This window comes from Micromonospora sp. L31, from assembly GCF_052068075.1.
In the GTDB taxonomy this organism is placed as follows: Bacteria; Actinomycetota; Actinomycetes; order Mycobacteriales; family Micromonosporaceae; genus Micromonospora; species Micromonospora purpureochromogenes.
Genome location: NZ_JBQHDC010000002.1, coordinates 337,119 through 564,439, shown reverse-complemented (window position 1 = coordinate 564,439; position 227,321 = coordinate 337,119). Strand labels below are relative to the sequence as shown.

Below are 227,321 nucleotides of genomic sequence, written 5' to 3'. Positions count from 1 at the left end.
TGCCCCGCGACGTCGCACGCGGCGAGGAGCACGGCGCGCTAGTCCTCTTCGTGCGGGAAGGGGTCGGCTGGCCGTTCTACGCCCGACCCCGCCTCGACGCCACCGCACCCCCGTCGCTGGCCGACGTGACCGCCGTCCGCGAGCGGCAGCGCGAGCTGGGCCTGCCCGAGGCCCTGGAATGGGTGCACGAGACCACGCCCGACCTGCTGGCGGTGGCCCGGGCGGCGGGGCTGAGCGTGCTGGAGGCGCCGCTGATGGTGCTCGACCCGGCCGCCCTGCCCGACCCGGCGACGCTCACCGACGTACCGGTGCGGGTGCTGGACCCGGACGCACCCGGCTTCGCCGCCGACGTGGCCGCCCGCCGCGCGGTCGCCGCGGTCGGTTTCGCCGCCGCCGGCACGGCCCGCGGCGACGCGGGCCCGGCGGAGCGGGACGCGGCGATCACCGAACTGGACGTGGCGGCGCTGGACGAGGAGCGGACCCGGCTCGCCGACGGCCGCCGGCTGTCGGTGCTGGCCGGCACGTCCGAGGAGGGGGCGCTGGCCAGCGGGATGGCGATGCGGGTCGACGACGTGGCCGAGATCGCCGGGGTGGCCACCCTGCCGGCCGCCCGCCGCCGGGGCCTCGGCGCGGCGGTCACCGCCACCCTCGCCGACGAACTGCTGGCCGCCGGCACCGACCTGGTCTTCCTCTCCGCCGGCAGCGAGGAGATCGCCCGGGTCTATCTCCGGGTCGGCTTCCGCCGCGTCGGCACCGCCTGCATCGCCGAACCCACCGCCCTCATCTGACTCCCGACCCCCGGCCTCCGGCCGCCTACGTTGATCATCAGGTTGGCGGGCGCGACACGCCGGGCGGCGTCAAGTGGTGAGTGCAATCGTCAGGGGGCGGTGAGGGGGCGCGGTGGGTCAGGGGGTTGGGGGGCGCCACTGGGCGGCGGACGAGGCGGCGCTGGAGAGTAGGCGGGGGCTTATCGTGCCGAGGGCGGCGTCGCGGGCGCGCAGGGCCAGCCGGCCCCGGGCCTGCAGGACCGCCGACATCCGGCGGGTCTGCCGGACCACCGTCGCCGCGCGCGGGCGGCGCAACCGGTCGTACGCCTGCACGGCGTCGGGCAGTCGGGATTCGCGCAGCAGCGAGGAGAGGGTGGCCGCGTCCTCGAAGGCGAGGCAGGCGCCCTGCCCCAGGTGTGGCGGCATCGCGTGCGCCGCGTCGCCGAGCAGCACCACGCCACCGGGGCCGGCCGGAAAGCCGTACGTCCGGGGCAGCGGGCGCAGCTCGCGGACCTCCTGCTGCACCAGGTCGGCCGGTTCGGTGGCGTCGAGCAGCTCGCCGATCGGCGCGGGCCAGCCGGCGTACCAGCGCTTGAGCAGGGCGAGCTGGGTCTCCGGCGGCTCGGGCCGGGGCGCTCCGGCGGCGGTGGCGACCCAGTAGATGCCGCCCCGGCGGGAGGCGCCGGAGGAGCCGCGCTCGCCCAGCGAGGCGGCTACGAAGCGGTAGCCCGCCCCCAGCACCTCCCCGCCGAGCGGCTGGTCGGCCGGCAGCCGGGGCGCCCGGTACCAGGGGATCACCGCGCGCCAGGCCGCGCAGCCGGAGCTGATCACCGCCGAGGAGGGGGCGAGCTGGCGGCGTACCGCGCTGTCGGTGCCGTCGGCCGCCACCACCAGGTCGGCCTCGAACAGGTGCCCGGCGGTGCCCACCGCGGGCCGCTGTCCGGGGCGGACCCGGACGGTGTCCACGGCCACGCCGGTGCGCAGCTCCACCCGGTCGCCGAGCCCGGCGATCAGCGCGTCGTGCAGGTCCTCCCGGTGCACCACCACCGGCATCCGGTCGGCCGGCGTCGGGCGCGGCTGCACCAGCCAGTGCCCGTCCGGCCGGCGCACCCCGGCGTCGGGCAGCGGGGTGGCGATCGCGTCCAGGCCCGCGCCGAGGCCGAGCGCGTGCAGCGCGCGTACCCCGTTGGGCCAGAGCACCACGGCCGTGGCTTCCGGACGGACCCGGTCCGCCCGTTCCAGCAGGGTGACCTGCCAGCCGGAGCGGGCCAGCGTGCCGGCCACCGCCAGCCCGCCGAGCCCGGCGCCGACCACCACCGCGGTGCGCATCCCCGCCCCGCTCAGCTGTCCCGGTCGGCGGGCCGGGCGCCGGCGGCGCCCGCCCGGTCGTCCCGCTCCGGGACGTCCTCGTCGCCCACGGGCGGCGCCTCGTCGTCGGCGTGCGCGGCCTCGTCGTCGGCGTCGGTCGGGGTTTCGTCGTCGGTCGCCGTGGTCTCCTCGGCGGCGGGTTCGTCGGGGACCTCGCCGGTCTCCCGGTACGCCTGGAACTGCTCCTCGCTGACCGTCCGGTAGCCCTCCGGGGCGACCGCCCGGGGCCCGTTCTCGGTGCGGGAGAGGTCGACCTGGGAGATGTCCCCACCGGCCGGCGGCACTTCAGTGGTCGGCACGCCCACCGGGATCAGGTACTCGCGGGGGCCGCGGACCCGGAGGAAGTAGATCAGCGCGCCGAGGAAGACCAGGGCGGCGGTCCAGACGTTGAGGCGCACGCCGAGGATCTGGTTCGCCTCGTCGGTGCGCATCAGCTCGATCCAGAACCGACCGACGGTGTAGCCCATCACGTAGAGCGCGAAGGCCCGACCCCTGCCCAGCTTGAACCGGCGGTCGAGGGCGAACACCAGGGCGGCGACGCCGACGTTCCACAGCGCCTCGTAGAGGAACGTCGGGTGGTAGAGCCCGGGCTGCAGCACCGGCTGGCCGGCGGGGTCGCGCTGCGCCTGACCCGGGTCGGCCGGGTCCATCTTGTGGATCTCCAGCCCCCAGGGCAGCGTGGTGCGGCCGCCGTAGAGCTCGTTGTTGAACCAGTTGCCGAACCGGCCGACCGCCTGGGCCAGCGGCAGGCCGGGGGCGAGCGCGTCGGCCACCACCGCGAACGGGATGCCGAGCTGCCGGGCGGCGATCCAGGCGCCGACCGCGCCACCGGCGACCGCGCCCCAGATGCCCAGCCCACCCTCGTGGATGTAGAACACCTTGAGCCAGTCCCCGCCGGCGCCGAAGTACTTCTCCGGCGAGGTGATCACGTGGTAGATCCGAGCGCCGACGATGCCGGCCGGGACCGCCCAGACCGCGATGTCGAGCACCGCGCCCGGGGCCACGCCGCGCTGGCGCAGCCGGCGCTCGGTGACCCAGCAGGCCAGCACGATGCCGAGGATGATGCAGAGCGCGTAGGCCCGGATCGGCACCGGCCCGAGCTGCCAGACCGCGGTGGTCGGGCTCGGCAGGGCCGCCTGGGGGCTCAACGAGGCGAGGGTCACGGCTGCAAAGGCTACCGTTGCCGACCGCATCCGCGGCACCCCGGTCCGGCGAGGTTCGCGCGCCGGCTGACTTCCGGTTTGCCGGCCCGTACGCTCTTTGTCCATGAGCACGCTCACCTGGGCGGTCGCCGCGGTCCTGACCGACGAGGCCGGTCGGGTGCTGCTGTGCCGGCGCGACCGGGGCGGGCGGTGGGCGTTGCCCGGTGGGCGGCTGCACCGGCCGGGGTGCCCGACCGCAGCGGTGGCGGGCGAGGTCCGGCGGGAGACCGGGTTCGCGGTCGATATCGTCGATCTGGTCGGCCTCTACCACCTCAGCGGCTCGCCCTGCGGCGGGCCGTCGACGCCGGACCCGCAGCCCGACGTCCTGGTGCACGTGTTCCGGGCGCGTACCGGCCGGGACGCGGCCGAGACGCCGCCGGCCGGCTGCACGCTCTCCTGGCACCTGCCGGAGCGGCTGCCCGCGGAGGTCACCCCGGTCACCCGGGCCGCCGTCGCCGACGCCCGGGCCGGGTGCTCAGGGGTGCTGCGCGACCTGCGCCCCGACCCGGCCACGACGACCCCGGTGGGTCCGCAGTCCCGGGCGGGCGATTCCGTGCCGCCCGCGCCGCGCACCGGGTCGGCCGTCCGGCCCACTCCCTGACCGGGCGCCCGAGGACGCCTCCCCGTTTGCGGCGTGTCGCGGTGTCCCGGCTTCGGGATACCGCGACACGCCGCAAACGGTGTCGATCATGCCGGCCGTCGCCGAACACCGGCCCGGTCGCGAGGGCGCGGGCACGGTCAGGGAACACCGCCACGGGCACGGGCGGCCGGGGCGCCGGGACGGGCCGCCGGGACGGGCCGCCGGGGCGCCGGGACAGGAAGCCGGGGCGCCGGGACAGGCGGCGGCGACGGGGGCGGTGCGGGTCAGCGGACGGGGTGGCGGACGCCCTCGGCGAGTTCGGCGCTGAGCGTGCGCAGGGCGGTCAGCCCGGCGGCCGGGTCCGGGGCGTCGAGCACGCAGCGGACCAGGGCGCTGCCCACGATCACGCCGTCGGCGTAGCCGGCGACCGTGGCGGCCTGGGCGCCGGTGCCCACGCCGAGGCCGACGCCGACCGGCAGGTCGGTGACCTCGCGGAGCCGGGAGACCAGGACCGGCGCGGCCTCCGAGGTCTGCGCCCGGGCGCCGGTGACCCCCATGATCGCGGTGGCGTAGACGAAGCCCCGGCAGTGCTCGACGGTCATCTTCAGCCGGGCGTCGGTGGACGACGGCGAGACCAGGAACGTGCGGTCCAGGCCGTGGGCGTCCGAGGCGGCCAGCCACTCGCCGGCCTCGTCGGGGATCAGGTCCGGGGTGATCAGGCCGGTGCCGCCGGCGGCGGCGAGGTCGCGGGCGAACGCGTCGACGCCGTACTGCTCGATCGGGTTCCAGTAGGTCATGGTGACCACCGGGGCGCCGGTGGCGGCGACCGCCTCGACGATCCGCAGGGTGTCCGCGGTGCGGACCCCGCCGGCCAGGGCGATGTCACTGGCCTTCTGGATCACCGGCCCGTCCATCACCGGGTCGGAGTAGGGGATCTCCACCTCGATGACGTCGACGCCCGCCTCGACCATGGCGGTCATCGCGGCGATGCTGCCCTCGACGGTCGGGAAGCCGGCCGGCATGCAGCCGACCAGCAGGGCCCGCCCGTCGGCGCGGGCCTTGTCGAAGGCCACCCCGATCCGACTCACGCTGTCACTCCTTGTCGAGGATGCCGAAGTACTCGCCGGCGGTGTGCACGTCCTTGTCACCCCGACCGGACAGGTTGACCACGATGACCGGCTCCCGGCCGAGTTCGGCGGTGAGTCGGGGAGCGATCCGCAGCGCGCCGGCCAGCGCGTGCGAGCTCTCGATCGCCGGGATGATCCCCTCGGTACGGCAGAGCAGCTCGAACGCGGCCATCGCCTCCGCGTCGGTCACCGGCTCGTACGTGGCCCGGCCGCTGTCGTGCAGCCAGGCGTGCTCCGGCCCGACGCCCGGGTAGTCCAGCCCGGCGGAGATCGAGTGCGACTCGATGGTCTGGCCGTCGGCGTCCTGGAGCACGTACGTGCGGGTGCCGTGCAGCACGCCCGAGCTGCCGCCGGTGATGCTGGCCGCGTGCCGGCCGGTCTCCACCCCGTCGCCGCCGGCCTCGAAGCCGTACAGCCGCACGTCGGTGTCGCCGACGAAGGCGTGGAAGATGCCCAGCGCGTTGGAGCCGCCGCCGACGCAGGCGGCGACCGCGTCCGGCAGCGCGCCGGTCAGGTCGAGGCACTGCTGGCGGGCCTCCTCGCCGATGCCCCTGACGAAGTCCCGGACCATCTCCGGGAACGGGTGCGGGCCGGCGGCGGTGCCGATCAGGTAGTGGGTGTCGTCGACGTTGGCCACCCAGTCCCGCATGGCCTCGTTCATCGCGTCCTTGAGGGTGCGCGAGCCGGTGGTGACCGGGACGACGGTGGCGCCGAGCATCCGCATCCGGGCCACGTTGAGCGCCTGCCGCTGGGTGTCGACCTCACCCATGTAGACCACGCACTCGAGGTCGAACAGGGCGGCGGCGGTGGCGGTGGCCACGCCGTGCTGGCCGGCGCCGGTCTCGGCGATCACCCGCTTCTTGCCCATCCGCCTGGTGAGCAGCGCCTGACCCAGCACGTTGCGCACCTTGTGCGCCCCGGTGTGGTTGAGGTCCTCCCGCTTGAGCAGCACCCGGGCGCCCACCTTGGCGGAGAACCGCTCGGCGGAGTACAGCAGCGACGGGGTGCCGGCGTAGTCGCGCAGCAGGGCGTGGAACTCGGCGAGGAACGCCTCGTCGGTCATCGCCTTGCGGTACGCGGCGTCCAGCTCGTCCAGCGCCGCGACCAGCGCCTCCGGCACGAACCGGCCGCCGAAGCGGCCGAAGTGACCGGCGGCGTCGGGAAGCTGACCGGCCGGGGCCGAGGCGTTGGCGCTCATGCCGTCACCTCCCTACGGTCGGCGACGCCATGAGGCACTGGCGCACCGCGCCGGATGATTCGCTCGCTGCGCTCGCTCAAGGCGGTGTCCTCTCGCTGCTGACGTCTCCCGGGCGCGGGCTCAGCGCACCGGGCGGGGCGTGGCCGGGTGGTTGCCGGCGTTGACCAGCTCGGCGACCGCCTCGCGGGGGCTCTTCTGGGTGACCAGGCCCTCGCCCACCAGCACGGCGTCGGCGCCGGCCGAGGCGTACCGGATGAGGTCGTGCGGGCCACGCACGCCGGATTCCGCGATCTTGACGACGCTGCTGGGCAGGCCGGGCGCGATCCGCTCGAAGACCGACCGGTCGACCTCCAGGGTACGCAGGTCGCGGGCGTTGACCCCGATCACCTGCGCGCCGGCCTCCAGGGCGCGGTCGGCCTCCTCCTCGTCGTGCACCTCGACCAGGGCGGTCATGCCGAGCGACTCGATCCGCTCCAGCAGACCCATCAGCACGTTCTGTTCGAGGGCGGCGACGATCAGCAGCACCAGGTCGGCGCCGTGCGCGCGCGCCTCGTGCACCTGGTAGCTGGAGACCACGAAGTCCTTGCGCAGCACCGGGACCCGGACGGCGGCCCGGACGGCGGCCAGGTCGTCCAGCGAACCGCCGAACCAGCGCCCCTCGGTCAGCACGCTGATCGCCCGCGCGCCGCCGGAGGCGTACTGCCCGGCCAGGTCGGCCGGGTCGGCGATCTCGGCCAGCCGGCCCTTGGACGGCGAGGAACGCTTGACCTCGGCGATCACGGCCACCCCGGGCCGGCGCAGGGCCGCGTACGCGTCCAGCGGCGGCGGGGCGGCGGCGGCGAGCTCGCGGATCCGCTCCAGCGGAACCTGCTCCTGCCGCCGCGCCACGTCCTCCCGGACGCCGGCCAGGATCTCGTCGAGCACGCTTCCGGACGCCGCCGAACCGGCCTCGTCCCCCTCCGCGTGCCCATGCTCAGCAGTCACCAACGGACTCCCCTCTCCGGGTGTCATGGGCCGATGCTAGGGGGCGCCTGGTGACGACGGGTGCCGGGGGTATGGCGCTCCTCACGAAATGGGCTGTGGCATGATGGCCGACTTCTGGTGAACGCGATGTCACGCAGCGCCACGATGTCCATCGACCGGCCCTTACGCCCCGCTCCGGGTCGTCGCGCGAGCATCCACCGTGGCCCATGGACCATGAGAGCACGGCCGCCCGGTCCCCGCATCACGGCGACGCCCGTCGATGCTGTGACGAAGGTCAAGGAAGAACGGCCCTACCCTGGTCGTTCGCTCCGACGGACAGTTGATCCGCCCGTCACCACGGTGAAACGTGAGCCGGGCAGCGTGTCCACCGGGCAGACTCGATGACGCGCCTGCCGAGACGTCGGACTCCTCCTGTTGGGGTGACCTCATGAGCACGACCGGGCCGAACTCCACCGCCCTCGGACTGACCACCCTTTCCCGCACCGTCGCCTCGTTGGCCGTCGGCGTGGTGCACACCCTGGAACGCGCCGTGGTCGGCGAGGGTCGGGTGCGTACCGCGCGCGGCAACGCCTGGGAGGCGGTCTGCGCCGACCGGGCCCGCGCCGACCAGCGGGCCGAGCTGGACCGCCTGGTGGCCGAGCTGGCCGCCGCCCGGGCCGCGGCCCGGGACCGCCGCGAGGTCCGCGAGCGCCAGTCGGTCAGCTGACCGTCGGATCCTCGCCCCGGTCCAGCGCGTCCCACGCCTCGCGGGTGCCCCGCTCGGTGGCCGGGCGCCCGTCCGCCCCCGCCGGCGCCCCGGCGCCGGCGTTGCGCTCGTACCGGGCGCCCATCGCCGGCCAGCGCTGACCGCGCGCCGCGGTGAGCGCGCCGCCGAGCGCCGCCAGCACCCCGCCGAGCAGGCAGAGCGCCGGCCAGTGCCGGCTCACCTCGCCGTCGAACGCGGCGACCAGCCCGTACCCGCCGCCCGCCGCCACCGCCGCGCCGAGCAGGGCCAGCAGCCCGCCCAGCAGGCGCCGGACCCGGCCCCTGGTGGCCAGCACCGCACCGCCCCCGGCCAGCCCGACCAGCGCCAGCGCCGACAGCCACGGCAGCAGGTCCGCGCCGGTGCGGCCCGGCCGCGCCGACGGCAGCGATCCGCGCGGGGTCACCTCCACCGACCAGGTCCGGGTCGCCGCCCAGAAGGCGAGGCCCGCCCCGGCCAGGCAGAGCAGCACCGCGTACGTCAACTCGCGCCGGCCCGACGCGGCCGGCGTACCCGCCTCGGCGGGCGTGTCCGGACCGCTCACCGGGCCACTCATCGGGCCGGCCGGAGGGTTTCGGCGGCGGCAATGGCGGCGAGCACCGCGGCGGCCTTGTTCCGGGTCTCCTGGTCCTCGCCGGCGGGATCGGAATCGGCCACCACCCCGGCCCCGGCCTGCACGTACGCCCGCCCGTCGCGGATCAGCGCGGTGCGGATGGCGATGGCCATGTCCAGGTCGCCGCCGAAGCCGAAGTAGCCCACGGTGCCGCCGTAGATGCCGCGCCGGACCGGCTCCAGCTCCTCGATGATCTCCATGGCGCGCACCTTCGGGGCACCGGAGAGGGTGCCGGCCGGGAAGGTCGCGGCGAGCGCGTCGAAGGCCGTCCGGTCGTCGCGCAGCGTGCCGACCACGGTCGAGACGATGTGCATCACGTGGCTGTACCGCTCGATGGTGGCGAACTCCGGCACCTCCACCGTGCCCGGACGGCACACCCGGCCCAGGTCGTTGCGGCCCAGGTCGACCAGCATCACGTGCTCGGCCCGCTCCTTGGGGTCGGCGAGCAGCTCGGCGGCGAGCCGGGTGTCGGCGTCCGCGGTGGCGCCGCGCGGCCGGGTGCCGGCGATCGGGTGCAGCAGCGCCCGCCGCTGGCCGTCCGGACCGGCGTTGACCTTCAGGTGCGCCTCCGGCGACGAGCCGACGATGTCGAAGCCGTCGAAGCGCAGCAGGTACATGTACGGGCTGGGGTTGGTGGTGCGCAGCACCCGGTAGACGTCCAGCGGGTCGGCGCGGGTGTCCCGCTCGAAGCGCTGGGCGAGCACGATCTGGAAGCACTCGCCGGCGCGGATCGCCTCCTTGGCCGCCTCGACCGCCTTCGGGTAGCCGCCCTCCGGGGTACGGCTGACCACCTCGCCGGCCGGCGGTCGGCCCACGGTGGAGATCATGGGCGGAATCGGTCGGGACAGCGCGGTGGTCATCGCGTCGAGCCGCCCCACCGCGTGGTGGTACGCCGCCGCGACCAGCGGCTCCCGATCCGGCGCGTCCAGCGGCGGCAGCACCGCGTTGGCGACCAGGATCGCCGAGCCGTCGTAGTGGTCGAGCACCACCAGGTCGGTCGCGAGCATCATGCCCAGCTCCGGCACCCCGAGGTCGTCCTCGGTCAGCTCGGGCAGCCGCTCGAAGCGCCGGATCAGGTCGTAGCCCAGGTAGCCGACCATGCCGCCGGTCAGCGGCGGCATGTCGCTGGCCGGGTCCCAGACCGGGCCGGCCAGGGCCTCGACGGTCTCGCGCAGCACCTCGACCGGGTCGCCGGAGGACGGCACGCCGGCGGGGGGCTGGCCGGTCCAGACCGCGACGCCGTCCCGCTCGACCAGGGTCGCGCCGCTGCGCACGCCGATGAACGAGTACCGCGACCAGGACATCCCGGCCGAGCCGACGCCCTGCTCGGCGGACTCCAGCAGGAAGGTGCCCGGGCCGCCGGCGAGCTTGCGGTAGACCCCGACCGGGGTCTCCGCGTCGGCCAGCAGCCGCCGGGTCACCGGCACCACCCGCCAGCGGGCGGCCAGCTGGGTGAAGCTGCCCAGGTCGGGGCTCAGGGTGCCGTCGGTCATCGCCGGGCCTGCCTCTCGTCCGCGCCGGCGCGGTCCGGCCGCGCCCCGCTGTCCGCGCTCACCGCTGGGTCCCCGCGCCGCTGACCGGCAGCTCGGTGAAGAAGCAGGTGCGGTGCCCGGTGTGACAGGCCGCCCCCACCTGGTCGACGTTGACCAGCAGCGCGTCACCGTCGCAGTCCAGCGCGACCGAGCGGACGTACTGGTGGTGCCCGGAGGTGGCTCCCTTGACCCAGTACTCCTGCCGGCTGCGCGACCAGTAGGTGGCCCGGCCGGTGGTCAGCGTGCGGTGCAACGCCTCGTCGTCCATCCAGGCGACCATCAGCACCTCGCCGGTGTCGTGCTGGCGCACCACCGCGGCGACCAGGCCGTCGGGGGTGCGGCGCAGCCGGGCGGCGACGGCCGGATCGAGACGCGACGGGCGCACCGCGCCAGCGTCGGCGTCGCTCGGGGAAGAGTCAGTCACGGGCACAGTGACCCATTGTCCCGCACGCGGTGCGGGGACCTGCGGGGCGTACCCGCCCCGGCGGGCGGGCCGGGCGAGCTGGGCGACGTAGCGGTCGAGCCGCCCGTCGGCGAGCGCCGCCGCCAGGTCCGGCCCGGCCACCTCCGCGACCCGGTCGGCGTACGGGCGGACCAGCGGGAGGACCCCGGCGACCAGGCGCGCCGCGGCGGCCCCGAGCTGGCCGGTGGAGGCGGGGCGCAGCCCGAGGCAGAGCAGCATGTCGTCGCGGTAGCCGGGCGGGGCGACCGGCAGCGTGAGCGCGGCGGCGAAGGCGCCCCGCCGGGACACCACTCGGACGCTCGGGTTGGCCAGCCGCAGCACCGAGGGGCAGAGCCGGGCCAGGTCGGCGGCGGCCAGGCGTACCCCGAGCTGGTCGCCGGCGGCGCGGGCGGCGGCCACCTTGCCCAGCGTGGCGACCAACTCCTCCAGCCGGGGCTCGCCGGCGGGCTGGCAGAGCACCGGCAGGTCGATCCGGGGCCGCCAGCCCTCCTCCGCCCAGAGCAGCCGGACCGGCGCGGTGACCGGCAGGCCGAACGCCCAGTCGGCCGGCTCGCCGAGCCGGTCCACCCAGGAGCGGACGTCCCGGGCGGCCACCGACACGTGCACCAGCCGGCCGTCCACCTCGACCAGGTACGCCTGCCGCGCGGCGTACGGGGTGGGGCCGGGGCCGGTGGACCGGCCCGTCTCGCCCGAGGTCGGCGGGGCGGGGCGGTCGTCGTCGGCGACGAGCACGTCGAGGTCGACGTCGCTGTGCGCGGTGGCGGCCCGTCGGGCGTGGCTGCCGCGCAGCAGGATCCCGACGACGGGGCGTTCGGCGCCCTCGCGCAGCCGGGTCGCCCAGTCGTCGAAGAAGGTGCCCGCCAACAACGGAGCGTGATCCACCGCGCCATCCTGCCGCTGCGCCCCATGGGGCCGCAATGCCCGATGACGGACACGGTGTCCGATGACGGACACCCTGTCCGATCAGGAGGCTAGTGCCCCACGGTTCGCATTGATGCCTCGGGATACCTTTCGCCGGCCACCGCGCCGGCGGGAACCGCCGCGCCCAGCCGGTCCCGCTGTTCCGGGGTGAGCCGGATGGCGGCCGCCGCGGCGTTCTCCTCCAGGTAGCGGACCCGCTTGGTGCCGGGGATCGGCAGGATGTCCTCGCCCTGGGCCAGCAGCCAGGCCAGCGCGGCCTGGGCCGGGGTGCAGCCGATCTCCTCGGCCACCGCGCGCACCGCCGCGACCAGCCGCAGGTTGGCGTCGAGGTTGCCCTCGGCGAAGCGCGGCACGCCGGCCCGCCAGTCGTCGGCGGCGAGCTGGTCGCGACCGCTGATCGCCCCGGTGAGCAGGCCCCGCCCGACCGGGGAGTACGCCACCAGCACCACTCCCAGCTCCCGGCAGGTGGCCAGCATCTCCCCCTCGACGTCCCGGGTGAACAGCGAGTACTCCATCTGGACCGCGGTGACCGGGTGCACCGCGTGCGCCGCCCGCAGCGTCGCCGGGCTGACCTCGCTGAGCCCGATCAGGCGGACCTTGCCGGCCTCGACCAACTCGGCCAGCGCGCCGACGGTCTCCTCGATCGGGGTGCGCGGGTCGCGCCGGTGCAGGTAGTACAGGTCGATGGTGTCGACCCCGAGCCGGCCCAGCGAGGCGTCGCAGGCCTCCCGGGCCCAGGCGGCGCTGCTGTCCACGTACGCGCCGGGGGTGCCGGTGCCACCGAAGCTGTCGCCGCTGGTGCGGTTGCCGAACTTGGTGGCCAGGAAGACCTCGTCGCGGCGGGCCCGCACCACCGGGGCGAGCAGCCGCTCGTTCGCGCCGGCGCCGTACATGTCGGCGGTGTCCAGGTGGTTGACGCCCAGGTCCAGGGCCCGGTGCAGGGTACGGGTGGACTCGGCGTCGTCGCGACCGCCGTAGGCGAAACTCATCCCCATGCAGCCCAGCCCGATGGCCGAGACCTCGGGGCCGGTGGCCCCCATCCGGCGGCGGATCATCGGCCCTCCTCGGCCCGGCGGTAGAGGTCGATCTTGTAGTTGAGCACCTTCAGGTCCTCCTCCAGTTCGGCCATCCGGGCCAGCACCCGGGCCCGGTGCGCCTCGAACAGCGCCCGCCGGGCGCCGAGCGTGCGGTCGCCCTGCCGGGCCAGTTCGGCGTACCGGCGCATGTCGCGCACCGGCATCCCGGTGCGGCGCAGCCGGGTGAGCAGGAGCAGCCAGTCCAGGTCGGACTCGGTGTAGCGGCGGCGCCCCGCCGAGTCCCGGCCGACCGGGGCGACGAGCCCCTCCTGCTCGTACCAGCGCAGCGTGTAGGTGGTCAGGCCGACCCGGGCCGCCGCCTCGCCCACGGAGAGGGCCGGTTCCTGCGTGCTGATGTCCACGCCACCCAGGCTTCCAGTTCGAGAGCACTCGAAGTCAACCGTTGCGTCGGTCCGGGTATCTCATCTAGCGTTGAGTTCAACAGCTGATGAGTTTTGGAGGTGGGCGGTGGAGAACGCGATCACGGTCCGCGACCTGGTCGTTGACCGGGGCCGGCGGAGGGTGCTGCACGGCATCGACTGCACCGTCCCCCGGGGCTCGGTGACCGGGCTGCTCGGGCCCAGCGGCAGCGGCAAGACCACCCTGATGCGGGCGGTGGTGGGGGTCCAGGTGATCGACTCGGGCACGGTCACCGTGCTGGGCCGGCCGGCCGGCTCGGCCGACCTGCGCCACCGGGTCGGCTACCTGACCCAGGCGCCCAGCGTCTACGCCGACCTGACGGTCCGGGAGAACGCCCGCTACTTCGCGGCGCTGCAGGGCCGGCACGCGGCCGACGCCGACCGGGCGGTCGCCGACGTCGGGCTGGCCGACGCCGCCACCCAGCTGGTCGGCACCCTCTCCGGCGGGCAGCGCAGCCGGGCCTCGCTGGCCTGCGCCCTGGTCGGCGACCCCGAGCTGGTCATCCTCGACGAGCCGACGGTCGGCCAGGACCCGGTGCTGCGGGCCGACCTGTGGGCCCGGTTCCACGAGATGGCGGCGGCCGGCACGACGCTGCTGGTGTCCAGCCACGTGATGGACGAGGCGGCCCGCTGCGACCGGCTGCTGCTGATCCGGGAGGGTCGGCTGGTCGCCGACGACACTCCCGACGCGGTCCGGGAGCGCACCGGGGTCGACGACCTGGAGGAGGCGTTCCTGCGGTTGATCCGGTCGAGCGAGGCGGGCCAGCAGCCCGCCGCCAAGGAGGCGTGATGAGTGCGAGGATTCTGGCCGTCACCACCGGGCGCATCCTGCGCCAGCTGCGGCACGACAAGCGCACGGTGGCGCTGCTGGTGGTGGTGCCGACGGTGCTGCTGACCCTGGTCTACTACATGTACGCCGACCAGCCCACCGTCCCCGGGCAGCCGTCGACCTTCGACCGGATCGCCCTGATCATGCTGGGCTTCTTCCCGTTCATCGTGATGTTCCTGGTGACCAGCATCGCGATGCTGCGCGAGCGCACCACCGGCACGCTGGAACGGCTGCTCACCACGCCGCTGCACAAGCTCGACCTGCTCTTCGGCTACGGCATCGCGTTCGGGCTGGCCGGGGCCGTGCAGGCGACCATCGCCGCGGGCGTGGCGTACTGGCTGCTCGGGATGGAGACCGCCGGCAGCGCCGGGCTGGTCATCCTGGTCGCGGCGCTGAACGCCGTGCTGGCCGTGGCGCTCGGGCTGTTCTGCAGCGCCTTCGCCCGCACCGAGTTCCAGGCGGTCCAGTTCATGCCGGTCGTGGTCGCCCCGCAGCTGCTGCTCTGCGGGCTCTTCGTGCCGCGCGGCCAGATGGCCGGCTGGCTCCAGGCGGTCAGCGACGCGCTCCCCCTGTCGTACGCGGTCGAGGCCCTGCAGGAGGTCGGCGCGCACGCCGAGCCGACCGGGACCATGTGGCGGGACGTGGCGATCGTCGCCGGCGCGGCGGTGGCGGCCCTGGTGCTCGCGGCGGCGACCCTGCGGCGGCGCAGCGGATGACGCCGCGCCGCACCGGCCGGCGCCCCGGCAACCCGGACACCCGGCAGGCCATCCTCGCGGCGGCCCGGACGACCTTCGCCGAGCGCGGCTTCGACGCGGCCTCGATCCGGGTCATCGCCGCCGCCGCGGGGGTCGATCCGGCCCTGGTGCACCACTACTTCGGCAGCAAGGAGGAGCTCTTCCGGGCCACCGTCGAGATCCCGCTGGACCCGGCGGAGCTGCTCCCCGTCGTGCTGGCCGGCGGGGTGGACGGCGTCGGCGAGCGGCTGGTCCGGACGTTCCTCGGGGTGTGGGACTCGCCGGCCGGCAAGGCGGCGGTGGCCCTGCTCCGCTCGGCGGTGAACAACGACTGGACGGCCCGGCTGCTGCGCGAGTTCCTGGTCACCCAGGTGCTGCGCCGGGTGCTCGACCACCTCGACGTCCCGCCGGCGGAGCTGCCGCTGCGCGGCTCGCTGGTGGCCACCCAGATGATCGGCCTGGCCATGATGCGGTACGTCATCCGGCTGGAGCCGGTGGCCTCCACCGACCCGGAGACCCTGGTCGCGGCGCTCGGCCCGACCGTGCAGCGCTACCTCACCGGCGACCTGGCCTGAGCGGTCAGCGCCCGTCGGCCGCCGAGCGGGCGCTGGCCGCGCGCGGGCAGAGCATCGGGTGCAGCAGCCGGGACAGCTCCGCCGGGTCGGCCACCGGGTGCGGGAAGGCCAGCCGGGCCCGCCGCCGGTCGCCGGGCCCGCCGTACGCGACCACCAGGCCGTACCGGTCCAGCCGCACCACCCGGGGCCGGCCGCCGGTCAGGTCGAGGTGGTCGCGCAGGTACGCGGTGACCTGCGCCTCGTGGTGGTCGGTGAGGTCGGCAAGCAGCTCGGGCTCGATCGCGTGCAGCGGGTCCGGCTCAGCGGCGGCGTACTCCCCGGGGTCGACGCGGCGCACGGAGTCGGCGCCCTCCAGGCGGGCCTCGACCACCTCGAACCGGTGCAGCCGGAACCGGGTGCCGACGTCGAGCAGGTCACCGGTCGGGTCGACGGCCGCGAAGTCGGCCGCGCCGCGCCGGGCCTCCGCGCCCCGCAGCGGCGCCGCCCAGCCGGAGATCCAGGCCCGGCCGAGCGACGGCGCGCCCGGCGCCGGGGGCAGGTCCAGCACGTCGAGCACCACGGCGACGTCGTCGTCGGCCCCGGGGTCCAGCTCGGCGGCGAGGTCACTGACCACCGGCACGAGCATCAGCACCCCTCCCTCCGGGTCGGTGGCGTGCCGGACGTGGTACGGGCCCGGGCGGTGCGCGAGGTGCACCAGACCGGGCAGCCGACCGGCGACCAGGGTGCGGACGATCTCGGCGGGGCTCGGTCCCATCGGGGCACCTCCAGCATAGGTTAGGCTTACCTAAGTAGCAGCCTAGAACACCCGAGCGGAGACGTCCACGTGAACCACCCCCGCCCCAAGGCCCGCCTCTCCCGGGCCCTCGGCATCCCACTGACCCGCAAGTGCGTCCAGTACCTCGAACGCCGCCCCTACCCGCCGGGCGTGCACGGCCGAGCCCGCCGGCGCACCTCCGACTACCAGGTCCGGCTGCTGGAGAAGCAGCGGCTGCGGCACCAGTACAACGTCAGCGAGGTACAGCTGCGCCGCGCCTTCGAGGAGGCGGCGCGGGGCGCCGGCAAGACCGGCGAGACGCTGGTCGCGCTGCTGGAACGGCGGCTGGACGCGGTGGTGCACCGCGCCGGCCTGGCCCGCAGCATCTACCAGGCCCGGCAACTGGTCGCCCACGGGCACCTCACCGTCGACGGGCGCAAGGTCGACCGGCCGTCGTACCGGCTGCGGCCCGGTCAGGTGGTCGCCGTCCGCGAGCGCAGCCGGCAGCTGCCGCCCTTCCAGCTCGCCGCCACCGGGGCGAACGCGGACGAGGGGCCGGGCCGGCCGTACCTGTCGGTCGACCTGACCGGCCTGCGGGCCACCCTGCTGCGCGAGCCGGCCCGGCACGAGGTGCCGGTGATCTGCGACGAGCAGCTGGTGGTCGAGCACTACTCCCGGTGAGCCGACCGGATCCGGCGCGCGACGCGCCGGATCCGGCTCAACGGTTCAGCGGGTCTGCTCCAGCCAGGAGGCGTAGAGCAGGGCGTAGACCGACTCCGGGTCGCGGACCAGCTCGTCGTGCGGGCCGCGCTGCACGATCCGGCCCCGGTCCACCACGATCACCTCGTCGGCCGCCTGCGCGGTGGAGAGCCGGTGCGCGATGGCGAGGGTGGTCCGGCCCCGGGTGACCGCGTCCAGCGTGCGCTGCAGGCGTACCTCGGTGGCCGGGTCGACGGCGCTGGTGGCCTCGTCGAGGACCAGCAGGTCCGGATCGGCCACGTACGCCCGGGCGAGCGCGACCAGCTGCCGCTCACCCACGCTCAGCGACTCGCCCCGCTCGCCGACCGCGGTGGCCAGCCCCGACGGCAGGCCGTCCAGCCAGTCGGCCAGCCCCAGCTCGGTGAAGGCCGCGGTGAGTTGCGCGTCGGTCAGCTCGGGGCGGGCGAAGCGGACGTTGTCGCCCACCGTGGCGTCGAAGAGGAAACCGTCCTGCGGCACCATCACCACCCGGGCGCGCAGCGAGTCGAACCGCACCCGGTCCAGCGGCACCCCGGAGAGCAGCACCTGCCCGTCGGTCGGGTCCATCAGCCGGGTGAGCAGCTTGGCGAAGGTGGTCTTGCCGCTGCCGGTCTCGCCGACCACCGCCACCCGGCTCTTCGCCGGGATGTCGAGGGTGACGTCGTGCAGCACCGGCGGGCCGCCCGGGTACGCGAACGTCACCCCGGCGAAGCGGATGTCCAGCGGGCCCGGCGGCAGCTCCTGCCCCTGCTCGCCCGGGTCGGCCACGTCCGGCGCGACGTCGAGAACGTCCAGCACCCGACGCCAGCCGGCGATGGCGTTCTGCGCCTCGTTGAGCACCTCGGTGGCGATCTGCACCGGCTGGATGAAGAGCGTGACCAGGAACAGGAACGCGGTGAGCTGGCCGATGGAGAGCGAGCCGTCCACGCCGAGCAGCACCCCGAGGACCACCACTCCGGCCAGCGCCAGGCCGGCCGCCAACTCTCCCACCGAGCTGCCCAGGATGCTGATCCGGATCGCCCGCTGCTGGGCGTGCTGCTGCCCCTCGATCGCGGTGTCGAGCCGCCGGGCGGTGCGCCCCGCGATGCCGTACGCCCGGATCACCGGCGCGCCGACCACGCTCTCGGCGATCGTGCCGAGCAGGGTGCCCGTCCGCTGCCGGACCACGCCGTAGGCGGCGCCGAGCCGACGCTGGAGCTGCCGGATCACCAGCACCGCCGGCGCGAAGGCGACGAGCACCACCAGGGTCAACTTCCAGGAGTACGCCAGCATCACGGCCGTGGTGACCAGGAGCTGGCCGAGGTTGACGAGCAGGATCACGCCGCCCCACTGGAGGAACTGGGTGATCTGGTCGACGTCGCTGGTCACCCGGGAGACCAGCGACCCGCGCCGCTCGGACTGCTGGTGCAGCATCGACAGGTCGTGCACGTGCCGGAACGCCCGGGTCCGGACGTTGGCCAGCGCGGTCTCGCTGACCGTGAACAGCCGGCGCATCATCAGGTACCCGCAGCCGGTGGTGACCACCAGCACCGCCGCGGTGATCGCGACCACCCGCCACACCACGGCCAGGTCCAGGCCGCCGACGATGCCGCCGTCGATGCCCCGCTGCACGGCGACCGGCACGGCAACCCGGCCGACCATGTACACCAGGGCCAGCGCGAGGGTGCCGGCCAGCCCGATCCGCAGCTCCGGGGAGAGCGCCAGGCCGCGCCGCAGCGTCCGCCAGGTCGTCTCGGGACGCTCCTGCGGCTCCTCGCGCCGCTCCGGCTCCGCCGTTGTCGCGCTGGCGCTCACCGGGCCGACCTTTCGTTCGCGACTGCGGGGCTCCGCTCCGCTGCACTCCTCGCGCTCACCGGTCCACCTCGATCTCCAGGCCCGAGGTCAGCGGCGCGACCTCGTCGTACGTGCGGTTCTGCTCGCGTTCGTGCTCGGCCTGCTCGTACGCGGTCACCAGATCGGCGTAGCCGGGCACGGTGGCGAGCAGCTCGGTGTGCGTGCCCCGGGCCACCACCCGCCCCTGCTCCACGTAGATCACCTCGTCGGCGAGGGCGATGGTCGCCCGCCGGTACGCGACCACCAGGATCGACGCGGCGGCGCCCTGCCCCCCGGTCGGAGCGCGCAGCCCGGCCAGGATGGCCGCCTCCACCCTCGGGTCGACGGCGCTGGTCGCGTCGTCGAGCACCAGCAGCCGGGGCCGGCCGGCGAGCGCCCGGGCCAGGGTGAGCCGCTGCCGCTGCCCGCCGGAGAGCGAGGTGCCCCGCTCGCCGACCATGGTGTCCAGCCCCTCGGGCAGCGCGGCGACGAAGCCGTCCGCCTCGGCCAGCCGCAGCGCGGCCCACACGTCCTCGTCGCCGATGCCCGGCCGGTCCAGCGTGATGTTGGCCCGTACGGTGTCGTCGAAGACGAACGGCACCTGGGCGACCAGGGCGACCGTCGCCGCCAGCGAGTCCGCGGCCAGCTCGCGCACGTCGACGCCGTCCAGGGCCACCGTGCCGGCGTGCGGGTCGACCAGGCGCACGGCCAGCGAGGCGATGGTGGACTTGCCGGCGCCGGTCGGGCCGACCAGGGCGACCGTCTTCCCGGCCGGCACGGTGAAGGTGACCTCGCCGAGCACCTCCGTGCCGGGCAGGTGCGCCTCGGCCGGCTCGTAGGAGAAGCAGACGCCGGCGAAGGCGAGCGTGGCGGGTGTCGGCTCGGCCCGGTCGAGCCGACGCTCGCCGTACGGCATCTCGCCGGTGGCGTCCAGGACCCGGCGGACCCGGTCCCAGCCGGCGACGCTGCGCGGCAGCTCGGCGAGGACCCAGCCGATGGCCCGCACCGGGAAGGCCAGCACGGTGAAGAGGAAGGCGACGCTGACCAGCTCGGCGACGCTGATCGCGCCCGCCCGCAGCCGGAACGCCCCGACCACCAGCACGGCGAGGGTGCCGAGGCTGGGCAGGGTCTCCAGCAACGGGTCGAAGACGCCGCGCAGCCGGCCGACGGAGATCAGCGCGTCGCGCAGCTCGCCGGCCCGGGCGGAGAACCGGGCGGTCTCCTCGGCCTCGCGGCCCATCGTCTTGACCACCAGGGCGCCGTCGAAGCTCTCGTGGGCGATGCCGCTGACCTCGGCGCGCAGCCGCTGGGCGCGGGCCTGCCGGGGCGCCATCCGCCGGGAGTAGACCACGTTGAGCGCGAAGAGCGCGGGGAAGACGGCCAGCCCGACCAGGGCCAGCGCCCAGTCGGTGAGGAAGAGCGAGACGACCGCCCCGACCAGCATGACCAGGGTGCCGACGGCGAACGGCAGCGGGGCGATCGGGTACCAGGCCGCCTCCACGTCGGAGTTTGCGTTGGACAGCAGGGTGCCGGTGGCGTTGCGCTGGTGCCAGGCCAGCGGCAGGTCGAGGTAGCGGCGGGTGACCCGGCGCCGGTACGCGGCCTGGAGGCGGAACTGCATGTAGCCGGCGCCGAGCCGGCGGCCGAAGATGCCCACCACCCGCAGCACGCTGATGCCGAACAGCGCCGCCGCGGCCAGGACCAGCGCACTCGTCCCGACGTCGCCCCGGGCGACGGCCGGCACCACCACCTCGCCGACCACCGCGCCCACCACGTACGCGCTGGCGATGACCATGAGGCCGAAGAGCACGCTGCCGCTCACCGCTACCGCGAAGATCCGCGGTTGTTCCCGGATCGCCCGCCCGAGGACCCACAGCCCTCTGCCGAGCACGTCCCGACTTGTCCCGCTCGCCACACTGTCCCCCGCCGTAAGCCGCACTGTTCCCCCTCATCCTTACCGCTCCCGGCCACCTCCGCCGACCCGGACCCGGTATGTCCGCCGTCACGTGCGCTCCGGCACGCTCCGGCGCACCCCGGTCACCACGGCCCGCGCTCCGGCGCGCCGACACCGGCCGGCGCGCCTACCATCTCCCTCATGCCGCGGTACGCCCGATCGGAGCGCGAGGCGCTCGTCGATCTCATGCTGGAGCTGGGACCGGACGCACCGACCGTCAACGAGGGATGGACGACCCGCGACCTCGCCGCCCATCTGGTGGTGCGCGAGCGCCGCCCGGACGCCGCCGGCGGCATCGTGCTGCCGCCTTTGCGCGGGTACGCCGAGCGGGTGCGCCGGCGGATCGCCGCCCGCCCCTGGGCGGAGCTGGTCGGCCTGGTGCGCCGCCCGCCGCTGTGGAGCCCGGTGAGCAACCCGCTCACCGACGAGCTGGCCAACACCCTGGAGTTCTTCATCCACCACGAGGACGTCCGCCGGGCTGCGGCGGGATGGCAGCCGCGTGACCTGCCGGCCGGCCTGCGGGCGCGGCTGTGGAAGCCGGCCTCCCTGATGGCCCGGGCGGCGTTGCGCCGGTTCCCGGCCGACCTGCTGGTGCAGGCGCCCGGTCACGGCGAGCTGTCGGTGGGGCGGGGCGGCGAACGGCTCCGGCTGGTCGGGTCGCCGGGCGAGTTGGCGCTCTTCCTCTCGGGCCGGCAGCGGGTGGCCCGGGTCCAGGTCGACGGCTCCGCTCCCCTCGCCGACCGGCTCCGCCACGCCTCGCTCGGCCTCTGACCTCCCGGCCGGTGGAACCGGTCAGGAGGAGTTTTCCCACCATGCGCGCCCAGCGATTCCCGCCAATGTGAGGTGTCGTACTCTTCTGCGCGCCGATCCCGTTCCGGGCGGCGGACAGGGGGGCACCATGCGCGGCATCGCCGGGTCGGGACTGCACGAGCCCCCCTTCCCCGCCCGGCGGCACCCCGCCACCGGCCGGGTCGGCGCGGAAAGCCTGAGCTGGGCCCGGAGCCTCGGGCTGGTCGAGGACGGGCCGCGCTGGCACCGGCTGCGGGCCGCCGACGCCGCCGAACTCGCCGGCCGGGCCTGCCCACGGGCGCCGGTGGACCGGCTGCGGCTGCTCACCGACCTGATCACCTGGCTGTTCGTGGTGGACGACAGCTGCGACGAGGACGACCTGGGGGCCGAGCCGGGCCGGCTCGCGCCGACCGTCGGCGCGCTGCTGGACGTCCTCGACCGGCACGGCGCCGACGGCGGGGCGGCGCCCGCCGACGGTCCGCTGGGCGCCGCGCTGGCCGACATCTGCTGGCGGGTACGCGAGCACCGCCGCCCGGCGCTGCTGCTGCGGCTGGTGGCCCAGTTGCGCGAGTACCTGCTGGCCCTGCTCTGGGAGGCGGCCAACCGGCAGCACCGGCGGGTGCCGGAGCTGCCCGAGTACCTCCAGCTGCGCCGGCACACCGGCGGCGTACGCCCCAGCCTCACCCTGACCGACCTGGCGTACGACGTCCGGCCGGGCCCGGGAGGGCGCACCGACCCGGCGGTGCTCGCCCTCGACGACCTCACCACCGACCTGGTCTGCTGGTGCAACGACCTCTTCTCGCACCGCAAGGAGCTGCGCGGCGCGCCCGACCCGCACAACCTGGTCACCGTCATCGCGGCCCGCACCGGGCAGGACGTCGACAGCGCCGTCCGCACGGCGGCCGGACTGTTCAACGACCGGCTGGACCGCTACCTCGCCGGCGAGGCGGCGCTGGCCGGTGAGCCGGCCATGGCACCCTTCCTGGAGGTCCGCCGGTCCTGGATCCGGGCCACCTACGACTGGTCGCTGCGGGCCGTCCGGTACGCCTGAGCGTTCCAACCCGCGGGACACAGTCGGCTCACAGCTTTCGGGGCTAGCCGAGGCCCCGGTGCAGGCAATACTCTTCGGTAACCGCAGAACGGCGTGACCCCCGTCACGTCCATCCACCCCCTGAAGGCGGCTACAGCGATGGCTCTCGATGTACCATACCGTTCCATCCCCGACATGTTCCTCAAGCGCGTGGCCGCCAGCCCCGACCGGCACGCGTTCGCCCACCCGGGCCCGGACGAGTCCGGCCCCGTCTGGCTGACGTGGGAGCAGGTCGGCCAGCGGGCCAAGGCGGTCGCCGCCGGCCTGCACGCACTGGGCGTCGGCCAGGAGGATCCGGTGGCGATCCTGGCCAACACCCGGCTGGACTGGGTGATCGCCGACTTCGGCATCATGTGCGCCGGCGGCGCGACCACCACGGTCTACCCCACCACGGAGCCCGAGGACGCGGTCTACATCATCGCCGACTCCGGCTCCCGGGTGCTCTTCGCCGAGAACCCGGCCCAGGCTGCCAAGATCGCCGACGCGGAGCTTCCCGCGCTCACCCACGTGGTGCTCTTCGACGGCGCCGTCGACCCGGCCGCGGCCGTACCCCAGCTCACCCTCGCGGAGCTGGAGGAGCAGGGCGCGGCGCGACTGGCGGCCGAGCCGGACCTGGTCGAGCGGCTCGTCGCCCCGATCGGCCCGGAGCACCTGGCCACCCTGATCTACACCTCGGGCACCACCGGCCGACCCAAGGGCGTCGAGCTGCTGCACGGCGGCTGGTGCTGGGAGGGCGTGGCGCAGGCCGAGATGGGGCTGCTGCGCGACGACGACCTGCAGTACCTCTGGCTTCCGCTGTCGCACTCGTTCGGCAAGACGCTGCTCTGCGGCGCCACCCACGTCGGCCTGCCGACGTACGTGGACGGGCGGATCGACAAGCTGGTCGACCTGCTCGGCGTGGTCCGGCCGACGCTGATGTGCGGCGCGCCCCGGGTCTTCGAGAAGGTCTACAACAAGGCGGTCACCACGGCCCAGAGCGCCGGCGGCGCGAAGGCGAAAATCTTCGCCTGGGGCGTCCGCGTCGGCAAGGAGAAGGTCGCGCTGGAGCAGGCCGGCCAGCCGGTCCCGGCGGGGCTGAAGCTGAAGTACGCGCTGGCCGAGAAGCTGGTCTTCAGCAAGCTCCAGGCCCGCCTCGGCGGCCGGATGCGGGTGCTGGTCTCCGGCGCGGCGCCGCTGAGCAAGGAGATCGCCACCTTCTTCGCCGCCGCGAACCTGCCCATCTCCGAGGGGTACGGCCTGACCGAGACCAGCGCCGGCAACTTCGTCAACCCGCCGGAGGGGCTGCGCATCGGCACCGTCGGCAGGGCGATGGGCGACCTGGAGTGCCGGCTCGACACGGACGGCGAGATCCTGGTCAAGGGCACGCCGGTGATGCGCGGCTACCACAACCTGCCCGAGGAGACGAAGGCCGCGTTCACCGAGGACGGCTTCTTCCGCACCGGCGACATCGGCAGCCTCGACGACGACGGCTACCTCCGGATCACCGACCGCAAGAAGGACCTGGTCAAGACCTCCGGCGGCAAGTACATCGCCCCGTCGCACATCGAGGGCATGTTCAAGGCGATCTGCCCGTACACCTCGCAGGCGATCGTGGTCGGCCAGGCCCGCAACTACTGCACCATGCTGGTCACCCTGGACCCGGACGCGATCAAGGGCTGGACGGCCGGCGGCCCGCTGGAGGGCCGGGACTACGCCGATGTCGTGGCCTCCCCCGAGGCGAAGGCCATGGTCGAGGAGTACGTCGCGCAGCTCAACGCGAAGCTCAACCGGTGGGAGACGATCAAGAAGGTCACCATCCTGCCGCGCGACCTGACCATCGAGCACGGCGAGATCACCCCGTCTCTCAAGATCAAGCGACGCGGCGTGGAGACCAACTTCGCCGCCGAGATCGACAAGATGTACGAGGGCACGCTGGCCGAGCTCTGACCGCCTCGGGTGGCCGTGGCCGGTTCCTCCGCCGGGCACGGCCACCCGGGGCCGTCCGCTCACAGGTGCTCGCCCCGCCACCTGCTCTGCTCGGCCTCCGACGCCTCCTGCTCCGCCAGCGCCACCTGCCGGGTCCGGCGCCGGCGCGGGCCGTCGACCATCGTCTGCGCCCCGGTGGAGGCCACGCCGACGAGCGCCAGCAGCCCCAGCGCGACCAGTTCCGGCACCCGGCTGGACAGCGGCCCGAGGGCCGCGAGCAGCACCACCGTCGCCAGCGGCACCCACCGCACCTCACCCCACGTCCGCCACCCCAGCCCGGCCAGGCCGAGCAGGTAGACGGCCACCCCGCCGTGCAGCACCAGCACCCAGAAGCCGCCCAGCGGCTCACCCCAGGCCGGCGTGCTCGGGTCCGCCGCCTCGGCGAGCATGTCCTTGAGCCCGAGGGCGACGAAGATGATCCCGGCGATCAGCGGCAGGTGCAGGTAGGTGTAGGCGTCCCGGGCGAGGCGCGCCCGGGCGGCGGGTTCCCGGGTGCCGTGCAGCGCCTGCTCCATCGCCAGGGCCAGGGTGTCGAAGTAGGCCCACCACAGCGCCGAGACGACCGCGATGCCGAGCACCGCGGCCACCATCACCGGCCAGCTCAGCGGCAGCTCGGTGAGGAACCGCGTGCCGAAGCCCAGCGCGATGACCGACTCGCCGAGCGCGACCAGCACGATCAGCGCGTGCCGTTCCGCCCAGTGCCCGGCCGACACCACCGCCCAGTACGCGCCGCGCAGCAGCACGCCCGCCCCGTACTCGACCAGGACGGCCGACGACCACAGCAGCAGCCGGAGCCACCCCTCGACGGTGCCGTCGGCGACCCGGTGCGGCACCAGGGCGGCGGTGACCAGCAGCGCGGTCGCGATCACCGGCGGGCTGGCCAGCAGCAGCCACCGCCGGCGGCGGGCCGGGTCGGGCCACTCCACCCAGCCGAGGACCGACAGCTGCGACATCCGGACCACGAAATAGCAACCGGCGAAGACGAGTGGGCCGTTCAACCCGCCCGGCCGGTCCACGAACGCCGTGGGCATGCTCAGCGCGAGCAAAAAGGTGGCGGCCAGGGTGACGAAACCGATCAGCGGCAGCACGCCCTGGTCGGTGCGGACCGCGTTGCCGACCGTGGCGAACCCGGTCCAGCACCACCAGAGCAGCGACAGCACCAGCAGGCAGCCGATCAGGTTGGCAACCGACGGCCGGCTCGACGTCACCGTGGTGACGGTGAGGAAGGCGAACACGAAGACGACGTCGTAGTACAGCTCCAGCCGGGTGGTCCGGGACCCGGGCGCGCCGGGGCGGACCCCCCGCGACCAGCGTTGGCCTCCGCCCGCCGCGCCCGGCCGCCGGTCCGCTGCCCCCACCCCCGCAGTGTCCCAGCCGGCCCGGCGCGGCCGGGGTGGATCGCGCAACCCCCACCCGGGCGGGCGGCCGGTCTAGTGGTCGGACGCCGGCGCGGACCCGTGCTCGGCGAGGAAGGCGTCGCGCAGCTTGCGCCGGGCGTCGCCGAAGAGCACCACCTCGACCGCGATCATCCCGACGCAGACCACGGCGAGCAGCCCGAGGGCGGCCAGCGCCGGCAGCCGGTCGGCGACCGGGATCAGCAGCACCAGCAGCACGGTGGTCACCGCCCGCGGCCGGTTGACCGAACGCATGTTGCGCAGCCGGAAGCCGAGGTGGCCGAGGAGGTAGAGGATCACCCCGCCGTAGAGGGCGTACAGGCCGATGCCGTGCAGCGGGTCGGTCAGCTCGTGCTCGGTGCCGTCGCCCACGTACGACAGGACCTTCTTGAGGCCGAGGGCGAGCAGGATGATGCCGGCCACCATCGGCAGGTGCAGGTACGTGTAGGAGTCGCGGGCCAGCGCGGCCCGCTCGGCGCCCTCGGCCCGGGCCAGCACCCGCTCGGCGGCGATCGACACCACGTCGAAGTAGGCCCACCAGAGCGCCGCCGCCACCGCGACGCCGAGGAACGAGGCGACGATGATGGGCCAGGAGATCGGCAGCGCGGTCACCCCGACCCCGATCGCCACCAGCGACTCGCCGAGCGCGACGATGATGATCAGCCCGTGCCGCTCGGTCCAGTGGGCGGCCGAGTAGACCCGCCAGCCGCTCGCGCCGATGGCCATGATGCCGCCGTAGTCGAGGGCGAGGGCGAGTCCCCAGAGCGCCGTCCGGATGACGTCCTCCTGGCGCGGGGAGTCGGCGAGCTGCTGGGGCAGCAGGGCGGCGGTGAACAGCAGGGTGGCCCCGGCCAGCATCGGCAGGGCCGCCCGCAGCAGTTGCCGGCGCAGCGCGGCGTCGTCCCGGGCCCGGGCGGCGCGCCAGTAGATCACCAGGTGCAGCACCCGGACCACCAGGTAGCCGGCCGCGAAGACGGCCGGCCCGGAGAGCCCGCCGGGCAGGTCGGTGAACGCCTCGGGAATGGTCACCGCGACGACGAACATGGTGCCCATCACCGCGAACAGCGCCACCCGGACCACCCCCTCGTCGGCGCGCACCGTGTTGCCCAGCCAGGCGTAACAGCACCAGCACCACCAGAGCAGGGCCAGCAGGAGCAGCCCGTGCAGCATGCCCCACCAGGTCAGGTCCTTCGCCATCAGCGCGGTCACCTGGGTGAGCGCGTAGACGAAGACCAGGTCGAAGAAGAGCTCCAGCGGGGTGACCGAGGCGCCCTCGGTCACGGCCCGCATCCGCGGCGCGCGCCGCGTCGTACCGCCGTCCGTCACGGCGCACAGTCTGGCAGCCGGGACCGTGGCGTGGCGGCCCCGGTGCGTCCGCCGCGCCGGGCTCAGGCGATGACCGTCGCCTCCCGCCACTGCGGGCGCCCGGCCCGGTCCAGGTCGTAGCGGACCGCGGCGAGCCGGCCCACCGCCTCGACCAGGTCGGCGGCGGGCAGGGTGAAGGGCAGCCGCAGGAAGCGTTCCAGCGTCCCGTCCAGGCCGAACCGGGGGCCGGGCGCCAGGCGTACGCCGACCTCCTCGGCGGCCCGGGCCAGCGCGCTGGAGATCGGCCCGTCCAGCTCGGCCCAGAGGGTGACACCGCCGTGCGGCGCGGTGACCCGCCAGTCGGGCAGGCGCTCCGCGAGCGCGTCGAGCAGGGCGTCGCGCTGCGCGGCGAGCTGGGCCCGGCGGGCGGCGACGATGGTCGGCGCGTCGGCGAGCAGGTGCACCGCGACCAGCTGGTCCAGCACCGGGCTGGCCATGTCGACGCCGACCCGGGCCGCGGCCAGCCGCTGCACCTGCGGCGCGGAGGCGCGTACCCAGCCGATCCGCAGCCCACCCCAGTACGGCTTGCTCATCCCGCCGATGCTGATCACCCGGCTGTGCCGGTCGAAGGTGGCCGCCGGCGGGGGCAGCTCGGTGCCGTCCAGCGGGAGATCCACGAACGACTCGTCGACGACCAGGTCGGTGCCGGCGGTGTGGGCGGCGGCGACCACCCGTTCGCGCAGCTCGGCCGACATCAGGTGACCGGTCGGGTTCTGGAAGTCGGGGATCAGGTAGGCCAGCTTGGGTCGGACCTGGCGGATGCTGCCCAGCAGCAGGTCGGCGTCCCAGCCGGCCCCGTCGACGGCCAGCCCGTGGGTGGTGATCCGGGCCCGCCGGGCGGCCAGGGCGGCCAGCGCGTTCGGATAGGTCGGGGACTCCACCAGCACGCTGCCGCCGGGTGCCAGCGCCAGCCGGAGCACCAGGTCCAGCGCGTGCTGAGTACCGCTGGTCACCATGATCTGCTCGGCGCTGGTGGGCAGCCCCCGCGCGGTGTACGACCGGGCGACCGCCTCCCGCAGCTCGATGATCCCGGTCGGGTGGTAGCCGGCGCCGCCGAGATAGCGGGGCAGGTCCTCGGCGGCGGCGCGGGCGGCCGGCACCAGCTGCGGCGGGGCGGCCAGCGCGGCGACGCCCAGGTCGATCATGTCGCGGTCGTCCAGCGGGGTCCACAACCCGGTGCTGGCCACCCGGTGGGTGCCGGGCAGCATGGTCCAGCTGCCCGCCCCGCGCCGGCTGGCCAGGTGCCCGGTCTCGCGCAGCTGCCGGTACGCGGCGGTGACCGTGGTCCGGCTGATCCGCAGCGCCTCGGCCAGCTCCCGCTCGGCCGGCAGGCGTACCCCGAGGGGGAGCCGGCCGTCGGCGAGCAGGCCGCGGACCGCGGCGGCGAGCGCGGCGTAGTCCGGGCTGCGACGGCGGCCCGGCAGCGCGTGCCACTGCCCCAGCAGCCGAGCCAATTGGGCCCCCCGCACCTGGCTGGTCACGACCACCCCTCCCAAATTGGCTCTTCTCTCGCCACGATTGGCACCTAGGGTGGCATGCATGGCAGCGATTGGCAATCTGCGGCACCGGCCGGTCCGACGGCTCACCCAGCTCTACGTCGGGCTGGTCCTCTACGGCGTCAGCATGGCGCTGATGATCCGCTCCGGCCTCGGGCTGAACCCGTGGGACGTCTTCCACCAGGGCCTGTCCCGACAGACCGGCATCTCGGTCGGCACGGCGAGCATCCTGGTCGGCGCGGTGGTGCTGCTGCTCTGGATCCCGCTGCGGCAGCGGCCCGGGCTCGGCACGGTCAGCAACGTGGTGGTGATCGGCCTGGCCGTGGACGCCACCGTGGCGCTGCTCCCGGAGGACCTGCCGCTGCCGGCGCGGATCGGCCTGCTGATCACCGGCATCGTCGCCAACGGCGTCGCGACCGGCCTCTACCTCGGCGCCGACCTCGGCCCCGGCCCGCGCGACGGCCTGATGACCGGGCTGGTCGCCCGGCGTCCGGGCAGCTCGGTCCGGCTGGTCCGCACCGGCATCGAGGTGACCGTGCTGGCCCTGGGCTGGCTGCTCGGCGGCACGGCGGGCATCGGCACCGTCGCGTACGCCCTCGCCATCGGTCCGCTGGCCCAGTTGTTCACCCCGCTGTTCACCGTCCCGCCTCGGTCCACCCCCGACACCCCGGTGGCCACCCTCGCTGAGCTGCGCTGACGTCACGGCGGGAAAGTAGGTGTTTCCTCCGCCGACCCCGCCGGGCATCATTCGTGCATGGGGGAGAGCGGATGGCGCTGGAACGACGCCTGGATCTTCGTGTCACTGGTGATCGCGAGCGGCGCCGGACGGCACCGCCGCGCGGCGGACACCCGACGGCCGGAGGGCGTCCGGCTGACCGACGTCCTCTCCACCGCGGAGCACCTCAACCAGGCGATCCCGGAGCGGGAGGACGTCGAGGCGGCGGTCCGCCGGCTGGCCGGCGCCGGCCTGGTCAGCGTCTCCGACGGCTGGTTCCGGATCACCCCGGACGGCGAGCGGCTCTGGCGCACCCGGCCGAGCGCGGGCGTGGGGACCACGGTGGACACCGTGCAGGGGGTACTGGTCCGGCGGCACACCCCCGGTAGCGCCGAGTGGCACCTGCCCGAGGAGGACCACGCCGCCGCCGTCCAGGAGTACATCGTCCGGTCGATTCCGGCCCCGCGCCGCTCGCCGGAGGGGCGGACCGGTCGCTGAGCCGCGGCGGCGCGGCGGCGCGGAGGCGCCGGCGGTGGGGCCGGCGGCGCGGGCGGGCTGGCGCGGCGGGGTGACGGCGGGGCCGCGCCACGCGCCTCAGCGCACCGGGTGGCCGGCGGCCTTCAGCGCGTCCTTGACCTCGCCGACGGTCAGCTCGCCGAAGTGGAAGACGCTCGCCGCGAGCACCGCGTCGGCGCCCGCGCCGATGGCCGGCGGGAAGTGCGCCACCTCGCCGGCGCCGCCGCTGGCCACCACCGGCACGTCCACCACCGCGCGGACCGCCTGGATCAGCGCCAGGTCGAACCCGGCCTTGGTGCCGTCGGCGTCCATCGAGTTGAGCAGGATCTCCCCCGCCCCCAGCTCGGCGCCGCGCCGCGCCCACTCGACCGCGTCCAGGCCGGTGCCTCGGCGGCCGCCGTGGGTGGTCACCTCGAACCCGCTGGGCGTGGTGCCCGCCGGAGCCCGGCGCACGTCCAGCGAGAGCACCAGCACCTGCCGGCCGAACCGGTCGGCGATCTCGGCGATGAGCTCCGGGCGGGCGATCGCGGCGGTGTTCACCCCGACCTTGTCCGCGCCGGCCCGCAGCAGCGTGTCGACGTCGGCGACCCGCCGTACGCCACCGCCCACGGTCAGCGGAATGAAGACCGACTCCGCGGTGCGCCGGACCACGTCGAGCATGGTCCCCCGGTCGCTGGAGGAGGCGGTGACGTCGAGGAAGGTCAGCTCGTCCGCGCCGGCCCGGTCGTACGCCGCGGCCAGCTCCACCGGGTCGCCGGCGTCGCGCAGGTCGACGAAGTTGACCCCCTTGACCACCCGCCCGGCGTCCACGTCCAGACACGGAATCACCCGTACCGCCACCGTCATGTGGCGAGCCTATCCAACGGGCACGCGGCGGCGACCGACCTGTGAGGCCGGCCACCGCCGCGCGCCGGATCGGGACTCACACCCGGACGAGCATCTTGCCCAGGTTCTCGCCGCGCAGCAGGCCGAGGAACGCCTCGGGGGCGTTCTCGATGCCGTCGATGATCGTCTCGTCGTACGCGAGCTTGCCGTCGCGCAGCCAGCCGGCGACGTCCCGCACGAACTGCTCGCGCAGGTTGCCGTGGTCACTGACGAGGAAGCCGCGCAGGGTGAGCCGCTTGCCGATGACCATCGCCAGGTTGCGCGGGGCGGCCGGCGGCTCGGTGTCGTTGTACTGCGCGATCATGCCGCAGATGGCGGCCCGGCCGTGCAGGTTCATCGCCGAGATCGCCGCCTCCAGGTGGTCGCCGCCGACGTTGTCGAAGTAGACGTCGATGCCGTTGGGCGCGGCCGCCCTGAGCGAGTCGCGTACCGGGCCGTCGTGGTAGTCGAAGGCGGCGTCGAAGCCGAGCGCCTTGAGCCGCTCGACCTTGGCCGCCGAGCCGGCGCTGCCGACCACGTGCCCGGCGCCCTTGAGCTTGGCGATCTGGCCGACCAGGCTGCCGACCGAGCCGGCGGCGGCGGAGACGAAGACGCTCTCCCCCGGCTTCATGCCGGCCACGTCGAGCAGCCCGGCGTACGCGGTCAGACCGGTCATGCCGAGCACGCTCAGGTACGCGCTCACCGACGCGATCGTCGGGTCGACCGGGCGGGCGGCCTTGGCGTCGAGCAGCGCGTACTCCCGCCAGCCGAGGCCGTGCAGCACGGTGTCGCCGACCTTGACGCCGTCGGCCTCGCTGGCCACGACCGCGCCGACCGCGCCGCCGTCGAGCGGCGCCCCGAGCTGGAACGGCGGGACGTACGACTTCACGTCGTTCATCCGCCCCCGCATGTACGGGTCGACGGACATGAACTGGTTGCGGACCACGATCTGGCCCGGGCCGGGCGTCGGCACCTCGGTCTCGACGAGGCGGAAGTTGTCGGCGGTCGGCCAGCCCTGGGGGCGGGAGGCCAGGTGGATCTCGCGGTTGGTGCTCACGGTGTCGTCCTTTCGTACGCGGGGGGAAGGGCCGGGCGGCGCTCAGGCCGCGGCGGCCTCGCGGACGGTGAGGGCGACCTCGATGTTGCCGCGGGTCGCGTTCGAGTACGGGCAGACCTGGTGGGCCTGCGCGACCAGCTGCTCGGCGGCGGCGCGCTCGACGGCGGGCAGGTCGACCAGGAGGGCGACGGTCAGCCCGAAGCCGCCGCTGCCGTTCGGGCCGATGCCGACCTCAGCCTCGACCACCGAGCCGGAGACGTCGGCCTTGGCCCGGCGGGCGACCAGGCGCAGCGCCGAGTGGAAGCAGGCCGCGTAGCCTGCGGCGAAGAGCTGCTCGGGGTTGGCCGCGCCACCGGCGCCGCCCATCTCCTTCGGGATCGCCAGGTCCAGCTCGACGGTGCCGTCGGAGGTGCGGACGTGGCCGTCGCGGCCGTCGCCGCTGGCGAGGGCGGACGCGGTGTAGAGCACCTGCATGGTCACTGCTCCTTCTGTCGGTGGATCGTCTCGGTGACCCGGGTGAGGGTGTCGCGCAGGGCGATCAGCTCGGCCTCGGTGAGGCCGGTGGCGCGGGCGACCTGCAGCGGCACCTCGTCCATCCGCTGCCGCAGGGCCCGACCGTCGGCGGTGAGCCCCACCTCCACCCGTCGCTCGTCGCGCGCCGACCGGGACCGGACCACCAGGCCCGCCGCCTCCAACCGCTTGAGCAGCGGGGAGAGCGTGCCGGAGTCCAGCCGCAGCGCGGCGCCGAGCTCGGAGACCGTGGGGGCGTCCTCGCGCTCCCAGAGCACCAGCAGCACCAGGTACTGCGGGTAGGTCAGGCCGACCTCGTCGAGGATGGGCCGGTAGACGTCGGTGAGGGCGCGCGACGCGGCGTAGAGCGCGAAGCACACCTGTCGACGTAGCACCAGATCATCGGTCACGGGAAAACTGTAGCCCACGATTGAATTGTGCACAACCGATCTGGCCGGGATGTGGCCCCGCCCACCCGGTCGCCGGGCGGGGCGGCCGGGCTCAGCGCTCGCCGAGCCAGGCCTCCAGCTCCACCTCGACCAGCTGGTCGGGGTCGAGCAGGCCGGCCACCACCACCATCGTCGCCGCCGGACGGACGGCCCCGAACACCGCGTTGTGCGCCCGACCCACCTCGTCGGCGTAGCTCCGGTCGGTCACGTACAGCCGGGTCCGGACCACGTCGCCCGGCTCGGCGCCCACCTCGGCGAGCGCGTCCAGCCCGATCCGCAGCGCCTGCGCGGTCTGCGCCGCGGCGTCGCCGACGTGCGTCACCCGACCGTCCACGGTCGACGTGCAGCCCGCCGTCCACGCCAGGTCGCCCGCCCGGACCACCCGGGCGTAGCCGTAGACGGCCTCCCACGGGCCGCCCGAGCCCAACCGGGTGACGGTCACGCGGCGGCCAGCGTTTCCAGCGCCTGGGCCACGGTGAACGCGCCGGCGTAGAGCGCCTTGCCGGCGATCACGCCCTCCACCCCGATCGGCTCCAGGGTGGCCAGCGCCCGCAGGTCGTCCAGGGTGGACACGCCGCCAGAGGCGATCACCGGGGCGTCGGTGCGCGCGCAGACCTCACGCAGCAGGTCCAGGTTCGGCCCGCGCATGGTGCCGTCCTTGGTGATGTCGGTCACCACGTACCGGGCGGCGCCCGCCTTGTCCAGCCGCTCCAGCACCTCCCACAGGTCACCGCCGTCGCGGGTCCAGCCCCGGGCGGAGAGGGTACGGCCCCGCACGTCCAGCCCGATCGCGACGCGGTCGCCGTACTCGCCGCAGACCCGGTCGCACCACTGCGGGTCCTCCAGCGCGGCGGTGCCGATGTTCACCCGGGCCGCCCCGGTGCCCAGCGCCGCCTGCAACGACTCGTCGTCCCGGATGCCGCCGGAGAGCTCCACCTTCACGTCGAGCTGCCGCACCACCTCGGCGAGCAGGTGCGCGTTGGAGCCCCGACCGAACGCCGCGTCCAGGTCGACCAGGTGGATCCACTCGGCGCCGTCGGCCTGCCAGGCCAGCGCGGCCTCCAGCGGATCGCCGTACGCGGTCTCGCTGCCGGCGGCGCCCTGCACGAGCCGGACGGCCTGGCCGTCGGCGACGTCCACGGCGGGCAACAGGGTGAGGCTCAACTTCTCTCTCCTCGCATCAGATCCGACGGTCCAGCGCGATCACGACGATCGCCGGCAGGACCAGCAGCAGCAGGACGACCAGCACCAGGCGCAACGCCAGATCGTCGACGAACGTCCAGATCCCGAACAACGCGGCCAGGCTCAGGCCGACGATCGCGGCCCGCTCCCCCCGGCTGCGGCGGCCCACCCGGCCGGTGCGACCCCGCCGCCACTGCGGCGTCAGCCGGCGTACCAGCGTGCGGGTGCGCTGCCGGCGGGCCAGCCGGCGCTGGCGCACGACGCGTCCCCGGGCGGCCTCGGCCTCCCGGACGGCGCGGCGGCGGGCCCGCTCCTTGCTCACTGGTTCACCTCAGTTCGCGACTGCGGGGCTCGCAAACCCGGCTCACTCCTCGCGCTCACGCCGTGCCCCGCGGTGTCCCGGCGGCCGGCGTGCCCCGCGCCGGGCCGGCCGGCTCAGCCAACTCAGCCAACCGTGGCCAGCCAGTTGCGCAGGAGGGCGGCCCCGGTGTCGGCCGACTTCTCCGGGTGGAACTGGGCGGCCGACAGCGCGCCCCGCTCCACTGCGGCGACGAAGTCGGTGCCGTGGTGGGCGGTGGTGACCAGAGCCCCGGCGGCGGCCAGCCCGGCGACGTCGTTCACCCCGTACGAGTGGACGAAGTAGAACCGGCTGTCGGCGGGCAGCCCGCCGAGGAGCACCGAGCCGGCCGGCGCGTCGACCGTGTTCCAGCCCATGTGCGGCAGCCGGTCGGCGGGCAGTTTCGTCACCCCGCCGGGCAGCAGCCCGAGCCCCTTGGTGACCACGCCGTGCTCGTCGCCGTGCTCGAAGAGCACCTGCATGCCGACGCAGATGCCCAGCACCGGCCGGCCGGCGGCGACCCGCTCGGCGATCACCGGGCCGGCGCCGAGCGCCTCGATCCCCGCCATGCAGGCGGCGTAGGCGCCCACGCCCGGCACCACCAGGCCGTCGGCCTCGGCGGCGGCGGCCAGGTCGTCGGTGACGGTCACCTCGGCGCCGGCGCGCTCCAGGGCGCGCTCGGCCGAGCGCAGGTTGCCCGAGCCGTAGTCCAGCACCACGATCCTGGTGGTCATCAGCCCTCCCCGGGGAGCAGCCAGAGCACCCCGCCGACGGTGGCGAGCGTGGCAAGCAGCGCCATGATGACCACCGCGCCGCGCGGCGCGCCCTGCTTGTGCAACGACCACGTCCCGCCGACCAGCACACCGGCCAGGATCAGCAGCAGCGTCGGCAGCACCGGCCCCATCAGAGCTCTCCTTCAGTCGCGACTGCGGGGCTCCGCTGCGCTGCACTCCTCGCGCTCATCAGAGCGCACCCTTCGTGCTGGGCACCACGCCGGCCGAGCGCGGGTCGATCGCGGTGGCCTCGCGCAGCGCCCGGGAGACCGCCTTGAACTGCGCCTCCACCACGTGGTGGGCGTCCGGGTGGCCGCCGGGGCGGGCCGCCCGCAGCACGTCCACGTGCAGGGTGATCCGGGCCGACTGGCCGAAGGACTCCCAGATGTGCCGGGTCATGCTGGTGGGGTAGACCGGGCCGATGTACGGCGCGAGCGCCGGCTCGTCGTGCAGCACGTACGGGCGGCCGGAGAGGTCGACGGCGGCGCGGACGAGGACCTCGTCCATCGGCACGGTGGCCGAGCCGTACCGCCGGATGCCGGCCTTGTCCCCCAGCGCCTGGTCGAAGGCGGCGCCCAGGGCCAGCGCGGTGTCCTCCATCGTGTGGTGGGCGTCGATCTCCAGGTCGCCGACGGTGCGCACGGTGAGGTCGAAGCCGCCGTGCCGGGCGATCTGGTGCAGCATGTGGTCGTAGAAACCGACGCCGGTGCTGATTTCGGCCTGGCCGGTGCCGTCGAGGTCGATCTCGACCAGCACCTTGGTCTCCTTGGTGATCCGCTCCACCCGGGCGGTGCGACTCATGTCAGCTTCTCCATTGCGGTGAGGAAGGCGTCGGTCTCGGCCGGGGTGCCGGCGGTGACCCGCAGCCAGCCGGGCAGGCCGACGTCGCGGACCAGCACGCCGGCGTCGAGCAGGGTGCGCCAGGCGACGGCCTGGTCGCCGACCACCTCGAAGAGCACGAAGTTGGCGTCGCTGTCGGCGACCCGGTGGCCGCGGGCGCGCAGCTCGGCGACGATCCGGTCGCGCTGGGCCTTGATCGCGTCGACGGTGCCGAGCAGGGCGTCGCGGTGGGCCAGCGCCGCCCGGGCGGCGGCCTGGGTGAGCGCCGAGAGGTGGTACGGCAGCCGGACCAGCTGCACGGCGGCCACCACCGCCGGGTCGGCGGCCAGGTAGCCCAGCCGGCCGCCGGCGAAGCCGAACGCCTTGCTCATCGTCCGGGTGACCACCAGCCGCGGGTGGCCGGGCAGCACGGCCAGCGCGCTCACCGTGCCGGGGCGGGCGAACTCGGCGTACGCCTCGTCGACCACCACCATGCCGGGGGCGGCGTCGAGCACCGCGGCGACCACCGCCGGGTCCAGCGCGGTGCCGGTGGGGTTGTTCGGCGAGCAGAGGAAGACCACGTCCGGCCGGTGCTCGCGCACCTGGGCCACCGCGTTGTCGACGGTCAGCCCGAAGTCGGCGCCCCGGACCCCCGGCACCCAGCCGGTGCCGGTGCCCAGCGCCAGCAGCGGGTGCATCGAGTACGCCGGGGTGAAGCCGAGCGCGGTGCGCCCCGGGCCGCCGAACGCCTGGAGCAGCTGCTGCTGGATCTCGTTGGAGCCGTTGGCCGCCCAGACCTGCTCGACGGTGAGCCCGTGGCCGAGGTACGCCGCCAGGTCGGCCCGGAGCGCCACCGCGTCCCGGTCCGGGTACCGGTTCAGGTCGCGCAGCTCCGCGGCGAGGGCCTTGCCGATCGCCTCGACCACCGGCTCGGGCACCGGGTACGAGTTCTCATTGGTGTTCAGCCGGACCGCCACGTCGAGCTGCGGCGCCCCGTACGGCCGCAGGCCCCGCAGGTCGTCGCGGAGCGGCAGGTCGTCCAGGGTGGTCACGCCGGCCCCCCGGGGAAGCGGGCCGCGACGGCCTGGCCGTGCGCCGGCAGGTCCTCCACGTTGGCCAGGGTCACCACGTGCGGGGCCACCTCGCGCAGCGCGTCCTCGGTGTACTCCACCAGGTGGATGCCGCGCAGGAAGGACTGCACCGACAGCCCCGAGGAGTGCCGGGCGCAGCCGCCGGTGGGCAGGACGTGGTTGGAGCCGGCGCAGTAGTCGCCGAGCGACACCGGCGACCAGGCGCCGACGAAGATCGCCCCGGCGTTGCGGACCCGCATCGCCCACGCGCGGGCGTCCACGGTCTGGATCTCCAGGTGCTCGGCCGCGTACGCGTCGACCACCCGCAGCCCGGCGTCGAGGTCGTCCACGAGGACCACGCCGCTCTGCTCACCACTGAGCGCGGTGCTGACCCGCTCGGCGTGCTTGGTGGCCGGCACCTGCCGGGCCAGCTCCCGCTCGACCGCTTCGGCCAGCTCGACCGACGGGGTGACCAGCACGCTGGCGGCGAGGGGGTCGTGCTCGGCCTGGCTGATCAGGTCGGCGGCGACGTGCGCCGGGTCGGCGGTGTCGTCGGCCAGGATGGCGATCTCGGTCGGGCCGGCCTCGGCGTCGATGCCGACCACGCCGCGCAGCAGCCGCTTGGCGGCGGTGACCCAGATGTTGCCCGGACCGGTGATCATGTCGACCGGGTCGCAGTGCGCGCTGCCCTCGGCGTCGACCGCCGCGCCGTACGCCAGCATCGCCACCGCCTGGGCGCCGCCGACGGCGTACACCTCGTCGACGCCGAGCAGCGCGCAGGCCGCCAGCACCCGCCCGTCGGGCAGGCCGCCGTTGTCCTGCTGCGGTGGGCTGACCACCACCAGCGAGCGCACCCCGGCCGCCTGGGCGGGGACCACGTTCATCACCACGGTCGACGGGTACATCGCCAGGCCACCGGGGACGTAGAGGCCCACCCGGTCGACCGGCACCCAGCGCTCGGTCACCGTGCCACCGGGGACGACCTGGGTGGTGTGGTCGGTGCGCCGCTGGTCGGCGTGCACCCGGCGGGCGCGCGCGATCGACTCCAGCAGCGCGGCGCGCACCTGCGGGTCGAGCGTCCCCTCGGCCTCGGCGATCGCCTCGGCCGGCACCCGCAGCACCGCCGGGGAGACCCCGTCGAACCGCTCGCTGGCCTCCCGGATCGCCGGATACCCATGCTCCCGGACCGCCTCGACGAGCGGGCGGATCCGCTCGACGGCCACGGAGACGTCGAGCTGGGCACGGGGCAGCAGGCGGCGCGGGTCACGGACACCGCCGCGCAGGTCGATCCGATTCAACACCCTTGCGAGTCTAGGCCGCTTCGTCAGGATCTTTCCGCGCCGCCCGTACCGCGGGAGGCGTGAGCCGGGCCACGCCGCGGGCGTCCGGTCCGACTAGGCTCGACGCGTGACTGCGCGGCTGCCGGTGTTCCCGCTCGCAACGGTGCTCTTTCCCGGACTCGTGCTGCCGCTGCACATATTCGAGGAGCGTTACCGCGCGCTGGTGCGCCACCTGGTCGGGCTGCCCGAGGGGGCGCCCCGCGAGTTCGGCGTGGTGGCGATCCAGGCCGGCTGGGAGGTCGCCCCGGCACCCGGCCGGTCGACCCCCGGCGGCGGTGACGTGACGCTGCACGAGGTGGGGTGCACCGCCGAGCTGCGGCAGGTCACCGAGCTCGACGACGGCGGCTTCGACATCGTCACGGTGGGCCGGCGGCGGTTCCGGATCGCCGACGTGGACCGCTCCTCGGCGCCGTACCTGACCGCGCAGGTCGAGTGGCTGCCCGAGCCGGGCGGCACCGACGAGATCGCCGAGCTGCTCGCGGCCCGGGTGATCGCGGTCTTCCGCCAGTACCTGGGGCTGATCCGGCCCGATCCGGAGGAGATCTCCGAGCAGCTGCCGGAGGACCCGACAGTGCTGTCCCACCTGGTCGCCGCGACGGCCGCGCTCACCGTGGCGGACCGCCAGCGACTGCTCGCCATCGACGACACCGCCACCCGGCTCCGCGCCGAGCTGCGGCTGCTCAACCGCGAGGCGGCTCTGCTGCGTCAGGTGCGGGCGGTTCCGGTGCCGCTGTCGGAGCTGGCGTCGCCCCCGGCCCCCAACTGAGGCCGCCGGGCTCCGGCTCCGGCCGCAGCGACGGCCAGCGCGACCAGCCGGCCAGCAGGGTGTACGTCACGGCCGCGGCGAACGCCGGCAGCAGCACGTCCCCGAAGGGCACCGGCAGGAACCCGAACAGCCACTCGATCCCGCCGGCGCGCAGGTCGGCCGGCTTGCTGAAGGCGGTGCCGTCCGGGGCGTTCTCCAGCAGCCGCCGGTAGCCGGAGAGCCCGACCCGGCGGCCGACCTGCCAGGCGACCAGCGCGGCGCCGAGCGCGCCGAACGCCGCCCCGGCCAGCACGGCGGGGCCCCGGCGGCGGCGCAGCACGACCCAGAGCCCGACCGCGGCGAGCAGCCCGAAGCCGAGCCCGAGCAGGCTGAACCAGCCGTCGGCGGCGATCGGCTGCTCCGGCTGCGGCTGGGCGTAGATGGCGCCCTCGGCGGTCTTGAGCACCGGGGTGTCCGGGGCCACGGCGGCCCAGAGCAGCCCGAGCGGCACGCCCAGGACGGTCAGTGCGAGCACGGTGGCGAGGGTCGCCGCGACGGAGCGGCGGGGCCGGTCGGCCGGCTGCTCCGGGAGGCCGGCGTACGCCGGGGGCCAGGCCGCGGCCGGTCCGCCCGGTTGCGGCCAGGGGCCACCCGGCGTGGCCAGCTCGACCGGGCCCGGCTCGCCGGGCCGCGATCCGGCGTCGGGCGCGCCGGAGAGCGGCGTCCAGCCGTCGTTCACCGTGCGGGCCGGCGGGGCGGGGCCGGCGGGCGCGGCGGCACGGTCCGGCTCGTCGGGACGGTCGACGGACCGGTGCGGATCGGGGGTGTCCGGGCTCACCCGGTGATCCTCTCAGGCGGGGCGGCGACGGGGGGCGCCGGTGGCCGGACACTCCCTCAGCGGGCGAACGGCTCCAGCATCACCGCGGCGGCGCGCAGCCACGCCTGCCGGGTCTCCGGCTGGAGCTGGGGGTACTCGATCGAGGAGCCGGTCTCCAGCGCCGGGTCGTACGGCACCACGGCGACGGCCCGGGTACGGGTGGCGAAGTGCCGTTCCAGGTCGTCCTGGAGCTGGGAGCGGCCGGGCGTCGGGCAGGAGATCAGGGTGACCGCGTTGTCGGCCAGCTCCCCCATCCCCTCCTCGTGCAGCAGGTCCAGCATCCAGTCCGCGCTGAACGCGGCGTCCTCGCGCGGCACGGTGGTCACCACCAGCTGGTCGGCGGCGTGCATGACGGTGCGCCAGTTGGCGCTCTCCACGTTGTTGCCGGTGTCCACGCAGACCACGTCGTGGGTGCGGCGCAGCAGCTCCAGCACCCGCTTGACGGTGAACTGGTCCAGCCGCTGGGCGAACCGGGGGCTCTCCTCGCCGGCCAGCACGTCGTACGAGCCGTCGGAGGCGTGCCGCAGGTAGTCGTCGAGGGACTCCAGCAGTTCGGCGCCCTCCCGGATCTCGATGTGCGCCAGGTCGCTGATCAGGTGCCGGATCGTCCGGGCGTGCCGGGCGCTGCCGGCGCGCAGCCCGAGGGTGCCGCGCAGCTCGTTGTCGTCCCAGGCCAGCACGCCCCGACCGCGGACGCTGCCGACGGTGGCGGCGGCGAGCACGGTGGCGGTGGTCTTGTGCACCCCGCCCTTGGGGTTGGCGAAGGCGAGCACCCGGGGCGTGCCGAGGTCGCGGCGCAGCACGCCGGCGGCCCGCTCCTGCTCGTCCTGCGGGGCCTGCGGGCGCCACTCGATCCGGGCCGGTTCGATCCGCGCCGGCGAATAGCCCCGGTCGGCGGTCACCGCGGGCGGGTACGCCGGCTCGGCGGGCACGGCCGGCTCCGGCGGATAGGTCGGCTCGGGCCGGTACGACGGCTGCGGCGGGTACGCCGGGTCGGCCGGGGCGTAACCGGGTCGGAAGCCGTCGTCGAGCAGCGGGGCGTACCGCGACTCGACCGGCGGCGGCTCGTGCCGGTAGCCGTTGTCCAGCAACGCGTAGCGGGACTCCGCCGGCGACTCGGGCGGGTAACCGGGCTCGGCCCGGTAGGCCGGCTCCGGCGGGTACCCCGGCTCACTCCGGTACGACGGCTCCGGCTGGTACGACGGCTCCGGCTGGTACGACGGCTCCGGCTGGTACGACGGCTCCACCCGGTACGCCGGGTCGATCCGGTAGGTCGCCTCGGCCCGGTAGCCGGGGTCGGTGCCGTACCGGGGCTCGACGGGCGGCACGGCGGCCGAGGCCCGCCCGGACCAGCCGGTGCCCGACCCGCGCCGGGGCAACGCCTCGCGCGCCGGTGGGGGCTCCTCGGGACGGCGGTCGGCCTCCGCCGGCTCGCCGGCGCGACCGCCGCGGGCGCGGTCGAGCAAGGCCCGCCATCGCGGTGCCGGTTCGGCCGACCGGCCCCAGCCGGTCTCGCTGCCGTCCAAGGCTCGCCCTCCCCGCGCCATCGATCTCCGCCTGACAGGCTACGAACGAAACCCTATTCGGACCACACCTGTTGCCGCACATCCCCCATGGGCAATCCTCACCCGCCCGGCGCCGGTGCACCCCCACCGCCGGTGTCCGGCGAGGTCGGAGGCGGTGTGGGCGCCCGCGAGCCGGCCGATCCGCCGGGTGAGGGATCGATCACGTCCCGTGCCTGTTCCGACGAAACGCCCACCGACGGGAAGTCCAGCGCGGTGTCGGCCGGCGGCCGCACCACGTCCCGCTGTTCGGGCAGCGGCGGGAGGACCACCGCCCGGTCCAGCCGGCGCAGCTCCGGGGCCGGGTCCACCGCGCGCACCCCGGGCCGGCCGGCCAGCGTCCGCAGCACGGCCGGGTCGGCGCGCACCACCGCCGCGTAGACGCACGCGCACCCCGCCCGGTACGCCCGCGCCTCCCGCGCGGCGACCTCCGCGCCGGTGGCGTACACCCGGCGCAGCTCGCCGTCGGCGGTGCCGGCGGCGCGGGCCCGCTGGTCGGCGGCCTCCCGGTCCTTGCGCTCGGCCACCGTCGTCATCCCGGCGACCACGTCCTGCGGCAGCAGCTGCGCCGCCAGGCGGACCACCTCGGTCTGCCGGTCGGGCAGCGGCACCCGCGTCACCACCTCGGAGACCGGCGCGTCGGCGAGCACGCCGGGCACCTGCGCCGGCGCGAGGTAGCCGGTGAACGAGACCAGCGCGTACGTCCCGGACGGCGATCCGGACGGCGGCAACGCGGCCAGTTCGGCCGCGGCGGCGCGCACGTACTCGGGGATCCGGTCGCCGGGCCGTACCCCGACCCGGGTGACCTCGCCGACGGTGCGGTCGCCGACCGGCTCCTCCCGGCCCCCCGCCCAGCCGGCGGTGAGCAGCACCGCCCCCACCGCGGCGAGCGCGGCCGAGGTGAGCCAGCGCGGCCGGGCACGGCCGGGCCGGCCCACCGGCGGTGTCGGCCGGTCGGCCGGTGGCGGTACGGCGGCGCTCACCGGCGCGGGCCCCCTGTCGGCTCGGATCGGGTGCGGTTCGGTCGGCTCGGACCGGGTGCGGTCAGTCGCGCAGGATCGCCAGCGCCTGGGCCAGGTCGTCCGGGTACTCGCTGACGAAGGTCACCTCGTCGCCGGTACGCGGGTGCAGGAAGCTCAGCGACCGGGCGTGCAGCCACTGCCGGCCCAACCCGAGCCGGGCCGAGAGGGTCGGGTCGGCGCCGTAGGTGATGTCGCCCACGCAGGGGTGCCGCAGCGTCGAGAAGTGCACCCGGATCTGGTGCGTGCGACCGGTCTCCAGGCGCACGTCGAGCAGACTCGCCGCCGGGAACGCCTCGATGGTGTCGTAGTGGGTGATGCTCGGCTTGCCGCCGGAGACCACCGCCCAGCGGTAGTCGTGGTGCGGGTGCCGGTCGATCGGGGCGTCGATGGTGCCGCGCAGCGGATCGGGGTGCCCCTGCACCACGGCGTGGTAGCGCTTCTCCACCTCGCGGTACTTGAACGCCCGCTTCAACGCGGTGTACGCCTGCTCGCTCTTGGCCACCACCATGATTCCGGTGGTGCCGACGTCGAGCCGGTGCACCACGCCCTGCCGCTCGGCGGCGCCGCTGGTCGAGATCCGGTGCCCGACGGCGGCGAGGCCGCCGATCACGGTCGGCCCGGTCCAGCCGGGGCTGGGGTGGGCGGCCACGCCGACCGGCTTGTCCACCACCACGATGTCGTCGTCGGCGTGGACCACGGTCAGGCCCGGCACCGCCTGCGGCACCACCGTCGGCGGCGCGACCGGGGCGGGCAGCGTCACCTCCAGCCAGGAGCCGGCCTTCACCTTGTGCGAGTTGGGCCGCGCGGCCCCGTCGACCAGCGCGTCACCGGCGTCGACCAGGGCCGCCGCGGCGGTGCGGGAGAGCCCGAAGAGGCGGGACACCGCCTGGTCCAGGCGCATGCCGTCGAGCCCGTCCGGGACGGGCAGGGAACGCTGGTCACCGCCACCGGCGGCGAAGGCCGAGGTCACGCCCGCTCCCGGGGCTGAGCGCCGGTGGCGTCCCGGTCGTTGGCCGCCGCGTCGTCGGCGGCGCCCTGCGTACCGGCCCGGCTGCCGTCCCGCTGCCGGCCGGTCAGTTCGAGCAGCACGGCGAGGAGCACCCCGGAGACCAGCGCGCTGTCGGCCAGGTTGAACACCGGCCAGACCTGCCCGTACGGGTCGAAGAGGCTGACCATGTCCACCACGTGCCCGACGAAGTGGCCGGGGGCGCGGAAGATCCGGTCGGTGAGGTTGCCCAGCGCGCCGCCCAGCACCAGGCCGAGGGAGACCGCCCAGGGCAGGGACCGCAGCCGTACCGCCATCCAGACGATCCAGCCGACCACGCCGATGGTGATCAGCGGGAAGATCCAGGTGTGGTCGGCGCCGATGCTCCAGGCCGCCCCGCTGTTGCGGGTCAGGGTCAGGTAGACCGCGCCGCCGAGCAGGCGTACCGGCCCCCGGTCGTCGAGCGTCACCAGCGCGAGGTGCTTGGTGAACAGGTCGGCCAGCAGGGCCGCGAGGGCGATGCTGGCCAGGACCACGACCGCCTTGCGGCGAGGCGTACCGTCGCCCGGCTCAGCGGTGCCGGATCCGGCGGTCGGTGCTGTGGTCATCGACTCCCCATCGACTGTCCGACGGTGAGCGGTTCACCGTCTCGCGTGTGTCACCGGGGAGCGGACGTCAGCGCCGCTCCTCCAGCTGCTTGCAGGTCACGCAGAGGGTCGCCGACGGGAAGGCGGCGAGCCGCTCGACCGGGATCGGGTTCCCGCACCGCTCGCACCACCCGTAGCCACCCTCGTCGAGGCGCTCCAGGGCCCGCTCGACCTGCGTGATCCGTTCCCGGATGCTGTTGGCGAGAGAGATCTCCTGCTCGCGCTCGAACGTCTTGGTGCCGGTGTCGGCCTGGTCGTCCCCGGCCGAGTCGGTCAGCCGGTCGCGCTGCAGCTCGGTGATCTCGCTCAGCGTCTGATCGTACTCGGCTCGCAGCTCGTCCCGTCGGGCCGCCAGGGCCGCCCGGATCTTCTCGGTCTCCGCCGCGCTGCGGGTGGCCTTCACCGCAGGCTTGCGGCCGGCGGTCCTGGTGTCGGCTGGCTTCGCCATCGTCAGCTCCCTCAGCCGCGTAGCGCGGCGGTCGGCGGTGTCCGGACAGGGGTCACCGGCCTGGCGCCCCCACGTAACAAAACGGGCGCACGGCAACGAGGGCCGCGCACTCCGGAGGTTGGCAAGAATACGGAACGTACAGGCGTCCGACAACGTGGCGCACCGTCGTGCCGCTATTCAGCCCCTGGTAAGCCCTAATTGGGGCAAAGGGAACGCTAGCAGATCAGCCATCCCGATCCTCGCCGTACTCGCCAAACCACCTGGCCAGTCGACCCCGCCGACTGACCGCCCGCAGCCGCCGCTCGACCTCGTCCCGCACCCCGGCGGTCGCCACGATCAACAGGCTGTCGCCTGTCTTGAGCCGGGTGTCCGGGCCGGGCACGAAACCCGCCCCGTCGCGCAGCACCAGGGTCACCGAGGCGCCCACCGGCAACCGCAGCTCGTCCACGTGCACGCCGGCCAGCCGGGAACCCGGCGGCACCTCCAACTGGAGCAGGTCCGCCCGCATCCGCTCCAGCGGCGCCGTCTCCACGTGGATCTCGGCCAGCTCGGCGGGCGCGGTCACCCGCAACCGGCGGGCCGCCGGCGCCAGCGTGCCCGCCTGCAACACCGTGAAGATCACCACCAGGACGAAGACCGCGTCGAAGAGCCGGTCCGCCCCGGGCACCCGCTCGGAGAGCGGGATGGTGGCCAGCACGATCGGCACCGCCCCGCGCAGCCCCGCCCAGGACAGGAACGCCTGCTCGCGCAGGTTGACCCGGAACGGCAGCGCGGCCACCAGCACCGACAGCGGCCGGGCCAGCAGCAGCAGGGCCAGGCCGGCGACCACCGCCGGCAGCACCGCCGCGTTCAGCCGGCTGGGCGTGGCCAGCAGCCCGAGCAGCACGAACAGCCCGATCTGGGCCAGCCAGGCCAGCCCGTCGGCGAAGCCCAGGATGGCCTGCCGGTGCGGCAGCCGGGCGTTGCCGAGCAGCACCCCGGCCACGTACACGGCGAGGAAGCCGGAGGCGTGCAGCACCGCCCCGGCGGCGTACGCCAGCACGGTGAAGCCGACCGCGGCGATCGGGTAGAGCCCGGACGACGGCAGCGCCGCGCGGCGCAGCGCGAAGCGGCCGGTCAGCCCGGCGGCGAGCCCGACCGCCGCTCCGACGCCCAGCTCGTAGCCGACCAGGAACACCTCGTACCACCACGGGTGACCACCCTCGGCGCCGCGGGAGAGCAGCACCACCAGGATCACCACCGGGGCGTCGTTCATCCCGGACTCGGCCTCCAGGGTGGCCACCAGCCGGGGCGGCAGGCGCAGCCGGCGCAGCGTGGCGAAGACCGCCGCCGCGTCGGTGGAGGAGAGCACCGCGCCGTAGAGCAGGGCGAGCCGCCAGTCCAGGCCGAGCAGCAGGTGCACCACCAGGCCGACGACCAGGATGCTGACCAGCACCCCGACGGTGGAGAGGGCGGCGGCCAGCCCGAGCACCGGGCGCAGGGTGCTCCACCGGGCGGTCAACCCGCCCTCCGCGATGATCACGATCAGCGCGCAGAAGCCCAGCACCCGGGTCAGCTCGGCGTCGTCGAAGCGGATGCCGAGGCCGGCCTCCCCGATCGCCACCCCGAGCGCCAGGTAGACCAGCAGACTCGGTACGCCGAGGCGGGTGGAGAAGCGGACCGCGCCGACCGCCACCAGCAGGACGGCGGCGCCGAGCAGCAGCGCGAGGTCCAGCCCCGGCGTCACGGGCCACCGACCCGCAGCGCCCTCACCCGTCCGATCCGTCGCGCAGCCGGCGGAGCACGTCGGTCAACCCGGGGGCCGGACGCTCGACGGTGAACAGCTTGTCGCGGCTGGCCGCGCCGGTGCGCAGCGACACCGCCGCCGGTCGTACGCCCAGCGCCCCGGCCAGCGCTTTGCGGGCCGCCTCGGTGGCCCGCCCGTCCACCGCCGGCGCGTTCACCGCGATCACCAGCGCGGGGCCGTGCGGGCCGTCGAAGCGGCCGCCGACGCGGGCGCGGGAGGCGCCGGGCTTGACGCGTACCGCCACGGTGAGCGGCTCCCCGGTGGGCATCGACGCGACTCAGCCGGGTCGGGTGTCGGCGAGCAGGGCGGTGTCCGGCGCGCAGTCCGCGCACGGGGTGAAGCCGAGCGAGACCGCCTCGGAGACCGGCAGCGGCTCGTCGTCCCGGCCGAGCAGGCGGGGGCAGGAGCGCAGGTGGTAGCGGGGGCGGCCGTCGACGACCCGCACCTCGGTGTCGAGCCGGGCCACCCACGCGGCGTCGGCGGGGGACACGTCCTGGGCCTCCGGTTCGTCGTCGACCTCGGCCGGTTCCGCCGCCCAGCCGCCGGCCGCCCCGTCGCGCCAGGGGCCCGGGGCCGGACTCACCGAGTCCCACGGGCCGGCGTCGTCGACGTCGCGGGACCGCCCGGCGGTCGGCGCGGCCTCCCACGCCGGGTCCGCGTCCGGTGCGCGGCGCGCGGCCACGCCGTCGGAGTCCCACGGGCTCTCGGCCTGCGGCTCCCACGGGTCGGCGTCGCCGGTCACCGGCGGCTCGGGCGGTTGCCGCCACCCGTCGCCACCGGTGCCGCTCGTCGGGGGAACGTGCTGGACGGGGATCTCCGGCTCCACCGGGGCGTAGGGCTCCGGCGGGGTCGTGGCGCGGGACGTACCCGCGAAACCCCGGCCCGCGCGCGGCCCGGGCCGGCCCGTCGTCGCCTTGGCGGCGGCCACCTGGCGGGCGCCCGCGATCAACGCGACGGCGGCCAACAGGCTGGCCGCGATGGAACTGATCAACAGAGTGCTGGAGCCGTCAGCGAGACCGAACACCAGCAGTACGACCGCGACGAGGATGAGCAGCAGACTTGCGACTATCACGGCTCACCCCCGCCGCGTCGTGTCGGTGTGGCGCGGTCGGCGACCGTCGGGCGACGGCCGCCGACCGTGGATCAGCGACCGGCTTCGAGAGCGCCGGAGCGACCGCCGCCGTACGAGCCGGCGAGGCTCGGGGCGGCCAGCCCGTTGCCGGTGGCGGCGCGGCTGCCCTCGGCGCGGGTCATCTCGGCCTCCAGGCCCTGGCCCCGGCCGTCGAGGTCCCGCAGCTGGCTCTCCAGGTACGCCTTGAGCCGGGTGCGGTACTCGCGCTCGAACTGCTTGAGCTCCTCGATGTGCTTCTGCAGCGCGGTGCGCTTGGCGTCCAGGCCGCCCATGGCCTCCTGGTGCCGCTGGCGGGCGTCCCGCTCGAGGGCGTCGGCCTTGGCGCGCGCCTCGCGGGTGACCTCCTCGGCCTTGGACCGGGCCTCGGAGAGAAGCTGGTCGGCCTCGCGGCGGGCGTCCGACACGTGGTCGTCGGCGGTGCGCTGGGCCATCATCAACACCCGCAGCGCCTGCTGCTCGCCGTCGCCGCCGCCGGCCGGGCCACCGGCGGACCGGACCTGCTCCAGCTCGGCCTGCATGGCCCGGGCGGCCTGCTCGGCCGCGGCCTTGTCGCGCTGCACCCGGTCGAGCTGGGCCTTGACGTCGTTGAGCTCGGCCGCGAGACGGGCGTCGCCGCCGGGGCCGGCGGGAGCGCCACCACGGCCGCCGCGCTCCACCTGGGCGCGCAGCTCGTTGTTCTCCTCGATCAGACGGGCAAGCTCACGCTCGACCTCGTCCAGGAAGGCGTCGACCTCCTCCTCGTCATACCCCCGCTTGCCGATCGGCGGCTTTTTGAAGGCGACGTTGTGGACGTCGGCCGGGGTCAGCGGCATCGAAACTCCTCGGGTCAGTTGCGGCCGCGTAGCGGGCTGGGCCACCGGACGTTCATCCGATGATCAACCGCTTCAACACGAACTCCATCAGCACGAACAGGATAACCAGGAGCACAAGGGAGGCCAGGTCGATGCTCACGGTACCAATTCGCAGTGGAGGGATCACACGCCTCAACGCCTTGAGAGGCGGATCAGTGACGCTCCACACGGATTCCAGTCCCGCCGATGCCCCGCGCCCCGGTTGCCACCGGCGACCGTACTGCAGGACGGCGCTGAGGACGAATCGGGCCAACAGCACAATTAGGAAGAGGTACAGGAGCAGGTACAGCGCTTGGAGCACGATCGACAACACGGCAGGCGACGTCCCTCGGTCGGGCGGACTTAGCTCAGGCTGAAAAAGCCGCCCTCAGCGATCTTGGCCTTGTCCTCCGCGGTGACCTGGACGTTGGCCGGTGAGAGCAGGAACACCCGGTTGGTCACGCGCTCGATCGTACCGCGCAGCCCGAACGCCAGCCCGGCGGCGAAGTCAACCAGCCGACGGGCGTCGGCCTCGTCCATCTCGGTGAGGTTGATGATCACCGGAACGCCGTCGCGGAAGTGCTCGCCGATGGTCCGCGCCTCCCGGTAGGTGGTCGGGTGCAGCGTGGTGATCTGGTAACGCTGCTCCTCCTCGGCCACCACCGCGCGCTCGCGCGCCTGGGTCTGCGGCGCCAGGGCCAGGTTGTCCCGGGTGTGGTAGGTCAGCGCACCCGAGGTCTCCCCCGCGCCGGACCGGGTGATCGAGCGGACGCTGGACCGCTCGACCCGCTCCGGACGCTCGTCGTCGGCCCGGTCGGCCTCCACAGCCCGGCTCGCGCCGCGCTCGCTCAGCCGGCCCCGCTCGCCGAGCCGCGGGCGCGGCGCCGGCGGCTCCTCCGACTCGTCCTCGTCGTCGTCGGCGAACTCCTCGGAGTACCGGCTCGACCGGTACCGCGAGTCGCGGTAGCCCGGCTTGTCGTAGCCGTCGTCGTAGGCCCGCTCGTCATCCTCCTCGACGAGACCGAGCCAGACCCCCGCCTTGCGCAGTGCACCCATCCCGCGCCCTTCCGTCCGCCGTGCGGCACGCACCCCCGTGCCGTGTCGCCTGATCACGAATGGACAATCCATGCCCACCGGATCGGAGCGGCAATCCCCCGACAGGCGATTCGCGGCCGCCCGCCGTGGCCCCCGACAACGGGACGCCGTTCCTGAAACAACACAGATGTAATTTGCTTCTACCGCGGTCAGGCTACCGCAGCGTGGGACGCATTCCGAGCAACGCGCTGCCGACGCGGACATGTGTCGCGCCATATTCGATGGCCGGTTCGAGGTCGCCGCTCATTCCGGCGGAGAGCGCGGTCGCCTCCGGGTGCCGGTCGCGGAAGCGCGCCGCCACCTCGGCGAGCCGGGCGAACGCCCGCTCCGGCTCCCAGCCCAGCGGCGCCACCGCCATCAGCCCGGCCAGCCGCAGGCCGCCGGCACCGGCCAGCGCCTCGGCCACCGGGCCCAGGCCGCGGTCCGGGTCGGCCGAGTCCGGCAGCGCGCCGCCACGCGCCGGGTCGCCGTCGATGCTCACCTGCACCAGGGCGTCCAGCGGCCGGTCCCGGCCGGCGGACGCGGCTGCGGCCAGGGCCCGGGCCAGCCGGACGCTGTCCACCGAGTGCACGACGTCGGCGTAGCGGACCACCGAGCGGGCCTTGTTGCGTTGCAGCTGGCCGATGAAGTGCCAGCGGACGGCCACCCCGGCGGCGGCCACCTCGGCCGCCTTCGGGGCGGCCTCCTGGTCGCGGTTCTCCCCCACGTCGGCCACCCCGAGCCCGGCCAGCGCGACCACGTCGCCGGCCGGGTACGTCTTGGTGACCGCGATCATGGTGACCTCGGCGCGGTCCCGTCCCGCGGCGGCGCAGGCGTCGGCGATCCGGGCGCGGACCCGGGCCAGCCCGGCCGCGAGTTCGGCACGCCGGTCGGGCCGTACCGTGGCTGGTTCGTCGGTCATCGGCGGAGCTCAGGAACCGTTCTTGAGGAAGTCGGGCACGTCGACGTCGTCGAAGAGCACCCGGCGCGGCGACTGCTGCTGGGCCGGCAGGGTGGTCGGCGGCGCGACCGGCGGGTTCTGCGGCGCCGGCTGGTTCTGGTTGGTCTTGCGCGGCGCCTCGGCCGCCTTGTACGACGGCGCGCCGCCGTCGAAGCCGGCCGCGATGACGGTGACCCGGACCTCGTCGCCCAGCGCGTCGTCGATGACCGCGCCGAAGATGATGTTGGCGTCCGGGTGCGCCGCGTCGGTGACCAGCTGGGCGGCGTCGTTGATCTCGAACAGGCCCAGGTCGGAGCCGCCGGCGATGGAGAGCAGCACGCCCCGCGCGCCGTCCATGCTCTGCTCCAGCAGCGGGCTGGAGATGGCCGCCTCGGCCGCCTCCACCGCGCGGTTCTCGCCGCGGGCGCTGCCGATGCCCATCAACGCGCTGCCGGCGCCGCTCATCACGCTCTTGACGTCGGCGAAGTCCAGGTTGATCAGACCCGGCGTGGTGATCAGGTCGGTGATGCCCTGGACACCGGAGAGCAGCACCTGGTCGGCGGTGCGGAAGGCGTCCATCATGGAGATGTTGCGGTCGCCGAGCGCCAGCAGCCGGTCGTTCGGGATGACGATCAGCGTGTCGCACTGGTTGCGCAGCTCGTCTATGCCGGACTCGGCCTGCACCTGGCGGCGCTTGCCCTCGAAGGAGAACGGCCGGGTCACCACGCCGATGGTGAGCGCGCCGAGCTTGCGGGCGATGTTCGCCACCACCGGCGCGCCGCCGGTGCCGGTGCCGCCGCCCTCGCCGCAGGTCACGAAGACCATGTCGGCGCCCTTGAGGACCTCCTCGATCTCGTCGCGGTGGTCCTCGGCGGCGTTCTTGCCGACGTCCGGGTTGGCGCCGGCGCCGAGGCCCCGGGTCAACTCCCGGCCGACGTCGAGCTTGACGTCGGCGTCACTCATCAGCAGCGCCTGCGCATCGGTGTTGATCGCGATGAACTCGACGCCCTTGAGCCCAACCTCGATCATCCGGTTGACGGCGTTGACGCCGCCGCCCCCGATGCCGACGACCTTGATGACCGCCAGGTAGTTGTGCGGAGGTGTCATCTCCGGTCCTTTCCCTTCGAGATTGGCATCGCCCCGACCGGGTACGGCGTGACCAGACCGACGGTCGACGACAGCTGTCACCACAGAGGATCAGGAGTAAACCCTCACCCTCTACTAGAGGCTTACAGTTATGTCAACCACTGATCCTCTTCGGGGCAACGTAAGCGCCCCCACGCCGAGAGCCAAGGACCTGCCCGGCGTGTCGCCGCCATTGGCGGGACGGCTCACGTCCGGCGTCGGCGAATCACTTGAAGGTCACCACGTCGGGCGCGCTGACGTCGATCGTGTCGGCCTTGCGACCCAACAGCGCGGTGGCCACCCGCGCCTTGTCCGCCCCCCGGGTCGCGTCCCCCCAGACGACCGTCCGATCGCCACGGAGGGTGAGGCTGATCCGGGCCAGCCCCTGCACGGTGAGCTCGGTCAGCTCCGCGCGCAGCGGCGGGGTGAGCACCGCCAGCACCTCCAGCGCGGCCCGGGTGCCCGGGTCGTCCGGGCCGGGGGTGGCCAGCCGGACCACCGGCAGGCCGTCGGGGGCGCGCGGCACCGTCCGGAACACCACCCCGTCGGCGTCGAGCACGACGAACTGCCCGTCCCGGGGCACCGCCGCGACCCCGGTCCGCTCCACCACCGTCACCACCAGCGTGCCCGGCCAGTCCCGTGTCACCGTGGCCCGCTCGACCGGGGCCAGCGCGCCGATCCGGCGGCCGGTCGCGGCCAGGTCCACCCGGGCCAGTGGGACCCCGTCCGGGACCCCCGCGGCCTCCCGCACCTCGACCGGGGTGACCAGCTCCGCGCCGACCACCCGCACCTCGCGGACCCCGAACAGCCCGGTGCCGAGCACCGTCCAGGCGACCAGCGTGGCCACGGCGAGCACCGCGGCGGCCACCGCCCAGGGCAGGGCCGCGCGCATCCGCCGCTGCCGCGCCCGGGCCATGAACCGCCGGGTGGACGGCGGGACCGCGTCGCTGCCGGCCCGGACGAGCTGCCAGCGCCGGACCGGGTTACGCCGGGGGCCGCCGCCGTCCGTGCCGGCGGTACGGCCCCGCGCCGGACCCGGGCTCATCCGGCGGCGGAGGCCGCGCCGTCCGGGTCGACGGCCACGCCGAGGGCCGTCGGGTCGGCGGCGCCGCCGGAGGCCCGCGCGGTGAGGGCGTCGATCAGCTGGTCGCCCATCAGGGAGATTGGCGGGGCGCCCATGGTCACCACCACGTCGCCGGGGCGGGCCCGCCGGGCCACCTCCACCGGAGCGTCCTCCCACGAGTCGACGAACACCTTGTGCGCGGCGTCCAGCGGCACCGCCTCGACCAGGGCCGCGGAGCCCTCCCCCGGCTGGCGCAGCTCACCCGGCCCGAAGACCTCCAGCAGCACCAGCTCGTCGGCGATGCCCAGGGCCCCGGCGATCTCCGCCTGGAGGTCCCGGGTGCGGTAGAGCCGGTAGGGCTGGAAGACCACGATCAGCCGGCCGTCCCCGGCCACCTCGCGCAGCGTCTGCAACGCCAGCGTCATCGAGGTCGGGTGGTACGCGTACTCGTCGTAGACCAGCACGCCGTCCGCGACGCCCTTGCGCTCGAAGCGCCGGCGTACGCCGGGGAAGGCGCCCAGCGCCGCCTCGGCCGCCTCGACGGGCAGCCCGAGCAGGTACGCGGTGAGCACCGCGGAGGCGCTGTTGAGCCCCATGTGCCGCCCCGGCACCGGCAGCCGGATCTCGCCCAGCGAGCGGCCGTCGACCTCGGCCAGGAAGCGCACCCCCTGCGCGGTGGAGGCCATGTCGTCCAGCCGCAGGTCGGCGTCGGGAGACAGGCCGTAGGTGTGCACCCGGCGGCCCTCCGCGCGCAGCGTCTCGGCCAGCCGGCGGCCGCCCGGGTCGTCGGCGCAGGTGATGATGAAGCCGTCCGGGTCGGTGAGCCGGGCGAACTCGGCGAAGGTCGCCTCCAGGTTGGCCAGGTCGCCGTAGGTGTTGAGGTGGTCCGCCTCGATGTTGGTGATGATCGAGACGTACGGGCGGTAGATCAGGAACGAGCGGTCGCTCTCGTCCGCCTCGACCACGAAGTACTCGCCGGTGCCGTGGTGCGCGCCGGAGCCGACCTCGGAGATCTCCCCGCCGATGACGAAGGACGGGTCCGTCCCGGCCTGCTGGAGCACCATGGTGACCATCGAGGTGGTGGTGGTCTTGCCGTGGGTGCCGGCGACCGCCACCGTCCGGCGGCCGGTCATCGCCGCGGCGAGGGCCTCCGAGCGGTGCAGCACCCGCAGGCCGCGCCGGCGGGCCTCGACCATCTCCAGGTGGTCCTGCGGAATGGCCGAGGAGTAGACCACGGTGTCCACGCCGTCGAGGTTGCTCGCCTCGTGGCTCATGTGGATCGTCCCGCCGAGCGCCCGCAGCCCGGCCAGCGACGGCCACTCGCGCAGCTCGCTGCCGGAGACCGGCAGGCCACGGGTGAGGAAGAGCCGGGCCAGGCCGCTCATGCCGACCCCGCCCACCCCGATCAGGTGGATCCGGCCCAGGTCCTCGGCGGTGAGCGTGCCGGCCGGGGTGAACTGCGCGGTGTTCATGCCAGGTACCTTCCCGTCGCGGTGGCCGGCGTCATCGCGCCACCGTCGTTCGCGACTGCGGGGCTCGCAAGCTCACTTTTCGCGCTCACCGAGCCACCGCCTCGTAGACGAAGTTCAGCAGCGCGACGTCGCCGTCGCGTCGCCCGTACCCGGCCGCGGCCGCGCCCATCGCGGCGAGCCGGCGGGGGTCGCGGACCAGCGGGATGACCGTCCGCTCCAGCCAGTCCGGGGTCAGCTCGGCGTCGTCGACGAGCAGCCCGCCGCCGGCCTCCACCACGGGCAGCGCGTTGCGCTTCTGCTCCTGGTTGCTGTGCGGGTACGGCACGTAGATGGTGGGCAGGCCGATGGCGGCCACCTCGGCGCAGGTCATCGCCCCGCCCCGGCCCAGCATCAGGTCGGCGGCGGCGTAGCCCAGCTCCATCTCGGACAGGTAGGGCAGGGCCACGTACGGCACCGGCAGGTCGGTGGGGACCGGCACCGGCTCGTTGCGGGCACCCATCACGTGCAGCACCTGTACGCCGTTGCGGGCCAGTTCCTTGGCCGCGCCCGAGACCGCCAGGTTGATCGAGCGGGCGCCCTGCGAACCGCCGGCGACGAAGAGCACCGGCAGGTCGGGGCGGAGTCCAAAGTGGGCGCGAGCCGCGTTGCGCATGGCGACCCGGTCCAGCCCGGCGATGCCCCGACGCAGCGGCACGCCGACCACCCGGGCGTCGCGCAGCGACTCGGCCTGCGCGGGCTGGTGCGGGAAGCCGACCGCGACGTTCTTGGTGAACTTCATGCCGAGCCGGTTGGCCACGCCCGGTGGCACGTTCACCTCGTGGATGACGATCGGCAGCTCGCGGCGCCAGGCGGCGAGGTAGCCGGGGACGGAGACGTACCCGCCGAAGCCGACCACCGCGTCGGCCTGCACCTCGTCGATCACCTTGCCCGCGGCGCGGGCCGCCTTCCACATCCGGTCCGGGGTGCGCACCAGGCTCATGTTGACCGAGCGCGGCAGCTGGTACGCCGGGATCTGCCGCAGGTCGTAGCCGGCCGGCGGGATCAGCTCGTTCTCCAGGCCCTTCGGCGTGCCCAGACAGGTGATCCGGACGCCCGGGTCGTGTCGGCGCAGGCAGTCGGCGAAGGCGAGCAGCGGGTAGATGTGGCCACCCGTACCCCCTCCACAGAGCACCACCGAACGCAGCGGACCCATCAGCGTCTCCTCTCGCTCGCCGTACCGCCCCGGGTCCGGCCCTGCCGGCCACCGCGCGGTGCGGCCTGGTCGTCCTCCCGCCGCGCTCGCGACCGGGGCACGGACCCTCGGGCAGCCGGTGGCGTCGCCGGGCGGCGGCGCCGGCCGGGAAGCGGCGGCAACGGGGCCCAGAGTAGTCGGACCCACCGGGCGGGCGGACGGGCATGCAGGGCTCGCGCGGCGTCGGGCTCGGCGCGGGCGAACGAGGCGAGGATGCCGACCGCCGCCAGCGTCACGACCAGGGCGCTGCCGCCGTCGGAGATGAACGGCAGCGGCACGCCGGTCAGCGGCAGCAGGCCGATCACGCCGCCGATGTTGATCACGGCCTGGCCGACCAGCCACGCGGTGATCGCGGCGGCGGCGAGCCGGCGGAACGGGTCTTCGACCCGCCGCGCGACGCGCAGCCCGGTGTAGGCGAGCACGGCGAAGAGCACCAGGATGACGGTGCAGCCGACCACCCCGAGCTCCTCGGCGATCACCGCGAAGATGAAGTCGTTGTGCGCCGCCGGCAGCCAGCCGAACTTCGCGCTGCTCTTGCCCAGCCCGACGCCGAACCAGCCGCCGTGCTCGATGGCGTTGCGGGCCTGGACGAGCTGCCAGCAGCCGGTCTCCAGGCAGGTGGCCGGGTCGGGCGGGCTGATGAACGAGGTCAACCGGGCCAGCCGGTAGTTCTCCTCGCCGACCGCGCCGGAACCGGCGCCGAGTGAGGCCACCGCCACCAGCACGCCGATGCCGAGCAGGCCCACCGCGGAGAGCGCGGCGAACACCCGCATCCGCACCCCGGCCGCCCAGAGCAGCCCGACCACGATCGCCAGCAGGCAGAGCATGGTGCCCAGGTCGTTGTAGCCGACCAGCACGAAGAGCAGCCCGACCACCGGGAAGAGCGGGGTGGCCAGCTCCTTCCACCAGCCGAGCGCGGCGCCCTTGCGGGCGATCACGTGCGCCCCCCAGAGCACCAACGCGAGCTTGGCCAGCTCGGAGGGCTGCACCTGGATCGGGCCAAGGTAGAGCCAGAGCAGGTTGGCCCGCAGCGGCCCGAGCGCCTTGATCTTGAACAGCGAGTCCAGGGCCAGCAGCAGGTTGAGCACCAGCAGCAGCACCACCGCCGCACCCAGCACCGGCCGGCCGAGCGAGCGGAAGGTGCTGGCCGGCAGCCGCTGGCAGGCCCAGAACGCGACGATGCCGATCACCGCGAAGACGGCCTGCTTGGTCACCGACGCCGAGGCGTCGCCGGCCTCGGCGTAGTCCCTCACGCTGGTCGCCGAGAAGACCATGGCCAGGCCGATCAGCAGCAGCAGGCCGGCGCTGGAGAGCAGCAGGTAGTAGGAGGCCAGCGGGCGGGCCAGCAGGCCGCGCAGCGCCGCCAGGCCGCCGGCCGCGTCCAGGCCGGTGATCGACGCCGGCGGGTCGGCGGTACGCCCCGCGCCCGCGCCCCGCCGTGCCTGGGTCTCCGCCGTCGTCGTCGTGCCGGTGCCGCCTCGGTCCTCCCCCACGAGCCCATCATCGCCGCTTCGCCGGGCCCGTTCCCGCCGTTCGGCCCGGTCGGCGTGTCGGAATGCGGAACGGGGGCCCCTCGGCTATGAGGGACCCCCGTACGCGACGCTCGCGGCGCGCCCCGGCCGACACCGGCCCGGCCGGGCCCGGCCGGGCCGGTGTCGGCGACTCAGCCCATGCTGGCCAGGAAGTCGCTGTAGAACAGGCCGAGGGCGATGGCGACGCCGATCCCGGCGATAATCCAGAACCGCACCACGATGTTGACCTCGCTCCAGCCGGCGAGTTCGAAGTGGTGCTGCAACGGCGACATCCGGAACACCCGCTTGCCGGTGGTCCGGAAGGAGATGATCTGGATCACCACCGACATGGTGATGATCACGAACAGCCCGCCGATGATCGGCAGCAGCAGGATCGTCCGGGTGGACATCGCCATGCCGGCGATCAGACCGCCCAGGCCGAGCGCGCCGGTGTCGCCCATGAAGATCCGGGCGGGCGAGGTGTTCCACCACAGGAAGCCGACGCAGGCGCCGGCCGCCGCCCCGGCGATCAGCGCGATCTCCAGCGGATCCCGCACCGCGTAGCAGTAGTTGTTCGGGTTGGCGGTGTAGGTCGGGTCGGCGCACCAGTGCCGGTACTGCCAGAACGCGATCAAGGCGTACGCGGCCAGGACCATCACCGAGGCGCCGGTGGCGAGGCCGTCGAGGCCGTCGGTGAGGTTCACCCCGTTGGTGGCGGCCATCACCACGAAGATGATGACGATCACCGAGGCGATCTTGCCGATCTCCAGCGCCGGGATGTCCCGGATGAAGCTGAGCGTGGTGGCCCCGACGGTCTCGGTGTTGGTCGCCGCGCCGCTGGCGTCGGTCATCGTGCTCGGGAAGTAGAGCGCCACCACCCCGAAGATCGCGCCGACCAGGATCTGCCCGAAGAGCTTGCCGCGCTTGTTGAGACCGCCGCTGTGCCGCTTGCGGACCTTGAGGAAGTCGTCGATGAAGCCGACCGCCCCGGAGAAGACCATCAGCCCCAGCAGCACCAGCGCCGTGATGGTCGGCTCGACCTGGGCGATCTGCGCGTCCGGCAGCGTGGTCAGGGCCAGGTGACCGGCGACGTACGCGATCACCGTGGCCAGGATGAAGACCACGCCGCCCATCGTCGGCGTGCCCTTCTTGCCCTGGTGCATCGCCGGGCCCTCGGCCCGGATCGGCTGGCCGGCCTTGAGCCGGGTGAACACCTTGATCGCGATCGGGGTGCCGAGCAGCGAGATCAGGAACGCCACGCCGACGGCGATGATCACCGCCCTCATGCGGCGTCCCCGTTCCCGGTGGCGCCGGCGCGCAGGGCGTCGGCCACCTCCCAGGTGCGGTACCGGGAGCCCTTCACCAGGACGACGTCGCCCGGTCGTAGCTCGCTGCGCAGCACCTCGACGGCCGCCGCCTGATCGGTGAGCAGCACCGACTCTCCTCCCCAGTCACTTACCGCTGTCGCGCCCTCGTGGATCGGCGCCGCCGGCTCACCCACCACGAGCAGCCGGTCCACGCCCAACTCCGCCGCGAGCCGGCCCACCTCCCGGTGCCCGTCGCGTTCGAAGTCGCCCAACTCGGCCATGTAGCCGAGCGCGGCAAAGATACGCCCTTCGCGGCGCATGCCGGCAAGGGCGCGCAGCGCCACCGCCATCGAGGCCGGGTTGGCGTTGTACGAGTCGTCGATCACGGTCACCCCGTCGGGCCGGTCGAAGACGTCCATCCGGCGGGTGGAGACCAGCCCCAGCTCACCCAGGGCGCCGGCCACCTCGGCCAGCGGCATCCCGAGCTCGCGCGCCACCGCCGCCGCGGCCAGCGAGTTGGAGACCTGGTGCCGGCCGGTCAGCCCGAGCCGCACCGGGGCGCTTCCCTCCGGGGTGACCAGGGTGTACGACGGCCGGCCCCGGTCGTCCAGCGACACGTCGACCGCCCGGACGTCGGCGTGCGCGGCCTCGCCGTACCGGACCACCCGGGCGCCGGTGCGCGCGGCCATCGCGTCGACCAGCGGGTCGTCGGCGTTGAGCACGGCCAGCCCGTCGGCCGGCAGCGCCTCGACCAGTTCCCCCTTGGCCAGGGCGATGTTCTCCACCGAGCCGAACTCGCCGATGTGCGCGACCCCGACGTTGAGCACCACGGAGATCCGCGGCGGCACCACGTCGCACAGGTAGCGCACGTGCCCGATCCCCCGGGCGCCCTTCTCCATCACCAGGAAGCGGGTCTCCGGCGTGGCCTGCAACGCCGTGTACGGGTGCCCCAGCTCGTTGTTGAACGAGCCGGGCGGGGCCACGGTCGGGCCGAGCCGGACGGTGAGCTGGGCGATCAGGTCCTTGGTGGTGGTCTTGCCCGACGAGCCGGTCAGCCCGATCACGGTCAGCTGCGGCAGCCGCCCGACCACCGCGCGGGCCAACCGGCCCATCGCGGTCAGGGCGTCTCCCACCAGCACCATCGGCACCCCGGGCACCTCTCGGGTGCCGAGCACCGCCACCGCGCCGGCGTCCACCGCGCCGGCCGCGTAGTCGTGTCCGTCGACCTTCTCGCCGGGGAAGGCGACGAAGAGCGCCCCGGCGGTGACCTTGCGCGAGTCGAACTCGACCGGGCCGGTGACCCGGGCCGCCGGGTCGGCGCCGACGAGGCGGCCGTCGACGGCCGAGGCGACCTCGGCCAGGCTCAGCGGGATCACCGTCGACCCGCCAGGTCCCCGAAGCGGGCGCCGAGCGCCTCCGCCAGCTCCACCCGGTCGTCGAACGGGTGCACCTCGCCGGCGACCTCCTGGCCACGCTCGTGGCCCTTGCCGAGCACCGCCACCACGTCGCCGGGCTCGGCGAGCCGGACCGCCTCGGCGATGGCGGCCCGCCGGCCCGGGGCCTCGATGATCCGGGCGGGGGCACCGGCCGCGTACGCCCCGGCGAGCACCTCGGCCCGGATCGCGGCCGGGTCCTCGGTGCGCGGGTTGTCGTCGGTCACCAGCACCACGTCGGCGCCCCGCGCCGCGGCGGCGCCCATCACCGGCCGCTTGCCCCGGTCCCGGTCACCACCCGCGCCGATGACGCAGATCAGCCGACCCGCGCTCAGCTCGCGCAGCGCGGCCAGGGCGGCCACGATGGCGTCGGACTTGTGTGCGTAGTCGACCACGCCGCGCACCGGACCGGCGGCGCTGACCAGCTCCAGCCGCCCCGGGACGCCGCCGCAGGCGGCCACCCCCTCGGCGGCGACCGCCGGGTCGACCCCGGCGGCGACCAGGCTGGCGATGGCCAGCAGCGCGTTGGCCACGTTGTGCCGGCCGGGCAGGGCCACCCCGGCGGGCAGCGCCAGGCCGTCCGGGCCGTGGACGGTGAAGCGCTGGGCGTACCCCTCGCCACCGACCTCGTCGGCCCACCAGGTGGCCGCGTGGTCGCCGGCCGCCGAGTAGCTGATGGTGGCGGGCTTGAACAGCGGGCGCAGCGCCGGGTCGTCGAAGTTGAGCACCTCGGCGGCGCAGCGGCCGTCGAAGAGCCGCGCCTTGGCCGCGAAGTAGTCGGCCGAGTCGGCGTGGAAGTCGAGGTGGTCGGAGCCGAAGTTGGTGTAGCCGCCGACGGTGAACCGGACCCCGCCGACCCGCCCCATCGCCAGGGCGTGGCTGGAGACCTCCATGACCAGCGCGGTCACCCCGCGCTCGCGCGCGGCGGCGAGCATGGCGTGCAGGTCGGTCGCCTCCGGGGTGGTCCGCACGCTGTCGATCACCAGATCGCCGAGCCGGGTCTCCACGGTGCCGATCAGGCCGGTGGTGTGCCCGGCGGCGCGCAGGCCGGACTCCACCAGGTAGGCGGTCGAGGTCTTGCCGGCCGTGCCGGTGACCCCGATCACGGTCAGCCCCTCGGTCGGGTCGCCGTAGACGGCGGAGGCGAGGTCGCCGAGCACCGCCCGGGGGTCGGGCACCACCAGGGCGGGCAGGCCGGCCGCGGTCACCGCGGCGGCGCCGGCCGGGTCGGTCAGCGCGGCCACCGCGCCGGCGGCCGCAGCGGCCGCGGCGAACTCCGCGCCGTGCCGGCGGGCGCCGGGCAGCGCGGCGTACAGGTCGCCGGGACGGACCTCCTGGCTGGCGTGGGTCGCCCCGGTCACCGCCACGTCGGCGGCGGCCTCCGGCGGCGCGACGGCGAGCCGGGCGGCGAGGTCGCCGAGCCGGACTCCGGGCACGGTACGGGGACGTGGATTGCCGGGCACGGCGTCAGACCCTACCCGGTCGTCCGGTTCCGACCGCACAGCCGCCCCGGTGGTTCGTCCCCACTCACCGATGATGTCCCGCCGTGGCTGTTCACTGCGGAAAGACCTCGAACTTGGGGGCCTTGCCGCCCGACGGGGGAACCCGGTAATGCCGCAGGGTGAAGCCCATCATCTCGCGGAAGGCGGGCGCGGCCACCGTGCCGCCCTCGCCGCCGGGGCTCCACACGAAGACCGCCACCACGTACCGGGGCTTCTCCGCCGGGGCCATCCCGATGAACGAGCCGACCTCGCCGGGCTGCTTCTCGCCGTCGACCAGCCGCCAGCCGGTGCCGGTCTTGCCGGCGACCCGGTAGCCGGGCACCGCCGCGGCCACGCCGGTCGCCCCGTCGACGGTGGTGACCGCCTCCAGGATGGTGCGCAGCGCGGTGGCGTTGGCCGGGCTGAGCACCGGTCGGGTGACCGGCGGCCCGGCGGGCGTCCGCTTCCCGTCCGCCCCGCTGATCACCTCCTTGATCAGGTGCGGCTGGACGTACGTGCCGTTGTTGGCGATGGTGGCGTACGCGGCGGCCATCTGCAGGGGCGTGGCGTCCACGCTGTGCCCGATCGGCACCGACCCGTGCGACGAGTCGCTCCACTCGTCGGCGGGCAGCAGCCGCCCGGAGGCCTCCCCCGGCATCCCCTCGCCGGTGGGCTGCCCCAGCCCGAACCGCTTCTGGTAGTCGATCAGCCGGTCCCGGCCCAGCTCGTCGGCGATCTGAATGGTGCCGACGTTGGACGAGAAGGCCATCATCCCCGGCAGAGTCATCCGCCGGCCGTTCGCCGGGTGGGTGTCGGGGAAGGTCGTGTCGCCCTTGGTGATGGTGTTGGGGACGGGCAGCGTGGTGTCGGGAGTGATCACGCCCTCCTGCAACGCCGCGCCGAAGGTGATCGCCTTGTGCACCGAGCCCGGTTCTACCACGAAGCTGGTCGCCGCGTCCTCCCGGTCGGTCGGCCGGCTCGGCTCCGGGTTGGCCGCGTTGTAGCTGGGGTGGCTGGCCTGGGCCAGCACCTCGCCGGTCGCCACGTCCAGCACCACGGCCGCGCCGACGCTGCCCCGGGTCTGCGCCATCTGCCGGCCGAGCACCTGCTGCACCTGGTACTGCAGGTCCCGGTCGATGGTGAGCACCAGCGAGCTGCCCGGCTTGGCCGGGGTGGTCTGGCTGTAGCCGCCGGGAATGGGGGCGTCCAGGTCGCCCTGGCCCGCCTCGTAGACGCGCCGGCCGTCCTTGCCCTGGAGCACGTCGTCGTAGCGCGCCTCCAGCCCCTCCAGGCCGTTCATGTCCTGGCTGACGAAGCCGACCAGGTTGGCGGCCAGGTCGCCGCCGGGCACCTCGCGCCGCTCGTCGCGGTGGGTGCCGATGCCGGCGAGGTCGAGCGCCTCGATCTGCTTGGCCTTCGGGATGTCGACGCCCCGGGCCAGGTACTGGAACTGCGACTCGCCGCCGCCGGGCAGGCCGCGCCGCTTCATCTTCTCGGCCAGCTCGGAGGCGGGCACGCCGAGCAGCGGGGAGAGCAGCCGGGCCGTGGTCGCCCGGTCCTTGACCTCGGTCGGGTCGGCGAAGACGTACCGGGCCTCGACGCTGCGGGCCAGCGGCGCGCCGGTGCGGTCGACGATGGCGCCGCGCGGGGCCGGCAGGTCGACCCGGGTGAGCCGGGAGTCGATGCCCCCGCCCGCGTACGCCGGGGTGTCCACCGCCTGGAGGAAGACCAGCCGGATGCCGATGGTGACGAAGAGCGCCAGCACGAGCATGGTGCCCAGCCGCAGCCGGCGGCGCGGCTCGGCCAGCTTCGGCGGCCGGCGCGGCTTGCGGGCGGGGCGGCGGGCCGCCGGACGCTCCGGCCGGCGCGGGGTGCGCCCGCCGGCCCGGCGGCGCGGCGGCGCCAGCTCCTCGTCGTCGTCGTCGGTCCAGGCCGGCCGGGCCGGGACGGTGCGGATGACGCCGGCCCGGGCGACCGGGGCGGCCTCCCGCCGCCCGGCGCGGGCCCCCGCCCGGCCGCCGTCGAGCACCTGCAACGCCGGGCGGAACGGGTCGCCGGAGCGGCTCGCCCGGGGAGTACGCCGCTGGCCGGACCGCTCGTCACGGCCGCCGGCCCGCTCCTCGCCGCTCTCCCGGATGGTCCGGCCCCGAGGGGTGTACGCCCGGGCGTCGGAGATCCCGCCGATCCCCGGCTCGCCGGTCCGCGGGTCCCCGCCCCGGCCGGCCCGGGACGGGCCGCGCCGGGAGCCCGTGGTGGGGTCCCGGCGCGGTTCGTCCGATCTCGGCGGCACTGCTATCCCCCGTTGCCCTGCTGGCTGGTGATCGCCGGCTGCCCGTCGGCGGGCTGCGGCACGCCGATCACCCGGCCGTCCGGCAGCCGGATGTACGCCGGCTCGCCGGCCTCGACCAGGCCGAGCTTGCGCGCCTCGGCGGTCAGGTTGCCCGGCGCCTTGGCCGCCTCGATCTGCTTGTTCAGCTGCTGCTCGTCCACGTCGAGGCGGGCCTGCTGCTGCTGGAGCTGCTGGAGCTTGAAGGCGTTCTCGTTGATCTTCGTGTTGACGGCCAGGATGCCCAGCACCCCGCCGACGACCAGCACCACGATCAGCGCCGCGAACGGCGCCCGCGGCACCCGCACCGGCGGCGGCGGAGCGACCCGCAGCCGGGGCCGGGCGGCGGTGGTTTCGGCGACCTTCTCGGCCGGCCGCAGCGCGGCGTTGCCCTGGACCGGGAACTCGCGCGCCCCCCGGGCGCGAGTCTCCCCCTGCCGGCCGGCGAGGTCCGCCGGCTTGTCGCCGCGCGTGGTGCGCTGCGCCGCGGTCCGGCCCCCCGACCGCGGTGCGCGCTGCCCGACAGCCTCCCGGCCGTCGCGCTTGTTGACGTTCATGTCCCCTCCCCCTCTTCGTCCGTCCCTCTGCCGTCCCCCGGCGTCGACCTGCGGTCCACTGTGGAACCCGACGTCGACCCCGTCCCCGGTTGGTGCATCGCCTTGACCCGGCGGCGGTACCGTTCGCGGTCGGTCCGCCCCTGCTGCTCGGTGGCCGGGTCGAGTCGTTCCGCGGCCCGCAGGCGCACCGAGGCGGCGCGCGGGTTCACGGCGACCTCCGCCTCCCCGGGAAGCTCGGCGCCCCGGCTGAGCAGCCGGAACGTCGGGCCCGATCCGGGAAGTTCCACCGGAAGGTCGACCGGGCCCTTACTGCGGACCCGGTCGGCGAGCGCCTGCTTGGTGAGCCGGTCCTCCAGCGAGTGGTAGGACAGGACCACCATGCGGCCGCCCACGTTGAGCTTGTCCAGAGCGGCCGGCAGCGCCGCCTCCAGCGCTGCCAGCTCCCTGTTTACCTCGATCCGTAAAGCCTGAAACGTTCTCTTGGCCGGGTGTCCACCCGTTCGCCGGGCTGGTGCCGGAATGCTCTCCCTGACCAGCTCGGCGAGCCGGGCCGAGGAGGTGATCCGGCCACGCTCGCGCTCCCGGATGATCGCCGAGGCGATCCGCCCGGCGAACTTCTCCTCGCCGTAGACCCGCAGCACCCGGGCCAGGTCCGGGTGGGAGTAGGTGTTGACCACCTCCTCGGCGGTCACCCCCCGGGTCTGGTCCATCCGCATGTCCAGCGGCGCGTCCTGGGCATACGCGAACCCGCGGTCGGGCGCGTCCAGCTGCAACGAGGAGACCCCCAGGTCGAACAGGATCCCGTCGATGCCCGGGTAGCCGAGCTGCTCCAGCACCTCGGGCAGCTCGTCGTAGACGGCGTGCACCAGGTGGATCCGGTCGGCGAAGCGAGCCAGCCGGACCCGCGCGTGGGCGAGGGCCTCGGTGTCCCGGTCCAGGCCGATCAGCACCGTCCGCGGGTGCCGTTCCAGCACCGCCTCGGCGTGCCCGGCGAGCCCCAGCGTCGCGTCGACGTGCACCGTCCGGTCACCCCGGTCCAGCGCGGGGGCCAGCAACTCGAGACACCTCTCGAGCAGCACCGGCACGTGCGTGCCGCGTAGCTCCCCCATGTCGACCCCCACTGGTTGAAAGTTCCGTTCGGTCCTGCGACCCTGCTCGTCGGACGACGCCGTGCCGTCGTACCGCCAGATCCCCATCCGCTCCCGCTTCGCCTCCCGAGGCCGCGGCCCCGGAGACTGATCGTGCGCCTGGCACCGGGGAAGGGGTGCCAGGAACTCGAAAGCGGCTGGAGATCTCGCAGTACGTCGGGCGTCGTCACGCCCTACAGGCCGCCGGGCAGCACCCCCTCCTCGATGTCGGCGAAGTCGTCTTCACTCTCGGCGAGGTAGGCCTCCCAGGCCGCCTTGTCCCAGATCTCCACCCGGGTGCTCGCCCCGATCACCACCAGGTCCCGGTCGAGCGCGGCGTACGACCGGAGGTGGGCCGGGATGGTGACCCGTCCCTGCTTGTCGGGGACCTCGTCGTGCGCGCTGGCGAAGAAGACCCGGCTGTAGGCCCGGGCCGCCTTGTGCGTCATGGGCTGCGCGCGCAACTGGTCGGCGATCCGCTGGAACTCGGGCGTGGGGAAGACGTAGAGGCAGCGCTCCTGCCCTTTGGTGATCACGACACCCCCCGCCAGCTCGTCCCGGAACTTCGCCGGAAGGATCAACCGGCCTTTGTCGTCCAGGCGCGGAGTGTGGGTGCCGAGGAACATCGGCCCTACCCCCTCGCCCTTTAGCGGCGTTCGCGGCGCCGCTGACCCCCCGGGCCGGTGGGCCCTCCCGGCCTCACCATCGCGCCCCACTCTACTCCACTTCCCTCCACCTGCAACCAGAAACGCCCGCGTGGCGCGCCGCTCCGCCGGGCAAAAGCGCACGTCAGGAGGGGTGGAGCGGAGTGGAGGGCCGGAGCGCCCCCCGCGCCGCGTCCGCTACCCGACATGGGTCGACTCCGACCGGCGGAGCGCGGGGCGACCGGACGCCCGAGAAGGGTCCGGCCGAACGGTTCGCCGTCGGCGGCGATCTGGTGGGCGTGCGGGTCCGGTAACCTCGCTCGGGTGACGGACGCGAAGATGCCCCTGCGGGCAAAGGTGGCCAGCTCCGTGTCCCGGACGGCCGCGGCCCTGTCGCGCGCCGCCGGCCGGGGCGACGGCTCGGTGATCGGCGGCTGGATCGGGCTGAAGATCGATCCCGACCTGCTGGCCCACCTCTCCGCCGGCCGCGCCATCGCGCTGGTCTCCGGCACCAACGGCAAGACCACCACCACCCGGCTCGCCGCCGCCGCCGTCGGGGTGCTCGGTCGGGTGGCCACCAACTCCTTCGGCGCCAACATGCCGACCGGCCACACCTCCGCCCTGGCCAAGGCGGGCAGCACCCCGTACGCGGTGCTGGAGGTCGACGAGCACTACCTCGCGCAGGTGCTGGAGGCCACCGAGCCGCACGTGGTGGCGCTGCTCAACCTCTCCCGCGACCAGCTGGACCGGGCCAAGGAGGTCGCCATGATGGCGCAGCTCTGGCGCGCGGCGCTGGTCCGGCACGCCGACGTGCGGGTGGTGGCCAACGCCGACGACCCGATGGTGGTCTGGGCGGCCACCCCGCCGGCCGACCCGGCGCGCGGGGTCAACCCGCCGCACGTCACCTGGTTCAGCGCCGGCCAGCGCTGGCACGACGACTCCTGGGTCTGCCCGGAGTGCGGCTCCACCATCCAGCGCTCAGGAGAGCAGTGGTGGTGCACCGGCTGCCCGCTGCGCCGGCCCGAGCCGCAGTGGACCGTGGAGGACGAGGGCGTCCTCGACCCCACCGGCGCCTGGCACAAGGTCGCCCTCCAGCTCCCCGGCAAGGTCAACATCGGCAACGCGGCCACCGCGCTGGCCGTCGCCGCCGAGTTCGGGGTACGCCCCGTCGACGCGGTCTCCCGGCTGGGCACGGTCACCTCGGTCGCCGGCCGCTACGCCCAGGTCGACCGGGACGGGCGCAACATCCGGCTGCTGCTGGCCAAGAATCCGGCCAGCTGGCTGGAGGCGTTCGACATGGCCGACGTGGCGCCGACGCTGCTCTCCATCAACGCCCGCGACCCCGACGGGCTGGACACCTCCTGGCTCTTCGACGTCGACTTCGCCCCGCTGCGCGGTCGGCAGGTGCTGATCACCGGCGACCGGGCGTACGACCTGGCGGTCCGGCTCGACGTCAACGCCGTGCCGTTCCAGCACGTGCGGACGTTCGACGAGGCGGTCCGGGCGGTCCCGCCGGGCCGGCTGGAGGTCATTGCGAACTACACCGCCTTCCAGGACATCCGAGCGGAGTTGGACCGTGTCAACTGAGAGCCTGCGCATCGTCTGGATCTACCCCGACCTGCTCTCCACCTACGGCGACCGGGGCAACATGCTGATCCTGGCCCGCCGGGCGCAGCTGCGCGGGATGCCGGTCGAGGTGCTGGAGGTCCGCTCCGACCAGCGGCTGCCCGCGACCGCCGACATCTACCTGATCGGCGGCGGTGAGGACGGCCCGCAGGCGCTGGGCGCCCAGCGGCTGATCGCCGACGGCGGCCTGCACCGGGCGGTCGCCCAGGGCTCGGTGGTCTTCGGCGTCTGCGCCGGCTACCAGCTGCTCGGCACCTCCTTCTTCGCCAAGGGCACCAAGTGCGCCGGGCTGGAGCTGCTCGACCTCTCCTCCGACCGCGGCCCCACCCGGGCCGTCGGCGAACTGGCCGGCGAGATCGACCCGCGGCTGGGCGTACCGGCGCTGTCCGGGTTCGAGAACCACGGCGGGCGCACCCACCTCGGCCCCGGCGTCTCGCCGCTGGCCCGGGTCACCGCCGGGGTCGGCAACGACGGCGCCACCGAGGGCGCCTGGCGCGGCAAGCTGCTCGGCACGTACTCGCACGGGCCGGCGCTGGCCCGCAACCCGGCCCTGGCCGACCTGCTGCTGCGCTGGGCCACCGGGGTGCACCAGCTCCCGCCGCTGGACGACACCTGGGCCGACCGGCTCCGCTCCGAGCGCCGCGCCGCGGTGGCCGCCGCCGACCGGGCATGATCCACGCCGTCCGGCGGCTGCTCGGCCAGCCGTCCGGGCGTCGCTTCGCCGCGCTGCTGCTCCTGCTCGCCGGCTTCGGGGTGCTGCTGCTGGTGGCGCCCCGGCCGGACGTCGCCCGGCTGCCGCGCCTCGCCGACTCCCTCGGCGGGTACGCCCCGCTCGCGGCGATCGCCGCCGGGGCGGTGCTACTGGTCGCGCTGGTCCCGCGGACCTTCGTCACGCTCGCCTCCGGCGCCATCTTCGGCCCCCTGGAGGGCGCCGCGTACGCGCTCGGCGCGGCCCTGCTCGCCGCGGCGATCGGCTTCGCGGTCGGCCGGGTGCTGGGCCGGGAGTTCGTCGCGGAACACCTCCGGGGCCGGCTGGCCCGGCTCGACGGCTGGTTCGCCCGGCAGAGCGTGCTGGGGGTGATCACCGTCCGGCTGCTGCCCATCGCCGGCTTCGGCCTGGTCAGCTACGGCTACGGCACCACCGGAGCGCGGGTGCTGCCGTTCCTCGCCGGCAGCGTTCTGGCCTCCGCCCCGACCGCGTTCGGCTACGCCGCGATCGGCGCGGCGGTCAGCTCACCGGGCGAGGTCAACTGGTACGCCGCCGCCCCCGCCAGCCTCGGCCTGATCGCCAGCGCCGTGCTGATCCACCGCTGGTGGCGGGCCGAACGGCAGCGCCGGCTCGGTGCGACGGAGCCGCGACCGTGACGGGTGGGAACCGGCCGCCGCGCCGCGCCGAGGTGACCGGCGCTGCCGAGGAGGTGCTGGCCGGCGGGTTCATCGCCGAGGTGGTCCGGATCGGCGACACCGTCCGCCGCACTCCCCCGGCCAACGCCGGGTTCGTCACCGCCCTGTTGGCGCACCTGGACCGGGTCGGCGCGCACGTGGCGCCCCGTCCGCTGGGCACCGACGAGCGGGGCCGGCAGGTGCTCAGCCACCTCGCCGGGCGGGTGCCGTGGCGGGAGCGGGAGGACCGGTCCTTCTTCTCCGACGCCGCGCTGACCCGGCTGGCCGAACTGATCCGGGGCCTGCACGACGCCTGCGCCGGCACCGCTCTGGCCGGCGGCGCGGAGACGGTCTGCCACCGCGACCTGTCGCCGAAGAACACCGTGCACCGGGACCTGCCCGCCGGGCTGCTGCCGGTGGCGTTCCTGGACTGGGACCTCGCCGCGCCGGGCCGCCGGATCGACGACGTGGCGTTCGCCGCGTGGCACTGGGGGGAGCTGGGCGAGGGCGCCGACCCGGCTGAGCTGGGCCGGCGCTGCCGGCTGCTCTGCGACGCCTACGACGCGGCCGCCGCCGGACCGGATCCGGTACCGCTCCCCCGGGATGAGCTGGTCACCGTCATGCTCGACCAGATCGAGGGCACCTGGCGGGGCATCGACGCCGGCGCGGACCGGGACGAGCCCAGCATGCGCCGGCTGCGCGCGGCCGGCGCGGTCGACGGCGTACGCCGCTGGCAGGACTGGCTGCACACCCACCGGCGCGCGGTGGAGTCGACCCTCCACGCCTGAAGCCACCCGCGCCATCGGCCGGGTGTCGTGCCGGCGTGTCGCGGCCCGGAGTGGACGTGCCCGACGAGCGACATACCTGAGAGGCATAAATATGCCTCTGAGTCATCACGCTCGTCGGGGCGTGCGCCACCACGGAGGTCACGCTCCGTGTATCGCCTTCCGGGCGCCGCTCGCCCGTTGGGACCGCGCGCCGACCTTGGTGAAGAGCCCGGCCACCCCACCCCGGCCCAAGATCCGCCCACGTTCACGGAAAGAGTGGCTGTTCCGCGCGGAACAGCCACTCTTTCCGTGAAACTGCCAGCCCCGGCCGGGGGGATGGGTCAGGCGACGATGGAGACCATGCGGCCCTTGACGACGATGACCTTGCGGGGTTCCTTGCCGGCCAGCGGGCCGGCGACCGCCTCCAGGGCCGCCGCTCGGACGGTCTCCTCGGACGCGTCGGCGGGGACCTCGACCCGGCCGCGGACCTTGCCGTTGATCTGCACCGGGTACGTCACCGTCTCGGCGACCAGCAGCGCCGGGTCGGCGGTCGGGAAGTCCGCGTACGTCAGGGAGCTCTCGTGCCCCATCCGCCGCCACAGTTCCTCGGCCACGTGCGGGGCGAACGGCGCCAGCATCAGCACCAGCGGCTCGGCCACCTCGCGCGGGGTCTCCGACAGCCGGGTCAGCCCGTTGGTCAGCTCGATCAGCTTGGCGATCGCGGTGTTGAACCGGATCGCCTCCATGTCACCGCGGACCCCGTCGACGACCTTGTGCAGCAGCCGCCGGGTCGCCTCGTCGGCCGGGGCATCGGTGACCCGCAGCGCGCCGGTCTGCTCGTCGACGATCGCCCGCCAGACCCGCTGCAGGAACCGGTACGACCCGACGACCGCCCGGGTCTCCCACGGGCGGGACACCTCCAGCGGACCCATCGACATCTCGTAGACCCGGAACGTGTCGGCGCCGTACGCGGCGCACATCTCGTCGGGCGTGACGACGTTCTTCAGGGACTTGCCCATCTTGCCGTACTCGCGCTTGACCTGGGTGTCGCCCAGGTAGAAGCCGCCGTCACGCTCGATCACGTCCTCCGCCGGCACGTAGGCGCCCCGGGCGTCGGTGTACGCGTACGCCTGGATGTAGCCCTGGTTGAACAGCTTGCGGAACGGCTCGAACGACGAGACGTGGCCCAGGTCGTACAGCACCTTGTGCCAGAAGCGGGCGTACAGCAGGTGCAGCACGGCGTGCTCGGCGCCGCCGACGTACATGTCGGTGCCGCCGCAGTCGCCCTCGCCGCGCGGGCCCATCCAGTACCGCTCGTTCTCCGCGTCGACGAACCGCTTCGAGTTGGTCGGGTCCAGGTAGCGCAGCTCGTACCAGCAGGAGCCGGCCCACTGCGGCATCACGTTGGTCTCGCGGGTGTAGCGCTTCGGGCCGTCACCCAGGTCCAGCTCCACCTCGACCCAGTCGCGCCGCCGCGACAGCGGGGTCTCCGGGTTGCTGTCGGCGTCGTCGGCGTCGAAGGTGCGCGGCGAGAAGTCGTCCACCTCGGGCAGCTCGACCGGCAGCATCTCCTCGGGCAGCGCGATCGCCGCGCCGGTCTCGTCGTACACGATCGGGAACGGCTCGCCCCAGTAGCGCTGCCGGGAGAACAGCCAGTCGCGCAGCCGGTAGGTGACCGCGCCGGCGCCGTGCCCGTTGGCCTCCAGCCACTCGATGATCGCCGCCTTGGCGTCGGCGACCCCCAGGCCGTTCAGGTCCAGGCCGCGGTCGGGCGCGGCGCTGTTGATCGCCGGACCCTCCCCGGTGTACGCCTTGCCGTCGAAGCCCTCCGACGGCTGCACGGTCCGCACGATCGGCAGCTCGAAGACCTCGGCGAACGCCCAGTCCCGCTCGTCCTGCGCGGGCACCGCCATGATCGCGCCGGTGCCGTAGCCGGCCAGCACGTAGTCGGCGATGAAGATCGGGATCTGCCCGCCGGTGACCGGGTTGACGGCGTACGCGCCGACGAAGACGCCGGTCTTCTCCTTCGTGTCGGCCTGCCGCTCGACGTCGGTCTTGGCCGCCGCCGCCTTCCGGTACGCCTCCACGGCCGCGCGCGGGTTGGCGTGCCCGCCGGTCCAGGCGTCCTTCGTCCCCGCCGGCCAGGCCGCCGGCACCAGCGCGTCGACCAGTTCGTGCTCCGGGGCCAGCACCATGTAGGTGGCCCCGAAGATGGTGTCCGGGCGGGTCGTGAACACCCGGATCGGCTCCCGCTCGGTGGGGAAGTCGATGTGCGCGCCCTGGGAGCGGCCGATCCAGTTGCGCTGCATCAGCTTGATCGGCTCGGGCCAGTCCAGGGTGTCCAGGTCGTCCAGCAGCCGGTCGCCGTACGCGGTGATCCGCATCATCCACTGCTTCAGGTTGCGCTTGAAGACCGGGAAGTTGCCCCGCTCGGAGCGGCCGTCGGCGGTGACCTCCTCGTTGGCCAGCACGGTGCCCAGCCCGGGGCACCAGTTCACCGGGGCCTGTGAGACGTACGCCAGCCGGTGGTCGTCGACGATCGTGCGCCGCTCGGCCACGGTCAGCTCGGCCCAGGGCCGGCCGTCCGGGGTGGGGCGGTTGCCGCCCTCGAACTCGGCGATCAGCTCCGCGATCGGGCGGGCCCTGCGCACGTCCGGGTCGTACCAGGAGTTGAAGATCTGCAGGAAGATCCACTGGGTCCAGCGGTAGAAGTCGGTGTCGATGGTCGCTACCGAGCGGCGCTCGTCGTGGGCCAGCCCCAGCCGGCGCAGCTGCGCCTTGTACCGCTCGATGTTCGCCACCGTGGTGGTCCGCGGGTGGGTGCCGGTCTGCACCGCGTACTGCTCGGCGGGCAGGCCGAACGCGTCGAAGCCCATCGCGTGCAGCACGTTGCGCCCGGCCATCCGCTGATAGCGGGCGAAGCAGTCGGTGCCGATGTAGCCCAGCGGGTGGCCGACGTGCAGGCCGGCGCCCGACGGGTACGGGAACATGTCCAGCACGTACAGCTTCTCCGCGCCGGCCCGGGGGTGGTCCGGGTCGGCCAGCGGGCCGGTCGGGTTCGGGGCGTGGAAGGTGCCCTCACGCGCCCAGACGTCCTGCCAACGCTGCTCGATCTCGTCGGCCAGGGCCGCGGTGTACCGGTAGGGGGGAATGTCGCCCGCCGGTGCGGCTGCCTCACTCATGGCGTCTCCTCGCTTCGCTCGTCGCCGCCGGCCGTGCCCGGCCGGGCTGGGTGCTGACCTCGCTCGGCGTGGTCATGGTTCGGTATGGGGAGTGGATCCGCTCCCGGTGCGGCCCGCCCGGGCGGGCCCGGGGCACACGCCGGCCGGCGGAGGGCACAAAAAAGCCCCTCGCGCAGGAGGGGCCGCCGTGCTGTCGCGCGTCAGCGCATCAGCACGGCCCGGTAAGAAGCAGGAAGACTCCGGCCATGTCCGGCAGTGTACCCCGCCCGCCGGGCGCGCGGGTGGCCCGCCACCGCGGGTCGGCGCCGGGCCGGGCGGGGCCACCCCCGCCGGGCCCGCGCCGGTGCCCATCGTGATCATGGTGGGCACCGACAGCGACCGTCAGGTCCCCCGTTGCGGTGGATATTCGGGGCGTAACCGACCGTCTACCTGCGGGGGTCGGCGACAACGAGAAACATGGTTAGCCTGAGAACCAGTGAGATTTCTGCGGCAGACGTGGCTCGGCGTCGCGAACCCAACGGCGGGTCCAGGTGCTCTATACAGAGCTGCCGTTCCGGCGACGAGGAGGAGGCCCGTGACACAACAGACCTGGGACGAGGTGGGCGGCCTGCTGCCGCACGACCAGTTCCGCGCCGCCAGCGAAGCCATCGTGGCCAACATCGAGCAGGTCATCGAAGGCAAGACCGCGACCGTGCGCCTCGCCCTGGCCGTCCTGCTCGCCGAGGGACACCTCCTGATCGAGGACGTGCCGGGCGTCGGCAAGACCAAGCTGGCCAAGGCCCTCGCCCGCTCGATCGACTGCTCGGTCCGGCGCATCCAGTTCACCCCCGACCTGCTGCCCAGCGACGTCACCGGGGTCAGCGTCTACAACCAGGAGACGCACGACTTCGAGTTCCGTCCGGGCGCCGTCTTCGCCAACCTGGTGGTCGGCGACGAGATCAACCGGGCCTCGCCGAAGACCCAGTCCGCGCTGCTCGAGTGCATGGAGGAGCGGCAGGTCACCGTCGACGGGGTCACCTACCAGCTCCAGACGCCGTTCATGGTGATCGCCACCCAGAACCCGATCGAGATGGAGGGGACGTACCCCCTGCCGGAGGCGCAGCGCGACCGGTTCACCGCCCGGATCGCCATGGGCTACCCGGACCCCGGCGCCGAGCTGGCCATGCTGGACGGCCACGGCGCCACCGACCCGCTGCAGGAGCTGCGCCCGGTCTCCGACGCCGCGACGGTGCGCCAGCTGATCGCCACGGTCCGGCAGGTGCACGTCGCGGACGCGGTCAAGCAGTACGCGGTGGACCTGGTCACCGCCACCCGCGAGGCCCCCGACCTGCGCCTCGGCGCCTCCCCCCGGGCCACGCTCCAGCTGCTGCGCACCGCCCGCGCGGTCGCCGCGCTGGAGGGTCGCGACTACGTGCTCCCCGACGACCTGCAGGCGCTGGCGGTGCCGGTGCTGGCGCACCGGATCATCCCGACCGCCGACGCCCAGCTGGCCCGGCGCACCACCGACGCGATCGTCTCGGAGCTGGTGCACCGGCTGGCGCTGCCGCAGGAGCGCAAGCGCACCCCGTACGACACGCCGCGGCCCGCCGCGGGCAACGGCCGCGGGCCGTACGAGCCGCGGAGGCCGTGAGGTGCGCGACGGGCTGCGCGGCCTGACCACCCGCGGCCGCTCGTTCCTGGCGGCCGCGGTCGCGGCGGCGGTCTCCGCCGGCATCCTCGGCGAGAAGGACCTGCTGCGGGTGGCCGTGCTGCTCGCCGTCCTGCCGCTGCTCGCCGCGCTCTACGTCGGGCGCAGCCGCTACAAGCTGGCCTGCAACCGGTCGCTGGAGCCGCACCGGGTGCCGGTCGGGGCCAGCTCCCGGGTGGTGCTGCGCCTGCAGAACATGTCCCGCCTGCCCACCGGCACCCTGCTGCTGGAGGACCGGCTGCCGTACGCGCTGGGCAGCCGGCCCCGGGTGGTGCTGGAGCGGCTCGGCGCGCACCAGGCCAGCTCGGTCGCGTACACGGTCCGCGCCGACGTGCGCGGCCGGTACGAGGTGGGCCCCCTGGTGGTCCGGCTGACCGACCCGTTCGGGCTCTGCGAGCTGACCCGGGCCTTCCCCAGCACCGACCACCTGACCGTGATCCCCCAGGTCACCCCGCTGCCGACGGTCCGCCTCCCCGGCGAGTACGCCGGCAGCGGCGACAGCCGGGCCCGGTCGGTGGCGGTGCACGGCGAGGACGACGCCGCCACCCGGGAGTACCGGGTCGGCGACGACCTGCGCCGGGTGCACTGGAAGTCGACCGCCCGCACCGGCGAGCTGATGGTGCGTCGCGAGGAGCAGCCCTGGGAGAGCCGGGCCACCGTCGTGCTGGACACCCGGGCGTTCGGCCACCGCGGCGACGGCCCGACCGCCAGCTTCGAGTGGGCGGTCTCCGCCGCCGCGAGCATCGCGGTGCACCTGCGCCAGTCCGGTTACAAGCTGCGGCTGGTCACCGGCTCCGGTGCGGACGTGGACGCCACCGAGGGCGCCGGGGACGGCCTGCTCCTGGACCACCTGGCGGACGTCCGCCTCGACCAGCGCGGCGAGGTCGCCACCCTGGTGCAGCGAGTCCGGCAGCGCTCCGACGGCGGCCTGATCATCGCCCTGCTCGGTGCGGTGAGCACCGCCGAGGCCGAGCTGCTGGCCGGGCTGCGCGGCAACGGGGCGACCTGCGTCGCCTTCCTGTTGGACAGCTCCACCTGGCTCAACCTGCCGGAGAAGGCCCGCGCCGAGTCGGAACGGGCACACGGCGCGGCCGCGCTCGCCCTGCTCCAGGGCGGCTGGCGGGTGATCGGGGTGGACCACGGCGGCCGGCTGCCGGCGCTCTGGCCGCAGGCCGCCCGGGGCTCGCAGGGCTTCGCGTTGCGCGCGGCGCTCGCCGAGACGGTCGCCGGCGGCGTCCGATGACGGAAAGGGTGACGTCGTGATCGCGTCCCGGAACCTCGGCTTCGTGGCCGCCGCGGCGACTCTGCTCGCCGCGGCGCCGCTGTCTTCGATCTTCCAGCGCTGGACCTGGCTGATCGAAGCCGCCATCGCGGTGGCCGTGGTCGCCGGGGTGGCCGCGCTGACCCGACTGGTCCGGGCTCCCCTGTGGGGCCAGGTGCTGGGCATGCTGGCCGGCCTGCTGCTCGCCCTGACCTGGCTCTTCCCGGGCGGCACCGAGCTGGTCGCGTTCCTGCCCACGCCGGCCACCCTGGCCCACTTCGGCGAGCTGTTGCAGGGCTCGTTGCAGGACATGCGCTCGTACGGCGTCGAGGTGCCGGACACCACCCCGCTGCTGTTCATCACCGTGCTCGGGGTGGGCTCGGTGGCGATCATGGTGGACGTGCTCGCGGTGGGGCTGCGCCGTCCGGCGCTGGCCGGCCTGCCGATGCTGGCCATCTACTCGGTGCCGGTGGCGGTCTACGTGGACAGCGTGCCCGCGCTGCCGTTCGTGGTCGGCGCCTCCGGCTACCTGTGGCTGCTGGTCACCGACAACGTCGACCGGGTACGCCGGTTCGGCCGCCGGTTCACCGGCGAGGGACGTGACGTCGACGTCTGGGAGTCGTCCCCGTTGGCCGCGGCCGGCCGCCGGCTGGCGGTGGTGGGCGTGGCGCTGGCCGTGGTGCTCCCGCTGGCCGTGCCCGGGATGACCGGTGGGCTGCTCGACCAGGTCAACTCGACCGGCAACGGCACCGGCAACGGGCGGCCCGGCCAGGGCGGCAGCCCCGGCCGGATCGACCTGTTCGCCGCGCTCAGCGGCCAGCTCAACCAGAGCGAGGTGGCCGAGATGGTCAAGGTGACCACCACCGAGGCGAGCCCGTTCTACCTGCGCTTCGGCGTCGCCGACGAGCTGCGGCCGGACGGCTTCCGGGTGCGCCCGCCCAACGGCCGGCGGGTGGACCGGGACCTGCCCGCCCCACCGGCCCGCCAGGGCGCCGAGCAGCAGCGGTACCGGGCCACGGTCGAGGTCACCCGCAACCTGGAGATGCCGTTCGTGCCGGTGTACGCCGACCCGGTCAACGTCGACGGGCTCAGCCGCAACTGGCTCTACGACTCGAACCTCGGGGTGCTCTTCTCCAACCAGGACAACTCCCGGGGCAAGCGCTACTCGTTCGAGTACGTCCGCTCGACGTTCACCCCGTCGGCGCTGCGCCGGGCCCGCTCTCTGCCCGCCGAGCACCCGATCGCCGTCCAGCAGACCCGGCGGCCGGCGGTGCAGCAGGTCGACCTGCTGGTGTCCCGGCTGGTCGAGGGGAAGCGGAACGACTACGACAAGGTCCGGGCGATCTACGACTACTTCTCCCGGGAGAACGGCTTCAGCTACTCGCTGAGCACCAAGGGTGGCACCAGCGGCGAGGAGATCGTCGACTTCCTCACCAGCAAGGTCGGCTACTGCCAGCAGTACGCGGCGGCGATGGCCTGGCTGGTGCGCTCCGCCGGCATCCCGGCCCGGGTGGCGTTCGGCTTCACCAACGGCACCAGCGCCGGCGAAGACGCGTACGTGCTCACCAACCGCAACCTGCACGCCTGGACGGAGGTCTACTTCGACCAGCTGGGCTGGGTCCCGTTCGACGCGACCCCGGCGTACGCGGTGCAGGGCGCGAACCGCTCGGCCTGGGCCCCGGACAGCGACGCCCCGGACCCGGAGCCGTCGGAGACCAGCGCGCCGGGCGCCTCCCCGGAGGACCCGGCCGCCACGGCCGGGCCGGACCGGGAGGACGCCGCCGACCGGGACACCGACGCCGGCTTCGACGCGGCCGGCGGCGCCCCGACCCGGCGCGCGCCGAGCTGGCCCTGGTGGACGGCGGGTGCCGTGCTGGCGCTGATCGCCCTGCTCTGCCTGCCGGCCCTGCGGCGGATGGCGCTGCGGCGTCGCCGCCACGGCCGGCCGGTCCGGGCGGTCGCCGCCGTCGCCGGCGCCGGCGGCCCGGACGGGGCGGGCGGGGCGGCCGCCGACGCGCCCGGCATGGTCGTGCTGGGCGCGGACCACGACCGGGCCCGCGCCGACGCGCACGCGGCCTGGGACGAGCTGCTGGACACGCTGGTCGACTACCGGGTACGCGTAGACCGCACCGAGACGCCCAGGGCCACCGCCGAGCGGCTGGCCCGCGAGGCCGTCGCCGACGACACCGCGTCCGCGGCGGCGGTACGGCTGCTCGGCCGGGCGGAGGAGCGGGCCCGTTACGCCCGCGACCCGCTCACCGGCGAGCCGTTGCACCCGGCGTTGACGGCGGTCCGGGGCGCCCTCGCCGCCCGGTCGGACCGGCGCACCCGGTTCCTGGCGACCGTGCTGCCGCCGTCGGTGCTGCTGCGCTGGCGGCTGGCGGTGGCGGACTCGTCCTCCCGGCTGGTGGCCAGCGGCGGGCGGACCCGCTCACGGTTGCTGCGCTGGAACCCGCGCCGGCTGCTCGCCGACCGCGCCACCCGCCGGGCCTGACCCGGCCCGCACCCGGCCACGTGCTCGGGGCCGCCCCGGCCCCGAGCACTTTCAGAGAAGGCGTGGCTATTCTTCGCCGAATAGCCACGCCTTCTCTGAAAGTGCGTGAGGACAGCTCGGCGTGCCCGGGTGATGCCGCGCCGCCAACCTCGGGCGCTGGACATTGCGTCTGCGGCGCCGCGCCATGTCGTCGACATGGGCGGCATTCCGGGCCTTCGGACCCCGCCACGGCGCCGACACCGAGTCGGTCACGACCGACGACGGTGGCTTGGCTCCGGCAACCTGATCGAGGCCGGGGCCGGGGCTCGGAGCGGGGTCGGACGTGCGGAAACGACGGAGGTGGCCGGACCCGTCCGGCACCCACCGTCGTGGCGACGCCCACCCGCCTCAGGGGCGGTGAGCGTTCAGCGATGTCCCTCCGGACGCTGCCGCCACCGGTCCTCCATGCGGTCCAGCAGCGACGGCCGTCGACCACCCGCGCGCCCGCGCGGACGACGGCGACTCGTCGTGCCACCCACCACGTGCAGGTCGGGTGACTGCGACCGGCGATGCGACTGCACCGCGTAGCCCAGCGCGGCCAGCATGACGACGAAGCCCGCCACTGCCAGCGGCGGAGTCTTGATCACCGCGCCGTAGACCAACAGGGCCAGGCCGACGACGACCACGCCGGCAGCGACGAGCAGGCGACGCCGCGCGTGGAAACGCGGGTCGCTGGCGCGCACGGCCGAGGCGAATTTGGGGTCCTCGGCAAGCGACCGCTCGATCTGCTCGAACAGCCGCTGCTCGTGCTCCGAGAGCGGCACGGCACTCCTCCCCGGTCACGTTGGTCGGCCCGCTCGGGCCGACAGACCGTGGCAGCCAACCGGCTGCTTGCCGTCAAGTCTACGAGGGGGCTCGCGCGTCGGAAAGCGGGACGACCTACGGCCGGGTCGGATTTTCGCCTCGACGGGTATCACGCTTGCCGAGCAGACTGGCCGGACCTATGACGGACCGCCCGAAACGGGCAGCCGCGGCGTCGGCGGCAGCTTCCGCCTCCCGCCAGCCGCGCTCGGGCGCGCCGAGGGTCAGCTGCTGTGGCGTCTCCGTCACCCCGGCCAGCCCCTCCACCCGGACGCCGACCAGTCGGACGCGCTCGGCGGGGTCGAGAACGGTGTAGAGCGCCCAGGCGGTGTCGAAGATCTCCCGGGCGGTGTCGGTGGACACGTCGAGGGTGCGGGACCGGTTGACCGTGCGGAAGTCGGCCAGCCGTACCTTGAGCGAGACCGTCCGGCCGACCTGCCCGGCCCGGCGCAGCCGGGCGCCGACCTTGTCGCTGAGGGCGAGCAGGGTGCGGCGGATCTCCACCGGGTCGGCGACGTCGGCGTCGAAGGTCGTCTCGGCGCCGATCGACTTCTCCACGTGCTCGGGGCTGACCGTGCGCGGGTCGCGCCCCGAGGCCAACTCGTGCAGGTGGCTGGCGGACGCCTCGCCGACCGCCTTGCGGAGCATGCCGTACGGCGCCTCGGCCAGGTCGCCGATGGTGTTCAGGCCCAGCCGGCGCAGCGTCTCGGCGGAGCGCTCCCCCACCCCCCAGAGCGCGCCGACCGGCAGCGGGTGCAGGAACTCCAGCACCCGGTCGGCCGGCACCACGAGCAGGCCGTCCGGCTTGGCCCGGGTGGAGCCGAGCTTGGCCACGAACTTGGTCGGGGCCACCCCGACCGAACAGGTCAGCTGCTGCTCGGCCGCCACCCGTTCGCGGATCCGGCGGGCGATCTCGGCCGGCGGCCCGAACAGTCGCCGGGCGCCGGCCACGTCGAGGAACGCCTCGTCCAGGGAGAGCGGCTCGACCAGCGGGGTGACGTCCCGGAAGATCTGCATGACCGCGCGGGAGGCGGCCGTGTACTGCGCGAAGTCGGGCGGGAGGTAGACCGCGTGCGGGCAGAGCGCCCGGGCGCGCATGGTGGGCATGGCGCTGCGGACGCCGTACCGCCGGGCCTCGTAGCTGGCGGAGCTGACCACGCCGCGCGGCCCGACGCCACCGACCACCACGGGCCGGCCGCGCAGCTCGGGGCGGCGACGCACCTCCACCGAGGCGAAGAAGGCGTCCATGTCGACGTGCAGGATGGGGCTGCCGGAGTCGTCGGCGTCCGGCCCGAAGCGCGGGTCACCGCCACGCGGCAACGACTGGCTCCGACCCATTCCCGCAGGTTAGCCCGCCGGTACGACAGCCCGACCGGTCAGCCCCGCACCACCAGCAGCGGGATGGTCAGCTCCGCCGCCGTGTCCGCCCCGTGGTACGCCACCAACCGGGACACCGCCGGCGGCTCGGAGCGGCTGGCCAGCACGGCGTACGTGCCGTGGCAGGTCACCACGACGTCGCCGACGCGTCGCAGGTGCTCCTCCGGCACCGGGCCGAACCGCCCGGCGGCCACCGCCTCCGCCCGGGTCTCCACCCGGGCGGCCGGGCCGAGCACCGCCGACCAGGCGGCCACCACGTCGCCGACGGCGCCCGGCTCGACGTGCAGGTAGCGCACCCGCGGCTCTCCGGCGACGACCCGCACCCCGGCCCGCAGCCGGGAGTCGGTGTCCAGGTCGAAGCGGTGCGCGGCGGGCACGTCGAGCTGCCCGTGGTCGGCGGTGACCAGCAGCGCGGCGTCCGGCGGCAGCCCGTCGACGAGCCGGGCGAGCAGCGCGTCCACCTCGGCGGCGGCGATCCGCCAGGGCGCGGAGTCGACGCCGGTGAGGTGACCGTGCCGGTCCAGGTCGGGGTGGTAGCCGGAGACCAGGGTCGGCCCGGGGCCGGCGGCGAGCGCGGCGAGCATCGTCGCCGCCAGGGCGTCCACCCCGGTGGCGCCCCGGTAGTCGCCGCCCCGGTTGGCGGCCAGGGTCAACCCGCTGCCGGCGAACTCGGGGCGGCTGACCACGGTCACCGCGACGCCGGCCGCCCGGGCCCGCTCCCACTGGGTACGGACCGGCTGCCAGGTCAGCGGCTCCGGGTCACCGGCCCACTCGATGTGGTTGAGCACCCGGTCGGTGCCGGGCACCCGGACGGTGAAGCCGAGCACCCCGTGCGGCCCGGGCGCGACGCCCGCGCCGAAGCTCACCAGGCTGGTCGGGGTGGTGGAGGGAAAACCCGAGGTCAGCGGCCGACCGACGGTGGCGGCGAGCCCGGCCAGGGTCGGCGCGTACGGCGCGGCCGTCGGGATCTGGTACCAGCCGAGCCCGTCGACCAGGAGCACGGCGATCCGCCGCACCCCGGCCAGCCGGGGGGTGAGCCCGAGCAGGTCGACCGCGCCGGGCACGCCGAGCACCGCCAGCGCGCTGGGCACCACGTCGGCGAGGCTGCCACCGCCGTAGCGGGGCGCCACGACGTCCAGCGGATCGGCCGGTGCGGCGGAGGTCATGCCGTCATGCCGGCCGGCGGGCGAACAGGTGCAGCTGGGCGGCGAGGTCCCGGTACGGCGACCGGGCGGCGAGGGCCCGTTCCAGCTCGACCAGGCTGCCCGGCTGGCCGTCGGCCACGGCGGCGGGGAGCAGGTCGGCGAGGACGCGTACCCCGTGGATCTCCTCGACGGTGAGCCCGGCGGCGCGCAGCAGCGCGGCGGCGCCGTCGGCGTCGAAGCGCCGGCGCAGGGTGTCGCGCGGCCCGGCGGAGCCGTCCGGGGCGGCGGCGAGCGCGGCGGCGACGTCCAGGTGGCCGGTCATCGCCCGGGCCAGCACGGCGGCGGCCCGGCCGGCGACCAGCACGCTGGCCGCGCCCCCGGGTCGCAGCGGGGCGGCCAGCGCGGTGACCACCGGCGTCGGGTCGTCGACCACCTCCAGCACGGAGTGGCAGAGCACCAGGTCGGCGCTGGCCGGTTCGACCAGCCCGGCCAGGGCGTCGCCGTCGCCCTGCACGGCGCGTACCCGGGCGGCGACCCCGGCCTCGGCGGCCCGGCGGGTCAGCGCGGCGAGCGCGTCGGGGCTGGCGTCGACCACGGTGACCCGGTGCCCGGCCTGGGCGAGCGGGACGGCGAAGCCGCCGGTCCCACCGCCGACGTCGAGCACGGTCAGCTCGGCGCCGGCACGTCGGTCCAGCTCATCGGCGAGGACCGACCAGATGACAGCGGTACGGGGGGTCAGCGGCGGCCCGGTGAACCGGCCTCGGGTGGTCTGCTCCACCCGGTCGAGCCTAGTCACCCGCGCCACCGGACCCCCCGCAGGCGGTACCGCGCTGGTCAGGACTCGCCGCCGGCGGCGGGGTCCTCCTCCGCGCGGGACCGGTTCGCGTTGGCCACCGGGCCGTCGTGGACCTGGTACTCGCGCGTCTCCACGTCCTGCGCCGGCGCCCATCCGGCCGCGAGCCGGGTGCGCCGGGCGTTCGCCACGCCGCCGGTGTGCATGCTGTTCGACGTCATCGCGTCTTCCCCCTTGCCGCGAGCGGGCCACTCTGCCCGCACGTGCCGGCAGTCTCCCGCCTGGCGTCCGAGGAAACCGTAATGTGGATCACTGGAATCAGCGGAAATCCCGGGACGCCGGGCTGACCGGTGGCTCGATGGCGTCCAGCCGGTCCGCAGTGAGGCTGGTGACTCCCTCGTGCCGCTGCAACCGGCCTCGCACCACCAACGCCGCGCTGGTGCGGGCAATTCGACGGTAGCGCTGCCACAGCCCCGGGGAGCAAGTGACATTGAGCATCCCCGTCTCGTCCTCCAGGTTGAGGAAGGTGACCCCGCCGGCGGTCGCGGGCCGCTGCCGGTGGGTGACGATCCCGCCGACCCGGATCCGCCGGCCCGGCTCCACCCGGCCGAGCCGGGCGATCGGCACCGCGCCGAGGGCGTCGAGCCGGTCGCGGATGAACCGGGCCGGGTGGCTCTCCGGGGACAGCCCGGTCGCCCAGACGTCGGCGACCAGCCGGTCCACCGCCTCCATCCCGGGCAGGGTGGGCGCGGCCGTCCCGGTCACCGTGCCGGGCAGCCGGCCCGGCCGGTCCTGGGCCGCCGCGCCGGCGGCCCAGAGCGCCTGCCGCCGGGTCAGCCCGAAGCACGCGAAGGCGTCCGCGGTGGCCAGCGCCTCCAGCTGCGCGGCGGTGAGCCCGACCCGCCGGGACAGCTCCGGCATGTCCCGGTACGGCCCGTGCGCCGCCCGCTCCGCCTCGATCCGCTCGGCCACGTCCTCGCCGAGGGTACGCACGCTGCCGAGCCCGAGCCGGACGGCCGGCCCGCCCAGCCCCCAGGCGTGCGGCGGCTCCCCCGGCTGGCTCCCCCACCGGGTCTCCGGCGTCGACTCCAGCACCGCCTTGGCCCCGCTGGCGTTGATGTCCGGCCGGCGTACCTCCACGCCGTGCCGACGAGCGTCGTCGACCAGGGTCTGCGGCGAGTAGAAGCCCATCGGCTGGGCGTTGAGCAGCGCGGCCAGGAACGGCCCCGGGTGGTAGCGCTTGAGCCAGGAGCTGGCGTAGACCAGGTAGGCGAAGCTCATCGCGTGGCTCTCCGGGAAGCCGTAGCTGGCGAAGGCGGTGAGCTTGCGGTAGACGTCGTCGGCCAGCTCGCCGGTGATGCCCCGCTCGGCCATCCCGGCGTAGAGCCGGTCGGCGATCTGCGCCATCCGCTCCACCGAGCGCTTGGACCCCATCGCCCGGCGCAGCTGGTCGGCCCCGGCCGCGTCGAAGCCGGCCAGGTCGATCGCGAGCTGCATGAGCTGCTCCTGGAACAGCGGCACGCCGAGGGTCTTCTCCAGCGCGTTGCGCATCAGCGGGTGCGGGAAGGTCACCGGCTCCTGGCCGTTCTTGCGCCGGATGTACGGGTGCACCGAGCCGCCCTGGATCGGGCCGGGCCGGATCAGCGCCACCTCGACCACCAGGTCGTAGAACTCGCGGGGCTTGAGCCGGGGCAGGGTGGCCATCTGGGCGCGGCTCTCCACCTGGAACACCCCGACCGAGTCGGCCCGGCAGAGCATGTCGTAGACCTCGGGGTCGTCCAGCGTCATGTCGCCCAGGTCGAGGGTCATCCCGATCATGTCGTAGCCGTAGTGCAGCGCGGAGAGCATGCCCAGGCCGAGCAGGTCGAACTTGACCAGGCCGACGGCGGCGCAGTCGTCCTTGTCCCACTGGAGCACGCTGCGGCCGGGCATCCGGCCCCACTCCACCGGGCACACCTCGATCACCGGCCGGTCGCAGATCACCATGCCGCCGGAGTGGATGCCCAGGTGCCGGGGGAACGTCTGCAGCTCGTTGGCGTACGCGACCACCTGCTCGGGGATGTCCTCGACGTCGACCGACGCCACCGAGCCCCACCGGTCGATCTGCTTGCTCCAGGCGTCCTGCTGGCCGGGTGAGAAGCCGAACGCCTTGGCCACGTCCCGCACCGCCGAGCGGGGCCGGTACGAGATGACGTTGGCGACCTGCGCGGTGTGCTCCCGGCCGTACCGGGTGTAGACGTGCTGGATCACCTCCTCCCGGCGGTCGGACTCGATGTCCACGTCGATGTCGGGCGGGCCGTCGCGTTCCGGGGCGAGGAAGCGCTCGAAGAGCAGCCGGTGCCGGACCGCGTCCACGTTGGTGATCCGCAGCGCGTAGCAGACCGCCGAGTTCGCCGCCGAGCCCCGACCCTGGCAGTAGATGTCCTGCTCACGGCAGAACGTGACGATGTCGTAGACCACCAGGAAGTAGCCGGGGAAGCCCAGCTCCTCGATCATCTTCAGCTCGTGCTCCAGCTGTGCGTACGCCTCCGGGTGCGCCTCGGGCGGGCCGTAGCGTTCCCGGGCGCCCTGCATCGTCAGGTGGCGCAGCCAGCTCATCTCGGTGTGCCCCGGCGGCACCGGGTACGCCGGCAGCTGCGGCGCGACGAGCTGGAGGTCGAAGGCGAGTTCGGCGCCGAACTCCGCGGCCCGGGCCACCGAGCCCGGGTACGCGGCGAACCGCGCCGCCATCTCCGCGCCGCTGCGCAGGTGGGCGGTGGCGGCGGCGGGCAGCCAGCCGTCGATCTCGTCCAGGCTGCGCCGGGCCCGGACGGCGGCCAGGGTGGTGGCGAGCCGGCGCCGGGCCGGGGTCGCGTAGTGCACGTTGTTGGTGGCCACCGTGGGCAGCCCGGCGGCGGCGGCCAGCTCGGCCAGGGCGTCGTTGCGGTCGGCGTCGACCGGGTGGCCGTGGTCGGTCAGCTCCACCGCCACCGTCTCGGCGCCGAAGAGGGCGGTGAGCCGGTCCAGCTCGCGGGCCGCCGCGTCGACGCCCTCGGTGAGCAGCGCGCCCGGCACGTGCCCCTTGCGGCAGCCGGTCAGCACCAGCACGTGGTCGCGCAGCTCGGCGGCGACCTCCTCCAGCTCGCCGTAGACCGGGCGGCCCTTCTCCCCGCCGCGCAGCTGGGCGCGGGCGATGGTGGTGGCCAGCCGGGCGTACCCCTCGTGGCCGTGGGCGAGCACCAGCAGGTGGGCGCCGTGCGGGTCGGGCTCGCCGTTCTGCGGGCCCGGCAGCCCGAGGGAGAGTTCGGCGCCGAAGATCGTCGGCAGGTGCAGCGCGCGGGCCGCCTCGGCGAAGCGGACCACGCCGTAGAAGCCGTCGTGGTCGGTGACGGCGAGCGCGGTGAGCCCCAGCCGGGCGGCCTCCTCGGCCAACTCCTCGGGATGGCTGGCGCCGTCGAGGAAGCTGAAGTTGGTGTGCGCGTGCAGCTCGGCGTAGGGCACCGTGCCGTCCGGGTGGGGCAGCTCGGGCGCCTCGTACTGCTGGCGCTTGCGGCTCCAGGCCGGGGCGTCGCCGCCGTCGGCGTCGACCGCGAGCGGGTCGACCACGTGCAGGTGCCGCTCCTCGCGCGACCGCCCACCCCGCGGCCGCCCGCCGCCGCCCGACCCGCCGCCGCCCGACCCGCCGCCGGGCCGCCCGGAGAGCACCCGTTCCAGCTCTGACCAGGGCAGCTTGGGGTTGTGGAAGCTCATCGGGCCGCCCCCGCGGGCGACCGGGTCCCGACGGCCGGCTCCACCGGGGCAGCCGCCCCCGACCCGGAGCGGACCGACCGGTCGGGCGCGCCAGCTCCGCAAGGGAACCGCCCCGGACCGGACGGGACCGGCTCAGTCATAGATCGCCTCCACCAGCCACTGGCCGGCCTCCACCGCCAGCAGCAGGGCAGCGCCGTCGGCCAGGCAGACCTGGAACCGGGCCCGGCGCCGGGCCTCGGCCGGCGCCCACCAGCGCTCGTCCACGGGCCACGGGCCGGCCCAGCCGACGATCTCGACCGGTCGGGCCGTGCCGACGGCCAGCCGGGCCGGCGCGGCGCTCACCGCCAGGCGCGCGCTGACCACGACCGGCTCGCCGGCGGCGTCGTGCACGGTCGCGGCGAGCGGGGTGGGCAGCACCACGGCCGGTGCGGGCGGCGGCAGCCGGCCCGGCCACGGCGGGACGGCGCTCCCCCCGCCGGCCGGACCGCCGCCGCCAGCGCCACCGGCAGCGCCGCCGCCAGCGCCACCGGCAGCGCCGCCGCCAGCGCCACCGGCGACCCGGCCGGTGCCCGTGGCCCGACCCCCACCGTCGGCCCGGTGGGCGCCCAGGGCCGGCTCGCCGGGCAGCGGGGGTGGGCCGGGGCGGGCGGGGAGCCGTTCGTCGCCCCAGGGGACCAGGTGGGTCTGGTCGGCCGGGGAACGACCGCCGCCGAGCACGGCGGTGACCACCGACTCCGGGCCGAGGATGCCCTGCACCCGGCTCAACGCCCGATACGCCCGCTCCCGCTCCTCGCCGGTCTCCCCCCACAGGCCGGGTTGCAGCCCCGCCTGGGCCAGCACCCCGTCGGGGACCAGCCGCAGCCGGACGATCCCGGCGGTCGGCCGGGCCGGGCGGGCGCCGGCCCGGCCGGTGCTGCCGGAAAGCCAGCCGTCGAGCTGCCAACGGACCCGGTCGGCGATGGCCGCGGCGCTGAGCAGGCCGTCGTGCCGCCAGACCCGGTGCAGCTCCTGGCCGTGCGCGGTGACCGCCTCGATGCCGAGCCGGGTGCAGGCCAGCCCGTGCGCGGCGAGCCGGTCGTGCAGCCGCTCGGCGAGCGCGCGGGCGGCGAAGGCGGCCGCGTCGACCCGGTCGAGCGGCTCGTCGTGGTCGGCGGTCACCGCCAGGTCGACCGGGGGCTGCCGGACGGCCAGCGGGCGGTCGTCCCGCCCGGCGGCGAGCCGGTGGGCCAGCGCCCCGTCGAGGCCGAACCGGGCCAGCACGTCGCCGGCGGGCAGCGCCGCGAAGTCGCCGAGGGTACGCACGCCGAGCCGGCGCAGCAGGTCGGCCAGCGCGGGACGACCGAGCGCCTCGACCGGCAACCCGGTCAGGAACTCCGGCGTCCCGCCCGGCGGTACGACCCGGCCGGCGCGCGCGGCCAGCCCGGCGGCGAAGACCCCGTCGGCGATGCCGACCTGACTCTCCACCGCGCAGGCCTGGGCCACCTGCTCGACGATCCGTTCGGCGGCCGCCTCCTCACCGCCGAGGTAGCGGCTGGGACCCCGGGCGGCCACCGCGCAGGCGCCGGGGCGTACCACCTCGACGCCGGCGACGACCTCCTCGACGGCGGCGACCACCGGTTCGAAGGCGCGGGCGTCCCGCCCCGGGTCGTGGTCGACGACGGTCAGCTGCGGGCAGCGCCCCTGCGCCTCCCGCCGGCGCAGGCCCCGCCGCACCCCCTCGGCGCGGGCCTGCTCGGAGCAGGCCACCACCCGGTTGGCGTGCAGCACGGCGACCGGGCCGGTGGCGGGCACCCCGTCGACGATCTCGGCGGCGATGACCGGCCAGTCCGGACACCAGAGCAGCAGGGTGCGCACCGGCGTGCCGGTCACGCGGACCCGACCACGGTGAGCGCGCCACGCCGGGGGCGGCCGACGCCGTCCGCGACCGCCGGCCGGGGGATGACGCGGGTGAGCCCGTCACCGGGCAGCCAGACCTTGATCTCCTTGGGCCGGGCGGCCGCCCCGCGCCCGCGCGCCGACACGGTCACCTCACGGCGGCGCAGCCGGCCCCGGCCCGACCCCAGCCCCTCCCAGACCCCGCGGACCACCTGGAGAGTGACGTCCGCGCCGTCCCACCGGCCGTACGGGACGAGCACGCTGCCGCGCTGCCGGGCCCGGGCGGCGAGCCGGTTGGCGACCGAGGCCGAGACAGTCTGCGGCACGGCGGTCACCACCACGTCGACCCCGTCGATCAGCGCCGCCACGACGGTGGGCCACTCCGGGCCGGGGTCGGGCACCAGGGCGAGCCGGTCCAGCGCGATCCCGATCTCGGCGGCCGCGCCGGCCCCGAAGGTCGGCACCCCGACCACCGCGCACCAGGAGCCGGCCCGGGACGCCTCGGCGAGCAGCGCCAGGACCAGGGAGGTGCCGCCGCTGCGTCGGGGTTGGCCGGCGGAGACCGCGATCGTGCTGCCCCGGCGCAGCCCGCGGTTGGGGAGCAGGCCGGTCAGCTCGGGCGCCACCGGGAGCACCCGGTGGCCGCCGGCCGGATCCGGCGCGCTCGCCGGGCGCACCAGATCGGCCAGTGCGGCGGAACCGACCACCATGCGGCCCGCCATGGGACCAACCCCCCGTCGTGTTTCTGCTGGATCAGGTGTCGCTGTCGGATGGGACGCCGGATGTGCCCGGCGGGGGAACCCGGGCGGGTGCCGGGTCAGGCGGCGAGGCCGTCGAGGGTCGGTTGGTGAGCCAGGCCGAGCGCGGTCTCCACCACCGAGACGAACTGCTCGGCGGCCCGGAGCAGGTCGTCGGCCTCCCGGGCGCTCACCACGCGGGGTATCCCCGCCTCGGCGGCGGCCCGCTTGCCGGCGCCAGCGGCGAAGTAGGCGGACCACTCGTCGAGCTCGGGGGCGACCGTGGAGAGCAGGACCCAGACGCTGGTGATCCGGTGGCGGCGGGCGGGGGCGGGGCGGGCGCGGGCGGCGAGCAGGGCCGCGGCCGCGCGCAGCGCGGCGAGGTGGGCGGCGGCGTAGCGCAGCCCGTCGGGGCGGGTCTGGGCGGCCTCGCTGAGCCCGATCCGAGCCACCGCGAGGAGCTGGGCCGGGGTGCGGTGCGGCAGCACGTGCGCGGGCACCGTCGGTGCCTGGGCCGGGTTGGTCGGCATGACTGTCTCCTCCGCGTGACCGGGGCGGGCGCGGCGCGCGGCGGAAGGATCCGTCGGCGGGCGCCCGGAGCGGGTGGTGCGGAGGAAGACGCACCGGATGGGGGCCGGCCGGGTGTGGACGCTTCCCCACACCACACCCGGCCGGCGAACCGGCGGGTTCGTCGTCCGCCGCCCGGGGGTCGTGGGCGGCGGACGACGATCCTGCCTTGACGGGACCGGGCTCGCGACTGCCCGGAACCCGGTGCGGTCCGCGAAACCGCACCTCTCCCGGAAGCCGGAGCCGCGAAACACCGCTCCCGGGTGTTGGAACGGGCGTACGACTCAATCGAACACTCGTTCTAACTGCTCTGACAGTACACCCTCCCTCCGACGAAAACGCAACGTGTGGCGTCCGGCGGGTACGCCACCGCCGCGCTCGTCCGGGGCGCGGACGCGCGGGACCGGCTGGCCACCCTGGACGGGCACGAGGCGCTGGTGGTCGACGCCGCCGGCAGGGTGGCACCACCACCACCGCCGGCTGGCCGGGGCGGGGCCGGCACGCGCGATCGGCTGGCCGGGGCGATAGGGGCTAACGGTGGGTGACGACCCACCTCGACTCTGCCGTCATGACCGTGCGTGACGGCTTCGTCCGGTGTGGCTCCGGCCCGCCCGGCGTCCCGCCGGCCCGTCTCGTCGTTGACCAGGGCGGGCGCCCGAAGACCGCCAGGGGCGGCACCAGCTCTCGCGCCCCCTTTGCTCTGCTGCCGCCGACGCAACAGTGACACCGCGTGCCTGTCGCGTCCGGGGCAGCAGAGCAAAGGACGAACGGGGGGTGCGGCCTGCCGGAAGCCCGGGTGACGCCGCGTGACGGTGACCGGGTCGTCGTCGCCCGCCGCCCCGACACCCACCACATCGGCCGGACCGGCCGGACCGGCCGGCTCCACCGGATGCCGCCCGCCGCGCACGGCACCCGCCACGCCGACCGGACCCAACCGGCTCCACCGGGCCGGGGCGTACCGGGAAGAATGGGGGCATGCAGCCACACCCGAACGTGCAGGCGGTGCAGGCGGCCCTGGACGGCGCGGGCGCGCGTGACAGCGCGGGCGCGCCCAGCCTGGTCCGTCTGCTGCCCGAGGCGGTCCACACCGCGGCCGCGGCCGCCGCGGCGCTCGGCGTCGACGCCGGCGCCATCGCCAACTCGCTGGTCTTCGAGGCCGACGGCGAGCCCCTGCTGGTGCTGACCTCCGGCGCGCACCGGGTGGACACCGCCGAGCTGGCCGCCCGGCTGGGGGTCACCCGGCTGCGCCGGGCCACCCCGGAGTTCGTCCGGGAACACACCGGCCAGGTGATCGGCGGGGTCGCCCCGGTGGGCCACCCGCGCCCGCTGCGCACCCTGGTCGACACCGCTCTGCAGGAGTACGCCGAGATCTGGGCGGCCGGCGGGGTGCCCCAGGCGGTCTTCCCCAGCACGTACGCGGACCTGCTGCGGATCACCGCCGGCACCCCGACCGAGGTGGCGTGAGCGAGCCCGGTGGGGCGACTGCCGGCGACACGGTTCCCGAGCTGGTCACCCTGCACGTGTGGCGGATCTCCCGGGCCGCGCTGCCCCGGGCGCTCACCCGGATGGCGCTCGACCCGCGCCGGCTGCGCGCCACCCCCGGCGTACGGTTCGGCAAGCTGCTCGGCACCGGGACCGGCACCGGCTTCGGGCCCGGCGACGCCGACCTGACCCGGTGGGCGGGGCTGATCGTCTGGGACTCCCCCGACGCCGCCGACGGCTTCGACGCCTCCCCGGTCGGCCGGGCCTGGGCCCGGATCGCCCGGGCCGCCGTCCGGGTCGACCTGCGCCCGGTGAGCAGCCGGGGCGAGTGGTCCGGCCGGCGCCCGTTCGGCGACCCGCCCGGCGGCCGGGTCGGCGGACCGGTGCTGGCGCTCACCCGGGCCCGGCTGCGGCCCCGCCGGGCGGCCACCTTCTGGACGGCGATCCCCCCGGTGGCCGCCGCGCTGCACGCCGCGCCCGGGCTGCTCGCCCGGTTCGGCGTCGGCGAGGCCCCGCTGGGCTGGCAGGGCACGGTCAGCGTGTGGCGTGATCCCGCAGACCTCGTGGCGTTCGCGTACCGTCACCCGGAGCACCGCGCCGCGATCAGCCGCACCCCCACCGAGGGGTGGTACGCGGAGGAGCTCTTCGCGCGGTTCGAGGTGCGCGACGTGGTCGGCGACCGGACGGTGCTGGGGTGGGTCGCCGACGGCGACGCGGCAACGGTGAAGGGACACGCATGAGGTTGGTGCGGTGGACGCCGGACGATCTCGTCCGGCGGCTGGACGACGTGGTCGCCGTCTACGGGGAGGCGATGAACTACCGCACCGACCTGCTGGAGGCCCGCCGCGGCTACATCGCCACCCACGTGCGCCGCCCCGGCTTCCGCGCCGTCGCCAGCCTCACCACCGACGGCCGGCTGGCCGGCTTCGGGTACGGCTACCTGGGCGCGCCCGGGCAGTGGTGGCACGACCAGGTGCACCGGGCACTGGACCCGGAGGCCCGCCGGCGCTGGCTGACCGACTGCTTCGAGGTGGTGGAGCTGCACGTCCGGCCACCGGCGCAGGGGCACGGCCTGGGCACCCGACAGTTGACCGCCCTGCTCACGCTCGCCGAGGGCGCCACCACCCTGCTGTCCACCCCTGAAGCCGACGAGCAGACCTCGCGCGCCTGGCGGCTGTACCGGCGGTTCGGCTTCGTCGACGTGTTGCGGCACTTCCAATTCCCCGGCGACGAGCGGCCCTTCGGCGTGCTCGGCCGGGACCTGCCGCTGGCCGTGGCCGACCCGGCCGCCACAGTGCGGTCCGGCCCGGCCGCGCCGTGATCCGACGGCGAGCCCCCTGGGCGTTGCTGACTGTCCTCGTCCTCGCCCAGATCTGCTACCCGCTCACCACCGGCACGACCCGGGCCCGGCTGACCGTGGCCACCGTGCTGCTGGGCTACCTGCTCGCGGTCGGCCACGCCCTGCTGCGCCGCGGCCCGCGTACGGCGGGGGCGCTGGTCGCGGTGGCCACCGGCGGCGGCTTCGCAATCGAGGCCCTGGGGGTCGCCACCGGCTTTCCGTTCGGCAGCTACGACTACTCCGGCGAACTCGGTCCGAAGCTGGCCGGGGTCCCGCTGATCATCCCGCTGGCCTGGACCTGGATGGCGTGGCCCGCCTGGCTGGCCGCCGTCCGGCTGACCTCGTCCGGGCCCGGGCGGATCGCGCTGGCCGCCGTCGGGCTGGCCGCCTGGGACCTCTTCCTCGACCCGCAGATGGTGGCCGAGGGCTATTGGGTGTGGCGCGACGCCGACCCGGCCCTGCCCGGGCTGCCCGGCATCCCGGTCAGCAACTACCTGGGCTGGCTGCTCTTCGCGGTGCTGCTGATGAGCGCGCTGCGCCCGCTGGCCGGGCCGTCCGTCGCGGTCACCGACTCCCGGGACGACCCGATGTTCGCGCTCTACCTGTGGACGTACTTCTCCAGCGTGCTGGCCCACGCGGTCTTCCTCGACCTGCCCGCCTCGGCGGCCTGGGGCGCGGCCGGCATGGCGGTGGCGGCGGTGCCGCTGGCGGTGACGCTGGTCCGCGCCGGCCGGCACGGCGACGACCGGCGGGCACCCCGCCGACCGGCGCGTCCCGGCGTCGACGCCACCGCATGAGCGCGGCGGTCCTCGCCCTGGTCCTCGCGCTCGCCGCGTTGACCGCGCACACCGGGGTCAACGCGGGCCGCTGGCTGCGCCGCCCCGCCGGCGGGCCGGTCGAGGTCACCGAGCCGGTGGCGGTGCTGCTGCCGCTGCGCGACGAGGCGGCCCGGCTCACGCCCTGCCTGCGGTCGCTGCTCGCCCAGCGGGGGGTGCCGCGGCTGCGGATCGTGGTGCTGGACGACGGGTCCACCGACGGGACCGCCGACGTGGTCCGCGCCGTGGCCGGCGACGATCCCCGGGTCACCCTGCTCACCGGGGTCACCCCGCCACCGGGCTGGCTGGGCAAGCCGCACGCCTGCCACCAGCTCGCCGGCCGGGCCGATCCGACCGCCACCGCGCTGGTGTTCGTCGACGCCGACGTGGTGCTCACCCCGTACGCCGTCGCGGCGGCGGTCACCGAGCTGCGCGCCGCCGGGGCGACGCTGCTGTCGCCGTACCCCCGGATCGTGGTGCGGACGGCGGCCGACCGGCTGGTGCAGCCGCTGTTGCAGTGGTTGTGGCTGACCTTCCTGCCGCTGCGCGCGATGGAACGCTCGCCGCGGCCGTCGCTGGCCGCCGTCGGCGGGCAGTTCCTGGTGATGGACCGGGCCGGCTACGACCGGGCCGGCGGGCACGCCGCGGTGGCCGACAAGGTGCTGGAGGACATCGAGCTGGCCCGGGCGGTCAAGCGCTCCGGCGGGCGGATCGCCCTCGCCGACGGCTCCCGGTTGGCCGCCTGCCGGATGTACGAGGACTGGCCGCAGTTGCGCGACGGCTACACCAAGTCGCTCTGGGCCTCCTTCGGTCACCCGGCCGCGGCGGCGGTCGTGGTGGCTCTGCTGCTCCTGCTCTACACCGCTCCCCCGCTGGTCGCCGTCGCGGCTCTGGTTGCCGGCGCGCCGTTGTCGGCCGCGCTCGCCACCGGCGGCTACCTGCTCGGGGTCGCCGGGCGGGTGCTCAGCGCCCGGGCCACCGGTGGACGGGCCTGGCCCGACGCGCTGGCACACCCCGTGTCGGTCGTGGTCCTCGGTTGGCTGACTTTGCGGTCGTACCATCTGCGGAAGCGGCGACGTCTGTCCTGGCGGGGCCGCCCGGTCAGCTAGGAGGACGCGGCATGGCGCGGATCGTGGTCGTCGGCGCCGGGGTGGGCGGCCTGGCCGCCGCCGCCCGGTTGGCCGTCACCGGGCACGAGGTCACCGTCTTCGAAAGCGCCGACACCGTCGGCGGCAAGCTCGGCCGGTACGCGCACCACACCCCGGCCGGCTCGTTCCACTTCGACACCGGCCCCAGCCTGTTCACCCTGCCCCAGGTCTTCCACGATCTGTTCGGGGCCACCGGGGCCAAGCTCGACGAGTACCTCGACCTGGTGCCGCTGGACCCGATCGTGCGGCACGTCTTCCCCGGCGGCGGGCCGGTGCTGGACTCCTGCGCCGACCCGGCCGAGTTCGCCGCCCGGATCGGCGCGGCCCTCGGCGACCGGGCGGCCGCCGACTGGCAACGGCTGTGGCGCCGGGCCGCCCGGGTCTGGGAAGCCTCGCACCGGGACATCCTGCGCCGGGCCGTCGGCTCGCCGCGCGACCTCGCCGCGCTGGCCTGGCGGCTGGGCGACCTGGCCGCCATCGGTCCCGGCCGCAGCCTGCGCGGGCTGGGCCGGTCGCAGCTGTCCGACCCGCGGCTGCGGATGCTGCTCGACCGGTACGCCACCTACACCGGCGCCGACCCGCGCCGCGCCCCGGCCGCGCTGGTCGCCGTCCCCTACGCCGAGCTGACCTTCGGCGGCTGGTACCTGCGCGGCGGGCTGGGCACCCTGGCCGACGCGCTGCTGTCGCGCTGCCTGGATCTCGGCGTGGTCGTGCAGACCGGCGCCACGGTCACCCGGATCGACGCCGCGGGCGGCCGGGTGCACGGGGTACGCCTCGCCAGGGCCGCCGCGCCCGTCCCCGCCGACGTGGTGGTGGCCAACACCGACGCGCTCACCCTCTACCGGGACCTGCTGCCCAGCCCGCGCCGGCTGGCCGGGCTGACCGACCGCAGCCTGGCCGGCTTCGTGCTGCTGCTCGGGGTACGCGGCGACTCCGGGCTGGCCCACCACAACGTGTTCTTCCCGCGCGACCACGACGCCGAGTTCGACGCGGTCTTCGGCGACCCGGGGCGGGGCGTACGGGCGCGACCGGCGGTCGACCCGACCGTCTTCGTCACCGTCGCCGACGACCCGATGGTCCGCCCGGACGGGCACGAGTCGTGGTTCGTGCTGGTCAACGCCGCCCGCCACGGCACCGCCGCGGGGGCGGTGGACTGGCGCCGGCCGGGGCTGGCCGAGGCGTACGCCGACCGGATCCTCGACGTGCTCGCCGAGCGGGGCGTCGACGTCCGGGACCGGCTGGTGTTCCGGGAGGTGCGTACCCCGGCCGACCTGGACGCGGCGACCGGCGCGCCGGGCGGCACGATCTACGGCACCGCGGGCGGGCTGCTGCGCCCGGCCAACCGGGGCCCGGCCCACGGGCTCTGGCTGGTCGGCGGCTCCAGCCACCCCGGCGGCGGCCTGCCGATGGTGGCCCTCTCCGCGCAGATCGTCGCCGAGGAGATCGGCCCGGCCTGGTAGCCGCCGTCAGCCGGCGTCGACCAGGGCGCGGCGCACGGTCGACAGCAGCTGCCCCAGGCCGAACCCGGCCAGCAGCACCCAGACCGCGGTGGCCATGGCGATGGTGCCGGCGGCCAGATCCGGGTCGATCAGGCCGGTCAGGCCGGCCAGCAGCAGCCCCACCAGGGCCACGCAGACCCGGGTCGGGCGCTCCCCCACGGTCACCGCGCCGATGTCGCGCATCCCGGCGGCGACCGCGCGGGCCCGCACGTACTCGTGCAGCCAGGACAGCGCGCCGCCGGCGACCACCAGCGCGCCCGGCGCGCCGACCAGCCAGAACGCGGCCAGCCAGGCGACCTCACCGAGCCGGTCGGCGAGCGAGTCGTAGACGTAGCCGAGGCGGGTGGTCCGGTTGGTGGCCACCGCCACCGCCCCGTCGACGCTGTCCGCCACCGAGGCGAGCAGCACGAACAGCGCGCCCACGATCGGCCCGTTGACCGACCGTACGGAGAACAGCGGCACGCAGAGGCAGAGCAGCACACCGGCGACGGTCACCGCGGTCGGGGTGATCCGGAGCCGGCCCAGGATGTATCCCACGTGGTAGGCGAAGCGCAGCCAGGCCCGGACCACCGGCGCGGCGGCACGCGGGTCGAAACCGCCGTGCAACCGTGCCCAGGCGGTGGCGTAGTCGTCCCACTTCAGCTGTGTGCCCACCATCGGTCAACCGTCGTGGCGTGGTTCAGGTGGCGGGGTGCCCGCGTTCACACCCGGGCGCCGGCCTGGAGACTGCGCCAGACCTCCCGGGTGGCGGTGGACCGGTTGAGGGTGATGAAGTGGATCCCCGGCACCCCCTCGTCCAGCAGCCTGGCGCACATCTCGCTGGCCTGCTCGATGCCGAGCCGACGCACCGCCTCCGGGTCGTCGGCCACCCGCTCGAAGCGCTCGGCGAGGGCGGGCGGGAACGGCGCCCCGGACAGCTGCACGGACCGCTCGATGGTGCCGATCTGGGTCACCGGCATCACGCCGGCCAGGATCGGGGTGTCGCAGCCGGCGGCGGCGACCCGGTCCCGCAGCCGCAGGTAGTCGTCGGCGTCGAAGAACATCTGGGTGATCGCGAACTCGGCGCCGGCCCGGCACTTGCGGACGAAGTGGGCGGTGTCGCTGGCCACGTCCGTCGAGCGCGGGTGCTTGTACGGGAAGGCGGCCACGCCGACGCTGAAGTCCCCGGCGTCGCGGACCAGCCGGACCAGTTCCTCGGCGTAGAGCACGCCCTCGGGGTGGCGGACCCATTCGCCGCCCGGGTCGCCGGGCGGGTCGCCGCGCACGGCGAGCACGTTGCGCACCCCGACGCCGGCCAGCCGGCCGATGACGTTGCGCAGCTCGGCGACCGAGTGGTTGACCGCGGTCAGGTGGGCCATCGGCAGCAGGGTGGTCTCGGTGGCGATCCGCTCGGTCACCGCCACCGTGGTGTCCCGGGTCGACCCGCCCGCGCCGTAGGTGATGGACACGAACGAGGGACGCAATGATTCCAGCTCCCGGATGGCCTGCCAGAGCAGCCGCTCGCCCTCGGGCGTCTTGGGCGGGAAGAACTCGAAGGAGAAGGTCGGCTGGCGCTCACGGATCAGCTCCCCGATCGCCGGCTGGGGATTGGGGAGGACGGAGGGAAGACCGAGCGCCACGACCCGACTCTAGCGGGCGGCGGCCCGCCGACCCACGATCTTCCCATCGCGGTATCGACGACGGTCTCCGAATGCCGGCGGGCCGCTCGGTACGGCGACGCACGGCGGGTCCGACGCGACGTCGTACCCCCGGGGTAGACAGGGGCCAGCGCGGGTGGCGCCGGTCGGGGCCGGCGCCCGGGGGCACGCGCGGGGGTCAGCACCGACCGACGGCGCGCCGTCCCGTCCCGCGGGGCGGCCGGCGTCGCCGCGCCGACGCCCGACCGGAGGACCGATGACCCCGCCCGACCCGCGCCTGCTCGGGCCGCTGATCGCCCAGCTGCGGCTGGCCCGCGGCTGGAGTCAGCAGCGGCTCGCCGCCGAGCTCTGCGCCGCCTCCGGCGCGGCCACCGTGACCCGGCACGAGATCTCCCGCTGGGAGCGCCAGGCCCGGGTGCCGGGCGACCGCTGGCTGCGCCGGCTCGCCCTCGTGCTCGACGCGCCGGCCGGGCTGCTGGTCGAGGCCGCCGGGCGCAGCCGGCACCACGGCCCGGTGGGCGCGGGCGGGTCCCGGTCCCGGTCGGCCCTGCTCGCGCTGGCCCAACGCTGGGTGGCCGACCCGTACGCTCCGCTGCTGGTCGCGCCGGCGGCGCACCGGTCCGCCCCGGCGGGCGCACCCGGCCGGTCCGACCCGGGCGGGCCGGCCGGCCCCGGCGAGCTGGCCGAGCTGCGCCGGCTCGACGACCTCACCGGCGGCGCCGACCTGGCGCTGGCCGCGGCGTACCGGCTGCGGCGGGCGGCCCGGGCGCTGGCCGGGGCGGGTCCGGCCGAGCGGCGGCGGCTGCTGCCGGTGCTGGCCGAGACGGCCCAGCTCGCCGGGTGGCTGCACGCCGACGCCGGCGACCCCACCGCCGGGCTCGACGCCTACCGGCTCGGCCTGCGGGCCGCCGCGGCGGCCGGTGACCCGGCGCTCGCCGGGCACGTGCTCGGGTCGGCCAGCCATCTGCTGGCCGGGGCCGGCGACCCGGAGGGCGCGCTGTTGCTGGCCCGCACCGCGTACGCGGGGGCCCGGCGGTCGGCCGGTCCGGGGCTGCGGGCGCTGCTGCTGCACCGGGTGGCGCTGGCGGCCGCGCTGGGCGGGCGGGCCCGGGCCGCCCGGCAGGCCCTGGACGCGGCGCGGCGGACGGCCGGCGCGGTCGAGCCGGGTGCCGAGCCGGCCTGGCTCTACTGGCTCGACGACACCGAGCTGGCGGCGATGACGGGCCGCGCCCTGGTCGCGCTCGGCCGACCCCGGCCGGCCCTGCCGCTGCTGCGCGCCGCCCGGCGCGGTGGCCGGCCCCGCCGGACGGCGGTCTACGGCGGCTGGCTGGCCCGCGGCCTGCTCCAGCTCGGCGAGGTGGAGCAGGCCTGCGCGGTGGCCGGGGCCGCGCTGCTGGACGCGGTCCGCGCCGGGTCGGCGCGGGCCGCGACCCCGCTGGTCGAGCTGGAGCGGCGGCTGGCCGCGCACCGCACCGAGCCGGCGGTACGCCGCTACGCCGCGCTGCTCGCCGACGCCCGCGGCTTCCTGCCCCGCGGCCCGGTCACCGCCCCCTCCCGACCGCCCGCGCCCGGGCGGCGGGGCGGCACGGCGGGCGTGGCGGGCGCGACGCGCCGGCCCGGTGGGGGGACGCGGCCAACCCCGACCGGCTAGCGTCGGTACGTGACCCACGCTGCTCCCGTCTCCCCCGTCGACCGCGCCGGTCTGCGTCAGCGCGTCGACAAGGCCCTGGCCGAGTTCCTGGCCAACCAGCGCACCTGGATGACCGGCGTCGACGACGCGCTGGTGCCCGTCGCCGAGGCGATCGAGGCGTTCGTGCTGGGCGGCGGCAAGCGGCTGCGCCCGGCGTTCGGCTACTGGGGGTACCGGGGCGCTGGCGGGGTCGACTCCGACCACGTGGTGACCGCGCTGGCGGCGTTGGAGTTCGTGCAGGCCAGCGCCCTGATCCACGACGACCTGATGGACCGCTCCGACACCCGTCGCGGCGAGCCGGCGGTGCACCGGCGGTTCGCCGCCCGGCACCGGGCGGCCGGCTGGGGCGGCGACCCGGACGGGTTCGGCGACGCGGCGGCGATCCTCCTCGGCGACCTCTGCCTGGTCTGGTCGGACGAACTGCTGCACTCCGCCGGCCTGGATCCGCGGACGGTGGCCCGGGCCCGGCCGGTCTTCGACGAGATGCGCACCGAGGTCACCGTCGGGCAGTACCTGGACGTGCTGACCCAGGTCACCGGGGACACCTCGCTGGAGCGGGCCGGCAAGGTCGCCCGGTACAAGTCGGCCAAGTACACGGTCGAGCGGCCGCTGCTGCTCGGCGCCGCGCTGGCCGAGGCGTCGGCGGACGTACGGGCGGCGTACTCGGCGTACGGGCTGCCGCTGGGCGAGGCGTTCCAGCTCCGCGACGACGTGCTGGGGGTCTTCGGTGACCCGGCGCAGACGGGTAAGCCGGCCGGCGACGACCTGCGCGAGGGCAAGCGCACCTACCTGGTGGCGGCGGCCGTGGAGGCGACCGACGACGCCGGTCGGGAGCTGCTGCTCGGCCAGTTGGGCGATCCTGGGCTGGACGAGGCCGGAGTGACGCGGCTGCGGGAGCTGATCAGCGCCAGCGGCGCGCTGGCCCGTACCGAGCAGCGGATCGTCACCCTCACCGACGCCGCGCTGGCCGCGCTGACCACGGTCGACCTCGACACCGAGGCCCGCCAGGCCCTGGTCGACCTCGCCATCGCCGCCACCCGCCGCGCCGACTGACCCCCTGCCCCCTCCCCTTGCCAGAGTTGATCATGAAGTTGTCGCCCCGACACACCGGTGCCGGCGGCAACAACTTCATGATCAACGGGGCGTTGGGACCCGGGGAGGGTCAGAAGCCGAGGGCCTGGGCGCGGCGTTTGACCTCGCGGGCGTGGTCGCCGCCGAGGGTGGCCGCGGCGGTGCCGCCGGAGAGGGTGTCGTCGGGCTCGTAGAGCCAGCGCAGGGCGGCCTCGTCGTCGTAGCCGGCGTCGGCCAGCAGGTTCAGCACGCCGGGCAGGTGCTTGAGCGCCGTCTTGTTCGCCACCAGGTCGACGGGAATCCGGCGGACGCCGTCGCGGCGGACGGCGATCAACTCCCGGTCACGGATCATCTGGTGGACCTTGCTGATCGACAGCTCGAGGCGCTCGGCCACCTCGGGCAGGGTCAGCCAGGCGGCCGGGTCGGACGGGCCGGCGAGAGCGGCGCCGGAAGCCTGGTCGGCGGGTACGGAATCGGTCACCCGACCACCCTGCCACGTCGCCCCGACCCGGGCGCAACGGCACCCCGGGTGGCCTGCGACAGCACGGCGGGACGGACCGGATCGTGTCCCGGCTGTAGCATCCTGTTCAACCTTCACCCTCCGGACACATAGACTGCCTGCCGATGGACACACAGGTCGCCGACACGTTGCTGGGCTCGCTGCTCGACGGGCGTTACCGCATTCGCGGGCGCGTCGCGCGCGGCGGGATGGCGACCGTGTACACCGCCACCGACGAGCGCCTGGAGCGCACCGTGGCGGTCAAGATCATTCACCCGACCCAGGCGCCGGAGGCCCGCGGCCGGACGGCCGGGTTCATGGCGCGGTTCACCGACGAGGCGAAGACGATCGCCCGGTTGACCCACCCGAACGTGGTGGCGGTCTACGACCAGGGCACCCACGGCGGGCTGCCGTACCTGGTGATGGAGTACGTCCGGGGCCGCACCCTGCGCGACGTGCTGGCCGAACGGCGCCGCCTCAACCCGGACGAGGCGCTGGCGATCATGGAGCAGATGCTCGCCGCGATCGCCGCCGCGCACCGGGCCGGGCTGGTCCACCGGGACGTGAAGCCGGAGAACGTGCTGGTCGCCGAGGCGCCCACCGGCGGCGTGGCGAACCTCGTCGACAGCGTGGTGAAGGTCGCCGACTTCGGCCTGGCCCGCGCGGTCGAGGCCAGCGCCGAGGAGGAGAACGGCAACCAGCTCATGGCGACCGTCGCGTACGTGGCGCCGGAGCTGGTCACCGACGGGCACGCCGATCCGCGCACCGACGTCTACTCGGCCGGCATCGTGCTGTTCGAGATGCTCACCGGGCGGGTCCCGTACGACGGGGACCGGCCGGTGGACGTCGCCTGGCAGCACGTCGACCGGGACGTACCGGCCCCGTCGACCCTGGTACCCGCGCTGCCCAAGGCACTCGACGACCTGGTGGCGCGGGCCACCCGGCGCGACCCCGGCGCCCGCCCGACCGACGCCGGCGCCCTGCTGGCCGAGGTGCAGGTGGCCCGGGACGACCTGGGCAACCCGAACACGCACACCGCCGTGCTGCGCCCGGTGGGCGACGAGACCTCGGCGGTGGCGCAGCCGACCATGGTCGTGGCGGCGGTCCACCCGGTCCAGCGGCCCGCCTGGGCACGGCTGCCCGAGGGGGGCCAGCAGCGGCCGCACCGCCGTCGGGCCGCCCCGGAGTCGGACCTCGGGGCCCGGTTCGCGGCGCTGCGCACCCGCCTGATGGGCAGCCCACGCGGCCGGCTCTCGGTCGCCGCCGCGGTGGTGGCGCTCGGCCTGCTCGCCGCGCTGGGCGGCTGGTGGGTCGGGGTGGGGCGCTACACGGTCGCCCCGGAACTGGTGAGCCTGAGCAAGGCCGAGGCGCAGGCGCAGGCGGACCGGGCCGGTTTCACCCTGGTCTACGCCGAGCCCCGCTACGACGAGAAGACCCCCCGGGACAGCGTCGTGGCGCAGGATCCGGTCTCGGCCGCCAAGATCCTCAAGGGTGGCACCATCACGCTCACCCTGTCGCTGGGCCCGGAGCGGTTCCCGGTGCCGGACGTGGTGGGCAAGGAGTTCGAGCTCGCCGAGGTGGATCTGACCAGCGCGAAGCTGCTGGTGGCCAAGGGCACCCCCCGCTACGACGACAATCTGCCGGCCGGGGTGGTGCTGGAGACCAACCCGAAGGTCGGCGCCGAGGTGAAGCCGGGCACGAAGATCACCCTCATCCTGAGCAAGGGCCGGGCGCCGATCTCGGTGCCGAACCTGCTCGGCAAGAACGTCAACGAGGCGCGGGCGGCGCTGGCCCAGCTCGGCTTGGTGCCGGTGGAGACGTACAAGGACTCGGACAAGCCGAAGGACGAGATCCTCGGGCAGAGCCCGGCCAACGGCGCCGGAGTCGAGAAGGGCGCCCAGGTCCGGCTCGAGGTCAGCAAGGGTCCGGCCCAGGTGATCATGCCCCGGGTGGTCGACCTGCCGTGCCCGCAGGCCAAGCAGCAGCTGGAGAGCCAGGGCTTCCCGGTGACCGTGCAGTTCAACCCGAACGGAATCGTCCGGTTCCAGAACCCGCCCGAGAACTCCCCGGTGCCGCCGGCCACGCCGGTCACCATCGGGTGCCTGTGACCATGCGACCCGTCGGCTCGCACACCCCCACCTCGGGCGGACTGGCCCGGGCGGCCCTGCCGTACGTCGACGCGGCCGGCTCCGAGGTGGTGCAGGTCTACGTCTCCAACTCGCGCGGCTGGGCGCTGCCGGCCGGCGACCCGGCCCAGGACGCGCTGTTCCGGGACGGCTGCGCCGAGCGGGACGTCCCGGTCTTCATCCACGCCTCACTGCTGGTGAACCTCGGCTCCCCGACGCCGGCGACGGTCCAGCGGTCGGCGGAGACCCTGGCGCACGCGCTGCGCCGGGGCCGGGCGATCGGCGCCCGGGGCGTGGTGTTCCACGCGGGCAGCGCGGTCGACGCGGGGCACGCCGAGGCCGCCATGCGGCAGGTCCGCGAGACGCTGCTGCCGTTGCTGGACGAGGCGGCGGCCGCGGGCGGGCCGATGCTGCTGGTCGAGCCGAGCGCGGGCGGGGGCCGCTCGCTGGCCTCGCGGGTCGAGCAGCTGGGCCCCTACCTGGACGCGGTGGACCGGCACCCCGGGCTCGGGGTCTGCTTCGACACCTGCCACGCCTGGGCCGCCGGGCACGACCTGGCCGCCGAGGGCGGCATGACGGCGACCCTGGACACCCTGGTGGCGACCGTCGGGGCGGACCGGCTGCGGCTGGTGCACGCCAACGACTCCAAGGACCTGTGCGGTTCCACCCGGGACCGGCACGAGAACATCGGCAAGGGCAGCATCGGCGAGCCCGCGTTCGCCGAACTGATGGCCCACCCGGCCACCGCCGGCGTCCCCGTGGTGGTGGAGACCCCCACCGAGAAGCACGAGGGCCACGCCGCCGACATCGCCACCCTCAAACGCCTCCACCCCTGACCCACCCCCGCGGCCCCGCGGCCCCGCTCGGGCGGGCGAACGCGGCCGAGCCCCGGGCCGGGTCGGCGCGGGGCTCGGGTGCGGAGGTGGGTCAGGCGCGCAGCAGGCGGGTGAGGATCTCCACCGCGCGGTCGATCCCGGCGTCGTCGACGTCCATGTGGGTGACCAGGCGAGCGGTGCGCGGGCCGAGCACCGAGACCAGCAGGCCCTCGGCACGGGCGGCGGTGGCCAGGGCCTTCGCGTCCAGCGGGTGCTTGGTCAGGTCCAGCGGGACCAGGTTGGTCCGGACCGGCGCGGTGAGCACCCCGAACGGGGCGACCGCCTCGGCCAGCCGGGCGGCCTTGGCGTGGTCCTCGGCGAGCCGGGTGACGTGGTGGGCCAGCGCGTACCGGCCGGCGGCGGCGAGGACGCCGACCTGCCGCATGCCGCCGCCCATCCGCTTGCGGATGAACCGGGCCCGGTCGATCTTCTCGGCGCTGCCCAGCACCAGCGAGCCGACCGGGGCGCCGAGGCCCTTGGACAGGCAGACCGACAGCGTGTCGAAGAGCGTGCCGTACTCGGCCAGCGGCACCCCGTCGGCGACGTGCGCGTGCCAGATCCGGGCCCCGTCGCAGTGCAGCGCCAGCCCGTGGTCGTCGGCGACCCGGCGCAGCTCGCGCAGGGTGGTCAGCGGGATCACCCCGCCGCCGCCCCGGTTGTGGGTCTGCTCGACGGCGATCGCCCGGGTGGGCACCGCGAAGTACCCGTCGGGCCGCACCATGCCGGCGACCACGTCCGGGTCGATGTCCGCGCCGACCGCCGGCCAGGTCCGCGAGGAGATCCCGCCGTACGCGGCGGCGGCGCCGATCTCGTACGTGACGACGTGCGCGTCGGCGTCGCAGAGCAGCTCGTCACCGGGGGGCACGACGAGCTGGAGGGCGATCTGGTTGGCCATCGAGCCGGTCGGGGCGAACAGCGCCGCCTCGTGCCCGAAGAGCGCGGCGACCTCGGCCTCCAGCGCGGCGACTGTCGGGTCCTCGCCGTAGACGTCGTCGCCGACCTCGGCGGTGGCCATCGCCTCCCGCATCCCGGCGGTGGGCCGGGTCACCGTGTCGGACCGCAGGTCGATGAACTCAGCCACGCAGCATCTCCGCCACCAGGAAGGCCAGCTCCAGCGACTGCTGGGTGTTCAGTCGCGGGTCGCAGGCGGTTTCGTACCGATCGGGCAGGTCGAGGTCCTCGATGCCCTGGGCGCCGCCGAGGCACTCGGTGACGTCCTCGCCGGTCAGCTCCACGTGCAGGCCGCCCGGGTGGGTCTCCAGGCCGCGGTGCACCTCGAAGTAGCCGAGCACCTCGTCGACGATCCGGTCGAAGTGTCGGGTCTTGTAGCCGTTGGACGACTCGTGGGTGTTGCCGTGCATCGGGTCGCACTGCCAGACGACCTTGGCGCCGGCGGCGGTCACCTTGGCCACGATCGGCGGCAGCGCGTCGCGGACCTTGTGGTTGCCCATCCGGCTGATCAGGGTGAGCCGGCCGGGGACGTTGTCCGGGTTGAGCTTCTCGCAGAGCTCGATGGCCTCGTCCGGCGTGGTGGTCGGGCCGAGCTTGACGCCGATCGGATTGGCGATCCGGGAGATGAAGTCGATGTGCGCCCCGTCGAGCTGCCGGGTCCGCTCGCCGATCCAGAGGAAGTGCCCGGACAGCCCGTACGCCCGGCGGTCGGAGACCCGGGTGAGCGCCCGGTCGTACTCCAGGGCCAGGGCCTCGTGGGAGCAGTAGAGGGTGACGGTACGCAGCGCCTCGTCCTCGGTCATCCCGCAGGCGCGGATGAAGGCCAGCGCCCGGTCGATCTCCCGGGCGATCGCCTCGTAGCGCTCGCCGGCCGGCGAGTTCTTGACGAAGCCCTTGTTCCAGTCGTGCACGGCGTGCAGGTCGGCCAGCCCGCCGGCCAGGTACGCGCGGAGCATGTTCATCGCGGCGGCCGAGTTCGCGTACGCCCGGATCATGCGCTGCGGGTCGGCGATCCGCGCCTCCGGCGTGGCCTCCAGCGCGTTGATCATGTCCCCGCGGTACGCGGGCAGCCCACGGGCGTCGGTCGGCAGGGATCGGGGCTTGGTGTACTGGCCGGCGACCCGGGCGACCTTGACCACCGGCAGCGAGGCGCCGTAGGTCAGCACGATCGCCATCTGGAGCAGGGTGCGGGCGTTGGCCAGCAGGTGGCTCTCGGTGTTGTCGGCGAAGGTCTCGGCGCAGTCGCCGCCCTGGAGCAGGAACGCCTTGCCCTCGCAGACCAGCGCGAGGCGCTGCCGGAGCTGGTCGACCTCGTAGGGCGCGACCACCGAGGGTACGACGTCGAGCACCTTGCAGACCTCGGCCACCTGCGCCGGGTCGGGCCAGGGCGGGGTCTGTTCCCGGGGCAGGTCCCGCCAGCGGTCCAGGCCGAGGGCCGCGTCCTCGGCGGAGTCGACGGTGGGTCGGCTGGTCTGCAGCCCGGGGCTGCTCACGGCGGGGTAGCTCAGCTGATGCCACTCATGGCGCATGAGGGAAAGCGTACGGCGACGGTCGGGGTGACCGGCCGTCGAGGGGGACGGTTCCGGCAGATGGGAGGGTCAGGGGTTGACCGACGGCTCCGGGGTGTGCCCGCCGGGCGCTTCGCCGGAGATGCACCAGTCGGCGCCGCTGCGGGTGACCGTGAACAGCAGCGACCGGGGCACGTCCCGGGCGCCGACCGAAACGGTCACCGAGGCGCTGACCTCCTGCCCGCGCGGGCCGGAGCGCACGTCGGTGATGGCCGCCTTGGGCACCTCGAAGTGGTCGGCGAAGTCCCCGTTCGGGCCGGTGGCCGCCGCGTCGAAGGCCTGCTGCATCGGCGCGCAGAGCTGGCTGCGGCCGGCCGCGACGTCCTTGGCGGCCATCGCGTCGAGGTAGGCCTGCACCCGCTCGCGGGACTTGGTGGCCGCCTCCTCGGCGGGGGCACGCCCGACCGCGGGGCCGTCGCCCGCGTCGTCGTCGCCGCCGATCCCGCAGCCGAGCAGGGACAGCGGCAGCAGTGCCAGCGCGGCGACGCCGGCGGCGCGGTGCCTCGGGCGCATGGGTCCTCCCCTCGCTGCGGACATCGAGAGATGCCGAGCGGCGAGTCTGTCACATCGACCGACCTGCATGGCACGCCGTCATGGCCCCGCCGCTCTCCAGCCGACAACCCGCACGATCGAAAAGGGGTGACGGATACCCGACGACGGCCCCCGGCGGCCGGCCGGGGCACCGTCGCCGCGCGCACCCGACGGAGGCTGGCTAGTCTGCGGTGGTCGACGCGCCCGGGCGCGTCGCCGTGGCAGGAGGTGACCACCCATCCTTTCCGTGGCGTCGGTCGACACCGGGTGGCTGCCACCGGCCGAGCGGTTCGACTTCTGGCAGGACCTGGTCGCCCGGGAGTCGGCGCCGGCCCGGATCAGCAGTGACCACGCCGCCGACTTCACCGCCTCGGCTCGGGTGGTCGACCTGGGCGTGGTCCGGCTCGGGGTGTGGCGGTACCCGTCGCTGGAGCTGCGCCGGACGCGCCGGATGATCCGCAGCACGGATCCGGAGCTGTACCAGCTGGCCCTGCCGCTGTCCGGGCACGGCGCGATGTCGCAGCAGCGGCGTCAGGCGCCGCTCGCCCCGTCCAGCTTCGCCTTCGTCGACACCGTCCGCCCGCACGGGTCGTCGCACCGGGCCGACGGGACGGCCGCCGGTCCGCTGCGCACGCTGACCGCGCTGGTGCCCCACGCAGCACTGCCGCTCCCGGCGCACCGGATCGAGGAGCTGCTCGCCGCCGAGCTGCCCGCCGGCAGCGGGATGGGGCTGCTGCTGGCCCGCTTCCTGCGTCAGGTCGCCGACCACCCCGAGCAGTACGCGCCGACCGACGCCGCCCACCTCGACCAGGTCGCCCTGGCGCTGATCGCCGGCACCCTGGCCGGCCGACTCGACGACGAACGCGCCCTGCCGCTGGACGTCCGGGTCACCGGGCTGCGTACCCGGATCGAGGCGTTCGTGCAGCGGCACCTGGCCGACCCGGAGCTGACCCCGGCCGCGGTGGCCGCGGCGCACCACCTGTCGCTGCGGTCGCTGCACCGGCTCTTCGAGGGCACCGGCACCACGGTGGCCGGCCTGATCCGCGCTCGCCGTCTGGAGCGCTGCCGGCGCGACCTGGCCGATCCCCGGCTGGGCGGCCTGGCCGTGCACGAGGTGGCCGCGCGCTGCGGGTTCCGCGACCGGGCCCACTTCAGCCGGGCCTTCCGCGCCCGGTACGGCATGTCGCCGGGCGAGCACCGGGAGCGGGCCGCCCGACGGTGAGCGCACGGGGGCGGGGAGGGACCGTGGGTGTCCCTCCCCGCCGTGTGGGTGGTGCGTCGGCGCTCGGCTCAGCCGAGACCGCCCTTGATGGCGCCGATCAGCTCGCCGTTGCCGGTGTCACCGGAGAGCTCCCAGAAGAAGGCGCCACCGAGGCCCTGGTTCTTCGCGTAGGTCATCTTGCCGCCGATGGTGGACGGGGTGTCGTAGCTCCACCAGTTGCTGCCACACTTGGCGTACGCCGTGCCGGCGATGGTGCCGGTGGCCGGGCACGTGTTCTTGAGGACCTTGTAGTCATCGATGCCCTGCTCGTAGGTGCCCGGGGCGGGGCCGGTGGCGGTGCCGCCCGGAGCGGTCTGGGTGACCCCGGTCCAGCCCCGGCCGTAGAAGCCGATGCCGAGCAGCAGCTTGCTGGCCGGGATGCCCTTGGCCTTGAGCTTCTGGATCGCGGCGTCGGACCAGAAGCCCTGCTGCGGGATGCCGGTGTACGACGTCAGCGGCGAGTGCGGGGCGGTGGGGCCCTGCGGGTTGAAGGCGCCGAAGTAGTCGTAGGTCATCGGCATGATCCAGTTGAGGTACGACGAGGCCCCGGCGTAGTCGGTGGCGTCGATCTTGCCGCCGTTGCTGCCGTCCGCGGTGATCGCGGCGGTGACCAGGGCCGACGAGCCGAACTTCGACCGCAGCGCGCTGACCACGTTCCTGAAGGCGTTCGGGCCGCTGGAGTCACAGGTCAGGCCGCAGGCGTTCGGGTACTCCCAGTCGACGTCGATGCCGTCGAAGACGTCCGCCCAGCGCGGGTCCTCGACCAGGTTGTAGCAGCTGTCGGCGAAGGCGGCGGGGTTCTGCGCGGCCTGGGTGAAGCCACCCGACCAGGTCCACCCGCCGAAGGACCAGATCACCTTCAGGTGCGGGTACATCTTCTTGAGCTTGCGCAGCTGGTTGAAGCTGCCGCGCAGCGGCTGGTCCCAGGTGTCCGCGACACCGTCCACACTGTCGGCCGCGGTGTACGCCTTGTCGTAGTCGGCGTAGCTGTCACCGATGGTGCAGCGCCCTCCGGTGGTGTTGCCGAAGGCGTACAGGATGTGGGTCAGCTTGGCCGCGGACCCGCTGGTGTGGATGTTCTTGACGTGGTAGTTGCGGCCGTAGACGCCCCACTCGGCGAAGTACCCGACGACCTTCTTGTCCCCGGTCGGCGGCGGGGTGGTGGGCGGGGGCGTGGTGGGCGGCGGCGTGGTCGGCGGGGTCGTGGTGGGCGGGGTGGTGGTCGGCGGCGCGGTGGTGGTCGGCGGCGGGGTGCTGCCGCCGCCGCACGGCGCGCCGTTGACGGTGCAGTTCAGCGGCGCCTTGAACGCCCCGGTGCCGTTGTAGCCCCAGCTGAAGCTGGCGCCGGGGCCGAGCGGGCCGGCCCAGCTCTTCTTGACCGCGACGTAGTGGTTGCCGCTGCTGGTGACGTCGGCGTCCCAGAAGCTGCTGATGGTGGTGCCCGACGGCAGGTCGAACTCGATGCGCCAGGTGTCGACGCTGGCGCTGGAGCCGTTGGCGACGGTCACGCGGGTCTCGTGGCCGGTCCCCCAGTCCTGCGCCTTGGCGAACGTGGCGGTCACGCTACCGGCGCCGAACGCCGAGGTCACCGGCACCGCAGCGACGGTCAGCGCGACCACGGCGCCGGCCCAGAGGGCGCGGCGGAGCGATCTGTTCATGTGGCACCTCCTCCAACAGTTAGGAAACTTTCCAGAAGATGGGGAGACGCTACTCACGCTGTCATCACTTCGTCAAGATGTGCATTTATCGATTTCCCCGTGGGTCGCGGTGGCGCGTCGGCCGGGACGCGTAGCCTCGCGACATGACCGTCTTCAACATCGAGATCGACGCCCTGGCCGGCGGCCCGGCCGACCTGGCCGCGTACCGGGGCCGGGCGCTGCTGGTGGTGAACGTGGCCTCCCGCTGCGGCCTCACCCCGCAGTACGCCGGCCTCCAGGAGCTCTACACCACGTACGCCGACCGGGGCCTGGTGGTGCTCGGGGTGCCGTGCAACCAGTTCGCCGGGCAGGAGCCGGGCACGGCCGACGAGATTGAGGACTTCTGCCAGGTCAACTACGGGGTCACCTTCCCGCTGACCGAGAAGGTCGACGTCAACGGCCCGGCGCGGCACCCGCTCTACGCGGAACTGGTCGGCACCCCCGACGGCGAGGGGCACACCGGGGACGTGCGGTGGAACTTCGAGAAGTTCCTCGTCGCGCCGGACGGCACGGTCGCGGCCCGGTTCGCCCCGACCGTCACCCCGGACTCCGCCGAGCTGCGCGCCGGCATCGAGAAGGTCCTGCCGGCCTGAGCCGCCGCCTGAACCACCGCCCGCCCGGCCAGTGCGGGCCGGGGCGCGGCGTCACACCGGACGAAGGCGCGACCGTGCCGCCCACCGGTCAGTGGGCGGCGCGGCGCCGCTGGGAGCGGCGGTGGCGCGTCAGCCGGCCGCCGAGCGGAACACCGGGTAGTAGCCGCCGGACTGGCCGGCCGCCGTCGGGTGGTACGAGATGCCGATGTTGGCGTAGTTCAACGCGTGCAGCCACTTCTCCCCGTAGCTGCACAGCTGGTGCCCGACGAAGATCGAGCGGACGTCGGCGAAGGTGAAGCCGGCGGCGGCCGCGGCGCTGCGGGTGATGTCGTCGACCAGGTTGATGCCTTCGTTGATCTTCGCGCGGGAGGTGGCGCTGAGCCCGACGCAGAACGTGCCGAGCTGGTAGAAGACCGGGTAGCCGACGACCACCACCCGGGCGGACGGGGCCCGGCTGCGGATGCCGTTGTAGACGCCTGCCAGCAGGCCGGCCAGCTGCGCCCGGGCCTTGTCCTCGGCGGCCTGCACCGCGGCCACGCACTGCGTCTCACCCTGCAGCACGCAGGTGGTCATGATGCTGGAGAAGCCGACGTCGTTGCCGCCGACCGTGATGCTGACCAGCGTGGTGCTCGCCGAGAGCGCGGAGAGCTGGGTGTTGGTCACGCTGGTGGTGGTCGCCCCGGAGCAGGCCACCGAGCGGTACGAGGCGGGCCTGATGTTGGTGTTGTACAGCGCCGGGTACGCGCTGGTGCTGCGCTGACAGGAACCGCTCTCGGCGGTGTAGTTCCCGGCGCCGACGCCGGAGGCGTACGAGTCGCCGAGGGCGACGTACTGGTCGCTGGGGGATGCCTGGGCGGGCACCGCGATGCCGAGCGTGACGCCGAGGGACGCGGCGAGGCTCAGGGCGAGGGTCACGAAACGGGATCTCCGCACGTCGCACTCCTGGGGGTGGGAAGTGGTGGTGTGAGATAGATATCAATTGATCGGTGCGGGTCGGAAGATCACCGATTGCGCGGCAGGTGAAGATAGATCCTTAGCGATACAAACCATTGCCAGTGATGCGATCGACGATGAAGGATTCCTCCACGGGACGATCCGTGCGCGCCGCCGGCCGAATAACCAAGCACGGCGGTGGGGAATGCCGACGTCCACACCGGAGTTGGCAACGGACATGACAACTGTGGGACTGATCGGCAGCGGCAACATCGGTGGCACCGTGGCCCGGCTGGCGGTGGCCGCCGGTCACGACGTGGTGCTCAGCAACTCGCGCGGACCGGAGACGCTGCAGGACCTGGTGGCGGAGCTGGGCCCGCGGGCCCGGGCGGGCACGCCGGCCGAGGCCGCCGCGGCGGGGGACCTGGTCGTGGTCACCATTCCGCTGCGGGCCTACCGCGAGGTGCCCGCCGCGCCGTTGGCCGGCAAGACGGTCATCGACACCAATAACTACTACCCGGAGCGGGACGGGCACTTCCCGGAGCTGGACGACGAGTCGACCACCACCAGTGAGCTGCTCCAGGCGCACCTGCCGAAGTCCAGCGTGGTCAAGGCCTTCAACAACATCTACTTCGCGCACCTGCACGCCCTGGCCCGCCCGGCCGGGGCCGCCGACCGCAGCGCGCTGCCGATCGCCGGCGACGACGCCGGCGCCAAGGCCGCGGTGACGGCGTTCCTCGACTCGCTCGGGTACGACACCGTCGACGTCGGGCCGCTGGCCGAGGGCTGGCGGTTCCAGCGGGACACCGCCGCGTACGCCGCCCTCTACTCCGCCGACCCGGCCGACTGGGAGCGGCCCGCCGCGAGGAACGCGGAGCAGGTCCGGGCCGCGCTGGCCGCCGCCCGCCGCTACGCCGACAGCTGAGCGGCGACGCTCCATCCGGTGGCGGTGCCGGTCCGGCACCGCCACCGCTGCGGGCCGGCCCCCGTCGCGGCGTTCCGGCGGCCCGGGGCCTCAGCCGGAGCAGACCCGGCCGGTCGGGACGCCGAGCGGACGGGCCGGCGTCAGGCCGGCGAGCTCCACTCGTCGGCGAGCACCGACCAGACCTCGAGGTCGATCCGACCAGCCGGACCCGGGTAGAGCTGCCGCAGCGTGCCGTCCCGGCGCATGCCGAGCCGCCGGGCCACGGCGATGCTGCGCGTGTTGGTGGCGTTGGTGCGCCACTCCACCCGCTGGATGCCCCGCTCGCCCACCGCCCCGGCGGAACCGGTCAACGGCAGGGCGAACACGGCGACTCCTCAGGACGCGGGCAGGCTCAGGCGCAGGGTGGGGCCGGGGGTGTCCCGGAAGCCGAGCGAGCGGTAGAGCGCCTCGCCGGGCACCGACGCCCGCAGGTCGATCTTCAGTACGCCGCGATCCCGGTACCAGTCGAGCAGGCCCGACATGCACGCCCGGGAGTAGCCGCGCCGCCGGTACCCCGGGTCGGTGACCACGTTGAAGACGTACCCGGTCAGTCCACTGGGGTTGCCCGGCCCGCCCAGGCGACGCTCGATGGTGCCGGTCGCGCAGGCGGCGAGCACGCCGGGCCGGTCGGGGGCGTCCACCACGAAGACGGCCATCAGGTCCGCCGGGTCGGCGAGCCGCTCGCGCAGCACCTCCCGGGCGGCCGGCTGCCACGGCCCGGGCGGCGGCTCCGCCCCCTGCATCGACGCCAGCATCACCCCACGCAGCCGGACGATCTCCGCCGCGTCACCGGGTCCGGCCCGCCGCACCTTGATCATGACCGGACGGTACCGCACCCCCGGCGGCCGGGCGTGGCAGGTGATTCCGCTGGTCGGGAACGGCGACGACACGCGCGTTGACAGTTGCGCCGCAGTCCCGCAAACGAGACTCTATGACCGGTCCCCCTGACACGCCTCGGAGGCGACGTATGCCCCAGCTCCGTACCGCGCCCCGCCGGCTGGTCGCCGCCGCCGGGGCGCTGCTGCTCGGCGCCGCGCTGACCGCCGCCGCCCCGCCCGCCCGGGCCGCCGCCCCGCAGGACGTCGGATACGTACGCCTCGCGCACCTCTCCCCCGACACCCCCGCCGTGGACGTCTACCTCTCCGCGCCGGGCGCGGCCGAGCCCCAGGTCTTCCCCGCCGTCGGCTATGGCGTGGTCTCCGAGTACCTGACCCTGCCCGCCGGCCGGTACGCGGTGGCGATGCGCGAGGCGGGCGCCCCGGCCAGCCAACCACCGGTGCTCACCACCGAGGTGGCCGTCGAGGCCGATGCGGCGTACACGGTCGCCGGGGTGGGCCGGCACGCCGACCTCGGCCTGCGGGTGCTCGCCGACGACCTCAGCGCCCCGGCCCCCGGGCAGGCGAAGGTCCGCGTCGTGCAGGCGTCGGTCCGGGCGCCGGTGATCGACGTCGCGGCGACCGACGGGCCGGCCATCGCCGACGCGGTCCGCTTCGCCACCACCACCGACTACCGCGAGGTCGAGCCGGGACGCTGGCGGCTGCGGCTGGGCGGGGACAACGGCCCGACCACGGACGCCGAGGTCACCCTGACCGGCGGCCGGGTCTACTCGCTGCTGGTGCTGGACGGCCGGCGCGGTGGACTCGCCACCGAGCTGCGCGAGGACGCCCGGGGCGGGGCGGTCACCCCGGCCGGCGGGGTGCCGGCGGGAGCCGGTGGGCTGGCCGGGCGCGGGCTCGGGGCGTACCCGATGGTGGCCGGCGCCCTGCTCGCGGCGGCCGTGGTGGTCGGGGCGGCGCTGCTGGTGCGGCGCCGGCGGCGACCGGTCTGGTGACCAGCCGGCCCGGCTTCACGATCCGGCGGCACCGCGACCGCCGGGCGCCGCTGGCCGCGCTGGTCGCGGCCGGCGCGGCGGTCTGCCTCGCCGCCGGCACCGGCGTCGGGCTGGCCGGCGAGGCCGCGCCGGTGCCACCGGCGAGCTGGCGGCCGGGCTGCGCCGACGGTTGCGCGACGACCGCCGCGCCGCTGCCCGCGCCGCACGGTCCCCCCACCCGGGTACGCGTCGCGCGGATCGGCGTCGACGCCGACCTCGCGGTGCTCGGGCTGGACGCGGCCGGCCAACTGGTCCCGCCGGCCGACCACGACCGGGCCGGCTGGTACGGCGGTGGCCCCGCGCCCGGCGACCCGGGGCCGGCGGTGATCGCCGGTCACCTCGACTCCCGCCGGGGACCGGCCGTCTTCGCCCGCCTCGGTGAGCTGCGCGCGGGCGACCGGATCGAGGTCTGGCGCGGCGGGCAACGGCTGGCCTTCCGGGTCACCGGATCGCTGCGCACCCGCAAGGACGCCTTCCCCACCGCCACCGTGTACGGCCCCACCCCCGGCCCGGAGCTGCGCCTGGTCACCTGCGGCGGTGCCTTCGACCGGCGCACCGGCCACTACCGGGACAACGTGGTGGTCTTCGCGGTCGCCGAGCCGTCGGCCGACCCGCTCCCCCGCTCGGCGGCCGACTGAGCGTCCGGGCGGTGCGTCAGACCGGTCGGCGGCCGGCGAAGCCGCACTCGGCGCGGTGGTACCAGCGCACGTCGGTGTCCCCCTCCAACCAGCACCACAGCACCGGCCGGCCGTCGCGTTCGCCGGGGAAGTCCAGCAGCACCGGGGCGATGCCCTTGACCTGGATGTCGTGCGAGTTCAGCTCCTCCAGCACGGTGTGCAGCCGGGCCTCCAGCCCCTTGATCTCGGCTCGGCCGCCGAGGGCCGAGACCCCCGAGGCCGCCAGGTCGGCGCGGAGTTCGGCGAGGTCGGCGCGGAGCCGGATCAGCTCGTCGACGCGGGGGCGCAGGGTGGCCACCAGGTGCCGGGCCTGGGCGAGAGTGAACACCCGGCAAGTATGGGCCACCGGGACGTCCTCGACCGGACGAGCCCGCGCTCGGACCACCCCGGAACGGGTGTGCCCCGGCCGCCCGCCGGCGGGGCTCAGTCGGCCTGGGCGGCCAGCTCGCGGGCCCGGTCGCGGGCCGCCTCCAGCGCCGCCAGCATGGCCGCGCGGACGCCGTGGTTCTCCAGCTCACGGATGGCGGAGATGGTGGTGCCGGCCGGTGAGGTGACCGCCTCGCGCAGCTTCACCGGGTGCTCCCCGGAGTCGCGCAGCATCACCGCCGAGCCGATCGCGGTCTGCACGATCAGCTCGTGCGCCACCTGCCGGGGCAGGCCGAGCAGGATGCCCGCGTCGATCATGGCCTCGACCAGCAGGTAGAAGTACGCGGGACCGGAGCCGGAGAGCGCGGTGACCGCGTCCTGCTGGGACTCGGGCACCCGGATGGTGGCGCCGAGCGGGGTGAACATCTCCTCGGCCAGCTCCAGGTGCGCGCCGGTGGCGTGCGCGCCGGCCGAGATGGCGGTCATCGCCTGGTCGACCAGGGCCGGCGTATTCGTCATCACCCGGACCACCGGGGTGCCGTCGGGCAGCCGGCGGGCGAAGAAGCCGGTGGGCAGGCCGGCGCAGAGGGAGATGACCAGCTTGTCCGGCGGGACCTTGGGACCGATCTCCTCCAGCAGGGTCGCCGCGTCCTGCGGCTTGACCGAGATCGCCAGCACCGCCGCCTCCTCGACCGCGGTGAGGTTGTCGACCACCCGTACGCCGTACCGGGCGGTCAGCTCCTCGGCGCGCGCCGGACGTCGGGCGGTGGCCAGCAGCCGTTCCACCGGCCAGCCGGAGCGCAGCAGCCCGGAGAGCATCAGCTCGCCGATCTTGCCGGCGCCGATCACGGCGACCGTGTGCCTGCCCGCTGCCATCGCTGTGGTACCCCTTCCGTCACGGTGGCCGGCGGCGCGGCGGGTGATCCGCCGCGCCGCCGGTACCGGTCGATCAGCTGCCGAAGAAGACCTCGGCCTCGGCGTACCGCTCCAGCGGCACGGTCTTCAGCTCGCGGGTGGCCTCGGCCAGCGGCACCCGGACGATGTCGGTGCTCTGCATCGCGACCATCTTGCCCCAGTCGCCCTCGTGCACCGCGTCGATCGCCTGCAGGCCGAGCCGGGTGGCGAGCACCCGGTCGAAGGCGGTCGGGGTGCCGCCACGCTGGATGTGGCCGAGCACGACGGTGCGGGCCTCCTTGCCGGTCTTCGCCTCCAGCTGCTCGGCGAGCCACTGGCCGATGCCGCCGAGGCGGACGTGCCCGAACGAGTCGAGCTCCTGGTTGTGCAGCACCATCTGGCCGTCCAGCGGCTGGGCGCCCTCGGCGACCACCACGATCGGGGCGTACTGGTGCTGGAAGCGCTTCTCGACGTACCCGGCGACCTGGTCGACGTCGAACTGCCGCTCCGGCAGCAGGATCACGTTGGCGCCGCCGGCGAGGCCGGCGTGCAGGGCGATCCAGCCGGCGTGCCGGCCCATCACCTCGACCACCAGGGTGCGGTGGTGGCTCTCGGCGGTGGTGTGCAGCCGGTCAATGGCCTCCATCGCGATGTTGACCGCGGTGTCGAAGCCGAAGGTGTAGTCGGTGGCGCCGAGGTCGTTGTCGATGGTCTTCGGCACGCCGATCACGTTGACGCCCAGCTCGTGCAGCTTGGTGGCCACGCCGAGGGTGTCCTCGCCGCCGATCGCGATCAGGGCGTCGACGCCCTGCGCGGCGAGGTTCTCCTTGATCCGCTCCACCCCGTTTTCGATCTTGAACGGGTTGGTCCGGGACGAGCCGAGGATGGTGCCGCCGCGCGGCAGGATGCCGCGGACCTCCGCGATGCCCAGCGGCCTGGACAGGCCCTCCAGCGGGCCCTTCCAGCCGTCCTGGAAGCCCACGAACTCGTGACCGTAGGTGGCGACGCCCTTGCGGACCACCGCCCGAATGACCGCGTTGAGACCTGGGCAGTCGCCGCCGCCGGTGAGCACGCCGATACGCATGATCTGCTCATCCTCCTGGAGCATCAGGTGAAGCCCGGATAAGCCCCAGGATATGTGTCAGATCAGACCATCGGCGCCATTGCCGGCCCGGGGCGGGCCGTCAGTGCGCACTGTAGTCGGCGCGGGTGTCCGCCGACAGCGCGCCCCGGCCCGTCCCACCCGCCGAACCGGGCTACCGGTCAGTAGCTGACCTCGTGGTTCTCGCCCGCCTTCGGCGGCCTGCCGGTCACCGCCGCCCGGGCGAACCCGAGCAGGTTGACCACCGCGCCGCCCGGCGAGTCCCAGTACTCGGCGGAGTTGGCGTGCACCTTGATCAGCGTCAGGCCGGGGGTGTCGAGGCCGTCCGGGAACCAGGTCTTCAGCAACGGGTTCCACACCTGCTCGGCCTTCGCCCGGTCGTAGCTCTCCTGGGCGGTGCCGGAGACCGACACCCAGGCGTCGTGCCGCTGGTCGGAGAAGGCGACGTTCACCTCCGGGTTGACCCGGATCTGGCGCACCTTCGGCGAGTCCGCGTAGGCGAAGAACCACAGGTCGCCGTCGAACTCCGCCTCCTGCAACCCCATCGGCCGGCTCACCATCCGCCCGTCCACGCCGATGGTGGTCAGCATGCAGATCCGAGCCTGCCGGATCAGCTCGGTCACCCGGCGGCGGGCGTCGGCGGCGCTGGTCGGGTCACTACTCATCGTGAACTCCCTCGCATCGGCTCGTCGAACCGGTGCCCCGGACAGAACGGGTCAAACCCGCATGGCCTCACCGGCCCGTCATCGCCCGCCACCGCGCCAGGTTGTGCCGGGCGTCGACCAGGGCGTCGTGCCGGTCGGCGTCGGCGTCGGGCAGCTTCGGCCGACCCCGGTCGTCCCAGAGCTGGCGCAGCTCCTTGGTGAAGCGGGGGATCTCCCGGGGCAGCGCCGGCATCGCCCCCCAGAGCTGCGCCAGCACCACGTGGTCGTACGCGGCGTACCAGGCCCAGAGTTCGAGCTGCTCGCCCGGGCGGTCGCGGATCGGCTCCAGCAGGAAGTCGTAGAGGTCGTCGCGGATGCGCTCGCGCGAGCGCCAGGCGCGGTCGGCCGGGGACGGCAGCTTGTCGAGCACGTTGCGGCGCACCCAGGGCACGGCGCGGGAGTCGTCGAACTGGGTGGAGACCGCGTAGAACTCGCGGCCGTACTCGTCGACGACACCGATCGACACGAGGTCGACGATCTGGCCGTCCTCGATGAATTCGCAGTCGTAGAAATAGCGGTAGACCATCGCGTCAATCCTCGCGTACGCCCGGCGGCCTCCGCCGCCCGGGTCCGTTCCCGACCGGCTCCCCACCCTTGCCACGGGGGCGAAACCGCACCTCAGCCGGCACCCCGACCCCGGCCGGCGGCGTCACGCAGACGATTTGAGGGGTGTACAGCAAGCGACTGGACCGTCATGATCTGATGTGTACCGCTACCGGACGCCGAATTGGTGTCAGTTCACCTCTTCAGGGGCCGTCAGGTTCACCCGGTGAGCGAGTTGTGGTCCTTGACCGGGGAGGGGTTGGGCCGTGGAGATGCGCCTGCCGGAGCCGGGTGACGCCCTCACGGGCGTGGAGATGTTCGCCGGGCTGGAGCCGGAGGTGCGGCAGCGGGTGATCGCCGCGGCGGTGCCGCGCACGTACCGCAAGGGCCAGCTGCTCTTCGTGGAGAACGACCCGGGCGAATCGCTGATCGTGCTGCGCCGGGGGGCGGTGGCGGTGTTCCGCACCGCGCCGACCGGCGAACGGGCGGTGCTGTCGGTGATCCGGCCGCCGGACGTGCTCGGCGAGGTCTCGCTGCTGGACGCCTCCACCCGCTCGGCGTCCGCCGAGGCGATCGAGGACAGCGCCGCGCTGGCCCTGTCCCGACCCGCCTTCATGGAGCTGGTGCACTCCAACCCGCGCATCCTGGACGCGGTGATGCGCTCGCTGGGTGGCCTGATCCGCCGGCTGACCGAGCAGAACGCCGACCATGTCTTCCTGGACCTGCCCGGCCGGGTGGCCAAGACCCTGGTCCGGCTGGCCGGCGAGAGCCAGGCCCCGATGATCACCATCGAGCTCAACCAGAGCCAGCTCGCCGAGATGGCCGGCGGCTCCCGGCAGAGCGTCAACCAGGCGATCGGCTCCTTCGCCAGCCGGGGCTGGCTGCGGACCGAGGGTCGCCGGATCGTCGTCACCGACGTGTCCGCGCTGCGCCGCCGGGCCGGGATGAACGACCGCTGACCGCGCGACGCGGCCGGGCGCTGCCTGCGCCGGCCGCGTCGGCTCACTGCCCCCGGCTCACGGGGTGGTGCTGGTCGGCCCCGCCCAACTGGTGGTGGTGCCGGTCGGCCCGGCCCAGTCGGTGCCGTCCTTGCCGCCACCGGACTGCTCGCTGACGATCCCCTCGGCCTGGAGCACGGCCAGCGTGGCGGCGTCGACGTCGACCGACTCCCCCGCGGAGTGGGCGACGCCGTCACCGTCGGTCCAGTCGCTCTCGAGCTTCACATACACCATGATCTCTCCCCTTGATCATTGATGGGATTTCGGCCGCCTGAATGTAGCTCTCCCAACCGGCCGGAGGAGTGTCCACAAGCCAACAGCCCGGTACCCGACAGCGCCGGCAACGGCGATACTCACGGTGGACACCGGGCGACGACCGGCAGGCAGACCCACCCAGTGGAGGGCGTCATCTCCGCGCAGTGTGACCGTTGTGGACGTACCGCCGCCGACGGCGACCGCTTCTGCGGTGGCTGTGGGACGGAGCTGGGTGCGCTCTGCCCGCACTGCCTGCGGCCGCTCGCCACCGACGCGGTGTTCTGCACCTCGTGCGGCGCGCCCCGCGCCGGCTCCGGCCGGCCCGTCGCGACCCCGCAGGAGGACCGCCGCCGGGTCAGCGTGCTCTTCGTCGACCTGATCGACTTCACGCCGTACGTCGAACGGGCCGACCCCGAGCAGGTCCGCGGCATGCAGACCGGCTTCTTCTCCGCCGCCAAGCGGGTCGTCGGGCAGTACGGCGGCGTGGTCGAGAAGTACATCGGCGACGCGGTGATGGCGCTGTTCGGCGCCCCGGTGGCCACCGAGACCGACGCGCTGCGCTGCGTCCGGGCCGGGCTGGAGCTGCAACGGGTACTCACCCGGTTCGCCCCCACCGGCGCCGACGAGCTGCGCTTCCGGGTGGGCGTGGCGACCGGCGAGGCGCTGGTCGACGTGGCCGCCGCCCGCGACGGCGGGCAGGCCATCGTCGCCGGCGACGTGGTCAACACCGCCTCCCGGATGCAGTCCGTGTCGCCGCCCGGCGGCGTGCTGGTCTGCGGCACCACCCACGCGCTGACCAAGGACGCCATCCGGTACGCCGAGCAGCCGCCGGTCACCCTGCGCGGGCGTTCCTCGCCGACCGAGGTCTGGCTGGCCCTGTCCCCGGTACGCCGGCAGCCGACCGACCGGGAACCCGACACCACCCCGCTGATCGACCGCGAACACGAGCTGGGCCTGCTGGTCAATGCCCTGCACCGGTCGCTGCGGGACCGCCGCCCCCAGGTGGTGACGCTCTTCGGCCGGGCCGGCATCGGCAAGAGCCGGCTGATCCGGGAGCTGTACCGGCACTCCGGGCGGCTGGTGGACGAGCCGGTGAGCTGGCGTACCGGGCGGTGCCCGCCGTTCGGCGAGAACGTCACGTTCGCCGCGCTGGCCGACATCGTCAAGACCGAGGCCGGCATCCTGGACACCGACCCGGCCCCCACCGCGTCCCGCCGGCTGAGCGCGGCGGTGGCCGAGCTGGTCGGCCCGGGCGAGCGGGACCGGCTGGTCGACGCGCTGCGCCCGCTGGTCGGGCTCGCCGGCGTCACGCTGCCCGCCGAGGAGACCGAGTCGGCCTGGCGTCGCTTCCTGCTGGCGCTGGCCGCCCGCCGCCCCACCGTACTGGTCTTCGAGGACCTGCACTGGGCCGACGACGCGATGCTGCGCTTCGTCGAGCTGCTCGGCGCCGGCGCCCGGGACGTGCCGCTGCTGCTGCTCTGCACCGCCCGCCCGGAGCTGGTCGACCGGGACCCGAGCTGGGCGGGCACCATCACCGGCTCGGTGACGATCACCCTCCCGCCGCTGCGCGACACCGGCATCGCCTCGCTCTACGCGCACATGTTCGGCCAGGCGGCCTTCTCCGCCGACATGCTCAGCCCACTGATCGAGGTGGCCGGCGGCAACCCGCTCTACGCCCACGAGTACGTGCGGATGCTGATCGAACAGGGCGCGCTGCGCCAGTCCGGGCGGGGCTGGTCGCTGGAGAAGCACCTCGACCTGCCGATGCCGGAGAGCGTACACGCGGTCATCGCCAACCGCGTCGACCTGCTCGACGCCAAGGACCGCGCGGTGCTGCTGGCCGCCTCGGTGGTCGGCGTGCAGTTCTGGCCGGGCGCGGTGGCCGCCGCGCTGGGCCAGCCCGTCGAGTCGGTGGAGCGGTGCCTGCGCCGGCTGGAGCAGCGCGACTTCGTCCACGAGCAGGCGGCGTCCACGATGGCCGGGCAGCCGGAGTTCCGGTTCCGGCACGTGCTGGTGCGCGACGTCTGCTACCAGCGGCTGCCGCGTACCGAGCGGGTGGCCCGGCACGAGCGGACGGCCGGCTGGCTGGACGCGCTGTCGCAGAGCCGGGACACCGACCTGGCCGAGGTCCTGGCGCACCACCGCTGGGCGGCCCACGAGATCGGCCGCACGCTCGGCATGCCGATCCAGCGGTACGCCGGCCCCGCGCGGGCCGCGCTGCACCGGGCGGCCCGCCGCGCGTACGCCCTGCACGGGCTGGACGCCGCAGCCAGCCACGCGGGCCGCGCCCTCGGCCTGGCCGACGACAGCGACCCGGTCGACCGGCTGCAACTGGAGCTGCTGAGCACCGAGATCTCGTTCTACCGCGACGGCAACGCCTTCCTCTCCGGCGGCGGCCCGGAGCAGCTGCACGCGCTGGCCGACCGGCTGCTCGCGCACGGCGACGACGCCTGCGCCGCCCGGGCCTGGACGCTGCTCGGCCAGGCCGCCTGGCTGCGCGCCGACCGCAGCGCCGCGGTGGCCTGTCTGGACCGGGCGGTCGCGCTCTTCGGGCCGCTGCCGGACAGCGCCCAGAAGGCGGACGCGCACGCCGAGCTGGGCCGGCTGCACATGCTCAACTACGAGCGGGACGCGGCGGTCGCCGCCGCCGAGACGGCGGCCGGGATCGGCGAGCGACTGGGCCTGGCGGAGATCCGCACCAACGCCCGGATCACCGCGGCCACCGCCCGGTACCAGGCCGGCGACCGGGCCGGCCTGGACGAGCTGCACGCGCTGGTCGAGTTGAGCCGGACCCAGCAGCTGCTCGCCCTGCCCCGGGCGCTGCAGAACCTCGCCTTCGCGCTGCGCGAGGAGGGCGACTGGTTGCGCTCCGACGCGCTGCTGTCGACCGCGCCGGCCGCCCGGGGCAGCGGGCAGACCCTCGCCACCAGCTACTCCGGCGAGGCGATGCGGGCGTACTTCGACGGGGACTTCGGCCGGCTGCTGGCCGCCGCCGACGCGTTCGTGGACACCCCCACCGGCGGCTGGGACATGCAGGTGCGCGGCCTGCGCTCGTGCCTGCTGGTGCTGCGGGGCCTGCCGGTGCCGCCGGCGCCGCGACCGCTGCCGGCCGCCGGGGACGGGCCGGCCGCCGTGGGCGCCGAGCGGCACCGCGACGACGTGGCGGCGGCGCTGGAGACGGCCCGCCGCAGCGGGTTCCACCGGCCCTACTGGACGATGCTCGGGATGGCCGCGCTCTGCCGGGCGTTGCAGGGGCGACTCGACGAGGCGGCCGCGCTGGTGGACGAGCTGGCCGACGCGTGGACGGCCGTGCCGGCGCTGGCCAGCGGCGAGTGGATCGCCGCGGCGGCGTACGCGGCGACGCTGGCCGGCCGGGACGCCGCCGTACGGGTCCGGGCGATGCTGGACCAGTTGGCCCACCGCACCCCGTGGTCGGAGGCGGCGCTGCGCACCGTGACCGGGGCGCTGGCCGCGGCGGACGGCGACCACCGGCGCGCCGGCGAGTTGCACCTGGCCGGGGCGGAGATCTACGCCCGCATCCCGGACGTCACCGACCGGGTGCTGGCCCTGGCGCTGGCCGCGGCGGAGCTGACCCTGGCCGGCGACCCGGCGGCCCGGGCGCCGCTGGCCGAGGTGCGCACCTTCGCCCTGCGCAACGACGCCCCGGGCCTGCTGGACCTGGCCCGCGGCCCGGTCCCGCAGGCCGGCCCCGCCCTGGCCTCCTGACCCCCGGCCGCCACCCGCCCGGCGACGCCACTCGCCGGCTCCCACCGCGCCCCGCCGCGCCGTTCCCACCCCACCCCGCCGGGCCTTGATCGGCACGAGATGCGGCGAGTCGCGGTGTCCAGCCGGTCCAGCCGCCCCGCCGGGCCCGTGATCGACGCGGTTTGCGGCGAGTCGCGGTGTCCGGCCGAGCGGTGACCGCGACTCGCCGCAAACGGAGTTGATCAGCCCGCCGCGAGCCGGGGTCGGTCACGCCGGGTGGTGGGGCGGTGGTGCGGCCGGCCGGGTCGGTCAGGCGGCGATCGGCTCGCGGGTGACCGGTTCGGTGGGGGGCTGGTTCTTCAGCTTGGCGGCGTACATGTCGATGTACTCGCGACCGGAGAGCTCCATCAGCTCGTACATGATCTCGTCGGTCACCGCCCGCTCGACGAAGCGGTCGCCGGCCAGGCCGGCGTAGCGGGAGAAGTCCAGCGGCGGGCCGAACCGGATCCGGACCCGGGCGATCTTGGGGATCAGCTTGCCGGGCGGCTGGATCTCGTCGAGGTTGAGCATCGCCACCGGGATCACCGGGGCGCCGCTCTCCAGCGCGAGCCGGGCCACCCCCGTCTTGCCCCGGTAGAGCCGCCCGTCGGGCGACCGGGTCCCCTCCGGGTAGATCCCGGCGACGCCGCCGGCCCGCAGCACGCTGAGCTGGGTGTCCAGGGCGGCCTGGGCGGCGCGGCCGCCGGATCGGTCGACCGGGATGCAGCCGGTGCCGGCGAAGAACGCCTTGGTGAGCCAGCCTTTGATGCCCTTACCGGTGAAGTATTCCGCCTTGGCCACGAAAGTGACTTTTCGCGGCACGATCAGCGGGGTGAAGATCGAATCCGAGAACGACAGGTGGTTGCTGGCGAGGATCACCGGACCGGTCTCCGGAACGTGGTGCAGCCCCTCCACCCGGGGACGGAAGATCAGCCTGAGCAGCGGGCCGAGGATGATGTACTTCATCAGCCAGTACAGCAACGGTGTCCTTCCGGAGCAGGGGCGGGCGACACCACCGGAGAAACGGGCCGGTGGGCCGCCGGGCGGACCCGGCGACCGCGCCGGGAATGGCCGTCGGCGGGCGGGATCGTCGGCCATGAGCCTACGAACCGGGAGCGGCACGCCACAACGCACTCCCGGAACCGGGTCCGGACGTGTCACGATTCAGGGCACGGCGTACGGGGCGCCGACACAACCGCACCGTGAGGTGCGCCGAGGAGGATGTCCGGTGTCAGCGGGTGGGGCCCGCCGGGGGCGGCGGGACAACGGGCTCGACGCGAGCGAGTACGCCGTCGCGGGCGACGTCGATCCGCGCGTCGGCGAGCACCTGCTCGACGTGCTCGCCGCCGGCGGGATCGCGGCCTACCTCCAGCCGTCGGCCGACCTCAATCCGATCACCCGCACCACCACCGTCCCGGCCCGCCCGGTCGACCGGCTCTACGTGGACCGCTCGCACCTGACCACCGCCCGGGACTACCTCACCCAGCTGGCCGACGAGTCGACCCCGGAGCCGCCGCGCGGCGAGCCGGACGTCGACGCCGAGTGGGACCGGATCGTGGCCGCCTTCCACACCGCCCCGGCCGCCGGCAGCCACCCCTGGCCCGCTGCCGAGGACGTCGACGACGACCCGACCGACCAGACCGACCCGACCGGCGCGGCCGGCGCGCCGGCGACCCGCGCCGAGGAGGCCACCGGCCCGACCGCCACCGACGTGCGGCGGCTGCCGTACGCGGCGGACATCTCCGGCGTCTCGGTGGACCGGCCGCGGGCCGAGGAGCCCTCGCTGCTGGACGGGCTGGACACCTTCGGCGCCGACCTGCCGGGCGAGGAGGACGAGGGCTACACCCCGCCCCCGCCCCCGCCGCTGCCCCGGGTGTCGAAGTACGCGGTGGTGGGCGTCCTGGCGATCGTGCTCGGCTTCGTACTCTTCCTCAACCCGGCGCTGCTGCCGGTGGACGCCTCGGTGGTGACGCTGCTCGGGTTCACCGGCATCCTCGCCGGCTTCGTCACGCTGATCTGGCGGCTGCGCCCCGGCGACGAGGACGACGAGGATCCGGACGACGGCGCGGTCGTCTGACGCTCCCCCGTCCTTTCGGCACGCTTCGCCCGTATCCCGGGACGCCCACGCCCCCGCCGCCGAGGTAACAGTGGTGTAACTTACGGTCAGTAGGAATACCGCTGTCCGTCAATTTCCCCTCCGGCTGCCCGGTTGTTCCTCCCTCGCGGTGGTCGGCCCGCTGCGGATCGGAATGCCCGAGATGCGACAGAATTCCAGTTCCCTCGTCGTGGTGGCCAATCGGCTCCCCATCGACGACAGCGTGGCGCCCGACGGCGCCTGCGAGTGGCGCCGCAGCCCCGGTGGGCTGGTGAGCGCGCTGCACCCGCTGCTGCGACACACCCCGGCCACCTGGGTCGGCTGGGCCGGCGGCACCGGTCCCGCGCCCCGCCTGCCCGACATCGACGGCGTCCGTATGCACTCCGTCGCGCTCACCGCCGAGGATCTGCGCGACCACTACGAGGGCTTCGCCAACGCCACCCTCTGGCCGCTCTACCACGACGCCGTCGAGCAGCCGGTATACCACCGCCGCTGGTGGGAGGCGTACCAGCGGGTCAACCGGCGGTTCGCCGAGGCGGCCGCGGCGGTGGCCGAGCCGGGCGGCCTGGTCTGGGTGCAGGACTACCACCTGCAACTGGTCCCCGGCCTGCTCCGGGCGCTCCGGCCGGACCTGCGGATCGGCTTCTTCCTGCACGTGCCGTTCCCGCCGCCGGAGCTGTTCATGCAGCTGCCCCGGCGGGCCGAGCTGCTGCGCGGCATGCTCGGCGCCGACCTGATCGGCTTCCAGCGGGCCCAGGCCGCGCACAACTTCGCCCAACTGGTGACGAAGGTGCTCGGCCTCCCGGCCACCGACCGGCGGATCGGCGTCGACGACCGGGTGGTGCGGGTCGGGGCGTACCCGGTCTCGATCGACACGGCCGAGATGGCCGCGCTCGCCGGCCGTCCCGACGTGACCGCCCGGGCCCGCCGGCTGCGCCACGACCTCGGCGACCCGCAGCAGGTGATCCTCAGCGTCGACCGGATGGACTACACCAAGGGCATCGAGCAGCGGCTCAAGGCCTACAGCGAGCTGCTGGCCAGCGGTGACGTCAAGGTCCGGGACACGGTGCTGGTCCAGGTGGCGGTGCCCAGCCGGGAGCGGGTCGGCCAGTACCAGATCCTGCGGGACCGGGTGGAGCGCGAGGTCGGCCGGATCAACGGCGAGTTCGGCCGGGTCGGCGAGCCGGCCATCCACTACCTCAACCAGCCCTTCGACAGCACCGAGCTGGCCGCCCTCTACCGGGTCGCCGACGTGATGGCGGTGACCCCGCTGCGGGACGGGATGAACCTGGTCGCCAAGGAGTACGTCGCCGCCCGGGTCGACGACACCGGCGCGCTGCTGCTCAGCGAGTTCGCCGGCGCGGCGGCCGAGCTGGAGCAGGCGTACCTGGTCAACCCGCACGACCTGGAGGGCCTGAAGCAGATGCTGCTCACCGCGCTGCGGGCCGGCCCGGACGACGTCGGCGACCGGATGCGCGCGATGCGGGCGCACCTGCACCGCCACGACATCCACGCCTGGGCCCGCTCCTACCTCAGCGCCCTGGACCAGACCGGCTCGCTGCTCACCCGGCTGGGCAGCACCGGCTGACCCGGCCGGGTCACACCCGCTGCGGGTCCTTGACCAGCCAGTCGAGGATCGCGTCGATCGGCTCCCGCCACCGGGCGTCGAGCATCAGGTCGTGCCCCATGCCGGGGAAGAGCAGCGGAGCCGAGCCGTACCGGCGGGCGGCCCGGGTCAGCGCGGCCGGCGGCACCACCCGGTCGTCCGGGCTGCCCAGCACCAGCACCGGCGGGCGACCCACCGGCGGCTCCGGCTCCCGGCCGGCCAGCAGCTGCCACTGCGCGCGCCGCCCGGCCCGGCCGAGCCGCGCCACGTGCCGGCGGGCGTCCGCCTCGGGCAGTTCCCTGCTGAACAGCTGCCGGCGGTGCAGCCGCAGGCCGCCGCCGAACAGCGCGGGCAGCGTGCCGACCGGGTTGCGGCGCAGCGCCACGCCGGCCGTCGACCAACCGCCCAGCACCGGCGCGACCAGCACCGCGGCCCGGGCCGGGTAGCGGGCCAGCGCGTGGGTCACCACGAGCGCCCCGGTGCCGTGCCCCACCAGCACCGCCTGGCGCGGCAGGCCCGCCGCCACCTGGACCACGTCATGGGTGTACGCCCGCAGCGTCGCCTCCGGCGCCGGCTCGCTGCCGCCGTGCCCGCGCAGGCTCAGCGCGTACGCCGCGAAGCCGCGCGACGCGGCGTGCTCCAGCCAGTGCTCGGCGAACGCCCAGGCCCCGTGCCCGAAGCCGGGGACGAAGAGCAGCGGGGGCCGCCCCTCCTCCAGCTCCGGGGCCGCGCCCAGCACCTCCCGCCGGGCCGGGCGGACCGGGCGGGCCCACTCCCGGCCCCGCATGATCCGCAGCCGCTCGCTCACCGGGCCTGCCTTTCGTTCGCGCCTGCGGGACTCCGCTGCGCTGCGTTCCTCGCGCTCACCGGTCACCCTCCAGCTCGTGCAGGGCGCGCTGGACGGCGCGCAGGTAGTCGGCGTGGCCCACCTCGAACCAGTGCCGGCTGCTGTCCTTGACCTTGCCGGAGTACCGCTCCCCGGCGCGGGCCTCCACCTTCGAGGCGAACGCGGCGGCCCGCTCCGGGCGGCCCAGCCGGGCCTGGAGCAGCCGGGCGAAGAGCACCGCCTGCCAGTGCGACAGGGTGAAGATGCCCGAGTCCGGCTGCACCAGGCCGGCCACCGCGAGCGTCGGGTACCCGGGGACGAGGGCGTTGAGCCAGAGCCGGGGGCGGCCCGAGGCCTCGTCGTCGCCGAGCACCTTCGGGTCGAGGAACTCGAAGCGGGGCAGGTAGCCGGTGGCGAAGACGACCAGTTCCGGGTCGATCTCCCGCCCGTCGGTGAGGGTGACCCCGCCGGCGTGGAACCGGGCCAGCTCCGGCACCGGGGTGATCTCGCCGTGGCCGACGTAGTAGACCAGCTGGCTGTTGGCGATCGGGTGGGTCTCGTAGACCCGGTGGTCGGGCTTCGGCAGGCCGAACCGGGTCAGGTCGCCGACGGTCAGCCGCAGCGTCCAGTGGTAGAGCCACTGCCGGACCCGCAGCGGCACGCGCAGCGCGAGCAGGCCGTCGTTGACCTGGTCGGCCGGGCGGCCGAGGACGTACTTGGGGGCGTACCAGTAGCCGCGGCGGGTGGAGTGCCAGCAGCGCGACGCCTGCTGGGCGGCCTCGACCGCGATGTCGCAGCCGGTGTTGCCCGCGCCGACCACCAGCACCCGCTTGCCGCGCAGCTGCGCGGGGTCCTTGTAGGACGAGGCGTGCATGACCTCGCCCCGGAACTCCTCCAGCCCCTCGTAGCGGGGCAGCTTCGGCGACCAGTTGTGGCCGTTGGCGACCACCACGGCGGCGTAGCGGGAGGTGCGCTCCGGGCCGTACCCGCCGGTGCTGCGGGTGGTGACGTCCCAGCGGTCGCCGGCCACCGGCTCGACCCGGACGACCTCGGTGCCGAACCAGATGTGCTGGCGCAGGTCGAAGTGGTCGGCGTAGCGCTCGAAGTAGGACAGCAGCTGGCTGTGGTGCGGGTAGTCCGGCCAGGAGTCCGGCATCGGGAAGTCGGGGAACTGGGTGAACGGCCGCGACGAGATCAGGTGGGTGCTGGCGTACACCGGGCTGCGGTCGTGCCGCCAGTTCCACGCGCCGCCGACGCCGGTCTCCCGCTCGTAGCAGTCGACGCCGAAGCCGTGCTCTTTCAGGTTCTTCACGGCGGTCAGGCCGCTGGCGCCGGCGCCGATGACGCAGACCGTGTCGCCCCGGTCGGAGACCGGGCGGCCGTCCCGGCTCGGGGTGAGCGTGGTCTCCGGATCGGGCCGGCCGTGCTCGGTGGAGGGGGGCACCGGGGAATCTCCTTATGTGCGGCACGAACGCCGGTTCGACGGGCATCCTCCCCGTACCCGGAGCCGGTTGTCCAGCCCGGCACTCCGATCGCGGACCGACGCCGGGCTCAGGCGGTGGCCGGCAGGAGCAGGTCGACCAGGACCGGGAAGTGGTCGCTGGCCCGCCGGGTGAGCGGGGTGTCGACCACGTCGTAGCCGACCACGGTGACCCGCGGATCGACGAAGAGCGCGTCGATTCGCCGGCGCGGGTTGGCGCAGGAGTAGGTGTGCCGGTCGGCGGCGTCGGCGGCCACCGCCGCGTCGGTCAGTCCCTTGCCGACGGTGCGCCAGGCCTCGCCGTCCGGGCCCTCGTTGAGGTCCGCGCCCAGCACCACCGGCAGGTCGGCGCCGGCCAGCTCGCGCTTGAGCAGCGCAGCCTGGCCGGGCCGCTCGGCCGGGTCGGTGGACAGGTGCGAGCCGGCCAGCAGGAACCGCGCGCCGCCGACCGCGCACTCGGCGTACGCCGCCCCGCGCAGGTGCCGCCCGGGGGTGAGCGGGAACCGCTGGCAGCGGGTGGCCAGCACCCGCACCCGGAGGCTGGTGAGCAGCAGGTTGCCCAGCGACGGCAGGCCACCGGCGGCCACCACCAGGCCGAAGGACTCGGCGAGGGTGGCGCAGCGCTGCCGCCAGCGGAACCGGCGCGGGGCCTCCTGCACGATCACCACGTCGGGGGCCGCCGCGCGGACCACCGCCGCCAGCGCGGCCGTGTCGTCACGCTGGCTGTGGATGTTGTAGGACACCACCCGCAGCCGCACCGCGCCGGCGGGGGCCGGCGCGACGGTCACAGCCGGCGGGCGAGGTCGGCGGCGCCGATGACGCCGGCGGTGTTGCCCAGCTCGGCGGGGCGCACCTCGGCCACCGGGAGCCGGCTGCGCTGGGCCAGCGCGTCGGTGAACGAACGCCGGGTCGGGCCGAGCAGCAGGTCGCCGGCCTCGACGACGCCGCCGCCGACCACCAGCACCTGCGGGTCGAGGATCTGGGCCATGTCGGCGAGGCTGGTGCCGAGCCAGCGTCCGACCTGGGCGAACGCCTCGGCGGAGACCGGGTCGCCGGCCTTCGCGGCGGCGGTGACCATCGGGCCGGTGACCGCCTCGGCGTCGCCACCGGCCAGCTCCAGCAGGGCGGTGGCGCGCTGCGGCTCCTGCCGCGCGGCGGCCCGGGCGAAGCGGACCAGGGCGCTGCCGCTGGCGTACTGCTCGATGCAGCCGAGCCGGCCGCAGCCGCACTGGTGGCCGTCCGGGACGGTCAGCATGTGGCCCAGCTCGGCCGCGATGCCGTTGGCGCCGCGCAGCAGCTCGCCGCCGAGCACGATGCCGCCGCCGACGCCGGTGCCGATGGTGAACATGACCATCGAGTCGTCGGCGTCCCGGGCCGCGCCGTAGCGGAACTCGGCCCAGGCGGCCACGTTGCCGTCGTTCTCCACGATCACCGGCAGGCCGGTGGCGGTGCTGACGTACTCGCGCAGCGGTTCGTCCCGCCAGGCCAGGTTGGGGGCGAAGAGCACGGTGGAGCGGGAGGCGTCGATCCAGCCGGCCGCGCCGATGCCGACCGCGCCGATGTCGTGGCCGGTCGCCAGTTCGGTGACCAGCTCGATGATGACGTCGCGGGTCTTGCCGACGTCGTCCGCGGGGGTGTCCCGTCGGGCCTGCACGAGAACCTTGCCGGTGTCGTCCACGACACCGCCGGCCACCTTCGTGCCACCGACGTCGACTCCGATGGTCAGCGTCACCGCTGCCACTCCCCTCTGCTGTGCTGCCCGACATCGGCCGGACCGGCCGAATGCGATGTCGGATGTCCCGTGTTCAGGCCTCGTCGCCCGGTGCGTCCCCGCCCGCGCCGGCCGGCGCTCGCGAGGCGGGCACCACCGGACGGTCGGCCGTCGACCGGACCTGGGCCGGCGCGACCGGCCCGGCGTCGTCGACGGGCGCGGCGGCGGCCGGCACGACCACGTCCTCCGCCCGCGTGGCGGCGGACCAGACGTCCCGCTCCGGCGCCGACGGAGAATCATGCCCGGTACGGGTCGCCTCGCGCCACACGTGGTCGGCGTCGGCGTCCGACCCGGCGGCGGGTCCGGGCGCGCCGGCCGCTCCGGCCGCCCTCTCCGGGGCTTCCCCGCTGTCGGCGGGAGCGAACGCGCGCATCAGACTGGCGATCCCGGCGGCCAGATCACCCGCACCGGTGGCGAGCCGCTCGGCGAATTCCGGACTCGGATCGCGTAGCGCCGCGATACCGCGGCAGACCGGGCAGACGCAGCATTCCGGCGATCCGGTGGCGAATCTCCCGGTGCCTCCGGCGCCCCCGGCCGGGCCGGACGCTCCGCCACTGTGACCGAGGACACCGGAGAGGATCCCACCGAGCGGACCCCACGGAGCGCCGCCGGAGCCGGCGTTGGCCAGCCGTGCCGTGGCGAGCAGCGTGGCGACGAGCCGCTCGGCCTCCTCCCGGGCGGAGCCCGGTTGCGTACCCGCCATCGTCGGCTCCTCTACCGTGCCGCCGGCTGCGTCACTGTGCCGCACCGGTTGCTTCTACCCGGCGCTTGAGCTGCTTCAACGCCGTATCCATGATCATTTTCTCGGCCTTGCGGCGAAACATGCCGAGCATGCCGACCGACAGCTCGACCTCGAGGGTGTAGGTCACCGTCGACGTCCCGTCCGGGTTGCCGACGATGTCGTACGACCCGCGCTGGGACTTCTGCATCTTCGACGGCGCCACCAGGTGCCACTCGATCCGGGACAGGTCCTCGGCGTACTCGTACGCCAGCACGTACTCGTCGGCCATCACGCCGGCGTCGATGGTGAAGTGGACCTGGCTGGCGTAGCCGTCCTCGTACTCCTCGACCACCTCGGCCCGGCGCACCGCCTCGGTCCACTCGGGGTAGCTCGCGAAGTCGCAGATGACCGCCGCCACCCGGTCCGGTGACGCGCCGATGATGATCGACTGGGTGGAGGAGTCCGCCATGGGGGGGAGGCTACCCGGAGCGACCCCGGCGCGCGGCGCTTGACCCCGGCCATGCCCGGCGCGGCGGCGCCGACGGCCCGCGACGGCGGCGTCCCACCAGTCGGGCGGGCAACCTCCCTACCTCGCCCACCCGGGCGTGCGGGTAGGTTTCGACAAAGCCGACCCGCCACGGCGGCCGGCCCGGCCAGTGCGAGCACGAGGGAGTGCAGGTGCGCGAGTTCTCCGTCCCGCCGATCGTCACCATCGGCGACGCGGCCAACCTGACCGACCCGGTCTGGGACAACGCCGAGGCCGCGCCGGACGCGGTCCAGTTCGTCCGGCCCGCCGCCCGCGCCGAGGGTGCCGCCCAGGTGGACGTGACCTGCCGGCAGTTCCGCGACGAGGTCGTCGCCGTGGCCCGCGGCCTGGTCGGCTCCGGCATCAACCCGGGCGACCGGGTCGCGCTGATGAGCCGCACCCGCTACGAGTGGACCCTGCTCGACTACGCCATCTGGGCGGCCGGCGCGGTCACCGTGCCCATCTACGAGACCTCCAGCGCCGAGCAGGCCGCCTGGATCCTCGCCGACTCCGGCGCGGTCGCCGTCGTGGTGGAGTCCAACGCGCACGCCACCCTGGTCGCCGGCGTCCGCGACCGGCTGCCCGAGCTGCGCCAGGTCTGGCAGATCGAGCTGGGCGGGGTGGACGAGATCGTCGCGGCCGGCGCGTCGGTCGAACCGGAGGAGATCGAGCGGCGCCGCAAGGCGGTCCGCTCCGCCGACGTCGCCACGATCATCTACACCAGCGGCACCACCGGCCGGCCCAAGGGCTGCGTGCTGACCCACCGCAACATGTACGCCGACATCGCCAACGCGGTGCCGGTGCTGCCGAACCTGTTCCGGCCCGGCGCGTCGACCCTGCTCTTCCTCCCGCTGGCGCACGCCTTCGCCCGGCTCATCCAGATCGGCGTGGTGCAGGCCCGGGCCACCATGGCGTACTGCCCCGACACCAAGAGCCTGGTCGCCGAGCTCCAGGCGTTCAAGCCGACCTTCGTGCTCTCCGTGCCCCGGGTCTTCGAGAAGGTCTACAACGGCGCCCGGCAGAAGGCCGAGGCGGACGGCAAGGGCAAGATCTTCGACCGGGCCGAGCGGGTGGCCATCGCCTACAGCGAGGCGCTGGAGACCCCCGACGGCCCGGGCCTGACCCTGCGCGCCCAGCACGCGCTCTTCGACAAGCTGGTCTACCGCAAGCTGCGCGCCGCGCTCGGCGGCCGCTGCCGGGACGCGATCTCCGGTGGCGCCCCGCTCGGCGCCCGGCTCGGGCACTTCTTCCGCGGCATCGGGGTGACCATCTGCGAGGGCTACGGCCTGACCGAGACCTCCCCCGCCGCCGCCGCGAACCTGCCCACCGCCACCCGGGTCGGCACGGTCGGCCGGCCGCTGCCCGGCGTCACCATCCGGATCGACGACGACGGCGAGATCCTGATCTCCGGCGACCTGATCTTCCAGGGCTACTGGCGCAACGAGGCGGCGACCGCCGAGGCGATCACCGCCGACGGCTGGTTCCGCACCGGCGACCTGGGCCACATCGACAGCGACGGGTTCGTCAGCATCACCGGCCGCAAGAAGGAGATCATCGTGACGGCCGGCGGCAAGAACGTCGCCCCGGCCGTGCTGGAGGACCAGGTGCGGGCGCACCCGCTGGTCAGCCAGTGCCTGGTGGTCGGCGACCGGCAGCCGTTCATCGCCGCGCTGGTCACCGTCGACGAGGAGGCCCTGCCGAAGTGGCTGGCCGCGCACGGCCTGCCGGAGGACACCCCGGTCGGGGAGCTGCTCGACCACGAGGAGCTGCTGGTCGAGATCCAGGGCGCGGTCGACGTGGCCAACCAGGCGGTCTCCAAGGCCGAGGCGATCAAGGTCTTCCGGATCCTGCCCCGGGACTTCACCGAGGCCACCGGCGAACTGACCCCGTCGCTCAAGGTCAAGCGGCAGGTCGTGCACAAGACGTACGCGTCCGAGATCGCCGAGATCTACCGGAGCTGACTACCATCCGTCACGTGCCCGCCTCCACACCCGTCCGGCCCCAGCCGCATCCCCTCGCCGTCGCGGCGCGCGGGGTCATGCTCGTCCTGGTCGGCGTCCTGACCCTGGTCGTCACCCGCGACCCCGCCCAGCTCTGGTGGATCGCCCTGCTGGCGGCCGCCGGCCTGCCGGCGGTGCTCGCCCCCGAGCACCGGCTGCTCGGCCCGCTCAGCCGGGTCGCCGAGGCGGTGGTGCTGGGACTGGCCGCCAGCCAGGTCGCCGTCGAGTCCGCCCTCGGCGGATCGGTCGGTGGGCTCGGCGCCTCGGCGGTACTGCCCTACCTCGCGGTGCCGGTGACGGTGACCGCGCTGCGCCGCCGCTTCCGCGAGGGAGCGGCGCTGCTCGGCGTCGCCGCGGCCACCCTGCTGATCGCCGGGGCGTTCACCGAGGTGGACGGCGGGCGGCAGCTCGGCCAGCCCGGCTACCTGGCGGTCTGCGCGCAGTGGCTGATCCTGGCCGGGCTCGGCCTCTACGCGGCCGGCACGCTGCACCAGGTGATGCGGGTCCGGGGCGAGGGCAAGCCCCAGCCGTACGCGGAGGCGACCCGGCTGCTGACCCAGCTGCGCACGGTCGCCCGGCAGCTGCCCGGCGCGACCCTCGACCCGGGCGGCATCTCCGAGCACCTGCTGGAGGAGCTGCGCACCGTCGCGCCCAACAACCGGGCCGCGGTGCTCTCGGCCAGCGGCGGCGGCCGGCTCGTGGTGCTCGCCCAGGTCGGGGTGGACCGGGTGGACTGGGAGACGACGCTCGACGCGGACTCCGCCATCGCCGACGCGTGGGCCAGCCAGCAGCCGCAGACCGCGGCCCGGTCGCAGGCCCGCTCGCACCGCGGCGGGGACGTCTCGGCGCTGATCGTGCCGCTGGTCGCCGGCGTGCGCACGGTCGGGCTGGTGGTGCTGGAGGCGGACGCCGCGCACGCGTACCCGCCGCCGGTGGTGTCCCGGGTGACCGCGCTGACCGGCCCCGCCGCGCTGCGGCTGGAGGCGGCGCTGCTCTTCGACGAGGTGCGCTCGCTGGCCACCAACGAGGAACGGCAGCGGCTGGCCCGGGAGATCCACGACGGGGTCGCCCAGGAGCTGGTGATGGTCGGCTACGGCATCGACAACGCCCTGGCCACCGTCCACGACGACGCCGACGAGACCGCCGAGGGGCTGCGTACGCTGCGCGGCGAGGTGACCCGGGTGATCACCGAGCTGCGGCTGAGCCTGTTCGAGCTGCGCAGCGAGGTGGACCGGCACGGCGGCCTGGCCGCCGCGATCGCCGAGTACGCGCGCACCGTCGGCGCCTCCGGCGGCCTGCGGGTGCACCTGTCGTTGGACGAGTCCACCGCCCGGCTGCCCGCCGCCACCGAGGCCGAGTTGCTGCGCATCGCGCAGGAGGCGGTCACCAACGCGCGCAAGCACGCGGGGGCCTCGAATCTCTGGGTCACCTGCGAGGTGGACCCCCCGTACGCGCAGATCGAAGTGTCGGATGACGGTCACGGCATCGGTGACCAGCACGCGGACGGGCACTACGGTCTTGCGATCATGGCCGAGAGAGCGGAACGTATCCGGGGCCGGTTGGAGATCAGGCCGCGGCAGCCCAGCGGCACAACCGTGGCGGTGGTGGTCGGTTCCTCGCCCCGGCGCGATAACGTGCGTGGCAGCGCAGCAGCAGAAGGGGAGTAACCCGAGGATGACCACAAGCCCGACACCGGCCACTCGTACCAAGGTCCTCCTTGTCGACGATCACGACCTGATCCGCAAGGGGCTTCGGCACGCCTTCGAGCGCGACCGGCAGTTCGAGGTCGTCGGCGAGGCCGCCACGGCGGCGGAGGGCGTACGCCAGGCTGGCGCGCTGCAGCCGGACGTCGTGATCATGGATCTGCGCCTTCCGGACGGCAGTGGCCTCGAGGCCACCCGGGCCCTGCGCAAGTCCAGCGCGTCGATGGGGATCGTCGTGCTGACCATGTACGCCGGTGACGACCAGCTCTTCGGCGCGCTGGAGGCCGGGGCGAGCGCGTTCGTGCCGAAGACCGCGCCGGCCGACGAGGTGGTGGCCGCCGCCCGGCACGCCGCCTCCTCCCCCAGCGCCTTCACCGCGGCCGACCTGGCCGAGGCGATGAAGCGCCGGCTGGCCCCGTCCGGTCCGCAGCTCTCCCCCCGCGAGGGGCAGGTGCTGCGGCTGCTGGCCGACGGCATGAGCGTGGCCGGCATCGCCAAGCAGCTCTTCGTCAGCGAGTCCACCGCCAAGACCCACATCTCGAAGCTCTACGAGAAGCTGGGCGCGGCCAACCGCGCCCAGGCGCTGATGACGGCGCTGCGGCTGGGCCTGCTCGAGGCCCCGGACGCGCCGAAGTTCTGAGGGCTCCGGCCCGTCGTCGAGAGGTCCGCGCCGCCCACCGGTCGCGGACCTCTCGCCTGTCCGGGGCACGGCCGCGGCAGCGCCGCCAGCGCCCTGAGTGAGCGTGCCGTCGCGCAATGACCGTGGTCTTTGCACCGGGGCGAAGCGAGGGCAGAATACCCGGGTGGCCCGCGCGGGCGACGATCCTCGCGTTTGTCGACTAAAGGGGTGGGCATGCAGCGGCCGGACTGGGCACCCGACGACATCGACATCGAGCGCCCCAGCGTCGCCCGCATGTACGACTACTACCTCGGCGGCTCGCACAACTTCGCCGCCGACCGGGCGGCGGCCCGGGCGATGATGGAAGCGGTCCCCGAGGCCCCGCTGATGGCCCAGGCCAACCGGGCGTTCATGCGTCGGGCGGTGCAGTACCTGGTCGACTCCGGCGTCCGCCAGTTCCTCGACATCGGCTCGGGCATCCCCACCGTCGGCAACGTGCACGAGATCGCCCAGCGCGCCGCGCCCGACTCCCGGGTGGTCTACGTCGACGTCGACCCGGTGGCGGTGGCCCACAGCCGGGAGATCCTCCAGGGCAATCCCGGCACCGCGGTCGTCCAGGAGGACCTGCGCCGACCGGCCGCGATCGTGAGCCATCCCGAGGTGACCAAGCTGCTCGACCTCTCCCGGCCGGTGGCCGTGCTGATCGTGGCGGTGCTGCACTTCGTCCCGGACGCCGACCGGCCCGAGGAGATCCTGCGGACGCTGCGCGAGACGCTGGCGCCGGGCAGCTACCTGGTGATGTCGCAGGCCACCGACGAGGACCGGGGCCACACCGGCGAACGGGCCGAGGCCGAGCGGGTCTACCGCCGCACCGACAGCCCGCTCTCGATCCGCAGTCGGGCCGAGCTGACCGCGCTCTTCGACGGCTTCACGCTGCTCGAACCGGGCGTGGTGTGGGTGCCGCAGTGGCGGCCGGAGTCGCCGGAGAGCGCCGAGGACGCCGCGCAGGCGGTCTTCATGGGTGGCGTCGGACGCCTCGGTGGGTGAGACACCGGACCTGCCGGCGCACCCGTCGTGCCCCGGCGCGTTCGCCCGGGCCTGGGCCAAGGCGGTCTCGGGCACCAGCCACCTGCCGATGACCCAGGCGCAGCTGGAGCTGCTGCTGCAACGGCTCACCGAGCGGTTGGCCGGGGCACTGCGGGCCGAGCCGTTCGACCCGCGCGTCGGGCACCAGGTGGGCGCGGAGCTGGTCGCCGCCCACATCGCCTCGGCCGAGGGTCTCGGTCGCACCGTGGAGGTCATCCAGCTCCGCCTGATCCGCGACCTGGGGCTGGTCGCCGACGACGTCGAGGACCGGATGGCCCGGCTGCTGGCCACCGTCGCCACCGGGTACGCCCGGGCGCTGCGCGACCGGACGCTCGACGAGCAGGAGTCGATCCGCCGGGCCGCGACGGTGGCCCGGGCCCAGGCCGAGCGGGCGCTGCGCGACAGCGAGACCCGCTTCCGCCACCAGGCCACCCACGACCCGCTGACCGGCCTGCCCAACCGGGTCCTGTTCACCGAGCGGCTCACCGCGGCGATCGGCGCGCCGAGCCGGGGCGCCGACCGGGTGGGCGTCTGCTTCCTGGACCTCGACCGGTTCAAGGTGGTCAACGACTCGCTCGGGCACCAGGTCGGCGACGCCCTGCTGGTGTCGGTGGCGCGGCGGCTGCGCGCGGCGCTCGGCGAACACCTGCTGGCCCGTCTCGGCGGCGACGAGTTCGTCATCCTGGTCGAGCGCACCGCCCGGGTCGACGACGCGGTCGCGGTCGCCGAGGCGGCGCTGGCCGCGCTCGCCGAGCCGGCCCTGGTCGACGGGCACGAGCTGACCGTGACCGCCAGCATCGGCATCGTGGAGCGCCCGGTGGCCGGCACCACCCCCGGCGAGCTGATGCGGGCGGCCGACAGCACCCTGCACTGGGCCAAGGCGGCCGGGGGCGCCCGCTGGTCGGTGTTCGACCCGGACCGGCACCGCGCCGACCTGGCCCGGTACGCCCTCGCCGCGGCGATCCCCGCCGCGATCGACCGGGGTGAGTTCTTCCTCGACTACCAGCCGCTGACCTCGCTGCGCGACGGCACCTTGCTCGGCGTGGAGGCGCTGGTCCGCTGGCGCCACCCGGAGCTGGGCGTGCTCCGGCCGGGCAGCTTCATCGGGCTGGCCGAGGAGACCGGCCTGATCGTCCGGCTCGGCGGCTGGGTGCTCGCGGCGGCCTGCCGCGAGGCGGAGAGCTGGGGCGCCCGGGGCCCCTTCGTCAGCGTCAACCTGGCCGTCCGCCAGGTGCACCGGCCCGGCCTGGTGCAGGAGGTGCGCAGCCTGCTGGCGGCCACCGGCCTGCCGCCGGAACGGCTCCAGCTGGAGATCACCGAGAGCACCATGATGAGCACCGCGGAGGAGCCCGTCCGGGCCCTGCGGGTCCTGGCCGACCTCGGCGTACGGGTCGCCATCGACGACTTCGGCACCGGCTACTGCAACCTGGCGTACCTGCGGGACCTGCCGGTGACCGAGCTGAAGGTGGCCGGGGAGTTCGTCACCGGGCTACGGTCGCCGGCGGTCGACCCGGCCAGCCGCACCGACGAGCGGATCCTCGCCTCGCTGGTGTCGCTGGCCCACGCGCTGGACCTGACCGTCACCGCCGAGGGGGTGGAGACGGCCGGGCAGGCCGAACGGCTGCGGGCGATCGGCTGCGACGCCGGCCAGGGCTGGTACTTCGGGCGGCCGGGGCCGGCCGAGGGCTGCCTCGGCCGCTCCCCCGCGCTGTCCACCGTGGCCGGTGTCGAGCCGGTCGCCTCAGCCGGGTAGGGACGGCCCGGCGGCGGTACGCCGCGGCGTCCGGCCCGGCACCGGCAACTGGCTGTCGTCCCCGTTGAGGTACGTCAGCACCGCCAGCACCCGCCGGTTGTCGTCGTCCGACGGCGGCATCCGCAGCTTGCTGAAGATGTTGTTGATGTGCTTGCTGACCGCCTTCTCGGTGACGAAGAGCCGCGCGGCGATCGCCGCGTTGGACCGCCCCTCCGCCATCAGGCCCAGCACCTCGCGCTCACGGGCGGTCAGCTCCTGCAACGGCTCGGCCCCGGACCGGCTGGCCAGCAGTTGGGAGACCACCTCCGGGTCCATCACCGTGCCGCCGCCGGCCACCCGGCGTACCGCGTCGACGAACTGGGCCACGTTGGAGACCCGGTCCTTGAGCAGGTAGCCGACGCCACCGGCGCGGTCGGAGAGCAGCTCCCGGGCGTAGAGCTGCTCGACGTGCTGGGAGAGCACCAGGATCGGCAGGCCGGGGATCTCGGCGCGGGCTCCGATGGCGGCCTGCAACCCCTCGTCGGTGAAGGTCGGCGGCAGCCGCACGTCGAGCACCGCCACGTCCGGGCGGTGGGTGACCAGGGCCGACAGCACCGACGGTCCGTTGTCGACGGCCGCGACCACCTCGAAATCGAACGCCTCGAGGATGCGGGTCAGCCCGTCCCGGAGGAGGGCGAGGTCTTCGGCGATGACAACTCGCAAGGCAGCTCCATGGTCACGACTGTGGGCCCGCCGGGCGGACTGGTCACCACCATCGTTCCATCAAAGGCCGCGAGCCGTCGTCCGATCCCGGCCAGTCCGCTGCCCGCCGCCGGGTCGGCGCCGCCCCGGCCGTCGTCACCCACCACCATGGTCAGTCGACCGTCGCCGTAGCTCAGGTGGATCCAGGCTTGCGCGGCGCCGCTGTGCTTGGTGACGTTCGCCAGCCCCTCGGCCACCGCGAAGTACGCCGCGGACTCCACCGGCGCCTCCGGGCGGCCCGGCAGGTCCACCTCGACCGCCACCGGCAGCGGCACGGCCAGCGCGAGCGCCCGGACCGCACCGTCCAGGCCGCGCTCGGCGAGCACCGGCGGGTGGATGCCACGCACCAGGCCGCGCAGCTCGACGAGGGCCTGACCGCTGGTCTCCCGCGCCTCGGCCAGCAGCTTCCCGGCGGCGGTCGGGTCCTGCTCCAGCAGCTGCTCGGCCAGGCCGATGCTCATGCTCAGCGCGACCAGCCGGGCCTGCGCCCCGTCGTGCAGGTCCCGCTCGATGCGGCGCAGCTCGGCCGCCTGGGCGTCGACGGTGTCGGCCCGGGTGACGGTGAGCTGGCGGACCCGCAACGCCAGTTCCGCCGCCCGGGTGGGGGCCAGGAAGAGCCGGGCGAAGCGCAGGTGCAGCCAGACCAGCCAGGGGGCGACGGCCAGGCCGCCGAGCAGCAGCAGCCAGCCCTGCGGCAGCGCGGCCAGCGCCTCGGCCAGGTTGGTCATCGGCCAGAACAGGCCGTAGCCGTAGGAGTCGGCGATGAGGTAGACCAGCAGCGGCACCCCGAGCGAGCCCTCCAGCCCGTACAGCGGCAGGGCGAACGCGAGCAGGCACGCCCCGCCGGTGACCGCGCCGGGGACCAGCCAGGCGAAGTCCCGCCAGGTGGCCGGGTCGCCCACCACCCACCGGAAACGCCGCCAGGTGCCGAACTGCGCCCCCTCCGGCAGCGGCCGGTACGGCGTGGCGATGGGTACGCCGCCCCACCGGGCGAGCCGGCGCTGCAACCCGGTCGACAGCCGCACCAACGCCGTCGCCATCGGGAACAGCGCGAAACCGATGCCGAAGGCGGGGATGAGCAGCAGCGACACCAGCGACAGCACGAACAGCGCGACGTTGGTGGTCAGGGAGAGCACGGCGACGGCCAGGCCCTGGAGGGCGGCGGTCGCGCCGGGCCGGACCGTCTGGCGGGCGAACTCTCGTACGGGGCTGTCCACGGTTTCCATTCTCGGTCACGACCGCCCGGTGTTCGGTGGTGCTAGGACCACCGGCGTCGGGGACGTGGCACTCCTGTCCGCACGCCCGCCGGCCAGAAGGATCTAAGGCAGGAAGCGAACCCGATCCTCGGAGGAACCCGACATGTCCCGGCAAAGACTGGCCGGTCTGCCGTCCGGCCGACGCAGCAAGTACGCCCTGATCGTCTTCTGGCTGGTCCTCGTCGCGGTGGCCGGCCCGCTCGCCATCAAGCTGAGCGAGGTGCAGAACAACGACACGCTCGGCATGCTGCCCGCCAGCGTGGAGAGCAGCCGGGCCGTGGAGCGGGCCGAGGCGGCCTTCCCGGACTCGAAGAAGCCCGTGGCCATCGCCGTCTACGTCCGCGACAGCGGCCTCACCGACGCCGACCGCGCCAAGGCCGAGGCCGACCGGGCCGTCTTCGTCCGGTACGCCGACGGCGGCGCGGTGTCGCCCCCGGTGCCCAGCGAGGACGGGAAGGCGCTGCTGGTGTCCTTTCCGGTCGCCGGTGACGACACCCAGCGCCCGGAGGCGGTGACCGACGTCAAGGAGCGCCTCGCCCTCAACCGGCCCGCCGGCCTGCGCACCGCGCTGACCGGCGACGCGGCGGCGGAGAGCGACGTCCTCGACGCCTTCGGCGGGATGGACACCACGCTGCTGCTGGCGACCGCGGCCACCGTCGCGGTGCTGCTGCTGGTCACCTACCGCAGCCCGGTGCTCTGGCTGATCCCGCTGATCACCGTCGGCATCGCCAACCAGTTCGCCGGCGGCATCGTGTACCTGATGGCGAAGTACGGCGGCGTGACCGTCGACTTCCAGAGCCAGACCATCCTGACGGTGCTGGTCTTCGGCGTCGGCGTGGACTACGCCCTGCTGCTGATCGCCCGGTACCGCGAGGAGCTGCGCCGGCACGCCGACCGGCACGAGGCGATGCGGGTGGCGCTGCGCCGGTCGTTCGGCGCGATCTGCGCCTCGGCGGCGACCGTCGCGATCGGACTGCTCTGCCTGCTCGCCGCCGACCTGCCGTCCACCCGTGGCCTCGGCCCGGTCGGGGCGGTCGGCATCGGCGCCGCCCTGCTCGCGATGACCACCCTGCTGCCGGCGGTGCTCGTCCTGTGCGGCCGGTGGCTCTTCTGGCCGTTCGTGCCGCGCTACACGCCGACCGCCGTCAGCGCCGACGTCACCGCCGACCACGGGATCTGGCGCCGGATCGCAGGGCTGGTCGGGGGCCGTCCCCGCGCGGTCTGGATCGGCACCGCGGCGGCGCTCGTCGCGCTGACCTTCGGCATCGGCAACCTCAGCATCGGCCTGCCCAACGAGGAGTCCTTCACCTCCGAGGTCGGCTCGGTGACCGGCCAGCGGCTGATCGCCGCGCACTACCCGAGCGGTTCCGCGTCGCCGGCGGAGATCCTGGCCACCGCCGGTGCGGCCGACCAGGTGATCGCCGCCGCCCGGGCGGTGCCCGGCGTCGCCCGGGTCGACGAGCCGGAGCGCTCGCCGGACGGCGCCTGGGTACGGGTCCCGGCGGTGCTGGCCGACACGCCGGACAGCGACGCCGCCATGGAGACCGTGCAGCGGCTCCGCACGGCGGTGCACGAGGTGCCCGGCGCCCAGGCGCTGGTCGGCGGCAGGACCGCGGTGCTGGTGGACGAGGAGCGCATCGTCAGCCGCGACAACCGGGTGGTCATCCCGCTGATCCTCGCCGTCGTCCTCGTCATCCTGGTGCTCCTGCTGCGGGCGCTGGTCGCGCCGCTGCTGCTGATGGTGAGCGTGGTGCTGTCGTACGCCGCCGCGATGGGGGCCGCCGGCTTCGTGCTGGACGCGCTGGGCTACACCAAGCTCTTCGTGGGCATCCCGCTGCAGGCGTTCCTGTTCCTCGTCGCCCTCGGCGTCGACTACACGATCTTCCTGATGACGCGGGCCCGGGAGGAGGCGACGCAGCTGGGCCACCGGCCGGGCGTCCTGCGGGCGCTGACCGTCACCGGCGGCGTCATCACCAGCGCGGGGATCGTGCTCGCGGCCACGTTCGGCGCGCTGGGCGTGCTGCCGCTGGTGCCGTCGATGCAGACCGGGGTGATCGTGGCCGTCGGCATCCTGCTCGACACGCTGCTGGTCCGCAGCCTGCTCATCCCGGCGCTGGCGCTCGACCTGGGCGCCCGCACCTGGTGGCCGGGGAAGCTGTCCCGGCGGACCGCCCGGACCGCCCCGGCGACCCCGGCCGAGCGGGTGCTGGCCGGTCCCTGAGCCCGGGCACGACGCCGCGAGACCGGGCGGGCACGGACGCGACAGCGTCCGTGCCCGCCCCAGCGCCGATCGCCACCAGGCACCCCGTCGACCACCGCGTCTTCCCGTGCCCCACACCGTGACTGACCGTGACGCCCGTGCCCTTGGATACGGCGAAGAGCGATATGCCTGTCAGGCATATTTATGACTGACAGGCATATCGCTCATCGGGAAATGTGCCGGCTCGGCGACGACCCGCCGGCTCGGCTCGCGGCCGCTGGCTTCGACGGTGGCCAGCGGCGCGGCACCGGGAGCTCGGGCGGCCGTTGCGGTGAGCCGGATCCCGGTTCCACACCCAGCCGATGAGCCGGGCCGCTCGTTCCACGCCCCACCGGCTGTAGCGGCCCCCAGAACCGGCCGGCGGGTGGTCAGCCGGCGAGCAGGGCGGCCATCCGCTGCGCCTGGGTCTCCCAGCGCCACTCCCGCTCCACCCAGGCCCGGCCGGCCGCCCCGAGCTGCCGGGCCAGATCCCGGTCGGCGAGCAGGGTGGCCACCCGGTCGGCGAGCTGGGCGACGTCCCGGCCCCGCACCACGTACCCGGTCTCCCCCTCGCGGACCGCGTCCGGCGCGCCGCCGGAGTCGCCGGCCACCACCGGCAGGCCGGTCGCGGAGGCCTCCAGGTAGACGATGCCGAGCCCCTCGACGTCCAGGCCGCGGTTGCGGGTGCGGCAGGGCATCGCGTATACGTCACCGGCGGCGTAGTGCGCGGGCAGCTCGGCGGCGGGCACCGAGCCGGTGAAGACCACGTCGCGCTCCACGCCGGTGTGCCGGGCCAGCTTCTCCAGCGCCGCCCGGTACGGCCCGCCGCCGACCACCAGCAGCGCCGCGTCCGGCACCCGGCGGTGGATCTCCGGCATGGCCCGGATCAGCATGTCCTGCCCCTTGCGGGGCACCAGCCGGGACACGCACACCACCACCGGCCGGTCGGCCAGGCCCAGCCGGACGCGGACCGGCTCGCCGTCGACGGCCGGGTGGTAGGTGTCCACGTCGACGCCGGGAGCCAGCCGGTGCAGGTCGGTCACCCCGTGCAGCGCCCGTTCGAGCCGTACCCGGGTGTAGTCGCCGAGGTAGGTGACCACGTCGGTGCCGCGGCCGATCCGGCGCAGCGCGGCCCGGGCGGCGGGCAGCGCCGCCCAGCCGACCTCGTGGCCGTGGGTCTGCGCGACCACCCGGCGGATCCCCGCCCGACGGCGCAGCCCGGCCGCCAGCAGGCCGAGCGGGGCCGCGGCGCCGAACCAGACGGTGTCGCAGTCGTGCTCGCGGGCCAGCCGGGCGGCCCGCCGGGCCACCAGCGGGGTGGGCAGCAGCACCCGGGTCCGCTCCCGGACCACCTCGAAGGGCTGGTCGGCGTCGAACTTCGCCGCGCCCCGCCAGCTGGAGGCGTAGACCACCACGGAGCCGGAGGGCTGGCGGACGGCGAGGTTGTGCACGAACGACTGGATGCCGCCGGGGCGGGGTGGGAAGTCGTTGGTGATCAGCAGCGTCCGGCTCATCTGCCGGCCTCCCTGGCATAGGCGCGGGCGGCGGCCATCCGCTCCACGGTGGACGGGTGTGACGCCGACCAGAGGTACTCCCAGCGCGGCGGGTCGGGATCGGCCAGGTTGACCCCGGCCAGCCGGCGCTGCATCGCCTCGAAGGTGGCCGGGTCGCCGGTCAGCGCGAGGGCGTGCGCGTCGGCGCGCGCCTCGACCCGGCGGGAGATCAGCGCCTGCGCCGGCGCGGCGACCAGCCCGGCCACCGTCACCAGGGCGATCAGCAACGGGAACGCGCGCGGCTCGGCGACCGAGTCGACCCCGGCCAGCCGCAGCAGCGGCCCCCAGGAGCCCAGCAGGTAGAGCGCGACGACCGCGAGGGCGGCGCCGAGCGCGCCGGTGAGCGTGCCGGTCCAGACGTCCCGGTCCTTCGCGTGCCCCAGCTCGTGCGCGACCACGCTGGTCACCTCGGCCGGGGTGGCCTCACGCAGCAGGGTGTCGTAGACCACCACCCGCCGGGTCGGCCCCAGCCCGGAGACGTACGCGTTGACCGCCTTCGTCCGCCGGGAGGCATCGGCGACCAGCACGTCGCGCACCGGCACCCCGTCGCGGGCCGCCATCGCCATCAGCTCGGTGCGCAGCGGACCCTGCTCCATCGGGGTGAACCGGTTGAAGACCGGCTCCACCAGCACCGGCAGCACGAACGACAACAGCACGACCAGGCCGGCCGCCCCGGCGGCGCCGAACGCCCACCACCAGCGCGGGGCGAGCCGGGTCACGGTGTAGAAGCCGAGCAGCGCGATCGCACCGATGACGGCGCTGACCGCGTACGACTTGAGCAGGTCGACGGCCCAGCCGCTCCAGCCGTGGGTGCTCAGCCCGTACCGGGTGAGCACGGACTGCCGCCAGGCGGCGAAGGGCAGGGTGAGCAGGTCGGCGAGGAGCACCACGGCGAGCCCGCCGAGCACCGCGCGGGCGGTCCAGTGACCGCCGAAGGGGCGCCCGGCCAGCTCGACCAGGCGGGCGCCGAGCGGGGTGAGCCCGAGCAGCAACGCCACCAGCAGCCCGACCACCAGCGCGCCGTACGCGCCGGGGCGCAGCGCGGAGCGGAACTCGCGCGCGTGGGCCACCTGGTCGACGGGGAGTTCACCCAGCGCGGCGACCTGGTCGGCCCGGGGTGCCGGCGGTCGGCTCCACGGCACCAGCACGACGCTGGCGACCAGCAGCGCCAGCACCAGCCCGCCGAGGGTCAGCACCGCCCACCCGCGGGGGGTCACGCCGGCACCTCGTCCGCCGGCCCGCCGCCACCACGCCGTAACCGCGTCATGCCGCCGCTCCTCCCGCCGTGAGCGCCCATCCTATTGCCCGCCGCCGTCGGGGCCGGCCGACGGGAGCCGTGCCGGTGGCGGCGTGCTGGTCAGGCCACCCGGCGCCGGCGGGCGGCACGGGTCGGCGCGGCCTCGTGGGCCAGCACCGCCACGTCGAAGCCGGCCCGGGCGAACACCTCGACCGCCCGGAGCTCGGCCGGCCCGAGGTCGGCGGCCGGCGAGTCGGCGTCGAGCAGGGCGGTCACCAGGCAGCCGTTACAGCCGGCGCCCCGGATCCCGCACCTGTCGCAGTCGATGAGCATCGTGCCTCCCTGACGGAGTGCGGCGCGGCGGGGGCGACAGCCTGGTCACCACCCGCGCACCGTCGGTCAGGTCGGACACTAGTCACCGGGTACGACAGAACCGGACAACAGTGATCAAGAGTCAGGAACGGGCCAGCCGGCGCAGCAGCGAGTCCGCGCCGAGCGGATACGCGCCGTGCCGGCGCACGCCGTCGGCGACCTCGCGGTCCGACGAGACCACCACCACCGGCCGGCCGGCCGGCTCGGCCCGGACCAGGCGGCGGATCAGCTCGTCGGCGGTCTCCCCCTTGCGGGAGAAGAGCACCCGGACGCCGCGCGGGGTGGGCGGCAGCCCGTGCATCCGCTCCGCGCCGTCGAAGACCACGGTGACCTCGTCGCCGGTCTGCGCGGCGATCCCGCCCAGCCCGGTGATCAGCCGTTTGCGCTGCTGTTCGAGGGACATCTCGCCGAAGCCGCGCTTGGTGACGTTGTAGCCGTCCACCACCAGGTGCGCCCGGGGCAGGGCGAGCAGCTGGTCCAGCCGGGCCGGGTCGTCGGTGTCCCGGGCGCGGGCGGCGGTGCCGGCGGGCGTGACGGCCGACGAGTCGGCGAACGCGTCGGCCACGAAGTCGGCCGGCAGCTTCTCCACCGGGTCCAGCGCCAGCTCCCGGCGCAGCCCGACGGCGGCCTGGCCGATGGTCTCCAGCAGCAGCCAGAGCCGGGCGTCGTCGACCGAGCGGGCCTCCTTGGCGCTGGCCCGGGCGACCCCGGCCGCCGCCTCGGCCTCCGCCAGCCGGGCCCGCGCCCGGCGCAGCTCGGCGTCGCTGTCGGCGGCCGCCCGGGCCGCCCGGCCCCGCTCGGTGGCGAGCAGCTCGTTGGCCCGGCGTTCGCGCGCCTGCGTCTCCCGCAGCGTCCGCTGGACCTGGCGGTTCTCCTCCCGCAGCTGCCCCAGCTCCTCGCGGACCCGGGCCAGCTCGTCGCGGAGCTTCTCCGCCTCGACCCGGGCCACCGCCCGGTCGTGCTCGGCGCGGGTGGCCCGCTGCTCGGCCTCCCGGACCAGCTCGGCGATGACGGCGCTGTCCGCCTCGGCCCGCACGGCGGCGCCGCTGGCCTCGATCAGCTCCCGCCAGCCGCGGGGCCGGGCCAGGTACGCCAGCGCGGCCACCTCGACCGGGTCGGCGGCGGCCGGCGCGGTGCCCTCGACCACCGCGGCGCCCAGGTCGCCGGCGTCGGCGAGCACCCGCGCGGTGACCCGCTGGCGGAACAGCGGGTCGGCGGTGAGTTGGGCGGCGATCACCGGCGCGCCCAGCCGGGCGCGGCGGTTCGGGGCGAACTTGGCCACCCGGCGCAGCGGCACCGGCAACTCGTCGGCGGGCAGCCCGGGCAGCACCGCCGCGGTGAGCGTGACGATGCGCTGGCGGACCGGCTCGGGGAGGGTGGGCTCCGGCTCGGGCGCCCCCGCACCCGGTTCCGCTCCGCCCTCGGGCGCGGCGGTGGACGACCCCTCCTCCGGGAGGTGGTCGTCGTACGGCTCGGTGAGGGGCATGGGGCAAGTCTCCCACCGCGACCGGGCCCACCGCCGGGTGAGTGAGCCGATCTCTCATCCTAGACCGGCGGTGACGGCTGGGGCGCCTGCGACAGCAGTGTCGGACCGGCCCGCTAGCCTGCCGCGCGTGGCACCTGGCGAGTACGTCCAGCAGACGCTGGCCGGTCTGGATCCGACAGCGGGCGGCGGGGTGGACCCGGCGCTGCCGCTCTACGCGACGACCTTCGTGGTGGTCGACCTGGAGACGACGGGCGGCGCCCCGGACGGCGGCGGCATCACCGAGATCGGCGCGGTCAAGGTGCGCGGCGGCGAGGAGCTGGGCGTGCTGGCCACCCTGGTCAACCCCGGGGTGCCGATCCCGCCGTTCATCACCGTGCTGACCGGCATCACCCAGGCCATGCTGATCCCGGCCCCGCCGATCGAGCAGGTGCTGCCGAGCTTCCTGGAGTTCATCGCGGACGCCGTGCTGGTCGCCCACAACGCCCCCTACGACGTGGGCTTCCTCAAGGCGGCCTGCGCGAAGCACGGCTACCGCTGGCCCAACCCGCGGGTGCTCGACACCGCCGCCCTGGCCCGCCGGGTGCTCACCCGCGACGAGGTGCCCAACCGCAAGCTCGGCACCCTCGCCGCCTACTTCCGCACCGCCACCCAGCCCACCCACCGCGCGCTGGACGACGCCAAGGCCACCGTCGACGTGCTGCACGGGCTGATCGGGCGGCTGGGCGGGCACCGGGTGGACACGGTCGGCGAGGCCATCGAATTCGCCCGCGCGGTCACCCCCACCCAGCGCCGCAAGCGGCACCTCGCCGAGGGCCTGCCCAAGGTGCCCGGGGTCTACATCTTCCGGGCCGCCGACGACCGGCCGCTCTACGTCGGCACCTCCGGCGACATCGCCACCCGGGTGCGCAGCTACTTCACCGCCGCGGAGAAGCGGGCCCGGATCTCGGAGATGCTGGCCGCCGCCGAGCGGGTGGAGGCGGTCGAGTGCGCCCACCCGCTGGAGGCCGAGGTCCGCGAGCTGCGGCTGATCGCGGCGCACGCCCCGCCGTACAACCGGCGCTCCAAGTTCCCGGAGCGGATGGTCTGGCTCAAGCTGACCGACGGCCCCTATCCGCGGCTGTCGGTGGTGCGCAGCCTCGCCCCCGGCGACACCGCCTACCTGGGGCCGTTCCGCTCGAAGCAGGCCGCCGAGCTGGCCGCCGCCGGTTTCCACGACGCCGTCCCGCTGCGCCAGTGCACCCACCGGCTCTCGCTGCGCACGGTCACGCCGGCCTGCGCGCTGGCCGAGCTGGGTCGCTGCCCGGCGCCCTGCGAGCACCGGATCACCCCGGAGGAGTACGACCACCGCGCCGCCGCCCCGTTCCGTACGGCGACGGCCAGCGACCCGCAGGTGGTGGTCGACGCCCTGCTCGCCCGGATCGAGACGCTGTCGGCGGGCCAGCGCTACGAGGAGGCGGCGGTGGTGCGCTCCCGGCTGGCGGCGGTGCTGCGGGCGAGCGTACGCATGCAACGGCTGGCCGGGCTGACCCGGATCGCCGAGCTGACCGCGGCCCGGCGTGCCCCCGGCGGCGGCTGGGAGCTGGCGCTGGTCCGGCACGGCCGGCTCGCCGGGGCGGGGGTCTCCCCGCCCGGGGTCCATCCTCGACCGACCATCACCGCGATCCGGGCCACCGCCGAGACGGTGGAGCCCGGTCACGGGCCGGTGCCCCGCGCCTCCGCGGAGGAGACCGAACGCATCCTGTCCTGGTTGGAGCGACCGGAGACCCGGCTGGTGGAGATGTCCTCCGAGTGGTCCTCGCCGGTGTCCGGGGCGGGCCGCTTCCGCGACCTGCTGGCCAAGGCCGAGAACGGCGGATCCCACCAACTCTCGACCGAACGCTCATGAGCAAGTGACCGATCGGACGACGGTGACTGACTTAGGCTGTTAAGGGAGTGCAGTCCTGCCCGTTTCGTGGGCCTGCTTCCGGTTACCAGAGATGGTGATCGCGGAGCCGGGGTGAGGAGGTGTCCCTCGTGGACGTCGACGCCGGACACGGCGCCGCCCTGGGGGGCGCGCTCCCGACCCAGCCCGGGGAGCTGCCGCTGGCCCGCCGGCTGCGGTCCCTGCTCACCTGGCCGACCAACGACACCGACCCGGTCAACCACCTGGTCCGCACCCACCGGGGCATCCACGCCAACGCCGAGACGTCGGTGCTGCGCCGGGCCTACACGATCGCGGAGAACATGCACCGCGGCCAGTTCCGCAAGAGCGGCGAGCCGTACATCACCCACCCGCTGGCGGTCGCCCAGATCTGCGCCGACCTCGGCATGGACACCACCACCCTGGTGGCGGCGCTGCTGCACGACACGGTGGAGGACACCCGCTACACGCTCCAGGCGCTCTGCGAGGACTTCGGCCGCGCGGTGGCCCACCTGGTCGACGGGGTGACCAAGTTCGACAAGGAGTTCTACGGCAACGCCGCCGAGGCGGAGACGATCCGCAAAATGATCATCGCGGCGGGCAAGGACGTCCGGGTGCTGATCATCAAGCTGGCCGACCGGCTGCACAACATGCGTACCCTCGGCGTGCGCTCGGCGGCGTCCCGCGAGCGGATCGCCCGCAAGACCCAGGAGGTGCTCGTCCCGCTCTGCGACCGGCTGGGCATCCAGACCCTCAAACGCGAGCTGGACGACGTGGTGCTGCTGCACCTGCATCCCGAGGAGCACGCCCGGATCGCCCGGCACGTGCACGACCGGCCCGGGTGGGACGCCTACCTGGACGACGTGGTCGCCCAGACCAGGACGGCGCTGCGCCGCAGCCGGGTCGACGCCGAGGTGAGACCCCGGCCCCGGCACCTCTACTCGATCTGGAAGGACACCGTCGCCGGTGGCCACACGGCCCCGTTCGACCTGCCCCGGATCGTGATCGTGGTGGACGGCCCAGCCACCGACTGCTACGCCGCGCTCGGCGCGGTGCACGGGCGCTGGCGGCCCGTCCCCGGCCGCTTCAAGGACTTCATCGCCTCCCCGAAGAACAACCTCTACCGGTCGCTGCACACCAGCGTCTGCGGCCCGCAGGACCGCACCGTCGAGGTGCTGATCCGCACCCGCGAGATGCACCGCTCCGCCGAGTACGGCGTCGCCGCCGACTTCCGCTTCCCCCGCTCCTCCGGCGACGCGGCCCAGGCCGAGCAGCTGGCCTGGCTGCGCCGGGTGCTCGACTGGGAGCAGGAGGCCCCCGACCCGGCCCAGTTCCTCCAGTCGCTGCGCTGCGACCTGGCCGAGACCCAGATCCAGGTGGTCGCCGACGGCCGGCAGGTCGTGCTCCCGGCCGGGGCCACCCCGGTGGACTTGGCGTACGAGCTGGGCGCCGAGTGGGGTGACCACTGCCTGGCCGCCCGGATCAACGGCCGGCTGGCGCCGCTCTCGTCCGAACTGGACGAGGGCGACGTGGTGGAGATCTTCACGGAGAACGACGCGGAGAGCGGCTTCGAGGCCGACTCGGCGCCGCGCGGGCCCCGGCGCGAGTGGCTCGGCTTCGTCAAGTCGCCGCACGCGCAGATGCAGATCAGCCGCTGGTTCGCCGAGCACACCGAGCCGGGCATCTCGATCGCCGACAAGGTACGCCTCGGCCGGGCGACGATCGGGCTGGCGCTGCGCAAGCACGACCGGGGGCTGGCCAGCGACCTGCCGCTGCTGCGGCTCTCCGAGGAACTCGGCTACCCCGACCTGGAGACCCTGCTGGTGGCGGTCTTCGACCGGGCGGTCGAGCCGGACACCGTCGTCCGGCAGCTCATCGACCTGGTCGACCATCGCCAGTGATCCCCGCCCGGCCCAGCCGTCCCGGGGCGGGTGGTGGGGCCGGGGCGCGGGTGGGGGCCCGAGGGCCTAGCCTGGAGTCATGATCCCCCGCTCGCGCGCCACCGGCCGGGCCGTCGCCTACAAGGTCTTCTACCGCCTTCCGGTGGGGATGCGCCGCCGCCTGGTCCGGCTCGCCGTGCCGAAGTACGTCGTCGGCGCGGTCACCCTGGTCCGGGACAGCGAGGCCGAGGGGACCGGCCGGCTCCTGCTGCTGCGCCAACCGCCCGGGTACAGCTGGACCCTCCCCGCCGGCCTGCTCCAGCGCGCCGAGGCCCCGGTCGTCGGCGCCGCCCGCGAGCTGTACGAGGAGTCGGGCATCCAGCTCTCCCCCGACCGGCTCCGCCCGGCCGTGCCGAACGCCCTGGTGCACGCCAAGGGCTGGGTCGACATGGTCTTCGAGGCGGAGGTGCCGGCGTCGACCACCGAGCTGACGGTGGACGGCGCGGAGGTCTACGAGGCCGCCTGGCACCCGCTGGACGACCTGCCCCGGCTCAGCCGGGCCACCGCCTTCCTGCTCGGCCACTACGGCATCGGTCCGCTGGCCGGGCAGATCCCGCCCACCGGCCGAGCGGCGTGACCCCGATCCCCGACCGGCCGTCGCCCCGGCCGGCCGGTCACCCGGCGCCCGTGCCGCCGGCGGGGATCTGCGCCGTGGTGCTCGCCGCCGGCGAGGGGACCCGGCTGCGGCCGCTCACCGAGCGGGTGCCCAAGGCGCTCTGCCCGGTCGGCAACGTGCCGCTGCTGGACCGCGCGCTGGCCCGACTCGCCGGCCTGGGCATGGCCGGTCCCGGAACGGTCGCGGTCAACGCCAGTTACCTCGCCGACCAGGTGGTCGCCCACGTCGGCGCGCGGGCCCACCTCTCCGTCGAGCCGGACGGCCCGCTGGGCACCGCCGGGGGCGTGGGCAGGCTGCGGGACTGGATCGCCGGGCGCGGCGTGCTGGTCGGCAACGCCGACGCGTACCTCGCCGATCCGGCGGCCGCCCCCGGGCCGGACGTCGCCGCGCTGCTCGACGGCTGGGACGGGCGGAGCGTACGCCTGCTCGGCCAGCCCGCCGCGGACCCGGCGGCCCCCGGCACGTTCGACGGGCACGAGTTCACCGGGTTCTCCCTGCTGCCGTGGCGGCTGGTCCGGGAGCTGCCGGCGACCTTCGGCGACCTGGTCCGGGCGGTGTGGCGGCCGGCGGAGGCGGCCGGGGCGCTGGAGGTGGTGGCGTACCCCGGCACGTTCTACGACACCGGCACCCCGGCCGACTACCTGGCGGCCAACCTGCACGCCGCCGGCGACGGCGAACTGCTCGATCCCGGCGCCACCGTGACCGGCCGGGTGCGCCGCGCGGTGGTCGGGGCGGGCGCGGTGGTCCGCGGCGACGTGGAGCGGGTGGTGGTCTGGCCCGGCGCCACCGTCGACGAGGGCGAACGGCTGTGCGACGTGATCCGGGCCGCCGACGCGCTGACCGTGCCGGCGGCCTGAGCGGCCCGCGCCGGACCGGTCCTGCGCCGGCCGGTGAACATCTAGCATGAGCCACGACGTCGACGAACGGAGAAGCGTCCAGTGATCACCGCGATCGTCCTGATCGACTGCGCCACCGACTCGATTCCCGAGGTGGCCGAGACCCTGGCGAACCTGCCCAGCGTCAGCGAGGTCTACTCGGTGGCCGGGCACGTCGACCTGATCGCCATGGTCCGGGTCCGGGAGTTCGAGCAGATCGCCCAGGTCATCGCCGGCAGCATCTCCAAGGTGCCCGGCGTGCTCAACACCGAGTCGCACATCGCGTTCCGGGCGTACTCCCAGCACGACCTGGAGGAGACGTTCGCGATCGGGCTGGCCGGCGCCGACTGACCGGTGAACGCGCGGTGGCCGGCCCACCCCGGAGGGCGGACCGGCCACCGTCGGCCGTGCGGTGACGTCAGCTGGTGCCCGGAGCCGGCGTCCCGGTGGTGCCACCCGGCGACTCGGGCGTGCCGCCCGGGGTCGGGGACTCGGTGGGGCCGCCCGGCGCCGGCGTGGTGGTGCCGGTCGGGCTGGGCGTGGCGGTGGCCTCCGGCACCGGGATGCCCAGCTGCCGCGCGAGGTTCACCAGCTCGTCGTAGTGCGCCTGGAGCACCGGCAGCGCGGTCTGCGCCAACTGGATCACCGACTGCTCCTGACCCTGTGAGATCTCGGTCTGGGTGGCCTGGATCGCCTGGATGTGCGCGGCGAGCTGCGCGGTCACCCACTGGCGGTCGAACTCCTCGCCCCTGGCGTTCTCCAGCCGGTCGAGGATCTGCCGCTGGTCGGCGGTCGGCTCATTCGGCAGCTGCACACCCAACTGGGAGGCGGTCTGCTGGACCGACTGGTCCAGCTGGGTGTGGTCGGTCTTGAACATCTCGCCGAGCCGCTTGACCTCCTGGTTCTGGCCCTTCTCCCGGGCCAGCTCACCAGCTCTGATCTCGAACAGGTTGGACTGGTGCACCGCCTGCAGGTACTGGCTGTCCTGCGTCGACGGCTGTGCCGCGGCCTGCGCAGCCGCGGCAGGCGCCAGACCGACCAGCACCAGTGCGGCCAGCAGGCCGAGGCGCTTGATTCCCAACATGTTTCCCTCCCCGTTGACGTTGGACCGCACGGATACCCGGCTGGCGGGGGTTATTCCTGCGTTTCCACCCGTCAGTGGGCGGGTCGCGGGGTGGGCAGGGCGGACCCGGACGAACGTCGCGGAAATGGACGTGGCGCCCGCCGGAGAACTCCGGTGGGCGCCACGATTGGGGTACGTCGTCAGCGACGGCTCTCGCCGCTGCCGATCTCCTCCCGCTCGGGGCGGGGCTCGACCGGCGGGTGCCCCGGCGAGACCGGCGCCTCGGCCGGCTTCTCGATCGGGTAGAAGAAGCCCCGGATGGCCGGGCCGAGCGCCCCGAGCCGGTTCATCTTCTTCGGCACCACCCAGCCGACGTAGTCCAGCTCGCCGTGCCCGTCGTGGCCGTCGGCCGCGCTGAGCGGCTGGTGGACCTCGACGAACCGGCCGTCCGGCAGGCGCCGGATGATGCCGGTCTCCACACCGTGGGCCAGCACCTCCCGGTCGTGCTGCTGGAGACCGAGGCAGAGCCGGTACGCCACGTAGTACGCCAGCGGCGGGACCACCAGCAGGCCGATCCGGCCCGCCCAGGTCATCGCGTTGAGGCTGATCTGGAACTTGTCCGCGATCACGTCGTTGCCGCCGGAGAGGGTCAGCACCACGAAGAACGACACCGCCATGGCGCCCGCCGCGGTCCGGGCCGGCACGTCCCGGGGCCGCTGGAGCAGGTTGTGGTGCTTGCGGTCCTTGAGGTGCCGCGCCTCCATGAACGGGTAGAACAGGGAGATCGCGACCAGGATGCCCGGCAGCACGACCGTCGGCCAGAACAGCGGCGGGATGACGTACCCGTCGCCGATCGGGATGGTGATCTCCCAGGCCGGCATGAGTCGGGTCGAGCCGTCGAGGAACATGACGTACCAGTCGGGCTGGCTGGCGGCCGAGACCACCCACGCCTCGTACGGGCCGAAGTACCAGATCGGGTTGATCTGGAAGAGGCCACCCATCAGCGCGATCACGCCGAAGACGACCATGAAGAAGCCGCCCTGCTTGAGCGCGTAGCGCGGGAACATCCGCTCGCCGACCACGTTCTCGTTGGTCCGGCCGGGGCCGGGCCACTGGGTGTGCTTCTGCTTGAACACCAGGCCCAGGTGGACAGTGATCAGCGCCACCAGCAGACCCGGGATCAGCAGCACGTGGGCGATGAAGAAGCGGCTGATGATGATCTCGCCCGGGAACTCCCCGCCGAAGATCGACGAGGTGACCCAGGAGCCGATCACCGGGATCGACAGCATGATGGCCGAGGCGATCCGCAGACCGGTGCCGGACAGGCCGTCGTCCGGCAGGGAGTAGCCGGTGAAGCCGGCCAGGAAGCCGACCCAGAACAGCAGCGAGCCGATGATCCAGTTCGTCTCACGCGGCTTGCGGAACGCGCCGGTGAAGAAGACCCGCAGCATGTGCACGACGATCGAGGCCATGAACAGCAGCGCCGCCCAGTGGTGCATCTGCCGCATGATCAGACCGCCCCGGACGTCGAACGACAGGTCCAGGCTGGAGGCGTACGCGGCGGACATCGGCGTGCCCCGCAGCGGGGCGTAGCTGCCGTCGTAGATCACCTCGGTCATCGCCGGCTCGAAGAAGAAGGTCAGGAAGACACCGGTCAGCAGCAGCACGACGAACGAGAAGAGCGCGATCTCGCCGAGCAGGAAGGACCAGTGGTCCGGGAAGACCTTGTTGAGCAGCTTGCGCAGTGGGGTGGCCACCTGGAACCGGTCGTCCACCGCCCCGGCCGTCTTGGCCGGCACCGCTGCTACGTCGAACTTTCGGCGCTTCATGGCCGCTCCCAGAAGTCGGGGCCGATGGTTTCGGTGTAGTCGGACTTCGCCACGAAGAAGCCCTCCTCGTCCACCTCGATCGGCAGCTGCGGCAGCCGACGGCTGGCCGGACCGAAGATGGGCCGGGCGTTGTCGGTGATCAGGAACTGCGACTGGTGGCACGGGCAGAGCAGCCGGTTGGTCTGCTGCTCGTACAGGCTCGCCGGGCAGCCGGCGTGCGTGCAGATCTTGGAGTACGCCGCGTAGTTGCCCCACATGAAGTCCTGGCGGCCCAACCGCGCGTTGGCCTCGCGGGACTCCTGGGCGTCCGTCTCGCGCAGGTGGATCAGCAGGGTCGGCGAGTCGGCGTGCTTGTTGCTCACGCCGTGCTCGATGCCGGGGAAGACGGTCAGCTGGCCACCGGCGCTGATGTCGGCCGGGCGGATCGGCCGGCCGTCCTCACGGACCAGCCGGATCTTGCGGCCGCCCTCGGCCGGCGCGAAGCCGGTGGTGAACATCTGGTTGTTCTTGTGCGGCTGCGAGATCAGGCCACCGATCAGCGGGGCCGCGACGACCGCGCCCACCGGCAGCAGGCCCGCCGCCAGCGAGACGCCGAGCAGCGGACGACGCCGCACGCCCATCTCGTCGGCCAGGTAGAGCATGGTCTCCCCGGTGATCTTGCGATCCTCCGGCGCCCCCGGCTGGTCGTGCCGGCCCTGGATCGAGACCTCCTTGGGCAGCAGCTTCTTGCCCCAGGTGAGGATGCCGAAGCCGACGGCCAGGAGCGCGACGCCCAGGGTGACGCCGAGCAGCGGGGTGTACCACTTGTCACCGCCGCGGCCGGCCTCCCACTTCCACGGCCACCAGATGTAGATGACCAGGAAGGCGGTGGCCGCGAGGCCGGTGAGGAGGAAGAAGCTGGCGACCGTACGGGTCAGCCGGCGCTCGGCCTTGCTGCCCGGCGCGACCTGCTCCTCGTAGTGGACGATCTCGATGTCGTCCCGACGCGCGCCCTCCAGGACGACGTCGAACCGGGACAGCCGGGGGTCCATGACGTCGAGCGGCTCCGGACCCTGCGGGGCCTGGTGCTCGGTGTGGGTGCTCATGCCGTCACCTCGCTACGGGCGGTGCCGACGCACGGCACCACGGCAATGGTACTGACGTTCGACCGGGTCACGACTTGCCCGCAATCCACAGGCTGGCGAAGACCAGCGCGACAATGCCGAACAGGAAGGCCGCCAGACCCTCGGTGGAGGGGCCGTACCGGCCGAGGTTGAACCCACCCTGGTCCTGGTCGTGCTTCAGCGTCTCCTGGATGTAGGCGATGATGTCCGCCTTCTGCTCCGGGGTGATCTGGTTGTCGCCGAACACCGGCATGTTCTGCGGGCCGCTCAGCATGGCGGCGTAGATCTGCCGGTCGCTGGCCGGGCGCAGGCTCGGGGCGAACTTGCCCGAGGAGAGCGCCCCGCCGCCACCACCGAAGGCGTGGCACTGCGAGCAGTTGATCCGGAACAGCTCGCCGCCGGTCGCCAGGTCGGCGCCCTCACGCAGGTGACCCTCGGGGACCTGCGGGCCGCCACCGAGCTCCTGGACGTACTGGGCGAGCTGGCGCACCTGCTCGTCGGTGAAGACCGGGGGCTTGCGCTGGGCCTGGGCCTCCTGTCGGGCCATCGGCATGCGGCCGGTGGCCACCTGGAACTCGACCGAGGCGGCGCCCACGCCGACCAGGCTCGGGCCACGACCGTCGACACCCTGCGCGTTGCGACCGTGGCAGGTCACGCAGCTCACGTCGAACAGCGCCTTGCCCTCGGCGGCGGCGCCGGTCAGCGGCGGGTTTTCCTGCGCCTGCACGCCAGGGGCGAAGACGGTGTAGGCGCCGCCGGCCAGCGTCAGCGCGGCGATCAGCCGGACCGCGGCGCCCAGCCGGCGGCGGCCCCTGCTGCGCGCTACGGGCCGCCCGCGCAGGCGCGCGAGCAGACCGCGTCGGCGGTCGTTGTCAGAAGTCATGACCTGTGTCCTTAACCGGTTGGACCTTGTCTCAGGGGACGGAGCAGCGGCGCGGTTCGTGACGCGCCAAGATCACTGGAGCCAGTAGATCATGGCGTAGAGCCCGATCCACACCACGTCGACGAAGTGCCAGTAGTACGACACGACGATCGCCGAGGTGGCCTGCGCCGGAGTGAACCGGCCCATGGTGGTGCGGATCATGAAGATGACGAAGGCGATCAGGCCGCCGGTCACGTGCAGGCCGTGGAAGCCGGTGGTGAGGTAGAACATCGACCCGTAACCGTCTTCGTTGATCTTCACGCCCTCGTGCACCAGGGTGCGGTACTCGTTCACCTGGCCGAGCACGAAGATCAGGCCCATCACGAAGGTGATCGTGAACCAACGCCGCAGGGCGTGGACGTCGCCCTTCTCCGCCGCGAAGACACCGAGCTGGCAGGTCACCGAGGACAACACCAGGATCACCGTGAAGGTGGTCGCGTAGGGGATGTTGAGGTGCTCGGTGTGCTTCTCCCACTGCTCCGGCGCCGCCGCGCGGATGGAGAAGTACATCGCGAACAGCGCCGCGAAGAACATGAGTTCGCTGGAGAGCCACACGATCGTCCCGACGCTGACCATGTTGGGTCGGGTCAGGGAGTGGATCCGGCTCTTGTCAATGGCTGGGGCCGCAGTCACGCGGTCATTATTGCCCTTGACCGGGGCGGGCGATCAGCGGGGGGCCAAACCCGGGCGGGGGATGGCCCGATCGTGGTGGTCCGGTTCGCCTGGCCTAGCCTGAAAAGCGTGCTGCACGTCAATTCGATCTTCGCCGCGACCTCGGCGGGCCCGTCGGCGGTCCTCGCCGCCGGAGGCGAGGCCGTCCCGCCGCCGTTCACCGTCACCCGGGTCTTCACCGAGACCCGGCTGGACAGCTGGCTCGCCCTCGGGCTGGTGCTGGCCGCCGGACTCTACCTCTACGGGGTCTACCGGTTGCGGCTGCGCGGGGACGCCTGGCCGGTCCTCCGGACGATCTGCTTCCTCGGCCCGGGCCTGGGCGGCATCGCCGCGGTCACGGTCAGCGGCCTGCACGCGTACGACACGGCGCTGCTGTCGGTGCACATGGTCCAGCACATGGTGCTGTCGATGATCGCGCCGATCTTCCTCGCCCTGGGCGCCCCGGTCACCCTGGCCCTGCGCACCCTGCCGGTACGCCCCCGCAAGCGGCTGCTGGCGATCGTGCACAGCCGGGTCGCGAAGGTCTACAGCTTCCCGCTGGTGGCGTTCAGCATCTTCGTGGTGAACCCGTTCGCGCTCTACTTCAGTGGCCTCTACCACTACACGCTGGAGCACGCCTGGGCGCACGAGCTGGTGCACGCGCACTTCATCGCCACCGGCTGCGTGTTCTTCTGGCCGCTGCTCGGCCTCGACCCGCTGCCGGGGCGGTGGCCGTACCCGGCGCGGGCGTTGCTCATGCTGCTCTCCGTGCCGTTCCACACGGTGCTCGGCCTCACCATCATGCAGAGCACCACGCTGCTCGGCGGCGACTGGTACCCGTCGCTCAACCTGTCCTGGTCGAACCCCTGGAACGACCAGGTGGTCGCCGGCGGCATCCTCTGGGCCGGCGGCGAGTTCGTCAGTGTGACGATGCTCGCGGTGCTGGTCGTGCAGTGGATCCGGCAGTCCGAGCGGGAGGCCCGCCGGCTCGACCGCGAGCTGGACCGCCAGGAGGCCCGCGACCGCGCCGCCGACGCCGCCGCCACCGCAGCGACCGCGACCCCCGCTCCGGGCAGCCCGGCCTGAGCTGCGCCGACGCGGCGTCCGCGCCGCCCGGCCGGGCGGGATGTCGGGTACGCCACACCGGCGGGTACCATCAGCGGGCAGCTACGAGGTGGGAGCCAGTCCAGCGATGAGCGATCGTCAGTGCACCGTCCTGCTCTACAGCGACGACCCGCAGGTCCGTGACCGGATGCGGCTGGCCGTCGGCACCCGCCCGGCGCCCGGCCTCGAGATCGAGTTCGTCGAGGCCGCCACGTACGCCGAGTGCATCCGACTGGTCGACGACTACGAGATCGACCTCATGCTGCTCGACGGCGAGGCCAGCCCGGGCGGCGGCATCGGCATCGCCCGCCAGATCAAGGACGACCGGGACGACGCCCCGCCCACCTGCGTGGTCATCGCCCGCTCCGCCGACCGATGGCTCGCCGCGTACGCGCAGGTCGACGCCACGCTGGTGCACCCGCTCGACCCGGTGACCACCGGCACCACGGTCGCCGAACTGCTGCGTACGCACGCCGCCGCCTGAGTCTGCGCGCTCGGCGGCGCCTCCGGCGCCCGGGCTGACGGGCGCCGCCCCCGTCCCACCCGCACCCACGCCCGCTCGGGAGGCCCACCATGGGCGAACGGACCTGGCCGCACCTGCTCAACGCGCTGCTGCGCGGCGACGAGCTCTCCACCGCGGACACCGCGTGGGCGATGGACGAGATCATGACCGGCGCGGCCGCCCCGTCCCAGGTCGCCGGCTTCGCGGTGGCGCTGCGGGCCAAGGGCGAGACCCCCGCCGAGCTGGCCGGCCTGGTGCAGGCGATGCTCGGCCGGGCGGTGCCGGTCGAGCTGCCCGAGGAGCTGCGGCGCACCGCGCTGGACGTGGTCGGCACCGGCGGTGACCTCGCCCACACGGTGAACATCTCCACGATGACCGCGCTGGTGGTGGCCGGCGCCGGGGTCCGGGTGGTCAAGCACGGCAACCGCGCCGCCTCCTCGCTCTGCGGCACCGCCGACCTGCTGGAGTTCCTCGGCGTGCCGCTGGACCTGGCGCCCGAGCAGGTCGCCCGCTGCGTCGAGGAGGCCGGGATCGGGTTCTGCTTCGCCGGCCGGTTCCACCCGGGGATGCGGCACGCCGGCCCGGTCCGCCGCGAGATCGGCGTACCCACCTTCTTCAACTTCCTCGGCCCGCTGACCAACCCGGCCCGTCCCCGGGCCGGCGCGGTGGGCTGCTTCGACGCGCGGATGGCACCGGTGATGGCCGCCGTCTTCGCCGGGCGGGGCGACTCGGCGATCGTGATGCGCGGCGAGGACGGCCTGGACGAGTTCACCACCGCCGCCCCCACCCGGGTCTGGGTGGCCCAGCAGGGCACCGTCAGAGAGGCCGTGCTGGACGCGACGGACCTCGGGGTGCCCCGGTCCACCCTGGCCGACCTGCGGGGCGGGGACGCGGCGTACAACGCCGGGGTGGCCCGCCGGCTGCTGGCCGGGGAGACCGGCCCGGTGCGGGACGCCGTGCTGGTCAACTCCGCCGCCGCGCTGGCCACCCAGGGGCCGCTGGACGGCGACCTGACCGAGGCGCTGCGGGCCGGGCTGGGCCGGGCCGCCGAGTCGATCGACTCGGGCGCGGCGGCCGCCGTCCTGGAGCGCTGGGTCGAGGTGGCCCGCAGCCTCTGAGCGGGTGGCGCGGCGGAACTGTCGGAGGGGCGTGCCAAACTACACGGGAGTAATTTTCCGTTTTCCGCCGATGGCTCCGATGGTCGTCGGCGGGCACCGGAGCGAGAGGAGACGCCCGTGTCGGACCGCGAGCTCTACTGCGACACCTGCGAGGGCGTGCAGCCGTTCGAGGTCCCGCCCTGCGTCGACGGTCACGACCTCGACTGCCCCGAGCTGATCTGCACCGGCTGCGGCGCGGCCGTGCTGATCGCCACCTTCGCCTTTCACGCCCCGCGCCTGGCCGACCGGCGCCCACGGGCGACATCCCGGTCGGGCCGCCGCGCGGCCTGACCCGCGGCCCCGCCCTCATCGCGCGCTCTCACTCGCCGTGCCCGCCGGGCCGTTGGCCCCGCCGGCAACCGCACCCTCGGCTCACCGATCCTGTCGACCTGATGTCGTGGACGACTCAGGGGGTCGGAACACGCGTAGGCCCGCGTCCCGGAGCGGGACGCGGGCCTACGGGCGAAGCCGTCGGATCAGTGCTCGGCGGTACGCCGGGTGCCGGTGTAGTACTCGAAGAGCAGGCCGCACGCGGCGAAGATGACCGCGACCAGGCCGACGCCCACCAGCCAGAACTGCCAGTACACCAGGCCCATGCCGGCCACCGCGGCGGCCAGCGCCAGGCCGAACGGCCAGTAGCTGCCCGGGCTGAAGAAGCCGATCTCGCCCGCGCCGTCGGCGATCTCGCCGTCCGGCCGGTCCTCCGGCCGCAGGTCGATCCGGCGGGAGACGAACCAGAAGAAGCCGCCGCACATCGCGCAGAGCAGGAACGACAGCAGCAGGGCCACGGTGCCGACCCACTCGACCCGGCCGCCCGAGTCACCCCAGGTCCAGACGCCGTAGAGCACCGTCGCGCCGAGCAGGAACGCGGCGATAACCAGGAAAATACGCCACTCGGTCTTCATGTCGGCTCCCTCAGTTCCTCGGGTCGGAGTGCGACTTGTCGGGGTTGAAGGTGGCCACGTTGCGCCGCGTCTTGAACGGCTCGGTGGTCTTCGCGTACGGGTCCTCGCCGATGGCGCTGAGCGCCTCCTGCGTCGACTTGCCGTCCCGCTTGGCCGCCAGGAACTGGTCGTACTTCTCGGGGGAGACGACGCGCAGCTCGAAGTTCATGAAGGCGTGGTAGCTGCCGCAGAGCTCGGCGCACCGGCCGACGTACGCGCCCTCGGACTCGAGCTTGGAGATCTCGAAGACGTTGCGGACGTTGCCCGGCATGACGTCCCGCTTGAACAGCAGCTCCGGCACCCAGAACGAGTGGATGACGTCGCGGCTGGTCTCCTCGAAGCGGATCGACCGGTCGGTCGGCAGGACCAGCACCGGGATGACCTCGCTGGTGCCCAGCACCGACGCCACGGTGTTCGCCTCGGGGCCCTGACCGTCGCGGTAGTTGAACTGCCAGTTCCACTTGAACGCGACGACCTCGACGGTCACGTCGGGGTTCTTCGTAATCCGCACCACATCGGTCTGCACGACCGCCGTGTAGTAGAAGAGCACGGAGACGATCAGGATCGGCGCGATGGTGTAGAGGAACTCCATCGGCAGGTTGTACCGGGTCTGCACCGGCAGCTCGTTGCCCCGCTTGCGGTAGCGCACGACGCACCAGAAGATCAGGCCCCAGACGAAGACGCCGACCGCGAGCGCGGCGATGCAGGAGGCGATCCACAGGTCGTACATCCGGTGCGACTCCGGCGAGATGCCGCCCTGCGGCCAGCCGAAGCCGTCGACCGCGCTGCCGACGTTGCAGCCGGTGAGCAGAACCAGCAGCGCCGCTCCGCCGAGACCGAGCCCGGCGAGTCGACCAGCACCACGCCGCCGGCGCCCACCGGCTCCTGGGGAAGCGCTGTGCCGTACGGCCGAGGGCCGTACCTCCGAACTCCTTGCGACCACCTGGTCCTGCCTCCCTAGCGCGCCGCGGTGGGTTTCCCTGAAGCACCGACGGCAAAGGCGTCACCGACGGTCGCAGATTACTCGACCATGACGGGCTCGACCGTGTTGGGGTCACTGTGCGCCCCCATCGGGGGGCTCGTGGGCATACCGACCCGATAGCGTGGGCTGTCGTGAGCCCTACCCCCGTCTACCTGGATGCCGCCACCGCCGCGCCGCTGCACCCGGTCGCCCGGCAGGCGCTGCTCGCCGCCCTCGACGACGGCTGGGCCGACCCGGCCAGGCTGTACACCCAGGCCCGCCGGGCCCGCCAGCTCCTCGACGCCGCCCGCGAGGCCACCGCGGCCACGCTCGGGGTCCGCGCCGACGAGCTCTCCTTCACCCCCAGCGGTACGACCGCGGCGCACGGGGCGGTGCTGGGTGGCCTGGCCGGTCGGCGGCGGGTCGGGGCGACGCTGGTGCACTCGACGATCGAGCACTCCGCGGTGCTGCACGCCGCCGAGCGGCACGTGGCCGGTGGTGGCGCCGCGGTCGCCGTGCCGGTGGACCGGCTCGGCCGGCTCGACCTGTCCGCCTGGTCCGACGCGGTACGGGCCCCCGGGGTCGCGCTGGCCGCGCTGATCGCCGCCAGCCACGAGGTGGGCACGGTCCAGCCGGTGGCGCGGGCGGCCGCCGAGTGCGCCGACGCGGGTGTCCCGCTGTACGTCGACGCGGCCCAGGTGGTGGGGCGGGCGCCGGTGCCGGCGGGCTGGTCGGTGCTGACCGCCAGCGCGCACAAGTGGGGTGGGCCACCCGGGGTGGGGCTGCTGGTGGTGCGCAAGGGCACCCGGTGGGAGTCGCCCTGGCCGGCCGACGAGCGGGAGTCGGGGCGTACCCCGGGGGTGGTCAACCTGCCGGCGGTGGTGGCGGCGGCGGCGAGCCTGCGCGCGGCGGCGGCCGACGCCGCGGCCGAGGCGGCCCGGCTGGCGCCGCTGGTGGACCGGATCCGAGCCCGGGTGGCGGCCGAGGTGCCGGACGTGGAGGTGGTCGGCGACGCGAGCGACCGGCTCCCCCACCTGGTCACCTTCTCCTGCCTCTACGTCGACGGCGAGGTGCTGCTGCACGCGCTGGACCGACGCGGCTTCGCGGTCTCCTCCGGCTCCTCCTGCACCTCCTCGACGTTGCGCCCGTCGCACGTGCTGGAGGCGATGGGGGTGCTCTCGCACGGCAACGTGCGGGTCTCGCTGCACCGGGAGACGACCGAGGCGGACGTCGAGCGGTTCCTGGCCGAGCTGCCCGGGATCGTCGCCGAACTGCGCGCCGAGGCGGGGGTGGTGGGGCTGTGACCGACCCCACGGAGGTGCTCGACTGCCGGGGCCAGCGCTGCCCGCTGCCGGTCATCGCGCTGGCCCGCCGCCTGCCCGAGCTGCCCGTCGGCGCGGTGCTGCGCGTCCTGGCCGACGACCCGGCCGCCGCCGTCGACATCCCGGCCTGGTGCCGCATGCGCGCCCAGGACTTCGTCGCCGCCCACCCCGACACCACCGCCTACGACGTCCGCCGCACCCACTGACCCCCTCCCCCCACCCCCAGACCTGTGCACTTTGAGGGGGGCGCCGGGGTCAGGTCAGGTAGGTGAGGATGGCGGGGAGGGGGTCCAGGTCCACGGCGGTGTCGACCACGAGGCGGGGGCCGATGACCGGCTCGTACTCGGCGCGGCGGAGCAGGGTCTGGTCCCAGGTGGGGAGCAGCGGGTCGGGCTCGGCGGGCAGCCGCGCCTCGACCCGGCGGCGGTGCTCCGCCTCGTCGCCGCAGTGCACCTCGATCAGCCGTAGCGGCACCCCGGCCCGCTCGGCCAGGTCGTGCCAGAGGCCGCGGGCGCTGGCCACCGGGTTGACCGCGTCGACCACCACGGTCAGGCCGAGCCCCAACTGCACCTCGGCCAGCCCCGCCACCGCCTGGTACGCCGCCATCCCGGGCACGTCGCCGACCAGCCCGTGGTGGGCCAGCGCCCGCTCGACCGGGTCCACCGGCAGCACGGGCGCGCCCAGCGCCGCGCCGACCCGCCGGGCGAGGGTGCTCTTGCCCACCGCCGGCAGGCCGGCGAACGCGACCAGGACGGGCCTCACGGCAGCAGGTACGGCCGCACGTCCTCGGCGGCGGCGTCGCCGTACGACTCGGCCAGGCGCTTCACGAACAGGTCGCGGCGGACGTCGTACTCCTGGGTGCCGACGGTCTCCAGCACCAGGGTGGCCAGCAGCGAGCCGACCTGCGCGGCCCGCTCCAGGCCGAGGCCCCAGGAGAGCGCGGCGAAGAAACCGGCCCGGAAGCCGTCGCCGACGCCGGTCGGGTCGACCGCCTGGATCTCCCGGGCGATCGGCACGTGGATCGTCCCGAAGTCCCGGCCGGCGATCTCCGCGCCGTCCTTGCCCAGCGTGGTGACCCGCACCTTCACCCGGTCGAGCAGCTGCTCGTCGGTGAGGCCGGCCTTGCTCTGCAGCAGGGACTTCTCGTAGTCGTTGGTCATCAGGTAGTCGGCGCCGTCGATCAGGCCGATCACGTCCGCGCCGTCCATCCGGGCGAGCTGCTGGGACGGGTCGGCGACGAAGGCGTACCCGCGCTCCCGGCACTCGGCGGAGTGGCGGATCATCGCCTCCGGGTCGTTGGCGCTGACCAGCACCAGGTCGAGACCGCCGAGGCGCTGGGCCACCGGGGACAGCTCGATGTTGCGGGCCTCGCTCATCGCCCCGGCGTAGAAGGAGGCGATCTGGCACATGTCGGTGTCCGTGGTGCAGACGAACCGGGCGGTGTGCGCCACCTCGCTGACGTGCACCGACTCGCAGTCGACGCCGTGCCGCTCCAGCCAGGAGCGGTAGTCGGCGAAGTCGGCGCCGACCGCCCCGAGCAGCACCGGGCGCAGCCCGAGCTGCGCCATGCCGAAGGCGATGTTGGCGGCCACCCCGCCGCGACGCAGCACCAGGTCGTCCACGAGGAACGACAGCGACACCTTGTGCAGCTGGTCGGCGATGAGCTGGTCGGCGAAGCGACCGGGGAAGCTCATCAGGTGGTCGGTCGCGATCGAGCCGGTCACGGCGATCTTCATGTCAACCCTCGGGGTCGGGAGCACGGCGCCGGTCAGCCTACCGGGCCGCCCCGGGAGCCGGTCCAGGGTCGGTCGACAATGCGCCACCCGCCGCTCATCCGGACGTCACCCCCCGCGGAGGCGCACAGACGGCGGCGGGGCCGCCCCGAAGGACGGCCCCGCCGGACGCAGGTGCTGGTCGACTCAGCTGAACGAGTCGCCGCAGGCGCAGGAGCTGCCCGCGTTGGGGTTGTCGATGGTGAAGCCCTGGGCGTCGATCCGGTCGGCGAAGTCGATGGTGGCGCCGGCCAGGTAGGGGGCGCTCATCCGGTCGACGACGACCTCGACACCGTCGAAGTCGGTGACGACGTCACCGTCGAGCGACCGCTCGTCGAAGAACAGCTGGTACCGCAGGCCGGAGCAGCCGCCCGGCTGCACCGCGACCCGGAGCCGCAGGTCGTCGCGGCCCTCCTGCTCGATCAGGGCCTTGACCTTCTGCGCCGCGACGTCGGTGAGGACGACGGAAGTAGGGGCCTGGGCCTCGGTCGACTCGGTCTGCGCTGGCGTGGTCACGTGGAAATCTCCCTGCGCGGTATGGGTCCGGACGCACTGGCCAACGTCGCGCGTCGTCCAGTGATTCCCGGTGTGGTCCAGATCCGATCGTACGCCGTCCCGGCCGGCGCGACCCGGGGGCGTGACCAGACGGTCGTCACCCGCGCCGCAGGTCCGCACCTCCGGCCGGGTGCTCACCGGCTCCACTGCCCGGCCAGCCGGGCGCCCAGCGCCCGTAGCCCCTCGGCCGGGCGGCTCATCGCGGCCTCGACGCCGCCGCGTTCCTCCCCGCCGAAGTGCTCCACCAGGCTGTACGTCTCGGTGACGCCGACCGAGGCGGCCTCCCGCCGCCCCGTGCTCACCCGCCCCGCCAGCACCACGCAGGGCACCCCGCGGTCGCGGGCGGCCCCGGCCACCCCGGCGACCACCTTGCCGCGCAGCGACTGGTGGTCGAAGGACCCCTCCCCGGTGATCACCAGGTCGGTGGCGTCGAGGGCGGCGTCCAGCCCGATCGCCCGGGTCACCAGGTCGATGCCGGACTCGCAGCGTCCGCCCAGGGCGAGGATCGCCGCGCCGAGGCCGCCGGCCGCGCCGCCGCCCGGGAGCGCGCCCAGTCCGGGTGGGCAGCCGGGCAGGTCCCGTTCGAGCACCGCCGCCCAGCGCTCCAGCGCGGCGTCGAGCAGCAGCACGTCCGCCCTGGTGGCGCCCTTCTGCGGGCCGTAGACGTTGCTCGCGCCGTGCAGCCCGAGCAGCGGGCTGTCGACGTCGGTGGCGGCGACCAGGGTGGCCCCGCGCAGCCGGGGCGCGCCGTCGAGGGTGGCGACCGCGGCCAGCGCCGCCCCGCCGTACGGCAGGGCCCGGCCGGCGTCGTCCAGCGGCGTCGCGCCGAGCGCGGTGAGCAGGCCGGCCCCGCCGTCGTTGGTGCCGGAGCCGCCCAGCCCGACCACCACCGTGCGCGCCCCGTGCTCGACGGCCGCGGTGACCAGCGCCCCCAGCCCGTACGAGGTGGTCGCCTTCGGGTCCCGCTCGGCGGCGGAGAGCAGGTGCAGCCCGCAGGCCTGGGCGCTCTCCAGGTAGGCGGTGCCGTCGTCGGTGAGCAGGATCTCACCGGTGGCCGGCCGGCCGAGCGGGTCGACGGTCGGCACCGGGATCCGCCGCCCGCCGAGGGCGTCGGCGAGCACCGCGACGAAGCCCGGCCCGCCGTCGGCGAGCGGTCGGATCAGCAGCTCGTCGCCGGCGGCGACGGCCCGCCAGCCCTCGGCGACGGCGGCGGCGACCTCCGGGGCGGCGAGGGTGCCGGCGAACTTGTCCGGACAGAGCAGCACGCGCATGCCTGGCAGTGTGGCAGCCCACACCGGCGGAGGCTGCGCGGCAGCCACGCTGTGGGACCATGGGAGGCGTGACTTCGACCTGGGTGGAACCCTCCAACACCGCCACTGCGCTGCTGCTCCTCGGCCGCGGCAGCGATCCCGCCACCGAGCGTGGCGTGGAGTGTCCGGGCGACCTGCCGGCGCCGAGCGACCCCGACCTGGTGGCCCGGGCGGCGGCGGCGAAGGCTGCGCTCGGCACCAAGGTGTTCGTGCTGGGTCACCACTACCAGCGCGACGAGGTGATCCAGTTCGCCGACGTGACCGGCGACTCGTTCAAGCTGGCCCGGGAGGCGGCGGCCCGGCCGGACGCGGAGTACATCGTCTTCTGCGGCGTGCACTTCATGGCCGAGAGCGCCGACATCCTCACCTCGGACGCGCAGAAGGTGATCCTGCCCGACCTGGCCGCCGGCTGCTCGATGGCGGACATGGCGGTGCTGTCGCAGGTCGAGACCGCCTGGGACGTGCTGACCGAGCTGGGCGTCGCGGCGGACACCGTCCCGGTGACGTACATGAACTCCTCGGCCGACATCAAGGGCTTCGTCGGACGCAACGGCGGCGTGGTCTGCACCTCGTCGAACGCCAAGCGCGCCCTGGACTGGGCGTACCAGCAGGGGTCGAAGGTGCTCTTCCTGCCCGACCAGCACCTGGGCCGCAACACGGCGGTGCTGGAGATGGGCCTCTCGCTGGACGACTGCGTGCTGTACGACCCGCACAAGCCGGGCGGCGGGCTCACCGCGCAGCAGCTGCGCGACGCGAAGATGATCCTCTGGCGGGGGCACTGCTCGGTGCACGGCCGGTTCACCCTCGACAGCGTCAACGACGTGCGCGCGCGGGTGCCCGGGGTCAACGTGCTGGTGCACCCGGAGTGCCGCCACGAGGTGGTCACGGCCGCCGACCACGTGGGCTCCACCGAATACATCATCAAGACCATCGAGGCGGCTCCGGCCGGCTCGGCCTGGGCGGTCGGCACCGAGCTGAACCTGGTCCGCCGGCTGGCGCTGGCCCACCCGGACAAGCAGATCATGTTCCTGGACAAGGCGGTCTGCTACTGCTCGACGATGAACCGGATCGACCTGCCGCACCTGGTCTGGGCGCTGGAGGAGCTGGTCGCCGGGCGGGTGGTCAACCAGATCACCGTGGACCCGGAAACCGCGCACCACGCCCGGGTGGCGCTGGACCAGATGCTCGCGCTGCCGGGTGCCGACACCCCGCCGCCGACCGCCATCTGATCACCCTCGGTCACATCGCTGGTACGGAAACGCACCGGAATCCCCGGTTCGTGCCGTGCCTGGCGATGTGACCGATTCCATTTTCGTCACCGAGGGCTATGCTGCCGGGGCGAACGACATCGCGGACCGTTTTGCGCCGGTCCCATTCCGGGTAGCTGGACAGCCGGCACGACAGCTGGACAGCCAGACCCCCCTCGACACACAGCACCACCCGACGCGCGCTGGAGGTTGCGTTGACCGACGACGTCCTGGTCGTACACGGAGGCACGCCGCTGGAAGGGCGGATCCGCGTGCGCGGCGCGAAGAACCTGGTCTCGAAGGCGATGGTCGCCGCCCTGCTGGGCGACACCCCCAGCCGGCTGTTCGACGTGCCGCGCATCCGTGACGTCGAGGTGGTCCGCGGGCTGCTCGGCCTGCACGGGGTCAAGGTCACCGACGGCGCGGAGGAGGGCGAGCTGGTCTTCGACCCGGCCAACGTCGAGAGCGCCAGCACCGACCAGATCAACGTGCACGCGGGCTCCAGCCGGATCCCGATCCTGTTCTGCGGCCCGCTGCTGCACCGGCTCGGGCACGCCTTCATCCCGGACCTGGGCGGCTGCCACATCGGGCCGCGCCCGATCGACTTCCACCTCCAGGCGCTGCGCGAGTTCGGCGCGACGGTCGAGAAGACCCCGGAGGGGCTGCACCTGTCGGCGCCGAACGGGCTGCACGGCACCAAGTTCGCGCTGCCGTACCCGAGCGTGGGCGCGACCGAGCAGGTGCTGCTCACCGCGGTGATGGCCGAGGGCGTCACCGAGCTGCGCAACGCCGCCGTCGAGCCGGAGATCATCGACCTGATCTGCATCCTGCAGAAGATGGGCGCGATCATCAAGGTCCACACCGACCGGGTGATCGAGATCCAGGGCGTCAAGCGGCTCAGCGGCTACACCCACCGGCCGATCCCCGACCGGATCGAGGCGGCGAGCTGGGCGGCGGCGGCGCTGGCCACCCGCGGGCACGTCGAGGTGCTCGGCGCCCAGCAGGTCGACATGATGACCTTCCTGAACATCTTCCGCTCGGTCGGCGGCGCGTACGAGGTGACCGACGCCCGCGCGCCGAAGCTCGGCGACCCGGGCCAGGAGGGCGGCATCCGGTTCTGGCACCCGGGCGGCGAACTCAACGCCGTGGCGCTGGAGACCGACGTGCACCCGGGCTTCATGACCGACTGGCAGCAGCCCCTGGTCGTCGCGCTGACCCAGGCCCGTGGCCTGTCGATCGTCCACGAAACGGTCTACGAGCAGCGGCTGGGCTACACCGAGGCGCTGAACACGATGGGCGCCAACATCCAGGTCTACCGGGACTGCCTGGGCGGCACCCCGTGCCGCTTCGGCCGGCGCAACTTCAAGCACTCCGCGGTGATCGCCGGGCCGAGCAAGCTGCACGCGGCCGACCTGGTCATCCCGGACCTGCGCGCCGGGTTCAGCCACCTGATCGCGGCGCTCGCCGCCGAGGGCACCTCCCGGGTGTACGGCGTCGACCTGATCAACCGCGGTTACGAGGACTTCGAGGCGAAGCTGGCCAGCCTGGGCGCGCACGTCGAGCGGCCGTAACCGAACTCCCCTGAGCTCCGAACGAGCGCCCGGTGCACCGTGATGTGCACCGGGCGCCGTCGTTTGGCTACCCTTCACCTCGTGCCGTCGCTGTTTCGCCGCAAGTCCGCCGACCCCGACTCCTCCGCCACCGACGTGGTGACCGAGGAGCAGCCCTCCGCGCACCCCCGGGGCTACACCCCGAGCAAGAAGGAACTGGGCCGAGAGACCCCGAAGCGGCCGGTCGCCGGTCGTCGCCCCGCCGGGCCGACGAAGCCGCTGACCAAGGAGGAGGCGCGGGAGCAGCGCCGGCTGGCCCGCGCCGAGGCGGCGGCGGAGTTCCGCCGCGAGGGCGGCCCGCGCGACCGCGGCCCGGAGCGGCTGCTGGCCCGCAACGTGGTCGACTCCCGGCGTACGGTCGGCACCTGGTTCTTCGGTGGTGCGCTGATCGTGCTGATCGGCTCCAACCAGGCCATGCCGCCGGCGATCCGGCTGGCGTCGAACATCGTCTGGGGTGCGCTCGCCCTCGGTGTGGTGATCGACTCGATCCTGATCTCTCGCAAGATCAGGAAGCTGGTGCGGGAGCGCTTCCCGAACAGCGGCGAGCGGATGGGGTCGCTCTACCTCTACGCGATCATGCGCTCGATCACCTTCCGCCGGATGCGGGCGCCCGCGCCGCAGGTCAACATCGGCGACAAGATCTGACCCCACCCGGTCCGGACCTGGCCCCTTCCCGGCGTAAGCGGGGAGGGGCTTCGTCATTGCACCCCGAGCAGGCGCAGCAGGGCCGTGGTGCCGGCCGCCGCGACCACCACCAGGACGAACGGTGCCCGCCGCCAGGCGAGCAGCACCCCGACCAGCACGCCCGCCGGCCGGGCGTAGCCGGCGAAGCCGCCCGCCTCGGTCAGCGCGGCGGTCGCGGCCAGCGCGGCCAGCAGGGCGGCGGCCCCGACCGGCAGCAACCGCCGGGACCACTCGGGCAGGTCCAGCCGGTCCCGCAGCAGCACTCCGGCGACCCGGAAGCCGTACGTTCCCGCGGCCAGGGCAAGGATCACGGCGATCAGCACGAGGTCTCCTCCGTCCGGACGGCCTGTCCCGGGCCGGCTTCCCGGGCGAGCCCGTCGGCGGGTCCGCTTCCTGCGAGCGAACCGACGGTGGCCGGGGCGTCCGCTCCGCTCTCCGGGCCCGGGCCGACCGCTGCCTGGCCTTGCCGGTGGCGGCGTACCAACGGCACGACCAGGCCAGTGAGCGCGAGCAGCACCGGCAGCCCGGCCGGCAGCACCGGCGTGGCGAGCACCGCAAGCGCAGCGCCGGAGAGCGCGACCTGACGGGTCTCCCGGTCCCGCAGCGTTGGCAGCAGCAGGGCGGTCAGCCCGGCCGGGAACGCGGCGTCCAGCCCCAGGGTGGTCGGGTCACCGACCGCCCCACCAGCGAGCACGCCGAGCAGGGTGCCGGCGTTCCAGGCCAGGAAGAGCAGCGCCCCGGCGAGCCAGAACGCCCGGTGGCGCGCGGGGCCGGCCGGTCGGGCCAGCGCGAACGCGGTCGCCTCGTCGGTCATCAGATGGCTGCCGACCAGCCGCCGCCAGCGCTGCCCGCCGAGGCTGTCGCCCAGGGTCAGGCCGAACGGCAGGTGCCGGGCGTTGAGCAGCAGGCCGGCCAGGACGGCGGCGAGCGGGCTGCCGGCCGCCACCAGCCCCACTGCCATGAACTGGGCTCCGCCGGCGTAGACCAGCACCGACATCGCGACGGTCGCCCAGGCGGGCAGGCCGGCGGCGACGGCGACCGCGCCGAAGGAGGCGCCGACCGCGATCATCGCCGCGCCGATGGCGGCGACATCGCGGAGCATGCCGCTGCCGGCCGTTCGCTCTACCGTACGCATGGTCCATTATGATGAACACAGCCCCCGTGTTCGTCAAACCGAACAAACAGACCTCTGGAGCGAACAAATGGCCGGAGAACCCGCTCCGCCGTTGGCCACCATCGCCGCCGCCCTGCGTCGCGAGCGCGAGCGGGCCGGCATCTCGCTGACCGAGCTGGCCCGCCGCGCCGGCATCGCCAAGTCCACCCTGTCCCACCTCGAATCCGGGGTGGGCAACCCGAGCGTCGAGACGCTGTGGGCGCTGGGAGTCGCACTCGGCGTACCGTTCAGCCGCCTGGTCGAGCCACCCGCGGCCACCGTCCGGGTCATCCGGGCCGGCGAGGGCCCCCGGGTCCGCTCGGAGCACGCCGACTTCGCCGCCACCCTGCTCGCCGCCGGCTCGGCGCACAGCCGGCGCGACGTCTACCTGATGGAGCTCGAGCCGGGGGCGGTCCGCATCGCCGAACCGCACACGCCGCGCAGCGTCGAGCACATCGTGGTCGCCGCCGGCCGGATGCGGGTCGGCCCGGAGCCGGACCTGGTCGAACTCGGTCCGGGCGACTACGCGACGTTCCCCGGCGACGCGCCGCACCGGTACGAGGCGCTGGCGCCCGGCACCTTCGCCGTCCTCGTGATGGAGCACCCCTGACCGCCGCCGCGGCCGGGCCCAGGGTCAGCCGGTGACCGGGGCCGCCCGGCTCGCCGGGGACCGGTAGAGCCGGGTCACCACCTCCTCGATGTCCGGCTCGACGATCGAGATGTCGCGGAGTGTGGCCAGACCGGCGAGCCCGGCCACCACCTCCGCCGCGCCGGCCGACTCGCAGGCGTAGACCAGCCGGCGCCCGTCCGCCTCGATGCGTTCCAGCGGCGCGCCGGGCAGCGTCGGCGGGGTGGCCAGCGCGGTGTCCAGCTCGGCGACGACCAGCCGGCGGGAGCCGTACCGGCTGTGCAGGGCGGCGATCGAGCCGTCGTGCACCACCCGGCCGTGGTCGATCACCACGAGCCGCCGGCAGAGCCGCTCGATGTCGGCCAGGTCGTGGGTGGTGAGCACCAGCGTGGTGTCGCCGGCCCGGCGCAGCTCGCCGAGGAAGTCGCGGACGGCCTGCTTGCTCACCACGTCCAGGCCGATGGTGGGCTCGTCGAGGAAGAGCACCCGCGGGCCGTGCAGGAGGGCGGCGGTCAGCTCCCCGCGCATCCGCTGCCCGAGGGAGAGCTGCCGCACCGGGGTGTCCAGGAACTCGTCGAGGTCCAGCAGCGCGCGGCAGCGGCGCAGCCGGGTCGCGTGGTCGCCGGCCGGCACCCGGTAGACGTGCCGGAGCAGGTCGAACGAGTCGCGCAGCGGCAGGTCCCACCAGAGCTGGGAGCGCTGACCGAAAACCACGCCGATGCCGAGGGCCAGCCGGGTGCGCTGGGCGACCGGGCGCAGCCCGCAGACGCGTACCTGCCCGGCGGAGGGGGTCAGCACGCCGGTGAGCATCTTCAGGGTGGTGGACTTGCCCGCCCCGTTCGGGCCGATGTAGCCGAGCGTCTCGCCGCGCTCCACCCGCAGGTCCACGCCGTCGACGGCGGTGACCGTCCGCTTCTCGCGGCGCAGCCGGCCGACCTTGACCCGGACCGTGAACTCCTTGCGCAGCCCCTGCGCGTCGATCACCAGGCTCATGACCCCGTGCTCCGGTAGTGGCGGACACCGACGCGCCAGGCCGCCGCCGCGCCGGCGGCGGCGACCAGCGCGACCCCGGGCGCGGCCCAGCCGGCCCAGGCCGGCAGGCCCAGCGGGTCGGCCCGGCCGAGTAGCGCCAGCGCCGGCTGGTAGCTGACGAAGGCGAATCCCAGCCCGTACGCGAAGGCCGCCCGGAACCAGCCCTCGAAGATCGTGACCGGGTACGAGGTGAAGTCCCGTCCACCGTAGGTGACCGAGTTGGCCAGCTCCCCCGACTCCACCCAGTAGAACGAGACGGTGGCGGTGGCCACGAAGAGGGAGCCGAAGAAGACCACCCCGGCCAGCGGGGCGACGACGGCCAGCACCACCCGGCCGGGCGTCCAGTCGATTCCGGCGGTGGCCAGCGCCACCACCAGCACGGCCAGGCCGAACAGCGCCCGGGACACCTTGCGCAGCGGCAGGTCCATCAGCAGCAGCTGGGGCAGCGCGCCGAGCGGTCGCAGCAGCACCGCGTCGAGCAGCCCGGTGCGCACGTACCGCGGCAGCCGCTCGATGTTGCCGACCAGCAGGTCGGCGGTGGCGAAGGCGCAGGAGGAGAGGCCGACCATCACCAGCGTCTCGCGAAGGGTGAAGCCGCCCAGCTCGTGGGTCACCCCGTAGAGCACCAGGACGGTGACCACGTCGAAGACGGTGGCCCCGACGTTGCCCAGCAGGTCCACCACGAACGACGTCCGGTACGCCGTCTGCGACCTCGCCTGCGCCCGCAGCAGCGCCCGGTACGCGGTGGCCGCGCCGCCAACCTCAGCCACCCTGCACCACCAGCCGCCGTTCGGCCCGGCGCTGCACCAGCCGGCAGGCGGCCAGGATCAGCACCGCCCAGCAGAGCTGAAGGGCGACCAGCCCGAGCTGGGTGGCCGGCGGGTCGCGCTCGACCAGCACGTCCAGCGGGGTCTGGAGCAGGCTCGGGAAGGGCGTCCCGAGCCAGAGGGCGAGCTGGAGCGGCTCGGGCAGGAAGCGCAGCGGGAAGTAGAGCCCGGCCAGCACACCCGATCCGAGCGTCCAGAGGATCATCGGGCCGCGGACGTCCTGCAACCAGTACGCCGTGGCGTTGACCAGGTACCGGCAGCCGAAGCAGAGCACCAGCGCGGTGACCACGGAGACACCGAAGAGCGGCAGGGTCGACCAGCGGGTGGGCAGGTACACGTCGAAGAAGAGCGGGCCGATGAGCAGCGGCGGCAGGAAGCGGGCCAGCACGGCGTACCCGGCGCGGCCCAGGTCGGTGGCGAGGTAGCTGGTCACCGGGTGCACCGGGCGGAGCAGGTCGCCGGCGATGTCACCGGTGCGGATCCGGTCGGCCAGGTCGCTCCAGCCCCACAGCAGGATCACCGCCAGCAGGCCCTGCGCGACCCAGACGAAGGTGGCGAGCTGGGCCCGGTCGTACCCGCCGACGCTGCCGGCGGTCCCGGCCGCCGCGAGCAGCACGTAGCAGTGCAGGAACCCGAAGACGGAGTTGGTGACGGCACCGGCCAGCGCGGCCTGACGATAGGTGGCGTATCGTCGGAAGCCGGATCGGGATATCGCCCAAAATGTCCGAAACCATAGGATAACGTTTGAGTCCGTGGACGGTGCCACAGTGGCGGTGACCGAGCCCACGCCGTTACCCTCCATCCGCAGCCATGCCGTGCCGGGTCGGGCGACTCTACCGGCAGGTGGAGGCCCCGGCACGACAATTTCCAACGAGGTGACACCGCCGTGAGCGAGCGACGCGAGCCGGGCATCGGGCCGCGCCGCACGGGCGGCGACGAGGGCCCTCGATGACGGGCGGCTACCGCGACCGCTGGCACGACCCGGCCGAGCCCTCCTGGGTCGTCGAGCCGACCACCGAGTGGCAGCCGCAGTTCCCCGGCCAGCGCTACCCCGGCGACATCGGCGCCCGGCACCTCCCGGCACCGCCCCCGCGCGGGCGGGCCGCCGTGGTCGGCCGGGCCGAGGTGCCGCCGCTCGCCCCGACCCGTCCCGACGGGACGTACCTCGGGCGGTCCTGGGACGACCACGACGAGGAACCGCCGCGCTGGGGCGGCCCCCCGGTCGCCGATCCGCAGCCCCACGCCGACGAGGCGCACCGGCGCGACGACGACCTGTACCGGCGGCCGGCCTCCGACCTGACCTGGCAGCGCGAGCGCCGCCGGCCGGAGCCGGAGGCCCCGGCCCCGCGCACCGCCCGTACCGCCTGGGCCGACCGCCACCCCGATGTCGCCGATCGGCCACGCGAAGGTGCCGACCGGCCACGCGAGGGCGCCGACCGACCGCGCGAGGCGGCGTGGCACCGCGACCGGGGCGCCGCCGACCGGTACGACGGCCGTCCGCAGCGCCCCGCCCCGGGCGTCGCCCCGGTCTCCCCCGGGCCCAGGCACGAGCCGGCCCGTGGCGTCGAGCCCGGCTGGGTGCCCGAACCCGACGAGGCGCCGCCGGCGCGCCGGCCCGGCACCGGGTACGACCGCCGTCCGGCCGACGACGGCCGCCGGCGGGACGGTCACGAGCAGTTCCCGGCCGACCGGCGGACCCGCCCCGACCAGGAGGTCCCCGGCCGGTACCGCGAGCCGGACGAGCGCCGCCCGGCGCGCCACGACGAGCGCCCGCCGGGCCCGCCCGGATACGACGACCGCCCGCCCGCCCGCGATCACGCGGGCCACCGACCCGGACCGAACGGTTACGCGGACCGCCCCACCCCGAACGGGTACGCCGAACAGCGGCCGGCACCGAACGGGTACGCCGAACAGCGGCCCGCGCCGAACGGGTACGACGACGCGCGCCGCCCTTCGTCCCGAGGGTCGGACGAGCGCTGGCAGCGCGGGTACGACGAGCGCCGCCACCCCGAGGAGCGGGGACCGTCGCGCGAGGCGGCCGCCCGCGCCGAGGCGTACCCGGACCGCCGGCCGCGCGAGGCGACGCCGCCCGCCGAGGCGTACCGCGAGCAGTGGAGCCGGCCCGGCGCGGACCGCGACGGCCGGGGCGGCCCCGGCCCGGAACACGGCCGGCACCCGGAGCAGCGGCCCGCCCGCCCCTCTTGGCACGAGGAGCGGCCCGCCGCCCACGGCCCGGTGCGTCCGATCTCTCCCGCGCCGGTCTCCGGGGCGCCGTCGTCCGGCGGCCCGGCCCCGGCCACACCCGTCTCCCCCGCCCCCACCTCGGGCGCGCCGGTCTCCGGCGCTCCCGTCCGCCCGGTCGCCGATTCGCGTGCCCCGCACGGCCGGGACCAGTTCCCGCCCCGCGCCGCCGGCACGCCGCCCTTCGCCGGGACCATGCCCCCGGTCTCCGGTCCGCCGCGCCCCGCGCCACCGGCCACCGGCGGCTCACCGGGCCGGACCCGCGACGACCGACCCACCTCGGCCCCGCCCGGCCCGGACCGGGACGCGCCGATCTCGTCGCCCCCGGCGGCCCGGCCGCGGTCTGAGTTCCGGCCCGGCCAGGAGGGCGTGGCGCGCCCCATCGCGCCCGGCGATGCCGGCCCGACCGCCCAGCGCCCCGTCCCGGCCGACCACCGGCCGGCGTCCGCGCCTCCGGCCGACGCGCGACCGGTCTCCGGTGCCCCCGGTGCGGGGTTCCGGTACCCCGCCGACGACCGGGTGCCGCCGGCGCACGGCCGGCCGTTCCCCGGCCAGCAGCCGACGCCCGGTCCGACGCCCGACCGACGCCCGGTGTCGGGAGCGCCCGTCGGGCACCAGCCCGTGCCGGGACCGTCCGTCGGCCACCGGCCGGTCTCCGGGCCGCCCGTCGGCCCGCCCCCGCCGCCCGAGGCCCGGGTCGCCCCGCAGCGGCCCGCCGGCCCGGCCCCCGCGCCGTCCACCCCGGCGAGCACGGGCTCGGCCGCCGGCCCGTCGCTGGAGATCACGCCGGACAAGCCGCGCCGCTACATCCCGCCGGCGCCGCAGCCCACCGCTCCCGTGCCGCCGGTGGCCCGCAGCACGGCACCGAACAGTTCCGAGGCGTGGTTCCGGCCTGCCCGCCCGACGCCGGCCGACGAGGCCGACGACCGCCCGGTGTCCGCCCCGTCCGGCGCGGCGGGCCCGTCCGCGCCGGCGGCCCGCCCGTCCCCGGACGCGGACCGGCCGACCCCGGTCGATCCGCCCCGGGACGCGTCCCGGTCGGCAGCCCCGGTGTCCGCGCCGCCCGGGCAGCCGGCCGAGGCCACCCACCCCTCGGACGAGCGGTCCCCCGTGCCGTCGCCGGACGACGATCCGTACCGGCCGGTCTCCGCGCCGCCGGCGTTCCGGCCGGTCGCCGACCGGGCCGCGTCCGACGTCACGGCACCGGCAGCGGCGCCTCCGGTCGCGGCCGGCTCCGGGCCGGCCGCCGCACCGGTCGAGCCCGCGGCTCCGACGCCGGAGCGGGACACCGCCGACGAGATTGCCGCACCGCTGCCGGCCGAGGCCACCGCGTCCGCGCCGGGGACCTCCGCCGCGCCGGCACCGGTCCCCGCGGCCCACCATGACGCGGCGGCGGTCCGGCCGCGCTCGGCACCACCGGTGCCTTCGGACGCTCCCGCCGGCCCGGCTTCCGACGACGCCCACCACCCCACCTCCGCGCCCTGGGCCGAGATCCCGGGGCCGTCGGTCCCGGTGTCCGCGCCGCCGGCGGACGCCGCTGTGGAGTCGCCCCGGCCCATCTCCGCACCTCCCGCCGATGCCCTGGAGCCGGTCCGACCGATCTCCGCGCCACCGGCCGAGGCTCTGGAGAGGGCCCGACCCGTCTCCGTGCCACCGGCCGACAACTGGGCGGCCGGTACGGCCGAATCAGACGCGTCCGACGCAGCCGAACCGGCCCGACCGGTCACCGCAACGCCGGCCGAGCCCGACCCGGCCGCAACGGTCGGACCGGACGCCGTCAGCACGTCGACCCGACCCGTCTCCGCACCGCCGGCCGGCACGCCCGAGCGGTCCGCCCGGCCGGTGCCGGAAGTCCCGTCGCCGGTGGCCGACGCCCCGTCCGGCGAACCCGAGTCCCCGCCTTCCGGGGTGGACACCGACGAGGAGCCCGTCCATCCGGTCTCGGCTCCGCCGTCGCCGACCGGTGCGGGTCCGACCGCACCCGAGGCGTCGACGCCGCCCGCCACCGCTCCGGAGCAGTCCGCCGGGCTCGTTCCGACGCCCCCGGTCGCCGCCGCCACCACCGAAGCGGCACCCGACCCGGACCCGGCCGACACGGCCACCCCGCCGGCCGACGTGACTGCGCCGCTGGTCGCCGAGGCGGAGCCGGCCCCGGCGGACCCGCCGGCCACCACCGCCCCGGAGACCACCACCACCGTGCCGGACGAACCGCCGGCCGACCCGGAGCAGGTCCTGGCCGCGTACCGGTGGCGGCTGGACCCCGAGACGCTGCGCGAGGTCGTCGACGACGCCGACGAGCTGCGGACGCTACGCCGGCGGCTGACCGAGAAGCTCGGCGCGTCCCTGGACAACCGGGCCCGGGCGCGGCTGCTCAGCCTGCGCGCGGTGGTCTCCCGGGTCGTCCACGACCTGGACGACGCGCTCGCCGACGGCCGGCTCGCCCTCACCTACGCGGAGGCGACCGGCGAGCTGCGGCGAACCGCGCTGGCCCGGGCCCGGCTGGCGGAGGTGCTGCGCTGGAAGGGCGAGTTCGCCGAGGCGGACCGGCTCTTCGCCGAGGCCAACTCGGCCGAGCTGCCGGACCGGCTGCGGGCGGCGCTGCACGAGCACGCCGGCCGCTCCTGCTACGACCAGGGCCGGCTGATGGAGGCCTGCGAGCACTTCGAGCGCGCCCTGGACCTGCGCCGGGCCGACGACCCGGAGCTGACCGAGCGGATCCGGGTCTGCCTGGACGCGGTGCACACCCGGGCCGCCGCCCGGGCCGGCTTCGGGCCGTACCCCCGCAGCCGGGAGGAGGTGCTGCGTGGGCGCACCTCCCCGGTGCCCACGCTCGACGGCGGCCTGGGCCGGTGGGGGTACGCGGACGCCGACGGCGAGCTGGTCCTCGACTACCGGTACGCCGAGGCGCAGCCGTTCCGCGAGGGCCTGGCCTGGGTACGCCGCCCCGACGCCCCGGGCTGGGAGCTGATCGACGAGGCCGGCCGCACCCTGATCGGCCCCTCGTACGCGGCGGTGCGGGCCTTCTCCGACGGTCTGGCCTGGGTCTCGCGCCGCGGCGAGGCGGACTGGATGGCGATCGACTCCGAGGACACCGTGGTGGTGCCGGCGGGCTTCGAGGACGCCCGGCCGTTCACCGCCGGGGTCGCCGCGGTGCGCCGGGGCGGCTGGGGCGCGGTGGACCGCAACGGCCGGCTGGTCGTCCCGACCCGCTACCACGGCTTCCGCACCGCGCTGGCCGACGGCCGCCGGCTCGACGGCTTCACCGACGAGGGGCTGGCCGTGGTGGAACTGGGCGGCTTCCGGGGCGTGGTGGACCGCACGGGCCGGGTGCTGGTCGCACCGGCCCACCCGGATCTGGTGATCCACCCGGTGGCGTTCCTGGCCAACGACCGCACCGGCCGGTGGGGCGCGCTGGACCGGCGGGGCGAGCCGCTCATCGACCCGGTGCACCCCGGCCCGGACGCGGTGCTGGCCGAGATCGACCTGCTGCTGACCGACGCGCATCCGGTGCTCTGAACCACGCCGCCGCCGCGCCGTCCCGTGGTCATGATCGGAGCGGACTAGGGTCGGGGCATGGAATTCCGACACCTGGGCCGTTCCGGCCTGATGGTCAGCGAGATCTCGTACGGCAACTGGATCACCCACGGTTCGCAGGTCGAGGAGGACGCGGCGCTGGCCTGCGTCCGCGCGGCCCTGGACACCGGCATCACCACCTTCGACACCGCCGACGTCTACGCCGGCACCCGCGCCGAGGAGGTGCTCGGCAAGGCCCTCGCGGGCGAGCGCCGGGAGGGCCTCGAGGTGTTTACCAAGGTCTACTGGCCGACCGGGCCGGGCCGCAACGACCGGGGCCTGTCCCGCAAGCACATCATGGAGTCGATCGACGGCTCGCTGCGCCGGCTGCGCACCGACTACGTGGACCTCTACCAGGCCCACCGGTACGACTACAGCACCCCGCTGGAGGAGACGATGTCGGCGTTCGCCGACATCGTGCACGCCGGCAAGGCGCACTACATCGGCGTCTCGGAGTGGAAGGCCTCGCAGATCCGCGAGGCCCACCAGCTCGCTCGCGAGCTGCGCATCCCGCTGGTGTCCAACCAGCCGCAGTACTCGATGCTCTGGCGGGTCATCGAGACCGAGGTCGTCCCGACCAGCGAGGAGCTGGGCATCGGGCAGATCGTCTGGTCGCCGATGGCCCAGGGTGTGCTCTCCGGCAAGTACCTGCCGGGCCAGCCGCCGCCGGCCGGCTCCCGCGCCACCGACGAGAAGTCCGGCGCCGGGTTCATCGCCCAGTGGCTGACCAACGAGGTGCTGACCCGGGTGCAGCGGCTCAAGCCGCTGGCCGAGCAGGCCGGGCTGACCATGCCGCAGCTCGCCATCGCCTGGGTGCTGCAGAACCCGAACGTCTCGTCGGCGATCGTCGGGGCGTCCCGCCCCGAGCAGGTGCACGACAACGTCAAGGCGGCCGGCGTGAAGCTCGACGCCGACCTGCTCAAGGCGATCGACGAGATCGTCGAGCCGGTCACCGAGCGAGACGCGGCGAAGACCGAGAGCCCGGCCCAGCGGCCGTGACGCTCCCCCGGGCCGGCGCGGCGTCCGCGCCGGCCCGGGCTCTTCCCCGGGTACGCCGGCCGCGCAGCGCCCCGCCGGCTCGGCGGACTCAGCCCTGCCAGAAGCGGATCAGGTCCAGCCCCAGGCCGTAGAGCCAGCTCGGCAGGCCGAGCAGGTCGCCGATCGCGAAGACCGCGTCGAAGAACCAGCCGCCGATGCGCGGGTTCCACAGCAGCGCGAAGAGCAGGATGAAGCCGTACGGGGCGAACATGTCGTACATCCGCCGCCACTGCGGGTTCAGCCAGGGCTGGATCATGTTGCCGCCGTCCAGTCCGGGCACCGGGAGCAGGTTGAGCACGCTCGCGGTGAGCTGGAGGAACGTCAGCAGCGCCACCCCGGCCCAGAACTCGATCGGCCCGCCGACGGTCCCCGTGCCGATCCGCAGCGCCGCCACCAGCAGCAGCGTGAACAGCACGTTGGTGGCCGGGCCGGCGAGGCTGACCAGGGTGTGCCGTAGCCGGCCCGGGATGGCGTGCCGGTCCACCCAGACCGCGCCGCCGGGCAGGCCGATGCCGCCGAGCAGCACCACCACCACCGGCAGCACGATCGACAGCAGCGGGTGGGTGTACTTGAACGGGTTCAACGTCAGGTAGCCCCGGTGGGCGATGTCCCGGTCGCCGGCCCGGAACGCGACCACCGCGTGGGCGTACTCGTGCAGGCAGAGCGAGACCAGCCAGCCCGAGACCACGAAGAGGAACACGTCGAACTTGACGTTGCCGAACCGGTTCCAGGCCATCACCCCGCTGGCCACGAAGAGCGCGACCAGGGCCAGGAAGACCGGGCTGGGCCGGAACGCCGCCCGGGGCACGCCGAGCACGAGCGGCTCGCCGCCCGGGCGGTCGTAGCCCATCACTCCGCCGTCGGGAGCAGGCTCATCCGGTACTCCACCCGGTCGTCCTCCACGAGCGCGACCGAGGTGACGCCGGACGCCGCGAGCTCCCGCCAGGTCTGGCCGATCCACGATTCGGCGTCCGCCTGACTGCCGAACGACTCCGCCGGTCCATCGACCGACGCGCCGTTCGCGCCCTCGTACCGCCAGCTCCACGCCATGCCGCGTCTCCCCTCGCCGCTACACCGTCCCCCGGGGACGGACCCCCGCAAGCGTAGTCGGCCGTCCGCGCGCCGGCCCGACGCTCACCCCCGCCGGGGCCGGCCGGTGATCACCATGAGTGTCCCCGGCCGGTACGGTGGCGCGGTGCTGACTCAAGGAGTGGTGCTCAGCAACCGGTACCGGCTGGGCGAACGGGTGGCGACCGGCGGCATGGGCGCGGTCTGGCGGTGTGTCGACACGTTGCTGGACCGCGAGGTGGCGGTGAAGGTGCTGCTCCCGGCGCTGGTGGAGGACCCGGAGTTCACCAGCCGGTTCCACGCCGAGGCCCGGATGATGGCGGCCCTGCGGCATCCGGGCATCGTCGCGGTGCACGACTTCGGCTCGGCGACGCTGGCCGACGGCAGCCAGGTCAGCTACCTGGTGATGGAGTACGTCGACGGCGAGCCGCTGGTCACCTGGATCCGGCGCGCCGGCCGGCTCGACCCGACGTCGACCATGTCGGTGGTGGCGCAGGCCGCCGCCGCGCTGCACGCCGCGCACACCGCCGGCATCGTGCACCGGGACGTCAAGCCGGGCAATCTGCTGGTGAAGCGGGACGGGACGGTGGTGCTGGTCGACTTCGGCATCGCCCGGTCCAGCACGATGGCTTCGCTGACCGCCGCGCACATGGTGCTCGGCACGGCCTCGTACATGTCGCCGGAGCAGGCGGTCGGCCAGCCGGTCTCGGCGGCCACCGACGTCTACGCGCTCGGGGCGGTCGCCTACTACTGCCTGACCGGGCAGCCGCCGTTCGTCGGGGAGAACCCGTTGCAGGTGGCGCTGCGGCACGCCCAGGAGGAGCCGGCGCCGCTGCCGCCGGGCACCCCGCCGGCGGTGGCCGAGGTGGTCGCGCGGGCCCTGGCCAAGAGCCCCGGTGACCGCTGGCCCAGCGCCGCGGCCCTGGCCGACGCCGCCCTGGACGCCCGGGACGCCACGCTGGCCGTGCTGCGGGTGCCGCCGCGTCCGCCGTGGGCGCTGGCGGGTCCGGCCCTGCCGGCGCCGACCGGGCCGTTGACGCCGTCCGGCCCGTTGACGCCGTCCGGCCCGTTGACGCCGTCCGGCCCGTTGACGCCGTCCGGCCCGTTGACGCCGTCCGGCCCGGCGGGCGACCCGTCGAAGGCGGCGTCCGCCGGAGCGCGGGACACCGGCACGGGGACCGGCTCGGGAGCACTTCCGGCCGGACCGCCGACGCCGCCCGCCGCGGGGACCGGGGCGCTGTCCGGCGCGGTCTCCACGCCACCCGCGCCGCCCGCCGGCCCCGACCGGCGTTCCGGCCCGGGCGCTGCTCCCCTCCCGCCCGCCGGGCCTGGAACCGGCCCGGCACAGGTTGCCGGCCCAGGGCACGGACGCGGACCCGGGCCCGCCCACGGTGGCGCTACGCCGGCGGGGCAACTGGGCGGTGAGGGGATTGGCGTCGGCCCCGGAACCGTGGCGCCGCGGTGGCAGCAGAGCGGCCCACCCGCCACACCGGCGGGCGGCACACCCGCTCCGACCGGGCACCCGGCTGGCGCGCCCTTCCCGGCCCCCGGGCAGCCGTATCCGGGCGGGCCGTACCCGGCCGTGGTGGGCGGCCAGCAGGCGACCCCGCCCGCCGGCTACCCCAGCCGGTTCGTCGTACCGGAGACCACCCCGACCCGGGAGGACCGGGCCGGCGGCGCGGCCCGGCGGCGCCGGCTCGCCCTGGCCGGCGCGGCGGGCGGGGTGGTGGCCGTGGTGGCCGCCGTGGCCGCCGTGGTGGCGCTCCAGCCCGACGAGCCCGCCCGGGGCGGCCCGGCGCTGACCGCCGAGTCGGAGTCGGCGGCACCGGTGCTGCCGGGCCCGAGCGTCAGCACCCGGGGCGGGAAGCCGAGGCCCAGCGCGAGCGCCACCGGCTCCCGGCCGGCCTCGGCGACGCCGACCGCCGGGTCGACCGGCACGACGACGGGCCCGGGACCGAGCGCGTCTCCCACCACCTCCGCTCCGCAGCCGGGGACGACCACCACCCCGCCGGCGAGGACCAACCCGTACACGCCGGCCCAGGTCTGCGGCAGCGGCTACCAGGTGATCGACTCCGCCTCGTTGACCGCGAACGGGGTCCGGCGGGGAAAGGTCTACCTGCTGTGGAACGAGGCGGCCAAGGCCAACTGCGTGGTCACCATGAAGGTGACCGCGGTCGGCGAGCGCACCACGGCGTCGGCGTTCCTGGAGGTGCAGGGGAAGACCCGCGCCACCGACAGCGGCGCGTTCGAGTACTACGCCGGCCCGGTCCGCGCCGGAGCCGGCGGGACCTGCGTGAAGTGGGGCGGGGCGACCGGCGGCGCCAGCTACGCCAGCGGATTCGAGCACTGCGGCTGAGCCCGGGCCGGGCGGCGACCGCAGCCCGGGCGGCTTTAAGGTACGGGCATGTCCGTTGACGGCTGGAACACGGTCCTGGTGCTCGGCGGTATCCGCTCGGGCAAGTCGGAGTTCGCCGAGTCCCTGGTGGGTGACGCCCCGTCGGTGCGCTACGTGGCGACCTCCGCCGACGCGGACCCGGACGACACCGAGTGGGCCGCCCGGCTGGCGGCGCACCGGGAACGCCGGCCGGGCAGCTGGACCACCGAGGAGACCGCCGACGACCCGCGCCGGCTGGCCGACGTGATCGCCTCCGCCGGGCCGAACGAGACGCTGCTGGTGGACGACCTGGGTGGCTGGGTGACGGTGCTGCTCGACCCGGCGCACCAGCCCGCCGACGACGTGGCCACCATCGCCGAACTGGCCGCGGCGGTGCGCGCCAGCGAGGCGCGGATCGTGCTGGTCAGCCCCGAGGTGGGGCTGTCGCTGGTGCCGACCACCCCGCTGGGTCGGGCCTTCACCGACGCGCTCGGCGCGGCGAACCGGGCCGTCGCGGACGCCTGCGACGCCGTGGTGCTGGTGGTCGCCGGTCAGCCGACCTGGCTCAAGCCTGCCGTCACTCCGCGCGCGGCCGGGGTGCCCGCCCAGGCCGGCCCGGCCCGCCACGACGTGACCGCCGCCGCCGCGCCGGCCGAGGCGCCGCTGCCGGACGTGCTGACCCCGACCGCACCCGCCGCGCCCGCCGCACCCGCGGAGACCAACGGGACCGCCTGGGCGGCGCCGACCATGGCGCTGCCGATGGTCGCCACCGGCCTGGTCATCCAGCCCGGCATGGAGCTGCCCATGCCGGACGAGTACGCCGGCCCGCAGGCCGTCGACCGGCTCGCCACCCTGGACGTGGCGGGGGCCGGCTTCGGCGAGCTGGAACGGGTCGTCGGCTTCGCCGCCGCCACCCAGGGCACCGCGACCCCCGCCCCGTGGGCGAGCGTGCGGGTGCTGCTGCTGCACGGGGACCACCAGGGCGGCGCCGCCGCCGGCACGGTCCCCGGCGAGTCGTCGCGCCGGGCCCGGCAGGCGCGGGCCGGCCGGGGCGCGCTGGCGAGGCTGGCCGCCGAGAACGGCGCCAGCCTCCAGGTGGTGGACACCCCGTCCTCGGCGCCGATGGAGCAGGAGCCGGCGCTGGCCGGCGCCGCCGTGGAGTCGGCCCTGCGCTACGGCTGGCGGCTGGCCGAGGAGGCCGCCGACGCGGGCGTACAGCTGCTGGTGCTGGGGGCGTGCGGCGCCGGCACGGAGGCGGCCGCCGCGGCGGTGCTGGCGGCGACCGCCGGCGCGGAGGCCCCGGCGGTGCTCGGCCGGGTGATCACCGCCAGCGGCGAGATCGACGACGCGGCGTGGATGACCCGCTGCGCGGCGGTCCGGGACGCGCTGCACCGGACCCGCCGCTCCCCGCGCGACGCCAAGGACGTGCTGGCCGAGCTGGGCGGCGGCGACATCGCGGTGGCCACCGGCGTGCTGCTCGGCGCGACCGCCCGCCGGCTGCCGGTGATGCTCGACGGGCCGGTCGGCGTGGCCGCCGGCATGATCAGCCGCGACCTGGCCGGGCAGGCCCGGCACTGGTGCGTGCTGGCCGACCACGGCGGCCACCCGGCGGTCCGGCTCGCCGCCGACGTGCTCGGCCTGACCCCGCTGCTGGACCTGCGGCTGGACCTGGGCGAGGGGGCGAACGCGCTGACCGCGCTGCCGCTGCTGCGCTCGGTGCTGGCGCTGGCCGCCGCGCTGCCCGCGCACCCCCGGCTCGGCGGCGGGGACCCCGACTCCGACGAGCCGGACTTCGCCGAGCCGGAACCGGCGGGCCCCGGCCCGACCACCGTGGAGCCGGACGGCACCGAGCCCGACTTCAGCGAGCCAGACTTCAGCGAGCCGGAGCCCGCCGGCCCGGGGCCGACGACCACGGAGCCGGACCCGTCCGGCCGGCGTGCCGGCTGAGTCGCGGGTCGTCGACGGCCTGCGGCTGGCGCTGACCACCTTCACCACACTGCCGGTGCGCGCCGGCCGGATCGACCGCCCGACGGCGGGCGCCGCGATGGCGCTCGCCCCGTTGGTCGGCGCGCTGCTCGGCGCGGTGCTCGCCGGGGTGCTGCTGCTGTTGGCCGCGTTCGCTCCCCCGCTGGTCGCCGCCGGGGTGACGGTGGGCTGCGCCGCCCTGCTCACCCGCGGGCTGCACCTGGACGGGCTGGCCGACACCGTGGACGCGCTGGGGTCGTACCGGCGGGGAGCGGCGGCGCTGGAGATCATGAAGAAGCCGGACGTGGGGCCGTTCGGGGTGGTCGCGCTGGTGGTCGTACTCCTGCTCCAGACGGCGGCCCTCGCGGAGCTGGCGGGGCGGTCGTGGCCGGCGGTGCTCGCGGGCGTGGTGGCCGCGACGGCGGCGGGGCGGCTCGCGGTGACGGTGGCCTGCCGGCGCGGGGTGCCGGCGGCCCGGCCGGAGGGGTTGGGCGCGCTGGTCGCCGGGACGGTGGGACCGGTGGCGCCGGCGGTCGGCGCGGTCGCCGTCGCGCTGGCGGCGGTGGCGGCGGTGCCGGGCCGCCCGTGGCAGGGGCCGCTCGCCGTCGCGGCGGCGCTCACCGTCGCGGTGGGGCTGCTGCGCCACGTGGTACGCCGGCTCGGCGGCGTCACCGGCGACGTGCTCGGCGCCACCGTCGAGGTGGTCACCACGCTGGTCTACCTGGGACTGGTGCTGTCCGGCTGAACGCGGCACCCGGCGGCGGGTAGCGTTTGCCCCGACAGCACCGGCACGGCCTTCCGGGGGACGACTTGCTCATCACGGACGACTTCCTCCCCATCCCGGTGCCGGAGTCGCTGAGCGCGACGTACCTGGTGCCGATGGCGGGGCTGCCCCGGGTGAGCCCGAAGACGGCGGTACGGGCGCTGGAGGGCCGGCTGGCCGAGCCGGTGCACGGGCTGGCAACGCAGATGCTGGACAGCCCGCTGATGACGGTGGACACCCGGTCGATCGACGAGTTTCCGCAGCTGCCGCCGGACCTGCTCACCGCGTTCGGCGCCACCGAGGCGCAGCTCGGTCGGCTGGCCGCGGCCAGCCATCTGGTGGTGGTGCAGGCCGAGTACCGGCCGGGCTGGCCGCCGGCGCACGAGTGGGCGGCCCGCGCGGTGGCCGCCGCGGTCGCCGAGTCCGTCGACGGCGACGTCGTGGACGTGTTCGGGTTGCAGTTCCTCGACCCGGCGGCCGCGCTGCGCTCGCTGCCGGACGCCGAGGGCCGGGTACGCCTGGTCGACTGGGTGCTGGTGCCCTACTCCTCCGACGCGGAGGGGCTCTGGTTCACCACCAAGGGGCTGCGCCGATTCGGCCTGCTGGAGTTGCAGACCCAGGGCGTGCCGGACCACCTCACCCGGGCCTGGGGCGCGGTGATGACCGGGGCCGCCCGGCGGCTGCTGCGGGACTGGACCGACGGGCTGGCCGGCGAGGAGGTGCCGGCGTTCGTGCAGCTGCCCGTGCTGGCCACGGTGACCGGGCACGACATCGCGGTGGCGTACGGCAATCCGGAGCAGCACGGCGCGACGGCCCCGGTGCTGCTGCGGCTGGAGCTGGACCCGGCCACCGACCCGGAGGCCGACTCGTTCCTCAGCCTGCGCCCGCCGCCCGGGCACCCGGGCCCGCCCGGGAAGTACTTCGCCGCGGCCTGCGCGACGCTCTTCTCCGGCATCCAGCCCGACGTCCGCTACGCCCGGCCGGGTGACGCGATGAGCAAGGCGATCGCCACCGCGCGGGCCGGGCTGGACGACATCCGGGCCCGGTTCCTCGCCGGCAAGCTGCCGCCGGAGTCGCAGCTCGTGGTCAAGTACGGCCTGCCCGGCGACGAGGGCCCCGAGTTCGTCTGGGCCGGGGTGACCTCCTGGGAGGTGCCGGAGCGGCTCGTCGGCGCCAGCGCCAGCGACGCCAACACCGACCCCACCGTCCGGATCGGCTCCCCCGTCGTGATCGAGGCCACCGACGTGGTCGACTGGGCCCTCCTCGACGGCACCGGCGTCATCGAGGGTGGCTGGACCCAGGCCGTCCTCGACGCCGGCGAACGGCCCGGCCCCACCCACTGACCCCTCCCCACCCGCCCGACCTGCCCCGCCCGACCTGCCCCGCCCGACCTTGTTGATCAAGAAGTTCGCGTCAGGATCCGGGTGTCCGGGCGACGCAAACCTCTTGGTCAACGTGGGTCAGGTAGCGGGGGTGGGGCGATCAGGGTGTTGGTGCGGGCGGCGCGGGCGGCGCCCCAGGCGTGGAGGGCCTCCAGCACCGGAACGAGGGTGCGGGCCTCGTCGGTGAGGTGGTACTCGACGTGCGGAGCGCGCGGGGTGCCGCGGTCCACCCGGGTGACCAGGCCGTCGGCCTCCAGCTCGCGCAGGCGCTGGACGAGCATCTTCTCGCTGACGTCCGGCATCCGCCGGCGCAGCTCGCCGTAGCGGTGCACGCCCTCCTTGAGGTGGGCGAGGATCACCGGCCGCCACTTGCCGCCGATCACGTCGACGGCCAGCTCCACCGCGCAGTGATAGCGCTTCGGCATCGGGCACCCTACTTACCGGAAAGTGCGTACTTGATCACGCGTCGGATCGGGTGGTGGGCTGTCGGCATGATCGTCGAGTACATCAGGTACCGCGTACCGCAGGAACGCCGGGCCGAGTTCGTCCCGGCGTACGCCCGGGCGGCCCAGGCCCTGGACGCCGCCCCCGAGTGCCTCGGCTACGAGCTGAGCCGCTGCGTGGACGACCCGGCCGCCCACATCCTCCGCATCCGCTGGACCTCCGCCGAGGCCCACCTCGACGCCTTCCGCACCGGCCCGCACTTCCCCGGCTTCCTGACGGAGATCCGCCCCTGGATCCAGGACATCGAGGAGATGCGCCACTACACCCCCACCGAGGTCACCTCCACCCCCTGACCCGCCCCCGGCCCGCGTCGATCATGAGGTTGACGGCGATGTCGATCTCCCGGACCGCGGCCAACCTCATGATCGACCGAACTACTTGACCGAGGGGGTCACGAACGGGGGGCGGGTGACGCGCATCTGGGCGCGGCGGCCGCGGATGTCGACCTCGACGAGGTCGCCGTCGGCGAGCTTGGCGTCCGTGTCGAGCAGGGCCAGGGCGATGCCCTGCTTCTTGGTGGGCGAGAACGTGCCGCTGGTGATCGTGCCGAGCTCGGTGTCGCCGGCGTAGACGGTCATGCCGGGGCGCGGGATGGCCCGGTCGACGGCCTCGAGGCCGCGCAGCGTACGGCGCGGGCCGGCGGCCTTCTCGGCGAGCAGCGCCTCGCGGCCCCAGAACGCCGGCTTGTCCCAGCCGACCGCCCAGCCGGAGCGGGCCTGCACCGGCGTGATCTCCAGCGACAGGTCCTGCCCGTGCAGCGGGTAGCCCATCTCGGTGCGCAGCGTGTCCCGGGCGGCCAGCCCGCAGGCCCGCAGCTCGTACGCCGCACCGGCGGCGAACAGCGCGTCCCAGACCGCGACGGCGTGCTCCGCCGGCACCACCAGCTCGTAGCCCAGCTCCCCGGTGTAGCCGGTGCGGCAGACGGTCAGCTCCACTCCGGCCAGGGTGGCGGCGGAGAAGCTCATGTAGCCGTGCTCCACCGGCAGGCCCAGCCCGCCGAGCAGTTCCGCCGAGCGCGGGCCCTGCACGGCCAGCACCGCGTACGCCTCGTGCTCGTCGGTGACCGTGATCCCGGCCGGCGCGGCGGCGCGCAGCCGGCGCACCACCTCGGCGGTGTTCGCCGCGTTCGGGATGAGGAAGACGTGGTCGTCGGCGTGCAGGTAGGCGATGATGTCGTCCACCACGCCGCCGGTCGCGTCGTCACAGCAGAGCGTGTACTGCGCCCGGCCCGGGCCGATGCGGCTTAGGTCGTTGCTGAGGCAGGCGTTGACGAAGTCCGCCGCGCCCGGCCCGGTGACCCGCGCCTTGCCCAGGTGGGAGACGTCGAAGACACCCACGGCGGTACGCACCGCCGTGTGTTCCTTCAGCACGCCGCCGCCGGCGTACTCCAGCGGCATCTCCCAACCCCCGAAGGGGGCGAACTTGGCGCCGAGAGCGGTGTGCCGCTCGTGCAGCGGGGAACGGCGCAGCCGGGTCGCGGCGGCGTCGGAGGTCACGTCCGTCATGGGTGGCAACTTACCGGGGTACCCGCCGCTGGTTAGCATCGGCGGGACCCGCCGCGACAGCCATCGGCGGGACAGCCAAGCTTCCGGCGGGTAGGTTGCCGCCGGAGACCTTCATCGCCGGTACGCGGCGACGCGACCGGCCCGGCCCGCCCGGAGTAGCTTCAGTGACATCGCCCAGCACCACCCTGAGCCTGGTCGACACCGACCCCGCCGAGCTTGCCGTCGACGCGATCGTGATCGGCGTGCACAGCCAGACCGGAGAGCAGGACGCCACGAGCGGCCTCGCCGGCACCCTGCTGCTCGCCAGTGGCGCGGAGAGCATCGCCGCCGCCTTCGACGGCAAGCTGACCGAGACGCTGGCGCTGCTCGGCGCGACCGGCGCTCCGGGCGAGGTGACCAAGCTGGCCACGCTGGGCACGGTGACCGCGCCGATCGTCGCCGCGGTCGGGCTCGGCCCCGAGCCGACCGGCGCCGCCCCCGCCCCGGAGACGCTGCGCCGGGCCGCCGGCGCCGTCGTCCGGGCGCTCGCCGGCGCGCCCCGGGTGGCGCTGAGCATGCCGCTGCCCGACGACGCCGACGCCCCGGCCGCGCTGCGCGCGGTCGCCGAGGGCGCGCTGCTCGGTGGCTACCGGTTCGCCGGCTACAAGACCAAGCCGCAGCCGACCCGGCGTACGCCGGTGGCCGAGGTGCTGATCTCCGTGCCGGACGCCGGTGACGCGACCGCCCGGGGCGAGATCGACCGGGCCACCGCGGTGGCCGGTGCGGTGCGTACCAGCCGGGACTGGGTGAACACCGCCCCGAACGAGCTGCGTCCGCCGGCCTTCGCCGAGGCCGTCGCGACGGCCGCCCGCGCGGCCGGGCTCGGCGTCGAGGTGCTGGACGAGGAGGCGCTGCGCGCCGGCGGGTACGGCGGCATCGTCGCCGTCGGGCAGGGCTCGGAGGCCCCGCCGCGCCTGGTCAAGCTCACGTACACCCCGTCGGGCGGCGGCAGCGGCAAGCGGGTGGCGCTGGTCGGCAAGGGCATCACCTTCGACACCGGCGGCATCTCGATCAAGCCGGCGCAGGGCATGTGGGAGATGAAGTCGGACATGGCCGGGGCGGCCGCCGTCGGCGCCGCGATGCTGGCGATCGCCGCGGTGAAGCCGTCGGTGGCGGTGACCGCGTACCTGCCGATGGCGGAGAACATGCCGTCGGGCACCAGCTACCGGCCGGGTGACGTGATCACCATGTTCAACGGCAAGAAGGTCGAGGTGCTCAACACCGACGCCGAGGGCCGCATGATCCTGGGCGACGCGATGGCGCGGGCCTGCGCGGACGGCACCGACTACCTCTTCGAGACGTCCACTCTCACCGGTGGGCAGGTCATCGCGCTGGGCAAGAAGATCGCCGGCGTGATGGGCACCCCGGAGCTGTGCGAGCGGGTCAGGGCCGTCGGCGAGTCCGTCGGCGAGCCGGCCTGGCCGATGCCGCTGCCGGACGACGTGCGCAAGGGCATGGACTCCGACGTCGCGGACATCTCCCAGGTCAACGCCGGCATGGACCGGGCCGGGCACATGCTGCAGGGCGGCGTGTTCCTGCGCGAGTTCGTCACCGAGGACGTGGCCTGGGCGCACATCGACATCGCGGGCCCGGGCTACCACTCGGGCGAGGCGACCGGCTACTGGACGAAGGGCGGCACCGGCGTCCCGGTCCGCACCCTGGTGCAGCTCGTCGAGGACGTCGCCGCCAACGGCTGACGCCCACCCGCGACCCACGATCGGGGCGCCTCCCACACTTGGGAGGCGCCCCGCCCGCATTCCACCCGGCAGCCGGCCCCGCTTCCCACGCCCCGCGCCAAGGTCGACCCCGTTTGCGGCGTGTCGCGGTGTCAGCCCGCCCGGACACCGCGACACGCCGCATCTCGCGGGACGGCGCACGGCGACGCCCGGCCGGGCGAGGCAGGGCCGGGCAGGGCCGGGCAGGGGTCAGAAGAGTTCGGGGCGGCGTTTGCGGCGCTCGTTGTAGTCGCGCATCCGCTGCGGGTAGCCCATCAGGCGGACGTCGTAGATGGGGATGGCCAGCCGGTGGGCGAAGCGGCGGGCCCCCTCGGGGCCGTCGACGCGGCGGCGGGTCCACTCCCCGTCGTCGGCGATCAGGATGACCGTGGTCTCGGTGACCGTGGTCCGCGGCTCGATGTACGCCTCGACGCCCCGCCGGGTCCGGACGAAGTCCTCAAGATGGTCCAGATCGGCCCGGTCGGCGGGGCGGCCACGACTGACCGCGCCCGTCTGCTTTCGTCGCCGGAATAGCCCCACCGACTGTCTCCTCCCCCGTCCGTCATCGAAGACGGTGCCAAGAGTACGTGTCGACGACGTGTCGTTGGGCACCTCGGTACGCGCCCCGCATCCCCTAGTGACAAGATGACCGAGGTGGGGTGTGTCCCTGTTACCCCTCCGTGACCCCCGATGCAGCGACGCGACCTGGGAGTTGGACGTGAGCGAGCCGAACGAGACCTTCGACATCGTCATTCTCGGAGGTGGCAGCGGCGGCTACGCGGCGGCGCTGCGCGCCGCCCAGTTGGATCTCTCGGTCGCGCTGATCGAGAAGGGGAAGCTCGGCGGCACCTGCCTGCACAACGGCTGCATCCCCACCAAGGCGCTGCTGCACGCGGCCGAGATCGCCGACCAGACCCGCGAGTCCGAGCAGTTCGGCGTGAAGGCCGAACTGGTCGGTATCGACATGGCGGGGGTCAACTCGTACAAGGACGGCGTGGTCTCCCGCCTCTACAAGGGCCTGCAGGGCCTGGTGGGCAGCGCCAAGAACATCACCTTCGTGGCCGGCGCCGGCAAGCTGGTCGGCAAGAACGTCGTCGAGGTCGACGGCAAGCGCTACACCGGCCGCAACGTCGTCCTGGCCTCCGGCTCGTACGCCAAGAGCCTGCCCGGCCTGGAGATCGACGGCGAGCGGATCATCACCAGCGACCACGCGCTGACCCTGGACCGGGTCCCGGCGTCGGTGATCGTGCTCGGCGGCGGCGTGATCGGCGTCGAGTTCGCCAGCGTGTGGAAGTCCTTCGGCGTGGACGTCACGATCGTCGAGGCGCTGCCCCGCCTGGTCGCCGCCGAGGACGAGGAGTCGTCCAAGGCGCTGGAGCGGGCCTTCCGCAAGCGGAAGATCAACTTTAAGGTCGGCAAGCCGTTCGAGAAGGTCGAGAAGACCGACAACGGCGTCAAGCTGACCATCGCCGGCGGCGAGACCGTCGAGGCCGAGCTGCTGCTGGTCGCCGTCGGGCGTGGTCCGAACACCGCCAACCTCGGGTACGAGGAGCAGGGCGTGAAGATGGACCGCGGCTACGTGCTGACCGACGAGCGGCTGCGCACCAGCGTGCCGAACGTCTACGCGGTCGGTGACATCGTGCCCGGCCTCCAGCTCGCCCACCGCGGCTTCCAGCAGGGCATCTTCGTCGCCGAGGAGATCGCCGGCCAGAACCCGGCCGTGATCGACGAGGCCGGCATCCCGCGGGTCACCTACTCCGACCCGGAGCTGGCGTCGGTGGGTCTGACCGAGACGAAGGCCAAGGAGCAGTACGGCGCGGACAAGGTCAAGACCTACAACTACAACCTGGGTGGCAACGGCAAGAGCCAGATCCTCAAGACGGCCGGCTTCGTGAAGCTGGTCCGGGTGGAGGACGGCCCGGTGGTCGGCGTGCACATGGTCGGCGCCCGGGTCGGTGAGCTCGTCGGCGAGGCGCAGCTCATCTACAACTGGGAGGCGTACCCGGCCGAGGTGGCGCAGCTCGTGCACGCCCACCCGACGCAGAACGAGGCCCTGGGCGAGGCGCACCTGGCCCTCGCCGGCAAGCCGCTGCACGCGCACGCCTGATCGAGAACTGATTCCGCGGCGTCCGGCGGCAGACGGGCGAGATCGCACCAGGGGAATGAAGGAGTCATAAGAGATGCCGGTATCGGTCACCATGCCTCGGCTCGGCGAGAGCGTCACCGAGGGCACCGTCACCCGCTGGCTCAAGCAGGAGGGCGACACCGTCGAGGTCGACGAGCCGCTGCTCGAGGTGTCGACCGACAAGGTCGACACCGAGATCCCGTCCCCCGCGGCGGGCGTGCTGAGCCGGATCGTGGTCGGCGAGGACGAGACCGCCGAGGTGGGCAGCGAGCTGGCCGTCATCGCCGGTGAGGGCGAGCAGGCCGGTGGCGGCGAGGCCGCCCCGCAGCAGGCGGCCGAGCCGGCCGCCGAGCCCACCGCCGCCGCGGCGGGCACCGGCCCGGAGCCGGAGCAGGAGCAGCCCGCCGCGCCGCAGCCGCAGGCCGAGGCCGCCCCGGCGCCGTCCGGCGAGGGCACCGCGGTGAAGATGCCGGCCCTGGGCGAGAGCGTCACCGAGGGTACGGTCACCCGCTGGCTCAAGCAGGTCGGCGAGACCGTCGAGGTGGACGAGCCGCTGCTGGAGGTCTCCACCGACAAGGTCGACACGGAGATCCCGTCGCCGGTCGCCGGCACCGTGCTGGAGATCAAGGTCGCCGAGGACGAGACCGCCGAGGTGGGCGCCGACCTGGCGATCATCGGTGCCGCCGGGGCCGCCCCGGCGAAGCCGGAGCCGAAGCCCGAGCCCAAGGCGGAGGCCAAGCCCGAGCCGAAGCCCGAGCCGAAGCCGGAGCCGAAGGCCGAGGCCAAGCCGGAGCCCAAGGTCGAGGAGCCGACCCCGGGTCTGTCGTACAACGAGCCGGCGGCCGAGGCGGAGACCGCCGCCGAGCCGGCCAAGGCCGAGCAGGCGGCGCAGCCGTCCGCGCCGACCCCGACCCCGCAGCGGCCCACCGCCCCGGCCCAGGGCGGCGAGGAGGCGGCCGGCTACGTGACCCCGCTGGTGCGCAAGCTGGCCGGCGAGCACGGTGTCGACCTGTCCTCGGTCAACGGCACCGGTGTCGGCGGCCGGATCCGCAAGCAGGACGTGCTGGAGGCGGCGGAGAAGGCCAAGGCGGCCAAGGCCGCGCCGGCCCCCGCGCAGCAGCCCGCCGCGGCTGCCCCGGCCAAGCCGGCCGCGAAGCCGCAGCCGAGTGGCAAGCGCGGCACGACCGAGAAGCTGCCCCGGATCCGCAAGGCCATCGCCAAGCGGATGCACGAGTCGCTGCACGAGATGGCGCAGCTCACCACGGTGATCGAGGTGGACGTCACCAAGATCGCCAAGCTGCGGGCGCAGGCCAAGGAGTCGTTCCAGCAGCGGCACGGCGTCAAGCTGTCGTTCCTGCCGTTCTTCGCGCTGGCGGCCATCGAGGCGCTGCAGGCGTACCCGATCGTCAACGCCAGCATGGACCTCGAGGCCGGGACGATCACCTACCCGGACGCCGAGCACCTGGGCATCGCCGTGGACACCGAGCGGGGTCTGCTGGTCCCGGTCATCCACAACGCCGGTGACCTGAACCTGGGCGGCATCGCCAAGCGGGTCGCCGACCTGGCCGAGCGGACCCGGACCAACAAGATCAGCCCGGACGAGATCGCCGGCGCGACCTTCACGCTGACCAACACCGGCAGCCGGGGCGCGCTCTTCGACACCCCGATCGTGCCGTCGCCGCAGTCGGCGATGCTCGGCACCGGTGCCGTGGTCAAGCGCCCGGTCGTGGTCAACGACCCGGAGCTGGGCGAGGTCATCGCGGTCCGCTCGATGATCTACCTGGCCCTCTCCTACGACCACCGGCTGATCGACGGCGCCGACGCGGCCCGTTTCCTGGTCGCGGTCAAGGAGCGCCTGGAGGGCGGCAACTTCGAGGCCGACCTCGGCCTCTGATCCTCCCGTACGCGCAGGGCGCCCCGGTCACACCGACCGGGGCGCCCTGCGCCGTTCCGCCCTGTGTGCGGCGACCGCGGAACCGGCGCCGCACCCCGCGTCAGGCCCGGAGGGTCTCCTCGGAGACCGCCCAGAGCCGCTCCGCGGCCTCCGGGTCGCGCGCGTACGGCGCGTAGCCGGTGCGGGTGCCCGGCTGGTTCGGCCCGGCCTCCTGGCAGTCCTCGAAGTAGCGCCCGCCGATGCCGTCGAGCAGCGGTGAGGTGGCGACCAGCACGGACGTGGCCGCGCCCTGCTCGGCGCTCTTCCAGTAGGCCGCGCCGCCGCCGCTCTGCGCGCGCATCCGGTTCAGCTCCTCCTCGCTGATGTAGCGCTGGAGGTTGGTCCGGATCGCCCCGGGCATCAACGCGTTGCTGGTGATGCCGTCGTCGACCCAGCGCCTCGTCAGCTCCACCGCGAAGAGCACGTTGGCCGTCTTGGACTGCCCGTAGGCCTCCCACGGGTCGTACGGACGCCGGGTGAAGTGGATGTCGTCGAAGACCACCGGCGAGCGCAGGTGGGCCGCCGAGCTGACCGACACGACCCGCGCGCCCCCGGCCGCCGCCAACGCCCGGTGCAGCCCGGTGGCCAGGGCGAAGTGGCCCAGGTGGTTGGTCGCGAACTGCATCTCCCAGCCCTGCGGGGTGCGCATCTCGGGCGAGGCCATGATGCCGGCGTTGTCGACCAGGATGTGCAGCGGCCCGTCCCAGGTCCGCACGAACCCGGCCACCGACGACTGGTCGGCCAGGTCGAGCGGGGCGACGAGGATCCGGTCGTTGCCGGTGGTGTCCGTGATGTCCGCCGCGGCCCGCTGGCCGGCGTCGAGGTTGCGTACGGCGAGGGTGACCTCGGCCCCGGCGGCGGCGAGCGCACGGGCGGTCTCCACGCCGATGCCGGACGCCCCACCGGTGACGACGGCCCGTCGACCGGTGAGGTCGATGCCGCGCACGACCTCCATGGCGGTGGACTCGCGGGAGAACGGCGTGCTGACAGGTGTGCTGGTGGTCATGATCCATCCTTGTCCGAGGCGGGGGCGGGCGGCTGCTGGACGCCGCGGTGCGGGCGTTTTCCCACCAGGGCGCGGAGGTAACGCGGACGTCGGCAGCCGGGCCAGCGCGACCTCGCCGGCCGGCGGCTGGACCTGCTGATGGACGGTCTGCAGGCTGAGGGGAATCGCCTCCGGGCCGAGCCGACGCTGCGAGAGTGGACGGGTGGGCAGCGGGCGGTGGAGGCGGCGCGGGACGCTGGGGCCCGCCATCTCCGTCGCCCCCGGCGCCCGGGTGGACCGCTTCGAGGTCTTCTTCGACCTGGTCTTCGTCTTCTCGTTCTTCATCATCACCCGGGCCACCGCCGTCCAGATCACCGGTTCGGCGTTGCTGCACGGCATGCTGGTGCTGGCGGTGCTCTGGTGGGCCTGGGTGGTGCACAGCGTGGTGGCCACCCGGGTGCGGCTCGGCGAGGGTTTCGTGCCGGTGCTGATGGTCGTCGGGATGGCTGCGCTCTTCTGCTTCGCGCTGGCCCTGCCGCAGGCGTTCGGCGACCCCCGTGCGGCGGCGGCCGGGCCGGTGGTCGTAGCGGTCACCTACGTGGTGATCCGCGCGGTGCACTTCCTCCTCTACCTGCACGTCGTACGGGACAGCCCACGGGAACGCAAGCAGCTGATCCGGTTCGCGCCGGAGTTGGTGTTCAGCACCCTCCTGCTGCTCGGCGCGGCGTTGATCCCCACCCGGATCGACGACCCCGAAATGGCGGGGATGGTGCGCGACGGCCTCTGGCTGTGCGTGGTGCTGCTCCAGTACGGGTCCGGGCTCCTCGGCGGCACCGGGGGCTGGGGGGTGGCCTCGGCCGAGCACTGGACGGAGCGCTACGAACTCATCCTGATCATCGCGCTGGGCGAATCGGTCATCTCGGTCGGCGTCGGCAGCAACCTGCTCGGCCAGCCGCCGACCTGGCCGGCGGTCGCGGCGGCGACGCTGGGCATCTTCTTCACCGCCGCGCTCTGGTGGGCCCACTACGACGTCATCGGCCCGGCCGCCCGGATCGCCCTGCACGTCGCGGAGGGGCGAGAACGGGTGGCGATGGCGCGGGACGCGTATGCCTACCTGTACCTGCCGATGATCGCCGGGATCATCCTGTTCGCCCTGGGCTCGGAGGGGATCGTGCACGAGATCGCCGATCCGTCCGTGCCCCTCGAGGAGCCGGCGCACGGCCCGAGCGTGCCTCTGCTCTTCGGCGGGGTGATCTGTTACCTGTGCGGGAACATGCTCTTCCAGTTGCGCACGCTGCGCACGCTGTCCTGGACCCGGGTCGCCGCGGTGCTCCTGCTCGCCCTCGGCATCCCGGTCGGCTCCCACCTGCCCGGGCTGGCCACCTTGACCCTGCTCACCGCGATCTGCGTCGGGTTGGTGGTGGTCGAGGTGGTGACCATGGAGGAAGGCCGGCGCGCGCTGCACGAGGTGGTCTTCCACGAAAGGACCACCTACGAGGCGCACGAGGCGGCCTTCCGGGCCCGGTGGAAGGAGACCGGCACGGACGAGACGGGCACCTCGACGTAGGAGCTGGCCGCCGACCCGGCCGGCGTCGACGGGGTACGCGCCGAACTGGACGGCCTGAGCGCGCTGCTCGAATCGCACTTCGTCTACGAGGAGAAGAAGCTGGTGGCCGCCCTGAACGCGGTGCGCGGCGGGGCCACCGAGGAGCTACTCGGCGTGCCGCTGCCCGAGTGAGGATTCGCCGGTCAGCAGAATCGGCCCCTCCGGGCTGGCCGGCGAGGTCCCCGACGGCGCAGGCTGGCCCGGTGACCGTCTTCTGCCTCCAGGCCACCCCCACCGACGCGGCGAGCTGGCTGGACCTGGCCCGCCACGCCGAGGCCGCCGGCTTCGACGCGCTGCTCGCCGCCGACCACCCCGGGGCCGTGACGTCCCCGTTCGTGGCGCTGGCCGCCGCCGCGTCGGTGACCTCGACGATCGGCCTCGGGTCGTACGTGTCGAACCTCGGCGTCCGCGAGCCGATGCTGCTCGCCACCGACGTGGCCACCCTCGACCTGGTCTCCGGCGGGCGGGCCCGGCTCGGCGTCGGTGCCGGCCACACCCCGGCCGAGTGGCGCGCCGTCGGCCGCGAGCGCCCGGACGTCGCCGGCCGGGTACGCCGTTGCGTCGCCGTCGCCGAGGCCGTCCGCACCCTGCTCGACGGCAAGGAGGTCACCGTCGACTCCCCCGAGCTGGCGGTCCGGGAGGCCCGGCTGACCGCGCCCCGCCCGGTGCAGGACCGGATCCCGCTGACCATGGGCACCGCCAACTCGACGCTGCTGCGCTGGGCCGGCGTGCACGCCGAGGTGGTCGGGCTGACCGGCTTCGGGCGTACCCTCGCCGACGGCCACGCCCACGACGTGCGCTGGCGGGCCGACCAGATCGAGGCGCAGCTCGACCATGTCGCCGCCGGCGCGGCCGGCAGGGACGACCCGCCCGCGCTGGAGGCGCTGGTGCAGAGGGTGGTGGTCACCGACGACGCGGAGGCCGCCGCGGCGGAGACCGCGCGCGAGGTCGGGCTGACCGTCGCCGAGGTGCTGGCCACGCCGTTCGTGCTGATCGGAACGGCGGACGAGATCGTCGCGGCGGTCGCGGAACACCGGCGCCGCTGGGGCGTCACCCGCTTCGTGGTACGCCGGGACGCCCTCGAACCGCTGGCGCCAGTGCTCGCCCGGCTGTCCTGACCGCTGGCGTCTGGCCGCCGGCTGTCAGCGGCGAGCCGACGCCGGCCCGGGAGCCGAGCGTCTCATCGAGACGCTTTAGAGCTGATGACGTAAACGATTCACGGTCGGCCGCGTCCAGCGTCAGCGGCAGACCCAGCCGGGGGCACGGATGATCCGGCCGTCGCCGCGGTCGACGCGGAGCTCGTCGGTGTCCCGGTCGATCCAGTAGGTCTGGCCGGGCCAGACCAGCACCGGACGGTCGAGGTTGAACGATTCGACCTGGTTGAGCAGGACGAGCCGGTCCCGCCCTCACCCGGTCCCGCATCGTGCAGTCAGTCCGTGGGCCGCTCGGTCACGAAGACGCCCAGGCCATGGACACCCTCGACCAGTCCCTCGGTCTTGAGCACGATCATGGCGTGAGTGACCACGCCGGCTGACACGCCGTGCTCAAGGCACAGCTGGGACGTGGACGGCAACTTGTCGCCGGGGGCGAGTTCTCCGGACGCGATCTGCTCGCGGATGAGGTCCGCGAGTCGCGCCCACTTGGGCTTGGCGGGCATGTCATCTCCCTGGTCTGCACCGCCATTTGATCACGCCCTTCTTCTACCGACAAGTAAGAGGTAGCCGGTAGTTGACCTATGAGCAGTACTAAGTACAAGTTCGTGGCGGCTGGCTCCCTGGTCTGCAAACCCGGAGCTGGTTGTCCTGCAGGACGCGCCCGGCCGACCCCTCCCCCGGAGGTCGGTCGGGTGCCAAGGATGCCCGGAACCCAGGTCGACGGGCTCAGAGCAGGCCCGGGGTGGGTGCTGGGCCACCGGTCATCCCTGGGGGGCGGACGACCGACCCCGCCCGCCTCGGTGCCGCACCCCTGATCAGCGAGAGGAAGGCCGAACGCGTGCAGCCCCTGGTCAACGAGCCGATCGACGCGGTGGAGAAGGTGCTCGGCGAGCTGCCGATGCCCCCGTACGTGACGGGCGAACACGTCCGGCTGGCCGTGCGGGCGGTGGTGGTCCACTCCCCCGAGTCCTGGCCGGCCGGTCCAGTGTGCCGCAGCGACCGGACCCCGTACCCGTGTCGCCTGCACCGTTGGGGACGGCGGGTGCTGCACTCGCGGGGCCTGTCCGAACGGGCGGTCGACGAGCTGGCGGCCCGCGCGGAGCGGCAGCTCCGCGTACCCGAAGGGCGGCGCTGAGGTGTGGCCGGGCCGGCGGCGCAACGACGGCCCAGTGCCGCTCGGGCCTCGGCACCGGCGGACCTGGCGGCGCGGGCGGCGCTGGTGCTCGTGCGGCCTGCGCTGGGCCGCCTGCCCGGACCGGCACGCGCCGGTCCCGACCGAGCCGCCCACGCCGCCGCTGAACACCCGCTGGTGGGACGAGACGACCTGGGCGAACCCACAGGTCGGCCGGGTCGGGCGGCTCACCCCGGCGCAGACCTGGCGGGCCAACGGCGGCCGCTGGTGAGCCCGCCACGCCCGCACCTGCCGATCCGTCCGCTCTGGCTCTGCCGGATCTGCGCCGCGCCCTGGCCGTGCGCGACCGCGCGACTCACCCTGCTGCGGGAGTACGCGCACGACCGGGTGGCGCTGCTGGTCTACCTCGGCGGGCTGCTGCACGACGCGGCCGGCCAACTTCACACCCTCAACCCGCACGAGTACCCCAAGCCGGCTCAGCTCTTCGACCGCTTCCTGGGCTGGGCACTGCCCCGCAGACGAACCTGAGGGGTCGTAGTCACTCTGGGGATCTGCCACCGGCGGGCTCAGCCCTCGTCATTCGAATTGGTGTTCTGGCGGACCGTGGCGATGGTGCCGGCGATCCCGAGGAGCAAGGCTGCAGCACCCGGCAGCCTCGGCCCCGCCTGCCGTCCATCTGACGTACGGCGGACAGCCCGGACTTGTGATGTCCTTCATCCGAATCCAAATCGGGCCACGTACCCGAAGATATGAACATGCGGATCCTCATGGCCGGCGCGTCCGGCTTCCTCGGCACCCGGCTGGTCGACCGCCTCACCACCGACGGGCACCAGGTCACCCGCCTGGTGCGACGGCCGCCGCGTACCCCCGACGAGCGACAGTGGACCCCGTCCGCCGCGCAGCTCGACCCGGCCGTGGTGGCCGAGGCCGACGCGGTGGTCAACCTGGCCGGCGCGGGCGTCGGCGACAAGCGCTGGAACGACGACTACCGGAGGCTCATCCGGTCCAGCCGGGTGGACACCACCACCACCCTGGCCATCACCATCGCCGGGCTGCCGGCCGCCGACCGGCCGACGGTGCTGCTCAACTCCTCCGCCGTCGGCTGGTACGGCAACACCGGTGACCGGGCGGTCGAGGAGGACTCCCCGGCCGGCGAGGGTTTCCTGGCCGACGTCTGCCGGGTCTGGGAGGCGGCGACCCGGCCGGCCGAGGACGCCGGGGTGCGGGTGGTACGGCTGCGCACCGGGCTGCCGCTGCACCGCGACGGCGGGCTGCTCAAGCCGCAGCTGCTGCCGTTCAAGCTGGGCATCGCCGGGAAGCTGGGCAGCGGCCGGCAGTGGCTGCCGTGGATCTCGATGCGGGACTGGCTGGACGCCGCGCTGTTCCTGCTCGACCGCGACGACATCGGCGGCCCGGTCAACGTGGTCGGTCCGGCCCCGGTCACCAACGCCGAGTTCACCCGGGAGCTGGCCCGCCAACTGCACCGTCCGGCGATCATGCCGATCCCCGCGCTGGCCCTGAAGGTCGCCCTGGGCGGCTTCGCCCAGGAGGCCCTGACCAGCACCCGCGTCCTCCCCGGCGTCCTCACCAAGGCCACCTTCCGCTACACCCACCCCGACCTCCCCACCGCCCTGCACGCCGCCCTCACCGACTGACCCTCGGCCCGAGGCGGTGATCATGAAGTTGTTGCCCCGACCCGCCGGTGCGCTGGGCAACAACTTCATGATCGACGGGGTGGGGGTCAGCAGCCGATGACCCAGTAGGAGGGGGCGGTCTGCTTGAGGGTGCTGGTGTTGAAGGTGTTGTAGAGGCCCATCCGCTGGTTGCTGCCGAGGGCGTAGGCGTAGCCGCCGGACTGGTAGGCGCGGCCGGCGGTCACGTGGGCGTAGTTGCTGGCGGTGACGCAGGTGGGGGCGGTGGTCGGGGTCGGGGAGGCCGTCGCGGTGGGGGTGGGGGTGACGCCGCCGCCGAGGCCGAAGAAGAGGGCGTCCCGGTAGGTCGAGCAGATGGTGTCCAGGAAGTACGCGGTCGCGGTACCACACTGGTCGGCGGCCGAGCCGGGGTCGACCGGCGTGCCGTGGCCCATGCCGGAGACCCGGTAGAGCCGGACGGCGTCGTTGCCGTACACCTCCAGGCTGGTGCCGGCGGTCAGCGACGCGGTGCTGGTCGGGGTCTGTGACACACCGAGCACGTTGGTCCACTGGTCGCGGGACTCGGTGGCGTTCATCGGCACCACGGTGGTGTCCGAGGTGCCGTGCCAGATGGCGACCCGGGGGCGGCGGCCGGTGTAGCCGGGGTAGGCGTTGCGGACCAGGTCGCCCCAGGCCGCCGGGCTCTTGTCCACCCCGGTGTACTGGCAGGTGTTGGTCGACGCCGGCGGCGAGCAGCGGTACGGCAGGCCGGCGATGACCGAGCCGGCGGCGAAGACGTCCGGGTAGGTGGCCAGCATGACCGAGGTCATCGCCCCGCCGGCGGACAGCCCGCTGACGAAGATCCGGTTGCCGTCGAGGCCGTAGTTGGTCCTGGCGTGGTCGACCATCTGCTTGATCGACAGCGCCTCGCCCTGGCCCCGGCTGATGTCGCCCTCGACGAACCAGTTGAAGCAGCTCAGCGACTGGTTGGCGCTGGACTGCTGGGGCACGATCAGGGCGAACTTCCACTGGTCGGCGTACTTCTGCCAGCCGGAGTTGGCGAAGTAGCCGGCGGCGTTCTGGGTGCAGCCGTGCAGCAGCACCACGGCCGGCGCGTTGGCCGGCAGCCCGTCCGGGCGGTAGGCGTACATGGCGAGGTTGCCCGGGTTCGAGCCGAAGCCGGTGACCTGGGTCAGCGTGGCGGCCTGGGCGGGCACGGCGACCGCGACCAGGGCGGCCGCGGCGACGACGGCCCCGGCCAGTGCCCCGGCGAGCCGGGCGAGGACGGATGGGGAACGGTGCACGGCGACCTCCTGTTGCGGCGTGTGAACTGGGTCACCCCCGAGTTGCCGAGACGTTACGTCCGTGTTTCAAACCAGCGACATGGTCGCCGCTCACACATTCGTCGTCGCCGATGTGGCGGTCGGGGGCCCGGCAGCCCGGACCCCGACCCGACCCCTCAGCAGTTGCGCAGCTCCGGGCTCTGGTTACGGATCTGCGCCAGCGGCGAGACGAACTGCCGGTGGGCGTCGCCGCCGACCAGCGCCGGCGGGAAGGCCGCCACCCGGTGACAGTTCTGGAAGGCCAGCGTCACGTTGAAGTGCCGCTCCAGCCCGCCCCGGATGGCGTCGCTGGCCAGCGCGCGCAGCAACTGCCCGCGCTCGGCCTCCGACGGCGGCGGCACGGCGTGCTCGGCCATCCGGCCGCCGTCGGCCGCGCGCGCGGCGACGTCGGCGACCACCGACCAGGCGTACGGCAGGGACCGCCGGACACAGTCGACGAACTCCTCGTCGTCCACCCGGCCGGCCTCGGCCCGCTCCAACAGGGCGGTGGGTACGTCGAGAGACATGGTGCTCCTCCGATCTGCGCACTGACGCGCGATCTGCGCGATGGCGCAACTCCTGCAATTGGAAGTCATTTCCAACAAGGAATCAAGATTCTGCGTCCGACCGGCTTTCGTGTCTGAGCGGTGCCGCCAGATCCGGTTGGTAACGTCCGCTCCGTGCCGACCTCCCCGACCCTGGCCGCCGACCAGCCGCCCGCCGCCGCACCCGCCACCGGCCAAGGTCGCCGGGCCGATCTGAGCGTGGTGCTGGCCGCCGTGGTGCTGGCCGTCTGGGTGACCAGCGGCCTCTGGCGCGACCCGAACAGCCGGGCGATCACGGTCAACTCCAGCGACCAGGCCCTCTTCGAGTGGCTGCTCGCCTTCGGCGGGCACGCGCTGACCCACGGGGAGAACCCGTTCTTCACCCAGCTGGTCAACGTCCCGGACGGAGTGAACCTCGCGGTCAACACCTCGATCACCGTCTACGCGGCGGTCTTCGCCCCGCTGACGTACCTGATCGGGCCCCCGGCGACGTTCCTGGTGATCCTCACCCTCAACCTGGTCGCCACCGCGCTCGCCTGGTACTGGCTGCTCTCCCGGCACCTGGTCCGCAGCCGGCTGGCCGCCGGCGTCGGGGCGCTGTTCATCGCCTACTCCCCCGGCATGGTCTCGCACGCCAACGCGCACCTGAACTGGACCGCCGGCTGGCTGGTGCCGCTGCTGACCTGGGGGGTGTTCGCGCTGCGCCGGCCCGGGCGCTGGCTGCGCGGCGGGATCGTGCTCGGCGTGCTGGTGGCGGTTGCCTTCTCGATCGCCGCCGAGGGGCTCTTCTTCACCGCGCTGGCGCTCGCCGTCTTCCTCGCCGTCTGGGCGTTGCACCCGGCCCGGCGGGCCGAGGCGCGGGCGGCGCTGCCCACCTTCCTACGCGGGCTCGGCGTCACCGCGCTGGTGGCCGGGGCGCTGCTGGCGTACCCGCTCTGGCTGCACTTCGCCGGCCCGCAGCGCTTCCACGGCACCGGTTTCGACGCCGTGATCCACTCCGAGGACATCGCCGCGTTCGGGGCGTACCCGCAACGGTCGCTGGCCGGCGCGGCGGGCCTGGGCACCAACCTGGCACCCAACCCGACCGAGGAGAACTCCTTCTTCGGACTGCCGCTGCTGCTGCTCGCCGTCGCCTGCTTCGTGGCGCTGTGGCGGCGGGCCGACCCGGGCCGCCGGGCCACGCTGGCCGCGCTGGGCGTCACCGCCGCGCTCTTCTCGGTGCTCTCCTGGGGGTCGCTGGCGAAGTGGGACGGGCGGCGCACCGACCAACTGCTGCCGTTCGGCCTGCTGGACGGGCTGCCGGTGGTCAACGCCGCGCTGCCGTCCCGGCTGGCGCTGGTGGTCGCGCCGGTGATCGGCCTGCTGCTGGCGTACACCGTCGACCAGCTCCGGGCCGACCCACCCAGGCGGCGGGGGGTGGCGACGGCGTGGGCTGCCGGCTTCGCGGTCGCGCTGCTGCCGCTGCTGCCCACGCCGCTGGCGACCAGCGCCCGGCCGCCGGTGCCGGAATTCATCACGGCCGGAACCTGGCGACAGCACGTCTCGCCCGGCGGGGTGCTCACCCCGCTGCCGCTGACCCTGGACGTGACGCCGGACGGGCAGCGCTGGCAGGCGTACGCGCTGGCGCACCGGCAGGGCGAGTTCCGCATCCCGGCCGGCTTCTTTCTCGGCCCCGGCGGCCCGGACGGCCGGGGCCGGATCGGCCCGCCGCCGCGTACCTTCGACACGCTGATGGACCAGGCCGGCCGCACCGGCCTGGTGCCGATCGTCACCGAGGGCAGCATCCAGCTCTGCCTGGCCGACCTGCGGTACTGGGGCGTCGAGGCGGTGGTGCTGCCGGACGAGGTGCACGGGGCCAAGTACGACCTCGACGAGGACGCCCTGCGCCGTACCGCGACGGCCCTGCTCGGTCCGCCGCGGCGGGTCGACGACGTCTGGCTCTGGGAGGTTCCGGCCGCCCGACGCGACGAGGCTCACCCCCGGTGAGCCCCGGTGGCGGGTCTAGGCTGGTGAGGTGACCGCGACGACTTCCGGCCTGACGGCCGTCCGCGCCGGCCTGCTCGACTACCAGGCCGCCTGGGACGAACAGCGCCGCCTCCACGAGTCGGTGGTGGCGGGTGAGCGCGGCGACACCGTGCTGCTGCTGGAGCACCCGAGCGTCTACACCGCCGGCAAGCGCACCGAGCCGTGGGACCGCCCGATGGACGGCACCCCGGTCGTCGACGTGGACCGGGGCGGCAAGATCACCTGGCACGGGCCGGGCCAGCTCGTCGGCTACCCGATCCTGCGCCTGCCGGACCCGGTGGACGTGGTCGCCTACGTGCGCCGCACCGAGCAGCTGCTGATCGACGTCTGCGCCGAGTTCGGGCTGGCCGCCGGCCGGGTCGAGGGGCGCAGCGGCGTCTGGGTGCCCGAGGACGACCGGGGTCCGGCCCGCAAGGTGGCCGCCATCGGCATCCGGGTGGCCCGTGGGGTGACCCTGCACGGCTTCTCGATCAACTGCGACTGCGACCTGACGTACTTCGACCGGATCGTGCCCTGCGGCATCCGGGACGCCGGGGTCACCTCGCTCACCGCCGAGCTGGGCCGACCGGTCAGCGTCGCCGACGTCCTCCCGGTGGTCGAGCGTCGCCTGCCCACCCTGCTCGGCTGAGCCGCGTGCACGTCGATCTCGTCACCGTCGTCGTCGCCGAGTACGACCCGGCGATCGCCTTCTTCACCGAGGTGCTCGGCTTCGACCTGGTCGAGGACTCCCCCTCGCTGACCACCGACGGGCGCCCCAAGCGCTGGGTCGTCGTCCGCCCGCCCGGGGCGCAGACCGGCCTGCTGCTCGCCCGCGCAGACGGAGAGCGCCAGGAGCGCGCGGTGGGCGACCAGGTCGCCGGTCGGGTCGGCTTCTTCCTCCAGGTCGACGACTTCGACGCGGTGCACCGGCGGATGGTCGACGCGGGCGTCGAGTTCGTGCGGCCGCCGCGCACCGAGCCGTACGGGCGGGTCGCCGTCTTCCGCGACATCGCCGGCAATCGCTGGGACCTGCTCGGCCCCGCGTAGAGCCGTCCGACGGTCGTACCCCGGCTCTACGGTGGTGCGATGACGGACAACGACACCCCCTGGGAGCCGCCCCTCGCGGGCACCGAGGTCGCGCAGCTGGTCGGTGCGCTGGACCGCCTGCGTACCACCTTCCGCTGGAAGGCCGACGACCTCGACGCGGCCGGGCTGCGGGCCCGGGTCGGCGCCTCCGCGCTGACCCTCGGCGGCCTGCTCAAGCACCTCGCCGTCGTGGAGGACCACATGTTCACCGTCCGGCTGAGCGGCGTGCCGCTGGGCCCGCCGTGGGATATCGCCGCCTGGGACAGCGAGGCGTGGCCGTTCACCTCCGCGGCCGCCGACAGCCCGGACGAGCTCTACGCGCTCCGGGACGGCGCCGTCGCCCGGTCCCGCGCGCGGCTGGCGGCGGCCCTCGCCGACGGCGGGCTCGACCAGCTCGTCCACGCCTCCGCCCCGGACGGCACCCGGGCCAGCCTGCGCCGGCTCGTCTGCGACCTGATCGAGGAGTACGGCCGGCACACCGGCCACGCCGACCTGCTCCGCGAGGCGGTGGACGGGCTGACCGGTGAGGACCCGCCGCCCGGGTGGCGCCCACGAGCGGGGCAGCCGATCCCGGGCAGCTGACGGGGACGAAGCGGCCCCGGCCCGACCCCGGTCAGCCGATCGGCAGCCGGGTCAGCCAGTCCTGCCAGGCCTGCTCGGCGCGGGCCGGGTCCGGGTCGGCGGCGAAGAGGTGGTGCCCGAGCACCAGGACGTTGCCCCGGTCCGTGCCGGAGTGCAGGAACCGGTAGAGCGCGTCCGAGGTCCGTACGCCGAAGTACGTCGGCAGGCCGACGAGGTCGACCACGCCGTCGACCGGCGGCAGCCCGGGCAGCTCGAGCCGGACCGGCTCACCCCCGGTGACCGGCCCGGTGAGCCCGAACGCGCCGGCCACGGCCGCCCAGACCTCATCCGGTTCGCCCGCCCCGGGCCGGAACGCCGCGACCGGGGTGCCGGACCGACCGGCGAAGTGCGCCAGGTACGCCGCGAGCGTCTCCAGGTACATGTCCCAACCGGTCCGCATGGCCTCGTACTCGGTCTCCCAGTTGTCCCCGAGGACGCCGCTCTGCACCAGCCGCAGCACGGTGCCGCCCTGCTCGCGGCCCTCGATCAGGTACTCGATCGCCATGAAGGTGCCGTCCGGCCCCGGGTCGCTCCGGTACGCGAACCGCTTACCGGGCTCCCAGGCCGTCACGGTCGACTCGGCGACCTCACCGGCCATGGTGAACCGGGTCCGGCCGCCCTCGCGGGGCTCGACCTCGCTGCGGCCCATGAACCAGGAGTCGATGCCCGGGCCGGTCGCGATCGCCGCCCACACCTGCTCCGGCGTGCCGGGCAGCGCGATGTCCTTGCCGAGTTCGAACGGGTGTCCCATGGTGGTGCCTCTCTCTGTGAGGTGTGCGGAGTGGGTCGTCGAGCGGGATTCAGTTGGCGCGGGCCGGGGTGATCGTCAGGAGTCCTCGGCGGCGCCGGTCGGGAGGTCGACGCTGGGGTGCAGGGCGAGGACCACCCGGTGCCGCCGGCCCCCGGGAGCCTGCTCGTCGTGGTACCGGCCGACCAGGCCGGCGACGGCGGCCGCCAACTCCTCGGCGAACGCGGCCCGGTCGGTCGCCGAGGCGAACCGGACGTCGGCGTCCACCGCGAAGGTGGCGACCCGCTTCCCGGCCCGGTCCGCGCCGGTGATCAGCGCGCCGACGTCCTGGACGAGCCGGGCGGCGAGCGCCAGCAGCCACCGCGCGGAGAGCCGGTCGGGTGCCTGGGCCGGGTCCGGGCGCACGGCGCCGAGGGCGGCCGGCGAGATGACGTACGACGCCGCGGTGGCGCGCATGACCCGCTCGGTCACGTTGCCCTTGCGGCGCTCCTCGACCAGCTCGATCAGGCCGTGCTGCTCCAGCGCCCGAAGGTGGTAGTTGACCTTCTGGCGGGCCAGCCCGACCCGGGCCGCGAGCATCGTCGCCGAGGCCGGCTCGGCGAGCGCGGCGAGCAGCCGGGCGCGTACCGGGTCCAGCGACGCCTCGGCGGCCGCCGGGTCCTCGATCACTGCGATGTCGAACATGCCCACAGCCTCCCACCGACAATTTTTCTTGTCAAGACAATGCAAGTTGTCGGTCCGCCCGGCCGCGCCGCCACGCTCCCCACGCTCCCCCACGCGAGGGATTGAGCGGTCGCTCAACCGCCGATACCGTTCGTTGAGCGAGCGCTCAAAAGGGAGGCTGACGTGCGGGGCATCTACGTGGAGACACTGATCGACGCGCCGGTGGAACGACTCTGGCAGGCGACCCAGAACCCGGCGGCGCACCGCCGCTGGGACGCACGCTTCGGCCGGATCGACCCGGTGCCGGGCAGCACCCCCGCCCGGTTCCGGTACGCCACCACCGTGCTGCCCGGCGTGCGGATCGCCGGCCACGGCACGCACGCCGGTGAGCAGCACCGCCCGGACGGCACCCGCACGTCGGCGCTGCGCTTCGGCTCCGACGACCCGCGTTCGCTGATCGCCACCGGGTCCGGGTACTGGCGCTACCTGCCCGGGCCGGACGGCGTGCGGTTCCTGACCGGCTACACGTACACCCCGCGCTGGGGGCTCGCCGGCCGGCTGGCCGATCTCGCCTTCCGACCGCTGTTCGGCTGGGCGACCGCGTGGTCGTTCGACCGGCTGCGGCTCTGGCTGGAACGGGGCGTACCGCCCGAGCGCGCCCGGCGGCAGGCGTGGCGGGAGGTGGCCCTGCGGGCGCTCGCGGTGGCCTGCGTCGGCGCGCTGGCCGCCCGGCTGGGCGCGGGCGGCGCGGGCCTCACCGGCACGGTGCTCGCCACGGCGGCGGTCGCGCTGGCGGTGCCGCCCCACCCGCACACCCCGGCCGCCCGCCGGTGCCGACGCCGGCCGGCGGACCGCCTCGCCGCCCGGACGCCGTCGCTGCTGGAGCAGCTGTGACCTCCGTCTTCCAGCGCGCCCTGGGCGCCGACTTCGACCGGCTGCACCCCCGACTGCGGCGGCGCTTCGGCGTCGACGGCCGTACCGACCTCGGCTGTGTGGGCACCGGCGTGATGGACCGGGTCTGGCGCGGCGCCGCCTTCACCGCGCCGTTCCTGCGGCTGGGCACCCTGCGGCACGTGCTGTTCCCGGAGACCGGCACCGGCGTGCCGTTCACCATCGAGAACTACGCCTACACCGACTCGTACCGCCGCCCGACGCTGACCTTCGTGCGTACCTTCGAGGTCGCCGCGCACCGCCGCCGCCGGTTCGACGCCACGATGGTGTGGAGCCCCCGGCGCGGCGTCCTGGTGGACTACCTGGGCACCCACCAGCACCTCGCGGTCGACCTGCACCTCGGCGTCGACGCCGCCGGGGCGCTGACGATCCGCAGCGGCGCCCAGCGCTTCCGCGGCGGGCTGCCCTGCCCGCCGGCGCTCAGCGGCGAGGCCCACCTGCGCGAGTGGTACGACGACCGAACCGGGCGGTTCCACATCGAGGTACGGGTCACCAACCGCCGCTTCGGGCCGCTGTTCGGGTACACGGGCAGCTTCACCGTCGACTACGTGCCGCCGGACGGGGCACCGGTGCCCGCCGCCGTGCGGCCGCTGCGGGAGAATCCCCGGGACTGACGGAGAGGATCACCATGGCCGCCACCCGGCAGAAGCTGATCGACGGGGCGCTCGCGGCGATCCGGTCCCACGGCATCGCCGGCGCCTCGGCCCGCACGATCGCGGCGGCCGCCGGGGTCAACCAGGCCCTGGTCTTCTACCACTTCGGCACCGTCGACGCGCTGCTCGCCGAGGCGTGCCGCAGCGCGACAGCGGCCCGGGTGGCGGTCTACCGGGACCGGTTCGCCGAGGTCGGATCGCTGCGCGAGCTGCTCGACCTCGGGCGCGCGCTGCACGAGCAGGAACGCTCCGCGGGCAACGTGGCCGTGCTGGCCCAGCTGCTCGCCGGGGCGCAGACCGACCCGACGCTCGCGCCGGCCACGGCCGCCGCGCTCGGGCTCTGGACGGCCGAGATCGAGACGGTGCTGCGCCGGCTGCTGCGCGACTCGCCGGTCGCCCCGGTCGTCGACCCGGCCGGGCTGGCCCGCGCGATCTCCGCCGCCTTCATCGGGCTGGAACTCTTCGAGGGCGTCGACCCGGCCGGCGCCCACGACGCGTTCGACGCCCTGGAACGCCTCGCCGTCCTCATCGAGGTCGTCGAGGACCTCGGACCGCTGGCCCGCCGTACCCTGCGCGCCAGACTCCGCCCGCACACCTGACCCGCCCCGGCCCGGTGCCGACCGGGCCGGGGCGGGGACCCGTCAGGGGGTGAGGCGGTGCAGGTCGCGGGGGAAGGCGGTGACCTCGCGGACGTTCGCGGCGCCGGCCAGCCGGGCGACGAAGCGTTCCAGGCCGATGGCGAAGCCGCCGTGCGGGGGCATGCCGTGCCGGAACGCGTCGACGTAGCCGGCGTACGGCTCGACCGGCTCCCCGCGCGCGGCCAGCGCCGCCAGGTAGTCGTCGTACCGGTGCAGCCGCTGCCCGCCGGTCACCAGCTCCATCCCCCGGAAGAGCAGGTCGAAGCCGTTGGAGTACGCCGGCCGCCGCGGGTCCGGGTGGGTGTAGAAGGGCCGCTTCGCCATCGGGTACCCGGTGACGAAGAGGAAGTCCGAGCCGTGCTCGGCCCGCGCCCACTCCCCCAGCGCCCGTTCGTGGGCGGGGGCGAGGTCCGGCTCGTCGGCCGGCGCGCCGGCGATCCGCAACGCCTCGGTGAAGTGCACCGCGGGGATCTCGGCCGGCACCTCGGGCAGCCCGACGCCGAGGGTCGCCACCGCCGCGCCGGCCCGGTCCGCCACGCCGGCCAGCATCCCGGCGAGGGTGGCGCGCAGCACGGCCATCACGTCCCGGTGGTCGGCGACGAAGCCCAGCTCCACGTCGAGCGAGGTGTACTGGGCCAGGTGCCGGACGGTGTCGTGCGGCTCGGCCCGGAACACCGGACCGACCTCGTAGACCCGCTCGAAGACCCCCACCATCAGCTGCTTGTAGAACTGCGGCGACTGCGCCAGGTACGCGGGCCGGCCGAACCAGTCCAGCGCGAAGACGTTCGCCCCGCTCTCGGTGGACGAGCCGACCACCTTCGGGGTGTGGACCTCCACGAAGTCACGGGCGTCGAGGGTGGCCCGGAACCCGGCCACCGCCGCCGCCGAGATCCGCAGCGCCGCCGAGCGGGTCGGGTGCCGCAGCGCGGTGGGCGCGTGGTCGAGCTGGGTGGGCAGGGTCGCGGTCAGCGTCGGCCGGTACAGGTCGAACGGCGGCGGCACGGCGGCCGGGCCGAGTGGTCGTACCGTCGGGTCGGTCAGCTCGACCCCGGCGGGCGCCGTCGGGTTCGCGACCACCGTGGCGGTGACCTCGACGACCGTCTCCTCGGTGAGCTTCTCCAGCGCGGCGCGGACGGCCGGGTCGGTGACCACGACCTGGCTCAGGCCGGCGGCGTCCCGCACGATCAGGAAGGCCACCGACTTGAGCAGCCGGCGGCGGTGCACCCAGCCGGCGATCCGGACGGTCTCGCCCACCTGGGCGGGAAGTTGGGTGGAGAGGATGCGTTGCACGGTGGTACCTCCTCGATCGATCGCAACGCGATCCCAGGGAGGTGTGGGCGAGCGGGAACCTCGCGGTGCCACCACACCTTCGCCCCCGCGGGCGGAGGCCTCGTTCGTCGCCTTTTCACCGGGGCCGGCCGGGCGGGCTCTACTGGGCGCGAACGCCGTTCTTCCCGCAGCTCAGGAGGGTCTTCGCGCCCCGGCGCCAGACCGCCTTCCAGCATCCGGCGGCTCTCTGCACTGGCGGGTCGGGGCCCTACTCGGCTCCGTCACAGCTCTGCGGCAGACGCTAGCACCACTCCCGGGACCGGTGTGACGTGGTTTTTCGGCCCCCGGTGTCCGGTGTCACAACATCTGCGGCGTGACGCCGGTCGCCCGCGGTTCATCGACCGCCACCGCCGGGCGTAGTCTCGGTTTCGTGACGATCGAGCACTCCACGCCGACGACCGAGCAGGCCGGCCGCACCGCGACTGCCGCACCTGAGGGGCGGCGGCTGCTGCGGATCGAGGCCCGCAACGCCGAGACGCCGATCGAGCGCAAGCCGCCGTGGATCAAGGTCAAGGCCAAGATGGGCCCGGAGTACACCCAGCTGCGCGGCCTGGTCTCGCGCGAGGGGCTGCACACCGTCTGCCAGGAGGCCGGCTGCCCCAACATCTACGAGTGCTGGGAGGACCGCGAGGCCACCTTCCTCATCGGCGGTGACCAGTGCACCCGGCGCTGCGACTTCTGCCAGATCGACACGGGCAAGCCGGCCGAGTTCGACGCCGACGAGCCGCGCCGGGTCGCCGAGTCCGTCGCCGCGATGGGGCTGCGCTACGCCACCATCACCGGCGTCGCCCGCGACGACCTGCCCGACGGCGGGGCCTGGCTCTACGCCGAGACGGTCCGGCAGATCCACGCCCTGCAGTCCGGCTGCGGCGTCGAGCTGCTGATCCCCGACTTCAACGCGGTCCCCGAGCAGCTCGCCGAGGTGTTCAGCTCCCGTCCCGAGGTGCTGGCGCACAACGTCGAGACGGTGCCGCGGATCTTCAAGCGGATCCGGCCGGCGTTCCGCTACGAGCGCTCGCTGGACGTGATCCGCCAGGCCCGCGCCGACGGCCTGGTCACCAAGAGCAACCTGATCCTGGGCATGGGCGAGGAGCGCGCCGAGGTCTCCCAGGCGCTGCGCGACCTGCACGAGGCGGGCTGCGAGCTGATCACCATCACCCAGTACCTGCGCCCCTCCCCCCGGCACCACCCGGTCACCCGCTGGGTCAAGCCGGAGGAGTTCGTCGAGCTGCGCGAGGAGGCTGAGGAGATCGGCTTCGCCGGCGTGATGAGCGGGCCGCTGGTGCGCTCGTCGTACCGGGCCGGGCGGCTCTACAAGCAGGCGCTGGAGGCCCGCGAGGGCGTCACCGCCGCCGGCTGAGGCCGGCCGACGGCCGCGTCACCGGCCGCCGGCCCCGGTCCGGATGCCATGATCGCAGGCATGACCACCGGGGTACGCCAGGCGGCGCGCGACGCCACCCGCCCGCGCGCGCCCCGGTGGCCCGCGCCGGTGGTGCTCGCCCTGCTGGTCGGCCTGGCCGGGGTGGGGTACCGGCTCGCGTTGCTGCTCGGGGACACCCCGCGCACCAACAGCGACGAGGCGACCATGGGGATCGCCGCGCTGCACATCGCCCGGGGCGAGGACTTCCCGGTCTTCTTCTACGGGCAGGCGTACATGGGTGCGCTGGAGGCGTACCTGGCCGCGCCGCTGGTCGCGCTGGCCGGGCCCTCGGTGCTCGCGCTGCGGCTGCCGCTGCTCGCCCTGTACGCGCTCTTCCTGCTCCTGAGCTGGCGGCTGACCCGCCGCCTCGGCGGGGACCGCTGGTTCGCGCTGCTGGTGGTCGGGCTGCTGGCGCTGGGCGCGGACCGGATCGTCAAGAACCAGCTCATCGCCGGGGGCGGCTATCCCGAGCTGAACCCGATCGGGGCGGGCCTGGCCCTGCTGACCCTCGACCTGGTCGCCGGCCGGCCGGCGGGACGCCGGTGGCGCCTCGCCGGGTTCGGCTTCCTCGCCGGGCTGACCGTCTGGGTCGACCCGCTGCTGCTGCCGTACGTGCTGGCGATCGGGGCGGTGCTCGTCACGATGACCGGACGGGACCTGCGCGGGCGCCACGGCGTCCTGCTGGCCGGGGCCGCGCTGGTGGGGGCGGCGCCACTGCTCGGGTACGGCCTGGCGCACGGCCACAACCCGCTCGCCGCGGCCGTCACGGCCGGCGGCGGGGACGCGGTGGCGAGCTGGGCGGACCGGCTGCACGGCGGGCTGGTGCTCGGGCCGGCGCTGGGCATGGGCCTCTGCTCCCCGGGACACTGCGCGACCTGGCAGCTCTGGTGGGCGCTCGCCCTGCCGCTGCTGCTGGTGCTGGCGGGGTTGTCGGCCTGGCGGACGGTGCGCGCCGACGGCGTGCGGGCAGTGCGGGCTGACGACGCTCGGGCGGTGCGGGCTGACGGCGCTCGGGTGGTGCGGGCCGGCGCGGCGGTCCGGCTCGGGCTGCTCGCCGGGGCGGTGGGCACGCTGGCGGCGTACACGGTGAGCAGCGCCGCCGGGCGGACACCGGTGGAGAGTTCCCGCTACCTGTCCTGCCTGGCCATTTCGCTCCCGGCACTGCTCTGGCCGCTGTGGACCATGGCGCGGCGACGCGGTCCGGTCGACCTCCCGCGACTCGCGGCCGTCGGCGCGCTGGTGGCCCTGCTCGGCACCGCCACGGTCGCCACCGCCGGCGCGCTGGCCACCGTGCCCACGAACCGGGCGGAGGCGCAGCGGCACCGCGCGCTGGTCGAGGCGCTGCGCGAGCGGGGCGTCCGGCACGTGTACGGCGAGTACTGGACCTGCAACCGGCTCACCTACGCCACCGGCGAGGAGATCGTCTGCGCGGTGCTCGACGAGACGCTGCGCCCCGGCTTCGACCGGCTGCCCGCCTACCCCCGCGCCGTCCGCGACTCACCGGCCCCGACCTACGTCGCCCCGGTCGGCTCCCCCCTCGCCCGGCGCCTGGACCGCTCCCCGCCCCCCGCCCGACACCCCCACACGGTCGCCGGCTGGCGCCTCTGGCTCCCCCACCCCTAACCCACCGCCGCGTACTCCTTTGCCGTGCACTCCTCCGCCGTGCACTTTCAGAGAAAGCGTGGCCTCCTGGGCGGAAATAGCCACGCTTTCTCTGAAGGTGCGGCCCCTGGAGGTCAGGGTGGAGGGGTTAGGAGGTTGAGGCGGTGGGCCAGGGCGGCGGCCTCGACGCGGTTGGTGACGTCGAGCTTGGCGATGATCCGGGAGACGTGGACGCTGGCGGTCTTCGGCGAGATGAACAGCTGCTCGGCGATCCGGCTGTTGCTGTGCCCCTCGGCGACCAGCCGCAGCACCTCCTGTTCGCGGGAGGTGAGCAGGTCCGCGCCGGGGCGGCCCCGGCTCGCCCCGCGCAAACCGACCCGGCGGGCCAGGGTGGCGGCCTGCTCGGCCAGCGGGGTCGCGCCCAACCGCTGGGCGATCCCGGCGGCCTCCGCCACCGCCTCGGCGACCTCGTCCCGCTCCCCCGCCGACGCGGCGGCCTCGGCCAGTGCCAGCAGGGCCCGGCCCAGCGGGTACGGCTGCCCGTCGGCCCGCCACGCCGCGACCGCCGTACGCCAGGCCGGCAGCGCGCGACCGCCGGCCGTCAGCAGCGCGGCGACCTGGGCCGCGTGGGCCTGCTCGGCGGGCTGCCGGACGGGCAGCTCGGCGGCGAGCGCGGTGACCGCCGCGGCCAGCTCCCGGTCCTCGACCCGGGCGGCGGTACGGGCGACGGCGCTGAGCACCGGCCACCCCTCGCGGGGCAGGTGCGGCAGGCGGTCGTCGGCCAGCGCTGCGCGGGCCGCCCGGACCGCCTCGACCTTGTCGTCGGCCGCCAGCGCCGCTTCGATCCGCAGTTCGTGCAGGGGCAGCCGGTGGTTCGGCCACAGGTACGGCCGGGCGAGGAAGCCCAACGCGCGGCCGACCAGCTCGTCGGCGGCCGGGTGGGCCCGGGCCAGCCGCAGCCCGGCGCGCAGCTGGAGCCAGTGCAGGCCGGAGACGCCGGGCGGGTCGATCCGGGCCGCATCGGCGCAGGCCGCGTCGGCCTCGTCCCAGCGGCCCAGGGCGAGCAGCGCCTCGGCCTGGTTGGACAGCAGGTACGCCCCGCCGGAGCGGCTGATGCCGACCCGCCGCGCCTCGCTCACCCCGGCGGCGGCCGCGTCGGCGGACTCGGCGTAACGGCCCAGCTCGAACAGCACGTCGGAGAGGTGGACCAGCGCGCTGACCAGCGCCGGGGCGTTGCCGGCGGCGCGGGCCAGCGCCTCGGCCCGGCGCAGCTCGGCCAGGCCGAGGTCCGGGGCCTGGTCGGTGCGGCAGAGCATGGCGATCCGGGTGGGCAGCAGGGCGAGGTCCTCGCCGACCGCCTCGGCGACCGTGCGCGCCTCGGCGGCGACGGCCGCGGCCAGCTGCGGATCGATCTTCACCAGGTGCGCGGCGATGTCGGCGAGGAGTCGGACCCGCTCCGGTCCGTCCGGCACCCCGCCCGCCAGCCGGTACGCCTCGCGCAGCTCGGCACTGCCGTCGCTCTTGCCGAGCAGGGCGAGCAGCCGGCCCCGCCGGTCCAGCAGCCGGGCGGCGCGCAGCGGCGCGGCGTCGGCGTCCACCTCGGCCAGCGCGGCCCGGGTGAGGGTGAGCGCGCGGCTGTAGTCGCCGGCCGTGGTGGCGGCGCCCAGGGTCTCCTCCAGCACCGCCAGGTGGTCCATGCCAAGCCGGTCGGCGGCGTCGGGCACCAGCTCCCACAGCTCCAGCACCCGTTCCAGCAGCCGGCTCTGCTCCGCGTACGCGTACCGTTCGGCGGCGGCGCAGGCCGCCGCGCGGGCGGTGACCAGGGCGCGGGGGTGGTCGTGGGCGGCGTACCAGTGGTGGGCCAGCTCGGCCGGGGCGCGGCCGGCGGCGACCAGGTGCGGCTGCGCCTCGATGGCGGCGGCGTACCGGGCGTGCAGCCGGGCGTGCTCGCCGGGCAGCAGCTCGTCGTGGACGGCCTCGCGGACCAGGGCGTGCCGGAACTCGTAGTCGCCGTCCGGGTCGGCGACTACCAGCTGGGCGGCGACGGCGGCGCGCAGCGCGTCCTCCAGCTCGGGCTCGGGCAGGCCGGCGACCTCGGCGAGGAGCTGGTGCGCGAAGCGGGTGCCGCCGGCGGCGGCGATACGCAGCACCCGCTGCGCGGCGTCGGGGAGCCGGTCGACCCGGGCCAGCAGCAGGTCGCGCAGGGTCTCCGGCAGGGTGGCGCAGCCGACCGGGTCGCCGGCTGCGGCCAGCTCCTCGATGAAGAACGGGTTGCCCTGGGTACGTTCGTGGACGTCGTCGACGGCGCGGGCGGCCGGCTCGGCGCCGAGGATGTCGGCGAGGATCGCGGCGGTGCCGTCCCGGTCGAGGCGGCCCAGCTCGATCCGCTCGACGCTGCGGACCCGGTCCAGCTCGGCCAGGAACGGCCGCAGCGGGTGACCCCGGTGCAGCTCGTCGGTGCGGTACGTGCAGACCAGCAGCACCCGGGCGGTGCGGGCGGCCCGGACCAGGAAGCCGATCAGGTCGCGGGTGGACCGGTCGGCCCAGTGCAGGTCCTCGATCACCAGCACCAGCGGCTGGTCGGCGGCGAGCCGGTGGAACAGCTCCCCGACCAGGTCGAACAGGTAGCCCCGGGGGGCGTCGGAGAGGGCCGGCCCGGCCGGCGCGGCGACGGCGGCGGGCCCCCGGCCCAGCTCGGGCAGCAGGCGGGCGAACTCCGGCTCGTACCCGTCGAAGACGCCGGGACCGTCGCGGCGCAGCACCTCGCGCAGCGCGGCGGCGAACGGCGCGAAGGGCAGGCCGGCCTCGCCCAGCTCCAGGCACTGGCCCACCAGCAGTCGGGCGCCGGCGGCGCCGGCCAGCGCGCCGAACTCCTCCAGCAGCCGGGTCTTGCCGACGCCGGCCTCGCCGCCGACCAGGACGGTGGTGGGTTCCCCGGCCCGGGCGCGGGCCAGGGCGGTGCGCAGCGACCCGACCTCGCCCTGGCGGCCGACGAGGACGGTGCTGGCGGCGCGTACGGTCACGGCACCGAGCATGCCACGCCCGCCACCGGCACCGGCCCCACCGACCGGGCGGTCCGCGACCGCCGCCGCGGTGGGGCCGGTGGTCGCCGCCGGAGCGGTGGGGCCGGTGGTCGCCGCCGCAGCGGTGGGGCCGGTGGTCGCCGCCGCAGCGGTGGGGCCGGTGGTCGCCGCCGCAGCGGTGGGGCCGGTGGTCGCCGCCGCAGCGGTGGGGCCGGTGGTCGCCGCCGCAGCGGTGGGGCCGGTGGTCGCCGCCGCAGCGGTGGGGCCGGTGGTCGCCGCCGCAGCGGTGGCCACGGTCGTCACCGGCGGGCGGCGTCGGTGCGGCCCGGGCGGCTGCGGCGGCTCAGCCAGCTACGGCCGTGCCGGCGCGGCAGGGACCGGGCGAGCCGGGCCGCCTCGGCGTCGGCCTGGAGTTCGGCGGCGTGGCTGCGGTGGATGGAGAGGAGGAAGTCTGCGTCGTTGCCGAACATGTCGGGCTCCTTCGGGGTCGTCGTTCGCTGATGTCGACTTTCCGCGCGAAGGTGCCCCCGGGGCATGGGTGCGCTGCCTGATCTTCGGGCCTGCGCCCTCCTTACCGGGGCCGGAAACGCCCGCTGAGGCGGCGTAAGGTACTCAGCCGGCCGCGGATCATTCGCGGCGGCGGGGACCACTAGACTCTGGGGCATGGCAAAGCCCCAGGAGAAGGTCTCGTTCGGCCAGCGGCTGAAGCAGATCGGGATGGTGTTCCGGTTCACCGCCAAGCAGGACAGGTGGTTCGCGCCGCTGACCGCTGCGGCGGTGCTGATCCCGCTCGCGCTCACCGTGGTCGCGGTGATCCTCTGGAGCTGGATCTGGCTGCCGGTGGGCATCCTGATCACCCTGCTCGCCGTGCTGATCGTGCTCAACCTGCGGTCGAACAAGGCGATGATGAACGCGGCCGAGGGGCAGCCCGGCGCGGCGGCGCAGATCATGGAGAGCATGCGCGGCGACTGGCGGGTCACCCCGGCGGTCAGCTCCACCACCCAGATGGACATGGTCCACCTGGTGATCGGCCGCCCCGGCGTGATCCTGCTGGCCGAGGGGAACCCGCAGCGGGTGCGCGGCCTGCTCGGCCAGGAGAAGCGCCGGCTGGCCAAGGTGATCGGCTCGGCGCCGCTCTACGACTACGTGATCGGCCAGGGCGAGGGCGAGCTGCCGATCCGCAAGCTGCGGACGACCCTGATGCGGCTGCCGCGCAACCTCCAGGGCAAGGACGTCAACGCCCTGGACAAGCGGCTCAAGGCGCTCACCGCCCGCCCGCAGATGCCCAAGGGCGCGATCCCGAAGAACATGCGGCCGCCGCGCGCGTTCCGCCAGACCCGGGGCCGCTGACCCCCGACGTACGCGAAGAGCCGGGCCCCTTCGGGGGCCCGGCTCTTTCGTGCCGCCCGGAGGCGGTGATCCACTCCGTTCCGCCGATACGGCGGGATCCGGACGACCGGGACAGGCCCATGTCGGCGACCTGGAGTCGATCATGCCCCGGAACCGGCCGGCGGCGCGTCAGGGGCGGGTGGGGCGGGGCGCGTCGGTGATCACCGAGCCGGTGAGCCGGTCGTGCAGGCCGCGCCGGTGCTCGTCCATGAGCAGCGCGGGCACCACCAGGGCGAGCAGCAGGCCACGCAGCAGCGCCCGGAGCAGCCCGATCCGGCCGCCGTCGGCCCAGCCGACGCAGCGCACCTTGGTGACGAACATGCCGGGGGTCTGCGCGAAGAGGCCGAGGAAGAAGCCGTACTCCAGGATCAGCACCAGCGGTGGGGCCCAGCCGTCGCTGACCGGGTCGGCGAAGCCGCGGGCGACCAGCAGGCAGAGCACCCAGTCGATCACCAGGGCACCGAACCGGCGGCCGAGGCTCGGCGGGGTGAAGGACGGGTCGGCGGCGGGCGGCACCGGTGCCGCGGCGTGCGGGTTGGTCACGACGGTCAAGGGTAGTCAGCGCCCCGCCGACGGCGGCCGGGGCGGGCGGCGGACGCCGAATCGGCACGTATCGCAGAATCGGGCCAACCGCATCAATTAGCTATACACCCTCCCAGCGGGTATCGTCCGAACGGTGACCCGCCGAGGGCTGAGCGGCGCCGATGACGCTCCGCGAGCGACGTAACACGGCGGAAACAGAGGAGACACGGCCGGGCAACCGCACGGCCATAGCGTCGTCAGTGCCCAGCCACCGGAGTGGACGTGCCAGGAGGACGTGTGTTTGCCAATCCCGAGGAACTCCTGCGATACCTCAAGAACGAGGACGTGAAGTTCGTCGACGTACGTTTCTGTGACCTGCCCGGCGTGATGCAGCACTTCAACCTGCCGGTCGAGTCCTTCGACGACAGCGTCTTCACCGACGGCCTCGCGTTCGACGGCTCGTCGATCCGCGGCTTCCAGGCGATCCACGAGTCGGACATGCTCCTGCTCCCGGACGTCGCGAGCGCCTTCATCGACCCGTTCCGCGCGCAGAAGACCCTCGCGCTGAACTTCTTCATCCACGACCCGTTCACCCGCGAGGCCTACTCGCGGGACCCGCGGAACGTGGCGAAGAAGGCCGAGGCGTACCTGGCGGCCAGCGGCATCGCCGACACCGCGTACTTCGGCGCCGAGGCCGAGTTCTACATCTTCGACTCGATCCGCCACGAGACCTCCGCCCACCAGTCGTTCTACTACATCGACTCGATCGAGGGCGCGTGGAACACCGGCCGTGAGGAAGACGGCGGCAACCGCGGCTACAAGACCGCCTACAAGGGCGGCTACTTCCCGGTGCCGCCGGTGGACCACTACGCCGACCTGCGCGACAGCATGGTCCGCCGCCTCATCGACGCCGGCTTCACCGTCGAGCGCTCGCACCACGAGGTCGGCACCGCCGGCCAGTCGGAGATCAACTACAGGTTCTCCACCCTGCTGCACTCCGCCGACCAGCTGCAGCTGTTCAAGTACCTGATCAAGAACGAGGCCTGGGCCGCCGGCAAGACCGCCACCTTCATGCCCAAGCCCCTGTTCGGCGACAACGGCTCCGGCATGCACACCCACCAGAGCCTCTGGCTCAACGGCGAACCGCTGTTCTACGACGAGACCGGCTACGCCGGCCTGTCCGACACGGCCCGCTGGTACATCGGTGGTCTGCTGCACCACGCCCCGTCGCTGCTGGCCTTCACCAACCCGACGGTCAACTCGTACCGCCGGCTGGTGCCGGGCTTCGAGGCGCCGGTCAACCTGGTCTACTCCCAGCGCAACCGCTCCGCCTGCACCCGCATCCCGGTCACCGGCAGCAACCCCAAGGCCAAGCGGGTCGAGTTCCGGGTGCCGGACCCGTCCAGCAACCCGTACCTCGCCTTCTCCGCGATGATGATGGCCGGCCTGGACGGCATCAAGAACAAGATCGAGCCGCCGGCGCCGATCGACAAGGACCTGTACGACCTGCCGCCGGAGGAGTGGGGCGACGTCAAGCAGGTGCCGGGCTCGCTGCCGGCCGTGCTCGACGCCCTCGAAGCCGACCACGACTACCTCCTCGACGGCGGCGTCTTCACCCCCGACCTGATCTCCACCTGGGTCGGCTGGAAGCGCGCCAACGAGGTCGACCCGGTCCGCCTGCGCCCGACCCCGCACGAGTTCGCCATGTACTTCGACTGCTGAACAGTCGACCGACACCGGCCCGGGCCGGCTCCGCGATTCGCGGAGCCGGCCCGTTCCGTCGTACGGCCCCCTTGATCGACCCCGTTTGCGGCGTGTCGGGGTGTCGGACGACGCGGACACCGCGACACGCCGCAAACGGGGGTGCAGGTCAGGGTCGGGCGGCCGGCGGGGCGAGGCGGCCTCGGCGCCACGCGCGCCAGGCCCGTGCCGCGAGCACCACCACCAGCACGGTCATGGCGATCGCGCCGGGCGCCTTGGTGTACCGGGCCAGGGACGTGCCGTCCGGCAGGGCCAGGAAGGTGGCCACCGCGGCGGGCAGCACGAACCACCCCGTCCGGGTCGCCGACACGGCGAGCAGCAGCAGCGGCCACGTCGCGTACCAGGGGTGGAAGACCGGGGCCAGCACCACCGTGGCGGCCAGCGCGACGCCGGCGGCGTGCAGGGTCACCCGGGGACGGGCCGCCGCCAGCCGGCGTACCCGCTGCCGGACGTCGTTGAGGGCGCGCAGCACGGTCCAGGCCCGCCAGAAGAGCACCACCAGCAGCACCGTGAGCAGGACCAGCGCCACCACCCGGGTGACCGCCACCGCGGCCGGCTCCCGCCCGGCCCACTCGCCGAGGTAGTCCGCGACGATGCCCACGGCGGTGGGCGGGGAGGTCCACTGCTCGGTGTCGCCGCTGCGGGCCAGGCCGGCGAGCCAGCCCAGGCCGAGCCCGGACAGCGCCGAGGTGGCGGCCAGCGCGGCCAGCACGCCGCCGGCCAGCCAGCCCCCGTCCCGCAGCAGCCCACGCGGGGTGTACCGGCCGAGCACCGCCGCGAGGGCCGCGAACGGCAGCACCACCACGGCGGTGGCCTTCACCGTCACCGCCAGGCCGAGCAGCACCCCGGCGACCATCAGCGCCTTCGGCTTGCCGGGCAGCCGGACCAGCACCAGCAGGCCGAGCAGGAGCAGCCCGAGCATCACCGCGTCGTTGTGCGCCCCGGCCACCAGGTGCACCCCGACCAGCGGGCAGGCCAGCGCCAGCCAGGCCGCCCGGGCGGTGGGGACTCCGGCGGCCCGGGCCAGCCCGGGCAGGCAGAGCGCGGCCAGCAGCACCCCGGCCAGCGCGACGAGCCGCAGCAGCACGACGGTGCCGACCAGGCCGCCGCCGAGGGTCGCGGCCAGCGCGGCGAGCAGCATGAAGAACGGGCCGTACGGCGCGGGAGTGTCCCGCCAGATCGGCGCGACCGACTCGACCCAGGGGCAGCCGGCCGCCGCCACCCCCACCTCGTACGGGTGGTGGCCGGCCGCGTACCCCCAGCCCTGGCAGGCGTACGAGTAGACGTCCCGGCTGCCCAGCGGCGGCGCGGCCAGCAGCGGGACCAGCCACAGCCCGGCGGTCAGGTAGGCCCACCGGGTCGACGGGGCGCCTCGGCGCAGCGACCACCAGGCCCCGACCAGCAGCGCCGTGCCGAGCAGCCAGCAGCCCAGCGCCCAGGGAGCGTTTGCGGCGCGCCAGGGGCCGGCGGGCGGGATGTCGGGCAGCGCCCCGCCCAGCCAACCGGCGACGGTGAGCAGCACCGCGCCAAGCAGGCCGGCGTACCGGGCGAGCCGGGCCCGGCCGGCAAGCCCTGGCCCGGCGTCGCTCACCGGCAACCTCTCCTCAGTCCGCGAGGGCCGGCCGGCGGGCCGCCCGAGCCGACCGTACCAACCGGACGGCCACCACGATCACCAACAGCGTCATCAGCGGCGCGCCGGGCATCTTGGTGTACCGGGCCAGGCCGGTGCCGTCGGCCAGCACCAGGAACGACGACACCAGCGCGACCAGCGAGAACCATCCGGTACGCCGCGCGGTGGCGGCCAGCACGGTCAGCGGCCAGATCCAGTACCAGGGGTGGAAGAGCGGGGACAGGGCCACCGTGGCGGCCAGTGCCAGCCCGGCGTGCCAGAGCGGGTCCCGGGTACGGGCCCGCCACCACAGCCACACCAGCAGCACGGCGAGCACCAGCACGCCGATCGCCCGGGTCACCGGCAGCGCGTCGACGTGCGCGCCGAAGAGCGCCGCGACGTACCCGACGGTCTGCCCGACCGCGGTGGACGGCGAGGTCCAGGCGATCACCAGGCTCCCCTGCTCCAGCCCGCTGATCCAGCCGAAGCCCAGGCCCGACGCGAGGGTCGCCGCGACCGTCGCGGCGAGCGCCCCGCCGACCACCGGGCCGCCGTCCCGGATCAGCGTCCGGATCCGGTACGGCCCGGCCATCGCGGCCAGCGCGGCGAACGGCACCACCACCAACGCGGTGATCTTCACGGCGGCGGCGAGCCCGAGCAGCACTCCCCCGGCCAGCAGCGCCCAGCGGCGACCGGGCCGGGATGCCACCACCGCCAGCCCGGCGACCATCATGCCGACCATCAGCGCGTCGTTGTGCGCGCCGGAGATCAGGTGCACGCCGACCAGCGGGGACGCGAGCGCCAGCCAGAGCGCCCGCGGCACCGGAACCCCGCAGCGGCGGGCCAGCACCGGCAGGCACCAGGCGGTCAGCGCCACCCCGGCCAGCGCCAGCAGCCGGAACAGCGCGGCGGCGGCGGTGAGCGAGCCGGTGGCCTTGACGATGGCGCCGGAGATCATGACGAACAGCGGCCCGTACGGCGCGGGGGTGTCCCGCCAGATGTACGAGATGGTGTCCAACCACGGGCAGGGCAGCGCGGAGACGCCCTGCTCGTACGGACTGATCCCGGCCGCGTAGCTCGCGCCCTGGCAGGCGTACGCGTAGACGTCCCGGCTGCCCAGCGGCGGCGCGACCAGCAGCGGGACCAGCCAGAGCCCGGCGGTGACCAGCGCCCAGCGGGCGGACGG

At 74.6% G+C, this 227,321-nt stretch carries 211 protein-coding genes and 4 pseudogenes (2 of these 215 cut by a window edge); 88 read left to right on the top strand and 127 right to left on the bottom strand.

Features of this window, described 5'->3' with window-relative positions:
• Positions 1–788: the 3' portion of a GNAT family N-acetyltransferase gene (locus ACTMS9_RS09230; protein WP_441145126.1), read on the top strand. 55 nt of this gene lie to the left of the window's left edge; only the last 788 of its 843 coding nucleotides appear in the window; its start codon lies off the left edge, out of view; its stop codon occupies positions 786–788.
• 117 nt (positions 789–905) lie between these two features.
• On the opposite strand, the gene ACTMS9_RS09225 is transcribed toward ACTMS9_RS09230, so the two are convergent.
• Positions 906–2,096 carry an FAD-dependent oxidoreductase gene (locus tag ACTMS9_RS09225; protein WP_441145128.1) on the bottom strand — a complete coding sequence of 397 codons (1,191 nt, stop codon included), beginning with the start codon at positions 2,094–2,096 and terminating at the stop codon, positions 906–908.
• Between the two features lie 11 nt (positions 2,097–2,107).
• On the bottom strand, positions 2,108–3,298 hold the full coding sequence (gene lgt / locus ACTMS9_RS09220; RefSeq protein ID WP_441145130.1) for a prolipoprotein diacylglyceryl transferase: 1,191 nt from the start codon (positions 3,296–3,298) through the stop codon (positions 2,108–2,110).
• Positions 3,299–3,401: 103 nt separating this feature from the next.
• On the opposite strand from lgt, the gene ACTMS9_RS09215 reads away from it, so the two are divergent.
• Positions 3,402–3,938, top strand: coding sequence for an NUDIX hydrolase (locus ACTMS9_RS09215; RefSeq protein ID WP_441145132.1), 537 nt, complete (start codon positions 3,402–3,404; stop codon positions 3,936–3,938).
• 263 nt (positions 3,939–4,201) lie between these two features.
• Here ACTMS9_RS09215 and trpA read toward each other — a convergent pair whose 3' ends face one another.
• The 3 genes from trpA to trpC form a co-directional block, all read right to left on the bottom strand.
• Positions 4,202–5,005, bottom strand: a complete 804-nt coding sequence (gene trpA / locus ACTMS9_RS09210; protein WP_154943786.1) for a tryptophan synthase subunit alpha — start codon at positions 5,003–5,005, stop codon at positions 4,202–4,204.
• A 4-nt stretch (positions 5,006–5,009) separates the two neighbouring features.
• A complete protein-coding gene (trpB, locus tag ACTMS9_RS09205) occupies positions 5,010–6,242 on the bottom strand; it encodes a tryptophan synthase subunit beta (RefSeq protein WP_441145134.1) in 1,233 nt (410 codons plus the stop codon).
• 120 nt (positions 6,243–6,362) lie between these two features.
• Positions 6,363–7,166, bottom strand: coding sequence for an indole-3-glycerol phosphate synthase TrpC (gene trpC / locus ACTMS9_RS09200; protein WP_238451801.1), 804 nt, complete (start codon positions 7,164–7,166; stop codon positions 6,363–6,365).
• A gap of 487 nt (positions 7,167–7,653) precedes the next feature.
• Between trpC and ACTMS9_RS09195 the strand changes: the two genes are divergently transcribed.
• On the top strand, positions 7,654–7,932 hold the full coding sequence (locus ACTMS9_RS09195; RefSeq protein ID WP_441164663.1) for a hypothetical protein: 279 nt from the start codon (positions 7,654–7,656) through the stop codon (positions 7,930–7,932).
• On the opposite strand, the gene ACTMS9_RS09190 is transcribed toward ACTMS9_RS09195, so the two are convergent.
• The 6 genes and pseudogenes from ACTMS9_RS09190 to ACTMS9_RS09165 form a co-directional block, all read right to left on the bottom strand.
• Positions 7,925–8,524 carry a Trp biosynthesis-associated membrane protein gene (locus ACTMS9_RS09190; protein WP_441164662.1) on the bottom strand — a complete coding sequence of 200 codons (600 nt, stop codon included), beginning with the start codon at positions 8,522–8,524 and terminating at the stop codon, positions 7,925–7,927. The genes ACTMS9_RS09195 and ACTMS9_RS09190 overlap by 8 nt on opposite strands.
• The gene (locus ACTMS9_RS09185) at positions 8,521–10,074 is read right to left on the bottom strand and encodes an anthranilate synthase component I (protein WP_441164661.1); all 1,554 of its coding nucleotides are present in this window, start codon (positions 10,072–10,074) and stop codon (positions 8,521–8,523) included. Before ACTMS9_RS09185 ends, ACTMS9_RS09190 begins: the two co-directional genes overlap by 4 nt.
• A gap of 58 nt (positions 10,075–10,132) precedes the next feature.
• A complete protein-coding gene (gene hisI / locus ACTMS9_RS09180; protein ID WP_441145899.1) occupies positions 10,133–10,543 on the bottom strand; it encodes a phosphoribosyl-AMP cyclohydrolase in 411 nt (136 codons plus the stop codon).
• A 168-nt stretch (positions 10,544–10,711) separates the two neighbouring features.
• Positions 10,712–11,035: pseudogene (locus ACTMS9_RS09175) on the bottom strand (phosphoribosyl-AMP cyclohydrolase); the annotation flags it as partial.
• A gap of 512 nt (positions 11,036–11,547) precedes the next feature.
• Positions 11,548–12,552, bottom strand: a complete 1,005-nt coding sequence (locus ACTMS9_RS09170; protein WP_441164660.1) for an aldo/keto reductase — start codon at positions 12,550–12,552, stop codon at positions 11,548–11,550.
• Entirely contained in the window at positions 12,549–12,935 is a 387-nt protein-coding gene (locus ACTMS9_RS09165) for a MerR family transcriptional regulator (protein ID WP_088961162.1), read from the bottom strand. Before ACTMS9_RS09165 ends, ACTMS9_RS09170 begins: the two co-directional genes overlap by 4 nt.
• A 106-nt stretch (positions 12,936–13,041) precedes the next feature.
• On the opposite strand from ACTMS9_RS09165, the gene ACTMS9_RS09160 reads away from it, so the two are divergent.
• From ACTMS9_RS09160 to ACTMS9_RS09150, 3 genes are read left to right on the top strand one after another with little or no spacing between them, the layout of a single operon-like run.
• The gene (locus ACTMS9_RS09160) at positions 13,042–13,782 is read left to right on the top strand and encodes an ABC transporter ATP-binding protein (RefSeq protein ID WP_441145144.1); all 741 of its coding nucleotides are present in this window, start codon (positions 13,042–13,044) and stop codon (positions 13,780–13,782) included.
• Positions 13,782–14,537, top strand: a complete 756-nt coding sequence (locus ACTMS9_RS09155) for an ABC transporter permease (protein ID WP_441145146.1) — start codon at positions 13,782–13,784, stop codon at positions 14,535–14,537. The genes ACTMS9_RS09160 and ACTMS9_RS09155 overlap by 1 nt, the downstream gene beginning before the upstream one ends.
• Positions 14,534–15,130, top strand: a complete 597-nt coding sequence (locus ACTMS9_RS09150) for a TetR/AcrR family transcriptional regulator (RefSeq protein ID WP_441145148.1) — start codon at positions 14,534–14,536, stop codon at positions 15,128–15,130. Before ACTMS9_RS09155 ends, ACTMS9_RS09150 begins: the two co-directional genes overlap by 4 nt.
• A 4-nt stretch (positions 15,131–15,134) precedes the next feature.
• Here ACTMS9_RS09150 and ACTMS9_RS09145 read toward each other — a convergent pair whose 3' ends face one another.
• Complete coding sequence (locus ACTMS9_RS09145) at positions 15,135–15,884, bottom strand: DUF2470 domain-containing protein (RefSeq protein WP_441164659.1); 750 nt, start codon at positions 15,882–15,884, stop codon at positions 15,135–15,137.
• 69 nt (positions 15,885–15,953) lie between these two features.
• Between ACTMS9_RS09145 and rpsD the strand changes: the two genes are divergently transcribed.
• The gene (rpsD, locus tag ACTMS9_RS09140) at positions 15,954–16,565 is read left to right on the top strand and encodes a 30S ribosomal protein S4 (protein ID WP_357614690.1); all 612 of its coding nucleotides are present in this window, start codon (positions 15,954–15,956) and stop codon (positions 16,563–16,565) included.
• 45 nt (positions 16,566–16,610) lie between these two features.
• Here rpsD and ACTMS9_RS09135 read toward each other — a convergent pair whose 3' ends face one another.
• On the bottom strand, positions 16,611–18,416 hold the full coding sequence (locus ACTMS9_RS09135) for an ABC transporter ATP-binding protein (protein ID WP_441164658.1): 1,806 nt from the start codon (positions 18,414–18,416) through the stop codon (positions 16,611–16,613).
• 55 nt (positions 18,417–18,471) lie between these two features.
• Positions 18,472–20,349: an ABC transporter ATP-binding protein gene (locus ACTMS9_RS09130; protein ID WP_441145154.1), complete on the bottom strand. Its 1,878-nt coding sequence runs from the start codon at positions 20,347–20,349 to the stop codon at positions 18,472–18,474.
• Positions 20,350–20,529: 180 nt separating this feature from the next.
• Between ACTMS9_RS09130 and ACTMS9_RS09125 the strand changes: the two genes are divergently transcribed.
• The 3 genes from ACTMS9_RS09125 (at position 20,530) to ACTMS9_RS09115 (ending at position 24,193) form a co-directional block, all read left to right on the top strand.
• On the top strand, positions 20,530–21,159 hold the full coding sequence (locus ACTMS9_RS09125) for a TIGR03085 family metal-binding protein (RefSeq protein ID WP_154943819.1): 630 nt from the start codon (positions 20,530–20,532) through the stop codon (positions 21,157–21,159).
• Between the two features lie 127 nt (positions 21,160–21,286).
• Complete coding sequence (locus tag ACTMS9_RS09120) at positions 21,287–22,228, top strand: terpene synthase family protein (RefSeq protein ID WP_441164657.1); 942 nt, start codon at positions 21,287–21,289, stop codon at positions 22,226–22,228.
• 138 nt (positions 22,229–22,366) lie between these two features.
• On the top strand, positions 22,367–24,193 hold the full coding sequence (locus ACTMS9_RS09115; protein ID WP_441164656.1) for an AMP-dependent synthetase/ligase: 1,827 nt from the start codon (positions 22,367–22,369) through the stop codon (positions 24,191–24,193).
• Between the two features lie 59 nt (positions 24,194–24,252).
• On the opposite strand, the gene ACTMS9_RS09110 is transcribed toward ACTMS9_RS09115, so the two are convergent.
• The 3 genes from ACTMS9_RS09110 to yczR all read right to left on the bottom strand — a co-directional run bounded on the left by ACTMS9_RS09110 (position 24,253) and on the right by yczR (position 28,472).
• Positions 24,253–25,590 (bottom strand): low temperature requirement protein A, encoded by a 1,338-nt coding sequence (locus ACTMS9_RS09110; protein WP_441164655.1) that lies wholly within the window; start codon positions 25,588–25,590, stop codon positions 24,253–24,255.
• 72 nt (positions 25,591–25,662) lie between these two features.
• Entirely contained in the window at positions 25,663–26,952 is a 1,290-nt protein-coding gene (locus ACTMS9_RS09105; RefSeq protein ID WP_441164654.1) for a low temperature requirement protein A, read from the bottom strand.
• Between the two features lie 62 nt (positions 26,953–27,014).
• Complete coding sequence (yczR, locus tag ACTMS9_RS09100) at positions 27,015–28,472, bottom strand: MocR-like transcription factor YczR (RefSeq protein WP_441145166.1); 1,458 nt, start codon at positions 28,470–28,472, stop codon at positions 27,015–27,017.
• Between the two features lie 58 nt (positions 28,473–28,530).
• On the opposite strand from yczR, the gene yczE reads away from it, so the two are divergent.
• Both yczE and ACTMS9_RS09090 read left to right on the top strand, forming a co-directional pair.
• Positions 28,531–29,184, top strand: a complete 654-nt coding sequence (yczE, locus tag ACTMS9_RS09095; protein ID WP_441145168.1) for a membrane protein YczE — start codon at positions 28,531–28,533, stop codon at positions 29,182–29,184.
• Between the two features lie 57 nt (positions 29,185–29,241).
• A complete protein-coding gene (locus ACTMS9_RS09090) occupies positions 29,242–29,700 on the top strand; it encodes a hypothetical protein (protein WP_154943830.1) in 459 nt (152 codons plus the stop codon).
• A gap of 96 nt (positions 29,701–29,796) precedes the next feature.
• On the opposite strand, the gene hisF is transcribed toward ACTMS9_RS09090, so the two are convergent.
• From hisF to hisD, 12 genes are all read right to left on the bottom strand, one after another.
• On the bottom strand, positions 29,797–30,564 hold the full coding sequence (hisF, locus tag ACTMS9_RS09085; protein ID WP_441145170.1) for an imidazole glycerol phosphate synthase subunit HisF: 768 nt from the start codon (positions 30,562–30,564) through the stop codon (positions 29,797–29,799).
• A gap of 76 nt (positions 30,565–30,640) precedes the next feature.
• Complete coding sequence (locus ACTMS9_RS09080) at positions 30,641–31,639, bottom strand: NADP-dependent oxidoreductase (RefSeq protein ID WP_441164653.1); 999 nt, start codon at positions 31,637–31,639, stop codon at positions 30,641–30,643.
• A 42-nt stretch (positions 31,640–31,681) separates the two neighbouring features.
• Positions 31,682–32,113, bottom strand: coding sequence for an organic hydroperoxide resistance protein (locus ACTMS9_RS09075; protein WP_280838173.1), 432 nt, complete (start codon positions 32,111–32,113; stop codon positions 31,682–31,684).
• 2 nt (positions 32,114–32,115) lie between these two features.
• Positions 32,116–32,559, bottom strand: coding sequence for a MarR family winged helix-turn-helix transcriptional regulator (locus ACTMS9_RS09070; RefSeq protein ID WP_154943836.1), 444 nt, complete (start codon positions 32,557–32,559; stop codon positions 32,116–32,118).
• A 91-nt stretch (positions 32,560–32,650) separates the two neighbouring features.
• Complete coding sequence (locus tag ACTMS9_RS09065) at positions 32,651–33,040, bottom strand: RidA family protein (protein ID WP_441145174.1); 390 nt, start codon at positions 33,038–33,040, stop codon at positions 32,651–32,653.
• Positions 33,037–33,762, bottom strand: a complete 726-nt coding sequence (priA, locus tag ACTMS9_RS09060; RefSeq protein WP_238449452.1) for a bifunctional 1-(5-phosphoribosyl)-5-((5-phosphoribosylamino)methylideneamino)imidazole-4-carboxamide isomerase/phosphoribosylanthranilate isomerase PriA — start codon at positions 33,760–33,762, stop codon at positions 33,037–33,039. Before priA ends, ACTMS9_RS09065 begins: the two co-directional genes overlap by 4 nt.
• Before the next feature lie 16 nt (positions 33,763–33,778).
• Complete coding sequence (locus tag ACTMS9_RS09055; RefSeq protein ID WP_441164652.1) at positions 33,779–34,102, bottom strand: hypothetical protein; 324 nt, start codon at positions 34,100–34,102, stop codon at positions 33,779–33,781.
• A 122-nt stretch (positions 34,103–34,224) separates the two neighbouring features.
• Entirely contained in the window at positions 34,225–34,851 is a 627-nt protein-coding gene (gene hisH / locus ACTMS9_RS09050; RefSeq protein ID WP_441164651.1) for an imidazole glycerol phosphate synthase subunit HisH, read from the bottom strand.
• Entirely contained in the window at positions 34,851–35,021 is a 171-nt protein-coding gene (locus ACTMS9_RS09045; RefSeq protein ID WP_170285505.1) for a hypothetical protein, read from the bottom strand. Before ACTMS9_RS09045 ends, hisH begins: the two co-directional genes overlap by 1 nt.
• Before the next feature lie 58 nt (positions 35,022–35,079).
• Complete coding sequence (hisB, locus tag ACTMS9_RS09040; protein ID WP_154943845.1) at positions 35,080–35,691, bottom strand: imidazoleglycerol-phosphate dehydratase HisB; 612 nt, start codon at positions 35,689–35,691, stop codon at positions 35,080–35,082.
• Complete coding sequence (locus tag ACTMS9_RS09035) at positions 35,688–36,761, bottom strand: histidinol-phosphate transaminase (RefSeq protein ID WP_441164650.1); 1,074 nt, start codon at positions 36,759–36,761, stop codon at positions 35,688–35,690. The genes hisB and ACTMS9_RS09035 overlap by 4 nt, the downstream gene beginning before the upstream one ends.
• Positions 36,758–38,080, bottom strand: coding sequence for a histidinol dehydrogenase (gene hisD / locus ACTMS9_RS09030; protein ID WP_441164649.1), 1,323 nt, complete (start codon positions 38,078–38,080; stop codon positions 36,758–36,760). The genes ACTMS9_RS09035 and hisD overlap by 4 nt, the downstream gene beginning before the upstream one ends.
• 106 nt (positions 38,081–38,186) lie before the next feature.
• Between hisD and ACTMS9_RS09025 the strand changes: the two genes are divergently transcribed.
• A complete protein-coding gene (locus tag ACTMS9_RS09025; protein ID WP_441145185.1) occupies positions 38,187–38,885 on the top strand; it encodes an LON peptidase substrate-binding domain-containing protein in 699 nt (232 codons plus the stop codon).
• On the opposite strand, the gene ACTMS9_RS09020 is transcribed toward ACTMS9_RS09025, so the two are convergent.
• The 25 genes and pseudogenes from ACTMS9_RS09020 to mraZ all read right to left on the bottom strand — a co-directional run bounded on the left by ACTMS9_RS09020 (position 38,800) and on the right by mraZ (position 65,426).
• A complete protein-coding gene (locus ACTMS9_RS09020) occupies positions 38,800–39,702 on the bottom strand; it encodes a DUF2567 domain-containing protein (RefSeq protein WP_441145187.1) in 903 nt (300 codons plus the stop codon). The two genes, ACTMS9_RS09025 and ACTMS9_RS09020, sit on opposite strands and share 86 nt — an antisense overlap.
• A gap of 56 nt (positions 39,703–39,758) precedes the next feature.
• Entirely contained in the window at positions 39,759–41,288 is a 1,530-nt protein-coding gene (locus ACTMS9_RS09015) for an AAA family ATPase (RefSeq protein ID WP_441164648.1), read from the bottom strand.
• A 77-nt stretch (positions 41,289–41,365) separates the two neighbouring features.
• Complete coding sequence (locus tag ACTMS9_RS09010; protein ID WP_441164647.1) at positions 41,366–42,286, bottom strand: hypothetical protein; 921 nt, start codon at positions 42,284–42,286, stop codon at positions 41,366–41,368.
• A gap of 61 nt (positions 42,287–42,347) precedes the next feature.
• Positions 42,348–43,295, bottom strand: a complete 948-nt coding sequence (locus ACTMS9_RS09005; RefSeq protein WP_441145193.1) for an RluA family pseudouridine synthase — start codon at positions 43,293–43,295, stop codon at positions 42,348–42,350.
• Positions 43,292–43,918 (bottom strand): signal peptidase II, encoded by a 627-nt coding sequence (gene lspA / locus ACTMS9_RS09000; RefSeq protein WP_441145195.1) that lies wholly within the window; start codon positions 43,916–43,918, stop codon positions 43,292–43,294. Before lspA ends, ACTMS9_RS09005 begins: the two co-directional genes overlap by 4 nt.
• A gap of 67 nt (positions 43,919–43,985) precedes the next feature.
• A complete protein-coding gene (locus ACTMS9_RS08995) occupies positions 43,986–44,405 on the bottom strand; it encodes a TraR/DksA family transcriptional regulator (RefSeq protein WP_154943859.1) in 420 nt (139 codons plus the stop codon).
• Between the two features lie 223 nt (positions 44,406–44,628).
• Positions 44,629–46,131, bottom strand: coding sequence for a potassium/proton antiporter (locus ACTMS9_RS08990; protein WP_441145198.1), 1,503 nt, complete (start codon positions 46,129–46,131; stop codon positions 44,629–44,631).
• Positions 46,132–46,153: 22 nt separating this feature from the next.
• The gene (locus ACTMS9_RS08985) at positions 46,154–46,459 is read right to left on the bottom strand and encodes a DUF167 domain-containing protein (protein WP_210774742.1); all 306 of its coding nucleotides are present in this window, start codon (positions 46,457–46,459) and stop codon (positions 46,154–46,156) included.
• 9 nt (positions 46,460–46,468) lie between these two features.
• Positions 46,469–46,714: pseudogene (locus tag ACTMS9_RS08980) on the bottom strand (hypothetical protein); the annotation flags it as partial.
• A 620-nt stretch (positions 46,715–47,334) separates the two neighbouring features.
• On the bottom strand, positions 47,335–48,135 hold the full coding sequence (locus ACTMS9_RS08975; RefSeq protein WP_210774740.1) for a DivIVA domain-containing protein: 801 nt from the start codon (positions 48,133–48,135) through the stop codon (positions 47,335–47,337).
• A gap of 52 nt (positions 48,136–48,187) precedes the next feature.
• Positions 48,188–48,487: a YggT family protein gene (locus ACTMS9_RS08970; protein WP_088961129.1), complete on the bottom strand. Its 300-nt coding sequence runs from the start codon at positions 48,485–48,487 to the stop codon at positions 48,188–48,190.
• Between the two features lie 29 nt (positions 48,488–48,516).
• On the bottom strand, positions 48,517–49,209 hold the full coding sequence (locus ACTMS9_RS08965) for a cell division protein SepF (RefSeq protein WP_210774738.1): 693 nt from the start codon (positions 49,207–49,209) through the stop codon (positions 48,517–48,519).
• 193 nt (positions 49,210–49,402) lie between these two features.
• Positions 49,403–50,149 (bottom strand): YggS family pyridoxal phosphate-dependent enzyme, encoded by a 747-nt coding sequence (locus ACTMS9_RS08960; protein ID WP_441164646.1) that lies wholly within the window; start codon positions 50,147–50,149, stop codon positions 49,403–49,405.
• Positions 50,150–50,158: 9 nt separating this feature from the next.
• Positions 50,159–51,274 (bottom strand): cell division protein FtsZ, encoded by a 1,116-nt coding sequence (gene ftsZ, locus ACTMS9_RS08955; RefSeq protein WP_334573038.1) that lies wholly within the window; start codon positions 51,272–51,274, stop codon positions 50,159–50,161.
• Between the two features lie 244 nt (positions 51,275–51,518).
• Complete coding sequence (locus ACTMS9_RS08950; protein WP_441145203.1) at positions 51,519–52,337, bottom strand: cell division protein FtsQ/DivIB; 819 nt, start codon at positions 52,335–52,337, stop codon at positions 51,519–51,521.
• The gene (gene murC, locus ACTMS9_RS08945) at positions 52,334–53,827 is read right to left on the bottom strand and encodes a UDP-N-acetylmuramate--L-alanine ligase (RefSeq protein ID WP_441145205.1); all 1,494 of its coding nucleotides are present in this window, start codon (positions 53,825–53,827) and stop codon (positions 52,334–52,336) included. The genes ACTMS9_RS08950 and murC overlap by 4 nt, the downstream gene beginning before the upstream one ends.
• A gap of 85 nt (positions 53,828–53,912) precedes the next feature.
• Positions 53,913–55,019: an undecaprenyldiphospho-muramoylpentapeptide beta-N-acetylglucosaminyltransferase gene (murG, locus tag ACTMS9_RS08940; protein ID WP_441145207.1), complete on the bottom strand. Its 1,107-nt coding sequence runs from the start codon at positions 55,017–55,019 to the stop codon at positions 53,913–53,915.
• On the bottom strand, positions 55,019–56,425 hold the full coding sequence (locus tag ACTMS9_RS08935) for an FtsW/RodA/SpoVE family cell cycle protein (protein ID WP_441145901.1): 1,407 nt from the start codon (positions 56,423–56,425) through the stop codon (positions 55,019–55,021). Before ACTMS9_RS08935 ends, murG begins: the two co-directional genes overlap by 1 nt.
• A gap of 296 nt (positions 56,426–56,721) precedes the next feature.
• The gene (mraY, locus tag ACTMS9_RS08930) at positions 56,722–57,855 is read right to left on the bottom strand and encodes a phospho-N-acetylmuramoyl-pentapeptide-transferase (protein ID WP_154943876.1); all 1,134 of its coding nucleotides are present in this window, start codon (positions 57,853–57,855) and stop codon (positions 56,722–56,724) included.
• Positions 57,852–59,252: a UDP-N-acetylmuramoyl-tripeptide--D-alanyl-D-alanine ligase gene (locus tag ACTMS9_RS08925; RefSeq protein ID WP_441145209.1), complete on the bottom strand. Its 1,401-nt coding sequence runs from the start codon at positions 59,250–59,252 to the stop codon at positions 57,852–57,854. Before ACTMS9_RS08925 ends, mraY begins: the two co-directional genes overlap by 4 nt.
• Positions 59,249–60,811, bottom strand: coding sequence for a UDP-N-acetylmuramoyl-L-alanyl-D-glutamate--2,6-diaminopimelate ligase (locus tag ACTMS9_RS08920; RefSeq protein WP_441164645.1), 1,563 nt, complete (start codon positions 60,809–60,811; stop codon positions 59,249–59,251). Before ACTMS9_RS08920 ends, ACTMS9_RS08925 begins: the two co-directional genes overlap by 4 nt.
• 52 nt (positions 60,812–60,863) lie before the next feature.
• Complete coding sequence (locus ACTMS9_RS08915) at positions 60,864–63,080, bottom strand: peptidoglycan D,D-transpeptidase FtsI family protein (RefSeq protein ID WP_441164644.1); 2,217 nt, start codon at positions 63,078–63,080, stop codon at positions 60,864–60,866.
• A 2-nt stretch (positions 63,081–63,082) separates the two neighbouring features.
• Complete coding sequence (locus tag ACTMS9_RS08910) at positions 63,083–63,673, bottom strand: hypothetical protein (RefSeq protein WP_441145215.1); 591 nt, start codon at positions 63,671–63,673, stop codon at positions 63,083–63,085.
• Entirely contained in the window at positions 63,670–64,782 is a 1,113-nt protein-coding gene (rsmH, locus tag ACTMS9_RS08905) for a 16S rRNA (cytosine(1402)-N(4))-methyltransferase RsmH (protein ID WP_441145217.1), read from the bottom strand. Before rsmH ends, ACTMS9_RS08910 begins: the two co-directional genes overlap by 4 nt.
• A 212-nt stretch (positions 64,783–64,994) precedes the next feature.
• Positions 64,995–65,426 (bottom strand): division/cell wall cluster transcriptional repressor MraZ, encoded by a 432-nt coding sequence (gene mraZ / locus ACTMS9_RS08900; protein WP_357913325.1) that lies wholly within the window; start codon positions 65,424–65,426, stop codon positions 64,995–64,997.
• A gap of 357 nt (positions 65,427–65,783) precedes the next feature.
• On the opposite strand from mraZ, the gene ACTMS9_RS08895 reads away from it, so the two are divergent.
• From ACTMS9_RS08895 to ACTMS9_RS08880, 4 genes are read left to right on the top strand one after another with little or no spacing between them, the layout of a single operon-like run.
• Positions 65,784–67,031 (top strand): MurT ligase domain-containing protein, encoded by a 1,248-nt coding sequence (locus tag ACTMS9_RS08895; protein WP_280838264.1) that lies wholly within the window; start codon positions 65,784–65,786, stop codon positions 67,029–67,031.
• On the top strand, positions 67,021–67,743 hold the full coding sequence (locus tag ACTMS9_RS08890; RefSeq protein WP_154943885.1) for a type 1 glutamine amidotransferase: 723 nt from the start codon (positions 67,021–67,023) through the stop codon (positions 67,741–67,743). The genes ACTMS9_RS08895 and ACTMS9_RS08890 overlap by 11 nt, the downstream gene beginning before the upstream one ends.
• Positions 67,641–68,435 carry a TVP38/TMEM64 family protein gene (locus tag ACTMS9_RS08885; RefSeq protein ID WP_441145903.1) on the top strand — a complete coding sequence of 265 codons (795 nt, stop codon included), beginning with the start codon at positions 67,641–67,643 and terminating at the stop codon, positions 68,433–68,435. Before ACTMS9_RS08890 ends, ACTMS9_RS08885 begins: the two co-directional genes overlap by 103 nt.
• Entirely contained in the window at positions 68,432–69,241 is an 810-nt protein-coding gene (locus ACTMS9_RS08880; RefSeq protein ID WP_441164643.1) for a phosphotransferase, read from the top strand. The genes ACTMS9_RS08885 and ACTMS9_RS08880 overlap by 4 nt, the downstream gene beginning before the upstream one ends.
• 320 nt (positions 69,242–69,561) lie before the next feature.
• On the opposite strand, the gene leuS is transcribed toward ACTMS9_RS08880, so the two are convergent.
• A complete protein-coding gene (leuS, locus tag ACTMS9_RS08875) occupies positions 69,562–72,402 on the bottom strand; it encodes a leucine--tRNA ligase (protein WP_441164642.1) in 2,841 nt (946 codons plus the stop codon).
• A gap of 574 nt (positions 72,403–72,976) precedes the next feature.
• Between leuS and ACTMS9_RS08870 the strand changes: the two genes are divergently transcribed.
• The 3 genes from ACTMS9_RS08870 to ACTMS9_RS08860 are packed head-to-tail and all read left to right on the top strand — an operon-like array spanning position 72,977 to position 77,844.
• Positions 72,977–74,032 (top strand): AAA family ATPase, encoded by a 1,056-nt coding sequence (locus ACTMS9_RS08870; RefSeq protein WP_088961109.1) that lies wholly within the window; start codon positions 72,977–72,979, stop codon positions 74,030–74,032.
• Position 74,033: 1 nt separating this feature from the next.
• Positions 74,034–75,332 carry a DUF58 domain-containing protein gene (locus ACTMS9_RS08865; protein ID WP_441145224.1) on the top strand — a complete coding sequence of 433 codons (1,299 nt, stop codon included), beginning with the start codon at positions 74,034–74,036 and terminating at the stop codon, positions 75,330–75,332.
• Between the two features lie 16 nt (positions 75,333–75,348).
• The gene (locus tag ACTMS9_RS08860) at positions 75,349–77,844 is read left to right on the top strand and encodes a transglutaminaseTgpA domain-containing protein (protein WP_441164641.1); all 2,496 of its coding nucleotides are present in this window, start codon (positions 75,349–75,351) and stop codon (positions 77,842–77,844) included.
• Between the two features lie 404 nt (positions 77,845–78,248).
• Here the strand turns inward: ACTMS9_RS08860 and ACTMS9_RS08855 are convergent, their stop codons facing one another.
• The 10 genes and pseudogenes from ACTMS9_RS08855 to ACTMS9_RS08810 all read right to left on the bottom strand — a co-directional run bounded on the left by ACTMS9_RS08855 (position 78,249) and on the right by ACTMS9_RS08810 (position 88,870).
• Positions 78,249–78,647: a DUF3040 domain-containing protein gene (locus ACTMS9_RS08855; RefSeq protein ID WP_088961106.1), complete on the bottom strand. Its 399-nt coding sequence runs from the start codon at positions 78,645–78,647 to the stop codon at positions 78,249–78,251.
• Positions 78,648–78,762: 115 nt separating this feature from the next.
• Complete coding sequence (locus ACTMS9_RS08850; RefSeq protein ID WP_441145229.1) at positions 78,763–80,022, bottom strand: DNA polymerase IV; 1,260 nt, start codon at positions 80,020–80,022, stop codon at positions 78,763–78,765.
• A gap of 38 nt (positions 80,023–80,060) precedes the next feature.
• Positions 80,061–81,227: an alkaline phosphatase family protein gene (locus ACTMS9_RS08845; protein ID WP_441164640.1), complete on the bottom strand. Its 1,167-nt coding sequence runs from the start codon at positions 81,225–81,227 to the stop codon at positions 80,061–80,063.
• Between the two features lie 4 nt (positions 81,228–81,231).
• Positions 81,232–82,002 carry a class I SAM-dependent methyltransferase gene (locus ACTMS9_RS08840; RefSeq protein WP_441164639.1) on the bottom strand — a complete coding sequence of 257 codons (771 nt, stop codon included), beginning with the start codon at positions 82,000–82,002 and terminating at the stop codon, positions 81,232–81,234.
• A gap of 38 nt (positions 82,003–82,040) precedes the next feature.
• Positions 82,041–82,220: a hypothetical protein gene (locus tag ACTMS9_RS08835; RefSeq protein ID WP_088961103.1), complete on the bottom strand. Its 180-nt coding sequence runs from the start codon at positions 82,218–82,220 to the stop codon at positions 82,041–82,043.
• Positions 82,221–82,317: 97 nt separating this feature from the next.
• A complete protein-coding gene (locus ACTMS9_RS08830) occupies positions 82,318–85,728 on the bottom strand; it encodes an error-prone DNA polymerase (RefSeq protein WP_441164638.1) in 3,411 nt (1,136 codons plus the stop codon).
• 132 nt (positions 85,729–85,860) lie between these two features.
• Positions 85,861–86,193: pseudogene (locus ACTMS9_RS08825) on the bottom strand (DNA polymerase Y family protein); the annotation flags it as partial.
• Positions 86,194–86,340: 147 nt separating this feature from the next.
• Positions 86,341–87,597, bottom strand: a pseudogene (locus ACTMS9_RS08820) (DNA polymerase Y family protein); the annotation flags it as partial.
• Positions 87,594–88,325 carry a hypothetical protein gene (locus ACTMS9_RS08815; protein WP_441164637.1) on the bottom strand — a complete coding sequence of 244 codons (732 nt, stop codon included), beginning with the start codon at positions 88,323–88,325 and terminating at the stop codon, positions 87,594–87,596. The pseudogene ACTMS9_RS08820 and the gene ACTMS9_RS08815, both read right to left, overlap by 4 nt.
• A gap of 95 nt (positions 88,326–88,420) precedes the next feature.
• The gene (locus tag ACTMS9_RS08810) at positions 88,421–88,870 is read right to left on the bottom strand and encodes an SAV_6107 family HEPN domain-containing protein (protein WP_088961099.1); all 450 of its coding nucleotides are present in this window, start codon (positions 88,868–88,870) and stop codon (positions 88,421–88,423) included.
• Between the two features lie 384 nt (positions 88,871–89,254).
• Between ACTMS9_RS08810 and ACTMS9_RS08805 the strand changes: the two genes are divergently transcribed.
• From ACTMS9_RS08805 to ACTMS9_RS08775, 7 genes are all read left to right on the top strand, one after another.
• The gene (locus ACTMS9_RS08805; protein WP_441164636.1) at positions 89,255–89,452 is read left to right on the top strand and encodes a hypothetical protein; all 198 of its coding nucleotides are present in this window, start codon (positions 89,255–89,257) and stop codon (positions 89,450–89,452) included.
• A 430-nt stretch (positions 89,453–89,882) separates the two neighbouring features.
• Complete coding sequence (locus tag ACTMS9_RS08800; RefSeq protein ID WP_357913360.1) at positions 89,883–90,371, top strand: YbaK/EbsC family protein; 489 nt, start codon at positions 89,883–89,885, stop codon at positions 90,369–90,371.
• Positions 90,368–91,129, top strand: a complete 762-nt coding sequence (locus ACTMS9_RS08795) for a monooxygenase (protein WP_441145240.1) — start codon at positions 90,368–90,370, stop codon at positions 91,127–91,129. The genes ACTMS9_RS08800 and ACTMS9_RS08795 overlap by 4 nt, the downstream gene beginning before the upstream one ends.
• Positions 91,126–91,710 (top strand): GNAT family N-acetyltransferase, encoded by a 585-nt coding sequence (locus tag ACTMS9_RS08790; RefSeq protein ID WP_441145242.1) that lies wholly within the window; start codon positions 91,126–91,128, stop codon positions 91,708–91,710. The genes ACTMS9_RS08795 and ACTMS9_RS08790 overlap by 4 nt, the downstream gene beginning before the upstream one ends.
• Positions 91,710–92,525 (top strand): carotenoid biosynthesis protein, encoded by an 816-nt coding sequence (locus ACTMS9_RS08785; protein ID WP_441164719.1) that lies wholly within the window; start codon positions 91,710–91,712, stop codon positions 92,523–92,525. The genes ACTMS9_RS08790 and ACTMS9_RS08785 overlap by 1 nt, the downstream gene beginning before the upstream one ends.
• Complete coding sequence (locus ACTMS9_RS08780; protein WP_441164635.1) at positions 92,522–93,652, top strand: glycosyltransferase; 1,131 nt, start codon at positions 92,522–92,524, stop codon at positions 93,650–93,652. Before ACTMS9_RS08785 ends, ACTMS9_RS08780 begins: the two co-directional genes overlap by 4 nt.
• A gap of 11 nt (positions 93,653–93,663) precedes the next feature.
• Positions 93,664–95,151, top strand: coding sequence for a phytoene desaturase family protein (locus ACTMS9_RS08775; protein ID WP_441164634.1), 1,488 nt, complete (start codon positions 93,664–93,666; stop codon positions 95,149–95,151).
• A gap of 6 nt (positions 95,152–95,157) precedes the next feature.
• Here the strand turns inward: ACTMS9_RS08775 and ACTMS9_RS08770 are convergent, their stop codons facing one another.
• Together ACTMS9_RS08770 and metF are read right to left on the bottom strand one after the other, a co-directional pair.
• A complete protein-coding gene (locus tag ACTMS9_RS08770; protein ID WP_441164633.1) occupies positions 95,158–95,847 on the bottom strand; it encodes a CDP-alcohol phosphatidyltransferase family protein in 690 nt (229 codons plus the stop codon).
• A 44-nt stretch (positions 95,848–95,891) separates the two neighbouring features.
• Positions 95,892–96,809: a methylenetetrahydrofolate reductase [NAD(P)H] gene (gene metF, locus ACTMS9_RS08765; protein WP_441164632.1), complete on the bottom strand. Its 918-nt coding sequence runs from the start codon at positions 96,807–96,809 to the stop codon at positions 95,892–95,894.
• 274 nt (positions 96,810–97,083) lie between these two features.
• Between metF and ACTMS9_RS08760 the strand changes: the two genes are divergently transcribed.
• Together ACTMS9_RS08760 and ACTMS9_RS08755 are read left to right on the top strand one after the other, a co-directional pair.
• Positions 97,084–98,478, top strand: a complete 1,395-nt coding sequence (locus ACTMS9_RS08760; protein WP_441164631.1) for a helix-turn-helix domain-containing protein — start codon at positions 97,084–97,086, stop codon at positions 98,476–98,478.
• Positions 98,479–98,487: 9 nt separating this feature from the next.
• On the top strand, positions 98,488–99,570 hold the full coding sequence (locus ACTMS9_RS08755; protein WP_441145254.1) for a polyprenyl synthetase family protein: 1,083 nt from the start codon (positions 98,488–98,490) through the stop codon (positions 99,568–99,570).
• A gap of 109 nt (positions 99,571–99,679) precedes the next feature.
• Here the strand turns inward: ACTMS9_RS08755 and ACTMS9_RS08750 are convergent, their stop codons facing one another.
• Positions 99,680–100,069, bottom strand: a complete 390-nt coding sequence (locus ACTMS9_RS08750; protein WP_441145256.1) for an Rv2175c family DNA-binding protein — start codon at positions 100,067–100,069, stop codon at positions 99,680–99,682.
• 143 nt (positions 100,070–100,212) lie between these two features.
• Here ACTMS9_RS08750 and pknB point away from each other — a divergent pair, with 143 nt between their 5' ends.
• Positions 100,213–102,195 (top strand): Stk1 family PASTA domain-containing Ser/Thr kinase, encoded by a 1,983-nt coding sequence (pknB, locus tag ACTMS9_RS08745; protein ID WP_441164630.1) that lies wholly within the window; start codon positions 100,213–100,215, stop codon positions 102,193–102,195.
• Between the two features lie 2 nt (positions 102,196–102,197).
• Positions 102,198–103,049 carry a deoxyribonuclease IV gene (locus ACTMS9_RS08740; RefSeq protein WP_441145907.1) on the top strand — a complete coding sequence of 284 codons (852 nt, stop codon included), beginning with the start codon at positions 102,198–102,200 and terminating at the stop codon, positions 103,047–103,049.
• A gap of 91 nt (positions 103,050–103,140) precedes the next feature.
• Here the strand turns inward: ACTMS9_RS08740 and ACTMS9_RS08735 are convergent, their stop codons facing one another.
• The 3 genes from ACTMS9_RS08735 to ACTMS9_RS08725 all read right to left on the bottom strand — a co-directional run bounded on the left by ACTMS9_RS08735 (position 103,141) and on the right by ACTMS9_RS08725 (position 106,120).
• Positions 103,141–104,169, bottom strand: coding sequence for a threonine aldolase family protein (locus ACTMS9_RS08735; protein WP_441145260.1), 1,029 nt, complete (start codon positions 104,167–104,169; stop codon positions 103,141–103,143).
• Positions 104,162–105,568 (bottom strand): class II 3-deoxy-7-phosphoheptulonate synthase, encoded by a 1,407-nt coding sequence (locus ACTMS9_RS08730; protein ID WP_280838227.1) that lies wholly within the window; start codon positions 105,566–105,568, stop codon positions 104,162–104,164. The genes ACTMS9_RS08735 and ACTMS9_RS08730 overlap by 8 nt, the downstream gene beginning before the upstream one ends.
• Before the next feature lie 69 nt (positions 105,569–105,637).
• Positions 105,638–106,120: a hypothetical protein gene (locus tag ACTMS9_RS08725; protein WP_441145263.1), complete on the bottom strand. Its 483-nt coding sequence runs from the start codon at positions 106,118–106,120 to the stop codon at positions 105,638–105,640.
• Positions 106,121–106,385: 265 nt separating this feature from the next.
• On the opposite strand from ACTMS9_RS08725, the gene ACTMS9_RS08720 reads away from it, so the two are divergent.
• Positions 106,386–107,360, top strand: coding sequence for a helix-turn-helix domain-containing protein (locus ACTMS9_RS08720; protein WP_441164629.1), 975 nt, complete (start codon positions 106,386–106,388; stop codon positions 107,358–107,360).
• Between the two features lie 68 nt (positions 107,361–107,428).
• Here ACTMS9_RS08720 and ACTMS9_RS08715 read toward each other — a convergent pair whose 3' ends face one another.
• On the bottom strand, positions 107,429–109,057 hold the full coding sequence (locus tag ACTMS9_RS08715; protein WP_441145267.1) for a glycosyl hydrolase family 18 protein: 1,629 nt from the start codon (positions 109,055–109,057) through the stop codon (positions 107,429–107,431).
• A gap of 143 nt (positions 109,058–109,200) precedes the next feature.
• On the opposite strand from ACTMS9_RS08715, the gene ACTMS9_RS08710 reads away from it, so the two are divergent.
• The gene (locus tag ACTMS9_RS08710; RefSeq protein WP_441145269.1) at positions 109,201–109,689 is read left to right on the top strand and encodes a glutathione peroxidase; all 489 of its coding nucleotides are present in this window, start codon (positions 109,201–109,203) and stop codon (positions 109,687–109,689) included.
• Between the two features lie 129 nt (positions 109,690–109,818).
• Here ACTMS9_RS08710 and ACTMS9_RS08705 read toward each other — a convergent pair whose 3' ends face one another.
• Positions 109,819–110,622 carry an SGNH/GDSL hydrolase family protein gene (locus ACTMS9_RS08705; RefSeq protein ID WP_441145271.1) on the bottom strand — a complete coding sequence of 268 codons (804 nt, stop codon included), beginning with the start codon at positions 110,620–110,622 and terminating at the stop codon, positions 109,819–109,821.
• A 238-nt stretch (positions 110,623–110,860) separates the two neighbouring features.
• On the opposite strand from ACTMS9_RS08705, the gene ACTMS9_RS08700 reads away from it, so the two are divergent.
• Positions 110,861–111,547 (top strand): NADPH-dependent F420 reductase, encoded by a 687-nt coding sequence (locus ACTMS9_RS08700; RefSeq protein WP_441145273.1) that lies wholly within the window; start codon positions 110,861–110,863, stop codon positions 111,545–111,547.
• Between the two features lie 140 nt (positions 111,548–111,687).
• Here the strand turns inward: ACTMS9_RS08700 and ACTMS9_RS08695 are convergent, their stop codons facing one another.
• Both ACTMS9_RS08695 and ACTMS9_RS08690 read right to left on the bottom strand, forming a co-directional pair.
• Positions 111,688–111,912: a GNAT family N-acetyltransferase gene (locus tag ACTMS9_RS08695; protein WP_441145275.1), complete on the bottom strand. Its 225-nt coding sequence runs from the start codon at positions 111,910–111,912 to the stop codon at positions 111,688–111,690.
• Positions 111,913–111,921: 9 nt separating this feature from the next.
• Complete coding sequence (locus ACTMS9_RS08690) at positions 111,922–112,404, bottom strand: GNAT family N-acetyltransferase (RefSeq protein WP_441145277.1); 483 nt, start codon at positions 112,402–112,404, stop codon at positions 111,922–111,924.
• A gap of 149 nt (positions 112,405–112,553) precedes the next feature.
• Between ACTMS9_RS08690 and ACTMS9_RS08685 the strand changes: the two genes are divergently transcribed.
• On the top strand, positions 112,554–113,417 hold the full coding sequence (locus ACTMS9_RS08685; RefSeq protein ID WP_441164628.1) for a DUF4397 domain-containing protein: 864 nt from the start codon (positions 112,554–112,556) through the stop codon (positions 113,415–113,417).
• Positions 113,414–114,094 (top strand): class F sortase, encoded by a 681-nt coding sequence (locus ACTMS9_RS08680; protein WP_441145281.1) that lies wholly within the window; start codon positions 113,414–113,416, stop codon positions 114,092–114,094. The genes ACTMS9_RS08685 and ACTMS9_RS08680 overlap by 4 nt, the downstream gene beginning before the upstream one ends.
• A 16-nt stretch (positions 114,095–114,110) precedes the next feature.
• Here ACTMS9_RS08680 and ACTMS9_RS08675 read toward each other — a convergent pair whose 3' ends face one another.
• The 5 genes from ACTMS9_RS08675 to ACTMS9_RS08655 all read right to left on the bottom strand — a co-directional run bounded on the left by ACTMS9_RS08675 (position 114,111) and on the right by ACTMS9_RS08655 (position 117,725).
• The gene (locus tag ACTMS9_RS08675; RefSeq protein ID WP_441145283.1) at positions 114,111–114,461 is read right to left on the bottom strand and encodes a DUF2203 domain-containing protein; all 351 of its coding nucleotides are present in this window, start codon (positions 114,459–114,461) and stop codon (positions 114,111–114,113) included.
• A 95-nt stretch (positions 114,462–114,556) separates the two neighbouring features.
• The gene (gene proC, locus ACTMS9_RS08670) at positions 114,557–115,375 is read right to left on the bottom strand and encodes a pyrroline-5-carboxylate reductase (protein WP_441145285.1); all 819 of its coding nucleotides are present in this window, start codon (positions 115,373–115,375) and stop codon (positions 114,557–114,559) included.
• Positions 115,376–115,448: 73 nt separating this feature from the next.
• Positions 115,449–116,477, bottom strand: coding sequence for a 6-phosphofructokinase (locus ACTMS9_RS08665; RefSeq protein WP_357913608.1), 1,029 nt, complete (start codon positions 116,475–116,477; stop codon positions 115,449–115,451).
• A gap of 179 nt (positions 116,478–116,656) precedes the next feature.
• Complete coding sequence (locus ACTMS9_RS08660) at positions 116,657–117,160, bottom strand: pyridoxamine 5'-phosphate oxidase family protein (protein ID WP_441164627.1); 504 nt, start codon at positions 117,158–117,160, stop codon at positions 116,657–116,659.
• A 67-nt stretch (positions 117,161–117,227) separates the two neighbouring features.
• Positions 117,228–117,725 carry a polyadenylate-specific 3'-exoribonuclease AS gene (locus tag ACTMS9_RS08655; protein WP_441145289.1) on the bottom strand — a complete coding sequence of 166 codons (498 nt, stop codon included), beginning with the start codon at positions 117,723–117,725 and terminating at the stop codon, positions 117,228–117,230.
• Positions 117,726–118,008: 283 nt separating this feature from the next.
• Here ACTMS9_RS08655 and ACTMS9_RS08650 point away from each other — a divergent pair, with 283 nt between their 5' ends.
• Positions 118,009–118,701 carry a Crp/Fnr family transcriptional regulator gene (locus ACTMS9_RS08650; protein ID WP_088961072.1) on the top strand — a complete coding sequence of 231 codons (693 nt, stop codon included), beginning with the start codon at positions 118,009–118,011 and terminating at the stop codon, positions 118,699–118,701.
• A 57-nt stretch (positions 118,702–118,758) separates the two neighbouring features.
• Here the strand turns inward: ACTMS9_RS08650 and ACTMS9_RS08645 are convergent, their stop codons facing one another.
• Complete coding sequence (locus ACTMS9_RS08645) at positions 118,759–118,974, bottom strand: hypothetical protein (protein ID WP_154943926.1); 216 nt, start codon at positions 118,972–118,974, stop codon at positions 118,759–118,761.
• 162 nt (positions 118,975–119,136) lie between these two features.
• Between ACTMS9_RS08645 and ACTMS9_RS08640 the strand changes: the two genes are divergently transcribed.
• On the top strand, positions 119,137–122,721 hold the full coding sequence (locus ACTMS9_RS08640; RefSeq protein ID WP_441164626.1) for an ATP-binding protein: 3,585 nt from the start codon (positions 119,137–119,139) through the stop codon (positions 122,719–122,721).
• 288 nt (positions 122,722–123,009) lie between these two features.
• Here ACTMS9_RS08640 and ACTMS9_RS08635 read toward each other — a convergent pair whose 3' ends face one another.
• Positions 123,010–123,720 (bottom strand): lysophospholipid acyltransferase family protein, encoded by a 711-nt coding sequence (locus ACTMS9_RS08635; protein ID WP_441145293.1) that lies wholly within the window; start codon positions 123,718–123,720, stop codon positions 123,010–123,012.
• A 247-nt stretch (positions 123,721–123,967) separates the two neighbouring features.
• Between ACTMS9_RS08635 and ACTMS9_RS08630 the strand changes: the two genes are divergently transcribed.
• Together ACTMS9_RS08630 and ACTMS9_RS08625 are read left to right on the top strand one after the other, a co-directional pair.
• Positions 123,968–124,816, top strand: coding sequence for a DUF308 domain-containing protein (locus ACTMS9_RS08630; protein WP_441145295.1), 849 nt, complete (start codon positions 123,968–123,970; stop codon positions 124,814–124,816).
• 181 nt (positions 124,817–124,997) lie between these two features.
• Positions 124,998–126,422 (top strand): alpha,alpha-trehalose-phosphate synthase (UDP-forming), encoded by a 1,425-nt coding sequence (locus tag ACTMS9_RS08625; RefSeq protein WP_441145297.1) that lies wholly within the window; start codon positions 124,998–125,000, stop codon positions 126,420–126,422.
• A gap of 10 nt (positions 126,423–126,432) precedes the next feature.
• Here ACTMS9_RS08625 and ACTMS9_RS08620 read toward each other — a convergent pair whose 3' ends face one another.
• The 6 genes from ACTMS9_RS08620 to ACTMS9_RS08595 all read right to left on the bottom strand — a co-directional run bounded on the left by ACTMS9_RS08620 (position 126,433) and on the right by ACTMS9_RS08595 (position 131,707).
• Entirely contained in the window at positions 126,433–127,227 is a 795-nt protein-coding gene (locus ACTMS9_RS08620; protein WP_441164718.1) for an alpha/beta hydrolase, read from the bottom strand.
• Between the two features lie 76 nt (positions 127,228–127,303).
• Positions 127,304–128,710, bottom strand: coding sequence for a flavin-containing monooxygenase (locus ACTMS9_RS08615; protein ID WP_441164625.1), 1,407 nt, complete (start codon positions 128,708–128,710; stop codon positions 127,304–127,306).
• Between the two features lie 107 nt (positions 128,711–128,817).
• Positions 128,818–129,534 (bottom strand): endonuclease/exonuclease/phosphatase family protein, encoded by a 717-nt coding sequence (locus tag ACTMS9_RS08610; RefSeq protein ID WP_441145304.1) that lies wholly within the window; start codon positions 129,532–129,534, stop codon positions 128,818–128,820.
• Entirely contained in the window at positions 129,531–130,478 is a 948-nt protein-coding gene (locus ACTMS9_RS08605) for an ROK family glucokinase (protein WP_280838246.1), read from the bottom strand. Before ACTMS9_RS08605 ends, ACTMS9_RS08610 begins: the two co-directional genes overlap by 4 nt.
• A 73-nt stretch (positions 130,479–130,551) precedes the next feature.
• The gene (locus tag ACTMS9_RS08600) at positions 130,552–131,220 is read right to left on the bottom strand and encodes a hypothetical protein (protein ID WP_441145307.1); all 669 of its coding nucleotides are present in this window, start codon (positions 131,218–131,220) and stop codon (positions 130,552–130,554) included.
• A gap of 31 nt (positions 131,221–131,251) precedes the next feature.
• Positions 131,252–131,707 carry an SRPBCC family protein gene (locus tag ACTMS9_RS08595; RefSeq protein WP_088961061.1) on the bottom strand — a complete coding sequence of 152 codons (456 nt, stop codon included), beginning with the start codon at positions 131,705–131,707 and terminating at the stop codon, positions 131,252–131,254.
• Between the two features lie 209 nt (positions 131,708–131,916).
• Between ACTMS9_RS08595 and ACTMS9_RS08590 the strand changes: the two genes are divergently transcribed.
• The 5 genes from ACTMS9_RS08590 (at position 131,917) to ACTMS9_RS08570 (ending at position 138,925) form a co-directional block, all read left to right on the top strand.
• The gene (locus tag ACTMS9_RS08590) at positions 131,917–133,725 is read left to right on the top strand and encodes an AMP-dependent synthetase/ligase (protein WP_441145309.1); all 1,809 of its coding nucleotides are present in this window, start codon (positions 131,917–131,919) and stop codon (positions 133,723–133,725) included.
• 14 nt (positions 133,726–133,739) lie between these two features.
• On the top strand, positions 133,740–135,431 hold the full coding sequence (locus ACTMS9_RS08585; protein ID WP_441145311.1) for a GAF domain-containing sensor histidine kinase: 1,692 nt from the start codon (positions 133,740–133,742) through the stop codon (positions 135,429–135,431).
• A gap of 7 nt (positions 135,432–135,438) precedes the next feature.
• On the top strand, positions 135,439–136,107 hold the full coding sequence (locus ACTMS9_RS08580; RefSeq protein ID WP_007072219.1) for a response regulator transcription factor: 669 nt from the start codon (positions 135,439–135,441) through the stop codon (positions 136,105–136,107).
• 213 nt (positions 136,108–136,320) lie between these two features.
• The gene (locus ACTMS9_RS08575; protein ID WP_441145317.1) at positions 136,321–137,133 is read left to right on the top strand and encodes an SAM-dependent methyltransferase; all 813 of its coding nucleotides are present in this window, start codon (positions 136,321–136,323) and stop codon (positions 137,131–137,133) included.
• 88 nt (positions 137,134–137,221) lie between these two features.
• Complete coding sequence (locus tag ACTMS9_RS08570) at positions 137,222–138,925, top strand: putative bifunctional diguanylate cyclase/phosphodiesterase (protein ID WP_441164717.1); 1,704 nt, start codon at positions 137,222–137,224, stop codon at positions 138,923–138,925.
• Here the strand turns inward: ACTMS9_RS08570 and ACTMS9_RS08565 are convergent.
• Both ACTMS9_RS08565 and ACTMS9_RS08560 read right to left on the bottom strand, forming a co-directional pair.
• Positions 138,914–139,627: a LuxR C-terminal-related transcriptional regulator gene (locus ACTMS9_RS08565; RefSeq protein WP_441164624.1), complete on the bottom strand. Its 714-nt coding sequence runs from the start codon at positions 139,625–139,627 to the stop codon at positions 138,914–138,916. The two genes, ACTMS9_RS08570 and ACTMS9_RS08565, sit on opposite strands and share 12 nt — an antisense overlap.
• Positions 139,579–140,883: a histidine kinase gene (locus tag ACTMS9_RS08560; RefSeq protein WP_441145319.1), complete on the bottom strand. Its 1,305-nt coding sequence runs from the start codon at positions 140,881–140,883 to the stop codon at positions 139,579–139,581. Before ACTMS9_RS08560 ends, ACTMS9_RS08565 begins: the two co-directional genes overlap by 49 nt.
• 142 nt (positions 140,884–141,025) lie before the next feature.
• Here ACTMS9_RS08560 and ACTMS9_RS08555 point away from each other — a divergent pair, with 142 nt between their 5' ends.
• A complete protein-coding gene (locus ACTMS9_RS08555; RefSeq protein WP_441164623.1) occupies positions 141,026–143,143 on the top strand; it encodes an MMPL family transporter in 2,118 nt (705 codons plus the stop codon).
• A gap of 407 nt (positions 143,144–143,550) precedes the next feature.
• On the opposite strand, the gene ACTMS9_RS08550 is transcribed toward ACTMS9_RS08555, so the two are convergent.
• The 4 genes from ACTMS9_RS08550 to ACTMS9_RS08535 all read right to left on the bottom strand — a co-directional run bounded on the left by ACTMS9_RS08550 (position 143,551) and on the right by ACTMS9_RS08535 (position 147,809).
• Positions 143,551–144,675 (bottom strand): glycosyltransferase family 4 protein, encoded by a 1,125-nt coding sequence (locus ACTMS9_RS08550; protein WP_441145323.1) that lies wholly within the window; start codon positions 144,673–144,675, stop codon positions 143,551–143,553.
• The gene (locus ACTMS9_RS08545; protein WP_441145325.1) at positions 144,672–145,931 is read right to left on the bottom strand and encodes a M48 family metallopeptidase; all 1,260 of its coding nucleotides are present in this window, start codon (positions 145,929–145,931) and stop codon (positions 144,672–144,674) included. Before ACTMS9_RS08545 ends, ACTMS9_RS08550 begins: the two co-directional genes overlap by 4 nt.
• A gap of 140 nt (positions 145,932–146,071) precedes the next feature.
• Positions 146,072–146,284, bottom strand: coding sequence for a hypothetical protein (locus tag ACTMS9_RS08540; RefSeq protein WP_154943950.1), 213 nt, complete (start codon positions 146,282–146,284; stop codon positions 146,072–146,074).
• A 121-nt stretch (positions 146,285–146,405) separates the two neighbouring features.
• On the bottom strand, positions 146,406–147,809 hold the full coding sequence (locus ACTMS9_RS08535; RefSeq protein ID WP_441145327.1) for an NYN domain-containing protein: 1,404 nt from the start codon (positions 147,807–147,809) through the stop codon (positions 146,406–146,408).
• A 127-nt stretch (positions 147,810–147,936) separates the two neighbouring features.
• Between ACTMS9_RS08535 and ACTMS9_RS08530 the strand changes: the two genes are divergently transcribed.
• From ACTMS9_RS08530 to ACTMS9_RS08510, 5 genes are all read left to right on the top strand, one after another.
• Positions 147,937–149,694: a DEDD exonuclease domain-containing protein gene (locus ACTMS9_RS08530; protein ID WP_210776390.1), complete on the top strand. Its 1,758-nt coding sequence runs from the start codon at positions 147,937–147,939 to the stop codon at positions 149,692–149,694.
• 128 nt (positions 149,695–149,822) lie between these two features.
• Positions 149,823–151,610, top strand: coding sequence for a RelA/SpoT family protein (locus tag ACTMS9_RS08525; RefSeq protein WP_441164716.1), 1,788 nt, complete (start codon positions 149,823–149,825; stop codon positions 151,608–151,610).
• 79 nt (positions 151,611–151,689) lie between these two features.
• Entirely contained in the window at positions 151,690–152,226 is a 537-nt protein-coding gene (locus tag ACTMS9_RS08520) for an NUDIX hydrolase (RefSeq protein ID WP_441145330.1), read from the top strand.
• Between the two features lie 50 nt (positions 152,227–152,276).
• Positions 152,277–153,122, top strand: coding sequence for a sugar phosphate nucleotidyltransferase (locus ACTMS9_RS08515; protein ID WP_441145916.1), 846 nt, complete (start codon positions 152,277–152,279; stop codon positions 153,120–153,122).
• 81 nt (positions 153,123–153,203) lie between these two features.
• Positions 153,204–153,491, top strand: coding sequence for an Lrp/AsnC family transcriptional regulator (locus tag ACTMS9_RS08510; RefSeq protein ID WP_441164622.1), 288 nt, complete (start codon positions 153,204–153,206; stop codon positions 153,489–153,491).
• Positions 153,492–153,558: 67 nt separating this feature from the next.
• Here the strand turns inward: ACTMS9_RS08510 and ACTMS9_RS08505 are convergent, their stop codons facing one another.
• The 5 genes from ACTMS9_RS08505 to ctaE form a co-directional block, all read right to left on the bottom strand.
• A complete protein-coding gene (locus ACTMS9_RS08505) occupies positions 153,559–154,224 on the bottom strand; it encodes a DUF4142 domain-containing protein (protein ID WP_441145331.1) in 666 nt (221 codons plus the stop codon).
• Positions 154,225–154,403: 179 nt separating this feature from the next.
• Entirely contained in the window at positions 154,404–156,032 is a 1,629-nt protein-coding gene (gene qcrB, locus ACTMS9_RS08500) for a cytochrome bc1 complex cytochrome b subunit (protein ID WP_441145333.1), read from the bottom strand.
• Complete coding sequence (gene qcrA / locus ACTMS9_RS08495) at positions 156,029–157,117, bottom strand: cytochrome bc1 complex Rieske iron-sulfur subunit (protein WP_441145335.1); 1,089 nt, start codon at positions 157,115–157,117, stop codon at positions 156,029–156,031. The genes qcrB and qcrA overlap by 4 nt, the downstream gene beginning before the upstream one ends.
• Positions 157,118–157,184: 67 nt before the next feature.
• Complete coding sequence (gene qcrC, locus ACTMS9_RS08490; RefSeq protein WP_280841516.1) at positions 157,185–158,018, bottom strand: cytochrome bc1 complex diheme cytochrome c subunit; 834 nt, start codon at positions 158,016–158,018, stop codon at positions 157,185–157,187.
• A gap of 72 nt (positions 158,019–158,090) precedes the next feature.
• Positions 158,091–158,690, bottom strand: coding sequence for an aa3-type cytochrome oxidase subunit III (gene ctaE, locus ACTMS9_RS08485; RefSeq protein WP_280841517.1), 600 nt, complete (start codon positions 158,688–158,690; stop codon positions 158,091–158,093).
• 126 nt (positions 158,691–158,816) lie between these two features.
• On the opposite strand from ctaE, the gene ACTMS9_RS08480 reads away from it, so the two are divergent.
• The 4 genes from ACTMS9_RS08480 to ACTMS9_RS08465 all read left to right on the top strand — a co-directional run bounded on the left by ACTMS9_RS08480 (position 158,817) and on the right by ACTMS9_RS08465 (position 161,762).
• Positions 158,817–159,794: a cytochrome c oxidase assembly protein gene (locus ACTMS9_RS08480; RefSeq protein WP_441164715.1), complete on the top strand. Its 978-nt coding sequence runs from the start codon at positions 158,817–158,819 to the stop codon at positions 159,792–159,794.
• A 106-nt stretch (positions 159,795–159,900) separates the two neighbouring features.
• Positions 159,901–160,296 (top strand): hypothetical protein, encoded by a 396-nt coding sequence (locus ACTMS9_RS08475; RefSeq protein ID WP_154943960.1) that lies wholly within the window; start codon positions 159,901–159,903, stop codon positions 160,294–160,296.
• An 89-nt stretch (positions 160,297–160,385) separates the two neighbouring features.
• Positions 160,386–161,432: an anthranilate phosphoribosyltransferase gene (trpD, locus tag ACTMS9_RS08470; RefSeq protein WP_441145340.1), complete on the top strand. Its 1,047-nt coding sequence runs from the start codon at positions 160,386–160,388 to the stop codon at positions 161,430–161,432.
• Between the two features lie 117 nt (positions 161,433–161,549).
• On the top strand, positions 161,550–161,762 hold the full coding sequence (locus ACTMS9_RS08465) for a hypothetical protein (protein ID WP_357616437.1): 213 nt from the start codon (positions 161,550–161,552) through the stop codon (positions 161,760–161,762).
• Positions 161,763–161,947: 185 nt separating this feature from the next.
• Here ACTMS9_RS08465 and ACTMS9_RS08460 read toward each other — a convergent pair whose 3' ends face one another.
• Together ACTMS9_RS08460 and ctaC are read right to left on the bottom strand one after the other, a co-directional pair.
• On the bottom strand, positions 161,948–162,376 hold the full coding sequence (locus ACTMS9_RS08460) for a cytochrome c oxidase subunit 4 (protein WP_441145342.1): 429 nt from the start codon (positions 162,374–162,376) through the stop codon (positions 161,948–161,950).
• A gap of 10 nt (positions 162,377–162,386) precedes the next feature.
• Entirely contained in the window at positions 162,387–163,358 is a 972-nt protein-coding gene (gene ctaC / locus ACTMS9_RS08455) for an aa3-type cytochrome oxidase subunit II (protein WP_441145344.1), read from the bottom strand.
• 170 nt (positions 163,359–163,528) lie between these two features.
• Between ctaC and ACTMS9_RS08450 the strand changes: the two genes are divergently transcribed.
• Together ACTMS9_RS08450 and ACTMS9_RS08445 are read left to right on the top strand one after the other, a co-directional pair.
• Positions 163,529–164,680 carry a cysteine desulfurase family protein gene (locus ACTMS9_RS08450; protein WP_441145346.1) on the top strand — a complete coding sequence of 384 codons (1,152 nt, stop codon included), beginning with the start codon at positions 163,529–163,531 and terminating at the stop codon, positions 164,678–164,680.
• Positions 164,677–164,904, top strand: a complete 228-nt coding sequence (locus ACTMS9_RS08445) for a sulfurtransferase TusA family protein (RefSeq protein WP_088961034.1) — start codon at positions 164,677–164,679, stop codon at positions 164,902–164,904. Before ACTMS9_RS08450 ends, ACTMS9_RS08445 begins: the two co-directional genes overlap by 4 nt.
• Positions 164,905–164,953: 49 nt before the next feature.
• On the opposite strand, the gene ACTMS9_RS08440 is transcribed toward ACTMS9_RS08445, so the two are convergent.
• From ACTMS9_RS08440 to ACTMS9_RS08425, 4 genes are all read right to left on the bottom strand, one after another.
• On the bottom strand, positions 164,954–165,460 hold the full coding sequence (locus tag ACTMS9_RS08440; RefSeq protein WP_441145348.1) for an AAA family ATPase: 507 nt from the start codon (positions 165,458–165,460) through the stop codon (positions 164,954–164,956).
• Positions 165,457–166,434, bottom strand: a complete 978-nt coding sequence (locus tag ACTMS9_RS08435; protein WP_210776408.1) for a carbohydrate kinase family protein — start codon at positions 166,432–166,434, stop codon at positions 165,457–165,459. Before ACTMS9_RS08435 ends, ACTMS9_RS08440 begins: the two co-directional genes overlap by 4 nt.
• A 183-nt stretch (positions 166,435–166,617) precedes the next feature.
• A complete protein-coding gene (gene erpA, locus ACTMS9_RS08430; RefSeq protein WP_088961031.1) occupies positions 166,618–166,986 on the bottom strand; it encodes an iron-sulfur cluster insertion protein ErpA in 369 nt (122 codons plus the stop codon).
• 173 nt (positions 166,987–167,159) lie between these two features.
• Entirely contained in the window at positions 167,160–168,296 is a 1,137-nt protein-coding gene (locus tag ACTMS9_RS08425) for a glycerate kinase family protein (RefSeq protein ID WP_441145351.1), read from the bottom strand.
• Between the two features lie 68 nt (positions 168,297–168,364).
• On the opposite strand from ACTMS9_RS08425, the gene nadA reads away from it, so the two are divergent.
• The 3 genes from nadA to ACTMS9_RS08410 all read left to right on the top strand — a co-directional run bounded on the left by nadA (position 168,365) and on the right by ACTMS9_RS08410 (position 171,837).
• On the top strand, positions 168,365–169,564 hold the full coding sequence (gene nadA / locus ACTMS9_RS08420) for a quinolinate synthase NadA (protein WP_441164621.1): 1,200 nt from the start codon (positions 168,365–168,367) through the stop codon (positions 169,562–169,564).
• 233 nt (positions 169,565–169,797) lie between these two features.
• The gene (gene murA, locus ACTMS9_RS08415) at positions 169,798–171,153 is read left to right on the top strand and encodes a UDP-N-acetylglucosamine 1-carboxyvinyltransferase (protein WP_088961029.1); all 1,356 of its coding nucleotides are present in this window, start codon (positions 169,798–169,800) and stop codon (positions 171,151–171,153) included.
• A gap of 81 nt (positions 171,154–171,234) precedes the next feature.
• Positions 171,235–171,837 (top strand): DUF3043 domain-containing protein, encoded by a 603-nt coding sequence (locus ACTMS9_RS08410; RefSeq protein WP_441164620.1) that lies wholly within the window; start codon positions 171,235–171,237, stop codon positions 171,835–171,837.
• 53 nt (positions 171,838–171,890) lie between these two features.
• Here the strand turns inward: ACTMS9_RS08410 and ACTMS9_RS08405 are convergent, their stop codons facing one another.
• Both ACTMS9_RS08405 and ACTMS9_RS08400 read right to left on the bottom strand, forming a co-directional pair.
• Complete coding sequence (locus ACTMS9_RS08405; protein ID WP_280841526.1) at positions 171,891–172,199, bottom strand: AzlD domain-containing protein; 309 nt, start codon at positions 172,197–172,199, stop codon at positions 171,891–171,893.
• Entirely contained in the window at positions 172,193–173,011 is an 819-nt protein-coding gene (locus ACTMS9_RS08400; RefSeq protein ID WP_441145360.1) for an AzlC family ABC transporter permease, read from the bottom strand. Before ACTMS9_RS08400 ends, ACTMS9_RS08405 begins: the two co-directional genes overlap by 7 nt.
• Before the next feature lie 67 nt (positions 173,012–173,078).
• Here ACTMS9_RS08400 and ACTMS9_RS08395 point away from each other — a divergent pair, with 67 nt between their 5' ends.
• On the top strand, positions 173,079–173,639 hold the full coding sequence (locus ACTMS9_RS08395) for a helix-turn-helix domain-containing protein (protein ID WP_441164619.1): 561 nt from the start codon (positions 173,079–173,081) through the stop codon (positions 173,637–173,639).
• A 24-nt stretch (positions 173,640–173,663) separates the two neighbouring features.
• On the opposite strand, the gene ACTMS9_RS08390 is transcribed toward ACTMS9_RS08395, so the two are convergent.
• From ACTMS9_RS08390 to ACTMS9_RS08380, 3 genes are read right to left on the bottom strand one after another with little or no spacing between them, the layout of a single operon-like run.
• A complete protein-coding gene (locus ACTMS9_RS08390) occupies positions 173,664–174,650 on the bottom strand; it encodes an ABC transporter ATP-binding protein (protein WP_441164618.1) in 987 nt (328 codons plus the stop codon).
• Positions 174,647–175,459, bottom strand: coding sequence for an ABC transporter permease (locus tag ACTMS9_RS08385; RefSeq protein ID WP_441164617.1), 813 nt, complete (start codon positions 175,457–175,459; stop codon positions 174,647–174,649). The genes ACTMS9_RS08390 and ACTMS9_RS08385 overlap by 4 nt, the downstream gene beginning before the upstream one ends.
• On the bottom strand, positions 175,452–176,303 hold the full coding sequence (locus ACTMS9_RS08380) for an ABC transporter permease (RefSeq protein ID WP_441145368.1): 852 nt from the start codon (positions 176,301–176,303) through the stop codon (positions 175,452–175,454). Before ACTMS9_RS08380 ends, ACTMS9_RS08385 begins: the two co-directional genes overlap by 8 nt.
• 161 nt (positions 176,304–176,464) lie before the next feature.
• On the opposite strand from ACTMS9_RS08380, the gene ACTMS9_RS08375 reads away from it, so the two are divergent.
• Both ACTMS9_RS08375 and ACTMS9_RS08370 read left to right on the top strand, forming a co-directional pair.
• Positions 176,465–181,273 carry a WG repeat-containing protein gene (locus tag ACTMS9_RS08375; RefSeq protein ID WP_441164616.1) on the top strand — a complete coding sequence of 1,603 codons (4,809 nt, stop codon included), beginning with the start codon at positions 176,465–176,467 and terminating at the stop codon, positions 181,271–181,273.
• A 57-nt stretch (positions 181,274–181,330) separates the two neighbouring features.
• Positions 181,331–182,329, top strand: coding sequence for an aldo/keto reductase family protein (locus ACTMS9_RS08370; RefSeq protein WP_441164615.1), 999 nt, complete (start codon positions 181,331–181,333; stop codon positions 182,327–182,329).
• An 88-nt stretch (positions 182,330–182,417) separates the two neighbouring features.
• Here ACTMS9_RS08370 and ACTMS9_RS08365 read toward each other — a convergent pair whose 3' ends face one another.
• Positions 182,418–183,218 (bottom strand): site-2 protease family protein, encoded by an 801-nt coding sequence (locus tag ACTMS9_RS08365; RefSeq protein WP_357913484.1) that lies wholly within the window; start codon positions 183,216–183,218, stop codon positions 182,418–182,420.
• On the bottom strand, positions 183,218–183,418 hold the full coding sequence (locus ACTMS9_RS08360) for a hypothetical protein (RefSeq protein ID WP_088961023.1): 201 nt from the start codon (positions 183,416–183,418) through the stop codon (positions 183,218–183,220). The genes ACTMS9_RS08365 and ACTMS9_RS08360 overlap by 1 nt, the downstream gene beginning before the upstream one ends.
• Positions 183,419–183,563: 145 nt before the next feature.
• Here ACTMS9_RS08360 and ACTMS9_RS08355 point away from each other — a divergent pair, with 145 nt between their 5' ends.
• From ACTMS9_RS08355 to ACTMS9_RS08340, 4 genes are all read left to right on the top strand, one after another.
• Entirely contained in the window at positions 183,564–185,792 is a 2,229-nt protein-coding gene (locus ACTMS9_RS08355) for a protein kinase domain-containing protein (RefSeq protein WP_441164614.1), read from the top strand.
• A 48-nt stretch (positions 185,793–185,840) separates the two neighbouring features.
• Positions 185,841–187,757 carry a bifunctional adenosylcobinamide kinase/adenosylcobinamide-phosphate guanylyltransferase gene (locus tag ACTMS9_RS08350; protein ID WP_441164613.1) on the top strand — a complete coding sequence of 639 codons (1,917 nt, stop codon included), beginning with the start codon at positions 185,841–185,843 and terminating at the stop codon, positions 187,755–187,757.
• Positions 187,747–188,520 carry an adenosylcobinamide-GDP ribazoletransferase gene (gene cobS / locus ACTMS9_RS08345; RefSeq protein WP_441164612.1) on the top strand — a complete coding sequence of 258 codons (774 nt, stop codon included), beginning with the start codon at positions 187,747–187,749 and terminating at the stop codon, positions 188,518–188,520. Before ACTMS9_RS08350 ends, cobS begins: the two co-directional genes overlap by 11 nt.
• Before the next feature lie 65 nt (positions 188,521–188,585).
• On the top strand, positions 188,586–189,881 hold the full coding sequence (locus tag ACTMS9_RS08340) for a DUF2314 domain-containing protein (RefSeq protein ID WP_441145380.1): 1,296 nt from the start codon (positions 188,586–188,588) through the stop codon (positions 189,879–189,881).
• Between the two features lie 107 nt (positions 189,882–189,988).
• Here ACTMS9_RS08340 and ACTMS9_RS08335 read toward each other — a convergent pair whose 3' ends face one another.
• Entirely contained in the window at positions 189,989–190,345 is a 357-nt protein-coding gene (locus tag ACTMS9_RS08335) for a winged helix-turn-helix transcriptional regulator (protein WP_441145382.1), read from the bottom strand.
• 66 nt (positions 190,346–190,411) lie between these two features.
• Here ACTMS9_RS08335 and ACTMS9_RS08330 point away from each other — a divergent pair, with 66 nt between their 5' ends.
• On the top strand, positions 190,412–190,717 hold the full coding sequence (locus ACTMS9_RS08330; RefSeq protein WP_441145384.1) for a putative quinol monooxygenase: 306 nt from the start codon (positions 190,412–190,414) through the stop codon (positions 190,715–190,717).
• Positions 190,718–190,798: 81 nt separating this feature from the next.
• Here the strand turns inward: ACTMS9_RS08330 and gcvT are convergent, their stop codons facing one another.
• On the bottom strand, positions 190,799–191,929 hold the full coding sequence (gcvT, locus tag ACTMS9_RS08325) for a glycine cleavage system aminomethyltransferase GcvT (RefSeq protein WP_441145386.1): 1,131 nt from the start codon (positions 191,927–191,929) through the stop codon (positions 190,799–190,801).
• A 164-nt stretch (positions 191,930–192,093) separates the two neighbouring features.
• On the opposite strand from gcvT, the gene ACTMS9_RS08320 reads away from it, so the two are divergent.
• Positions 192,094–193,665 (top strand): leucyl aminopeptidase, encoded by a 1,572-nt coding sequence (locus tag ACTMS9_RS08320; protein ID WP_441145388.1) that lies wholly within the window; start codon positions 192,094–192,096, stop codon positions 193,663–193,665.
• 228 nt (positions 193,666–193,893) lie between these two features.
• On the opposite strand, the gene ACTMS9_RS08315 is transcribed toward ACTMS9_RS08320, so the two are convergent.
• Positions 193,894–194,223 carry a hypothetical protein gene (locus ACTMS9_RS08315; RefSeq protein WP_441145390.1) on the bottom strand — a complete coding sequence of 110 codons (330 nt, stop codon included), beginning with the start codon at positions 194,221–194,223 and terminating at the stop codon, positions 193,894–193,896.
• 178 nt (positions 194,224–194,401) lie between these two features.
• On the opposite strand from ACTMS9_RS08315, the gene lpdA reads away from it, so the two are divergent.
• Both lpdA and sucB read left to right on the top strand, forming a co-directional pair.
• A complete protein-coding gene (gene lpdA / locus ACTMS9_RS08310) occupies positions 194,402–195,790 on the top strand; it encodes a dihydrolipoyl dehydrogenase (RefSeq protein WP_441145392.1) in 1,389 nt (462 codons plus the stop codon).
• Positions 195,791–195,863: 73 nt separating this feature from the next.
• Positions 195,864–197,702 (top strand): 2-oxoglutarate dehydrogenase, E2 component, dihydrolipoamide succinyltransferase, encoded by a 1,839-nt coding sequence (sucB, locus tag ACTMS9_RS08305; RefSeq protein ID WP_441164611.1) that lies wholly within the window; start codon positions 195,864–195,866, stop codon positions 197,700–197,702.
• Between the two features lie 100 nt (positions 197,703–197,802).
• On the opposite strand, the gene ACTMS9_RS08300 is transcribed toward sucB, so the two are convergent.
• Entirely contained in the window at positions 197,803–198,747 is a 945-nt protein-coding gene (locus ACTMS9_RS08300) for an SDR family NAD(P)-dependent oxidoreductase (protein WP_441145396.1), read from the bottom strand.
• Between the two features lie 202 nt (positions 198,748–198,949).
• Between ACTMS9_RS08300 and ACTMS9_RS08295 the strand changes: the two genes are divergently transcribed.
• Both ACTMS9_RS08295 and ACTMS9_RS08290 read left to right on the top strand, forming a co-directional pair.
• On the top strand, positions 198,950–200,293 hold the full coding sequence (locus ACTMS9_RS08295) for a low temperature requirement protein A (protein WP_441164610.1): 1,344 nt from the start codon (positions 198,950–198,952) through the stop codon (positions 200,291–200,293).
• 242 nt (positions 200,294–200,535) lie between these two features.
• Positions 200,536–201,450 (top strand): LLM class flavin-dependent oxidoreductase, encoded by a 915-nt coding sequence (locus ACTMS9_RS08290; RefSeq protein WP_441164609.1) that lies wholly within the window; start codon positions 200,536–200,538, stop codon positions 201,448–201,450.
• A 311-nt stretch (positions 201,451–201,761) separates the two neighbouring features.
• On the opposite strand, the gene ACTMS9_RS08285 is transcribed toward ACTMS9_RS08290, so the two are convergent.
• Entirely contained in the window at positions 201,762–201,989 is a 228-nt protein-coding gene (locus ACTMS9_RS08285; RefSeq protein WP_441164608.1) for a winged helix-turn-helix domain-containing protein, read from the bottom strand.
• A 335-nt stretch (positions 201,990–202,324) separates the two neighbouring features.
• On the opposite strand from ACTMS9_RS08285, the gene ACTMS9_RS08280 reads away from it, so the two are divergent.
• The 4 genes from ACTMS9_RS08280 (at position 202,325) to ACTMS9_RS08265 (ending at position 204,273) form a co-directional block, all read left to right on the top strand.
• Positions 202,325–202,621 (top strand): hypothetical protein, encoded by a 297-nt coding sequence (locus ACTMS9_RS08280; protein WP_441164607.1) that lies wholly within the window; start codon positions 202,325–202,327, stop codon positions 202,619–202,621.
• A gap of 34 nt (positions 202,622–202,655) precedes the next feature.
• A complete protein-coding gene (locus tag ACTMS9_RS08275; protein WP_441164606.1) occupies positions 202,656–202,889 on the top strand; it encodes a hypothetical protein in 234 nt (77 codons plus the stop codon).
• Complete coding sequence (locus ACTMS9_RS08270) at positions 202,886–203,146, top strand: hypothetical protein (RefSeq protein ID WP_441145408.1); 261 nt, start codon at positions 202,886–202,888, stop codon at positions 203,144–203,146. The genes ACTMS9_RS08275 and ACTMS9_RS08270 overlap by 4 nt, the downstream gene beginning before the upstream one ends.
• Positions 203,147–203,373: 227 nt before the next feature.
• Entirely contained in the window at positions 203,374–204,273 is a 900-nt protein-coding gene (locus ACTMS9_RS08265) for a TIGR01777 family oxidoreductase (RefSeq protein WP_441164605.1), read from the top strand.
• An 86-nt stretch (positions 204,274–204,359) separates the two neighbouring features.
• Here ACTMS9_RS08265 and ACTMS9_RS08260 read toward each other — a convergent pair whose 3' ends face one another.
• Together ACTMS9_RS08260 and ACTMS9_RS08255 are read right to left on the bottom strand one after the other, a co-directional pair.
• Entirely contained in the window at positions 204,360–205,553 is a 1,194-nt protein-coding gene (locus ACTMS9_RS08260) for an extracellular catalytic domain type 1 short-chain-length polyhydroxyalkanoate depolymerase (protein ID WP_441164604.1), read from the bottom strand.
• Between the two features lie 155 nt (positions 205,554–205,708).
• Positions 205,709–206,098, bottom strand: a complete 390-nt coding sequence (locus ACTMS9_RS08255; protein ID WP_088961009.1) for an SCO5389 family protein — start codon at positions 206,096–206,098, stop codon at positions 205,709–205,711.
• Between the two features lie 153 nt (positions 206,099–206,251).
• Between ACTMS9_RS08255 and ACTMS9_RS08250 the strand changes: the two genes are divergently transcribed.
• Genes ACTMS9_RS08250 through ACTMS9_RS08235 form a run of 4 tightly spaced genes read left to right on the top strand, consistent with a single transcriptional unit; the run spans position 206,252 to position 209,788 of the window.
• Entirely contained in the window at positions 206,252–208,102 is a 1,851-nt protein-coding gene (locus ACTMS9_RS08250) for a DUF2079 domain-containing protein (RefSeq protein ID WP_441145415.1), read from the top strand.
• 28 nt (positions 208,103–208,130) lie between these two features.
• Positions 208,131–208,769, top strand: a complete 639-nt coding sequence (lipB, locus tag ACTMS9_RS08245; protein WP_154943993.1) for a lipoyl(octanoyl) transferase LipB — start codon at positions 208,131–208,133, stop codon at positions 208,767–208,769.
• Positions 208,770–208,774: 5 nt separating this feature from the next.
• Entirely contained in the window at positions 208,775–209,167 is a 393-nt protein-coding gene (locus ACTMS9_RS08240) for a VOC family protein (RefSeq protein ID WP_210779345.1), read from the top strand.
• A gap of 39 nt (positions 209,168–209,206) precedes the next feature.
• Positions 209,207–209,788 carry a mycothiol transferase gene (locus ACTMS9_RS08235; RefSeq protein ID WP_441164603.1) on the top strand — a complete coding sequence of 194 codons (582 nt, stop codon included), beginning with the start codon at positions 209,207–209,209 and terminating at the stop codon, positions 209,786–209,788.
• Positions 209,789–209,819: 31 nt separating this feature from the next.
• Here ACTMS9_RS08235 and ACTMS9_RS08230 read toward each other — a convergent pair whose 3' ends face one another.
• Complete coding sequence (locus tag ACTMS9_RS08230; protein ID WP_441145420.1) at positions 209,820–210,578, bottom strand: SRPBCC family protein; 759 nt, start codon at positions 210,576–210,578, stop codon at positions 209,820–209,822.
• A 75-nt stretch (positions 210,579–210,653) separates the two neighbouring features.
• Positions 210,654–211,259, bottom strand: coding sequence for an ArsR/SmtB family transcription factor (locus tag ACTMS9_RS08225; protein WP_441145422.1), 606 nt, complete (start codon positions 211,257–211,259; stop codon positions 210,654–210,656).
• Positions 211,260–211,421: 162 nt separating this feature from the next.
• Between ACTMS9_RS08225 and ACTMS9_RS08220 the strand changes: the two genes are divergently transcribed.
• Genes ACTMS9_RS08220 through ACTMS9_RS08210 form a run of 3 tightly spaced genes read left to right on the top strand, consistent with a single transcriptional unit; the run spans position 211,422 to position 213,441 of the window.
• Positions 211,422–212,132, top strand: coding sequence for an SRPBCC family protein (locus tag ACTMS9_RS08220; RefSeq protein WP_441164602.1), 711 nt, complete (start codon positions 211,422–211,424; stop codon positions 212,130–212,132).
• A complete protein-coding gene (locus ACTMS9_RS08215) occupies positions 212,129–212,803 on the top strand; it encodes a DUF4166 domain-containing protein (protein ID WP_280841110.1) in 675 nt (224 codons plus the stop codon). The genes ACTMS9_RS08220 and ACTMS9_RS08215 overlap by 4 nt, the downstream gene beginning before the upstream one ends.
• Before the next feature lie 14 nt (positions 212,804–212,817).
• On the top strand, positions 212,818–213,441 hold the full coding sequence (locus tag ACTMS9_RS08210) for a TetR family transcriptional regulator (protein ID WP_441145426.1): 624 nt from the start codon (positions 212,818–212,820) through the stop codon (positions 213,439–213,441).
• Positions 213,442–213,483: 42 nt separating this feature from the next.
• On the opposite strand, the gene aspS is transcribed toward ACTMS9_RS08210, so the two are convergent.
• The gene (gene aspS / locus ACTMS9_RS08205) at positions 213,484–214,770 is read right to left on the bottom strand and encodes an aspartate--tRNA(Asn) ligase (protein ID WP_441164601.1); all 1,287 of its coding nucleotides are present in this window, start codon (positions 214,768–214,770) and stop codon (positions 213,484–213,486) included.
• A 409-nt stretch (positions 214,771–215,179) separates the two neighbouring features.
• On the opposite strand from aspS, the gene lipA reads away from it, so the two are divergent.
• Both lipA and ACTMS9_RS08195 read left to right on the top strand, forming a co-directional pair.
• Positions 215,180–216,169, top strand: coding sequence for a lipoyl synthase (gene lipA / locus ACTMS9_RS08200; RefSeq protein WP_088960998.1), 990 nt, complete (start codon positions 215,180–215,182; stop codon positions 216,167–216,169).
• 60 nt (positions 216,170–216,229) lie between these two features.
• On the top strand, positions 216,230–217,852 hold the full coding sequence (locus ACTMS9_RS08195; RefSeq protein ID WP_441164600.1) for a hypothetical protein: 1,623 nt from the start codon (positions 216,230–216,232) through the stop codon (positions 217,850–217,852).
• Between the two features lie 113 nt (positions 217,853–217,965).
• Here ACTMS9_RS08195 and ACTMS9_RS08190 read toward each other — a convergent pair whose 3' ends face one another.
• Both ACTMS9_RS08190 and ACTMS9_RS08185 read right to left on the bottom strand, forming a co-directional pair.
• Positions 217,966–221,148, bottom strand: coding sequence for a helix-turn-helix transcriptional regulator (locus ACTMS9_RS08190; RefSeq protein ID WP_441164599.1), 3,183 nt, complete (start codon positions 221,146–221,148; stop codon positions 217,966–217,968).
• Positions 221,149–221,153: 5 nt separating this feature from the next.
• Positions 221,154–221,324, bottom strand: coding sequence for a hypothetical protein (locus tag ACTMS9_RS08185; RefSeq protein WP_210779766.1), 171 nt, complete (start codon positions 221,322–221,324; stop codon positions 221,154–221,156).
• Between the two features lie 193 nt (positions 221,325–221,517).
• Here ACTMS9_RS08185 and ACTMS9_RS08180 point away from each other — a divergent pair, with 193 nt between their 5' ends.
• The gene (locus ACTMS9_RS08180) at positions 221,518–222,204 is read left to right on the top strand and encodes a DUF4191 domain-containing protein (RefSeq protein ID WP_441145433.1); all 687 of its coding nucleotides are present in this window, start codon (positions 221,518–221,520) and stop codon (positions 222,202–222,204) included.
• Between the two features lie 168 nt (positions 222,205–222,372).
• Here the strand turns inward: ACTMS9_RS08180 and ACTMS9_RS08175 are convergent, their stop codons facing one another.
• A complete protein-coding gene (locus tag ACTMS9_RS08175; protein ID WP_441145435.1) occupies positions 222,373–222,786 on the bottom strand; it encodes an RDD family protein in 414 nt (137 codons plus the stop codon).
• Positions 222,787–223,062: 276 nt separating this feature from the next.
• On the opposite strand from ACTMS9_RS08175, the gene glnA reads away from it, so the two are divergent.
• Positions 223,063–224,487 (top strand): type I glutamate--ammonia ligase, encoded by a 1,425-nt coding sequence (gene glnA, locus ACTMS9_RS08170; RefSeq protein ID WP_441145437.1) that lies wholly within the window; start codon positions 223,063–223,065, stop codon positions 224,485–224,487.
• Positions 224,488–224,635: 148 nt separating this feature from the next.
• Here glnA and mptB (ACTMS9_RS08165) read toward each other — a convergent pair whose 3' ends face one another.
• Complete coding sequence (mptB, locus tag ACTMS9_RS08165) at positions 224,636–226,123, bottom strand: polyprenol phosphomannose-dependent alpha 1,6 mannosyltransferase MptB (protein ID WP_441164598.1); 1,488 nt, start codon at positions 226,121–226,123, stop codon at positions 224,636–224,638.
• Positions 226,124–226,130: 7 nt separating this feature from the next.
• Positions 226,131–227,321, bottom strand: the 3' portion of a protein-coding gene (gene mptB, locus ACTMS9_RS08160) for a polyprenol phosphomannose-dependent alpha 1,6 mannosyltransferase MptB (RefSeq protein WP_441145441.1). Its footprint extends 219 nt past the window's final position; the window shows 1,191 of its 1,410 coding nt (coding positions 220–1,410); its start codon lies beyond the right edge, outside the window; its stop codon occupies positions 226,131–226,133.

Bases quoted from the DNA above. Each gene is read 5' to 3' on its own strand.
- ACTMS9_RS09225 (WP_441145128.1), bottom strand. From the start codon at position 2,096: ATGCGCACCGCGGTGGTGGTCGGCGCCGGGCTCGGCGGGCTGGCGGTG.
- ACTMS9_RS09215 (WP_441145132.1), top strand. From the start codon at position 3,402: ATGAGCACGCTCACCTGGGCGGTCGCCGCGGTCCTGACCGACGAGGCC.
- trpB (WP_441145134.1), bottom strand. From the start codon at position 6,242: ATGAGCGCCAACGCCTCGGCCCCGGCCGGTCAGCTTCCCGACGCCGCC.
- ACTMS9_RS09195 (WP_441164663.1), top strand. From the start codon at position 7,654: ATGAGCACGACCGGGCCGAACTCCACCGCCCTCGGACTGACCACCCTT.
- ACTMS9_RS09190 (WP_441164662.1), bottom strand. From the start codon at position 8,524: ATGAGTGGCCCGGTGAGCGGTCCGGACACGCCCGCCGAGGCGGGTACG.
- ACTMS9_RS09185 (WP_441164661.1), bottom strand. From the start codon at position 10,074: ATGACCGACGGCACCCTGAGCCCCGACCTGGGCAGCTTCACCCAGCTG.
- ACTMS9_RS09170 (WP_441164660.1), bottom strand. From the start codon at position 12,552: ATGATCCGCCGCCGGATGGGGGCCACCGGCCCCGAGGTCTCGGCCATC.
- ACTMS9_RS09155 (WP_441145146.1), top strand. From the start codon at position 13,782: ATGAGTGCGAGGATTCTGGCCGTCACCACCGGGCGCATCCTGCGCCAG.
- ACTMS9_RS09150 (WP_441145148.1), top strand. From the start codon at position 14,534: ATGACGCCGCGCCGCACCGGCCGGCGCCCCGGCAACCCGGACACCCGG.
- ACTMS9_RS09145 (WP_441164659.1), bottom strand. From the start codon at position 15,884: ATGGGACCGAGCCCCGCCGAGATCGTCCGCACCCTGGTCGCCGGTCGG.
- ACTMS9_RS09125 (WP_154943819.1), top strand. From the start codon at position 20,530: ATGCCGCGGTACGCCCGATCGGAGCGCGAGGCGCTCGTCGATCTCATG.
- ACTMS9_RS09120 (WP_441164657.1), top strand. From the start codon at position 21,287: ATGCGCGGCATCGCCGGGTCGGGACTGCACGAGCCCCCCTTCCCCGCC.
- ACTMS9_RS09115 (WP_441164656.1), top strand. From the start codon at position 22,367: ATGGCTCTCGATGTACCATACCGTTCCATCCCCGACATGTTCCTCAAG.
- yczE (WP_441145168.1), top strand. From the start codon at position 28,531: ATGGCAGCGATTGGCAATCTGCGGCACCGGCCGGTCCGACGGCTCACC.
- ACTMS9_RS09090 (WP_154943830.1), top strand. From the start codon at position 29,242: ATGGGGGAGAGCGGATGGCGCTGGAACGACGCCTGGATCTTCGTGTCA.
- hisF (WP_441145170.1), bottom strand. From the start codon at position 30,564: ATGACGGTGGCGGTACGGGTGATTCCGTGTCTGGACGTGGACGCCGGG.
- ACTMS9_RS09075 (WP_280838173.1), bottom strand. From the start codon at position 32,113: ATGCAGGTGCTCTACACCGCGTCCGCCCTCGCCAGCGGCGACGGCCGC.
- hisH (WP_441164651.1), bottom strand. From the start codon at position 34,851: ATGACCACCAGGATCGTGGTGCTGGACTACGGCTCGGGCAACCTGCGC.
- ACTMS9_RS09045 (WP_170285505.1), bottom strand. From the start codon at position 35,021: ATGGGGCCGGTGCTGCCGACGCTGCTGCTGATCCTGGCCGGTGTGCTG.
- hisB (WP_154943845.1), bottom strand. From the start codon at position 35,691: ATGAGTCGCACCGCCCGGGTGGAGCGGATCACCAAGGAGACCAAGGTG.
- ACTMS9_RS09015 (WP_441164648.1), bottom strand. From the start codon at position 41,288: ATGGCGCGGGGAGGGCGAGCCTTGGACGGCAGCGAGACCGGCTGGGGC.
- lspA (WP_441145195.1), bottom strand. From the start codon at position 43,918: ATGACCACAGCACCGACCGCCGGATCCGGCACCGCTGAGCCGGGCGAC.
- ACTMS9_RS08995 (WP_154943859.1), bottom strand. From the start codon at position 44,405: ATGGCGAAGCCAGCCGACACCAGGACCGCCGGCCGCAAGCCTGCGGTG.
- ACTMS9_RS08985 (WP_210774742.1), bottom strand. From the start codon at position 46,459: ATGCCCACCGGGGAGCCGCTCACCGTGGCGGTACGCGTCAAGCCCGGC.
- ACTMS9_RS08975 (WP_210774740.1), bottom strand. From the start codon at position 48,135: ATGCCGCTGACCCCGGCCGACGTCCACAACGTCGCCTTCAAAAAGCCG.
- ACTMS9_RS08965 (WP_210774738.1), bottom strand. From the start codon at position 49,209: ATGGGTGCACTGCGCAAGGCGGGGGTCTGGCTCGGTCTCGTCGAGGAG.
- ACTMS9_RS08960 (WP_441164646.1), bottom strand. From the start codon at position 50,149: ATGACCGACGAACCAGCCACGGTACGGCCCGACCGGCGTGCCGAACTC.
- ftsZ (WP_334573038.1), bottom strand. From the start codon at position 51,274: ATGACACCTCCGCACAACTACCTGGCGGTCATCAAGGTCGTCGGCATC.
- ACTMS9_RS08950 (WP_441145203.1), bottom strand. From the start codon at position 52,337: ATGAGCCCGGGTCCGGCGCGGGGCCGTACCGCCGGCACGGACGGCGGC.
- murC (WP_441145205.1), bottom strand. From the start codon at position 53,827: ATGAACACCGCGCAGTTCACCCCGGCCGGCACGCTCACCGCCGAGGAC.
- murG (WP_441145207.1), bottom strand. From the start codon at position 55,019: ATGGGTCCGCTGCGTTCGGTGGTGCTCTGTGGAGGGGGTACGGGTGGC.
- mraY (WP_154943876.1), bottom strand. From the start codon at position 57,855: ATGAGGGCGGTGATCATCGCCGTCGGCGTGGCGTTCCTGATCTCGCTG.
- ACTMS9_RS08910 (WP_441145215.1), bottom strand. From the start codon at position 63,673: ATGAACGTCAACAAGCGCGACGGCCGGGAGGCTGTCGGGCAGCGCGCA.
- rsmH (WP_441145217.1), bottom strand. From the start codon at position 64,782: ATGGGGGAGCTACGCGGCACGCACGTGCCGGTGCTGCTCGAGAGGTGT.
- mraZ (WP_357913325.1), bottom strand. From the start codon at position 65,426: ATGTTCCTCGGCACCCACACTCCGCGCCTGGACGACAAAGGCCGGTTG.
- ACTMS9_RS08895 (WP_280838264.1), top strand. From the start codon at position 65,784: ATGCCCCTGCGGGCAAAGGTGGCCAGCTCCGTGTCCCGGACGGCCGCG.
- leuS (WP_441164642.1), bottom strand. From the start codon at position 72,402: ATGAGTGAGGCAGCCGCACCGGCGGGCGACATTCCCCCCTACCGGTAC.
- ACTMS9_RS08850 (WP_441145229.1), bottom strand. From the start codon at position 80,022: ATGGGTCGGAGCCAGTCGTTGCCGCGTGGCGGTGACCCGCGCTTCGGG.
- ACTMS9_RS08845 (WP_441164640.1), bottom strand. From the start codon at position 81,227: ATGACCTCCGCCGCACCGGCCGATCCGCTGGACGTCGTGGCGCCCCGC.
- ACTMS9_RS08835 (WP_088961103.1), bottom strand. From the start codon at position 82,220: ATGACGTCGAACAGCATGCACACCGGCGGCGTGGCGAACGCCCGGCGC.
- ACTMS9_RS08830 (WP_441164638.1), bottom strand. From the start codon at position 85,728: ATGAGCTTCCACAACCCCAAGCTGCCCTGGTCAGAGCTGGAACGGGTG.
- ACTMS9_RS08815 (WP_441164637.1), bottom strand. From the start codon at position 88,325: ATGGCGGGCCGCATGGTGGTCGGTTCCGCCGCACTGGCCGATCTGGTG.
- ACTMS9_RS08810 (WP_088961099.1), bottom strand. From the start codon at position 88,870: ATGCCGACCAACCCGGCCCAGGCACCGACGGTGCCCGCGCACGTGCTG.
- ACTMS9_RS08800 (WP_357913360.1), top strand. From the start codon at position 89,883: ATGCAGCCACACCCGAACGTGCAGGCGGTGCAGGCGGCCCTGGACGGC.
- ACTMS9_RS08790 (WP_441145242.1), top strand. From the start codon at position 91,126: ATGAGGTTGGTGCGGTGGACGCCGGACGATCTCGTCCGGCGGCTGGAC.
- ACTMS9_RS08780 (WP_441164635.1), top strand. From the start codon at position 92,522: ATGAGCGCGGCGGTCCTCGCCCTGGTCCTCGCGCTCGCCGCGTTGACC.
- ACTMS9_RS08775 (WP_441164634.1), top strand. From the start codon at position 93,664: ATGGCGCGGATCGTGGTCGTCGGCGCCGGGGTGGGCGGCCTGGCCGCC.
- ACTMS9_RS08770 (WP_441164633.1), bottom strand. From the start codon at position 95,847: ATGGTGGGCACACAGCTGAAGTGGGACGACTACGCCACCGCCTGGGCA.
- ACTMS9_RS08760 (WP_441164631.1), top strand. From the start codon at position 97,084: ATGACCCCGCCCGACCCGCGCCTGCTCGGGCCGCTGATCGCCCAGCTG.
- pknB (WP_441164630.1), top strand. From the start codon at position 100,213: ATGGACACACAGGTCGCCGACACGTTGCTGGGCTCGCTGCTCGACGGG.
- ACTMS9_RS08740 (WP_441145907.1), top strand. From the start codon at position 102,198: ATGCGACCCGTCGGCTCGCACACCCCCACCTCGGGCGGACTGGCCCGG.
- ACTMS9_RS08730 (WP_280838227.1), bottom strand. From the start codon at position 105,568: ATGCGCCATGAGTGGCATCAGCTGAGCTACCCCGCCGTGAGCAGCCCC.
- ACTMS9_RS08725 (WP_441145263.1), bottom strand. From the start codon at position 106,120: ATGCGCCCGAGGCACCGCGCCGCCGGCGTCGCCGCGCTGGCACTGCTG.
- ACTMS9_RS08715 (WP_441145267.1), bottom strand. From the start codon at position 109,057: ATGAACAGATCGCTCCGCCGCGCCCTCTGGGCCGGCGCCGTGGTCGCG.
- ACTMS9_RS08710 (WP_441145269.1), top strand. From the start codon at position 109,201: ATGACCGTCTTCAACATCGAGATCGACGCCCTGGCCGGCGGCCCGGCC.
- ACTMS9_RS08700 (WP_441145273.1), top strand. From the start codon at position 110,861: ATGACAACTGTGGGACTGATCGGCAGCGGCAACATCGGTGGCACCGTG.
- ACTMS9_RS08690 (WP_441145277.1), bottom strand. From the start codon at position 112,404: ATGATCAAGGTGCGGCGGGCCGGACCCGGTGACGCGGCGGAGATCGTC.
- ACTMS9_RS08685 (WP_441164628.1), top strand. From the start codon at position 112,554: ATGCCCCAGCTCCGTACCGCGCCCCGCCGGCTGGTCGCCGCCGCCGGG.
- proC (WP_441145285.1), bottom strand. From the start codon at position 115,375: ATGGCAGCGGGCAGGCACACGGTCGCCGTGATCGGCGCCGGCAAGATC.
- ACTMS9_RS08665 (WP_357913608.1), bottom strand. From the start codon at position 116,477: ATGCGTATCGGCGTGCTCACCGGCGGCGGCGACTGCCCAGGTCTCAAC.
- ACTMS9_RS08660 (WP_441164627.1), bottom strand. From the start codon at position 117,160: ATGAGTAGTGACCCGACCAGCGCCGCCGACGCCCGCCGCCGGGTGACC.
- ACTMS9_RS08655 (WP_441145289.1), bottom strand. From the start codon at position 117,725: ATGGTCTACCGCTATTTCTACGACTGCGAATTCATCGAGGACGGCCAG.
- ACTMS9_RS08645 (WP_154943926.1), bottom strand. From the start codon at position 118,974: ATGGTGTATGTGAAGCTCGAGAGCGACTGGACCGACGGTGACGGCGTC.
- ACTMS9_RS08625 (WP_441145297.1), top strand. From the start codon at position 124,998: ATGCGACAGAATTCCAGTTCCCTCGTCGTGGTGGCCAATCGGCTCCCC.
- ACTMS9_RS08620 (WP_441164718.1), bottom strand. From the start codon at position 127,227: ATGCGGGGCCGGGAGTGGGCCCGCCCGGTCCGCCCGGCCCGGCGGGAG.
- ACTMS9_RS08600 (WP_441145307.1), bottom strand. From the start codon at position 131,220: ATGGCGGGTACGCAACCGGGCTCCGCCCGGGAGGAGGCCGAGCGGCTC.
- ACTMS9_RS08595 (WP_088961061.1), bottom strand. From the start codon at position 131,707: ATGGCGGACTCCTCCACCCAGTCGATCATCATCGGCGCGTCACCGGAC.
- ACTMS9_RS08580 (WP_007072219.1), top strand. From the start codon at position 135,439: ATGACCACAAGCCCGACACCGGCCACTCGTACCAAGGTCCTCCTTGTC.
- ACTMS9_RS08575 (WP_441145317.1), top strand. From the start codon at position 136,321: ATGCAGCGGCCGGACTGGGCACCCGACGACATCGACATCGAGCGCCCC.
- ACTMS9_RS08570 (WP_441164717.1), top strand. From the start codon at position 137,222: ATGACCCAGGCGCAGCTGGAGCTGCTGCTGCAACGGCTCACCGAGCGG.
- ACTMS9_RS08555 (WP_441164623.1), top strand. From the start codon at position 141,026: ATGTCCCGGCAAAGACTGGCCGGTCTGCCGTCCGGCCGACGCAGCAAG.
- ACTMS9_RS08550 (WP_441145323.1), bottom strand. From the start codon at position 144,675: ATGAGCCGGACGCTGCTGATCACCAACGACTTCCCACCCCGCCCCGGC.
- ACTMS9_RS08540 (WP_154943950.1), bottom strand. From the start codon at position 146,284: ATGCTCATCGACTGCGACAGGTGCGGGATCCGGGGCGCCGGCTGTAAC.
- ACTMS9_RS08535 (WP_441145327.1), bottom strand. From the start codon at position 147,809: ATGCCCCTCACCGAGCCGTACGACGACCACCTCCCGGAGGAGGGGTCG.
- ACTMS9_RS08520 (WP_441145330.1), top strand. From the start codon at position 151,690: ATGATCCCCCGCTCGCGCGCCACCGGCCGGGCCGTCGCCTACAAGGTC.
- ACTMS9_RS08505 (WP_441145331.1), bottom strand. From the start codon at position 154,224: ATGTTGGGAATCAAGCGCCTCGGCCTGCTGGCCGCACTGGTGCTGGTC.
- qcrB (WP_441145333.1), bottom strand. From the start codon at position 156,032: ATGAAGCGCCGAAAGTTCGACGTAGCAGCGGTGCCGGCCAAGACGGCC.
- qcrA (WP_441145335.1), bottom strand. From the start codon at position 157,117: ATGAGCACCCACACCGAGCACCAGGCCCCGCAGGGTCCGGAGCCGCTC.
- qcrC (WP_280841516.1), bottom strand. From the start codon at position 158,018: ATGACTTCTGACAACGACCGCCGACGCGGTCTGCTCGCGCGCCTGCGC.
- ACTMS9_RS08475 (WP_154943960.1), top strand. From the start codon at position 159,901: ATGAGCGATCGTCAGTGCACCGTCCTGCTCTACAGCGACGACCCGCAG.
- trpD (WP_441145340.1), top strand. From the start codon at position 160,386: ATGGGCGAACGGACCTGGCCGCACCTGCTCAACGCGCTGCTGCGCGGC.
- ACTMS9_RS08460 (WP_441145342.1), bottom strand. From the start codon at position 162,376: ATGAAGACCGAGTGGCGTATTTTCCTGGTTATCGCCGCGTTCCTGCTC.
- ACTMS9_RS08435 (WP_210776408.1), bottom strand. From the start codon at position 166,434: ATGAAGATCGCCGTGACCGGCTCGATCGCGACCGACCACCTGATGAGC.
- ACTMS9_RS08425 (WP_441145351.1), bottom strand. From the start codon at position 168,296: ATGCGCGTGCTGCTCTGTCCGGACAAGTTCGCCGGCACCCTCGCCGCC.
- ACTMS9_RS08400 (WP_441145360.1), bottom strand. From the start codon at position 173,011: ATGCGTACGGTAGAGCGAACGGCCGGCAGCGGCATGCTCCGCGATGTC.
- ACTMS9_RS08395 (WP_441164619.1), top strand. From the start codon at position 173,079: ATGGCCGGAGAACCCGCTCCGCCGTTGGCCACCATCGCCGCCGCCCTG.
- ACTMS9_RS08390 (WP_441164618.1), bottom strand. From the start codon at position 174,650: ATGAGCCTGGTGATCGACGCGCAGGGGCTGCGCAAGGAGTTCACGGTC.
- ACTMS9_RS08375 (WP_441164616.1), top strand. From the start codon at position 176,465: ATGACGGGCGGCTACCGCGACCGCTGGCACGACCCGGCCGAGCCCTCC.
- ACTMS9_RS08370 (WP_441164615.1), top strand. From the start codon at position 181,331: ATGGAATTCCGACACCTGGGCCGTTCCGGCCTGATGGTCAGCGAGATC.
- ACTMS9_RS08365 (WP_357913484.1), bottom strand. From the start codon at position 183,218: ATGGGCTACGACCGCCCGGGCGGCGAGCCGCTCGTGCTCGGCGTGCCC.
- ACTMS9_RS08360 (WP_088961023.1), bottom strand. From the start codon at position 183,418: ATGGCGTGGAGCTGGCGGTACGAGGGCGCGAACGGCGCGTCGGTCGAT.
- ACTMS9_RS08350 (WP_441164613.1), top strand. From the start codon at position 185,841: ATGTCCGTTGACGGCTGGAACACGGTCCTGGTGCTCGGCGGTATCCGC.
- ACTMS9_RS08335 (WP_441145382.1), bottom strand. From the start codon at position 190,345: ATGCCGAAGCGCTATCACTGCGCGGTGGAGCTGGCCGTCGACGTGATC.
- ACTMS9_RS08330 (WP_441145384.1), top strand. From the start codon at position 190,412: ATGATCGTCGAGTACATCAGGTACCGCGTACCGCAGGAACGCCGGGCC.
- gcvT (WP_441145386.1), bottom strand. From the start codon at position 191,929: ATGACGGACGTGACCTCCGACGCCGCCGCGACCCGGCTGCGCCGTTCC.
- sucB (WP_441164611.1), top strand. From the start codon at position 195,864: ATGCCGGTATCGGTCACCATGCCTCGGCTCGGCGAGAGCGTCACCGAG.
- ACTMS9_RS08300 (WP_441145396.1), bottom strand. From the start codon at position 198,747: ATGACCACCAGCACACCTGTCAGCACGCCGTTCTCCCGCGAGTCCACC.
- ACTMS9_RS08285 (WP_441164608.1), bottom strand. From the start codon at position 201,989: ATGCCCGCCAAGCCCAAGTGGGCGCGACTCGCGGACCTCATCCGCGAG.
- ACTMS9_RS08265 (WP_441164605.1), top strand. From the start codon at position 203,374: ATGCGGATCCTCATGGCCGGCGCGTCCGGCTTCCTCGGCACCCGGCTG.
- ACTMS9_RS08255 (WP_088961009.1), bottom strand. From the start codon at position 206,098: ATGTCTCTCGACGTACCCACCGCCCTGTTGGAGCGGGCCGAGGCCGGC.
- ACTMS9_RS08235 (WP_441164603.1), top strand. From the start codon at position 209,207: ATGACGGACAACGACACCCCCTGGGAGCCGCCCCTCGCGGGCACCGAG.
- ACTMS9_RS08230 (WP_441145420.1), bottom strand. From the start codon at position 210,578: ATGGGACACCCGTTCGAACTCGGCAAGGACATCGCGCTGCCCGGCACG.
- ACTMS9_RS08225 (WP_441145422.1), bottom strand. From the start codon at position 211,259: ATGTTCGACATCGCAGTGATCGAGGACCCGGCGGCCGCCGAGGCGTCG.
- ACTMS9_RS08210 (WP_441145426.1), top strand. From the start codon at position 212,818: ATGGCCGCCACCCGGCAGAAGCTGATCGACGGGGCGCTCGCGGCGATC.
- ACTMS9_RS08195 (WP_441164600.1), top strand. From the start codon at position 216,230: ATGACCACCGGGGTACGCCAGGCGGCGCGCGACGCCACCCGCCCGCGC.
- ACTMS9_RS08185 (WP_210779766.1), bottom strand. From the start codon at position 221,324: ATGTTCGGCAACGACGCAGACTTCCTCCTCTCCATCCACCGCAGCCAC.
- ACTMS9_RS08180 (WP_441145433.1), top strand. From the start codon at position 221,518: ATGGCAAAGCCCCAGGAGAAGGTCTCGTTCGGCCAGCGGCTGAAGCAG.